This window comes from Sphingobacterium arenae, assembly GCF_014692505.1.
In the GTDB taxonomy this organism is placed as follows: domain Bacteria; phylum Bacteroidota; class Bacteroidia; order Sphingobacteriales; family Sphingobacteriaceae; genus Sphingobacterium; species Sphingobacterium arenae.
The window spans coordinates 57,672-288,357 of the sequence record NZ_JACNYK010000003.1 but is presented as its reverse complement, the minus strand read 5'-3'; the positions used below and the strand labels follow the sequence as shown (position 1 = coordinate 288,357).

Annotated in this window: 193 protein-coding genes and 4 tRNA genes (2 of these 197 only partly in view); 80 read left to right on the top strand and 117 right to left on the bottom strand. The window is 41.4% G+C overall.

The annotated features are described in order from the left end of the window. A protein-coding gene (gene glmM / locus H8B17_RS13460) for a phosphoglucosamine mutase (RefSeq protein ID WP_190309737.1) crosses the window boundary here: on the bottom strand, positions 1–581 show its start. The gene continues 802 nt to the left of window position 1, outside the view; 581 of the gene's 1,383 nt are visible here — the first part of the coding sequence; it begins with the start codon at positions 579–581; its stop codon lies beyond the left edge, outside the window. A gap of 288 nt (positions 582–869) precedes the next feature. On the opposite strand from glmM, the gene H8B17_RS13455 reads away from it, so the two are divergent. The 7 genes from H8B17_RS13455 (at position 870) to H8B17_RS13425 (ending at position 8,141) form a co-directional block, all read left to right on the top strand. Next, positions 870–1,463 carry a phosphatase PAP2 family protein gene (locus tag H8B17_RS13455; protein WP_190309736.1) on the top strand — a complete coding sequence of 198 codons (594 nt, stop codon included), beginning with the start codon at positions 870–872 and terminating at the stop codon, positions 1,461–1,463. Then, positions 1,460–2,257 (top strand): ZIP family metal transporter, encoded by a 798-nt coding sequence (locus tag H8B17_RS13450; protein ID WP_190309735.1) that lies wholly within the window; start codon positions 1,460–1,462, stop codon positions 2,255–2,257. The genes H8B17_RS13455 and H8B17_RS13450 overlap by 4 nt, the downstream gene beginning before the upstream one ends. 144 nt (positions 2,258–2,401) lie before the next feature. Beyond that, the gene (locus H8B17_RS13445) at positions 2,402–2,638 is read left to right on the top strand and encodes a FeoA family protein (protein WP_190309734.1); all 237 of its coding nucleotides are present in this window, start codon (positions 2,402–2,404) and stop codon (positions 2,636–2,638) included. 1 nt (position 2,639) lies between these two features. Beyond that, a complete protein-coding gene (feoB, locus tag H8B17_RS13440) occupies positions 2,640–4,742 on the top strand; it encodes a ferrous iron transport protein B (protein ID WP_190309733.1) in 2,103 nt (700 codons plus the stop codon). Positions 4,743–4,748: 6 nt separating this feature from the next. Beyond that, positions 4,749–4,907, top strand: coding sequence for a hypothetical protein (locus tag H8B17_RS13435; protein ID WP_223816562.1), 159 nt, complete (start codon positions 4,749–4,751; stop codon positions 4,905–4,907). Positions 4,908–4,956: 49 nt separating this feature from the next. Then, positions 4,957–6,573: a DUF4139 domain-containing protein gene (locus H8B17_RS13430; RefSeq protein WP_190309732.1), complete on the top strand. Its 1,617-nt coding sequence runs from the start codon at positions 4,957–4,959 to the stop codon at positions 6,571–6,573. 134 nt (positions 6,574–6,707) lie between these two features. Further along, a complete protein-coding gene (locus H8B17_RS13425) occupies positions 6,708–8,141 on the top strand; it encodes an amino acid permease (protein WP_190309731.1) in 1,434 nt (477 codons plus the stop codon). A gap of 33 nt (positions 8,142–8,174) precedes the next feature. On the opposite strand, the gene H8B17_RS13420 is transcribed toward H8B17_RS13425, so the two are convergent. After that, a complete protein-coding gene (locus H8B17_RS13420) occupies positions 8,175–9,035 on the bottom strand; it encodes an aminotransferase class IV (protein ID WP_190309730.1) in 861 nt (286 codons plus the stop codon). Between the two features lie 19 nt (positions 9,036–9,054). Continuing rightward, positions 9,055–10,089: an RluA family pseudouridine synthase gene (locus H8B17_RS13415; protein WP_190309729.1), complete on the bottom strand. Its 1,035-nt coding sequence runs from the start codon at positions 10,087–10,089 to the stop codon at positions 9,055–9,057. 51 nt (positions 10,090–10,140) lie between these two features. Between H8B17_RS13415 and H8B17_RS13410 the strand changes: the two genes are divergently transcribed. Then, the gene (locus H8B17_RS13410; protein WP_190309728.1) at positions 10,141–11,028 is read left to right on the top strand and encodes a 1-aminocyclopropane-1-carboxylate deaminase/D-cysteine desulfhydrase; all 888 of its coding nucleotides are present in this window, start codon (positions 10,141–10,143) and stop codon (positions 11,026–11,028) included. A gap of 26 nt (positions 11,029–11,054) precedes the next feature. On the opposite strand, the gene H8B17_RS13405 is transcribed toward H8B17_RS13410, so the two are convergent. Both H8B17_RS13405 and H8B17_RS13400 read right to left on the bottom strand, forming a co-directional pair. After that, positions 11,055–11,693, bottom strand: a complete 639-nt coding sequence (locus H8B17_RS13405; RefSeq protein WP_190309727.1) for a carbohydrate-binding family 9-like protein — start codon at positions 11,691–11,693, stop codon at positions 11,055–11,057. A gap of 12 nt (positions 11,694–11,705) precedes the next feature. Further along, the gene (locus H8B17_RS13400) at positions 11,706–12,809 is read right to left on the bottom strand and encodes a phosphotransferase enzyme family protein (RefSeq protein ID WP_190309726.1); all 1,104 of its coding nucleotides are present in this window, start codon (positions 12,807–12,809) and stop codon (positions 11,706–11,708) included. A 185-nt stretch (positions 12,810–12,994) separates the two neighbouring features. On the opposite strand from H8B17_RS13400, the gene H8B17_RS13395 reads away from it, so the two are divergent. Beyond that, complete coding sequence (locus H8B17_RS13395; RefSeq protein WP_190309725.1) at positions 12,995–14,320, top strand: hemolysin family protein; 1,326 nt, start codon at positions 12,995–12,997, stop codon at positions 14,318–14,320. A 3-nt stretch (positions 14,321–14,323) separates the two neighbouring features. Here the strand turns inward: H8B17_RS13395 and H8B17_RS13390 are convergent, their stop codons facing one another. Continuing rightward, positions 14,324–15,175 carry a GH25 family lysozyme gene (locus H8B17_RS13390; RefSeq protein ID WP_190309724.1) on the bottom strand — a complete coding sequence of 284 codons (852 nt, stop codon included), beginning with the start codon at positions 15,173–15,175 and terminating at the stop codon, positions 14,324–14,326. Between the two features lie 156 nt (positions 15,176–15,331). Between H8B17_RS13390 and H8B17_RS13385 the strand changes: the two genes are divergently transcribed. Beyond that, positions 15,332–15,416 (top strand) — tRNA-Ser (locus H8B17_RS13385). A 414-nt stretch (positions 15,417–15,830) separates the two neighbouring features. Here the strand turns inward: H8B17_RS13385 and H8B17_RS13380 are convergent. From H8B17_RS13380 to H8B17_RS13335, 10 genes are all read right to left on the bottom strand, one after another. Beyond that, positions 15,831–16,172, bottom strand: a complete 342-nt coding sequence (locus H8B17_RS13380; RefSeq protein WP_190309723.1) for a hypothetical protein — start codon at positions 16,170–16,172, stop codon at positions 15,831–15,833. Positions 16,173–16,262: 90 nt separating this feature from the next. Further along, positions 16,263–16,457 carry a hypothetical protein gene (locus H8B17_RS13375; protein ID WP_190309722.1) on the bottom strand — a complete coding sequence of 65 codons (195 nt, stop codon included), beginning with the start codon at positions 16,455–16,457 and terminating at the stop codon, positions 16,263–16,265. A 100-nt stretch (positions 16,458–16,557) separates the two neighbouring features. Beyond that, positions 16,558–18,099, bottom strand: a complete 1,542-nt coding sequence (locus H8B17_RS13370; RefSeq protein ID WP_190309721.1) for a helix-turn-helix domain-containing protein — start codon at positions 18,097–18,099, stop codon at positions 16,558–16,560. 50 nt (positions 18,100–18,149) lie between these two features. Then, complete coding sequence (locus tag H8B17_RS13365; RefSeq protein ID WP_190309720.1) at positions 18,150–18,590, bottom strand: hypothetical protein; 441 nt, start codon at positions 18,588–18,590, stop codon at positions 18,150–18,152. A gap of 146 nt (positions 18,591–18,736) precedes the next feature. Beyond that, complete coding sequence (locus H8B17_RS13360) at positions 18,737–19,264, bottom strand: DUF1573 domain-containing protein (protein WP_190309719.1); 528 nt, start codon at positions 19,262–19,264, stop codon at positions 18,737–18,739. Between the two features lies 1 nt (position 19,265). Then, positions 19,266–21,380: a DUF4838 domain-containing protein gene (locus tag H8B17_RS13355; RefSeq protein ID WP_190309718.1), complete on the bottom strand. Its 2,115-nt coding sequence runs from the start codon at positions 21,378–21,380 to the stop codon at positions 19,266–19,268. 22 nt (positions 21,381–21,402) lie between these two features. Further along, complete coding sequence (locus tag H8B17_RS13350; protein ID WP_190309717.1) at positions 21,403–24,222, bottom strand: tetratricopeptide repeat protein; 2,820 nt, start codon at positions 24,220–24,222, stop codon at positions 21,403–21,405. Further along, positions 24,206–25,576, bottom strand: coding sequence for a glycosyltransferase family 2 protein (locus H8B17_RS13345; protein ID WP_223816561.1), 1,371 nt, complete (start codon positions 25,574–25,576; stop codon positions 24,206–24,208). The genes H8B17_RS13350 and H8B17_RS13345 overlap by 17 nt, the downstream gene beginning before the upstream one ends. Before the next feature lie 85 nt (positions 25,577–25,661). Further along, entirely contained in the window at positions 25,662–26,822 is a 1,161-nt protein-coding gene (locus tag H8B17_RS13340) for a HEAT repeat domain-containing protein (protein ID WP_190309715.1), read from the bottom strand. A gap of 595 nt (positions 26,823–27,417) precedes the next feature. Further along, on the bottom strand, positions 27,418–28,206 hold the full coding sequence (locus H8B17_RS13335) for a helix-turn-helix transcriptional regulator (RefSeq protein WP_190309714.1): 789 nt from the start codon (positions 28,204–28,206) through the stop codon (positions 27,418–27,420). An 832-nt stretch (positions 28,207–29,038) separates the two neighbouring features. Here H8B17_RS13335 and H8B17_RS13330 point away from each other — a divergent pair. Continuing rightward, the gene (locus H8B17_RS13330; protein ID WP_190309713.1) at positions 29,039–30,259 is read left to right on the top strand and encodes a DEAD/DEAH box helicase; all 1,221 of its coding nucleotides are present in this window, start codon (positions 29,039–29,041) and stop codon (positions 30,257–30,259) included. Between the two features lie 5 nt (positions 30,260–30,264). Here H8B17_RS13330 and H8B17_RS13325 read toward each other — a convergent pair whose 3' ends face one another. Both H8B17_RS13325 and H8B17_RS13320 read right to left on the bottom strand, forming a co-directional pair. Then, positions 30,265–30,684 carry a DoxX family protein gene (locus tag H8B17_RS13325; protein ID WP_190309712.1) on the bottom strand — a complete coding sequence of 140 codons (420 nt, stop codon included), beginning with the start codon at positions 30,682–30,684 and terminating at the stop codon, positions 30,265–30,267. A 125-nt stretch (positions 30,685–30,809) separates the two neighbouring features. Further along, positions 30,810–31,283 (bottom strand): Dps family protein, encoded by a 474-nt coding sequence (locus H8B17_RS13320; protein WP_190309711.1) that lies wholly within the window; start codon positions 31,281–31,283, stop codon positions 30,810–30,812. Between the two features lie 169 nt (positions 31,284–31,452). Here H8B17_RS13320 and H8B17_RS13315 point away from each other — a divergent pair, with 169 nt between their 5' ends. The 7 genes from H8B17_RS13315 to H8B17_RS13285 all read left to right on the top strand — a co-directional run bounded on the left by H8B17_RS13315 (position 31,453) and on the right by H8B17_RS13285 (position 38,856). Further along, the gene (locus H8B17_RS13315; protein ID WP_190309710.1) at positions 31,453–33,138 is read left to right on the top strand and encodes an RluA family pseudouridine synthase; all 1,686 of its coding nucleotides are present in this window, start codon (positions 31,453–31,455) and stop codon (positions 33,136–33,138) included. A 162-nt stretch (positions 33,139–33,300) separates the two neighbouring features. Beyond that, complete coding sequence (locus H8B17_RS13310; RefSeq protein WP_223816560.1) at positions 33,301–35,901, top strand: DUF5686 and carboxypeptidase-like regulatory domain-containing protein; 2,601 nt, start codon at positions 33,301–33,303, stop codon at positions 35,899–35,901. Positions 35,902–35,953: 52 nt separating this feature from the next. Then, positions 35,954–36,532 carry a Crp/Fnr family transcriptional regulator gene (locus tag H8B17_RS13305; RefSeq protein ID WP_190309709.1) on the top strand — a complete coding sequence of 193 codons (579 nt, stop codon included), beginning with the start codon at positions 35,954–35,956 and terminating at the stop codon, positions 36,530–36,532. Between the two features lie 88 nt (positions 36,533–36,620). Next, complete coding sequence (locus H8B17_RS13300) at positions 36,621–36,986, top strand: VOC family protein (RefSeq protein ID WP_190309708.1); 366 nt, start codon at positions 36,621–36,623, stop codon at positions 36,984–36,986. 9 nt (positions 36,987–36,995) lie between these two features. Then, the gene (locus H8B17_RS13295) at positions 36,996–37,427 is read left to right on the top strand and encodes an SRPBCC family protein (RefSeq protein WP_190309707.1); all 432 of its coding nucleotides are present in this window, start codon (positions 36,996–36,998) and stop codon (positions 37,425–37,427) included. A gap of 310 nt (positions 37,428–37,737) precedes the next feature. Continuing rightward, positions 37,738–38,391 carry an ankyrin repeat domain-containing protein gene (locus tag H8B17_RS13290; RefSeq protein WP_190309706.1) on the top strand — a complete coding sequence of 218 codons (654 nt, stop codon included), beginning with the start codon at positions 37,738–37,740 and terminating at the stop codon, positions 38,389–38,391. An 84-nt stretch (positions 38,392–38,475) separates the two neighbouring features. After that, positions 38,476–38,856: a hypothetical protein gene (locus H8B17_RS13285; protein WP_190309705.1), complete on the top strand. Its 381-nt coding sequence runs from the start codon at positions 38,476–38,478 to the stop codon at positions 38,854–38,856. Here H8B17_RS13285 and ribD read toward each other — a convergent pair. Continuing rightward, positions 38,853–39,911 (bottom strand): bifunctional diaminohydroxyphosphoribosylaminopyrimidine deaminase/5-amino-6-(5-phosphoribosylamino)uracil reductase RibD, encoded by a 1,059-nt coding sequence (ribD, locus tag H8B17_RS13280; RefSeq protein WP_190309704.1) that lies wholly within the window; start codon positions 39,909–39,911, stop codon positions 38,853–38,855. The two genes, H8B17_RS13285 and ribD, sit on opposite strands and share 4 nt — an antisense overlap. Positions 39,912–40,213: 302 nt before the next feature. Here ribD and prmC point away from each other — a divergent pair, with 302 nt between their 5' ends. Then, a complete protein-coding gene (prmC, locus tag H8B17_RS13275) occupies positions 40,214–41,107 on the top strand; it encodes a peptide chain release factor N(5)-glutamine methyltransferase (RefSeq protein ID WP_190309703.1) in 894 nt (297 codons plus the stop codon). Between the two features lie 132 nt (positions 41,108–41,239). Continuing rightward, positions 41,240–41,312: transfer RNA gene (locus H8B17_RS13270), tRNA-Lys, on the top strand. Between the two features lie 338 nt (positions 41,313–41,650). On the opposite strand, the gene H8B17_RS13265 is transcribed toward H8B17_RS13270, so the two are convergent. The 11 genes from H8B17_RS13265 to H8B17_RS13215 form a co-directional block, all read right to left on the bottom strand. Next, positions 41,651–42,385 (bottom strand): YggS family pyridoxal phosphate-dependent enzyme, encoded by a 735-nt coding sequence (locus H8B17_RS13265; RefSeq protein WP_190309702.1) that lies wholly within the window; start codon positions 42,383–42,385, stop codon positions 41,651–41,653. Then, the gene (locus H8B17_RS13260; protein WP_223816559.1) at positions 42,382–43,107 is read right to left on the bottom strand and encodes an AAA family ATPase; all 726 of its coding nucleotides are present in this window, start codon (positions 43,105–43,107) and stop codon (positions 42,382–42,384) included. The genes H8B17_RS13265 and H8B17_RS13260 overlap by 4 nt, the downstream gene beginning before the upstream one ends. Before the next feature lie 3 nt (positions 43,108–43,110). Further along, positions 43,111–43,599, bottom strand: a complete 489-nt coding sequence (locus H8B17_RS13255) for a bifunctional hydroxymethylpyrimidine kinase/phosphomethylpyrimidine kinase (protein WP_190309701.1) — start codon at positions 43,597–43,599, stop codon at positions 43,111–43,113. Then, entirely contained in the window at positions 43,599–43,943 is a 345-nt protein-coding gene (locus tag H8B17_RS13250; RefSeq protein WP_190309700.1) for a carbohydrate kinase family protein, read from the bottom strand. The genes H8B17_RS13255 and H8B17_RS13250 overlap by 1 nt, the downstream gene beginning before the upstream one ends. A gap of 94 nt (positions 43,944–44,037) precedes the next feature. Beyond that, positions 44,038–45,168, bottom strand: a complete 1,131-nt coding sequence (locus H8B17_RS13245) for an aspartate aminotransferase family protein (protein ID WP_190309699.1) — start codon at positions 45,166–45,168, stop codon at positions 44,038–44,040. 48 nt (positions 45,169–45,216) lie between these two features. Continuing rightward, on the bottom strand, positions 45,217–45,663 hold the full coding sequence (locus H8B17_RS13240; RefSeq protein WP_190309698.1) for a GNAT family N-acetyltransferase: 447 nt from the start codon (positions 45,661–45,663) through the stop codon (positions 45,217–45,219). A 100-nt stretch (positions 45,664–45,763) separates the two neighbouring features. After that, on the bottom strand, positions 45,764–46,306 hold the full coding sequence (locus H8B17_RS13235) for a GNAT family N-acetyltransferase (RefSeq protein WP_190309697.1): 543 nt from the start codon (positions 46,304–46,306) through the stop codon (positions 45,764–45,766). A gap of 12 nt (positions 46,307–46,318) precedes the next feature. Next, entirely contained in the window at positions 46,319–46,651 is a 333-nt protein-coding gene (locus H8B17_RS13230; protein ID WP_190309696.1) for a 2Fe-2S iron-sulfur cluster-binding protein, read from the bottom strand. Between the two features lie 85 nt (positions 46,652–46,736). Then, positions 46,737–46,967, bottom strand: coding sequence for a thioredoxin family protein (locus H8B17_RS13225; RefSeq protein WP_190309695.1), 231 nt, complete (start codon positions 46,965–46,967; stop codon positions 46,737–46,739). Positions 46,968–46,990: 23 nt separating this feature from the next. Then, complete coding sequence (locus tag H8B17_RS13220) at positions 46,991–47,890, bottom strand: dihydrodipicolinate synthase family protein (RefSeq protein ID WP_190309694.1); 900 nt, start codon at positions 47,888–47,890, stop codon at positions 46,991–46,993. 21 nt (positions 47,891–47,911) lie between these two features. Next, entirely contained in the window at positions 47,912–48,412 is a 501-nt protein-coding gene (locus H8B17_RS13215; RefSeq protein ID WP_190309693.1) for a cupin domain-containing protein, read from the bottom strand. A gap of 101 nt (positions 48,413–48,513) precedes the next feature. Between H8B17_RS13215 and pdxR the strand changes: the two genes are divergently transcribed. Beyond that, positions 48,514–49,935: a MocR-like pyridoxine biosynthesis transcription factor PdxR gene (gene pdxR, locus H8B17_RS13210; RefSeq protein WP_190309692.1), complete on the top strand. Its 1,422-nt coding sequence runs from the start codon at positions 48,514–48,516 to the stop codon at positions 49,933–49,935. Between the two features lie 358 nt (positions 49,936–50,293). After that, positions 50,294–50,590 (top strand): TFIIB-type zinc ribbon-containing protein, encoded by a 297-nt coding sequence (locus H8B17_RS13205; RefSeq protein WP_190309691.1) that lies wholly within the window; start codon positions 50,294–50,296, stop codon positions 50,588–50,590. A 78-nt stretch (positions 50,591–50,668) separates the two neighbouring features. On the opposite strand, the gene H8B17_RS13200 is transcribed toward H8B17_RS13205, so the two are convergent. Then, positions 50,669–51,085 carry an immunoglobulin-like domain-containing protein gene (locus tag H8B17_RS13200; RefSeq protein ID WP_190309690.1) on the bottom strand — a complete coding sequence of 139 codons (417 nt, stop codon included), beginning with the start codon at positions 51,083–51,085 and terminating at the stop codon, positions 50,669–50,671. Positions 51,086–51,138: 53 nt separating this feature from the next. Next, positions 51,139–51,435, bottom strand: a complete 297-nt coding sequence (locus tag H8B17_RS13195; RefSeq protein WP_190309689.1) for a hypothetical protein — start codon at positions 51,433–51,435, stop codon at positions 51,139–51,141. Between the two features lie 121 nt (positions 51,436–51,556). On the opposite strand from H8B17_RS13195, the gene H8B17_RS13190 reads away from it, so the two are divergent. Next, on the top strand, positions 51,557–51,781 hold the full coding sequence (locus H8B17_RS13190; RefSeq protein WP_190309688.1) for a VF530 family protein: 225 nt from the start codon (positions 51,557–51,559) through the stop codon (positions 51,779–51,781). Between the two features lie 43 nt (positions 51,782–51,824). Here the strand turns inward: H8B17_RS13190 and H8B17_RS13185 are convergent, their stop codons facing one another. Beyond that, the gene (locus H8B17_RS13185; RefSeq protein ID WP_190309687.1) at positions 51,825–52,277 is read right to left on the bottom strand and encodes a GNAT family N-acetyltransferase; all 453 of its coding nucleotides are present in this window, start codon (positions 52,275–52,277) and stop codon (positions 51,825–51,827) included. Positions 52,278–52,831: 554 nt separating this feature from the next. Here H8B17_RS13185 and H8B17_RS13180 point away from each other — a divergent pair. The 6 genes from H8B17_RS13180 (at position 52,832) to H8B17_RS13155 (ending at position 58,055) form a co-directional block, all read left to right on the top strand. Then, complete coding sequence (locus tag H8B17_RS13180; protein WP_190309686.1) at positions 52,832–54,076, top strand: quaternary amine ABC transporter ATP-binding protein; 1,245 nt, start codon at positions 52,832–52,834, stop codon at positions 54,074–54,076. Between the two features lie 5 nt (positions 54,077–54,081). Further along, on the top strand, positions 54,082–54,915 hold the full coding sequence (locus H8B17_RS13175) for an ABC transporter permease (RefSeq protein ID WP_190309685.1): 834 nt from the start codon (positions 54,082–54,084) through the stop codon (positions 54,913–54,915). Between the two features lie 18 nt (positions 54,916–54,933). Beyond that, complete coding sequence (locus H8B17_RS13170; protein ID WP_223816558.1) at positions 54,934–55,773, top strand: glycine betaine ABC transporter substrate-binding protein; 840 nt, start codon at positions 54,934–54,936, stop codon at positions 55,771–55,773. A gap of 159 nt (positions 55,774–55,932) precedes the next feature. Continuing rightward, complete coding sequence (locus tag H8B17_RS13165) at positions 55,933–56,439, top strand: DinB family protein (protein WP_190309684.1); 507 nt, start codon at positions 55,933–55,935, stop codon at positions 56,437–56,439. A gap of 20 nt (positions 56,440–56,459) precedes the next feature. Then, positions 56,460–56,855 (top strand): cupin domain-containing protein, encoded by a 396-nt coding sequence (locus tag H8B17_RS13160; protein ID WP_190309683.1) that lies wholly within the window; start codon positions 56,460–56,462, stop codon positions 56,853–56,855. 36 nt (positions 56,856–56,891) lie between these two features. Continuing rightward, the gene (locus H8B17_RS13155) at positions 56,892–58,055 is read left to right on the top strand and encodes an iron-containing alcohol dehydrogenase (protein WP_190309682.1); all 1,164 of its coding nucleotides are present in this window, start codon (positions 56,892–56,894) and stop codon (positions 58,053–58,055) included. Between the two features lie 35 nt (positions 58,056–58,090). On the opposite strand, the gene H8B17_RS13150 is transcribed toward H8B17_RS13155, so the two are convergent. Beyond that, a complete protein-coding gene (locus tag H8B17_RS13150; RefSeq protein ID WP_223816557.1) occupies positions 58,091–59,266 on the bottom strand; it encodes a sialidase family protein in 1,176 nt (391 codons plus the stop codon). A 256-nt stretch (positions 59,267–59,522) separates the two neighbouring features. On the opposite strand from H8B17_RS13150, the gene H8B17_RS13145 reads away from it, so the two are divergent. Next, on the top strand, positions 59,523–60,566 hold the full coding sequence (locus tag H8B17_RS13145; protein WP_190309681.1) for a Gfo/Idh/MocA family oxidoreductase: 1,044 nt from the start codon (positions 59,523–59,525) through the stop codon (positions 60,564–60,566). A gap of 32 nt (positions 60,567–60,598) precedes the next feature. On the opposite strand, the gene pepF is transcribed toward H8B17_RS13145, so the two are convergent. Continuing rightward, a complete protein-coding gene (gene pepF / locus H8B17_RS13140) occupies positions 60,599–62,473 on the bottom strand; it encodes an oligoendopeptidase F (protein ID WP_190309680.1) in 1,875 nt (624 codons plus the stop codon). Between the two features lie 158 nt (positions 62,474–62,631). Between pepF and H8B17_RS13135 the strand changes: the two genes are divergently transcribed. Then, positions 62,632–63,861 carry a DEAD/DEAH box helicase gene (locus H8B17_RS13135; RefSeq protein WP_190309679.1) on the top strand — a complete coding sequence of 410 codons (1,230 nt, stop codon included), beginning with the start codon at positions 62,632–62,634 and terminating at the stop codon, positions 63,859–63,861. 93 nt (positions 63,862–63,954) lie between these two features. Here H8B17_RS13135 and H8B17_RS13130 read toward each other — a convergent pair whose 3' ends face one another. From H8B17_RS13130 to H8B17_RS13110, 5 genes are all read right to left on the bottom strand, one after another. Next, positions 63,955–64,710 carry a YoaK family protein gene (locus tag H8B17_RS13130; protein WP_190309678.1) on the bottom strand — a complete coding sequence of 252 codons (756 nt, stop codon included), beginning with the start codon at positions 64,708–64,710 and terminating at the stop codon, positions 63,955–63,957. Further along, entirely contained in the window at positions 64,694–65,182 is a 489-nt protein-coding gene (locus H8B17_RS13125) for a hypothetical protein (protein WP_190309677.1), read from the bottom strand. The genes H8B17_RS13130 and H8B17_RS13125 overlap by 17 nt, the downstream gene beginning before the upstream one ends. Then, positions 65,175–65,687 (bottom strand): hypothetical protein, encoded by a 513-nt coding sequence (locus H8B17_RS13120; RefSeq protein WP_190309676.1) that lies wholly within the window; start codon positions 65,685–65,687, stop codon positions 65,175–65,177. Before H8B17_RS13120 ends, H8B17_RS13125 begins: the two co-directional genes overlap by 8 nt. A 134-nt stretch (positions 65,688–65,821) precedes the next feature. Further along, positions 65,822–67,177 (bottom strand): HAMP domain-containing sensor histidine kinase, encoded by a 1,356-nt coding sequence (locus H8B17_RS13115; protein WP_190309675.1) that lies wholly within the window; start codon positions 67,175–67,177, stop codon positions 65,822–65,824. Next, complete coding sequence (locus H8B17_RS13110) at positions 67,178–67,885, bottom strand: response regulator transcription factor (RefSeq protein ID WP_190309674.1); 708 nt, start codon at positions 67,883–67,885, stop codon at positions 67,178–67,180. It abuts the gene before it with no gap. 341 nt (positions 67,886–68,226) lie between these two features. On the opposite strand from H8B17_RS13110, the gene H8B17_RS13105 reads away from it, so the two are divergent. Then, positions 68,227–69,126, top strand: a complete 900-nt coding sequence (locus H8B17_RS13105; RefSeq protein ID WP_190309673.1) for an AraC family transcriptional regulator — start codon at positions 68,227–68,229, stop codon at positions 69,124–69,126. A gap of 20 nt (positions 69,127–69,146) precedes the next feature. On the opposite strand, the gene H8B17_RS13100 is transcribed toward H8B17_RS13105, so the two are convergent. The 14 genes from H8B17_RS13100 to H8B17_RS13035 form a co-directional block, all read right to left on the bottom strand. Further along, a complete protein-coding gene (locus H8B17_RS13100) occupies positions 69,147–69,854 on the bottom strand; it encodes an SGNH/GDSL hydrolase family protein (RefSeq protein WP_190309672.1) in 708 nt (235 codons plus the stop codon). 9 nt (positions 69,855–69,863) lie between these two features. Next, positions 69,864–71,885, bottom strand: coding sequence for a polysaccharide lyase family 8 super-sandwich domain-containing protein (locus H8B17_RS13095; RefSeq protein WP_190309671.1), 2,022 nt, complete (start codon positions 71,883–71,885; stop codon positions 69,864–69,866). Then, complete coding sequence (locus H8B17_RS13090) at positions 71,886–73,190, bottom strand: glycoside hydrolase family protein (RefSeq protein ID WP_190309670.1); 1,305 nt, start codon at positions 73,188–73,190, stop codon at positions 71,886–71,888. A 4-nt stretch (positions 73,191–73,194) separates the two neighbouring features. Further along, entirely contained in the window at positions 73,195–75,984 is a 2,790-nt protein-coding gene (locus tag H8B17_RS13085; RefSeq protein WP_190309669.1) for a sugar-binding domain-containing protein, read from the bottom strand. A gap of 12 nt (positions 75,985–75,996) precedes the next feature. Beyond that, positions 75,997–77,595, bottom strand: a complete 1,599-nt coding sequence (locus tag H8B17_RS13080; RefSeq protein WP_190309668.1) for a glycoside hydrolase — start codon at positions 77,593–77,595, stop codon at positions 75,997–75,999. Then, positions 77,595–79,196 carry a DUF4625 domain-containing protein gene (locus H8B17_RS13075; RefSeq protein ID WP_223816556.1) on the bottom strand — a complete coding sequence of 534 codons (1,602 nt, stop codon included), beginning with the start codon at positions 79,194–79,196 and terminating at the stop codon, positions 77,595–77,597. The genes H8B17_RS13080 and H8B17_RS13075 overlap by 1 nt, the downstream gene beginning before the upstream one ends. Before the next feature lie 30 nt (positions 79,197–79,226). Further along, positions 79,227–80,948 carry a RagB/SusD family nutrient uptake outer membrane protein gene (locus H8B17_RS13070; RefSeq protein WP_190309667.1) on the bottom strand — a complete coding sequence of 574 codons (1,722 nt, stop codon included), beginning with the start codon at positions 80,946–80,948 and terminating at the stop codon, positions 79,227–79,229. 11 nt (positions 80,949–80,959) lie between these two features. Continuing rightward, on the bottom strand, positions 80,960–83,767 hold the full coding sequence (locus H8B17_RS13065; RefSeq protein WP_190309666.1) for a SusC/RagA family TonB-linked outer membrane protein: 2,808 nt from the start codon (positions 83,765–83,767) through the stop codon (positions 80,960–80,962). A gap of 36 nt (positions 83,768–83,803) precedes the next feature. Then, on the bottom strand, positions 83,804–85,567 hold the full coding sequence (locus H8B17_RS13060) for a RagB/SusD family nutrient uptake outer membrane protein (RefSeq protein ID WP_190309665.1): 1,764 nt from the start codon (positions 85,565–85,567) through the stop codon (positions 83,804–83,806). Between the two features lie 18 nt (positions 85,568–85,585). Further along, positions 85,586–88,684, bottom strand: coding sequence for a SusC/RagA family TonB-linked outer membrane protein (locus tag H8B17_RS13055; RefSeq protein WP_190309664.1), 3,099 nt, complete (start codon positions 88,682–88,684; stop codon positions 85,586–85,588). A 125-nt stretch (positions 88,685–88,809) separates the two neighbouring features. Beyond that, positions 88,810–90,291 (bottom strand): sulfatase family protein, encoded by a 1,482-nt coding sequence (locus H8B17_RS13050; RefSeq protein ID WP_190309663.1) that lies wholly within the window; start codon positions 90,289–90,291, stop codon positions 88,810–88,812. Between the two features lie 50 nt (positions 90,292–90,341). Then, positions 90,342–91,553, bottom strand: a complete 1,212-nt coding sequence (locus H8B17_RS13045; RefSeq protein ID WP_190309662.1) for a glycoside hydrolase family 88 protein — start codon at positions 91,551–91,553, stop codon at positions 90,342–90,344. Further along, positions 91,550–94,399: a glycoside hydrolase family 2 protein gene (locus H8B17_RS13040; protein WP_190309661.1), complete on the bottom strand. Its 2,850-nt coding sequence runs from the start codon at positions 94,397–94,399 to the stop codon at positions 91,550–91,552. The genes H8B17_RS13045 and H8B17_RS13040 overlap by 4 nt, the downstream gene beginning before the upstream one ends. A 2-nt stretch (positions 94,400–94,401) precedes the next feature. Beyond that, the gene (locus H8B17_RS13035; protein ID WP_190309660.1) at positions 94,402–97,746 is read right to left on the bottom strand and encodes a DUF5107 domain-containing protein; all 3,345 of its coding nucleotides are present in this window, start codon (positions 97,744–97,746) and stop codon (positions 94,402–94,404) included. Positions 97,747–98,150: 404 nt separating this feature from the next. Between H8B17_RS13035 and H8B17_RS13030 the strand changes: the two genes are divergently transcribed. The 3 genes from H8B17_RS13030 (at position 98,151) to H8B17_RS13020 (ending at position 105,651) form a co-directional block, all read left to right on the top strand. Beyond that, on the top strand, positions 98,151–100,967 hold the full coding sequence (locus H8B17_RS13030) for a sugar-binding domain-containing protein (protein WP_190309659.1): 2,817 nt from the start codon (positions 98,151–98,153) through the stop codon (positions 100,965–100,967). Positions 100,968–101,028: 61 nt separating this feature from the next. Continuing rightward, on the top strand, positions 101,029–104,061 hold the full coding sequence (locus H8B17_RS13025) for a SusC/RagA family TonB-linked outer membrane protein (protein WP_190309658.1): 3,033 nt from the start codon (positions 101,029–101,031) through the stop codon (positions 104,059–104,061). Between the two features lie 12 nt (positions 104,062–104,073). Next, a complete protein-coding gene (locus H8B17_RS13020; protein ID WP_190309657.1) occupies positions 104,074–105,651 on the top strand; it encodes a RagB/SusD family nutrient uptake outer membrane protein in 1,578 nt (525 codons plus the stop codon). A 56-nt stretch (positions 105,652–105,707) separates the two neighbouring features. Here H8B17_RS13020 and H8B17_RS13015 read toward each other — a convergent pair whose 3' ends face one another. Beyond that, entirely contained in the window at positions 105,708–106,565 is an 858-nt protein-coding gene (locus H8B17_RS13015; RefSeq protein ID WP_190309656.1) for an SMP-30/gluconolactonase/LRE family protein, read from the bottom strand. Positions 106,566–106,763: 198 nt separating this feature from the next. Here H8B17_RS13015 and H8B17_RS13010 point away from each other — a divergent pair, with 198 nt between their 5' ends. The 4 genes from H8B17_RS13010 to H8B17_RS12995 are packed head-to-tail and all read left to right on the top strand — an operon-like array spanning position 106,764 to position 110,816. After that, positions 106,764–108,068: a sugar porter family MFS transporter gene (locus tag H8B17_RS13010; protein WP_190309655.1), complete on the top strand. Its 1,305-nt coding sequence runs from the start codon at positions 106,764–106,766 to the stop codon at positions 108,066–108,068. Between the two features lie 47 nt (positions 108,069–108,115). Beyond that, a complete protein-coding gene (locus tag H8B17_RS13005) occupies positions 108,116–108,904 on the top strand; it encodes an SDR family NAD(P)-dependent oxidoreductase (RefSeq protein WP_190309654.1) in 789 nt (262 codons plus the stop codon). A gap of 8 nt (positions 108,905–108,912) precedes the next feature. Then, positions 108,913–110,061: a galactonate dehydratase gene (dgoD, locus tag H8B17_RS13000; RefSeq protein WP_190309653.1), complete on the top strand. Its 1,149-nt coding sequence runs from the start codon at positions 108,913–108,915 to the stop codon at positions 110,059–110,061. Next, a complete protein-coding gene (locus H8B17_RS12995; protein ID WP_190309652.1) occupies positions 110,055–110,816 on the top strand; it encodes an HpcH/HpaI aldolase family protein in 762 nt (253 codons plus the stop codon). Before dgoD ends, H8B17_RS12995 begins: the two co-directional genes overlap by 7 nt. 65 nt (positions 110,817–110,881) lie before the next feature. On the opposite strand, the gene H8B17_RS12990 is transcribed toward H8B17_RS12995, so the two are convergent. Both H8B17_RS12990 and H8B17_RS12985 read right to left on the bottom strand, forming a co-directional pair. After that, the gene (locus tag H8B17_RS12990) at positions 110,882–111,499 is read right to left on the bottom strand and encodes a class I SAM-dependent methyltransferase (RefSeq protein WP_223816555.1); all 618 of its coding nucleotides are present in this window, start codon (positions 111,497–111,499) and stop codon (positions 110,882–110,884) included. A 61-nt stretch (positions 111,500–111,560) separates the two neighbouring features. Next, positions 111,561–112,022: a PPC domain-containing DNA-binding protein gene (locus H8B17_RS12985; RefSeq protein ID WP_190309651.1), complete on the bottom strand. Its 462-nt coding sequence runs from the start codon at positions 112,020–112,022 to the stop codon at positions 111,561–111,563. A 249-nt stretch (positions 112,023–112,271) separates the two neighbouring features. Between H8B17_RS12985 and H8B17_RS12980 the strand changes: the two genes are divergently transcribed. After that, positions 112,272–112,889 carry an alpha/beta hydrolase gene (locus H8B17_RS12980; protein ID WP_190309650.1) on the top strand — a complete coding sequence of 206 codons (618 nt, stop codon included), beginning with the start codon at positions 112,272–112,274 and terminating at the stop codon, positions 112,887–112,889. On the opposite strand, the gene H8B17_RS12975 is transcribed toward H8B17_RS12980, so the two are convergent. The 3 genes from H8B17_RS12975 to H8B17_RS12965 form a co-directional block, all read right to left on the bottom strand. Then, the gene (locus H8B17_RS12975) at positions 112,886–113,794 is read right to left on the bottom strand and encodes a pirin family protein (RefSeq protein ID WP_190309881.1); all 909 of its coding nucleotides are present in this window, start codon (positions 113,792–113,794) and stop codon (positions 112,886–112,888) included. The genes H8B17_RS12980 and H8B17_RS12975 overlap by 4 nt on opposite strands. Before the next feature lie 208 nt (positions 113,795–114,002). Beyond that, positions 114,003–114,992: a hypothetical protein gene (locus tag H8B17_RS12970; RefSeq protein WP_190309649.1), complete on the bottom strand. Its 990-nt coding sequence runs from the start codon at positions 114,990–114,992 to the stop codon at positions 114,003–114,005. Positions 114,993–115,045: 53 nt separating this feature from the next. Next, complete coding sequence (locus H8B17_RS12965) at positions 115,046–116,059, bottom strand: NAD-dependent epimerase/dehydratase family protein (protein WP_190309648.1); 1,014 nt, start codon at positions 116,057–116,059, stop codon at positions 115,046–115,048. Positions 116,060–116,261: 202 nt separating this feature from the next. Between H8B17_RS12965 and H8B17_RS12960 the strand changes: the two genes are divergently transcribed. After that, positions 116,262–116,723: an Lrp/AsnC family transcriptional regulator gene (locus tag H8B17_RS12960; RefSeq protein ID WP_190309647.1), complete on the top strand. Its 462-nt coding sequence runs from the start codon at positions 116,262–116,264 to the stop codon at positions 116,721–116,723. 52 nt (positions 116,724–116,775) lie between these two features. Here H8B17_RS12960 and H8B17_RS12955 read toward each other — a convergent pair whose 3' ends face one another. Continuing rightward, the gene (locus tag H8B17_RS12955) at positions 116,776–117,267 is read right to left on the bottom strand and encodes a PepSY-like domain-containing protein (protein ID WP_190309646.1); all 492 of its coding nucleotides are present in this window, start codon (positions 117,265–117,267) and stop codon (positions 116,776–116,778) included. Between the two features lie 288 nt (positions 117,268–117,555). Between H8B17_RS12955 and H8B17_RS12950 the strand changes: the two genes are divergently transcribed. The 3 genes from H8B17_RS12950 to H8B17_RS12940 are packed head-to-tail and all read left to right on the top strand — an operon-like array spanning position 117,556 to position 119,362. Beyond that, the gene (locus H8B17_RS12950; protein WP_190309645.1) at positions 117,556–117,849 is read left to right on the top strand and encodes a hypothetical protein; all 294 of its coding nucleotides are present in this window, start codon (positions 117,556–117,558) and stop codon (positions 117,847–117,849) included. Beyond that, positions 117,849–118,220: a hypothetical protein gene (locus H8B17_RS12945; RefSeq protein ID WP_190309644.1), complete on the top strand. Its 372-nt coding sequence runs from the start codon at positions 117,849–117,851 to the stop codon at positions 118,218–118,220. The genes H8B17_RS12950 and H8B17_RS12945 overlap by 1 nt, the downstream gene beginning before the upstream one ends. Then, on the top strand, positions 118,220–119,362 hold the full coding sequence (locus H8B17_RS12940) for a glutathionylspermidine synthase family protein (protein ID WP_190309643.1): 1,143 nt from the start codon (positions 118,220–118,222) through the stop codon (positions 119,360–119,362). The genes H8B17_RS12945 and H8B17_RS12940 overlap by 1 nt, the downstream gene beginning before the upstream one ends. Positions 119,363–119,371: 9 nt before the next feature. Here the strand turns inward: H8B17_RS12940 and H8B17_RS12935 are convergent, their stop codons facing one another. From H8B17_RS12935 to H8B17_RS12920, 4 genes are all read right to left on the bottom strand, one after another. Next, positions 119,372–121,528 (bottom strand): amylo-alpha-1,6-glucosidase, encoded by a 2,157-nt coding sequence (locus tag H8B17_RS12935; RefSeq protein WP_190309642.1) that lies wholly within the window; start codon positions 121,526–121,528, stop codon positions 119,372–119,374. A 2-nt stretch (positions 121,529–121,530) separates the two neighbouring features. After that, the gene (locus tag H8B17_RS12930) at positions 121,531–122,640 is read right to left on the bottom strand and encodes a glycosyltransferase family 4 protein (protein ID WP_190309880.1); all 1,110 of its coding nucleotides are present in this window, start codon (positions 122,638–122,640) and stop codon (positions 121,531–121,533) included. A gap of 57 nt (positions 122,641–122,697) precedes the next feature. Next, a complete protein-coding gene (locus H8B17_RS12925; RefSeq protein ID WP_190309641.1) occupies positions 122,698–123,309 on the bottom strand; it encodes a DUF417 family protein in 612 nt (203 codons plus the stop codon). Between the two features lie 77 nt (positions 123,310–123,386). After that, positions 123,387–124,220, bottom strand: coding sequence for a helix-turn-helix domain-containing protein (locus H8B17_RS12920; protein WP_317171034.1), 834 nt, complete (start codon positions 124,218–124,220; stop codon positions 123,387–123,389). 144 nt (positions 124,221–124,364) lie between these two features. On the opposite strand from H8B17_RS12920, the gene H8B17_RS12915 reads away from it, so the two are divergent. From H8B17_RS12915 to H8B17_RS12905, 3 genes are all read left to right on the top strand, one after another. After that, positions 124,365–125,483 carry a Gfo/Idh/MocA family protein gene (locus tag H8B17_RS12915; RefSeq protein ID WP_190309640.1) on the top strand — a complete coding sequence of 373 codons (1,119 nt, stop codon included), beginning with the start codon at positions 124,365–124,367 and terminating at the stop codon, positions 125,481–125,483. A gap of 74 nt (positions 125,484–125,557) precedes the next feature. Beyond that, entirely contained in the window at positions 125,558–125,887 is a 330-nt protein-coding gene (locus tag H8B17_RS12910; protein ID WP_190309639.1) for a hypothetical protein, read from the top strand. Positions 125,888–126,037: 150 nt separating this feature from the next. Then, entirely contained in the window at positions 126,038–126,469 is a 432-nt protein-coding gene (locus H8B17_RS12905) for a cold-shock protein (RefSeq protein ID WP_223816554.1), read from the top strand. A gap of 94 nt (positions 126,470–126,563) precedes the next feature. Here H8B17_RS12905 and H8B17_RS12900 read toward each other — a convergent pair whose 3' ends face one another. From H8B17_RS12900 to H8B17_RS12835, 14 genes are all read right to left on the bottom strand, one after another. Continuing rightward, entirely contained in the window at positions 126,564–126,758 is a 195-nt protein-coding gene (locus H8B17_RS12900) for a cold-shock protein (protein WP_190309638.1), read from the bottom strand. Positions 126,759–126,762: 4 nt separating this feature from the next. Continuing rightward, on the bottom strand, positions 126,763–127,902 hold the full coding sequence (locus tag H8B17_RS12895) for a DEAD/DEAH box helicase (RefSeq protein ID WP_190309637.1): 1,140 nt from the start codon (positions 127,900–127,902) through the stop codon (positions 126,763–126,765). Between the two features lie 319 nt (positions 127,903–128,221). Continuing rightward, entirely contained in the window at positions 128,222–129,283 is a 1,062-nt protein-coding gene (locus H8B17_RS12890; protein WP_190309636.1) for a fatty acid desaturase family protein, read from the bottom strand. A gap of 579 nt (positions 129,284–129,862) precedes the next feature. Next, the gene (locus tag H8B17_RS12885) at positions 129,863–130,081 is read right to left on the bottom strand and encodes a hypothetical protein (protein WP_190309635.1); all 219 of its coding nucleotides are present in this window, start codon (positions 130,079–130,081) and stop codon (positions 129,863–129,865) included. A 33-nt stretch (positions 130,082–130,114) separates the two neighbouring features. Further along, positions 130,115–132,388: a cation:proton antiporter gene (locus tag H8B17_RS12880; protein ID WP_190309634.1), complete on the bottom strand. Its 2,274-nt coding sequence runs from the start codon at positions 132,386–132,388 to the stop codon at positions 130,115–130,117. Positions 132,389–132,506: 118 nt separating this feature from the next. After that, positions 132,507–133,223 carry a LytR/AlgR family response regulator transcription factor gene (locus H8B17_RS12875; protein WP_190309633.1) on the bottom strand — a complete coding sequence of 239 codons (717 nt, stop codon included), beginning with the start codon at positions 133,221–133,223 and terminating at the stop codon, positions 132,507–132,509. After that, positions 133,210–133,938, bottom strand: a complete 729-nt coding sequence (locus tag H8B17_RS12870; RefSeq protein WP_190309632.1) for a sensor histidine kinase — start codon at positions 133,936–133,938, stop codon at positions 133,210–133,212. The genes H8B17_RS12875 and H8B17_RS12870 overlap by 14 nt, the downstream gene beginning before the upstream one ends. Positions 133,939–134,206: 268 nt before the next feature. Continuing rightward, entirely contained in the window at positions 134,207–136,216 is a 2,010-nt protein-coding gene (locus tag H8B17_RS12865; RefSeq protein ID WP_190309631.1) for a DUF5689 domain-containing protein, read from the bottom strand. 12 nt (positions 136,217–136,228) lie between these two features. Then, the gene (locus tag H8B17_RS12860) at positions 136,229–137,374 is read right to left on the bottom strand and encodes an endonuclease/exonuclease/phosphatase family protein (RefSeq protein WP_190309630.1); all 1,146 of its coding nucleotides are present in this window, start codon (positions 137,372–137,374) and stop codon (positions 136,229–136,231) included. Positions 137,375–137,398: 24 nt separating this feature from the next. Then, positions 137,399–139,153: a RagB/SusD family nutrient uptake outer membrane protein gene (locus H8B17_RS12855; protein ID WP_190309629.1), complete on the bottom strand. Its 1,755-nt coding sequence runs from the start codon at positions 139,151–139,153 to the stop codon at positions 137,399–137,401. A gap of 34 nt (positions 139,154–139,187) precedes the next feature. Beyond that, positions 139,188–140,837, bottom strand: coding sequence for a SusC/RagA family TonB-linked outer membrane protein (locus H8B17_RS20780; protein ID WP_190309628.1), 1,650 nt, complete (start codon positions 140,835–140,837; stop codon positions 139,188–139,190). Between the two features lie 4 nt (positions 140,838–140,841). After that, on the bottom strand, positions 140,842–142,671 hold the full coding sequence (locus H8B17_RS20775) for a SusC/RagA family TonB-linked outer membrane protein (RefSeq protein WP_190309627.1): 1,830 nt from the start codon (positions 142,669–142,671) through the stop codon (positions 140,842–140,844). Between the two features lie 209 nt (positions 142,672–142,880). Then, on the bottom strand, positions 142,881–144,014 hold the full coding sequence (locus tag H8B17_RS12840; RefSeq protein ID WP_190309626.1) for a FecR family protein: 1,134 nt from the start codon (positions 144,012–144,014) through the stop codon (positions 142,881–142,883). 73 nt (positions 144,015–144,087) lie between these two features. Then, on the bottom strand, positions 144,088–144,672 hold the full coding sequence (locus H8B17_RS12835; RefSeq protein WP_190309625.1) for an RNA polymerase sigma factor: 585 nt from the start codon (positions 144,670–144,672) through the stop codon (positions 144,088–144,090). A gap of 383 nt (positions 144,673–145,055) precedes the next feature. Between H8B17_RS12835 and H8B17_RS12830 the strand changes: the two genes are divergently transcribed. Beyond that, a complete protein-coding gene (locus H8B17_RS12830; RefSeq protein ID WP_190309624.1) occupies positions 145,056–145,631 on the top strand; it encodes a hypothetical protein in 576 nt (191 codons plus the stop codon). 33 nt (positions 145,632–145,664) lie between these two features. On the opposite strand, the gene H8B17_RS12825 is transcribed toward H8B17_RS12830, so the two are convergent. From H8B17_RS12825 to H8B17_RS12755, 15 genes are all read right to left on the bottom strand, one after another. Beyond that, entirely contained in the window at positions 145,665–146,945 is a 1,281-nt protein-coding gene (locus H8B17_RS12825) for a chloride channel protein (protein ID WP_190309623.1), read from the bottom strand. Positions 146,946–147,109: 164 nt separating this feature from the next. Beyond that, the gene (gene hmpA / locus H8B17_RS12820; protein WP_190309622.1) at positions 147,110–148,318 is read right to left on the bottom strand and encodes an NO-inducible flavohemoprotein; all 1,209 of its coding nucleotides are present in this window, start codon (positions 148,316–148,318) and stop codon (positions 147,110–147,112) included. Between the two features lie 54 nt (positions 148,319–148,372). Continuing rightward, on the bottom strand, positions 148,373–148,810 hold the full coding sequence (locus H8B17_RS12815) for an RrF2 family transcriptional regulator (protein ID WP_190309621.1): 438 nt from the start codon (positions 148,808–148,810) through the stop codon (positions 148,373–148,375). Positions 148,811–148,884: 74 nt separating this feature from the next. After that, on the bottom strand, positions 148,885–150,156 hold the full coding sequence (locus H8B17_RS12810) for a glucose-1-phosphate adenylyltransferase (RefSeq protein ID WP_190309620.1): 1,272 nt from the start codon (positions 150,154–150,156) through the stop codon (positions 148,885–148,887). 10 nt (positions 150,157–150,166) lie between these two features. Continuing rightward, positions 150,167–151,579: a glycogen synthase gene (locus H8B17_RS12805; protein WP_190309619.1), complete on the bottom strand. Its 1,413-nt coding sequence runs from the start codon at positions 151,577–151,579 to the stop codon at positions 150,167–150,169. A gap of 1 nt (position 151,580) precedes the next feature. Beyond that, positions 151,581–153,485, bottom strand: coding sequence for a 1,4-alpha-glucan branching protein GlgB (gene glgB / locus H8B17_RS12800; RefSeq protein WP_190309618.1), 1,905 nt, complete (start codon positions 153,483–153,485; stop codon positions 151,581–151,583). A gap of 19 nt (positions 153,486–153,504) precedes the next feature. Next, a complete protein-coding gene (locus tag H8B17_RS12795) occupies positions 153,505–155,958 on the bottom strand; it encodes a glycoside hydrolase family 31 protein (protein ID WP_190309617.1) in 2,454 nt (817 codons plus the stop codon). A 174-nt stretch (positions 155,959–156,132) separates the two neighbouring features. Then, the gene (locus H8B17_RS12790; protein ID WP_223816553.1) at positions 156,133–156,696 is read right to left on the bottom strand and encodes a biliverdin-producing heme oxygenase; all 564 of its coding nucleotides are present in this window, start codon (positions 156,694–156,696) and stop codon (positions 156,133–156,135) included. Between the two features lie 124 nt (positions 156,697–156,820). Then, positions 156,821–157,099: a hypothetical protein gene (locus tag H8B17_RS12785; RefSeq protein ID WP_190309616.1), complete on the bottom strand. Its 279-nt coding sequence runs from the start codon at positions 157,097–157,099 to the stop codon at positions 156,821–156,823. 404 nt (positions 157,100–157,503) lie between these two features. Continuing rightward, positions 157,504–158,436: a DUF5018 domain-containing protein gene (locus H8B17_RS12780; RefSeq protein WP_190309615.1), complete on the bottom strand. Its 933-nt coding sequence runs from the start codon at positions 158,434–158,436 to the stop codon at positions 157,504–157,506. Between the two features lie 88 nt (positions 158,437–158,524). After that, entirely contained in the window at positions 158,525–159,088 is a 564-nt protein-coding gene (locus H8B17_RS12775; RefSeq protein ID WP_190309614.1) for a hypothetical protein, read from the bottom strand. A 78-nt stretch (positions 159,089–159,166) separates the two neighbouring features. Continuing rightward, positions 159,167–160,162, bottom strand: a complete 996-nt coding sequence (locus tag H8B17_RS12770) for a hypothetical protein (RefSeq protein ID WP_190309613.1) — start codon at positions 160,160–160,162, stop codon at positions 159,167–159,169. Between the two features lie 50 nt (positions 160,163–160,212). After that, positions 160,213–160,992, bottom strand: a complete 780-nt coding sequence (locus tag H8B17_RS12765) for an HmuY family protein (RefSeq protein ID WP_223816552.1) — start codon at positions 160,990–160,992, stop codon at positions 160,213–160,215. A gap of 148 nt (positions 160,993–161,140) precedes the next feature. Next, a complete protein-coding gene (locus H8B17_RS12760; RefSeq protein ID WP_190309611.1) occupies positions 161,141–161,884 on the bottom strand; it encodes an HmuY family protein in 744 nt (247 codons plus the stop codon). A gap of 111 nt (positions 161,885–161,995) precedes the next feature. Continuing rightward, entirely contained in the window at positions 161,996–164,332 is a 2,337-nt protein-coding gene (locus tag H8B17_RS12755; protein WP_190309610.1) for a TonB-dependent receptor, read from the bottom strand. A 310-nt stretch (positions 164,333–164,642) separates the two neighbouring features. Here H8B17_RS12755 and H8B17_RS12750 point away from each other — a divergent pair, with 310 nt between their 5' ends. The 4 genes from H8B17_RS12750 to H8B17_RS12735 all read left to right on the top strand — a co-directional run bounded on the left by H8B17_RS12750 (position 164,643) and on the right by H8B17_RS12735 (position 168,449). After that, on the top strand, positions 164,643–165,530 hold the full coding sequence (locus H8B17_RS12750) for a heme/hemin ABC transporter substrate-binding protein (RefSeq protein WP_190309609.1): 888 nt from the start codon (positions 164,643–164,645) through the stop codon (positions 165,528–165,530). 5 nt (positions 165,531–165,535) lie between these two features. Continuing rightward, positions 165,536–166,567: a FecCD family ABC transporter permease gene (locus H8B17_RS12745; protein ID WP_317171033.1), complete on the top strand. Its 1,032-nt coding sequence runs from the start codon at positions 165,536–165,538 to the stop codon at positions 166,565–166,567. A gap of 36 nt (positions 166,568–166,603) precedes the next feature. Continuing rightward, positions 166,604–167,413 (top strand): heme ABC transporter ATP-binding protein, encoded by an 810-nt coding sequence (locus H8B17_RS12740; RefSeq protein ID WP_190309608.1) that lies wholly within the window; start codon positions 166,604–166,606, stop codon positions 167,411–167,413. A gap of 67 nt (positions 167,414–167,480) precedes the next feature. Next, positions 167,481–168,449: a helix-turn-helix transcriptional regulator gene (locus H8B17_RS12735; protein ID WP_190309607.1), complete on the top strand. Its 969-nt coding sequence runs from the start codon at positions 167,481–167,483 to the stop codon at positions 168,447–168,449. A 16-nt stretch (positions 168,450–168,465) separates the two neighbouring features. Here H8B17_RS12735 and H8B17_RS12730 read toward each other — a convergent pair whose 3' ends face one another. After that, positions 168,466–169,713 (bottom strand): ABC transporter permease, encoded by a 1,248-nt coding sequence (locus tag H8B17_RS12730; protein WP_190309606.1) that lies wholly within the window; start codon positions 169,711–169,713, stop codon positions 168,466–168,468. 258 nt (positions 169,714–169,971) lie between these two features. Between H8B17_RS12730 and queA the strand changes: the two genes are divergently transcribed. Beyond that, the gene (queA, locus tag H8B17_RS12725) at positions 169,972–171,021 is read left to right on the top strand and encodes a tRNA preQ1(34) S-adenosylmethionine ribosyltransferase-isomerase QueA (RefSeq protein WP_190309605.1); all 1,050 of its coding nucleotides are present in this window, start codon (positions 169,972–169,974) and stop codon (positions 171,019–171,021) included. A gap of 155 nt (positions 171,022–171,176) precedes the next feature. On the opposite strand, the gene rpmA is transcribed toward queA, so the two are convergent. The 5 genes from rpmA to H8B17_RS12700 all read right to left on the bottom strand — a co-directional run bounded on the left by rpmA (position 171,177) and on the right by H8B17_RS12700 (position 175,283). Then, a complete protein-coding gene (rpmA, locus tag H8B17_RS12720) occupies positions 171,177–171,443 on the bottom strand; it encodes a 50S ribosomal protein L27 (protein WP_190309604.1) in 267 nt (88 codons plus the stop codon). A 91-nt stretch (positions 171,444–171,534) separates the two neighbouring features. Then, entirely contained in the window at positions 171,535–171,846 is a 312-nt protein-coding gene (gene rplU, locus H8B17_RS12715; protein WP_190309603.1) for a 50S ribosomal protein L21, read from the bottom strand. A gap of 90 nt (positions 171,847–171,936) precedes the next feature. Then, entirely contained in the window at positions 171,937–173,847 is a 1,911-nt protein-coding gene (locus H8B17_RS12710; protein WP_190309602.1) for an amidophosphoribosyltransferase, read from the bottom strand. A 102-nt stretch (positions 173,848–173,949) separates the two neighbouring features. Then, positions 173,950–174,240, bottom strand: a complete 291-nt coding sequence (locus H8B17_RS12705) for a hypothetical protein (RefSeq protein WP_190309601.1) — start codon at positions 174,238–174,240, stop codon at positions 173,950–173,952. Positions 174,241–174,305: 65 nt separating this feature from the next. Beyond that, positions 174,306–175,283 (bottom strand): YihY/virulence factor BrkB family protein, encoded by a 978-nt coding sequence (locus H8B17_RS12700; protein WP_190309600.1) that lies wholly within the window; start codon positions 175,281–175,283, stop codon positions 174,306–174,308. Between the two features lie 133 nt (positions 175,284–175,416). Between H8B17_RS12700 and H8B17_RS12695 the strand changes: the two genes are divergently transcribed. Both H8B17_RS12695 and H8B17_RS12690 read left to right on the top strand, forming a co-directional pair. Further along, positions 175,417–175,626, top strand: coding sequence for a hypothetical protein (locus tag H8B17_RS12695; RefSeq protein WP_190309599.1), 210 nt, complete (start codon positions 175,417–175,419; stop codon positions 175,624–175,626). Positions 175,627–175,693: 67 nt separating this feature from the next. Then, positions 175,694–177,061, top strand: coding sequence for a glycoside hydrolase family 28 protein (locus H8B17_RS12690; protein ID WP_223816551.1), 1,368 nt, complete (start codon positions 175,694–175,696; stop codon positions 177,059–177,061). Positions 177,062–177,083: 22 nt separating this feature from the next. Here the strand turns inward: H8B17_RS12690 and H8B17_RS12685 are convergent, their stop codons facing one another. After that, the gene (locus tag H8B17_RS12685; RefSeq protein WP_190309598.1) at positions 177,084–177,845 is read right to left on the bottom strand and encodes a TIGR03915 family putative DNA repair protein; all 762 of its coding nucleotides are present in this window, start codon (positions 177,843–177,845) and stop codon (positions 177,084–177,086) included. 1 nt (position 177,846) lies between these two features. Next, a complete protein-coding gene (locus H8B17_RS12680; RefSeq protein ID WP_190309597.1) occupies positions 177,847–179,103 on the bottom strand; it encodes a putative DNA modification/repair radical SAM protein in 1,257 nt (418 codons plus the stop codon). Positions 179,104–179,168: 65 nt separating this feature from the next. Here H8B17_RS12680 and H8B17_RS12675 point away from each other — a divergent pair, with 65 nt between their 5' ends. Genes H8B17_RS12675 through pdeM form a run of 4 tightly spaced genes read left to right on the top strand, consistent with a single transcriptional unit; the run spans position 179,169 to position 184,873 of the window. After that, positions 179,169–180,179, top strand: coding sequence for a ligase-associated DNA damage response exonuclease (locus H8B17_RS12675; RefSeq protein ID WP_223816550.1), 1,011 nt, complete (start codon positions 179,169–179,171; stop codon positions 180,177–180,179). Then, positions 180,176–181,756, top strand: a complete 1,581-nt coding sequence (locus tag H8B17_RS12670) for an ATP-dependent DNA ligase (protein ID WP_190309596.1) — start codon at positions 180,176–180,178, stop codon at positions 181,754–181,756. The genes H8B17_RS12675 and H8B17_RS12670 overlap by 4 nt, the downstream gene beginning before the upstream one ends. 1 nt (position 181,757) lies before the next feature. After that, on the top strand, positions 181,758–184,220 hold the full coding sequence (locus H8B17_RS12665) for a ligase-associated DNA damage response DEXH box helicase (RefSeq protein WP_223816549.1): 2,463 nt from the start codon (positions 181,758–181,760) through the stop codon (positions 184,218–184,220). After that, on the top strand, positions 184,217–184,873 hold the full coding sequence (pdeM, locus tag H8B17_RS12660) for a ligase-associated DNA damage response endonuclease PdeM (protein WP_190309595.1): 657 nt from the start codon (positions 184,217–184,219) through the stop codon (positions 184,871–184,873). Before H8B17_RS12665 ends, pdeM begins: the two co-directional genes overlap by 4 nt. Before the next feature lie 110 nt (positions 184,874–184,983). Here pdeM and H8B17_RS12655 read toward each other — a convergent pair whose 3' ends face one another. The 3 genes from H8B17_RS12655 to H8B17_RS12645 all read right to left on the bottom strand — a co-directional run bounded on the left by H8B17_RS12655 (position 184,984) and on the right by H8B17_RS12645 (position 189,167). Further along, entirely contained in the window at positions 184,984–185,826 is an 843-nt protein-coding gene (locus tag H8B17_RS12655; protein WP_190309594.1) for a LytTR family transcriptional regulator DNA-binding domain-containing protein, read from the bottom strand. Between the two features lie 137 nt (positions 185,827–185,963). After that, positions 185,964–186,521 (bottom strand): hypothetical protein, encoded by a 558-nt coding sequence (locus H8B17_RS12650; protein ID WP_190309593.1) that lies wholly within the window; start codon positions 186,519–186,521, stop codon positions 185,964–185,966. A gap of 72 nt (positions 186,522–186,593) precedes the next feature. Then, positions 186,594–189,167 carry a phosphoenolpyruvate carboxylase gene (locus tag H8B17_RS12645; protein WP_190309592.1) on the bottom strand — a complete coding sequence of 858 codons (2,574 nt, stop codon included), beginning with the start codon at positions 189,165–189,167 and terminating at the stop codon, positions 186,594–186,596. A 273-nt stretch (positions 189,168–189,440) separates the two neighbouring features. On the opposite strand from H8B17_RS12645, the gene H8B17_RS12640 reads away from it, so the two are divergent. After that, positions 189,441–191,630: an FUSC family protein gene (locus H8B17_RS12640; RefSeq protein ID WP_190309591.1), complete on the top strand. Its 2,190-nt coding sequence runs from the start codon at positions 189,441–189,443 to the stop codon at positions 191,628–191,630. After that, positions 191,623–192,624 (top strand): YpdA family putative bacillithiol disulfide reductase, encoded by a 1,002-nt coding sequence (locus H8B17_RS12635; RefSeq protein WP_190309590.1) that lies wholly within the window; start codon positions 191,623–191,625, stop codon positions 192,622–192,624. The genes H8B17_RS12640 and H8B17_RS12635 overlap by 8 nt, the downstream gene beginning before the upstream one ends. Here the strand turns inward: H8B17_RS12635 and H8B17_RS12630 are convergent. Continuing rightward, the gene (locus tag H8B17_RS12630; protein WP_190309589.1) at positions 192,590–193,204 is read right to left on the bottom strand and encodes a TetR/AcrR family transcriptional regulator; all 615 of its coding nucleotides are present in this window, start codon (positions 193,202–193,204) and stop codon (positions 192,590–192,592) included. The genes H8B17_RS12635 and H8B17_RS12630 overlap by 35 nt on opposite strands. A 217-nt stretch (positions 193,205–193,421) precedes the next feature. Here H8B17_RS12630 and murB point away from each other — a divergent pair, with 217 nt between their 5' ends. Next, positions 193,422–194,438 carry a UDP-N-acetylmuramate dehydrogenase gene (gene murB, locus H8B17_RS12625; RefSeq protein ID WP_190309588.1) on the top strand — a complete coding sequence of 339 codons (1,017 nt, stop codon included), beginning with the start codon at positions 193,422–193,424 and terminating at the stop codon, positions 194,436–194,438. Positions 194,439–194,711: 273 nt separating this feature from the next. Then, entirely contained in the window at positions 194,712–195,221 is a 510-nt protein-coding gene (locus tag H8B17_RS12620) for an RNA polymerase sigma factor (RefSeq protein WP_190309587.1), read from the top strand. Between the two features lie 36 nt (positions 195,222–195,257). On the opposite strand, the gene H8B17_RS12615 is transcribed toward H8B17_RS12620, so the two are convergent. Beyond that, the gene (locus H8B17_RS12615; protein WP_190309586.1) at positions 195,258–196,190 is read right to left on the bottom strand and encodes a PfkB family carbohydrate kinase; all 933 of its coding nucleotides are present in this window, start codon (positions 196,188–196,190) and stop codon (positions 195,258–195,260) included. Between the two features lie 79 nt (positions 196,191–196,269). Beyond that, a complete protein-coding gene (locus tag H8B17_RS12610; protein WP_190309585.1) occupies positions 196,270–197,226 on the bottom strand; it encodes a hypothetical protein in 957 nt (318 codons plus the stop codon). A 131-nt stretch (positions 197,227–197,357) separates the two neighbouring features. Here H8B17_RS12610 and H8B17_RS12605 point away from each other — a divergent pair, with 131 nt between their 5' ends. The 9 genes from H8B17_RS12605 to H8B17_RS12565 are packed head-to-tail and all read left to right on the top strand — an operon-like array spanning position 197,358 to position 207,806. Next, the gene (locus H8B17_RS12605) at positions 197,358–198,638 is read left to right on the top strand and encodes a hydroxymethylglutaryl-CoA reductase (RefSeq protein ID WP_190309584.1); all 1,281 of its coding nucleotides are present in this window, start codon (positions 197,358–197,360) and stop codon (positions 198,636–198,638) included. A 6-nt stretch (positions 198,639–198,644) separates the two neighbouring features. Continuing rightward, positions 198,645–199,226, top strand: a complete 582-nt coding sequence (locus H8B17_RS12600) for a CDP-alcohol phosphatidyltransferase family protein (RefSeq protein ID WP_190309583.1) — start codon at positions 198,645–198,647, stop codon at positions 199,224–199,226. A gap of 3 nt (positions 199,227–199,229) precedes the next feature. Beyond that, positions 199,230–199,940: a phosphatidate cytidylyltransferase gene (locus tag H8B17_RS12595; RefSeq protein ID WP_223816548.1), complete on the top strand. Its 711-nt coding sequence runs from the start codon at positions 199,230–199,232 to the stop codon at positions 199,938–199,940. Positions 199,941–199,949: 9 nt separating this feature from the next. After that, positions 199,950–200,912, top strand: a complete 963-nt coding sequence (locus H8B17_RS12590; RefSeq protein ID WP_190309582.1) for a UbiA family prenyltransferase — start codon at positions 199,950–199,952, stop codon at positions 200,910–200,912. 27 nt (positions 200,913–200,939) lie between these two features. Next, positions 200,940–203,576 (top strand): PEP/pyruvate-binding domain-containing protein, encoded by a 2,637-nt coding sequence (locus H8B17_RS12585; protein WP_190309581.1) that lies wholly within the window; start codon positions 200,940–200,942, stop codon positions 203,574–203,576. Then, positions 203,569–204,654, top strand: a complete 1,086-nt coding sequence (locus H8B17_RS12580) for a DUF3419 family protein (protein WP_190309580.1) — start codon at positions 203,569–203,571, stop codon at positions 204,652–204,654. Before H8B17_RS12585 ends, H8B17_RS12580 begins: the two co-directional genes overlap by 8 nt. Beyond that, a complete protein-coding gene (locus H8B17_RS12575; RefSeq protein ID WP_190309579.1) occupies positions 204,654–205,334 on the top strand; it encodes a diacylglycerol/polyprenol kinase family protein in 681 nt (226 codons plus the stop codon). The genes H8B17_RS12580 and H8B17_RS12575 overlap by 1 nt, the downstream gene beginning before the upstream one ends. Beyond that, complete coding sequence (locus H8B17_RS12570) at positions 205,322–206,302, top strand: hypothetical protein (RefSeq protein ID WP_190309578.1); 981 nt, start codon at positions 205,322–205,324, stop codon at positions 206,300–206,302. The genes H8B17_RS12575 and H8B17_RS12570 overlap by 13 nt, the downstream gene beginning before the upstream one ends. Beyond that, positions 206,286–207,806, top strand: coding sequence for an AMP-binding protein (locus tag H8B17_RS12565; protein ID WP_190309577.1), 1,521 nt, complete (start codon positions 206,286–206,288; stop codon positions 207,804–207,806). Before H8B17_RS12570 ends, H8B17_RS12565 begins: the two co-directional genes overlap by 17 nt. Here the strand turns inward: H8B17_RS12565 and H8B17_RS12560 are convergent. Next, entirely contained in the window at positions 207,803–209,839 is a 2,037-nt protein-coding gene (locus H8B17_RS12560; RefSeq protein ID WP_190309576.1) for a heavy metal translocating P-type ATPase, read from the bottom strand. The two genes, H8B17_RS12565 and H8B17_RS12560, sit on opposite strands and share 4 nt — an antisense overlap. 360 nt (positions 209,840–210,199) lie before the next feature. Between H8B17_RS12560 and H8B17_RS12555 the strand changes: the two genes are divergently transcribed. Next, a complete protein-coding gene (locus H8B17_RS12555; protein WP_190309575.1) occupies positions 210,200–212,863 on the top strand; it encodes a TonB-dependent receptor in 2,664 nt (887 codons plus the stop codon). A gap of 64 nt (positions 212,864–212,927) precedes the next feature. Here the strand turns inward: H8B17_RS12555 and H8B17_RS12550 are convergent. Next, positions 212,928–213,001: transfer RNA gene (locus H8B17_RS12550), tRNA-Asn, on the bottom strand. A gap of 174 nt (positions 213,002–213,175) precedes the next feature. Then, a tRNA-Asn gene (locus H8B17_RS12545) sits at positions 213,176–213,249 on the bottom strand. 286 nt (positions 213,250–213,535) lie between these two features. Here H8B17_RS12545 and H8B17_RS12540 point away from each other — a divergent pair. Genes H8B17_RS12540 through H8B17_RS12530 form a run of 3 tightly spaced genes read left to right on the top strand, consistent with a single transcriptional unit; the run spans position 213,536 to position 217,428 of the window. Continuing rightward, positions 213,536–214,222, top strand: coding sequence for an arylesterase (locus H8B17_RS12540; protein ID WP_190309574.1), 687 nt, complete (start codon positions 213,536–213,538; stop codon positions 214,220–214,222). A gap of 9 nt (positions 214,223–214,231) precedes the next feature. Further along, entirely contained in the window at positions 214,232–214,900 is a 669-nt protein-coding gene (locus H8B17_RS12535) for an ABC transporter ATP-binding protein (protein ID WP_190309573.1), read from the top strand. After that, positions 214,897–217,428 carry an ABC transporter permease gene (locus H8B17_RS12530; protein ID WP_223816547.1) on the top strand — a complete coding sequence of 844 codons (2,532 nt, stop codon included), beginning with the start codon at positions 214,897–214,899 and terminating at the stop codon, positions 217,426–217,428. The genes H8B17_RS12535 and H8B17_RS12530 overlap by 4 nt, the downstream gene beginning before the upstream one ends. A 32-nt stretch (positions 217,429–217,460) precedes the next feature. Here H8B17_RS12530 and mgtE read toward each other — a convergent pair whose 3' ends face one another. Then, positions 217,461–218,840: a magnesium transporter gene (gene mgtE / locus H8B17_RS12525; RefSeq protein WP_190309572.1), complete on the bottom strand. Its 1,380-nt coding sequence runs from the start codon at positions 218,838–218,840 to the stop codon at positions 217,461–217,463. Between the two features lie 699 nt (positions 218,841–219,539). Between mgtE and H8B17_RS12520 the strand changes: the two genes are divergently transcribed. Further along, complete coding sequence (locus H8B17_RS12520; RefSeq protein WP_190309571.1) at positions 219,540–222,350, top strand: hypothetical protein; 2,811 nt, start codon at positions 219,540–219,542, stop codon at positions 222,348–222,350. Between the two features lie 149 nt (positions 222,351–222,499). Here H8B17_RS12520 and H8B17_RS12515 read toward each other — a convergent pair whose 3' ends face one another. Next, positions 222,500–223,690: a phosphoglycerate kinase gene (locus tag H8B17_RS12515; protein ID WP_190309570.1), complete on the bottom strand. Its 1,191-nt coding sequence runs from the start codon at positions 223,688–223,690 to the stop codon at positions 222,500–222,502. Between the two features lie 74 nt (positions 223,691–223,764). Beyond that, the gene (gene sppA, locus H8B17_RS12510) at positions 223,765–225,531 is read right to left on the bottom strand and encodes a signal peptide peptidase SppA (RefSeq protein WP_190309569.1); all 1,767 of its coding nucleotides are present in this window, start codon (positions 225,529–225,531) and stop codon (positions 223,765–223,767) included. Positions 225,532–225,615: 84 nt separating this feature from the next. On the opposite strand from sppA, the gene folK reads away from it, so the two are divergent. Beyond that, the gene (folK, locus tag H8B17_RS12505) at positions 225,616–226,128 is read left to right on the top strand and encodes a 2-amino-4-hydroxy-6-hydroxymethyldihydropteridine diphosphokinase (RefSeq protein WP_190309568.1); all 513 of its coding nucleotides are present in this window, start codon (positions 225,616–225,618) and stop codon (positions 226,126–226,128) included. Further along, positions 226,109–226,459 (top strand): hypothetical protein, encoded by a 351-nt coding sequence (locus H8B17_RS12500; protein ID WP_190309567.1) that lies wholly within the window; start codon positions 226,109–226,111, stop codon positions 226,457–226,459. The genes folK and H8B17_RS12500 overlap by 20 nt, the downstream gene beginning before the upstream one ends. 4 nt (positions 226,460–226,463) lie before the next feature. Here the strand turns inward: H8B17_RS12500 and pssA are convergent, their stop codons facing one another. Further along, a complete protein-coding gene (pssA, locus tag H8B17_RS12495; RefSeq protein WP_190309566.1) occupies positions 226,464–227,156 on the bottom strand; it encodes a CDP-diacylglycerol--serine O-phosphatidyltransferase in 693 nt (230 codons plus the stop codon). A gap of 75 nt (positions 227,157–227,231) precedes the next feature. Further along, on the bottom strand, positions 227,232–228,728 hold the full coding sequence (rho, locus tag H8B17_RS12490; protein WP_190309565.1) for a transcription termination factor Rho: 1,497 nt from the start codon (positions 228,726–228,728) through the stop codon (positions 227,232–227,234). A gap of 579 nt (positions 228,729–229,307) precedes the next feature. Between rho and H8B17_RS12485 the strand changes: the two genes are divergently transcribed. Further along, on the top strand, positions 229,308–230,165 hold the full coding sequence (locus tag H8B17_RS12485; protein WP_190309564.1) for an N-acetylglucosamine kinase: 858 nt from the start codon (positions 229,308–229,310) through the stop codon (positions 230,163–230,165). A gap of 44 nt (positions 230,166–230,209) precedes the next feature. Here the strand turns inward: H8B17_RS12485 and H8B17_RS12480 are convergent, their stop codons facing one another. After that, positions 230,210–230,686 carry the 3' portion of a metal-dependent hydrolase gene (locus H8B17_RS12480; RefSeq protein ID WP_190309563.1) on the bottom strand. Its footprint extends 207 nt past the window's final position, so 477 of the gene's 684 nt are visible here — the last part of the coding sequence; its start codon lies off the right edge, out of view; it ends in the stop codon at positions 230,210–230,212.

The window sequence follows — 230,686 nt, the reverse complement described above, 5'->3', positions numbered from 1 at the left end:
ATCCCTCCCGTGCTATTTACCGCATCTACAGCGATCTTAAAACCAGCTTGGCGAATAGCTTCTCTATCTACCAATGTTAACGCCAAAACGGCATCGATATGTTTTTGTAGATAGCTGTCATCTTTTGTTTCCTTACCTAGATTTTCCACTTCGGCAAAATCAAAATCTAGGCTCTCTCCTAATGCTAAAACTTCTTTTCCTTCCTGATCACTAATGAACTCTCCCCTGCTGTTTAACAACTTCAAGGCATTCCATTGTCCGGGGTTATGGGACGCGGTCAAGATAATACCACCCGCAGCGTCCTCCATTGGTACAGCGAGCTCTACCGTGGGCGTAGTAGATAACCCCAAATTCACTACATCTGCACCTATCCCCTGTAAAGTTCCCACAACCAAATTGCTCACCATTTCTCCAGACAGGCGCGCATCCCGTCCCACAACGATCTTTTTGCTCTCACTTTTCTGCAACAGAATTTTACCAAATGCAGCTGTAAATTTAACAACGTCAATCGGGGTAAGCGCCTCTCCTGACCTTCCCCCGATTGTACCTCTAATACCTGATATTGATTTTATAAGTGTCATATTTCTTGTTTGAAGGCCCTAACTAGCCTGCGGTTTTAAACAATCGTAAAAATAGCTTTATATCCCAAATTTTCATTATAATAATTTGTTTTTTTAAGGAAATGAAGCCAATCTAAATTAGTGATATCTCTATTTGTAAAAAATTTATGCAGGTTTGATGATAATAATTTGCTTTTTTCAAATCGAAAAGTGTATTTTTGTTGCAACATTGTATCGTTTAATCAAAAGAAGACAATGTTACTAATTATTCTTTACTTTTGAAGAGTAATTTAAACAAGTACAGAATCTATGTTGAATCAACTCATTCATTTTGACCAAGAGATATTCTTGGCCATTAATCAAGGATTAAGTAATCCTTTTTTTGATTGGTTGTTACCCATTCTCCGGAACCCCTACACATGGGCGCCGTTATATCTATTTCTGATTATTTTCTTCATCAAGCACTACGGTAAGATGGGCATATTGATTGTCGCTTTTACGTTAGCTAATTTCGGTATTTCAGACGCCCTATCGTCTCATGTTATAAAAAAGAATGTAAAACGTGTGCGGCCTTGCAATGATCTGGTGTTTAAAGCAGAAGCCAACGTTCGGGTTCGCTGTGGTTCAGGATTTAGTTTCACCTCTTCCCACGCAACTAACCACTTTGCTATGGCATTCTTCTGGATCGTTTTATTCCGCAGACGCTGGAAACATACGCTATGGCTGTGTATCACATGGGCCGCCTTAATCAGTTTTTCCCAAATATATGTTGGTGTCCACTACCCATTCGATATTATCTGCGGAGCTATTCTCGGTATCCTGATCGGAACCGGAACTGGCTACCTATTTAAGCGCTTCTTTCCCGATTTTTTTAAAACTAGTCCTATCACACCAGCAACATGAGTTCGTCATTAATCGTTAGCATTCTATTTATTTCGGCTTTTATAAGCGGTTTATCCGTATTCTTTGTTAAAAGAGATAACACGAATCTACTTAAACTTATCCTCTCTTTCAGTGGAGCTTATTTATTTAGTATCACAGTATTACATCTAATACCGCACGTTTACATTAGTCAAAACACAAGTCCCGAAATAATTGGATTGTACATATTGGGTGGTTTCCTATTTCAGCTGGTATTGGAACAATTTTCTCAAGGTATCGAACATGGGCACATTCACCATCATGCACACCACGCTTTCCCATTAGGTATTATGATAAGCTTATGTTTACATGCGTTTCTAGAGGGTATGCCGTTGGCCGCCGGTCATCAAGCAGAACTTGTTTTTGGCATAGCTATCCACCATGTGCCTGCCGCTTTTGCTTTAGGAAGTTTGTTACTTAATACACGACTTTCCAAGACAAAAATAGCGATCTTCCTCCTTTTGTTTGCGATAATGACTCCCTTAGGCTTCTTAACGAGCAAAGGAATAAGCGAAGGCGAAATAGGAAACATTACCCAGTATTTCGATAAAATTATGGCCATTGTTATCGGTATATTCCTACATATATCTACAACTATCCTATTCGAATCGGGATCTGCAGACCATCATAAATTCAATCGAAAAAAAATGATCGCCGTCATATTAGGTGTGCTCGTATCATTGGCCAACTTTCTATTTGACGGTCATGATCATCATCACGGATCAGACCATGACCACCATCATCAGGAACATCACCATCACGACCACGACCATTAGTTTAATTACGAAGCGGATAAGTCCGACCAAATTAAACAAATACACGCTTTTAGACTTAAAATCAATCTAAATTAGCTAACTTTGGTGCATATGTTAGATATTCCTCTTAGGGAATATAATTATATAATTTTACAATACGACAAAATGCAGAAAAGTTTCAGTCTTGATTTATTGAAAGTAGGGGAAAAAGCGACTATACGGCAGCTCGATTCGTCAGAACTGCCTTCTAAATTTTACGAAATGGGGCTTCTTCCCGGAACCGTGCTCGAAGTTAAACATAAAGCACCCTTCCACGGCCCAATCGGTCTTCAAATATCCAATCCCAACATTTTAATCGCCATCCGTAAATCAGAAGCTATACACATTTTCGTCGAAAAATAACATGAAGAATCCAACAATAGCCTTTCTAGGAAATCCCAATGTAGGGAAAACATCACTATTCAACCGTATTACAAAATTACATCAACATGTAGGAAACTATCCCGGCATTACAGTTGAAAAGAGAGATGGCTCTTTAAAAGCTAATGGCAAAACGTATCGTATCATTGACTTACCCGGCACCTATACACTCTTTCCTACCTCAATGGATGAAGAGATTGTGTATAATGTTCTGGCTGATAAAGAAAACCCCGAACATCCGGATCTCGTCGTTGTCGTAGCCGAACCAAACAACATTAAGCGGTCTATCGTTTTATACCAACAAGCTCGTGAATTAGGTGTTTCGGCTATCTTCGTTGTGAATATGATAGATGAAGTCAATGCCAAAGGAATCGACATTGATTACCAACAACTAGAAGCTTATCTCCACACCAAGGTCTACACGACCGACGCCAGAAACGGAAAAGGAATAGCACAGCTTATCCATGCCTTTGATGAACGTCCGGGTCATTTCCCGGGTCAGTTTGAAACAGACGAGACGCACAGGGCTGCATTGGAGGAAGCAAAAAGGGCCTTCCCATTATATACGGAATACCAAACATGGCAATTCATTGCACAAGAGAACGTCTCTTTTTTAGCTAAAGAACAGCAACAAATTTTAGCAGACATTCGGAAAAGACATCAACTTTCTCCCAATGTGCTTCAACAAACTGAGGCCATTCAACGTAATGCAAAGATTGAAAACGATTTAAAAAAAATAATTCTACAAAAGGATAATCATCATCTAAACAAGACAAATAAAATTGACAAAGTCTTACTCCATCCGGTTTGGGGCTATATTGTCTTCTTTTTTCTTCTATTTCTCGTGTTCCAATTGGTGTTCATTTTGTCCGAACCTATCATGGATTGGATAGATGAACATTTCTCCGCACTTATTGATTATGCTGCCAGTATACTACCCGAAGGTCCCTTATCCAATCTATTAACACAAGGCGTATTAGCCGGGATTGGTGGTATTATTATTTTCGTTCCTCAGATAGCGATTTTATTTCTGCTTATCTCCCTTATGGAGGAAACCGGCTACATGAGCCGCGTTGTCTTTCTGATGGATCGATGGCTTCGTCCTTATGGGTTAAACGGAAAGTCGGTCATTCCACTTATGTCGGGTGTGGGCTGCGCTATTCCAGCTATTATGGCCGCCCGCAACATTGAAAATACGAAAGAGCGGCTAGTGACGATGTTGGTCACTCCTTTTATGACCTGCTCGGCACGTCTCCCCATCTATGTTGTCTTAATATCCTTGGTCATTCCAAATGAAACATTTCTAGGTTTTGGCTTACAGGGCCTCACATTGAATATACTTTATATCTTAGGTGTCGTAGCGGCGCTATTGTCGGCAGCAATTTTAAACAAAGTCATTAAAAATCAGCATAAGTCTTTCCTTATTTTTGAACTCCCCTCCTACAAATCTCCCGATTGGAGAAATGTTGGCTTGAATATGTGGGAGAAAACCGCAGGATTTTTATTTGGCGCAGGTAAGATCATCTTAGCGATGGCCGTCATTTTATGGGTACTTGGGAATTTTGGCCCGAATGATAAATTTAGCAATGCAGAAACATACGTACAACAGGCCAATCCTACATTAGATAGTGGAGATTTGGAGGAAGAGGTGACTTCATTCAGACTAGAACATTCCTTTCTTGGCTACATGGGTATGGGTATCGAGCCCTTGGTTAAACCGTTGGGCTATGATTGGAAAATGGGTATCGGACTTATTTCTTCTTTTGCTGCAAGGGAGGTATTCGTAGGAACTATGGCCACCGTATATAGTCTCGGTGAGGACGTGGATCCTGATGATGATGAAGAACGGGAAACACTGTTGAGCAGGATGCGATCTGAAATCAATAGAAATACCGGACAGCCTTCTTACAATTTAGCATCAGGAATTTCGCTACTTTTGTTTTACGCTTTCGCTATGCAATGTATGAGTACGATTGCAATCATGAAACGGGAAACGGGATCTTGGAAATGGACGTTAATACAAACCGTTATGATGACCGGCTTAGCGTATATCGTTGCTTTAATTGCTTATCAACTCCTTAAATAATATATCATGGGAACAGTGATTCAATATACTATCATCGCGCTCGTCTTCTTGGTGGCACTGGTATTCTTGGTAAAACGGTTTATGCCATCCAAAAACAAACAACATGGCTGCAATAAGGGTTGTGGATGCGCGATGACAAATATGGAAAACAAAGGTACTTTTTAAATATCTTTGTGGAATATAACCGCATAGAGCATCTCTTCTAAAACGATTCATGATGATAAAAAGCAGTTTATTACTTTGCGTTGGTCTGGTTTCAGCAAACCTGTCCTTTTCTCAGAAGGCCATTGTGGAAAAAGCGGATTTAAAAAATGTAACAGTTTTTACGAATGCAGCGGAATTAAGCCACACCGCGAATATAAATATCCCATCCGGCAACAGTGAAATAGTGTTCACACATGTGGCCAATAGCATCGACGAGAATAGCATTCAAATTGGCACAGGCGCCAACGTAAACATCCTGTCTGTGCGTCCGGCGTTGAATTATACGGATACCGATGTAAAAACAGAAGCGTACCGTAATGTTGAAAACGAGTACAAGCATGCTTTAACGGTATTAAAAAAATTACAGAATCAAAAGGCGACGGAAGAAAGTATGCTTAAACTTTTGGAGCAAAACCAAAAAGTCGCTGGCGACAACAGTAGTACTACGGTGGCTGAATTGGCAAAAATGGCGGAGTTCTATAAACCAAAATATCTGGAGGTGAAAAACAACATCACCACATTAGATGAAAAAATAGCTGAGCAGCAGAATATCGTAGACAAGGCCAAAGTGCAGTTTGACGAAGTCAAAGGACAGACTTCGGGTTCGGGCGGTCAACTGATTGTACAGGTCATGAACAACCAAGCGGGAAATCAGCCTTTTCATATTTCCTACTTGACAAGAAGGGCAAACTGGAGTGCTTCCTATGAACTGCGCGCGGAAAACACAACGTCTCCACTACAAATTGTTTATAAAGCCAACGTTTCTCAGCAAACAGGGGTTGACTGGCAGCAAGTCAATCTGCGACTTTCTACGTCAAACCCCTCGCAAGGGGGGGTAGCACCTACCCTATCGCCTTGGCATTTATATTATCAACAGAATCTTTCAGCCACCCTTCATGGCCGTGGCGCTGGTCTTCAAATACGTGGCGTCGCGAAACAATCAAAAATAGCGGATAACGTACTGGAAGAGGTTGCAGCAGCTCCTGAAGCGCTGAATGATTATGTACAGCAAGTCGAAAATCAGCTCAATACTACTTTCGATATCGATCTTCCATATACCATCGCCTCGAACGGGAAACAACACGCCGTCAGTCTTAAAGAATATACACATCCGGCCAACTATCAATATTATGTTGCTCCACGTATCAACCAAGAGGTATTTTTATTGGCGGAACTCATAGATTATGAGAAGTTAAACCTTGTTTCCGGACAGGCGAACGTCATATTTGAAAATATGTTGGTCGGCAAAACATTCATCAATCCCATGGAGGCAACCGATACCTTGAAATTAAGTTTGGGACGGGATAAGATGATTTCCGTTAAACGAGAAAAAATCAACGACCTGTCTTCTTCCAGATTGATCGGAAATAGTCGGACGCAAACGGCTCTTTATGAAATTACCATAAAAAACAATAAGAAATCAGCTGTCAGTCTTACACTGCAAGAGCAGTATCCACTATCTACAGATAAATCAATGGATGTTACACTCGATGAATCTGATGGCGGGGAAGTAAACAGAGATACGGGTATCGTGACATGGAAGTTGAATATCCCAGCGGGAGGTACCCAGAAAGTGAAATTCGGCTATTCGGTTAAACACCCAAAAGATAAACAGATAAATTTGTGATAGTAGAAAAGATAATTTTGGATTAAATACAATAAAACCGCTGATAATACAGCGGTTTTAGTATTTTTACCCTAAAGTGGGCTGAGAGATACTGTCGTATAAATGACTAAACAACATACTTGAATAATAGCATATTGAAAACAAATACTCCAGAAGAAAACAAGCAGCTTAAACGGGGGTTGAGCAACAGACATATCCAATTAATAGCCCTGGGTGGTGCTATTGGTACTGGTCTTTTTTTAGGGGTAGGACAAGCAGCCGTTCTGGCGGGTCCATCGGTCATACTAGGCTACGCCATTGCAGGAATTATTGCCTTCTTTATCATGCGGCAATTGGGCGAGATGGTGGTGCATGAACCCGTATCGGGTAGTTTCAGTTATTTTGCTAATAAATACTGGGGATCCTTTGCCGGGTATGCTTCCGGCTGGAATTATTGGGTGCTGTACTTATTGGTTAGTATGGCCGAGCTAACGGCGATCGGACACTATGTGCAATTTTGGTGGCCGGAGATCCCCCTTTGGGTGTCTAGCTTATTTTTCTTTATCGTGATTAATACACTTAACCTGGCTTCGGTAAAAGTATATGGTGAAACGGAATTTTGGTTTTCTATCATCAAAGTAGTCGCTATTATCGCCATGATTATTTTTGGTTGCTACCTCCTTATAAGTGGAAAAGGTGGAGAGCAGGCAACAGTACAAAATTTAACGAATGACGGAGGTTTCTTCCCGAAAGGCTGGCTATCCAATAACGAGAATGGCGTCTACCAAGGGCTTTTAGCTGCCTTGGTTATGATTATGTTTTCATTTGGAGGGCTTGAATTGGTGGGTATCACCGCCGCAGAAGCTGAAAATCCCGAAAAAAACATACCAAAAGCGACAAACCAAGTGTTATGGCGTATCCTCATTTTTTATATTGGATCATTGTTGGTGTTGTTTTCACTCATGCCATGGCGTAACATTACGCCCGAGACAAGTCCTTTCGTAGAAGTATTTGCTAGTCTGAAAGGTTTGCAATTTGAACTTTTTGACACTACTTATTATTTCACGAATATCATAGCAAACGCTTTGAATATTATCGTATTAACTGCAGCGCTATCCGTCTACAATAGTTGTGTATACAGTAACTCGCGTATGCTCTTTGGTTTAGCCGAGCAAGGTAATGCCCCTAAATTTCTGAAGAAATTAAATAAGAACCACTCTCCCGTCAATGCTATTTTAATTTCTGCCGGATTAGTTGCAATCTGTATCGTCATCAATAAGCTGATGCCAGAACGTGCATTGGAAGTGTTGATGAGCTTAGTAGTGTCCTCTCTCGTCATCAATTGGATTATGATATGCCTAACCCATATCTTTTTCAAAAGAAAAATAACCGAACGGATGGAAATTCCATCGTTTCCTACACTTCTGTACCCTATCAGCAATTATATATGTCTTTTGTTTCTGTCAGGGGTGCTGATCATGATGTGGTTTACCGGGTTAAAGATTTCCGTTGAATTAATTCCCATCTGGCTAATATTGTTATATATCACGTATCGATTGGTTCAACGTAATAAACAACGACTAGGTTAGTTTGATGAGTTAAACATGCTTCAAGTTAGCTTTTTAGTTTTCACCAGATTCCTCCCCCCAAGTTTGCAGTTTCTCTTGAAGGATTCGGGAAATCTTATTAAAATAGCGTTTTTGTTTATAACCCATCACCCACTGGACACCTTGAACAGCATTGGTACAAAAAATCTCGTCTGCCTCTTTCATGATTTCGGGACTTATTTGGGCTTCCACAACGGGAATACCTTCGTGTTCTGCCATTTCCATCACAACTTTTCGCATAACGCCCTCCACACATCCTTCTGTTACAGCTGGTGTATACAAACTCTTATCGTAGTATACGAAAATATTGGATATCAACCCTTCACATAGGTTTCCTTCTTGATTCAGGAGAAATACTTCATCGTAAGCAAATTTCTTTTTATATAAACCTGCCATGACATAAATCAATGCATTATTTGATTTAAGATGTGATAAATCACTATAAGGCTTTTTAAAATCGGTGTACAAATCTACAATGAGTCCTAATTTTTTATCTCGCAAAACGGGTGGCATACGAGATGCCTGTAGAACATATATGGGCTTATTGGTTTCCGGCGCGTACGTTCCACCGCCAGCACGATAAACAACCAAACGCACACGTACTTGCTGTCCAAGCATATTGTTTTTTCTGATCAACTCTTCTGTTTTAGAACGGATAAAAAAGGCATCGAACTTGGCATATTCATCCAATTGCAATGTTTGCATACCTTGTTGTAAACGCTTTATGTGAAGATCCAGAAACCGTATGTTACCATCTTTCCATAACATGGTTTCAAACAGTCCATCCCCATACCGTAAGGCGCGGTTGTCTATTGTTGCTATCTGTTGATTTTCGGCAATAAGCTGCCCGTCAAAGTTGATATATTGTAAAGACATAAATTTTTTCTATTTTAACCTATCGACCCGTTGATGTGACGTAAGACTGCCATTTTTCCAAAACGGATTGAAAATCGGAAGGAAGCGGCACTTCGAAATACATCGATTCCTTTGTACGAGGATGAACAAATCCCAACGATTCAGCATGCAGTGCTTGCCGAGGTAGCAATTCAAAACAATTGTTTATAAACTGCTTATACTTGTTGAATACCGTTCCTTTTAGAATCTTGTTTCCTCCATACGATTCATCCGAAAACAACGGATGCCCTATAGATTTAAGATGTGCCCGAATTTGATGGGTACGCCCTGTTTCCAACTCGCAGGTTATTAAAGTAACATATCCCAAACGTTCCAATATCTTATAATGCGTAACCGACCACTTGCCTTTTTCAGGATCATCGTATAATTCCATTATCCGACGATCTTTGGCATTTCTTCCGATGTAACCCGACACCGTACCATCCTCGGCCACATCTCCCCAAACTAACGCCAGATATTTCCGATTTATTGTATGATCAAAAAACTGCTTGGCTAAAAAAGTCATCGCCCATTCATTTTTGGCGATTACCAACAATCCCGATGTATCCTTATCGATCCGATGTACCAAACCTGGACGTCCCGTATTACCTGGTAGAGTAGGTAATTGGCTTAAATGGTAGGTCAAGGCATTGACGAGCGTTCCCGTATAATTGTTAAAACCGGGATGGACAACCATACCTGCCTCCTTATTTACCAATAACAGATCGTCGTCTTCATAAATAATATCGAGTGGTATATTTTCGGGGTAAACCTCTGTATCACGAGGTGGATCAGGCAAGACCATCGTAACAACATCCAATGGTTTTACTTTGTAACTTGCTTTTGCTAATTTCCCATTTACAAAAACAGTTTCGGCATCGATGGCATTTTGGATACGGCTTCTGGATGTATTTTCCACTCTGTTCATCAAGAACTTATCCAACCTCAATAACGCTTGCCCTTTATCGGCTTCAATCCGATAATGTTCAAAAAGCTCCCGCTCGTCCTGTTCTTGTATATCTAAATCCTCAGCCATCACGCAAAAGTATCGAAATCCTTTAAAATCTACTAACTTTGGCAGAAGTATATGTTGGATTTTGATTTTTATAGCCCAGAAGAAGAGATTGTCCTTCCGCTTTATGAGGAGTGCGGCATTCGCGTATTCGTTAAACGAGATGATCTTATACACCCCTATATATCCGGCAATAAATGGCGGAAATTAAAACACCCCCTAGAACACGCCCGAAAAGAGAATAAAAGCCTATTAGTTACTTTTGGCGGAGCATGGTCTAACCATTTACTAGCCACGGCATGTGCAGGGGCAAAATTCGGATTTCGTACGTATGGATTTGTACGTGGGGATGTAGTCGAAAACCCAGTACTCAAATTGTGTCAGCTTTTCGGTATGGAATTGCATTTTGTAAGCCGGGAATACTATAGAGATAAAAAAGCATTATTTTATACCCATTTCGCCAATTCAAAGGATGCCTATTTTATCGATGAAGGTGGATATGGCTTGCTGGCTGCTCAGGGCTGTAGCGAAGTCATCAACGAATTAAACGGCAGATATGATCATTGTTTCTGTGCATGCGGTACCGGAACCACCTTGGCAGGACTGGCGATAGGCATAAATAATCGGCAGTGGCCGACCACACTACATGGCGTCCCCATACTTAAAGGGGGAGGCTTTATCCGCGATGAACTCACGAAATTAGGTGTAGTAAACCAAGCACAGATACGTTTACACCTGGATTATCATTTTGGAGGGTATGCGAAAACTAAACCGGAACTTATCGAATTTATAAAGGCATTTACCCGCCAGACTTCACTGTTGATAGAGCCGATCTATACTGGAAAATTATTCTATACCGTGCATCATTTAATTGCCCAAAAACAAATCGCACGGGGATCTACCGTGCTGGTCCTTCATTCCGGAGGATTAACAGGCCTTTTGGGAACGCTGAACAGGTTCTAATGTGTGTAGGGATACAGTACCTCCGGCTATTCAAAAATAATTTCCCCAAAAAAGTCTGGTAAATGAAAATTAGGTACGGGGTTTTCTATTGGGCTCCAGGAAAGGAAGTGTGGGGTTGGCAAACCGTCACCGCACTTATAAAAATTGCCCTGCGCAGTGATACCCGCTAAGTTTTTTATTTCATCGTGCACAAAGACAGCCGTAGGGATGACGAGGATAATATTCCATTTCTTTTTCCCACCAACATTTACCACCGTTGTAACAGTTTGTATTTTCGCTGTTGTTTCCGGTTCAAGTCGCTTTCTGTCCTGCTTTACTCGAGAGCCGGTACCTATCAGCCCCGTTCCTAAAACATTGAATTCTACATTGTAATAGCTCGCCTTTCCATCGAATGAAACAAAGAATTCCACACAACTATCCTCCCATACAGCTTCATTCGTACGAACAAATTGCGCTTTAACAAACTCTTCCTGAACACTATAATGGATAAATACATGTCGATTATCATGCACCATTTGAAAGTGCACTTCAGGTTTATATGGAAATTCTTTCCAGTTCACATGTGCTATAGGCTGCCACGGCAACGACTTCATCTGCTGGCTTAAAGCATAATAGGTAAAGTCTTCGAGTGCTATACTACAGTGAGGTACTTTTAAACTGGCCATTATTTTCAAATTTTATACATTCACACTTTCTTGCAAAATGGATGCGAGTTCATCTTGATGCAATTCCATTTCCCGGACTAATTTAAGCTGTGCTTTTGTTCTAACCAAATTATGTGTAGGATAATGTATTTTATAATAAGTATCTCCGTTTAGAAAATCAGTCAGAAAACGAACAGCCTGCATAAAGGGCAACAAAAATACACCATGAAACAATGACGTCACTTCCTTTTCCGTTAAAAAACCACGAGCTTGGCTCATATACCCTTGTGCATAAGCTCTAAATAATGGTATATTCAACCTTATCTTCTCTATATCAGGTTCGTCTTCTGCTGCCGAATTGATAATGGTGCGAATGGCATCTCCAAAATCATAGGCTACATATCCCGGCATTACCGTATCCAAGTCAATCACACACTGTACACGATCATGTTCATCCAGCAAAACATTATTGAATTTCGTGTCGTTATGCGTAATACGTAACGGCAAATCTCCTTTATTTCCCATCAATAAAATAGTACGCATCCTTTCTTCACGTTCCATTATATAGTCCAGTATATGCTGCACCTCTTTTACACGACCAGCTGCATTGTCTTTTATCGCATTCCGCAAATTACCCAACCGGAAGTCAATATTATGAAAGTTCGGCAGTATCTCCACCAATTTGCTTGGGTCTAAATCAGAAAGCTGCTTTTGAAATTCACCGAACGCCTGTCCTCCTGCATATGCCTGTGCCTCTGTTTCTACAATATCATAGCTTTTAGTACCCTCTAACAAAATAAACATTCGCCAAAAATTATCGACTTCATCCTGATGATACAAGGCTCCGTCGCGAGTCGAAATTAATGTTAACGTCGACTTTTCTACTTGCTGCTGGCCAAGATGTGCTAATTTTTGTTTCAAGTGGTCCAATACCACTTTTGTATTTCTCATCAACCCAACTACATCCGCAAAAATCTGATTGTTAATTCGTTGAAAAAGATAACTTTTGACAGTTGTTTTCACATGATAAGTATCATTAATGTGGCCGGACCCGAAACGTTCTATATGAATGATATCGCCCTCTATACCGAAGTGCGACGCAGCGTTTAAAATATTATTATTGTTTAATTTGGACATCGGAAAATTTCAATTTTCAACATAAATCATGCTAAACGTCGGCAATATGTGCAAATAAATCAAAAAATAAAAGGGTGATGTCAAAGCAAACGTTTGTTCTTTTTCAACACATTTCTTCACTGATTTTGCACTAGAATGTACAACGCTGAAAAAGAATTTGTACTTTAGAGCATAAAACAGGCTTTATGCTAACAGAGATTATTATTATAATATCGTTAATTATACTTAATGGAATACTTTCGGCTTCCGAAATAGCGATTGTGTCAAGTCGAAAGGCTCGTCTGCAAGCGGCCGCCGACAAAAACAACAAGTCTGCTCAAATAGCGCTAAATTTAAAAGAAAATCCCAACCAGTTTTTATCTACTATACAGATTGGGATAACGTTAATCGGTATTCTTACCGGTTTTTTCAGCGGAGGTACAATCTCTTCCCACCTCGCCATTGTATTTAGCCAAATATCAATTCTTGCCCCTTACAGTCAACAGATAGCGATTGTCGTTGTTGTACTTGCCATTACTTATCTTTCATTGGTCATTGGTGAGCTCGTTCCCAAACGAATCGGAATGGCAATACCAGAAAAGTATGCATCGCTCATCGCCAGCCCAATGTTGTTTTTAAGTAAATTTGTCAAACCATTTGTCTGGTTATTAAGCATTTCCACCGATGCCCTTGTTCGTTTAATGAATATCAAGGTTTCCAAGAACACGGTTACAGAAGAGGAAATTAAGGCCTTGGTTGATGAAGGCGTAACTAGTGGCGTCATCGAGAATTTCGAACACGATTTTGTTGACCGCTTGCTCATACTAGGGGATAAACGTGCTATCAACTTAATGGTGCACCGCTCCGATATTGACTGCCTGGATCTCCAAAATAATTTTGAAGAAAACAAGAACATCATTCGGGAATCTGAACACACGGAGTTTCCCGTAGTAGATGGCAGCTTCGACCAAGTAAAAGGGATCATTCATGTCAAGACTTTTCTAAAAAAATTTATCGACGACAAACCCATTGACTTGCAAGCGTTAGTAAAACCGATTCCTTTCGTTAATGAAAACACTTCTGCTTACAACATCCTAAACATTTTAAGGAGTGGAAAAGCGCAATTAGCAGTCGTTGTCGATGAATATGGTATTCCGCAAGGTATTGTTTCCATCAAAGACATCGTGCGTCAGCTTTTCGGTGGGATGAACAACAGTGAAGAACGTTCGGATGCTTCTATCCGCAAAAGAGAGGACGGTTCGTTTATTATCGATGGAAGAATGCAACTGGATGACTTTTTAGACTTTTTTCAGATCGCGTTGAGTGAAGAGGAGATAGACGATATTTCTAATATCACGACACTAGGCGGATTAGTATTTCTGACGTTAGATCATGTTCCCGAAGAAGGTGAATTTATCCACTTTAAAGATTATAAGCTCGAAGTTATTGATATGGACGGACACAGAATCGACAAGGTTTTGGTCAACACTCTCCCACTTCTAACAAACAGCATCAACGAAAATGAAGACTGAGAATTAGTAAGGAATGGTCAGTTCCTCTAATTCTTCGATATCTCCTCTAAACATATTGAGATCTACATAACCTTTTATGCCGCGCACATAACCTCGTTCGGAGAATTGCCAAAAGTTCCAATGTTTTTTGGGTTTTTTCACCCAGAAATTATAGTTTGCTATCCACAATACATAATCAGAAAATTCTTTCTCTAAGAAGTCAGTGAAATAGCTATCGCCGGAATAGAGGATAGGTTGGGTTCCATAGTGTCGTTCTACCTCGTCGAGCCATCGCTTTAGCCCGACTTTTAGTGAATCCATAGATTGTTTGCGAGGACGCTCCTCAATATCTAAAACTGGAGGTAAATCACCATGTCTCAACTTAACAGTTTTTATAAAGTTATGCGCTTGGCGGATGGAGTTTTCATTTGGACGAAAATAATGATATGCTCCACGTATTTTAGCCCTACTTTGTGCCGCCTTCCAATTTATCGCAAAACGTTTGTCCTTCGCCTTTTCCCCCATCGTTGCGCGAATAAATACAAAATCGATCGGAACATCATCGTATATAGTATTAATATCTAACCAACTGATATCACCCTGATATTGGGATATATCAATACCATACACATAGCTGTTGTGTGCTTCTATCAACTTTCTATTGCGTCTTTCGTGTTCATCTGCTGTATGTGTGTCCGACGACCCATCTGGCAAAATCCAACTTCTTAAGGTATAAGAGAAATCCGTTCTGTAATACAAAAGGGCAAACCCTATTAAGATACATAGTGGTACCACCACACTCCAAGTTAAATATTTTCTCCGCTCTGCGTCACTTGCTTTAGTACCTCTTCTGACAGGTTTTCTATATCTTGCCATATTTCGCGCTGAAAATACTGGATTTATTTTTTATTGCCAAACAAAAAACATACTATATAAGATGTATAAAAAAACAATTCACCTCATTTTCAAAGGGTAATACACAAATACTAAAATTCGTTTTGCAAAGCGCGCTGAAATTTCTACTTTTGTCGCGGAGAGTTGGCAGAGTGGTCGAATGCGGCGGTCTTGAAAACCGTTAACTGTCACAGGTTCGGGGGTTCGAATCCCTCACTCTCCGCGAAATAAAAGTCCATCCAAAAGATGGACTTTTACTTTTATAGCGTTTAGGGATGAGATCCAGAAGGGTTGGCTGGGGTTCGATCCGAAGGAGGTTTAGGGTTGAGCTTGGGGTAGTGGGGCTAAACCAATCCCTCACGCTCTGCATCGAGTAAAACATTTAGTATCAAAACCCTATAAATAGCAGTACTTATAGGAATGCCAGCACCCGAAAGAATTATTTCTAGTCATATGATTACGGTAAGGTTTTTCAGTTTTTTGATCAGAAGGAGGGTAAGGAATTGTATGGAAATCGGTTTGCCATACTTCATGGGATACTACCCGTCCCGGACGGAAATGCGACGTCAGCGGACGGAAGTGTCATGTCGTTGGGCAGGAGGGTAACGTCGTCGTCCGCCGAAATCATTTCGTTGCCCTACCTGATGAAACTTCCGTCCATCTTTTTTGCGTTGTCGTATGGGATGATCATTCCGTTGCCCAAGGCAAACGTATTGTCGTATGCCGAAATCACTTCGATGCACAAGAGTTTATTTTCGGCGGGCAAGGAAATTATATAGAAAGACGGAAGATTGGTTCCGGAGGACGAAAGTATCATCTCGGCATACGGAATATTGACTTTCCCGCATGGAGGTATGAACAAGAAGCCCATCTTCATCGTCCCGGTGTATGCCGAAGTGCATTTCCCATACAAAAGAACCGCATCCTTGCCCGGCACATCCTGCAAGTCGTGCGCCGTCAAGACATCGACGTACAGCAAAACAAAGGGGAACTGTGCAAAATTAAGCTAACTCCGCAGACTATAACTTACTTATTGAGACAACGTCATCAGAACAACATCTTATAGAGGTTAAAACTTAGACATCTCCTTGTCTATATACTTTCTACGCTTTCTCAACCATGTTTTGAGATTTGCTTTAGATTTCCCCAAATCGTCCTGCTCTCCTGTTTTCCAATTTCCTCGACGACCTCCCATTCCCCATACCTCAAAATTTTTCTTTTGTGATTCTCGGATCGTTGCTGCATAGTGTTCGATAAAATTCATTAATTCATCACACTTTGTGTTGCGATAATGCGGCCAAATATCATGATAGAGCTTTCACAATGCTCGGTCTCGCAAGAAGCGCTTAGTAAACGCCAATATATCAGCACCTACCTAACTCCTTTTTTCTAAAATGTACAAAAGCAGAAGGTGGCAAACCGGTTTCCGTCTTAAATGCAGTCGAAAACTGACTAAGGCTGGTAAAACCACTCATTTCAGCCAAGTGTGCCAACTTATAATCAAGAAGTGCAGGATCCGCCTTGAGACGATCGATAATAAATTGTATGCGATAAGCCTGTACATAACCATAAAAATCTTTTCCACGATGCTTCTTAATAATATAAGATACATAGCGTTGATTGGTGTTGAGTAACCTCGCCATCACACCCAACGAAATATCCTTATCCAGAAAAAAAAGGCGTTCTTCATACCGACCAATATCTTTTAACAACCGCTGCTCCGTTTCCTTGGAAATATTAATCTCTCGTAGCTCACTAGCATCGCGCTTTGCAAATTCGGTTTTTTCAGATGTGACAGATTCGTCCTTTTGTTTGGCCACGATATGATGAGTAGACCTTGTGCGAGACAGAAAAAAGAGATACAATGTCAAAAAAATCGTCGAAACTGCGAGACAAAGTCCGATGATCAGAGTTATTTTGAATTTATCTCTATAACTTTCTTTCGTGTTATACATTTCCTCAAAGAGCGCATCGGACACTTTTCTAATTTCCTTCTCTCGCTCACTTCTTATTTCCCATAACAAGTTTCCATACCGCATCGCTCCATCGATCTCTCCTGCTTTCCAGTAAAACTTTGTATATGTACGATAAACGGCTTCTTCTAGTTCCTTAAATTTACTACCTTCCAAATAAGGCTCCGCTTTTTCCAGATACATTCGAGCCTTACCCAGACTATCCTGCCCTAACGAGACTTCCGCCAATCCACGGAAGATATAAGGTATTAAGTTGCTCTCCACATCGCCAATTTCGGAAAGCGACGACAGATACATCTCTTCGGCTTCTTTCAGACTATCGAGATGTAGATAACACAGACCCAAAAGCTGGTGATTCGTCGCTTTAATCAAACTAGAACGTTTGTCTTCGTGATGATCAAACACAATTAATCTACCGGCATCCAATACATGTAATTTAGCCGTCTCGTAGTCCGATCTTGCCATCGACAGCATTGCTCGCTCGTGAAATATATTGATCTTAGTGAGTGTGTACGTCTCTTTTCCGGTCGTTCTATTATTTGCTTCCTCTGCTTGATTAATATACCGTTCGGCTGCTTTTATTAAACCTATCTGTCTAAACGCGGTCGATAAGAAACCTTTTGTTGTCGCCTGCCACATTGAATTAAGGGAAGCCTCAACGATTTCATCCGCTTGCATCACTTGTCGGATAGCCAATGCCTGCTCTCCCAAATTCATATATATATTAGCAGATAGCATATAGGCTTTTGCACGTTGCTCATCCGTTTTTGCCACGCTCAAAAGCGAATCAGACACCTGCAGTGCAGCCTGTACGTCTGTCGCAATCAGCGATACAGAAACTTCCACATAACGTTGATTAAAGCTTTTTTCCTGTGCATAAGCCAAGTGAACAGTAATGCAGAAAAAATAATATAAAAAAAATCTCTTTAACATACCAATTGGGTTGAACAATACACTTGCTAATGCAGGCTATTATTCCTGCCCTAAGCCAATGAATAAAAAAGGAAAAAATAACCCGTCAACATCACGGAAGTAAGCGTAATGACTAACATCACATAGTTAAGTTTAGTCCCTAGAGCGGTATCTGTTCCGTTTCTCTGTTTTATTTCTCCCCGGTTTTCTTCGTGATCGCTGTATCGAGTATATTCTTCCCACGCCCTAAGATCATTGGTATCGACAACCACGTCACGGCTTTTCTCGACCTCTCGACGCAAATGCAGCAAAGCTATTTGGGTAGATAGAAAACCAACTTCATTTCCCTTCACTCCCTGTCTGCTCAAAAAAGCTTCTAGTGTCTTTTCTACATCAACATCAATAGAAAAACGCGAATCATGACAGTATTTCTCCATTGCTTCTTGGAGTTCATACTCTATTTTTAATAATGTATCCAATAGTTCCTTGGGATCATAGACAGATGTAGCCATACAAAACAGGTAATTAAGTGTTGTAATCTAATAAATTTCTCACATATATGAGATAAAAACACAGACATTACCACATTTTCATGCACCTCAACAACCAATCACATCTAGTCAGTTGAAGCGCTACTCATCGTTGATACAAGGATAAACTATCTATTATCATGTATACTCTTATTAAAATCTTCATCCATATAATATCCTTTATTATTCACATCACCATCTACAAAACGTTCAAATCCACCCTGTTCATCCATTTCCTCCCTATAGAGTTCTTCGTAGTCCTTGGTATACATTGCGTTTGGCACAACATTAATATCAAATTCTACCTCCTGTATATCGCCAGACAAGAAGTTTCCGTACAGAGTCACATAATGTTTTACATACCCCACATTCTTCGAACTGTTATAACTTAATGTTAATAGGCGCTCTTTTCCAGGCGGAATACTGAACGTAGCCTTATCATCGTTAACTTTTAGGCAACCGCATGAGGTTATGATATCCGTTATCATCAACGGATGCTCGCCCTTATTCTTAATGTTAAAGGAAATATCTTTTTGCTGCCCCGCCAGAATAGGATAATAATGTCGGTTATTATCCTCTATTTCTACGGTGGTTTTTTTTTCAGCAAAGTTTATACAGCCCACAAGCGTCCATACGCTAACCGCACACATTATCATTCTAAAATAGTTGTATCTCATCACAAGCAATAACTGAATTTGTAATTTGTTTACTCTGTCGGATCTTTATCTGTAACTTATCACCAGGCTTCATATGAACAGGGAATTCCACCATTACAATATTCCCTTGTTCTCGATACCATTTATTAGATACCTTCCCCAGGCTCACTCCTTCTTTTAACAGCTCAACTTCTACTGGAGGTAGCATCCTATGCCGTTTATTAATCAAAAATCGGAGTGCCACTTTTTCTATAGAATCAATTTCTCTTCCAATAGTTCCGATTATCTCTATATCTTTTGAGTTCATAAACCATCCTTGATTAAAATCCGAAGCGAATCCTACCATCCTGTCACTGAGCATTTTTCCTTCTTCCAAGATAGTGGTGGTATTTAACTCGATAACTTGGAGATCAGACACGAATTTAGCAGAAAACGGTTTTGTTTTCAACAGTTCTTCCCATTCCGCGATATAAGCGGGAAGCTCTCCCCCACTCTCTTTATAGCGTTTCAAGTCCGTATATTTTTTATGATCTTTGAGCCGATTAAGTGCCGGGTATATTTTATTCGATACTTCCACGTCATTCCCAGCATCAACGAAAACCCCACCTGTTTTATAGCCGCGGTGATACAAAACCTGAAGATACGTATAACTCCATGCTGTCAACAACTTGTCGATCCGCCTGCGTTCTTCCCTATCAAGACCAGGTCGTACTTTATCCAACGCTTCGTACAACTGCCGAAACTGCTCTTGATTAAAAAAGAGGTCTTCGGCTTCACGGAACGACATGTATACGGGAAGTGTCTTATTTTTAGAAGCCGTCTGTTCTTCTAGTGTAAGATAATAAGACGAAAGCACGTCGCTCGTCACGGGATAGAATCGTTTAAAATAAGCCTCGACAAGATGGGCTATAGACAACGATGCATCGTGCAGCAGTGCCGCCATAACATATGTTTTCACATCATCAAGCGACGAATAATCATAGCCACTTCCGTTCAGAAACATACCATTGACACCCTGTGCTTTAAAAAAAGAAAGATTAGATTTAAAACGCGACAGAACCGGATAAGGCGTCAGGTAATCATCGAAATTTGATATATAATCCCAAAGGTAGATGTTATTCGTTTTTTCTTTCCAATCGCTTATCAGGATCGCAAATTTGTGCACAGGATTATCGTTTTTATCCAAAACGGGACGCTTTGGTAAATCGATGGTACTGATGAACACGCCGGTGTTGCTTTCCAGCGGGCGGTCCGGTGCTTCAGCGGTTGTGAGATAAGCCGTCGTAAAGAAATAATGCTTTGGAAATTCCGTAGCCAATTCGTTAAGCAATCGAACGACCGAGCCTGTAGCATTTTTAGGCGTATTGCCTTCCGCTTGGCAGTTAGAACAGGTACAAACCAATTTATTATCATTCGGCGCAATCATAAACCATTTCGAGACGTCCCTTCCATCTCCGTACTCGTCTATGATGAAATTCTTTATTGCTTTAAATGTCGAGCTTGCAGAAAAACAGAACTGCTGTTTGTCGCGCTTCCCATTTACCCAAGCATAAGAACTATCTTCCACGCCATCTATAAAAACCCGTGCAAGATTGTGTCCCCAGAGCCCCCAATCACTATCAACACTGTGGGTTCCCAACAAACCACTGTGATCCAGATCTGTATTAGGCAGAAAGTGTGGTTCTCGGTATCGCATAGTAAATTTCCCTACTGCATCTTGAAAAGTAATGTAGCCAGGGGGTAAATCCGACACATCAATATCGTGATGAAATAAGGCGATTCGATCAATAAGCATATAGCTTAACCAAACCATCGTTTCTTTATCTCTTCCAAAAATAGACAACCTATTTTCTTCGTTTTTGATTTCGTAATCAGCTCCGAGGTCTGGAACAATTTCCAAGTAAACTATTGCCTCCTTATGCTCAAGGGCGACATCATCACTCCGAGCAATTTGAAAGTTCCCGCCTTCTCGGATTCGCTTCAAGAGATGGTTATACAAATAATCAGCTGCTTCAGCGCTCCGCCTATCCCCATTGGAGGTAATGAGAAAACCAGGATTAGAAAAATCAAACGCCTGCTCATCATTCCCTATACAGCTGGTATAAAGTAGGAACATCGACAGTAAGATGTAAAACAGCCTAAAACGATACATTCAATTGAAAATATAAATTATATAAATTTCTGAAAGACGCACTCGTCAACGATTTATCTGTCTGAAAGTTATACCAAGAACCAATCACATTTCCGCTGACGTTTTTGGTGATGGAACGCCCCATACCGGCACCGATCATCGCATTAAATACATCAAAGCTATTGTACAACTGACGATCTAAAAGATCCACGTCAGGCGTATTTCCAATGCTTCCAAACGCTAAAATATAGTTTCTCGGATTCGCCATGAAGTATTGTGCACGCCCCATTAAACTATAGAGATAAGTAACTTCCCCCTCACTATCCAAAAAGAAGTTACCCCATTTAACCGATAGACGCCAATCCCCTAAATCTTTTACAGCCTCCAAATTGAAATTTGCTAGATTTTCTCCAGAAAAGAATTGGCGGAAACCAACACCTGCTTCTGCCTCCCACGTTGGTCGAAATACATACATCGCCGCAGCATTTACCGCAATTTTTGTGAAAAACTTATTGGAAAAGGCTAAATCTACGCGCGACGAAAGCTTATCTGTCCAAGGTTTTGCCCATTCGGCCTGTCCTTGAATACCTTTACCTTCTTCTCTACCTGCGTAGTTTACACGTCCGGTCCAAGAAGAACCGTTATCCAACAAGCGTGTATATTCCGCCGTGGAAATAGAGGTGATGGCGTAATCATCGCCATAGCGTGCACGCAGGTGAGCAAAGCCGACATTATTTTTAAATGAGCGCTGACTTAAATAGTTTAAGTGCGCTTTAAAATCCTCGAACTCCAAAAGTGTTGGTTCATAAAACTGCTGATAATGGTAAGCAGAATCATATTGTTTCAGTCCTTCATAAGCTAGGCCCTTCATGTATTTTAGCGCTTTATTATCATCCTTATACCCCAAAGCGGTATCGATGATAGAAAGTGCCAAGCCATGCTCTTTATCCTTTAGCAACGCGCCTGCATACTCTTCCGTTGTGTGATTAAAGGTATTGACTAATGGCTCATGAAAGGGATTCAGCATCACCTGATGGTGCAGCAACGCCCAAGAATCTGAGAGCTGTCCCGGCTTACGGTTCATCGCCTCCGCCAGCTTGATTTTGAAGGCTATGTCATCCGAATGTTGTTCCTCGGCCCGTTGGGCATACTGCAACATCGCTTCGTTATCCTTTAACTGAAAACAGAGGTTAATCATATTCAACAACGCTTCTTGATTTCTTGGGTCAACCGCGAGCCATCTTTCGGTATATTGACGTGCCTCCTCCAGTCTATAGGTACCTCTTAAATTTTTGATCACTGGCGAAACAAATTCGCCGTAGCCCACCACATGCCGATCCCGTTCTTGAGGAGAAGCGAAATCCAGCACTTGTTCATAAACGGTTAAGGCATATTCATATCGTCCCTGCTGGTAATACATATCTGCTTTTTTCACCAACAAGCCCATATCTCCTGGACTATCTAGCAGCATATCATCAAGAGCCATGATCGCTTCCTGATAACGTTTTTCCGTCACATAAGCATTGTACAAGCCACGCTGAGCGATCTGTACCGACTCTTCATCACCATATTGAATAATGTCGCGCCAGTCTGTAATAGCATCTGAAATTTTTCCATCCTGCATGTTATCCTTCGCGCGCTGCAAAGTGATGGTTACAAAGGACTCCTGCAGATCGGTGTCGTTCGGATATTTTGCAAAGTATGCTCGGGTTAAAGCGGCAATACGCGGATGGTTTTCCATACGTTTATATACCATGAGTTCTTTCATGTCGAGCTCTTTGCTAGCGCCTGCACTTCTCCGGTGTCGCTCTAATACAGCAATTGCTTCTTCATACTGTTGTTCCGCGACCAAATTGTTAAAGACATAATCAAAAGCTTCCTTATTGCCCGGCGATCCTTCAAAAATCTTTCCATAGAGCGAAGCCGGGTCATTACCCTTGGCTGCGCGAGCAGCTTCCAAAAGAAAGTAATTATACTGATTCCGAAGATTACCTTCCCCCCCACGCTTCATTTGATTATCGAGAAAACTTAATATTTCTGGATACCGCTTCTGGTGTTCCAGAATAGCCACTTTCTTTTGTATGAACACAGAATTTCCGGGGAACTGATTTAATCCACGCTCCGCATAGACCAAAGCATTATTATAGTCGCCTGCCTTAATATAATTATCGATAACAGTCACATAAGAGCCGTGCTGTTGCGGCTGTTCGTCTACCAGTTTACGTCCGATGTCGATAGATTCATTCAGCTTACCAGACTTTTGGACATTTACCGCATGCTGCTCAAAGACATGTGCACGGTCGGCATTAAGCTCACTATCTTCCGGGTAGATCTGAGAAATTCGTTTCAACAGACGATCTGCTTCTACATGGTTCCCCATCGTGCGGTACAACTCAATCTTCTTTCGCCATAAACCTTTCCAATAAGGGTTTACTTCTAGCAGTTCGTTAATGTAGCAGATCGCACTCGAGTAACGCTGGGTTTCTGTTTCCACAGTAACCAACATGTGCTTTGAATCGACGTTCGTCGGTGCAAACTCCAAAGACTTCGACAACTCATAGCGCGCCTTATCGTAGGCCTGATGCTCTAAAAAATACTTCCCCAACAACATCCGCATATCCGAATCTTTGGGGTTTCTTTTCAGCTCATCCTCTGCTATCTTTTTCCCCTCTTCCCATCTCCCTTGCTTATAAAGTTCGTTTATTTGATTCGCTTCGTCATTTCGCTCTACCGTGGTACCGGCACGCTGGGCATACACCGGCTGATAAACATATATTGCCCCGATAAAAAAGAAAATTAGTTTAGCGTATTTAAATCTCTTTCGCATTACTTACGTTATTATTAACTTTATTAGATGGGGAGAATCCCTGACGGGTCATCTGTCCCCACTTGAAATTACTTCTTGTTAAATACTGTACATATCCCCTGAGTGTAAAAATAACGACCAGCGGGTGGTACAGAATGGCTTCAAAAGCAGAAAACAAAACCAGTTTCATATATTCCCAAAAGCGTTTGTACAGTTTACCCAATACCAAGTCATACGATATGGTGATGATAGACACCGATAAGCCGATTAGGTAGGCGTAGAGCACCATCATCCAAAACGTATCGAAGTTTATCTGGCTTGTGATCAACAAAAAAAGGAGAAAAAAGAAGCCCACAAACTCGATGATTGGTGCTAAAAATTCAAAGAGAAGAATGTAAGGCATCACCACAAAACCTAAGCGGCCATAGTCTTTATTGAACAGAAAGCGCCGGTGGTCTAAAATAAACTGTAACATTCCGCGTCCCCAGCGTGTACGCTGTCGGTTAAGCACTTTCAAGTTGGGTGGTCCTTCTGTCCAGCACAGGCTATACGGACATTGCACGATACGATAAGGCTTGCGATTCTCGCGCATATAAGCAACCATACGCGTTGTCATATCCATATCCTCTGCGTGAGAATCCGAATCAAACCCACCCGCTCCGATAACGACTCCCGTATCAAACAAACCAAATCCTCCCGATACGTTGGGAATAGCATTTATCAAAGACCATCCCATTTTCGCAACGAGATAAGAACGTAAGTATTCTGTTTCCTGAAACAATGGAATGATGCGGTTCGGCGGTTTAACCCGCGTAATACGTCCCTTATCGATGGTACAGCTATTCACCATACGCATCGTTGCTCCAACTGCTATAACCTGTTTATCAGAATCTAAAACGGGAAGAATAATTTTACTTAGGGTGTCCGTCGCAAGGATACAGTCAACGTCTGTATTAATAAAGTAGTTAAACTGGGCAACATTCACCCCCGCATTCATCGCATCCGCTTTCGTTCCACCATTTTCCTTATCGACAACAATTAACTTTTTGTACAAGGGGTTTTTCGATCGCAAGATCCGCTTCATCGGCTGGCAGTAAACCTTGTATACATAGTAGTAAGGTACTTCTTCCAGTTCAAACTCTTCCTCCATGAGTTCCAATGTTCTGTCCTTACTACCGTCGTTTACGATAATCACTTCAAAGTTTGGATACGCTAAGCTTAATAAAGAGTGAACACTATCGATAATGATCACCTCTTCATTAAATGCCGGAGCCACGATAGAAATCCCCGGAGCTTCATCTGGATACTTTTTAAGATATTCTTCTTCTTTTTTTGTATAACGGTACCGGTAACGCAGTGTGTTAAAATAGCTCATAATCATGAGCGCTAAATAAAACAAGGCTAGTGCACTTGCATAGAAATAAATCAGGTATGTAAAAAAGTAAACCATCGTAATTCAATTAACCTGCAATAATTATATTCTCTGCAAAAACCTGTTTGATAATGATCTGCTCTTCTTCTCGCAGTTGTCCTTTTAGCATGTTTAGCCTGGCTTCCCCTTCCTTACCATGTTTTCGAATCGCTCGCACAATAGATAGTTTAAAGTTATCATCATCGGTTTTCTGGTAGGCTTCTACCAAGAATTCAAGTGTTTCTTCACACTGTATCTTGCCCATTGTCTTCATGATGGCTTCCCGTACCGGAGTAGATTCCAATGCATATCGCTGCATTAAATCTGCGATGCATTCGTCATATTCAAGTTCGCCCAGGGTCAAAATAATCTGAATGCGCACGTCGCGGTTTTCTTGCTTCTGCAACATATCCAGTAGGCTTGGTGCCGCTTCAAATTGCTTAAAAAACCCTATTTCTTGAATGATAAAAGTGATATAGTTACTATTCTTTGAATTACTCACCCAACGCAACAAATTCGGCAATTTTCCTTCTTGAAACCTCTTAATCAAGGTAGCATGGAGTCGTATTTTATCCAATTGGGTGAATGATTCATCAAAATTCTCTTCCATAAAACGAAATGGGTTATACGTGTCCTGATCCGTATATACATTTCTCGCCGTCTTGCGCAGGTAACTGTTTTTATGGAAAACAGACTTCGAAAGTGTTCCTGTATTAATACCAACATCTAATGAACCAATTATCTGCAAAGCCTCTTTCCTTTTTGATAGGCCGGCAATTTTCACTCTTTTTTCCCAATATGGCATCAACCGGAGATTTTCCAAGCAATTTCTATAGTTGAGGTGGTTCAACTTTTCACCCTTATTGAGATCATCGCGTATCGATAATACTAAGTCCGTCAGAATTTCTGATTTCCACTTTTTCTCTTTTTTCTGATCATAATTCAGCAAGTTTTTAATTTCTTCGATATCATAGTTTACTTCGTTGCTCATGACAAAGGCTAGCTTCGATTCGAATTGCTCCTCCACGTCTCTTCGTCGTTTGTCTCTTTTATTGATCTTATATCCAATGAATAAAAGTCGGATGACACCGAAGACAGTGATAAAGGCTAGTATCGCAACAACAATTACTGTAACACGGATAATGAGTGGATAACCGCTATACAAGGAACTTAGATAGCTCAAATAGTACAAATAATAATCAGAATACATAATGTTATGATAATAATTTTTTATGCAAAGCCACTTTTACGAGAACGAGAAACATTATATGAAATCAGTTTCAACGAAAAGCGATTTAAGCAGCGGCAAATATCCATGCAGGAAATCACAAAAACATCTCATTTTCGTATCTCAAAAAATAATTCAAAAAAATTTTCCGTTAAAAGAAATAAAAGAAAGACATAATTGGGTGTTTAAGAGCAATTAAACTCCAAAAAGAGAAAGAAATAAATGGGTAGTAAAAAATGGTTATTTTCTGGTAAACGAAAGAGTTTTACACATCAAAATGAAGGACATAATAAAAAACAAGACAGCCGATTACCAGATTTCCAAAATAGCCCGAAGGATCACATAAGAATCGAACACGCCTATATTCGCATGTGAAGAGCCAAATATAGAGCTTCCGCTACACATTACAAATAAATAAAGATTATTTTTATATCCCATTCTTTCCTGATGGAAAGTAGGCGCCAACAGTGTCTAAGATAAAACTGAGTCCCAAATTTCACTTATCGGATTACATACGCATAGATCCAAAAAAGACTTCGTTAAATGGGTAGAAAGGATATTATTTTAAATGCTAAAATTAAGGGGTGATCTTCAATTGATTGGCTCTGTATTGATGAGGAGAGCAACCAAATACCACGATAAAATTCCGGTAGAAAGATGCCCTAGAGCGAAAACCGCAAATAAAACTTAAATCATCTATTGTGTAAATCAGTTCCTCGCGTCTGAGTTCTTTTGCGGCGTAGATGAGTCTAAGTTCATTAATAAAACTGTTAAAATTTTTACCGTAAACTTGTTTCAGAAACGGAGAAATATGCCCCTTAGGGATGTTTACACTTTCATAGAAGCCATTTTTATTCAAGTCGATATCAAGATAAGCTTTAGAAGCGATAAATTTTTCAATCTCAATCTTATAAGATAGTTCAATATTTTTAGGAATAATAACGGGAATTTTTATTACGGAGGATGTGTCTCCCTTTATCCCGGACTTTATTTTCAATAATGACAATTTGATAATTGGTAATAGTATCACGATATAGAGAATCAGATGAAACATCAAATAGGTCTCCATATCGCCAGATCTCGTTCTTATGATAACCAATATACCCACCACAAGAACAAGGAAAGAAAGGGGGATTAGCCCTTTCTTTTCGGCTTTTATGAATCCTTTCAGATCGTAGTTCGGCCCAGAGTGAAAACGGAGTCCGACTGCCAACGCATATGTAATGAATAGGATAGAAGATAAAATATGTACCCCGATATAATACTCATGGTAGATATGATACCGCCATGGTGCGTATAACATCATTATAAAATACCCGGCCAAGGCCATAAAAAAAGGCAGGATATGTAATCCTTTTCTTGTCATCCGTAATCCTAAAGATCCATTGAAAACAAACAAAAATGAAACGCCGTATAATGCACTTATAGGAAAAAAAATAGATTGGTATAGAAACTGAGGGTAGCGTATCAAAATAATATACCCCATTAATATATGAAGCAATCCGCAAAAAAGAACGATAAGCGCACGCCGATTAAATCTTTTTTTATCGTAACGGAGATTTAAGAAAATGCCATAAGCACTCAGCCCGACCGCCACAATATATAAGTTGCTTATTAACATAACTTTTTTGCCTCGTATAATTATAATAGATAGATCTAGAAAACAACAACGTCGTTATTTGATCAGGTTAAAAATTTGAAATGTAAAGAAGGTGAAAATTTTATAATTCCACAAGAAAATGTGGCTCATTCACTTTACTTGTAGCGTTGACGCTACAGAAAATATGGGTAAACATTATTGAGGCAACGCCCGTCCACCCCGCGATTTCCGCGGGGTTTTTGAGCGATCACTCGATTACTAAACAACAAAATGAAACAAACTTTATACCACTAGAATAGTGGACTGGATATCATTAAATGTAGAAATCTGAACCATTCTTGACTCTACGGTTTTTGCAACTTACAAAACGGCCGTCTACTTGGCAGTAAACAACATCATAAATATACGAACAAATTATCATTTTTCCAAAAAAAACATCTTTTTTTTAACATAAAAACGAAAAAAAAGATATATTGTTAACGAATAACAAACAGAATCAATCTATCGATGCATAAAAGAACGAAGGGTTATATAATATATAATTTGTTTGATCCGAATTATTACGTTATTTTTAGCAAAAAATTGAACAATTAAGATATTGAGATTTACTGACTTCGGCTTCTCTTCCACCTTAGAGGAAGGACTTGATAGTATGGGTTTTGAAGAAGCCACTCCCATTCAAGAAAAAACAATTCCAGTTATTTTAGACGGGAAAGACATTATCGCTTGTGCACAAACGGGCACCGGTAAAACAGCTTCTTATCTCCTACCGATATTGAACAAAATTGCGGAAAACCCTCGAGAAGAAATTAAAAGTCTTATTCTCGTTCCCACGCGAGAACTCGCTGTACAGATAGATCAACAAATCATGGGATTTGGATATTTTACAGGAGCTACATCCATTTGCGTATATGGAGGCGGGGATGGTAGAGGATATGAACAGCAAAGGAGAGCCATCCAAGAGGGTGTAAATATTATTGTTGCGACTCCGGGTCGGCTTATTGCCCACATGGGGTCGGGAAAGGTAGATTTCAGCCACTTGGAACACTTGATATTAGATGAAGCAGACCGCATGCTAGACATGGGGTTTCACGATGATATCATGCGCATCATTAGTGCGTTGCCAAAAAGGAGACAAAGTCTATTGTTTTCCGCAACAATGCCTCCGAAAATCCGAACATTGGCAAAGAAAATACTCTATCAGCCATTAGAAGTTAACGTAGCGATTTCCAAACCCTCCGAAGGAATCGATCAGCAAGCATATTTGGTCTATGATGAACATAAAATGGAACTGATCAAAAATATATTAGATAATCCTTCTTATGAGAGTATTATTATTTTTGCTTCTAAAAAAGATATCGTTAAAAGGCTCACGAAAGAACTGATAAAAAAAGGTATTGTTGCTGAAGGTTTTCATTCTGATCTGGAACAAGCACAACGTGAGGATATCATGCAACGATTTAAGGCAAGAAGAATAAGGGTACTGGTAGGTACCGACGTTATTTCTCGGGGAATTGACATTGTTGGGATTAGCTTGGTTGTGAATTACGACGTACCCCCGGATCCAGAGGATTACGTACACCGAATCGGGCGTACAGCCAGAGCAGCGACTACGGGTACTGCCGTTACGTTTATCAACGAAAAGGATCAAAACCGATTTTCTCGTATCGAACGATTAATCGAAAAGGAAATATTGAAAATGCCTTTACCTTCCGGTATAGCAGAAGGTCCTTTATATGCACCCCGCCGAGGAGAAAAAAAGAAAAATACAAACCGGAAAAAGCCTTTCCGAAAATTTCCAAAACGCAGAACAGAATAATAAAATTATCTTTTACGCCGGAAAATCAAGTAATCCAAACTAAATTTACCCGGTCCCAATGTTAAAATCGAGAGATAACCGACAAAAAAAGCGGTAGCTAGTTCATATTGTCCGAATATTTCCCAATTATGTATCGACAAAGCAATTAGCATTGTCGTCAATAACGGAATAGCCGCAAAGCGGGTAAACAAGCCGAGAACCAATAATATCGAACAGAAAAACTCAGCAAATATGGCTAAACTCAGCGATATGGAACTACCTAATCCTAACAAATCCATAAACTCATCTTTACGTTCGTTAAACTCGACAAGCTTCACGTAGCCATGATAGGGAATCATCAAAACGCCAAAGCCTATCCGCAGGATAAAGGCTGCAAAATTGGAGGATGTTGTTCCTCTATGAACAGTTAGAAAAAAACGCTTCATATAAAAAGAATTATCGTAGGGCAAATATAATAAAAAATAGAGACGCAATATCTACCTATACGATGGTCTATCGGAATCGCGTCTCTATTTATCAATAAGGGGAAACCTTGAGTTGTTACTTCATACTAACGCAGGTGAGCTCGTAGCATCCAGGCAGTCTTTTCGTGTGCCTCCATGACACCAACTAAGAAATCTTCTGTCCCCGCATCATTATGCTTTTCCGCAACCGTATCAATCTGTTCGCGAATAGATATAATAATAGCCTCATAATCCAGCAATAACTCTTTAATAAGGCCTTGGCTATCGTTTTTTTGATAAATCATTTCCGACAAATGCGTCAATTCTAAGAACTCTTTCATGGTACCCACCGCATAATGGCCAATGGAACGAATACGCTCTGCAATTTCATCGATCGTTTCAGCCAATTCACCATACAAACCTTCAAAAAAAAGGTGTTGTGCATGAAAGTCAGCTCCTTCTACATTCCAATGTGCGTTACGAACTTTAATATACAACACATGTTCATCAGCCAATAGCTTATTTAAAATAACAGCGACAGCTTGTGTGTCTTTTTCTTTAATACCAATACTAGTTTTCATATTATCGTAAATTAAAATTTAAATTATCTAAAGAGAACCATTCGAACAGACCAAAAAGAAATCAATTGCGACTTATAAAATAGCATAAATGTTCTCCTTTTGAGATTAACACAATTTACGAGTTTTTGTTTATTTTCCCTATTTTTGTCATACAAAGATTATCGTCCGCATGGTTGTCAACAATTCCACTTTTTTTCATACCTTTCAATCAGATATCACCGCACTAACTAAACCAAAAGTATTTACTTTTCCGTTTTATTACGAACCGGATGAACTTAGCAAAATAGCAGCTGCAGAATTGCAAGGATATCTAGAAACGCAGCAAGATTTCGTCCATAATTTTGGTTTGCAACCAACAGAAGGCCCAGCTATTGGTAAGATGTTTGGTGTATTGGTGGTGGAAAGAGAAGATGGTCAATTAGGCTATTTGGCAGCCTGTTCTGGAAAGTTGGCTGGCACAAATCGACATGCGCACTTTGTCCCCCCTGTTTTTGATATGTTGATACAAGAGAGTTTTTTCTTGCACGAAGAAGAACAAATAAACAAATTAAACCGGCAAATAACGGATCTAGAAGGTTCTCCCTCTCTCTCCACACTCCTTCGGCAGCTTACGGAAGCACAACAAAATGCTGACGAAGAGCTAAAGACATATCGCCTCCATATGAAAGTCGAAAAAGCAAAACGAAAAAAAATAAGAGAGAAAAACAGCGGCCTTCTATCCGCTATTAATTATCAATTATTAGACGCCGATCTTATCAAACAAAGCTACCGCGACCAACACGAATACGCTGTTCTTAAAACCAAATGGAAAGAGCAGCTTCACTCCATCGAAGCATTAATTCAGGATAAGCAACAGCAAATAGAAGACTTAAGGAACCGCCGAAAATTAAAATCGGCGACACTCCAGCAACGATTGTTTGCACAATATCAATTTTTGAATGCCCGAGGGGAAAAGAAAAATGTGTTAGTCATCTTTACGGAAAACAACAAGCCTACTCCTCCGGCAGGTGCTGGCGAGTGCGCAGCTCCAAAATTGCTACAGTATGCATACCAGCAGCAACTAAAGCCCATTTGTATGGCGGAATTTTGGTGGGGAGTTTCGCCATCTTCCGAAGTTAGAAAGCACAAAAATTTTTATCCCGCATGTAAAAGTAAATGCGAACCTATACTATCACACATGCTACAAGGTTTAGATGTAGCTCCTGACCCCATGCGTGCTAATCCCGCACATGGACGGACGTTTGATATCGTGCATGAAGATCATGACATTATTGTTATTAATAAACCTTCGGAGTTTCTTTCTGTTCCAGGTATCCACATATCTGACTCCGTCTATAGTCGGATACGAACGCAATATCCGGAGATTTCCGGACCTGTTATTATACATCGGTTAGACATGTCGACTTCGGGTCTCTTGGTACTGGCTAAGCATAAAGAAGCACATCACTTCATCCAAAAACAATTTATACAACATACTGTTATAAAACGATATACTGCTATACTAGATGGGATATCGCCACAACAAACCGGAATTATCGATTTACCCCTTCGTGTCGATTTAGACGACCGACCTCGGCAGGTGGTATGTTATAAGTACGGCAAACCTGCAAAAACGAAATTCGACGTACTTGCTTATGAAAACGGACACACACGTATTCACTTTTTCCCATTGACTGGACGTACGCACCAGCTTCGCGTTCATGCCGCGCATCACGAGGGACTCCACGTGCCCATATTGGGAGATGACTTATACGGGCAACGAGCTGATAGACTGCACCTTCATGCGGGACATATCCAATTTATTCATCCCCGAACAGGAAAACACATCACGTTTACCGCAGATGATCCTTTTTGATAAAAATTAAGCAATAAACACTATTTATCAAGAAAACGTCACAATCTATTCCAGAGAGATTTCTCCTTTCAAAATCAATTAAAGTATTATTACTTTTGTCCGAACCCTCATAAACTGACTACATTAGTTTAAAAGTCAAAAGGGTTTATAAAGGGAGGCACTATGTCAAGTTATCACGCAACATCAACTATCAACACGCTGTTAGCATATGGTTTAAAGTTTAGAATCTTTATCGTATTCTTCTTATATTCGGTTTTGTCGTTTGGTCAATCCCTTCATATAAAAGGGAAAGTAATGGACGTCACCAATAAGGAACCAATTGGCTACGCCACCGTCGCAGCCATAGGATCCACTACAGCAGCGTCGACAGATGATCACGGGGATTTTATATTAAAAGTTAATCCGAATTTTTCGAAAATCCGTATCTCCTTTGTTGGATATGAGTCGCAAGATGTAAGCATCAGCAATGAAACCTATCAAGAATTAACGATTTATTTAGTGCCAGAGGAGCATACGATCGAAACCGTTGCGATTACAGCGCCGAGGCGAGCAAAATATTCTAACAAAAACAACCCTGCAGTTGAACTTATCCGTAAAGTTATAGCACATAAAGATGAAAACCGGCTTGCTTCTTATGAATATGCCGAGTATCGTCAATATGAGAAAGTCTCTTTAGGATTGAGCAACTTATCTGAAAAGTTCAAGAACCGGAAAATATTCAAGAATTACCAATTTCTGTTTGAAAAAGAGGATGTAGAAACAGGAAATAGTAGAGGTTACACACTTCCGGCTTTTATAGAAGAAAGATTATCACAAGTGTACACCCGTAAGAAACCAAATACGACAAAACAACTCATTTTGGCAGAACAGCGGGCACAATTCGACCCAAAATTTGTAGATAACGATGGTTTAAGTGCCTATTTCAATAAACTCTATCAAGACATCGATATTTATGAAAGCAATATCGAATTGGTAACAAATCAGTTTTTAAGTCCGATTGCCGGTTCATCTCCTACATTCTATAGGTTCTACATTACGGATACTGTCAAAACAGAAACTCCCTACTTAGTAGAATTAAGTTTCTTTCCACGTAATAAAGCGGATCTCCTTTTTCAAGGAAAATTATACGTTACCCTGGATGGGAAATATGCTGTCAAACGTGCAGATCTCAGTGTCTCAGACGACATTAATCTAAATTTTGTCCGCGATCTGGATGTCAAATTAGACTTTAAACAGGATGGGCATAAACGCTATTATCTACAAACTAGTTCCTTAGGATTGGATTTCTCCTTAACCGATAAAGGCACAGGCATCAAAGGCAATCGTACAGTGACTTTCGATGATTTCAGAACGGGGGTTGCCCAACCCGATAGCATTTATGCAGGACCATCTGTCGTAAAAGTTTTTCAAGAAAGTGACACAACGTTAGATGAAACATATTGGGCCACCCATCGTCCGATTGCATTGAAGCCCAATGAGCAAAACATATATCGCAACATCGACACTTTACAGCTTATTCCTTCCTTCCAACGTTTTATGGATATCAGTGCTTTGATTTTATCTGGTTACAAACAAGCTGGACCAGTAGAAGTCGGCCCAGTCAATACCTTTTATAGCTTTAACCCAGTAGAAGGATTTAGGTTACGGATAGGAGGTCGTACAACGGACAGATTAAGTAAGCGGTTTTACGCAGAAGCCTATACCGCTTACGGATTTAAGGACGAAAAATGGAAATATTTCTTCAGCGGAACGTATGCACTCAACAATAAGTCGGTATACACCTTTCCGCAGCATTATTTGCGGGCATCCATCATGCGCGACACCAAAATTCCTGGTCAAAATCTGGATTTCGTCCAAGAAGACAATTTTCTGCTATCGTTTAAGCGGGGCGAAAATGAGCGCTATTTGTACAACGATATTTACCGTCTAGAATACAAGCGTGAATTTGAAAATAATTTCTCCTACCTTATTGGTTTATCGAAATGGCGGCAACAACCCGCGGGTATTTTAACTTATCAGATGTTGGATAACCAAGGAAACAACAGACTGTTTAATGAGATAAACACAACCGAACTTTCGATAGGTTTGCGGTATGCGCCTCATGAAGAATTCTATCAAGGCAAACTGTATCGAACGCCAATATATAATAAATATCCGATCTTTTATCTGAACTATGTTGCTGGTCTTAAGGATGTTTTAGGTGGAGAATACGATTATCATAATTTTACTTTGGGTGCAGATAAACGTTTTTATTTTTCACAATTAGGCTACGCCGATGTAAATATAGAAGGAAACTATATTCTAGGTAACCATATCCCCTTCCCGTTTCTGAATATCCATCGAGCAAACCAAACGTATGCTTATCAGCTACGATCATATAACCTTATGAATTTTCTCGAATTTGTAAGCGATCATTCCGTCTCTGCAAATATACAATATTACATGAACGGGTTTATATTGAACAAAATCCCGTTGATAAAAAAACTAAAATGGCGTGAGGTATTCAGTGTGAAAGCTATTTACGGAGGTTTGCGCGACGAAAATAATCCGGCCTATACAAATAATGTATTCGATTTTCAAAAGAATGAAGATAACGACCCGATTACATATGGGTTTGGCAATAAACCATATGTAGAAGCTAGCGTGGGCTTAACCAATATCTTTAAATTTCTTCGAGTAGATTATGTAAAACGGCTAAATTATCTCGATCAACCCGACGTACCGAAGCATGGAATACGGGTCAGAGTGAAATTTGATTTTTAAATGGTATGTGTTTTGTTCAAAAAATAATCTATTTTTAAAACAAAAATCTGCTATGTATCCAGATAAACTTCGCCGAGTCTACCAATATCCATCTATGTCATTTGCGGACATTGAACGAATTATAGATCAGCATGAGAAAATATCTTGTAAGAAGGGTGATTTGTTATTACGAGAAGGACAAATTAGCGATTGTTACTATATACTGGAGGAAGGTATAGCCCGTTCTTTCGTCCATGATTACGAAGGCAACGATATCAGCACAAACTTCTTTTGTCCGGATGATGTCGTTATTGAAGTAGCTTCTATATTTCATCATATCCCCACACAAGAGAATATTGTATGCATAACCGATTGTATCCTGTGGAAAATCAAACTAGAACAATTCCAAGGTTTGTTTGAAACCATTCCGGCATTAGCCGAATGGGGGCGGGCATGGATGGCCTACCAACTACTTATCACAAAAAAAAGAGCGATAGACATCATCAGCTTATCGGCAATAGATCGATATAGGCAATTACTAGCGGAGAAGCCCTTTATCTTTCAACAAGCACCATTAAAACATATTGCCACCTTTTTGGGTATCACCGATACCTCGCTTAGTCGTATTAGAAAAGAGTTAGTAGGGAAATAGTACGTTTCGAAAACTTGTCCTAAGGTAAGTGGTCCCAAGATGCATTACGGTATTTTTGAGTAGTTAAAAACCAAAGCGCTATTTTGTTATGGACTTTAGATTTAAAGGTGGTGTAAATATTGTAATGAAGATCCCGTCAGAAAAATACGATGAAACAGTAGCTTTTTATAGAGACATCCTCCTGTTTGAATTAGAAAAAGTACCTATCACGCATCCCACAGTACTGGCTACACATCGAATGGTGTTTGGACAAAACATCTTATGGCTAGATTGTGTAAAAGAAATAACAAATTCAAAAATATGGCTGGAAGTGTGTACCGAGGATATAGAAAGTGCAACAAACTATCTACGTGTAAACGATGTTACTATATGTGATGAAATAGAAAAAATAGATTCATCCATGCATTGGATAAAGGATCCGACCGACAATATATTATTGATAAAAAGTAAATAAAAACAAGTTATGGAACGTATTACAATTTCCACCTCCGTTAACCAGCGCGTAGAAACAATTTGGAATGCCTATAATTCTTCGGAGGATATTATGCAATGGAATCAAGCTTCAGACGACTGGCATTGTACAAGTTCGACAAACGACTTGCGTGTAGGTGGCAAGTTTAAGAACAGAATGGAAGCTAAAGATGGAAGTTTTGGGTTTGATTTCGAAGGCACTTATACGACCATCGAGCCGTTTAAACACATTGCTTACATTATGCCGGACGGTCGTCAAGTCAACATCGAGTTTAGGAGCAAAGGGGATACCACCAAAGTGATCACCACATTCGATCCGGAAGACGAAAATCCGATCGATATGCAACGAGAGGGCTGGCAATCGATTCTCGATAACTTCAAGAACTACGTAGAAAGAGTTTATGGCAACACTAACAAACACTGACCAATGCATTGAATTATAGATACTCGCCAAATAGCGAAAAAGTAAGGGCCGAACATAACATTCGGCCCTACATCTACCTATGAAAAACATGCCCTTTGGGAGGGCTAATACAAAAGTAAATTTTAAATTGACAATAAATCAGCATTTGCAGAAGTTTCTTGACAAATGTCGACGTATAGCTACACGCAGAATAGCATACCGTCTCTCCCCTTCAACCTATTCTTATTTTTATAAACACATCAAATCTTATTCACATTTCATCCATTTTTCACAAAATTTTATTTAATTCGTAAACTTCAAAAAAGATGCGATGAGCTTATATAAGTTAGAAGAATACATAGAAACTGGTAATCACCATGACTTGGAGATATTATTGACAGAACATCCGGAGCTATTGAGAGAGCAAACAAGCCATGATATATCTCCCCTATTACTCGCATGTTATTATCATAAAGACCAAGTAATCAAAACGATATTAAACCATCTAACCACTATTACAATTCACGAATCCTGTGCTATTGGCTTGGCACAGCAGATTGAGACTATGCTTAAACAAAAACCACAAGCGCTCGACGAAGTTTCCACACATGGTTTTACGCCATTAGGCATTGCCACACATTTCGGCCAAGAAAAAGTCATTCAAACGCTGCTAGCAAAGGGCGCTGATCCCAATATCTGTTCACAAAATGGGTACCATGTATACCCACTACATACAGCACTTACTGGAGGATACGACCAAATCAGTAAAATGTTAATCGAAGGGGGTGCAAATGTAAACGTTGCTCAACATGCTCGTATTACCCCTTTACACATCGCGGCACAACAAGGCAATATTGAGATGATTATTGTCCTGCTGGAAAACGGGGCAGATGTCTCCATAAAAACGGAAATGGGTATGACTGCTTCCGATCTGGCTCTTGAAAAAGGGCATAAGGAACTCGCCGAGATACTACGTGTAGCTTAGCCTATTAAAAAAATACAATTATTATTTTTTTGGGTGTATTTTTTCTTTTTGTTACCTTTAAGGTAGATTATAAACTTCATGGCTATGCACACTAAAACGGAATACCTTATTTGGGATAAAATTGTCAACAGTGCTAAGAGAAGAATAGACATAAATGATTATGGTGAAAAAGCGACCAAAATTAGTACAGAAATATTAGATAAGTTAATACTACATATCATCGCTGCCTTTGCTTCTGGAGAAGGGCATAGCACAATTTCTACCAATCTACATAATGAACTACATCACATTGGAATGGATGTAAACGAAGATGTAATCGACAAAATAGTTTCTGATAAACATGTCGTATTCAGTGCCGAGATATATGCTGCCTATCTCACGTTCTCCATGTTGGAAGACGGACATACAGAACAGGAAGTACTGGGCTACGTGACCGATCTTCTGGACACGCCCAAAGTGCATTAAACTTTCCTGTTGAAATAAAATCTCAATTCGTCGTCACCCACTTTTTCCGTAGCGTCTACTCTTGCTGTCAGTCGCGGCGCAAGCTTACCCTGACCCCAGCAATTTTGGGATACGAAAACACGGGCCTCATCCCACATTCCTGCATCAATGAATGATTGTAGCGTTTTTGCTCCCCCCTCCACAATCAAGGATTGTACGTCCATCAAATATAGCTGATAGAGTAGCTGTTGAGGAAGATAAAGATCAAAATGTTCTAAAGCAATAAATTTTCTGTTCTTTTGCCAATCTGTCTGATGTGCATTGAATATAATAGTTTCGGCCTCCTCATTAAAAATTGCCGCATCCGTCGGTACGGCTAATTCTTTATCGATCAATATACGTTTAGGGTTTTTACCATTCCATAAACGTGTCGTCAAACTTGGGTTGTCAATAAGTGCCGTTGATGTACCTACCAATATTGCATCCTCCTCCCCTCTCCATTTATGCACCAGTTGTTTGCTAGCGGTATTGCTTATCCATTGTTGTGCAGCGTCTTCCGGCGAGAATAAACCATCAAGAGTTTGCGCCCATTTCAAAATAACATAGGGCCGCTGCTGCTGAATACGTGTAAAAAACCGTCTATTAACAAACAAACAAGCCTTCTCTAATACCCCTACAATAGCATCTATACCCCCCCCTTGTAACTTTTTAAATCCTTCTCCATTTACTTTTGAAAAGGTATCAAGACAACCGATAACCACCCGCTCGAATTGTAATTCGACGAGCATATCGGCACAGGGGGGGGTTTTTCCAAAATGAGAACAAGGTTCCAGACTAACATACATTGTAGATTTACAAAAGCGGTTCCTCGCTTCGGCTTTGCCCAACTTTTGATAGGCATCTTGTATCGCGTTCACTTCAGCATGCGATCCGCCGTAGGGTGATGTATAACCTTCTCCGATGATGATTCCATCGTGCAAAATGACCGCACCTACCATCGGATTAGGACTAACCGTACTCGCTCCCAAAGTCGCCAAATCCAAGCAACGTTGCATATACCTTTCGTCTTGTACCATAATACAAACTTAATATTTAACAAAGAATATCGAAAGTGTAAACAGCTTTTGTAAATTTGTGCCTTGATTTTATATAAATGAATCCGTCGTAAATTATCATCAGCTCCAGATATGGCGAGTTTATATGAGCCTCATTGTAGTTAAAGAATAAACCGAGTGTAACGAGTTCATTAGCGCGCATAAAATTCAACACGCATTAATAATAATTCTAATGAAACCATCATGAGTTCGCTAAATTCACAAACCGAAAAGAATAAACCACTCATGATAGCTTCATCACCTTTAAAAAACAAATTATTCTGATGAAAAATTTTAGGGATATCGCGAACGTCTATCAAGAAACTTTGTCACACCTGTATCCTCGGGGAGAAATTAAACAGCTTTTTTTGATGTCCTACTCGTTTGTCACAGGAAAAAACAATACCGATTACCTATCAAACAGTGCAGATAAAATTACGGAAACGGTGTCACAACAATTTATGAGCATACTGGAGGAGCTACAAACAGAGCGGCCGATACAGCATATCCTAGGAATCGCTGATTTTTATGGTCTACGTCTAGTGGTGAATGAACATACGTTAATCCCGCGTTCTGAGACTGAAGAGTTAGTGGAGTGGATCGTCAGGGAGCATAAAAGAAGTGAACAATTATCGATACTCGACGTTGGAACCGGGTCTGGCTGTATCGCACTAGCGTTAAAAAAAAATCTACCTCAAGCACAGGTGGATGCTATCGATCTGCAAACGGCGGCTATAAAGGTTGCCCGTACAAATGCCACCAACCTAAACCTTTCTGTAAATTTCATTCAAGCGGATATTTTAGAATGGGATGACTTTATGCAAGAAAATCAGCAGTATGATGTAATCGTCAGTAATCCTCCTTATATTACCCCTGCCGAACAAAAAGACATGCACAATAACGTTTTACTCTATGAACCGCATATAGCACTTTTTGTCGAAGAACAGGCCCCACTCCTTTTCTATGATGCTGTCGCGGAAATGGGAAAACAACATTTGTCGGCCGGAGGTAACCTCTATTTTGAAATTAACCAGTATCTAAGCCGTGAGACATATGATCTCCTGTTAAAAAAGGGCTATGAGGATGTAACTTTACGCCAAGACTTAAACCAAGTAGATCGAATGATAAAAGCAAGTTCCAAAGTTGATTGTATCAAAATCGGTGATTCAGTCAAGTAAACGCAACAGCTAATAAAAATTATTTAAATGAAAAACAGGCCGTTAAAGATATGCCTTAAAAATAAACAAGCTGGCATTTGGCAAGAGTAAACATTTTTTCTACCTTTGCAACACTTCAAACACACGAAGTAAGATTCCGTAGCTCAGCTGGTAGAGCAATACACTTTTAATGTATGGGTCCTGGGTTCGAATCCCAGCGGGATCACAGAAGAAAAGCTAATCTTTCGATTAGCTTTTTTTGTTTTACAGTATCTGGATTCGAAAGAAGCGTCGGCCGGGTTCGATCCGATGGAGGCTCAGGGACAAGCACGGGAGCTGCGGGGCTGAGCCAATCCCATGCTATTCGTTCCATTTTCAAGGGCAAAGGTAAATCAGTTCACTTATTTGGTTTTCTAAGTCATCAATTGCTTTTTTACAATACCCCTCATTTATTATGTGCATACATTTTTGAAAAACTGATTGTATGCTTTCTTTTTTTGCCCATTCCGAATAAGCACCGGGTGCTTCAAATGTTTCGTGTTGAATAAAATGTATTTTCATTATTTAGTCTTTATTTTCATTCCAATAGTAGCTATCGGGTGTTGATCTTTGGCCGAATATAGCTGTACCTACTCTTACAATGGTTGCCCCCTCTGCAATAGCCGTTTCCATATCGCCACTCATACCCATAGACAGTTCCTGCATTTGTACGTTAGCTATGTTTAAATTAATAATCTGTTGTTGAATATCTTTGAGTAAACGGAAACATTTACGCACCTTTTCAGTGTCGGCACTAAATAGACCAATCGTCATCAAACCTTTAATTTTTATGGTTTCAAACTGCGATACCTGCTTTATTAATTCTATCACATTATCGGGACTAGCCCCAAATTTGCTTTCTTCAAAAGAAGTATTTACCTGTATCAATACTTCAATGGTTTTGTTTTCAAACTGTAAGCGTTGATGTAGTTTTTCTGCCAAATCCAAACGGTCAAGCGACTGAATGCAAGACACGTTATATTTCAAAAGATCTTTTATTTTGTTGGTCTGCAAATGCCCAATAAAATGATTGGTGTGCGAAATTTCTTTTAAGCCCTCGTATTTCTCTTTTAGTTCCTGTACCTTGTTTTCTGCTATTAGTGTATATCCTGCCTGTAATACAATTTTGATACGTTCCCCAGGAACGGTTTTAGTTGCCAATAGTAATTTAACTTCATTGGGGTTTCTGCCGTTTTCTTTACAGGCGTTGTTTATCCGCTCTTGTATGACGACAATGTTTTGTAGGATTTCTTCGCTCATACTTCTGCACATTTTTGTTTTTCTTCCAATTCCTTAATCAGCAACGATTTTACTGCCGTAAACGTATGGTCTTTGGCTTCTGCAAATGAGATGTTGTATTTACGTTCTATATTATGCAATTCCTTTGGAAAACGGGATAATAGCTTATCGTAATATTTATCTAAAATTTCGGGTAAGGGCATTTCAAAATTTATCCGTAACTGAAACCGCCTTAACAAAGCTGTATCAATAATTTTGGGGTGATTGGTTGCACAAAGCAATAGTGCTTGTTCGGGATAGTAATCTATCAACTGAATGAGCGTGTTTACCAATCTTCGCATTTCACCTACGTCTTTATCATCGTTGCCCCTTGCTTTTCCTATCTGGTCAAATTCGTCTAAAAATAAAACAGCTTTTTCCCTGCCTGCTTTGTCAAATACCTGTTTGATATTCTGCGATGTTTCGCCAATGCGTGAACAAACTACATTACTTAAATTGAGTATGAGAATGTTTTTACCCAATGCCTGTGCAATGGCTTTGGCCGTCATCGTCTTGCCACAGCCAGAACTGCCATGAAGCAATATTTTGTTATTTACAGGCAGTCCGTATTGGCTCAATTCTTCAATATAGATATGTTCCTTAATAAGCTGTACAAACTTTTGCGTGTTGGTTTCATCAAGGAACATATCGTTTAGAGTTACCTGTTCTTTGTCGTTTATGATTAGGTCGAATATATTCATCATTATTTATTTTAGAATATTCATTGAAAACAAAATATCCCTTAATTCAAATTCTGTTCTACTGTCATTGAGCATTTTAAGAAGAACTGCCGAAAGTATATCTCCCGATAACGCAACGGCATCCCTAAGTTTCATTCCCCGAAGCATCGAAAGGTATAAATGTGTCGTGAACAGTTCGCCTGTTCCGGGTGGATGCAGGTCTATCTTTCGTGTTTTGATAATGTCGCAATTCTTGTTTTCTACAATACAGTTGTAAATTAAATCTTTTCGTAAACCATCAAAGCCACCGCCTGTAATTACAATTTTCTGTTTCGACAAATCAAACTGCTCTCGCAGTGATAGGGTTATGTTTTCTACGTCTCCAATTTGTTTGTTGATAATCCTTTCTGCTTCAAATTGATTGGGCGTAAGCAAGTCTGCTAAAGGAACAAGATGTTCGATAATGGCATTCGGAACATCCGGTTCAACATATTGCCCTTTGTCTGTATCTCCCATTACAGGGTCGCATAATAAAGCGTTTCGGGTTTGTATTTCTTTATCGTTCTGATAAAATCCGCTATTATCATGACCTGTTTTGCCGAACCCATAAACCCTGTGATAACCGTTGAAACACCCTTTAAAATTTCCAGTTTTAAAATGCCTTTTAAAATAGCCGACAACAAATCTTCGGGAATTTTACCGCCACCAACGGTCGTATGACCAAGATGATTGGAATATAAAACCGTTGGTATGGTTATAACCTCATAACCGCCCGTTTGCAAAACGAATGATGTTGTATTGCTACCTACATACCCGATAGAAACCTTGCTATGAATTATAATTGTTTTGTTTTCTGTCATCCATTCAATAAAAATTGAGGTCGGGAGTGGATTTGAACCACTGTAAAAGGTACTTCGTACCCTTGTCCAACCACTCGACCACCCGACCGTTTCATTATTTCAATTCGCTTTTTATTGCCGTTAGAAATAAATCTGCTTCTCCCTTTGTGATGTTCAATGCCGGAAGCAAACGGATTACATGCTGTCCGGCTTCGCCTGTTATTATACGATGTTTGTTGATAAGATTTTTACGTAAGTCCTTATACCTTCCCAGTAATTCAATCCCTATCATTAAACCTTTTCCCCGAACTTCTTTTATTTCCGTAAACTTTTCCAGTTCAGTTTTGAGGTAATCACCGATGTGCAAAGCATTTTCAATCAAGTTTTCTTCTTCAAAAATTTCCAATACCGCTAAAGCCGAAGCACAGGCTAAAGGGTTTCCCCCAAAGGTAGTTCCGAGCATTCCCGTTTTAGCGGTAAATTTCGGGCTGATAATAAGCCCTGCTATCGGAAAACCGTTGCCCATTCCTTTGGCAACGGTATATATATCGGCTTCGACACAAGCATAATCGTGAGCGAAAAATTTCCCTGTTCTACCATATCCGCACTGTACAGCATCTCCTATAAAATAAGCCCCATACGCATTGCAAAGTGTGCGTATTCGTTGCAAAAATTCCGGTTTGGAAATATAAATACCACTTACACCTTGAATACCCTCTATTATTACAGAAGATATTTGTTCTTTATATTTTGCAAACGTTTCTTCTAAAGCCTGTATATCATTATGTGACAGAAAAATCACGTTATCCGTTTCATTGACAGGTGCGATGATTGCCGGATTATCTGTTGTCGCCACCGCTAATGAAGTTCTTCCGTGAAATGCTCCTGTAAAAGCAATGATTTTCTTTCTCCCGTTAGCAAAAGAAGCCAATTTTAGGGCATTCTCGTTTGCTTCTGCTCCCGAATTGCACAGGAATAATTGGTGGTTTTCTTTACCGCAGACTTTTCCCAACTTTTCGGCTAATTGCTCTTGCAAAGACAGACGGACACTATTTGAATAGAACCCCAAATGTTTTAATTGACTGGTCAATCTATCCATATAATGCGGATGTAAATGCCCAATTGAAATCACTGCGTGACCGCCAAACATATCCAAATATTGATTGCCTTTGGCATCCCATACGAAACGTTCTTTGCCTTTTATAATCTCTGTATCTATTCTTTTGTAAACATCAAATAATTTCATTTTGCTGACTTTATGAAAAATGTGAACCGATATAGTCCGTCTTTTTTGTTACTTCCACCAATAGTAATAATTGTGATTGCCATCGTACTCAAAACCGCAACGTGGATAGAGTTTGTTGCCAATGTCGTTTGTTTTTTCGGTTTCAAGCATCAATCCGCAAGCCCCTGTTTCATCGCACCATTGTTTTGCCCGGTCTATCAAAGCTACCGAAAGCCCTTTACCTCTGTAATCGGGATGAACGAACAAATCACTCAATAACCACTGCTTTTGAAGTTTGATATAATGATAGAGTTTGTACAACTGAACAAATCCGACTGCTTTGTCGCCTGCATACACGACAAAAATATGCGACTGCTCATTGTTCAACCGTTCCTGTATAAACTTTTTACATTTTTCGTAATCGTCTGCTTGGCGGTAAAAAACCCGATAGAGGTTAAATAACGCTGCTGTTGTGTCTAAATCTTTTAACCCTACTTTTTTAATATTGTACTCCATTTCGATAAATTATTTTGATTTATAACGCAAAAGTATAAGATAACAGGATTAGCCTGGTAGTACAGTTTAGGGATAAGTAGGTAGTCCAAGAGAACACTTATTACTGTTTCGGTTTACACCATCTGTCTTTGCTTATTTCGTACAAAAAATTTAGTCGTGATGTTCCATCGGGATAAGTTACTACTTCCTCCGCAATTTTTTCAGCACCGATACGCTCAATGGCAACCTGCGAACGGATATTATTTGCCCCGATATGGAAATACACCTTTGAAACGAATTGAAAAGTATAATCCAATATGGTGGCTTTTACCAAACGGTTAATACCCTTTCCCCAATATGCTATGGCGTAAAAGGTATAGCCTACGAAAATGTTGTTTTCCTGTTGGTCGTAATTGTAAATACGTGTGCTTCCGATAATATCATCTGTGGTTTTATCCACGATTTTAAATGCACCTTTGCTTTGCATTGCAAGGTCAAAGAATGTTTTAAATACATCTTTTTTCCAACGATCTTTGTTTGGGTGCTGTTCCCAAATTTTGGGGTCGGATGCTACGGCATATAAAGCCTCAAAATCTTTATCCTGCAAAGGATAAAGGATTGCTTTTTCGTTTTCCAATATGGGCTGAAGAATGTTGATGCTCATTTTTCAATAATACTAAAGTTCGTCATAGTTTATCTTAATGCTTGTACTTATGGGAACTGCTACACAAGTCAAAATCAAACCCTGCTGTATATGAGCTTCAGAAAGAACGAAATTCCTTTTTAAACGTACTTCGCCCTCTTCCAATTTGCATACGCAAGTGCCACAAGTACCTCTGCAACAGGAATGCGGAGCATTAACCCCGGCATTGCGCATCGCATCAAGCAATGGTATTTGCTTATTCCATTGGATATGCTTTGTAGCACCGCCCAGTGTCAATGTTACTTCCACGTTTTCCGATTTCCCGTCTTGGGCTTCGGCAAGTTTAGTTTCTTCTTTCGGATTCATATTATATTTGCTTGTTTTAACGTATCACTGAAACAATAATGTACAAAGCCCGAAAGTGCACTGCTTTCGGGCTTTGAGATTGTGGTTACTTTAAATCTTCTATTGAAGCACCAAAGTTGATGTGTAACACATTGCCGTTAGACAAAACCAATGCAGGAACAGATTTTACACCTGTACTTTCTGCATCTTTTACTTTTGATTTGTCCACTCCCAAATGGATTACCTCAACCTCATTTTCAGGTATGAGATTTAAAATGTCCTTTTCTGCACTTACGCATACAGGACAACCTGCGTGATAAAAAATTGCTTTTGCCATTTTACTTTGTTTTAGAATGATGGTTAATACTGATAAACTTCACTTTCAATAGCCGAAAGTATACTGTCCAGTTCCGCTATTTCACTTTCATTAAGTGGTTTCAAAGGACTTTTGAAACCGCCTCCACCTACTCCCAATAGGTCTAAACCTGCCTTAATGGAGCGTGGAAGACCTTTTGCCACAATGAATTTCAACAAATCAATCTGTTTGTAGAATATTCTTTGGGCTTTCTCCAAATCGCTTTCCTGTACGGCTTCATAAAGAGCAATATTGAGTTCGGGTATCAGATTAGGAGAGGCAGTACACCAACCCCTTGCACCTGCCGAAAAAGCGGACAATGCCAACGGATTAGAACCATTGAAAAAAGCCACTTCTTCGCCCAATTCTTTTCTCAAATAGTGCATACGCTGAATATCGCCTGTACTTTCCTTTATCATCGTTACGTTCGGAATTTCCAACAAGCGTTTTAGCAATGCAGGCGACATATCCACCCCACCGGTGGCGGGATTGTTGTATGCCATTATGGGAATGGAAATTTTGGAAGCAACGGCATCGTAATGATTCACAATTTCGTCATCGGTCAATTTCCAATAACTCATCGGGATAATCATTACAGCCGTTGCACCTGCTTTTTCGGCAAATTGTGCGTGGTAAACGGTTTTCTCGGTAGTAAGGTTAGAAACACCTACCAATGTAGGTACTCTGCCTGCTACCTGTTGTATGCAGGTTTCGGTCAAGGCTTCTTTTTCGACATCATTGAGGTAAGGCATTACACCTGTGCTTCCCAATGGAGCGATACCGTGAGAACCTGCCGTCACCAAGCGTTCTACCTGTTTTTTGAATAATGGAATATCAATATTCTCGTTGTAGTCAAATGGTGTAACCGGATAAGCGATTACACCTTTAAATGGTACTTTGCTCATTTATTGTCTTGTGTTTAAAAGTTAAAAATCTCTGCCCTCTTCTTCACGCAATGCTACACCCAAGTTTTGCAGTTGAGGTGCATTTTCACAAGCAATGTATTTCGCAGGTTCAGTATCGCTTAGGTTCTGATGCTGATGCCAAGCCCAAGACGGAATGTAAACGGCATCGCCTGCTTCCCATTCCACAATTTCATCTTCTACACGTGACCAACCTTTGCCCTCGATGACATACAGAACTGTTTCGTAGGTATGACGGTGCAGGTGTGTTTTCTGTCCGGGCAACAAACCGCCAATGGTCATACTGACATTTTTACTCGGTAAGTCCACAAAGAAAACAGGATGCTTTCTTTCTTCCGAAAATTGGTTGTGTACCCCTGCATTTTCAACGTTTTTGTGAACAACGTGAGACGGTTTCACATACGTTGGTCTTGCGAATGTTTGATGGAAGTCTTTAGAGCTGAATTGTTTTTGCTCTGCATGGATTGATTTTTTGACTTCTGTTACTGTTTCTAATTTTGACATAACTGAAATTTTTTATTGTTCTGTTGCATTATTGCGATACAAATGTATTGTATATTTGGACCGTCATAATGATACAGTTTTTATAAAAACAGATAGTCCAGATGTTAAGAGGTTGGAAATTTGAAATACAGTTAAATGAACAATCGGATAAAGCTATTTATCTGCAAATAGCCGATGCCATAATAAAAGATATTCATTCGGGCAGGTTAAAGCCCGGCGATGCTTTGCCCGGCAGTAGAAACCTTGCACAACTTTTAAAGGTCAACAGGAATACGGTTGTAGAAGCCCTTAATGTATTGCTTATTGAGGGTTGGCTGGTCTCCAAAGAAAGACAGGGTACTTTTGTTGCCGATACATTGCCCGATTTTAAGGAAGTACAAAAAGCCAATCGGATAACTTCTGCTACAAAAAATACAGCAATCAAACATTATCATTTGCAGATTGATGACGGAAGCCCCGACAGTAAAATTGCACCCATTACAGAACTGGCAAGGGCATACCGCCAAATCTTCAACCAAAAAGCAAAGTGGCAGATGATGGGCTACGGCAATGAATTGGGCGATTTGGAATTTAGAAAATCCATTGTTCAAATGCTCAATCATCAAAGAGGTATGCAGGTAAACGAACAAAATATCTGCATCACCCGTGGCAGTCAAATGGCGATGTATCTCACGGCTCAATGCTTATTTGCAAAAGGCGATTATGTGCTTGTTGAAAATCCGGGATATAAACCTGCGTGGAAAGCGTTTGAGACTGCAGGTGCAAAACTGTTGTCTGCAAGGGTGGACAAAGACGGTTTGCTGACTGAGGATGTTATTTCTTATCTGAAATCGGGCAAAAAGATAAAAGCAATTTACGTTACACCGCACCGCCAATATCCGACTACTGCAACATTGAGTTTGAAAAGAAGAATGGAACTCATAAGGCTTTCCAACAAATACGGTTTTACAATTATTGAAGATGACTATGATAATGAGTTTCATTTTGGTTATCGTCCTGTCTTGCCTTTGTCGAGTTTTACGGAACTGAAAAACTACGTTTATATCGGCACAATGAGCAAGGTCGTTGCACCTGCTCTCCGTATCGGTTATTTAGCAAGCCACAACAGTACTTTGATTGAACAGGTCGGCAGTTTGCGAAAGATTATTGATGTGCAGAGCGACAGTATAATGGAACAGGCTGTTTTGCAGCTTATCAAAGACGGCACAATAAAACGACATATCAAAAAGTCAACTAATCACTACAAAGCCAAAAGGGATTTTACGGCAACTGTGCTGAATAAATACATTAAGGACAAAGCAACTTATGCTATCCCTGATGGTGGTTTGGCTTTTTGGGTTGTTCCAAATAAGCAAGTGGATTGGTTACAGATTTCCCACAAACTGCAGACCAAGGGTATTAAAATTATCACGCCCGATGTTTATAGCTTTGATGAAACCGTAAACGGTATAAGATTAGGCTATGGGTCGCTTTCTGAAAAAGAGTTGGAGGAGGGGATTATTGCGTTAGCGAAAATACTGTGAATTTTGATATACAGGGCTATATCAAAATAAAATATAACCCAGTTTTTGGATATTTAGATGCTATTACCCTTCCAGTATCAGATGTCGTAAATCGGGGTCATTCTTGATGCGTTCTATTTCGTTTTCTACAATCGGCACAATGCGCTGTTTTTATCGTCTTAAACCTTCAAAAAGAGTTCGAGTTTCGTACCAATAGGTTCACTTCAGGAGACACTACACAGTAGTTGTCTCCTTTTTTTATAGCAATAAAAATTGGTTTGGTCAGTTCGTAGCAGAAATGTTAAAAAAGTATAATGCTTTACCAACCTTATTTTTTTTGCTTAAGTTTAACATTTAAAGAAACATAATTTAAAGAAGCATGAAGTGTCCGAACTGTAGCGAAACCTTATTAATGACGGAACGTCAAAACGTTGAAATTGATTATTGCCCAAATTGCAGGGGAATTTGGCTAGACAAAGGTGAACTGGATAAGTTATTGGAATATTCCGCTCAGAGACCCGAGGGGAATAATTATGGTAAACAGACTTTTAATGACGAAAAACAATCCTACACCCAAGATTACGAAAGAAATGATAGATATTCAGATAGAAATAAGTATCCACAACATGGACGTAAAAAGAAATCTTTTTTATCTGATTTTTTTGATTTTGACTAAGATCCAGTTATCCGCAATAAACAAAAAAGGAGTTCCCACGTTGTTTCGAACTCCTTTCTATTTGATTCCATTCCTCATTTATTTAACGCAAAACTCGGTGTAGACCCTAAATTTTTCTTTTGTTTCTTGATAGTTAGATTTTAGATAATATTTAGCAATTCTGTATTTTCCAACTTTATAATCAATTTCTTCTCTAAAAAGGTTCTTTTCATAGGTATAAAAAACAGAAGGCGAGAAGTTATAGCCAATATCTTCGAAAACTTGCTCTGGGGACACCCTTACCCACTTACTATTTTCGTAATGTTCAATCCAATAATGCAATCCCGCCGATACCGTTTCCTGCGTATTGTTTATCATGGTCACTTCTACTGTCTCTGGGAGCTCGGAGAGATCCAAAACGTTTGGTGTCACCAATAAGGATACTATTTCTTCTTGCTTGGACGTGCTACTCGACAAAAAAGTCGCCGAGATAATCAGCAAAATAAACTTTTTCATATACGCTTTGTGAAAATACGGAAACATTTAGACTTGTCTGTAGGAAGAGTTACTCAATCCAGATTCGGTTGACTGGTCGTATCCTTACTTCTATCGCGGTTCAAATTGTCCAACGGAACGCCAGAATTATTTTCTATTTGCTGATCTGCTATATCTGTATCCCTACTCCGTTCAAGGCTGTTTAATGGGACACCATTATCTTCGACTGGTTGTGAAAGAGAATCAGTTGTATCGGTAGAAGATGGCTCTGAATCTCCGTTACAAGCTATTACTACTATGCTTGCTAGTGCGATGCCTGTTGCAAGATAGTTTTTTTTCAACGTATCTATTTTCATAACTATACTCCTCATATATCTTTTTTCTTTTCGTTATTGCTGACCTCTTATTTAAAGAACGTCCTTAACAAGGAAAATGTTCGGCAATAGTTATTGTTATCTATAAAAGAAGCGTGTTTTTTTATAATTTTACCATATGGAAAAACAACCAAACAACCCTTTACATGGCAAGCGATTAGATGCCATCTTAGAAGAATTGCTGGATTACTACGGAGGATGGAAACCATTAGGTCAGCAGATAACCATCAATTGCTTTCTCGATAATCCAAGTTTAAAATCGTCCTTAACCTTTCTAAGAAAAACACCTTGGGCGCGTAAGAAGGTAGAGGATCTATATTTAGAGGTTCTAGTAAAAAGCTGATATCTGCAATGCATTAAATTGTAGTATAAATAATGCTAGCTCGTCAAAAGTCAATGGATACATTTATCCATCCAGCATCAAACTCTGCATTATATTTTTTATAGAACTCGATCGCAGGTTCATTCCAATCCAATACTTGCCACACTATTCCATTATAATTTTTTGTTTTTCCATAGGCAATTAATTCATTCAAAAGCATTTTGCCGATCCCCTTGCCCCGCATCGCTTCGGTTACTATTAAATCTTCCAAATAGAGACGTCGCCCCTTCCAGGTTGAGTACCGATCGTAATATAAAGCTATTCCAACTATTACGCGATTTACCTCAACAACCAAAGCTCCCCATACCGGCTTCTCCCCGAAGCCACATTCTTCCATTTCGGCCAGTGTAACAGTCACTTGTTCGGGCGCTTTTTCGTATAAAGCTAGTTCTTTAATTAATTCTAATATCCGTGGGCAATCTTCTTTTTTTGCCTCCCTTATGGTTCTGTTTTGCATCTAATATAAAATCACGTTTAATTACTTCAATACCATCCGCAAACTTACAAATTAACATGATATATCAAGTCCTGGCCCGATCTCGTACATATATAGGTTTAGCAAAATTTTCCATGTAGCGTTACATTTCAGAAATTCACGGCTGCTTATGCCCTTGAAAAGTGCGAATAAGCCTTTTTTTGTATATCTCCTCTATAAAATAGTCCTCGACTATCTGAGAAGAGCAGAATAAATTTATTCTCATATGCCGACGCAGTTAAATTGCATATAACAGTAAATTTATTTAGGTTTGCTAAAATGAAGGACAACAAAAAGCAACCTACAACGAGATTTCTTTTTTTTCTACTTCATCTGAGGACGCTCGGAACAGTAAAACTGTCTCCTCCTCCGAGCATCTAATCCGAACAATATAAACGTAATGAAAATCATTGTACTTATATTCGGATCGTAGGGACTATTCCCTTCGACAATGGACCAGCTTTAAAATAAACCAATCCTATTTTTATTTGTTATAAAGCCTATATATAGGAAGAAGGTAGAAAAATAAAATATACATGGACGAAAATAGACCTGTAAAAATTAAAATCGAAGATCTAGTATTAATTTTTGGTAAAAAGAAAGAGAAAGCTCTTCAAATGCTGAAACAAGGTAAAACCAAGAAGGAAATTCTAGAAGCTACGCAATGTACGATCGGCGTTAGCGGTGCTAGTTTTGAAATTCTAGAAAATGAATTTTTTGTCATTATGGGTTTATCCGGAAGCGGTAAATCCACCTTGCTCCGTTGTTTAAACCGCTTAATAGAACCTACTGCGGGCAGCGTTTATATCAATGGTGATGATATTACTCGAAAAACTCATAAGGAACTTCTCGATCTTCGGCGTACTGAAATGAGCATGGTCTTTCAAAAATTTGGCCTACTACCGCACCGTACTATTATCGAAAATATTGCCTTCGGTCTAGAAATTCGCGGAGAAGACGCAGAAATAAGGAAAGAAAAAGCACAAATCGCGCTGGATACCGTTGGTTTACGTGGTTTTGAAGATCAGTACCCAGCACAACTTTCTGGTGGGATGCAACAGCGTGTAGGATTAGCTCGGGCGTTGACTAATTCCCCGGAAATACTATTAATGGACGAAGCCTTCTCCGCACTCGACCCATTGATTAAGACGGAAATGCAAGATGAACTAATTGCCTTACAGGAAAAGTTTAAAAAAACGGTTGTGTTTATTACGCATGATCTGGATGAGGCAATTAAGTTAGGTGATCGGATTGCTATTATGAAAGATGGTGTTGTTGAACAGATTGGGTCAGCAGAAGAAATTTTGACTAACCCGGCAACGGAGTATGTGGAAGCTTTTGTGAAAAAAGTAGATCGCAAAACAATTATCACCGCAGGCACCTTAATGCACGCAAAACCCACTGTTGCGCGACTGGGAAAGGATGGTCCAGAAGGGACGTTACGAAAAATGCGTGCAACTGGGTTAGATGTACTGCCTGTTGTGAACGACCAGCAGATATTTATGGGCTTTGTATGGGTAAAAGACGCTATACAATGTGCTAAGGAGAAAGAAAAAACGATACACAAAATTTTACTATCGGATGTACCTTCCGTGACAACAGAGGTAACTGTAGAAGAAATGTTACCCTTAATCTCCGCAACACGATCGCCAATTGCGGTCGTCGATGGGGAAGAGAAACGATTGCTCGGAATTGTAACCCAAAATTCCTTAATCATCGAAGCAACACGGTTCGACGAACAAGATATCCAGGATTTAAAAGAACAAGCAAACAATAGTTAAAGAGGATGGAAAAAACGATAGATATAGGACAATATGTGGCGGTTGCCGTCAAATGGCTTACCGATAATTTAAGACCTTTTTTTGATTTTATTAAAGTTACGGGAAATACGGGTATAGAAAGCTTAGAGTGGGTCTTTGTACAAACACCATTCTATATAATAATTGCATTGTTTACTTTTATTGCGTGGAAGCAAGCAGGGAAAAGCATTGCTGTCTTTACTTTGCTGGGTCTTACGCTCATTTATCTAATGGGTTTCTGGGAGGAAACTATGCAAACCTTGGCGCTTATTCTAGCGTCAACGTTTATTGCTCTAGTCTTTGCCGTGCCATTGGGAATATGGGCAGCAAAGAGTCTAACAGCCAACCGCATTATTCGCCCACTACTGGATCTCATGCAGACCATGCCAGCTTTTGTATACCTGATCCCGGCCGTACTATTTTTCAGTATTGGAAAGCTCCCCGGAGCGTTTGCAACTATTATTTTCGCAATGCCGCCAGCCGTAAGACTTACAACTTTAGGCATTGAGCAAGTACCAAAAGATGTTTTAGAGGCTGCACATTCTCTAGGAGCAACATCAAAACAAATCCTGTTTAAAGTCGAATTACCGTTAGCTATGAAAACCATATTAACGGGAATCAACCAAACCATTCTGCTTTCTTTATCGATGGTCGTTATTGCCGGAATGATTGCTGCGGGGGGATTAGGGGAGAAAGTACTTGAGGGAATTAACAACCTGGATATCGGTCTAGGGTTCGAAAGCGGATTATCTGTCGTGATTCTTGCAATAATACTTGATCGTATCACCCAAGCTTTTGGGAACAAGGAGTTATCTAAATAAGGAGGAGATATGAAGGGAATGAGAAGGATATTATTGATTGTCATGTGTTTTTCTATGCTCGGATGCGGAGATCATCTTACCAAGCGTATCAGTATGGGTATGGTGGAAGGCTGGGCAGAGGGGAACGCCATGACAACCGTAGCACAAGAATATTTAAAAGAAAAAGGATACCATATTGTTATTCACAAAGCTGCACCGAATCTACTTTTGGCATCCATGGATAACGGAGATACCGATATATTTATGAATGTATGGCTGCCAAAGACGCACGGAGACAAGGTTGCTCCCTTTCATAAAATTCAAAGTGTAGCCACGAATTATGAAGGAGCGCTATTAGGGCTTGTGGTACCCGATTACGTCGAAATAAGTTCAATCGAAGAGCTAAACGCTAATGTCGATAAATTTGACGGAAAAATCATGGGCATAGAAAGAGGCACAGGTATGGCGATTTATACCGATAGCGTTATACTCGCCTATGATTTAAATTTCCGTCAGCTAAACTCGTCTATGGTGGCGATGGCAGCGGAACTGAACAAGGCCATAAACGAAAAAAGATGGATTGTTGCGACTGCATGGCAGCCGCATTGGTTGTTTGGACGATTTGACCTAAAATTTCTTGAAGATCCAAACAAAATATACGGCGAGGTAGAACATATCGAAACGTTCGCACGTCAAGATTTTGATAAGGATTTTCCCGAGGTTTACCGGTTCTTCCAACATGCCTTTTTTGACGAAGAAACAATGGCGGATCTCCTTACGAAAATGGAAGCCAGTAAAAACCAGAAAGAAACCGCGAGACAATGGATACAGGAAAACAGATCCATGCTTGACGCGTGGTGGGGTGGATCGGCACAGTAAAATCATCATCCGTAGTCTACGCTGCATACACGCTATCCGTTTCCCATTTTTAGTTTGTAGCTTTCTTCACATTAGCTGTTTTTATAGGATTGTAGGATCGGTGTAAACTTTTTAAGATCAATTTTGTTCCCATAGTGGGGAACGATTAATCTTCAACATATGATTTTAAAGAATTGGATTCAAGAATTTGATCATGAGACAAATAACACGCGTAAGCTGCTTCAAGCGGTGCCCCAAAAGGACATTCATTACCGACCCGCAGCTAATTCTTGGACGATGGGTCAACTAGCACAGCATATCGCTACGATATACTATTGGTATGTAGGTACGCTCACACAGGACGTTTATGATATCACTGCAGACCACTTCGAAAGAGGTCACCCAGACGATATTCATTCGACTTTAGCATTATTTGAAAATAATGTAGAAAAGGCCCGAGAAGCATTAGTATCTCTCACAGAAGAGCAACTCGCGGATGAATGGACGATGAAATCAGGTGACAATGTCATCCTCGGTCCCATGCCACGGGGGGTAGTAGTCAGAGGTTTTCTCTTCAACCATATTTACCATCATAGGGGAGAAATGATTGTGTATTTACGAGCTACCGGTAACCAGGTACCTGGACTATACGGCCCGACATATGAAGACGGACTTCGGTCTAACTAACGGATATTGAAGTTAAAAAGATGAAAAAAAAATCAAATGACGCGACACCGCAGCGTCCAGAAGGAGAACGAACTTTAGATGGCCCTCTTGTGGAGATGAATTTGGTCACGTTCATAAATCAGATAAAAGAGGAATCGACTTGGATGGATAGTGATCGAAACTCCATTACGATTTTTAAGTCGGACGTTATGCGTATTGTGCTGATCGGACTACATCCGCATGCGGAACTTAAACCACATAAAGCAAACGGTACAATAAGTGTTCAGGTTTTGGAAGGAAAAATTACGTTCGCTACCGAATCTCAAAGTACACAGATAGAAAAAGGACAGATGATTGTGTTACACCAAAATATCACCCACAGCGTAAAGGCTTTGACAGAAAGTTTCTTTTTGCTTACCTTGGTTATGAAACAATAAGTTATTTTCTTATTATCAGATACAGTAGTTAGAACAATGATTAATTTTGAATTTAAAAATCCAACAAAAATTATTTTCGGTAAAGGTGAGATTGCTAAAATTTCAAACGAAATTCCCGTAGATGAAAGGGTTTTAATGGTGTATGGTGGCGGAAGCATTAAGGGGAATGGCGTCTATAACCAAGTGAAAGCAGCATTAAAAGATTATGATCTGTACGAATTCGGTGGTGTACCGGCTAATCCAGAATTTGATATCTTAGTAAATGCTTTGCAGTTGATCAAAGAAAAAAAAATTACGTATCTGCTTGCAGTCGGTGGAGGGTCTGTCATTGATGGAGTGAAATTTCTATCCGCTGCTGCTTACTATGATGGCGATCCTTGGGAAATCCTTAAAAAACCTGTTCGGATTTTTGAGGGAGAAGGAATGCCTTTTGGAACAGTCTTAACATTGCCGGCAACGGGATCGGAGATGAATTCGAGCTATGTCATATCCAGAAGAGAAATTAACGAGAAACGTTCTTCCGGAGGACCGGGAATGTTTCCTCGGTTTTCCATTTTAGATCCAGAGGTTGTCCGTACAATCCCAAAAAACCAAATCGCGAACGGAATCGCAGATGCTTATACACATGTTCTAGAGCAATATATGACGGCTCCTTCATCGGCCGACCTTCAAGAGCGGATAGCGGAAAGTATTCTTATCAGTTTACAGGAAACTGCTCCGAAACTGATGGCGGAGGAATTTGATTACGGCGCGGCTGCAAATTTCATGTGGTGTTGCACCATGGCACTTAATGGGCTTATCCAAAAAGGGGTCATCACCGATTGGGCTGTACATGCCATGGGACACGAACTGACAGCTTATTATGGTATCGATCATGCACGCACACTAGCCATCGTTGCGCCATCACATTATCGCTATAATTTCGAAGCTAAAAAGCAAAAACTGGCGCAATATGCACAACGAGTATGGGGAATAACACAGGGTACTACCGATGAAAAAGCAGAAAGAGCTATTATAAAAATGGAAAACTTTTTTCATAGCCTCGACATCCATACTAAGCTTTCTGATTACGTGGCAGATTATCAAGAAACTGCTACACGAGTTAAAAATGCTTTCACAGATAGAAAGTGGACTGGCATCGGTGAATATAAAACCCTAACGCCTCAGGATGCTTATGAAATCGTCAAAATGTGTTATTAGCAACAGGGCAACGGAGGACGGAACCGAACGGTCGATTACTCCGTACTGACCACCAAAGGAATATCCTCAAGTGGCCATTGCCCGTTGATAATCGGAAAGGTCACCAGCTGATTGGGATCCACGACCACATGCTTGATACGTTCCCGGTGCCAAGTATATACGATATGCACAAGACCATCCGATGTTTGGATGATCGAGGGGTACGAATATTGCTTCTCCGGTTCATCGATATAATCCAACATCAAAGCTGCCTCCCACACCTTACCGTCCTTACTTAACGCCAGATTTAACACTCCTCTTCCTTTATGCCCCATACCTTCTTGTTCACGCGTCGAGTGGTTATAAACCAATAGATGCCTACCATCTTTCAACGTAACCGCGTCCAAACCCGAATTGTTATTAGGTAACGTGGCCCAGGTCATCTCCGACCAAGTTAAGCCCCCATCCGCAGACCACGTCTCGGTAATCCGTTCCGCGCCATTGGTATTCGTACGGCTGAGCATTTGAATACTACCGTTTGCATGAGTCAACAATGCAGGTTGTATTGCTGCCATTTCCTTGCCGTCATTCAGCGGACCAATAAACGACCAACTTTTACCGCCATCGGTACTCCGTTCCACATGCGCCTTCCATCCCCCATTCTCATCACTGGATCCCGATAGAATAGTACCATCCGACAACTGTATGGGCTTGTTTTTAATCGGCCCAAGGAGTTTACCTTCCAAACGCTGCGGCTTACTCCAAGTATGACCGTTATCTTTCGATGTTATAAATTCGCCCCACCATTCTCTTGGATTAGGCCCTACTTTATAATACAGCATAAGATCTTCACCTTTAGGTTGAAACAACACGGGATTCCAGGTCGGCAACCGCTCCCCGTCAGACTGTATACCGTTTGCGACAGATATCGGCGGCGTCCATGTTCCATCCAGCTTTTTACGTTGTAGGCGAATTTCGACGTCCGGATGCCGCTCATATGTTCCGCCAAAATAAGTACATAGCAGTTCGTGGTTGGGGAGTTCCACGATTGTTGCCGAATGGCAAGAGGGGAAATCTGCTTTTGTATATAAAAACTCTTCTAAAACAATACCATCTCGATGTTTTATTTCAGTTTTCGGTTGCACCTGCGCACTTAAGAGACCATTAAAAAGGAAAAGTGTGATAACCATCACGCGGAGATGCTGCATATTGGTGAACTTATTTTGGTTCATACGATAAAATTTTCTGATTACGATTTATAACGATAACAAACTTAGTAATTAAAACATCTGTTTTTATGTATAAAATTTGCGCATCTCGACAAGATCTTTGCATGTAGAAACAACATAACTGGATTCTATTCCAAAATTTAAATACTTTGGTTAGCGCTAAAGTCTTGTTAAAGATGACGAAATTTAATATGTTTATTCAACGGTAGCTCACCACGTGATTGAACGGGAAATATTAATTACTATAATGAACAACACCATGGAAGAACAAAAAATTAATACAGGTATCTTAAGCTTCGGAATGTCTGGACGCGTTTTTCACGCTCCTTTCATTCATACCAATAACCATTTTAATTTCACGGCAGTCGTCGAAAGAACAACGAAAACGGCAAAGGAGATCTATCCCGGCGTTAAAAGTTACGACAGTGTTACAGATCTGTTGGCCGATGATAGTATAGAACTTGTTATTGTTAATACACCCAATTATACGCATTTCGAGTTCGCAAAAGAGTCGCTAGAAGCGGGAAAACATGTTCTGTTGGAAAAGCCTGCTGTAGACAATCTTGATCAACTGGATAAATTATCTGCGATAAGCGAAAAAACAGGCAAGAAGATTTTTTTCTACCAAAATAGACGTTACGATAGCCACTTTATGCAAATGAAAGAGATTATCGAAAGTGGTCAACTCGGAAAACTCATCGAAGTACACATGCGTTTTGACCGCTACAATATGGCCTTGGGACCTAAAAAATTCAAAGAAAACAGCCAATATGTTTCAAGCGGCGTCGCGTACGATTTAGGCCCACACCTGCTGGATCAAGCTTTCTCTCTGTTTGGGAAGCCGAGTAAAATAATCAAAACAACAGCAATTAACAGACCAGAATCACAAGTACCTGATTACTTTAATTTTCATTTGATCTACCCCCATAACCTACACGTATTTTTGACTGGAAATCTCTTGGTAGCCGACCCACAGTCAGCCTTCGTCGTTCATGGATCAAAAGGATCTTTTATTAAAAAAATGGCCGATGTCCAAGAACAGCAGTTAATTGATGGTATGCTCCCAACTGCACCAGGATATGGAATTGAACCAGAAGGAAGCGAAGGGAAGCTAACGGTTGTGGATGATAATGGTGAAAAACAGACGTCATTACTTACTGCACGAAAAGGAGATTATAATCGCTTATTTAACGCAGTACATGAGAGCTTACGCGATCGCGCAGCGTATCCTATAACGATTGATCACATAAAATGGCAAATTGAATCTTTACAGGCACCAGATTTTAGCATTATAGAGCCATAGCCTACTTTCGTAAGCTATGGCTTGGAAATCCATTATTTCCCAATTCTTGTCAGAATGGTCTCCATCTCTGCCATGACAGCGTTAATCTTCGCAATAGTCAGATCAAATGGTTCTGAAGTATTCATATCTACGCCAGCATCAACAAGTAAATCCACAGGATATTTTGTGCTTCCAGAGGCTAAAAAATCGAGGTATTTTTTACGGTCTTCATCGGTACCTTTTAGTACCTTTTCCGAGAGAGCAGTAGAGGCGGTGAAGGATGTTGCGTATTGGTAAACGTAAAAATTATAGTAAAAATGTGGAATGTAAGACCACTCGGATTTGACGTAGTCATCCACTATACAAATATTTTTATCATGACCGTAGTAACGCTTGGTTAGGTCAAGGTACATGTTGTCGAAATCTTCGCCAGTCAGTGCTTCGCCAGCGGCGACTTTATCATGGATCACCGACTCGAATTCAGCAAACTGCGTTTGCCGGAACAATGTTCCTTTAGCACCTTCGAGATAGTTTCCGAGGATAGCGAGCCGGACCTTATCTTCTTTAATTTGTTCTAACATATAATCGTTTAGCAACTCTTCATTTAATGTGGAGGCCACTTCGGCAACAAAAATCGAATAGTTTGCGTTGGCGAAATGTTGCTTCTTATTGGTTAAGTAGCTGTGCATCGTATGCCCCAATTCATGGGTCAATGTGGACATATCATTATATTTCCCATTGTAGTTCATGAGTATATACGGATGTACGTCGTACGCAGAACCATTGGAATACGCGCCAGATCTTTTTCCCTCGTTGGGATACATATCAATCCATCTTTCCTGGAATGCTTTTTTTGACACCTCTACGTATTCAGTGCCTAAAGGGTACAAAGATTGCAGAATATTTTCAACAGCCTCTTCCACCGTATAGGCTAAATCAACTTCGTCGACCAAAGGTGCATAGAGATCATAATAATGCAGTGTATCTACTCCCATCATGCGTTTCCGAAGGTTCAGATAACGGTGAAAGGTTTCGAGGTTTCCATTCACATTTTTGACCAAATTCTGAAAAACCGTTGTGGGGATATTGTCGCTATCCAATGCCCTTTCTAATGTACTCCCATAATTCCTAGCTTTTGTCGTAAACAACGCCGCATTGATATTACCATACAGCTGGGCTCCAAAAGTGCGTTGAAATTCGTTCAATTTACCAAAATAAGAGGCAAACACCTTACGCCTAACTTCTCTATCTTCACTCGCTCTGTACAATGCAAAATTTGCTGGATTGAGCTTTACGCGCTCTCCGTTTAATTCTATTTCTGGGTAGGGAAACTCCGCATTAAAAAAAGTATTGAAGATATTTGCGGCATTTTCAGACATTAATCCGGAGTAGGCCATTACTTTCTCGACTTCTTCGGAACCTCTGTGAGCTCGCTTCCGAAGTAAATCCATGAGGTAGAATTTGTATGTGGCCAGTTCTTTCTCTTTCGTCAAAAAAGTGCTGAGTTGCTCTTCCTGCAATGTTAATAATTCTGGTTCTATGAACGAAGTTAATGCACCATATTCTGAAAAAAGCTGTTGCAGCTCTTGCTTCATACCCGCGTATTTTGTTACTCTGGTATCTTGATCAGATTTCATCATCGCATAAGAGAGTAATCTGGCCATGTCCTTAACCAACTTACTATTCAACTCCAATGCTTCCAAAAGAAAAGTTGCAGACTGTGTAAGCTTGCCCTTATACAAAACTATTTCCTGCATTTGTTGTTGCATCTGTTCCTTTTCTTCTTTCCAAACCGCGTCTGTAGCATAGAGATCAACCAGGTTCCATTTATATTTTTCAGGCAACTCTTCCCGAACTTTCATCTGACTGACAGCAACCGTCGTAGAAAATAGCATCACGGTGACGATTATTTGTGTTTTTTTATGCATATATTAATAATATATAGATAGTGGCATAATTTACATAGTGGCACAATTTACAAAAAAACACCAATTATATTTTAGTTAACTTTGTCCTTTCGTATTCATTTAATTAGTCAGCCGTGTCTTTAGATAAATTAAAGCTTAGTAAGCGCCTTCATAAATCCATGAACGATTTGGGTTATTTTACAGCAAAAGAATTCCAATTGAAGTCACTTTCTCGCATCGTCGGCGGGCATAGTATCGTTGGCGTTGCACCGGAAGGAGCCGGAAAAACCACCTCCTACGTGCTTGGTGTATTGATGCGTTTAAAATACACACAAGATGAAGCGCCTAAAGTATTAGTTTTAGCACCTAGCGAAGATAGAATTACTGAAATAATTGATCGTTTCCTGGCCATTAGCCAGAATAAGAATCTCCATATTATGGGGCTCAAAACGAGTGGAGGTATGGAGGAAGAGATCGAGGATCTTGTGCGCGGGGTAGATATTGTGGTTGCTACACCTAACCGTGCTCGAGCCGTGTACCTTAAGCTAGGACTGAATTTGAATCGTATTCAAACATTCATTATTGATGATGCGGAAGAAATAGTGAAACAGGGCATGCAAACAACGGTAAGAGAATTGGCCCAAAGTTGTGGAAAAGTACAATATTTAGCATTCAGCACGGTCGAACATGAAAAATTGCATTTGATGATTGATGATTTTATGCCTTTTGCTACGATTATTGAAGTGGAAGAGCTCGCTGGGGAAACAACAGATACACACGAGCTCCTGTTGTATCAAGTACCTAATTTTACAACTAAAATCAATTTGCTAAATGCGTTGATGCGTGACGATGATGTGTTTGACAAAGTGGTAGTATTTGTGAACAGTCGGCTTACGGCGCACAATCTGGTGCAAAGGCTCCATGTTCAGAAAGGGGCAGCTGCTGTATTACACCCTTTTTTTCATGATGATTTAGGTTTTGATAATATCGATGATTTCAAGCAAACCCCAACATGTCGAATACTCGTTATTGCAAATGAAGGCAGCAGTAACATAGATTTAAGTGGGATTCCGTTTATATTCTATTTCGAAATACCAGAAAATCGAGACGTTTTCGTGCAACATGTATTAAAAACTTCAAATAACGAAGCCGTAGTTATCACATTTGCAACAGACATCGAGCTTCCAGAGCTCAAAAAAATAGAACAATCTTTAGGAAAGAAAATTCCGCTCACACCCCTTCCTGATGATCTTATTATCTATCGTCCGTCCGATAGTCCAAAAGAAAAAAAAGAACAAGACGAATCACAAGATGGGGCCTTTCATAAAAAGAAAGAAAGCAATAGCAAAACTTATAACTATGGTAGTGGGGTAAAGGCCAAAATGACCATGAGAAATAAGAAAAGATAAGGTGTAGTATTGTTTTCCTACCATAGGTATAATGATGAGAAGTAAACAGCGCCTGCTATACGAATATGTATCATAGAAGATCAAAAAATCTGTTTAGCGAATCTGCATAACGACCTCTCTTTTTCGTTTCTCGAATATACGTCTTATACGTCCTATCTTATAAAAATCATATAATGCGATAATCAATAAAATAGCACAAGTGAGATAGAATATGCCGTTTTCTAAATATAAGTAGCCGATTCCGCCAAATAATCCCCCTGCGACATATGTAACCATAATGATGAGAAGCAGATGAAATTTGTCTACCAGCGTTTTGTTATGTCTATTTTCATGTTTACTGAACATGGAGACAAGAATAGCTAAATCGGTCGTAAGTCCTGTCAGGTGAGTCGTTTTTACAGCAGAGTTTGAGATACTTGCCGTAAGACCGTTTTGCAACCCCATCGCAAACAACAATGCGCCTACGAGAATTTCCGTTTCCTTTAGGGTGTTTTGATAAAAAGCCTCTAGATAAATTCCAACAAACAAAATACTGAGGAATTCCAGCATAACAGGAATTGCATGCGATATATATTGATTCCAACGTCCTTTGCCTTGAATAATAACAAAATTTGACAGAAAACTTCCCAGAAAGAATAACGTCACCCACAATAACACGACAGCTCCCTGATACCAATTCCCTTTACTAATTTCTTGCGCAAGCACAGCATAGTATCCGGTTATATTCGATGTAAAAGCAAAAAAAACCGTCACGGATGCAACGTTGACCATTCCTGCTGAAAAAGCCGTCAACGCGCCTAATTTTACATTATCGGATTGTGTTCTATGATTACTATATTTTCTTAGCATATTGGTCTGATTGTTCCTTTTTTTCCAAAACAATTTCGATAATACCTTTGACTTGCAAGTCAAAGTTCAGGTGCAAAACCAACGTCGTTTTACTGATTTTTTGAATTTGAAAACTTTCGATTGTTCTTCCGTCTCTACGAAGTTCCAAAACATGGCCACGACCTTTAATAAACCATTCTATAGCGTCATTGTGCTTAGAGGATGTAGATTTCAAGATACCATCCTCCTCAAATATCCAAATACCAAAATGCAAATCCTCCACATTTTGCAAGATTTCCTTCTTCAACCTCGATTGCATCTGTGATTCCTCAACGACACTAGCGTTATCTTTTTCCAGTCGCCATTCTTTTTCTATCCACTCGCCTTGTATTAGACGCTCGGGACTTTCAGCATGCCTAATAATAAAGGAAGCGCCTATGAGCAGTAAAGCCAGCAATAAATAATTTAATTTCACCAACACATCTCTATTCATAGGTAAACCTCCATTTCTTCCGAAAGAAAAAGCTGTCCAACGTATCCTGTGCTTGTAATTTTTCATCACTCATACTAACGGATATGATTTCGGGCATACCAGACAGTTGACTTGTCTTCATCAATTCGACGATATCAAAACAGTTCGTTGTATAATTAAATTCAAATATATTCGGTAACACAATTTGTGCAAATTGACCTCCTTTCAGATAATTGTGGACATAGCGCTTATTTCTTGAAATCATCAAATCGCTATACATCTCTACCACCCTATCCTTAAAGCGAGATTTGATCATTTCGCAACCTTTGAGGAAATCTTCATTTTGCATTTCAGCAAGGTAGTCATCCACCGTAAACCCCAACAACATACCAATAGATTCACCTAAATTATACCCGCAGGTAAGCACCAGCTCTACTTGTTGATGATTACTATTTTCCAAATACTCTAAAACGATTCGAAGAGAGTTAACGGTAAAATCTGTCGGAATAAGCACGCGTTGTATCATTGACTTCTTATTATTTAGATACAAAAGTAAGTCAGCCACATAGCAACGGCGTGAAACCCAAATTAGAATTTCATTAAACTTTTTATAAGAAAATTAAAATGAGATTAAAAGGAAGGTACGAGATTAAAAAGACATTAAAGTGGGGTAAAAGCAGGCAATTCTATACGCACTGTTGTTCCTCGTCCCAAGGTTGACGTAATAGATAATTTGCCATCATGCATTTTGATGATATTCCGTGCTAAAGGGAGTCCAATACCATATCCGGAGACATGTTGTGTATTAGAAGCCCTAAAATAAGGATCATAGATATACGATATCTCTTTCTCGGGAATGCCGATGCCTTCATCTTTGATAAGAATGAGGACACCATTTTCAAATGCTCCCAGCGCAACATACGCGGTATGGTTCGATGAATACTTGCATGCATTAGAAACAACATTGGAAATAGCGAGCTGAAGTAGCGGTGCCAATCCGTTCACCTTGAGCTTCATGCTATCATCAGGAAGCATACTAAAGTCTGTTTTTATATGAAACCGTTCATTAATGGCTTTCACCGTCATTTCCGCATCCATAATGACCTGATCGATACGTACTGGTTTAAAATTAAGCTTATTATTTCTTTCATAACCTGTTCTGGCAAGCAACAATAGGGCACTGGTTTTCTTTTCCAGATTTCCCGCAGCATCAACGATCTTCTGCATCGCCTCTTTATACTGTTCGATTGTTCGATCCTTAGAAAGAGCAAGATCCGCAATACCAATGATGGATGTTAACGGGGTATTCAACTCATGCGAGGCATTACTGATAAAATTCTTTTGTGTTTCAAAAGAAGTTTCGACACGATTGAGCATACGGTTAAATGTATTCGCCAGCTTGTGCAATACGCCTTTATATTTATCTTCACTTAGTCGAAGATATAAATTTTCAGAACCGATTTTTTTCACCTCATCGATCAATCCATGAATAGGTTTAATGAACGAACGCTTCACTAATAAAGAAACCACAACGACAAACAGCACACCTAATAAGAGTGCGATAAGGAGTAAATTTTGTAGATAGCGCAAATGGTGGGTATAGAAATAGTTCTCTGCCGAGACACCTACTATATAATTTTTCCCCTCTTGCTGGTAAAATTTCGTCGAATAAAAAGTATTGCTTTCCTTAAAATTGGTTTCTCCTTGTTTATTTACCCTTTCCCATAAGGATAGATTAAATCCGCTACTTTTTACAATATCCGCTTTTTCGTCAAGTTCAACGATAAATTCGTGTTGGTTGTTTAGCTCTTCAAGATAACTTAGCGACCAATCTTTTTGATTTGCGTTGCCATTCAGCATTCGCTCAGCGGCAAGATCTCGTCGAAGATCCAAGCGTTTATAAAAATCAGAAAAGGCAAAATTAGTAATGGAATACATGATAAACGCCACAAAGGAAACAGTATAAATCACTAAAATAGCAATCAGCGCGTATAATGTTTTGTTATAGCTTCTCATTTAATCTTCTATCTTTAATACATACCCCATTCCAATGACCGTATGGATAGCTTTTACGGGAGTGGCTTTTTCTATCTTTTTACGCAAATAGTTCACATACACATCTACTACATTAGATCCGATATCAAAGTTGATCCCCCATATTTTGTCTAGCAGTTCACTTCGTTGGAAAACCTTTTGTGGCGATTGGATAAAAAGCAAAAGTAAACGATATTCTGTAGCTGTTAAGTTAAGCTCTTGTCCGTTCACATGCGCTATCTTTTTATAATCATCGATTTCGATTAACTTATAAACATAGTGGTATTTCTCTTTGCCTTGCGACTGTTTTGCGATTTCGTGATTTCTACGTATCAACGTCCGTACCCGCGCCTTGAGTTCTATTAATTTAAACGGTTTGGACAGGTAATCGTCTGCTCCGCTGTCCAAACCCAATACGACATTTTCAGGACCACCTAGCGCTGTGACCATCAAAATAGGGAGATCGATGTATCCTAAGTTTCGGAAATTTTTACAGATGTCCAATCCATTTGTTTTCGGCAACAAAACATCCAAAACAACCAGATCTATATTATTCATTTTCAAAAGGCTAAGTGCACTTTCATAGTTGGTAGCGTGCAAAACAAAAGCCCCATCTTCTTCCAAACCCTGAATAATGACATCGGCGACATCTTTTTCGTCTTCAATAAGTAATATTTTTTTTCCTGTCATAATGCGCTAAGTTAAAAATTTCGAGGGAAACGTCCGGCATGAACAATCGTTGTTGGCTGTTGTGGAGGAAAAAAAACTCCTGGAAAATTCCATAGTATCCCGTAAGGTGATGAGATACTTCATATAAATGGTTAAAAAAGTAAAACTCGGATACCCACCATTTATAAAAAACAGGGCAAAATAGCGATCGGATTAATAAATAATACCTTGGAAAAACTTGTAATATAAACTATGCTATCGTTGTATTAAGTGGGAGATGGAAGTTAAATCTTTTTAAGATAATTTTGTATATTGTGCTGAGATTCATGTGCAGTATGAATGGAAGCACAGCTATAAACAAAATGAATACACAGGTCGAGATAAAGAAAATTAAGGAAGGTTTTGTGGGTCAAAAAATGATCGTCATTCCACCTGAAATACACAATCAGATTGCAAAAAACCTACTAATTAACAATATCTACCTTACCGCTATCGGTTTTTATCCTTATGCCAACCACCATGATAGGCGGCGAAATACAGGTTGCTCGCAATACATTTTGCTCTATTGCATAGAGGGGCAGGGCACCATTACAGTTCAAGGAGAAAAACATACGTTAAACCCCAATCACTTTTTTATTATTCCACGGGATGTTCCCCACCATTATCACTCATCTTCTACAGATCCATGGAGTATCTACTGGATCCACTTTGAAGGTAAAAATGCAGACCACCTGTATTCCAGACATACCGATGGTACTGCACTAACCACACGTTCTTTGCCTTATGACGAACAGCGGATTGATCTATTCAATCAAATCTTTAGCATCATCGAACATAGCTTTGACCAACGTAGCGTTGAGTTAGCAAACATCAATCTTCTCCAATTCCTTTCTTCTCTGATCTATCATAAAGAAACTTTTCTGTCTTATTACGAAGTGGATAGTGTTAATAAATCCATCAAGTTCATGAAAGACAACCTTCATTTGAATTTTACGTTACAGGACTTCGCTAGCGAACAACATCTTTCGGTATCCCATTATTCCGATCTTTTTAAGAAAAAAACAGGCTTCTCTCCTATTCAGTATTTTAACCAGATGAAGATTCATCAAGCTTGCCAATACCTATATTTTACCGATATGAGTATCAAAGAGATTTGTAACACACTGGGATTTAAGGATCCGTATTATTTTTCAAGGCTCTTCAAAAAATTAATGGAGATTGCTCCGGCACAATACAGAAACAATCATAAAAAGCGAACCTAGAGTGTTGTATCTCCTTCTATTTAAAACCAGTGCATGATCTCATCGGCGATGAGTTTATGCCCCTTTTTATTCGGGTGATTGCTTTGGGCCATGTATAGCTTCAACTCCTCCCCTTCAGCTTTCCGTTTTTTAAATACTTGATAACTATCAACTATAGCAATATTATATTTCTTTGATAGATCCGCTAGTTGATTCCGATATAATTCCAACGTGTTATCTTGCAAAAGCAGGTCAACTGTTAAATCGGGCGAGGGCGTCAAAAGAACCACTTTTATATCCTGTGCCAAAGCCTCTACGATCATCTTCTCCATCGCGGTGCGGGATCGCTCCAGACCGATATTTCGGTCATTCAGCGCATAATCGATAAACAATACATCCGGCCGATGTACCATCACCTCCGTTTTGAATCTCTTTTCGCCTTGTTCGGAGTTCTCCCCACCAATGGAAGTCGTGATAACATTGATCACCGCCGTAGGATATTTCTCATCTAAAGCACGTAGAACAAGAAATGGATAGGCATCCATTCTTCTTACCAAGGGTGTCTGAAAATAACCGGAAGGAACGGAATGTCCGTGAAACACCAAGTTAATGGTTCGGTTCGCTGGCCACTTTTCTTTCAGCTCTGCCTTGATCGTATTCAAATAAGTCGCCGAATCCGCCTGGGCATAAACTTTTTGACCAACAAGAGTTAGCCCTACAAAACAAATGGTATATAGTATCTTTTTCATTAATCGTTCTTATTTTAACGGTAATTGGGTCGTCGTACCATCCAAGGGCAACCGTATTTTAAACTTCTTGCCTCCAACGGTTACATTAACCTCTTTTCCTTCTTGAGTAGGGTCGCTCGCATAAAGCACACCACCCTTAATTAAAATTAAACAGGGCTGATCCACCTGGATAGCTTGTTTCTTCCCAAAATTAAGCTCTCCGGGCGAATAAAAAGCTGCCATCAGAATCCCCCCTTTGAATTCTACCGCTTGGCAAGCCTCTTCGTTCCGTAACACCGTCCAGCTAGGATTGCTCGCCAACTTTGCAGTTTGTTTTGGACTAGCAGCAGGTGCTAGCACATATCCAGCCGAATCTTCTCCAATCATATTATGTAGCATTTGAGGGAGGAACACGCTCTCCTCTACTCGCTCTGCTATTCCAGCTGCATTGATGGAAGTCCAGTTACTTTCTACCTTTTTTAGATGAATGGTAAACACAGTCGGCTTTAGGGGGATATAGGCAAATCCCGAATGATGTATCCAACGAACATCATCGAGGCTATGCGTACCCGGCGTTAAAACATTCTCTATAGAATTTACGGTCACCTCACTTTGCAAACGGTTTTGATCTAAGGAGGTATATAAAAGCCCGGAAATACCTTTGCTTTTCATATCACCTATTAAACAAACCACAACATCCCCATGCGAGGCCCAGAACTTCCGAGCCGAAAACTCCTGCTTCTCCGTCTTGTCTTGCAAAACGTAGTCCATCACAGAAAAGCCGTCTATATTATCGGACACTCCCCCTACGAAAGGCCTACGGCTCACATGGTCCGCCTCTTTAAAGGTGGTTAAACCGGGAAGAGCCGTCCAATCCCAGGCAGGCAATAGATCAAAATATTCCTCTCCGTTTCTAATCAAGTAAGTGTCTCCACTATTTAATAGTTTTCCTTTAAGATTTTCGCTATTAATAGACTCCGTAGGTAGTGTACGTGTGGACACCGTTTTTAAGAAGAAGCTGAACCCCGGGCGATGAAAAACAGCAAAATCAGAATACGGATAATATCGATAACCTACAAGCGTCCCCTGACCGTTCTGCATGGCTTCCATTGTTGTGATGGCAGTATTTTGAGGTTGTAATTCCTTCATAAAAGGGAGCAATAAACGCATATCCGCACTCCGTAATTCGCCTTTTCTCGACGATGAGCGATCCATCGTTCCCGGAACCGTATGAATGCCTCGTGCCATCCATTGCCAGCCTTCGATAACCATATCCATTAAAATTTGTATCTTTTCCTCTGGAAAGGCCAAATGCGTATCGCGGAGCTCCCAGGCGATGCGCATACTTTCCCAGAGATAAGCCTTACCGTATTGAAACATTTGCAGACGCTTACCATGTTGATGAAAGCTGTAATCCGGTTGAATTCCTTCACCGGTTCCTATTTCAATTTCTTTTAGGATAAGTTGCCGGCATTTGTTTAAGAGGTTTTCGTCGTCTATCAATGCACCGTAGTGTAAACCCAAATCTGCACACCATATGAGATTGCCCCCCACGTAGTCCTCGTGCACCCGTAGTTGACCCATTACCGCTAACGCTTGTTGCAGGCGCAGAGAATCCAGGTCTTGCCGGAGCAAAACAATGATATCCCGCATCAACTGCGGTACCCCGATCTCATTATGCCACCAGTTTTTGCTTTGGTATCTAATCTGTAACCAATGATCCAACGCAATATCAATCATCTTTCGGATTACTGGATCCTGATAATGCGATGATTTAGGGTTCGCCCAAGCGAATGACAGCGTACGAACCCGTCTTAAGTGGATCGTGATTTTCCAATCCGCGAGGCTAGAATCCGCATAGTTGATATCCGGCCATTTTCCAGATGGATCCAAACGCTTTATGAATGAATCAATATCTTGTTCGGCATCGTTCGTACGGAACAAATATTCTTTATATCGATTTATTAGCGTATCATTAGACGGCGTTTGCGCCCATGCAGTATGCAGGGCAAAAAATGGTATGAGCAATAAAATAAACAGGAGATTTTTCATCTATTTTTCTATGGGTTTGTCAGATATAAGATTCTGATAGCGCATCAACGATTCAATATAATAATAATCTGCATACGAGAGCGGAACATCGACTTCTACATCGCCCGGGACACCACCCGAAGCATGCATCAAAATAAATCCGCCATTAGTTCCGACCGGCGCACGATAATTAGATGACGACAAACTGGCGATCATCTTTTCAGCTGCTGATGAATAATATTGACTTTTTTTCTTGGTCACATATCCAGAAAGTTCCAATAAAGCTGAAGCCACAATAGCTCCTGCAGAGGCATCACGAGGTATTTCTGGATATTTCGCCGGATCGTAGTTCCAAACCGGATCATACCCTTCCTGGTTCACATTAAAATCCCAATAAGGCACCATATCATCCGGAAGATTCTCATGCTTCAAGTAAAAATCGGCCATTCTTTGCGCCGCTTTCAAATATTTCTTATTTCCCGTTTCACGATACACCATCGTAAAACCATAGATCGCCCAAGCCTGTCCTCTAGACCAGGTAGAATTGTCGGAAAAACCTTGATGGGTTTCTCTACTCAATACCTTTCCGCTCACAGTGTCATACGCAACCACATGATAACTGCTAAAATCTTTTCGGAAGTGATTTTTTAGGGTTTTATCAGTATGCTGAATCGCGATATCCTTATAATATGGATCGCCCGTTGCTTTCGAAGCAAAAAACAAAAGCTCCAGGTTCATCATATTGTCAATAATGACCGGGAAATCCAACATTCTCTTTCCACCCAAGGATTTAATCTCATCCCAGGATTCGATACATCCAACCTTTGGATTAAACCTACTGGCAAGGGATTTGGCCGACTGAATGAGGATCGACTTATGCTCTGGTTTTTGAAAAAGACGATAGGCATTGCCAAAACTACAGTACATCATAAAACCTAGATCATGGTTGGCCGTAACCGTCTGTAGCTTCTCTAATTGTACAAGCTTGTTGTTCGCCTCTTTTAATAATATGGAGTCGCGGGAAAACTCATACAGATATAAAAGGGAGCCAGGATAGAACCCGCTTATCCAGGCATACGGACTCACGGACATCACCTGTCCATCGATATAAGTACGCGGCAGCTGATCTTTTGGAACCTGCTCGGATAGATAGGCATATTGTTTCACCGACTCTTGCAAACTTAAATTAACGGTATCATCCAACGCTGACCTGGAGGATCCACCAACATATTGCGCTGCCAATTTTGTACCCGGATAAAACGATAGCAAAAAACAACCACCTAAAAAAAGAGATTTCTTTATTAATGAGTTTACAGCTTTCTTCATAGCATTATTCACTTTTAAAAATTTGTTCGATCATTTCTATGCTTACCTCGTCTTCTGGAGAAAAATCCGGACTCATGGCATATTTTTTTAAACTATACAGAAATTGACGCGCAACCGGACGTTCCTCCATTTTATTTTTCAGATCCACACTGGTAACTAAGAGGCTGCCCTTACCTACCTTAGCTTCGAATACCAATCCGATCTTTCGCGGATTGTTCCAATCCGGAACCATTTGCACCAAGGGCTTCAGCCCAAACGGAAGATGATCCAGTACCATCGGTTTAGAGCGAGCTACAACATCCCACCACTGCCAGTTAGAATGGAATTGGGTCGGAAAATTTTCCAAGGCAGGTGACTGCGGATCGCAAAGGATACCCAATAAATTGGGCGGCATACCAGACCATACGGTATTCCAGGAAATTCCCGAGAAAACCGGATCCGCATCCGAATGGATAGCACCCGTATCGGCCATCAACAGCACTTTCCCACCTTTTTCGAGATAGCGTTTGGTTTTATTATCTAACCGATCGGCGATGAGCATCTCTTTCGTATTCACTTCCGGCAGTTGGGCCGGATATACCCAGATGTCCCATTCGTTGCTAATGGGTGTTCCCGGTACCTCCATAACTAAATCCAGATTTACCGCCTGATCGATATCTGCCAGTGGGATCGATAGTTCACCCAGCGTCATGGGGCTTCCTACGGGAATGGTTTGCTTAGCAAATTCTCCCTTGGCATGTATTTTTCCATCCGGATATCGTAACGACCAGTGTACAGTGGTTTCCTCCATGGGAGAATCACCAAAATTGGCCAATTGCGCAGTCGCTCGAAAAACCTGATCGTTGGTCCAAGTAAAAGATTTGGTCCTTAACAACGGTACTCTAGACGATTGGAACCGACGAAATTCATCTGCGCTGACATAAGGCTTGGGATCCCAAAAAATATCAACAACACCTACCGGCGCTGTTCCCTGCCCTGGAAAGTCGTTCAATTGCAACATGTGGTAGCCCCCAAATTTTGGTGTTCTTAAATAAGATTCCACCTCTTCCTTCTTCATAACGACGGAAAACTTGCCCGAAGCCCGTGTAAAATCTTCTGCCTGATCCAACATTTTCCGATCCCGTAGCAATTCCCTGAACAATTCGTAATTATACGGTTTTAATACACCCGTATATTTAGGAATCTCGTCAAAATTTGGATATACGCACCACTGCCCGATTTCGTGGGTAATCATGGGAACATCATTTTTTACCACGTAATCGGAATAATCGTATTCAGTATCTAAAGGTCGAACATTAAATCGGCTCGTTAAACCTTCCTTCCATCGATGCGGACGAGCACCATACAAAACATGGTATTCACTTTCCGGGATCAGCGGATAGGCGGCACTTCCCGTATATAGACGCCTGGCGTCAGATGCTTTCCAATGGGAGACCTGTTCGCTCAAAAACTCTTTTACCTGCGGACCGACCATTTCATTGCCTTCGCAGAACATAATGAACGACGGATGATTGCCGTAGGTCTTTAATATTCGATCGGCTTCTTCCCTTAGAAAGCGATTCACTTCGGCATCTTTTCCAACGGTAAAACGCCAATCGGGATTCTCTACTTGTAGATAAAAACCTAGTTGATCAGCTGCCTGAAAAGCAGCTTCCGGAGGACACCAAGTATGGAAACGCATAGCATTCAATCCATAGGCTATACAGGTATTAAATATATGAAGCCATTCCTTTATATCCGTCGGAGGATAGCCCGTAAGCGGAAATTCCGCGCTATTGACCGTCCCTCTAATAAACGTCGGCCGACCGTTGAACACAAATTGTGTCCCCTGAACCCCCAGTTCCCTTAAGCCATAAGTAACCGAACGTTGGTCTTTCAAGAACACATCCTGCCCCTTGGCATCGAGCTGAACCGTCAGCTCATATAGGGCCGGATTAAACTCATCCCAGAGCTGTAGATCGGATCCGAGGTCAAGTTCTGTTTCCACAAAAATGACCGAATCTTTCCCGGCAAAATCAAGCTGTGTTAAGGGAAAAGATATTGGATTGTCCGAATTCATCACTTTATTGCCAAAGGTAAGCGAACCTTGTACGTCGGATTGTGTTTCATTGGCAATCTCCATACGTACCTTTGCCTTTTTCGCAGGAATGTCGGGATATACCTGGATATCCTTGAGAAAAACCTTATCAAATGCCCGTAAACGAATTTCACCTACAATCCCATTCCAATTCGTCTGTGTTTCGGCACTGATGGCATGCGCATATTCCAAGTCGTAAATTTTATCATTATTTACCCGTATACGGACGGTATTTTTCTTACCGGGCTGGACCAGGCTGCCTACTTCATAGACATGAGGTACAGATAAACTCTCTTTTTTTCCGACAGGTTTTCCATTCACCCATACGCGCGTTTCCCAATGTGGACGTTCAAGAAAAAGCTCCACTGCTTTATTCTCCCATTCCTCTGGCACGAAAATTTCCTTTTCATACCAGGCTATGCCTTTATATTCAAAAGCACGGGTCAGCCGTATCGAGGTCATATCCAGTGTTTTGTTGCCTTTGCCAGCTTGATCGGTAGAGCCCGGCAGCGTAATGGTTTCTGTCAGTTGTGGAAGCAGTTGAACACCGTTGCTGTTGATGCCTGTCTCAAAGGGATCCAACTTAAATTTCCAGATACCTTCTAACGGGAGCTCGTTATCTGGACGGCGTTCGATCTCCTGGGCGGAGAGCTGTGGAAAGTTCAAGAGCAATATCGATAGAATGACGGCAGAAAAAATAAAGTGTACGAATTTCATAGAACATTAACGTTAGAGATAGGTTGCAACCACTGTCACAACGGATTTAGAATTTAATTTAATTTGATTGACACTTGCAGTTGATTTTTCAAGATTTCGGCGCGCATCGGTTGTATATACATTTACTTGCTCATCAGTCAGTTTAAAGGACGCTGATAAGTCGGTAAGCTCGAGTGTTTTTTCCTGATCTTGTGGGTTAACCAGAACCACAACCAATTTTTTTTCGGTTTCATCTTTATAGGCAGATACCATCAATGTATTGGCTGCTTTTATCGGATCCGGCATATCTTTTACCGTTGCCTCAATTCGTTGCATTCCCGGACGGATAAATCGCGCAAAATTACCGAAAGACCACAGTTGTTTAGAATCTAATACTACACCATCTTCCTTACTCTCCGAAGGATCCATTTTTCCGTCGGGCGTGTTGATGTATACCAGTGCATCGCTATAATCATAAGGGCTCATGGCCAGCCACCAATGCCAGGCACTTACGTTGGCAATCGCCAGGTCATGGTGCAGTACTTTAGCCACGTATAGACCATAGTCCATACCTGTATTACGCGGGTAACCACTGTATTGATCGCAGATATTCCCCAAGATCCCGAATTCGGTTTGCCAGGTTTCCAACTTCGGTTCTACCTGATTCACCTTGGCCACAATTTGCTGGCGAACAGAAATCATATTGTCATCCGGACAGGTTGTGAAGTAGCTATGGCCGGAAATCGCCTTTCTTACCTGAGGCAGATTACCAATATAGTTTGGTGAAGTGGAAGAAAAAAACTGGTTTATCTGATCACCCCTACCGTCGTTATTCCGCGAATATAAAAAGTCCCACTGCCCAGCCTCTCCGATCACGATCTCCGCGTTTCCATCCTTCATTTTATCAGACAGTAGTCGTGTTAAGTCGGCTATTTCAGAATTTTCAGCCTGCGTTCCTTCCTGGCTTGCGCCATCTTCTTTTCCCCACTGCCATTGCGGTTCGTTTACAGGGCTTAAGAAATCGAACTGAAAGTGTTCCGTTACCTTCGCCATAAAATTGGCATAGGCTTCCAGTTTCCCCTCTTGAATATTCAGGGCTGTACCGGTCGGTAGGTTATAGGCCTTTCCATTTTTTGTCATGAAGACTGGCGGCGTTAAAGAAAAACCAAGAGTGTATTCAACACCACGGGATTTAGCTGCATTTAAGAACCATTGCTGTCCTTGCTGCTTGCTCCAGTCGTACTCGCCAGCCTCGTTTAGAAAACATTCCTCCCGGCGCCACTCGTCGGCGATATTACTTTCTTTTCCTTGTTCATAACTACCTCCTCCGATATTAAATCTCCATAAGGATAAACCAATACCTATTGGATTACCGTTATCGAGTGTGTCGGTACTAAACAAGAGATCCGCTACCTGGTTTTTCTTTTTGTCGTCAGCCCATTGTCCGACGAACTTACCAGACCAGCAATCTGATGCGCCGAAGCTATGGATCGTTTGTTTGACTGCACCTGCATCGATCTCCACCCGAATATGTGTGTCGATATCTGTCGTTGGTTTTTCTGTTGTTGTGGGCTTACCACAAGCCATGGTAAGCCATAAAAAATGTATAAATAAATTGTTTATCATCATCATTAATTTTCTATTCTCACTAAACGGAATCTTTGTAATGCCAGGTCATAAGATGCTTTATACGTTCCTGCCGGAGACGTCGAAAAGCCCCAATTAGCACCTCCTCCGCTAAGCCCTACTGGCCCAACTATAGTCACCAAATCGCCGTAATCATCGATCATGTTATTCCGTGCCGCCACTAAGCGAAACCACCCTTTACCCCAAATGTCTCCCCCCAGAACAGCAACCGGAGCGTTCAAACTCATGTTTGAGGAAGCACCATTGGTCGTAAACGTACCTGTAAATAAGTATTTATTTGTCGCATCACGCACAAGTTTAGGGGAGGCTGCTTTTTCCGTCCAATCTGCCGTACCCACAACCGTGGTTCCTGTTACCGCCATATAATCCCATGGCTTGGCGTCAGACCATCCCGGATATTTGACCGCATCATTCATGTTGATGTTCGGTGTATAAGACACTGCCCGGACAGTCCGTTCGGTTAGATCCACTGTTACCCTATAGTACCCACTTGCCGAAACGGGAAGTTTAAAGGAGGCCGTAGAAAGATCTGCCGTTAGATTTCCAGGGCTGGAAGCACTCATCGCGATGACATTATCCCCATTTAAGCTATAGTTCACTTGCGACTGATTGTTGCCAGTAAAAGGCTTTTCATTGTTCAAGAATGCAATAAAACGGATGTTGTCAGCACTTTTATTAGGATAATAAATATTCAATGCAAAAGTATTTGTACCTTCCCGTTCCATTGATAGTAGGGTACCTATACCTCTGCTCCCTCCCATATGATCATAACCTTGGCGGATAACCTCTTCCTCAGACTCGGCATCCGAAAGATACAAGCGATCAGGAAAACCGATGGAGATATCACCTCCCACCGTCTTTTTGTTGCCACTTTCATCTACCGATCGTACAATATATTGATATCTTCCAGCCGTTTCGCTCGGAAGTGTAAAGGTTTTTGCATACTGATAGCTGGTTTTCTCTTCATCGCTGTCCGGCTCGATAATCTCCTCTTCCATAAACGGCTGTCCATCCGCCGATTCCCCCCATACCCTCACTTCAATCGATGCAATAGCTTCATCCTCGATCGTAGCTTCAATATCGATATCGATAGGTTCGCCCGAAAAACCGAGGTATTGCGTCACCGTGGGTTTTATAATTTCAATTTCGGGTGGCAAAAGATCTGGATCATATCCCGGAATCTGGTTTTTATCCGATAGATCTTCTACGTCTACACTACCTTTAATAATTCCACCTTTTGTATTGGTAATCGTGAATTCGACGAGATGCTTCGTCTTATTCACATCTTTGGCAACCAAGAAGGTGTCAATAATCGTATAGGAGGTTTTATTGTCTACAGTCAATGCAGAGTCAATCTTCCATTCGCCATTTTTAATATGCACGCCGGTGATGCCTTCTGTATCTTCCAGTTCGGCATGTATCGCCAGTTTATATTCCGGGCCAATCCACAATAGTTTTGCAGCGGCATTCTCCAACTGCGGAAGTGCTGGCGATTCCGTATCGGGAAATACAAGCGTCTTGCTACAGGAAAATAAATAAAATACGACAGCGATGATGCTCAATAATTTCAAGGACAAGGTTTTCATACTGTTTTCTAATTAGTGTACGTTTCTTTCTTACCAGCCCGCATTTTGTGTTAATGCCCCACCACTCTTCAGTACTTCCATTTCCGGGATCGGGTATTGATACATTTTCTCTTCAAACACTCGGTTTTCGGCTTTAACGACTAAATAATCAAAGTTGCCGTCCGAATTTCTAGTGATCTGCATAGCCATAATGGGCATATTTTCCGTTTCCTCCGCAATCTTCCATCGCCGAACGTCAAAGAACCGGTGTTCTTCAAAAGCGAGCTCTACCCTTCTTTCATTTTGAATACGTTCGCGCATCTCCTGCTGCGAAAGTCCAGGGGGCAGGATCGGCATTTCCACTCCTGTCCGCCGGCGAATCCGGTCGACCGCGGCTTTCGCCGACATCGAGTAACCATTGGTCGCTTCTGGCCCATAAGCTTCATTCATGGCCTCGGCAAAATTCAGTAGGACTTCAGCATATCGGAATAATAACCAGGTATGTACACTCGATTCGTTTCTGGCTAAATCGAGGTTCTCATCTACGAATTTCCGAAGGTAATAGCCCGTTGTGGTCGCTTTCCGTTTACCCAATCCGTCCAGTCCTCCTATCCATGCTTCGACCGGACGCCCCTTAAATTGCGTGTCATTCGTCAAAATCGAAAAACCTAGGCGAGGATCTCGTCCCTGATATGGATTTTGCGGGTCATATCCAGATCCCGGTTCCGTAATGGGTACGCCCGTAGCTTTCATCTCATAAGCATCGACTAAGTTTTGTGAAGGAGAAGTACTTCCCTGTCCCCCTTGTGTGTATCCTATCGGGTAATTCATTTTTTCAAAATCATTACGGTTCCAACCCTGTTGTGCAAATATGACTTCCGTGTTTCCATCGGCTCCATTACCCAGTCTAAAAAGGGCTCTGTAATCGCTATGTAGACCATATCGGTTCATCGCAATAACATCATGTGCCGCCTCAGCGGCGCGTTCCCATTTTTCGATGTCGTTGGATGGATTGTGAAGCGGGCTAGCCGCATACAGCAGCAAACGTGCTTTTAAGGCTAAAGCCGCTCCTTTAGTAACGCGTCCGCGCCACTTATCGGAATCAAAGCCTACCCAAGTATCTTTTAAATGGGGCAAAAGGGAATCGCATTCATTTTTTATGAAATCTACACATTCTTCGAAACGCCGCCGTCCTAAACTATTCAATTCCTCCGCACTGTATTTGGTAGTCGTCATGATCGGCACACCGCCATAACGCTTGATAAGCTCAAAATGATAGTAAGCCCGTAGAAATCGTACCTCTGCCCGCAGCCAGGCAATATCCCGTACATCGTATTCGTATTTGCTTTTATTATCTGCATCCAACGTGTCCCTAAACACAATTTCTTTATAATTTATGGAGTTTTCCAGAAAAAGATTTGCCCGCCGGATGCCCTGATAAAAATGCTGCCAGGCTGATTCGGGATTTTCCACTGCCGTCCACGTACCCAGATTAAATTTCTGAATCAGCGAATTGATATCCGCATGGTCAGCTTCGTCACAAGCGGAGGCGAGCATCGCATTATCGATGCGATGGAATCCAAATTGACCGAAAAGAAAAGCATAAACGCCGTAACCTGCTTCACTCATACGTTCGTAGTTGACAAATACTTCGTCCTCTCTATAATTGGATTCTATTTCTCTATCCAGATAATGACGACATCCGACAAAAGTGGATAAAACTACGATTATCGCTACGGTCAAACCCGTGAATTTTATGTAAGAACTGTTCATAATCAAATCCATTAAAAATTAACACTTAGACCCGCTGTATACGTCTTGATAACGGGATAGCCCACGCTCAGCGTTTCGGGATCCACATCCACGTCTAAAGCGTCCCAACTAAATAAATTCAATCCACTGATGTAAACCCTTATTTGTTCCATACCTATTTTTCGGGTCAGACTTGTAGGAATAGAATATCCGAACTCCACGTTTCGGAGGCGCAGCACATTCCCGTTTCGAACCCAGAAAGTAGACGAGCGATAGTTATTGGCATTCGGTTCGGTAGTCAACCGCGGAAAGGTAGCCGAAGCGTGTGTTTCGGGAGTCCAATGTCCATTCACCGCCCAGTCAGAAATATTAGCATCGTTGGCAAAAGGCTGGAACATGTATCCGTTTAAGTATACACTGCGATTGACCATCCCCTGCAAGAAGAAGTTTAGGTTGAACCCTTTATAGGAGGCTCCCGCATTTAGCGCAAAGCTGATCTCCGGATAACTATGGCGACCGATAGCAATTTCGTCGTTTACGTCAATAATTCCGTCGCCATTCTGATCTCGGTATTTTAGGTCACCAGGGCGCACATCCGAAAAAGTGTGTAGCGGGCTCGAGAAGATGTCGCTTTCATCTTTAAAGAAACCAATAGCTTCCAGACCAAAGTACTGACTGACTGGCCGCCCTTCTCGATAGCTATACGCTTCTTTTTTAGGTGTTTCATAGCTTTCTTTAATTTGGTTACGGACAAAGGAAAACCACCCTCCAACAACATAGCCGACATCACCCGCCTGGCCGTTAAAGTTCATTCCCACCTCTGTCCCATAATTAATTACCCGCCCTCTGTTTTCCATTTTTCCGTCTGTAAAACCAGACAAGGCCGACGTGACATTGCCCATATTGACTAGAATATTCGATCGGTTTTCGTGGAAGAAATCCACATTCAGGCTCAGTTTGTTTTTAAACAGCCGCATATCAGCACCTACATTATAAATCCGTCCTTTCTCCCAGGTTATCTCCGGATTGGCAATCCCCAATTGTATTAGCCCATTGTACCAGGTTTGGCCAGGCCCGAAGTAATAGCCTTGACTGTTTTGCACACCCCAATACTGATTATAATTAAAACGAGATGCTCCCTTATCATTTCCAACAACCCCTGCCGAAGCCCGAATTTTTAGATAGTCCACCAAGGCGTCCTGATTCCAAAACTCCTCTTTATCTACCAGCCATCCGGCAGAAAGCGCGGGAAAGAACCCAAAGCGATGACCGGGAGGATAGTTTTCAAGACCGTAATATGAAAAAGCAGCCTCGAGGTAATACTTCTGTTGGAAGTTATAGTTAAACCGCCCCAACAACGCCTGCATGGCAAAGGGAGATTGATTAGCCAGTACGGTGTATTGGTCCTGTTGATACATCAGCATTCCATGGTATTGATGATCACCAAAGGTTTGCAGGTAGTTAAATCCCGCCTGAAACAACAAGCGGCTATTTTCATAGTCATTACCGGTTTGTACCGTTAAGTCCGTATCCAATCCGCGCTGAACAAAATACACCGAGTCCATACCCGAAGTAGATTGGGTATATATCGGTTCAAAATAAGCGTAATTACGCGTTTTGTCGTAGCGGTTCTGAAACAGGTTGTCAAACAGTGCCGCACCAAAGACATCGAGACCTTTCGTAATAAAATCCAGTTTTTGGGTCAGCTTGAAATTGGCCTGCACGTTTCTATCATGTCGCGATTGGTAGCCCCGTTCCAGCACATCGCCTATCGGATTATTCGGAAAGTTTGCACTGCCGGTCACCGTGCCTTCGGGCGTTCTTACAGGATAAAGATTGGGTGCATAAGTAGCCATGTTTTTCCAAAGCGCTTCGGTAGAAACAGGTGGAAATTTACGATCCTGTATATTGCCTCCCAGACCGATCTGCGCTGTTAGGTTGCGTGTCACGTTCAAATCCACGTTCGCACGGAAATTCATTGCCTGAAAGCCGATATTGGCATTCCGTTTCTGGTCGGTGTTGGCATAAAGTCCCTGATTGTCCATATAGCCCAGCATCACAAAGTATTTAGCGGTCTCATTACCTCCCCGAAAGGTTAGGGAATAGTCTTGGATGGGAGCATTTTTTTGAAGTACCTCCTCATACCAATTGACGTCGGGATACAAGTACGGATCTGTTCCTGCCCGGTAGCCCTCTAGTTGAGTCTGCGTGTACAACCTCGAAAAACCGTCGTTTGCTAAGGCTTCGTTATAGAGTCTGGCATAATCGTAAGAACCGGCAAACTTCGGAAGTTGTGTCGCTTGTTGAGAACCGTAACGCGCGTTAAACGTAATCTTAACCTTATCACTGGTTTCACCCCGTTTGGTCGTGACGAGCAATACACCGTTGGCGCCTTTCATACCGTATAGCGCTAGTGCCGCTGCATCTTTCAACGCAGTTACACTCGCAATCTCATCGGGAGATATATGGCTCAGGCTATTTATTTGCAAACCATCTAGCATGATCAAATGTCCGTTGTTGCCCGTGTTATGTCTGCCTCGGATCATAAAACTCGGATCATCAAATCCTGGGGCACCTCCGTTCTGCGTGATCGTTACCCCCGGCAGCCTCCCAATCAATGCATTCGAGAGTGAGGCTGTATGCGTTTTGCGTAAGGTAAATCCGCTGACGTGTGAGAGGGAGCCTGTCACCGCATCCGAATTTTGGACACCATAGGCAACGTGAACCAGGGAGTCCGCAGGAGGTTCGGTGCCCTGCGCAAGCAAAAATAGCGGCAGCGAACAGCACCCAACCAGAAGGATTCTAAACCCTAGATGATGTCTTTTGAATGGAAATATCATAATTTATTAATCTTTATCATAAAACAAAGCTTATACTTACCAGCCCGGATTTTGAACAATATACCCCAGATCAATTTCGCTGACCCGGAAAGGGTATAAGTACATTTTGTCGTCCCAAACCCGGTCTTCAAACTTTTCTAGTTTGTAAGTTGGTTCCGCTCCCCCAGCGAGCCTCAGACCATACATCCCTCCCTTCATCACGCCATCCGTTCCCGCGATTTTCCATCGACGTACATCGAAGTACCGGTGCTGTTCAAAAGATAGCTCAACAGCTCTTTCCCTACGGATTTTTTCTCGCATATCCGCTTGGTTAGTGTAGGTATAAGGTGGCATGTCTACCCGCTCGCGGATGGCATTTAAGGCGTCCATTATTTCGCCGGATGATCCGTTCGCCTCATTTAAGGCTTCCGCATAGTTCAGGTAGAATTCCGCCAATCGAAAGGTGATCCACTTTGGTGCCGGACTGGATCCGTTGCGCACACCTTTCAGAAATTTGCGCAAAAAACCGACACCATTGTATAGATCCAACAGCCTGCTTTGCTGTTCGTAAAAATGATACACGGTACCCGTACCTCTAGACCATTCCGTACCCGACTGGAATACAGATGCCTGAAAGCGCGGCTCGAGTTCTCCCAATTTCCGTCGATACTCCGCATAGGGATACGTAACGCCCTCCTGCTCATCCCACACTTGATCGGTACCATCTGCTTTTTGATAAAATTTGGTAAAATTGAAAGTGACCCCAATGTTCACCGGATCCGTTCCGGTGTATACCACTGTTCCGGGCGTCATGAAGCGAACGAAATAATTCGTCGCCGTGGGTCCCATCAAACCGGCATCCAGAATGATCTCGTTGACATTTGGGTTAATAAATATTTCTTCATAGCGGTCAACGGGGTTCTCTTTTCCCTGATACAGTTCGCACCATCCGCTCTCGTTTTTCGCCCAATCTAGAACAGCTTTGTTTGCATCGGCAGCTATCCGCCACCGCTCAGGATCGTAATTTGTATAACCAATCATAGCGCGTAGCGCCGGATCGCTTACCGGCCGGTAAGCATCATCCGAGTTAAACAAGGGGCTCGCTGCATATAAGAGCGTGCGCGCCTTTAATGCCAATGCCGCACCTTTTACTATCCGTCCCCGATATTGACTAGCATATACATTGGGCAGGCTTCTGGCAGCGTCGTCACAACTGTTCACAATAAAATTAACGGTTTCTTCGAAGCTGCTACGTGGAATACGCACCTCCGGAATATCTTCTGCCGAAGAAACTTTAAGTACGTTGTCTACAATAGCCACACCACCAAGACGCTGCATCAAATCGAAGTGCATCAGCGCTCTCAGAAAGATAGCTTCCGCTTTCATCGCTGCTTTTTCCGTTTCTGAAAAAGGCGCCTGATCTATATTCTCAATAAAGAGATTGGCATTCCTAATCCCCTTATAACAAAACTCGCTTCTAAACTCATACCAATAAATATCAGACGCACTCCAGTTGCCGGTATTAAATGCTTCGGCACCGGTAAGATTGGCATAGGCATCTGCTTCGTCTGTCGCTGCCGCCAATATGGTATAGGTTGCACCATAATGATAAAAACCACTTTCCGATGCCGCCCAATAGAACGGAAATTCGTATATAGACGCTGTGCTATAGACATTCCATAAAAACTGTTCTGTCTTTTCCTTAGAAGCAAAAATATCCTCTAGCGTCACTTCACTGCTTATCGGCTTTTCTAGGTATTTCTCACAAGAGAAACATACCATTGTACATAACAGAATACTAAATAAAATTATCTTTTTCATGCTCATAACATTTCAGGATTAAAATTGAAAATTGACGCCACCATTAAAAACCCGCATTGGTGGATACACCCTTCCCCATAATTCACGGGCGTCTGGATCTTTACTGTATTTCATATTCGCCCAAGTGATCAGGTTATTACCGCTGGCGTATACGCGCATCGACGTTAGCCCAAGCCGTTTTAGAAAATCAGCCGTAAAACGATATCCTATCTCTACATTTTTCAGACGAATATAGGAAGCATCCTGAACCCAAAATGAAGAGGGCTGATAATTATGCTGTCTGGCAGGCGATAATTCAACACGTGGAAAAGTAATTTCTTCGCCATTGGCATATCGCTCAGGTGTCCATCGTTCCAAATGCCATTTTTGAGCCGATCCCCAATCTGACGTAAAGGGGTAAGCAGAAGCCGACTCAAACCTGACGGATACATTATCCGTTCCTTGGAAAAGAAAGGAAGCATCAAACCCCTTCCACGAGAAACCTCCGGAAATAGTATAGGTCACTTCCGGCCAATCAGAATACCCGACTGGTCCCATATCGTCGGTGGAAATTATCCCGTCTCCGTTCAAGTCTTTATATTTCATATCACCCAGTTGCACGCCTGCCGTAGACCATTGCGATGCCGGAGCAGCGTCCACCTCCTCTTGCGTATTATAAAACCCTTCGAAGGTGAGTCCGAAATACTGATTGATCGGTCTTCCGGTCCGTAGCATCCAGTCGTATTTCCGCATGGCCTCATCCTGAAAGATAATTTTATTCCTAGCAAAGGCATACGCGCCCTTCACCCAGAATGCCGCGTTTCCAATGGTATGATCATACCCCACTTCAATTTCGTAGCCTTTATTCTCCACTTTGCCGATATTTGCAGCCGGTAGCTCTGCCGCTACAAGTTCCGGCACGGTCGATAACCGCCAAAGAATATTATCCCGTTTCTCTTCGAAATAGTCGGCGGTAATACTCAGGTGATTAGACAATAGTTTGAGTTCGGCCCCCACATTGAGTTTTTTCGCCCGCTCCCAGGTCACGTCCGGATTTCCGATCTTTCCTTCGCGGTACATATTAAACCGGCTCATATTGACACCAGCCTCACCAAATACCACGGCCTGATAGCCACCATTTCCTAGGGTATAGGGGCCGTTGAGATACAAATATCGGTCGCCTCCAATTTTGTCGTTACCCACTTCACCGTAAGAGCCTCTAAACTTTAGAAACGTCACCCAATCATTTTCCGGAAAAAATGGTTCTTCACTAGCTACCCATCCTGCGGATACCGATGGAAAGAAACCAAAACGCTTTCCTTCCGGAAAATTCTCCGATCCGTTGTATCCCATATTGAATTCACTCAAGTAGCGATTTTTATATGCATACGTAATCCGAGATACCAGCCCCAGATAAGCAGTAGGAAGCTTATACGCTAAATTAGGATAAAAGGCACGTTGGAAATTTGCCAAAATAAGGCCAGTAACTTGATGCGATTCGCCAAATGTCCGATTGTAATCCAGCGCGGCCTCCGTATACATCTTACGCCATTTGTTGTTATCACCAACATTTTCAGATAGATTATAGAATGGTCCACCTTCCTTGCTTTGATACATGGTGTACCCCATCGGGCTATTCGGATCCTTTAAGATCGTATAGGCCGGAAAATACCGACTGCGTACTTTATGTTTCAGATAGTAACTGTCGTAAGCACCCATCACCCGAACCGATAAGCCAGGTGTTATCCGATGCAGGTCGTACTTAACGGACAAATTGGTATTAACAGTGCTGGAGTAATCGTCCGTCACGAAGGCACCTCCCGTACTGGTCGGCCCCGCTTGCCCCCAGGGATTAAAGTTAGGCACGCCGGCAGGCATACCGGTAATCTTTTCGATATATTTCCCATCCACAAAACCGGGACTCGTCATCGGAGGTAAATTGGCCGATTTATCAAAAGCCCCCCAGGCCCCACCATTGGGTATGGAATTATCCGTAATCTGATTGCCCAGTTTTAACGAAATTGTCAAATCCTCAATCGGTTTAAAATCAAAATTCATCCGGATATTATATTTGTCGTAGGTATGCTTAAAAGGAAACCCTAAATCCTGCTCTGGTTGATGGTATCCTCCACTTTGGTTGAAATACCCCAGCGATGTAAAATACTGTAGCTTTTCGGTACCTCCCGAAATGTTGGTATTGTATGATTGTTGAAATGAAAAAGGTTTGATCAACTCCTCCATCCAATTTTTACTGGGGTGAAATATAGGGTCTTCCCCTGTTTGATATAACCGTAAGTCTTCTTCGGAGAAAACGGGAGTCTGTCCCACATTCATCTGCGCCTCGTTGCGGAGTAAAGCATATTCATAAGAGCCGAGGAGTTCCGGAAGAATAGAAGGCTGTATGGCTGCGAGGTTACTCGTAAAATTAATCACAGGCTTTCCAGTTTTCCCTTGTTTCGTGGTGATCAAGATAACCCCATTGGCCCCGCGCACGCCAAATACAGCCGTCGAAGACGCATCTTTCAAAATATTGATCGACTCGATCTCATTGGGATCTAAATTATTATAAGTTTCCCTTTCTACACCGTCGATCATGATGAGTGGTCCGCGTCCACCAGCATTCAACGTGGCCATTCCCCGAATAAATATGGTGGCCTTATCGTTTCCGAACTCGCCAGAATTTTGTACCGCTTGCAGACCAGGAGCCATACCGATTAACGCATTACTGATACCCGCCACTGGTGCTTTGACCAAATCTTCTCCGGACACGGAAGAAATAGCACCTGTGGTCGTGATTCTCTTCTGCTGTCCGTATCCTACAATGACTACGTCCATCAATTCATTATTCGTTGCTCGAAGATCAATTGTGACGAATTTACGGTTATTCACCAGCACCTCCTGCGTTTCATAACCGAGGAAACTGACCAGCAAAACGGCATCAAATGGTACATCCAGAGAAAACTCTCCAGCATCATTCGTACTGATTCCCCGATCCGTATTTTTTATTTTGACACTGACACCAGGCAAAGGCTCAACTCCATCAACTACCTTACCTTGAATATGTTGTGTTTGTGAAAAAACATTTTCTATAGATAGAAAATAAGCTATTCCAATTAGAATGAGTAATGTTTTCTTCATGTTGATAAAGGTTTATATGAGATCAATTAGCTGAAACTATATACAAATATAGCTACCGATTAGAAAGCGGGAAATAGAGGTTTTTAGGAAAAGGATGGACAATTTTACTGTCCATCCTTTTTGGATTAAAAAGTATAGTTTTCGTGCTCTTTCCGCATGTCATCCATCCATGATTTGAACCGTGTCAACAATACCTCGACCCGTTCCGGTTCTTCTGTAACAAGGTTTTTTCGCTCGCCTGGATCACGAGTCAAATGATACAATCCGAGCTGATTATTGCTATTACCTAACTGGATCTGCGAAGTTATAGGACGATCTTCTGGGTTATAATCTTCAGTAAATACTAGTTTCCATTCTCCGTCAATGATTGCATAATGTTTTTCGAACTTAAAAAAGAGAGATTTTCGAGACGTGACCGATGGCATTTCGTTTCTGACAGCATCTAACAGACTATAACCGTCAAAGCGGGTATCTGGGAATTCCGTTCCGATAGCCTGTAAACAGGTCGGAACGATATCCAAGGCAGAAACCCGATGGTTATATACCCGACCTTCGGGTAGCTTAGCCGGCCAGGACAGAATCATAGGAACGCGTATGCCCCCTTCATACATCGTATATTTAGAACCCGACAACGGTAAATTATTGGCTCCGGACAACGGCTCTCCTCCATTGTCAGAAATAAATACGATCAATGTATTTTCCATTAATCCTAAAGTTTGTAATGAATCTAAAAGACGGCCTATATTATCGTCCAGACAATTAAGATTGGCCAAATAATACTTACGCATATCTTCGTCCGAAATTTTACCTACCTGCGTATAATCCCAATAATAATTAGCATAATTTCCGTATGCGGGGGTATAATTGTCAATCTTTTTCACCCCCCATTTGTCTAGATAAGTTTGGGGAACTTCATGAATAAGATGATGCACAGCATTGTAAGACAGGTCTAGAAAAAAAGGCTTTTCTTTATTTTGAGCAATAAACGAAATAGCCTCATCCGTGAATAACTCGGTGGTATAGGTGTTTTCAAAGCTTTCTTTCCGTTCGTTTCGGAACAATCGTCCCAACGATTCACTATATCCATACGGATCAGGAGTCGCTTTTTCAATTTCTTCATCCAGCAGGAAATAATCGTGTGCGTGGGCGCTGAAACCTACGAAATAATCGTATCCATGATGCGTCGGAAAATCCCGTGCGGTCGCATCGTGATAGTTTTTCCCGAAGTCACTTTTTCCAATCTTTGCGGTCATATAGCCTTCTTTTTTTAAATATTCGGCCAATGTTTTCACATTTTTTGGCAATCCGGGACTCCAATACATATCCGGATCCCACCTTTGCTGATATTTTCCGGTCAACAAGCCCGCCCGTGAAGGACTGCAAACTGGGGCACTAGCGTAGCCTTGTGTAAAAAGAACCCCACGATCTGCTATCCGGTCCATATTAGGTGTTGAACAATCCTGTGAAGCATGCGCATACGCGCTCAAATCGGCGTATCCCTGATCATCTGTAACGATAAAAATAATATTCGGTTTTTGTTCCTGACCGAAACTAAGTCGTGCCATCAAAAAAAACACGAAGCAGAATGTCATTATATCTATTTTCATATTGCTTTCATTTTAGTATTTTAATAGCTCATTAAATCAGTAATATGCTGTTAATAACGTGCATTCATTCTTTTATATCGAGCCATCGATTCTATAAAATAATAATCCGCATAGATTAACGGTACGTCGATATCTGCATGGCGAGGATAATTCCCCACTCCGTGTCTGAGAAGGAAACCTCCATTTTTTCCATAGTCCGAAAAATAGGTCGGCGATGTCAACGATTGCAACATCTTCTCGGCAGCTTTAAGGTAGATCTCGCTTAGCGGTTGTTCTACATAGCCGCTAAGCTCTAGCAGTGCCGAACAGATAACGGCTCCGGCGGAGGCATCCCGAGGAGCCGCTGGAATGTCTTCGGCATCAAAGTCCCAATAAGGAATACCGTCTGCAGGTAGATGGGGATGATTTAAAATAAACTGACCAATACGATTAGCTTGCTCCAGATACAAGGGATCGCCCGTTTCGCGGTACATGACGGTGTATCCATACAATCCCCACGCTTGTCCGCGCGCCCAGGCAGACGAGTCGGAGGCGCCTTGCACCGTCTGCTTTTTTCGTACCTCTCCATTACCCGGGTTATATATTACCAAATGGTGCGAGCTGTAATCCGGACGAAAATGATGCTTCATCGTGGTATTGGCATGTTCAACAGCAATTTTATAAAAAGAAGAATCCCCCGTCATTTTTGTTGCTGCAAACAGCAGCTCTAGATTCACCATATTGTCAATGATCACCATAAACTGCGACGAATCCGAATCCCACGAACGCAGACAACCTACTTTCGGATTAAAACGCGACGCCAACGATCGCGCACTGTTAACGAGGATAGAATCATAAGCTGGTTTCGGTTCCAACCGCTTTGCATTTCCGAAAGAACAGTACATCATAAAGCCCAGATCATGCGTCGTGATATTAAATTGTTCCTTTTTTAGAACGTCCATTTTTCTTAGTGCTTCCTGATACAGTAGTGTATCACCTGTCAACTCATAGAGGTACAGCAAACCTCCCGGATAAAAGCCCCCTACCCAAGGTTCGGAGCCGCTTGTAACCAACTGTCCCTTATCTTCATAATAGGTAACCGGAAACCGGTCCGGCTTCAATTCCTGCATCAAGAACGTATATTGGCTGGCAGATTCTTTTATTCGTTTTTCTACTGTTTCCAACAGCGATTTTCTCGAAGGATGTTTTTCATTTTGGGCATTGGCTATCGTACCAACGAATATGAACAGGGAGGCGACACCCCATTTTAAGGAATACATCATGGTCTTGGGTTTTCTTTTTTTAATAATTGATTCAACTGCTGCGGCTGAATAGATTGTTGGGGTGCAAAATCGTCCGAACCCACATATTGGAGCATGCTATAGTACAGTTGTCGTACCTCCGGTTGATTTAAGTTGGGGATTAAATTGGCCATCGAAATAAAGAGTTTGCCCGCCCCTACTTGAAATTCAAATAATATTCCGAGTTTATGATTTCGGTCAATATTGTCTATTATCTGCACAATGGGGCGATAGCGCTTATCTGTTTGGTCTAAAATCAACGGCCGTGTCATCTTCATAATCGACCACCACTGCCAATTGCTGTGCGATTCCGTCGGGAAATGTTTAAACAAAGGGTGTGCAGGATCGGTTAGCATCCCCAAAGTACCTGCCGAAACGGGCCGATCCATCCTTTCGGCAGAATTTTTAAATGTTTTCCAGTTCCAAAATTCGCTAATAAATTGCGGTTTTATCGATAGTTCCGCTACGGCCACGTGATTTGGAAATAAAATGACCCGTTCACCCGCTTTCAATAAATCCACCACTTTGTCATTATATTCTGTGGTCACATGCACATTTTTGGGAACATCCATCGTGACATGAGCCGGATATACCCAAATGGGATAAACAGAGGTTAGCCCCGTAGAAGGTACACGAAGTTCGACTTGAAACTTGGATGCCTCTTTCTGGTTTTTAAGCGGAAAAGAGATATGCCCAATGGGGCTGATTTGACCTTTGTTGCCCCGAATGGACAATTTCCCGGAAATAATCTGATCGTTCGTCTCCGTATCAACGATCTTCCACTCCAACGCCTTATCTTGTATGGTTTGTGGACTGTAATTGACCAACTGGATATCCGCTGTAAAAGTTTCATCACTACGCCAAACGTATTTATCCATCAGCAACTGGATCACAACATCGTTGTTAAACTGTCGAAATTCCGCTTCGTCGATCAGTCCCTTACTTTCCATAAAAGCATTCAACAAACCTACCAATGCTGTCCCCTGCCCCGGAAAATCTTGAAGATCCAATAATTGAAAACCTGCAAAGCCGGGTGTGCGGAGAGCCATTTCAATTTCTTCGCGGTAGAGCAAAGCCGTAAGTTTTCCAGAGGCATTCAAAAAATCGGATGCCTGATCGCCCATGCCAGCTTCCTGAAGGCGTTTTCTGAATATCTCGAAGTTCAGCGGCCGTAAAACGCCGGTATACCGATCGATTTCCCGATAATCAGGATATACTTGATATTGACCATTTTCATGACCGATGATAGGAAGTGAGTGCCCCGCAATACCCGCCGTAAAATTCCTCCGGGTAGAGGGTTGCTGTGTATTAATCTGTCCATTTCCTGCATCTTCCGGCGTAGCAAAACCACCTCTCACATCGTATTTCCCGTTGGGCGTTTCTCCGCCGGTACGCATGGTTACCCAAAAATCATCGGTTTCTCCCGGCGCCGGATTCTCGTAGAAAGCGTTGGTTCCAAAAGCATACAACGGACGGGCATCGTGCTTTCTGAGCCGGTCCACTAACGTTTCATGAACTTCGCGATCGCCTATCAGCTCATTTCCCAAGGACAGCATAACCAGCGACGGATGATTCCCATACGCATCCAATATAGCCTGCCCTTCCTGCTGTTGAAAAAAAATAGCAGCGGTATCTTTCGCTGTCATTTGCGACCAATTGGGCAATTCCGTTTGAATATAAATCCCTTCTAAATCTGCTGCTTCGAAAGCCGCGTGCGGCGGTGTATATGAATGAAACCGGTAATGGTTGATGCCATAGCTTTTTGCGATCCGGTATAGCCGTCGCCAATCCTCCGTCTTCATCGACGGATAACCCGTTAAGGGGAAAATACAAACATCATTTTTGCCTCTTAAAAAGACAATTTCCCCATTATTTGTAAACTGTGTACCTCGTGTATCGAAATTGCGCAGCCCTAAAGTAACCGTTTGCTCGTCGTAAATGGCATCGTCTACAAGCAGGCGGACGGATAATTTATATAATGCCGGGTTATATTCATCCCATAGCAAAGCATCTTTGCCTAAGGCGTAATCGATTGTCACGATACTATCGTCCGTATGAAGCTGTAAAGGTAGCGATAAAGCTTTTACATGCTTCTTCTGGGGGGTACTATGCGTATGTGCTTGCAGTTCTATCCGCACCTGCTGTTTGGCGTGTATATTATTTTTAAGGTTCAGCTTCACCTCCACACGCTTATCAGCTACTTTGGGTGTGAGCTTCATTCGGTAAATTTCTATGGCAGGGATAGCTTCTAAAAATAATTCGCCGATTATTCCATTCCAGTTCGTCTGGGTGTGTACGCTTAGCGCGTGCGATCCTCCCACCGGTGCCAAGTTGGGCGAATTGTCTACCCGGATCGTCAGGGTATGCCTGCCAGGAGTCAATAGCTTCTCAAAACGGTATACCTGCGGTGCCGATAACACCTTGCATTCCCCCATCCACTCGCCGTCGAGCCAAACTTGGGTGGCCTTCGTCCTTTCCATAAACAGCCTGACTTGTTTGCCCTTCCAATGTTCGGGGATCTCAATTTCTTTCTGATACCAAGCCGCTCCGATATATTTCCAAGTTTGGCTGAGATGGTCGGTCGTCGAATCCTTCACAAAAACACCTTTTCCCTGCTCTTCCAACGAGCCTGGCAAGGGTATCGTCTCTTTAAATGTACGATCCTGCCACCGCTCCTGTATACCTGCGTCGGTGTCCAGCTGTAATTGCCAGTCGCCACGAAGATCTATCCGCTCTCTAGCAAAAGAATCACGGTGTTGTGCGGTAACCGTCAGTAGACTCAAGCAGCATATCCAAGCAACTACAAATTTTATCCGATTTAGAATCATCGCTAATCAACTGTTTTCTTTTCCTGCATTTTAATAAACGTCAAATGTGTTTTCGCACCAACGTGTATGCTGTGTTTTCGCAAGACATTTTCAAACTCCTCATTCGCTTTGTCCAGTTTCCCTAAGCCTAAATAGCCCAGCCCCATCATGTACCGACAATGAATTTCGTTTCTAACAGCTAAGTCGTCATCAAAAATGAGCATATCCGGCAGGGATACGGCAAAGTAATCGATCTGCGGCTTGTTGTTAATATGAGTTTGTCCGTATGCGATGAGTTTGTTGAAAGTCCCGGTAGCTTTCTGCTCATCACCCAATTTCCTCTGGGCCAGCCCTTGATAAAATATCATATCTGGTTTCTGGTCGTTATAGAATACCGCAGCAACAGGTTCATTTTCGCCTTCGGTAGCCTTTTTAAAACTAATATCGGCCTTTTCAGTTTCGCCCATCCTCTGATAGGCTTCCCCTAGCCAATAAAACAAATCATTTTCTTTTGCTCCAATGAGTTTACCCTCACCCAAATTTACAGGATATAACTGTGCCTGCTCCAATAGCTGGATGGCAGCCTCAAATTCCGTTTGCCGAATAGCTTTTTTAGCTAATTCCATTAAACTGTATACATATTGCTCAGGTACCTTTCCCTCGCCACCTTCCCAAGGGTGAAACTTTCGTCGGGACAATTGCTCGCGCGCTTTCTCATATTCACCCAGAAAATTATATAAGGAAACCCGTTCTAAATATAGGTCATCTCGCGCTTCCACCAGTGCGTTGTGTTTCTCCAATAAGTTTAGGCGCTCTTCCGGAATCCTATTCAAGCGTTTATACAATTGATCGAGCTCCATGAACACCCGCGAATCGTTCGGATCAAGTGCAAAAGCCTTCTCAAAACATTCCACGGAACGAGCGGGATTCGCCTTTTTATTAAAGTAAGCTATTCCCAAATTCCGGAAAACGGTAGCAAAGGTATCGTCGCGTTTTATAGAGATTTCCCACAGCTGTATGGCATCGTTATATTGTCGTTTATCATACCATAGATTTCCCAGATAATAAGGTGCTTTCGCATCCTCCGGGTTCAATTTCAGCGCACATTCCAGCACGCCGATCTCTTCTAATCGATTGGGAAAGCAAAGTTCTGGATTCGCCGAGGCAGCCCGCTTAAACCAGAATTTCGCCTTTTGCTCATCGCCAACCTTCCAAGTAAACCACCCCAAATAGTAGGCAATCATGGGCTGATGATGGATGTCTGTTGTTACGACGCTCAACACTTCGATAGCTTCGGGATACAGTCCCGCTGCCGCATAATCCAAAGCATATTCCAGAAAACTATTGCTGTATTTTCGCGATAGCCTTTCCAACTCTTCCAAAGATTCAGCCGATTTATCTTTCTGATTAAGCAGCGAATAGGATTTACCAAGCTCGAAATACGCACCTAAATTAAATCGGTCGCGCTTAATGGCTTCTTTACTTACGGCTATCGCTTCACCCCATTGATATTGTTTCCGTAGAATAGCGGCTTTTAAAACCCAGGCTTTATTATTCCGTGCATTTCGGTCTATAGACCAATTGATATGTTCGAGTGCCTGCGTTAGATCGCCCTTGATGAGGTCGATCTGTGCCAACGAAAAGTAGCCACTATCCTGCCACGCACCGTTCCATACCGCTTTATAGAAAGCCTCATAGGCATCGTCTAGCCGATCCATAAATTTAAGCGATAAACCGAGATTGTAATACGGTTCACCGTCATAGGGATTAGGATTTCGCTGGGTATAGGTTTTAATAGCCTTTCTCAGGTAGGGCTCGCTTTTTTCAAACTTCCCTTTTCTTAAATACCATTTTCCCAGCGCATTGTTGTTTCGCGCATCCTTTGGATCTCTGCGAAGGGCCTCCTCATAGTAATCAACCGGATTGTACGTAGCGTGCCGGTATTGTTCCAAGTGTAGGCCGGTTAAAAACAGCTGCTCGGTATTCTCTACCTCTTGTGCAGGTAAAGCCGCTTCGGCAGATTTGGGGATTTCGGTAGCGATATCCCGGAGAGGTTCATAGCTAATCCGTTCTTTTCCGGTATGATCCTGTATAATCACTTTAAAATCTTTCCCGTTTACTTCCCTTTGGAGGTTTATCTCTTTAACAAATACATTTTCCGGTGAAACGTCAAATACCTCTTTATGGAGCAACTCGGTTCCACACCAGATCGCGAGTTGATTCCTCCGTTGCTCTGATGTAGAAAATACTTTTACAGTCGCCTTCTGCTCTTCCGTATCCATATAAATCAGCATATCCTTCGTGGCATTTTTCACTACGCCCAATTCCTGATAAGGCATAAAATATTGCGTAAACGATTTTTCCTCATAAGGCATTAGCCAGGTAAAGTCAGGTTGATTGTCGGTATATACGCCAGTCATCAGTTCAATATAAGGGCCATCCTCGTCGGTTAGGTTACGGTCCCAAGCCTTACCGAAATCCCCATTTCCCCAGGTCCACTGTTTTTTTCCCGGCGAAACGTGATGGTTAGCCACATGTAATAGACCCGCTTGCGTATCGTTTTCATACCCCCCTACGAAATCGTACTTCGATTTCACCGCCATATACGACGTCGGTACCGGTATGTTTTTGTAGTTGGAAATATCCGTTCCGGGCGAATAATCTACCTTATAATAGGTCCCCGTTGCTATTGGGAAACTGGTTACATCCCGCTTGCCATGGTCGAACACTGCATTTACATCTGGCGGAAAAACGGATTGATAGTAATCGTTGACCTTGACAGCCGGATTCGCCCACCATAGAAACGTTTGCGGCAGTGCCGTGCGGTTATATACTTTGGCTTTGATTTCCAAGTATGCTTTTTCCGGATAAACCGTGAACCCGGCCATTCCTTTGGTACCGAACATGCGCTCAATTTCGTTTACCCAAACGGTTTTGCTCCCATCCGCATTTTCCTCTATCGTGTAATCCACCGGCTGAAATGTGCTCGGTCTGTGATGTTGCGGCCAGTTAAACTCTATCCCGCCCGATATCCACGGACCGCACAGCCCCACCAAGGCCGGTTTGATGACATGGTTATAATAGATAAAATCCCGTTTTTTTACTTTGTCGTATGCCCGCTGGATTCTCCCGCCCAGTTCAGGCAAGATCATAATTTTTATATACTTATTTTCCAGAAATAAAGCGGTGTATTCGACATCCTCTTTATCGTCGTATATCTTTTCGATAACCGGATTGGGATAAACCACCCCACTACTACCTTGATAAACACGTTTCTCAAAAAACATCGGATTTTTCTCCGGATTGCCGCATTTATAGGTAGGAATCTTGATCTTCTCTTCCCAAACATTTACAAAAAGGTCATTCATTGTTTGCGTAATTTAAATTTATCTGTCAATGTTGAGGCTGTCTCTTTCTATCCGTAGAAAAAGGAAGCCTAGAAAACACAGGCCTGGCTTGTAGATAAAAGATATCCTATAATCAGGTCTAACTGTACACAAACATAGGGTTCCATCCGACAAAACAAAATGGATGATTCAGTGAAAATGATAGACATTTTTACGGGGGCTTATAATTAAAAATAGTTTTTTTCTACATGTTTTACAGATTATCGTCCATTTTCTAACTCAGAATATCCTAATAAATTTGCTTTGTTATAAATCTTAGCAATAACATCATGCTATCGTAAAAGTGATCAAAAGGGTCTTTTTACATAGTTGCTCTTTACATTTTATTTCATGAATTTATTGTCAGTAAATCCAAATTTTAAAAAATGAAGTTTTCAACTAAAAACCAGACGGTCCGCAAGCTTTTACTCTCTATTTTAATAGCTTGTTGCTTATATACCGAGTTATTTTCGCAGACCAAGCTTAATCTATCTGGGCAATGGACCGTCGCGCTCGATTCTTTGGATATCGGTGTGAAAGAGCAGTGGGAAAATCGATTGTTCGACACACAGCTTTCCCTTCCGGGAACACTCGACGACGCAAAGTTGGGAAACCCCAACACGTTAACTCCCGAATTGGAAAAACTACAGCTCACACATCTCACCCGCAAACACCACTATGTCGGCGCTGCCTGGTATGCTAAAGAAATCGAGATTCCGAAAGACTGGAACGGCGAGAAAACAATTTTAAAACTAGAACGGGTCATCTGGAAAACGACTGTATGGGTCGATGGCGTAAAAGTGGATACCGAACAAAACAGCTTAATTGCGCCCCACTATTTTGATCTGAGTAAATACCTCACGCCCGGCCAAACACATCGGATTACCTTAAGGATAGACAATCGAAAATTCTTTGACGTCAGTTATAATAACTTAGCGCATGCCTACACCGATCACACACAAATCATCTGGAACGGCGTTATTGGTGAATTTTCCCTTGAAAATCAGCGCGCGGTACACTTTGACCACGTACAGGTTTATCCCGATATCACCGCCAAAAGCGTAAAAGTAAAAGCGGTTATCCAAAATAACACGGCACGCGCAATGAAATTGCCCTTGCACGTTGCATGTTCTTTAAAAGAGGGCAAGGGGCTCGCCGGACAGGTAGATCAAGAGATAACCCTCTCCGCCGGACAACAGGTCGTGGAGTTTACCCTTCCGATCACAAAGGAAATTCTGCCTTGGGACGAGTTTCACCCCAACTTATATAGCTTACATCTCTCGTTAGGCCAAAAATCCATATCCACCGACACCGCCTTAGACTTTGGCTTTCGCGATTTCAAAGCACAGGGCAAAACATTTGAACTGAACGGACAGCCTATATTTTTGCGGGGAACGCTCGAATGCAATATTTTTCCGCTTACCGGACACCCACCCATGCAAAAAGACGAATGGTTAAACATATTTCAAACCGCAAAAAACTGGGGATTAAATCACATCCGCTTTCATTCGTGGTGCCCTCCTGAAGCAGCGTTCGCGGCAGCGGATCAGCTCGGCGTTTATCTGCAGGTGGAGCTGCCTATTTGGTCTTTAACCGTCGGTGAATTCCAGAGTACCACCGAATTTCTTTACGAAGAGGCCCAACGGATGATCAAAGAATATGGTAACCACCCATCGTTTATGTTGTGGAGCTTAGGCAATGAACTACAAGGCAATATGTCGGTGCTCAATAAAATGGTCTCTGATTTAAAGGAGATGGACAACCGGCGGTTATTTGCGAACACCTCCTTTACCTTTGAAAAAGGACACGGCGATAGACCGGAACCAAACGACGATTTCTTTGTGACCCAATGGACCAAAGACGGTTGGGTTAGAGGTCAAGGTGTTTTTAACGCGCAAAGTCCATCGTTTAACAAAAACTACAACAGTGCATTGGCTAATGTCCATGTCCCTGTTGTGACCCACGAGATTGGACAATATGCTGTTTTCCCCAATATACGCGAGATCGACAAATACACGGGCGTTTTAGATCCGTTAAACTTCAAAGCGATACGGAACGATTTGCAGAAGAAGAGGCTAATCCAGCAGGCTGACGACTTCCTACAATCATCCGGTAAGCTTGCTGCCATCCTATACAAAGAAGAGATTGAACGCGCCTTAAAGACTGCTGGCATCAGCGGCTTTCAATTACTCGATCTCCATGACTTTCCGGGGCAAGGAACAGCTCTGGTAGGTTTGTTAGATGCTTTTTGGGAAAGTAAAGGTATACTCGATTCCACAGATTTTAAGCGCTTCAATGGCCCCCTTGTTCCACTTTTAAATTTCGAAAAAGCAACATATAAAAACTCGGAGGTATTCCATGCAGACGTCAGTGTCTCCAATTACCTTCAGCCTTTTCATGAAAGCCAAACGATCGAGTGGTCCATCAGCAAAAACGATGCTCTCCTGAAGTCAGGAAAATTTGACGTACAGCTCGGCATGGGCTTTAATGATGGTCTCGGAAAGTTTTCGGTCGACCTCAGCAGCATACAAGAAGCCACAAAACTCACTGTCCAACTGCAAATAGCCGATACTAATTATAGCAACAGTTGGAATATTTGGGTATATCCCGCCTCAGAAACCGTGAATTTTGGAGACGTCATCTACACCAATGATGTTACCGAGGCTATACAACAGGTACAAGCAGGTAAAAAAGTGCTCTTAAATCCCGATTGGAAGACCACCAAGGGGCTGGAAGGAAAGTTCGTTCCCGTCTTTTGGAGTCCCGTACATTTTCCAACACAAGCCGGAACAATGGGGTTATTACTAGATAAGCAGAACGCGGTGTTTGCCGACTTTCCTACAGACAATCATACCGACTGGCAATGGTGGGATCTAAATGTCAACTCTACCACGTTGATTATCGACTCCCTGGAAGGTGGAACACCCCTCATCCAGATGATTGATAATTTCGCCAACAACAGAAAGCTGGCACTAGCCTTCGAGGGTTCTATTAATGAAGGGAAACTGATGGTTGTTTCCATCGATCTTAACTCCAATTTAGAAAAGCGGATCGTCGCGAAGCAACTCTTGCAATCCATTCTGCGGTATATGAACAGTGACGATTTCCGGCCTGCAACGATCCGGAATCCGAAGTGGCTTGCAGACAACCTCCAGCCCCAACAGCAAGAACAACAGAAACAAGACGCAACCGCTATTTATTAAAACACTCGATCCGCGAATGAGCATACAGGTAAAGAAGGACTGTATATAAAAATCAAGGAAAATGAAGACATATTTAATTATTATGCTATTTATCGCACCCCTTATCGGTTGGGCTCAAGAGCAACCAACCGTAACCGGGGTAGTAAAAGGAAGTGACGATACCATAATCAGTGGAGCTACAGTAGCCGTGAAGGGAAAGCCCATTAGCACTTCGACGGACAACGACGGTTCTTATCATATTGCCGCGGCACCCCAAGACACGTTGGTATACAGCTTTGTGGGCTATCAACCGCAGCAGTTACCTGTATCAGGCAGATCAACAATCGATGTATTTTTAGAGCCGATGGCATCCGATTTAGAGGAAGTCGTTGTAGTCGGTTACGGTGCTGTCCGCAAGAGTGATCTAACGAGCTCCATTACTTCGGTCAAAGGCGAAGATCTAAAAGATTTTACGGCCGGTAGTGCGCTAAACGCCTTGCAGGGAAAAGCCAATGGTGTTCAGATTACGGGCTCTGGAGGACCAGGGGCAAGTCCGCGTGTTATTATTCGTGGAATTACATCGGTCAACGGTTCAGATCCCCTGTATGTGGTAGACAACGTCCCCCTACCTCCGGGTACAAACCTCAATTTCTTGAATCCAGAAGATATAGAGCGTATGGAAGTCCTGAAAGACGCATCAGCCGCTGCTATCTTCGGAACCCGGGCATCGAATGGAGTAGTCCTCATCACAACCAAAAAAGGTAAGTCGGGCAAAACCGTATTTACCTTTAGCGGATCTACAGGAATACAAACCATTTCCAAGCCGAATATAGCGGATGCATCCATCTACGAGCAGGTATACAAAACACGGTATACCAACGACGACAATGAGCCAATTTGGAATGCGGAAGATAATTTAAAACCCGGCGACGGCACAGACTGGTGGAAAGAAGCTGTCAATACGACGGCCACGATCCACAACTATAATGTAGGGTTTCAAGGAGGAAGCGAGAAGAACGTATTTAGCGGAAATGTCGGGTATTTCAGACAGAATTCGCAGTACGATGTGGGCTATTGGGATCGCTTGTCCATACGGCTAAATAATGAATATACCCTTACCGAGGATATTAAGTTGGGGATCGACCTCGCCCCGCGCTATGAATCCTGGACAAACACGCCAGACTTGTATGCCGACATTATGCGGATGGATCCTACTACGCCCATATTCCGTCCGACAGATGAATGGGAAACCAATGTATTCAACAACTATGCTCGTTCCAAGCATAATCAAGTATGGAACCCAATGGGACGTTTGGCCCGTTTAGACGAAAAAATACAACATTTCGCATTGATTATGACGCCTCACCTGACGGTTACGCCTATCCAAGGAATGACCGCACGGACGCAGTTTAACGTAAATGCACGGGTACAAAACGCGCACAAATTTGAACCTGAATTTTTTATTGACAATCTAGAGCAAGGTGAGCGTAGCTATATCGAGCGTCGGAACGACACCAATATCGATTGGAACTGGACGAACACCCTGAGCTATATGTTTGATCTGGATAAACACCATTTCACCACGATGGTCGGTTTTACGATGGAAAAGTTTAGCACTTATGGGTTGCTTGGTTCGCGGTATGACGTGCCAAATAGCCACCCTGACCTTCGCTATCTCGATGCCGGTACCGATGAGGAAAAAGCATCTGGCACCGACACTTACCGGACGTTGATGTCGGTGTTGGGCCGGCTAACGTACAACTATGATTCGAAATATTACCTTACAGCGACCTTTAGACGCGACGGATCTTCGGCATTTCCTGCAGGTAACCGCTATGCCAATTTCCCGTCTATTTCGGGTGCGTGGCGTGTCAGCAATGAGTCGTTTCTAGCAGGACAGGACATCTTTCAAGATATCAAGCTGCGTGCGGGCTGGGGCCGTGTGGGCAACCAATCTGTTGCGGGACCAGGTCTTTATATCAACCTGATCGGACCGGCGGACTATGTGTTCGGACCGGAAAGCACGCGATACGTAGGGTCTGCCGTTAGTCAAGTGGGTAATCCTCTGCTAACCTGGGAAACTGTCGAAGATGTAAACGTAGGCTTAGATTTGGCTTTTTTACAGAACAAGTTCACGGTAGGAATAGATTGGTTCCGAAAGCGGAATCACGACATGCTCATGCAGAAAAACAATCTGCTCGTCCTCGGTTATCCGATGTGGGATGCCCAGATGTGGGCCAATATCGGGAGCATGCAGGCACAAGGATGGGAGTTTGCGCTCAAGTACAGCGACAATAGCCACGCATTCACTTATGATTTAGGGTTGAACATGACGGCCGTACAGAGTAAAGCAATGGAACTGGCTATGGATGCCCCTATTCTAACCGGAGCGGTCTATAACGACCTGGCGATACGCAATATACCCGACGAAGAGATAAGCCGATTTTTCGGCTATCAGATCGATGGCGTATTCCAAAATGAGGAGCAAGTGCAGCAACATGCCGGAACCGATGGCACGCTTATCCAGCCAAATGCACAACCCGGAGATTTTATCTTTAGGGATACCAACGGAGACGGCCAACTAAACGAAGATGACAAAGTGTTTATGGGCAAAGCATTTCCAGATTTTACGGTTGGATTTAACGCCCGTCTGGGTTACAAAAACTTTGATCTGGTTGCCAATTTCTATGGTTCGGTCGGCAACGATATCATGAACTTACCCAAAGTCGGTTTCTATTCTGGAGAAAATGGCCAAAACGTCTATGCCGATACCTTTGATAAGGCTTGGAACGGCGAGGGAAGCACCAATACATTTGCCCGCTTGTCTGTAAATGATTTGAACAATAACTATCGTATTCCCTCGACCTTTATGGTTGAAAATGGGAGCTTTTTAAGAGCGAAGCTGTTACAACTGGGCTATACCCTACCCTCGTCGATGTGGTCGAATGGCCAGCTTAGGCTGTCCTTATCTGCACAGAACCTGTTTACGATCACCAATTATACCGGCTTAGATCCGGAGGTGGCATCCGGAGGGACAGCCCTGGAATCGGGTATAGATCGCTTAGGTTATCCTAATCCCCGTACTTTTCTTCTTGGTTTAAACCTCACGTTCTAAAATTATTACACGATGAAAAAGATATTTATAGCACTTTCCATATACGCAGGCAGCTGCCTCTTCACAAGCTGCGAAAAATTTTTGGATAGACCCGCACTGGGACAGGAAAATTTAGACACCTATTTTCAAACGGAAGAAGAAGCGTTAAAACAAATCGCGGGTTGTTACCAAGGTGTTTTTTGGGATGATTGGTGGCAAGTTGCGCAATTTTATCCCGCATCGGATATGGCAACCGACGATATGTGGATGAACAACACTACGCAAAGCCAGAGCAGTTATATACGGACCGCCCATTATCAGAACCCGAGCCAAGACGACTTACTGAAAAACTATTGGCAGTATCGTTACAAGGCTATTTTACGGAGCAATGTTGTACTGGAGCGCTTACCGGAGTCTCCGATTACCAATGAGGAATTGCGCGAACGTGTCCTTGCAGAAGCCCGCTTTTTACGCGCTTTTCAGTATTTTGAGCTGGTCAAAAATTTTGGTGGTGTACCCATCATCGAGAGTTTGTCCATGCCTGAAGAGGTACAAGGAGTTACCCGCAATACCCTTGAGGAATGTTATGCATTTATAGAGAAAGACTTGATAGCCGCTGCTGAGGGGCTGCCCGAGCGGAGCAAATATCCATCGGCCGATATCGGGCGTGCTACCAAAGGTGCTGCACTGGGTTACTTGGGTAAAGTATATCTGTACCAAAATAAAATGGCCGAGGCTGAAGAGGTTTTGGCACAGGTAATTTCCTCCGGCGAGTATGATCTGTTGGACAATTTTGATAAAGTATGGACAATCGAGCATAACAACAGTATCGAATCCCTCTTTGAGGTGCAGTATAGCGATGCCGTAGGTTACAATTTAGGTGGTCGCCTTTCGGTAATCACCGGTTCCCGTAATGATAGTGGCTGGTCATGGAGTGGCCCTACCAGCGACCTAGAAAATGCTTTTAAAGCCGCCGGCGATGAAATACGTTTACGCGCTACCATTATCAAGCATGGGGATGATGTATGGAACGATCCGGGTGAGGTAGCAAAAAATTATGTCATTGCGCCCGCAGAGCATAAGTCGGCACGGATCAACCGGAAGTTTTACATTCCTCATGCACAACGTGCCGTTCCGTATGATGGCAACCGGAATAAACTGAACCATCGCTTGCTCCGCTTTGCCGATGTCCTGCTGATGTATGCCGAAGCTGCCAACGCCACCGGTAACGACGGAGAAGCACGCAATGCCCTCAACCGCGTTCGGGAACGCGTCAATTTAAATCCGGTGAGCAGTAGTGGAGAAGCTTTGCGACAGGCCATTCGCGACGAAAGACGGTTAGAGCTCGCACTGGAACACCAACGGCTTTACGACATCCGCCGCTGGGATGACAACAACGGTAAAAAAGTAATCGCCAATCTCTTCGGTCCCAACGGTTCGTTTGTGCTTTACAATACCGAAATAAGCACCGACACCTTTGAGCGCACCAATCAACGGGAGAATAGCAATAAAGGGACTTCCTTTAACGAAAGCAGGGATTTATTGTTTCCGATCCCGAATTCAGAAATTGTTTTATCCGAAGGCAGCATTGTTCAAAATCCTAATTTTTAAGTCCTTCGACCAAACATATAAAAAGTAAGGCCTAGCGATAAGCTGGGCCTTACTTTTTAACCCAACACGGGCCAATGTACTTTATTTTCGGTATGGCCTTCGTCTTCCAGATTGATAGCATATACCCCTGCATCGGTTCTCTCTCCCAGAGAGGCAGTCGTTATAAAAAGCGTGTTCATATCCTTACCACCAAAGGTGCACGAAGTGGGGTTAGGTACAGGCAGTGGAATCTCGCTAACCAGGGCAGACTTGTTTAAATCATATACGATTATTTTTGCACCACCCCACAGCGCCACGTATAGTTTGTTCGATTTTGATAAAGTCATGCCATCCGGAGATACATCCTTTTCCACTTCAAAAACAACTTTTTCATCTCGAAGCTCACCGTTGCTGTAATCGAAACGGCGAACATTTCCATGTATAGAATCGATGTAATACATTTCCCTATCCGAAAAGGCAATCCCGTTAGAAATGGTCACGTTCTCCAACAGGACGTTTGCTTCGCTTCCATTGACACGGTATAGCGAAGCATCGGGCTGATGCGTTGCCTCGGCACCATTATTTATATTATTCATACTGCCAATCACCCAATTGCCTTCCCTATCCACACTACCGTCATTAAACCTATAGTTCGGTTTCTTTTCAGGTTGTACAACAAAAGTTGTTTCACGGGTGCTTGTATTCAAGGCATATATCCCGCTTTCTAAAGCGATTAGTACGATATCTGGATCATTATGCAGTGCAATGCAGCTAATAAATTCCTCGAATTGATATTCCTCAGCTCTTTTGGTATCGAACGAATACCTGTACATTCTTTTCGACAAAATATCGACAAAATACAAGCGTTGGACACGCTCGTCCCAAACGGGACCTTCTCCTAAAAACAGCGGGGTTGGAAATATTTCTTGTAACATAATCTCTGATATATCGATTACTACAAAACTGCTGTAATTTTTAATATTAAAGAATGGACTATCGAAAGGAAAAGATGGATTTTTTTGTGGATTAACGAACATAGTAAAATAATCCATCTTTTTGCTCGTTTTGTTTATTCTATTTAATACATGTTAATACTACTTTCGTGTTGTTATATTACAGTAGTATAGAATCATATGAACCAAAGCAACAAACGAGTCATTTTTTACAGCCTAATTGCCTCTCTGGGCGGACTTCTTTTCGGATTTGATATTGCCATCTTCTCGGGGGCTATCCCCTTTATACAGCCTGACCTTGACCTCTCTCCTTCTCAACTTGGATGGGTAGCTAGCAGCCTATATTTAGGTTGCGCGGCGGGCACCATGACCTTTGGGAAAATCGCCGAGCGACTAGGTCGTAAGAAATCGTTATTTATTGTTGCTTTGATATTTGGTATTTCCTCTATTGCGATGGGACTTTCGAACCACATGAATACGATTGTCATCTGGCGCGTTATCGCGGGCTTCAGCGTAGGCGGGGCTTCTATTTTGTCACCACTTTACATCGCTGAATTAAGCCCGCGGCATATTCGTGGCAAGATGGTATCCATCAATCAATTAGCGATCGTAATTGGAATCCTGATGGCTTATATCACCAATTATTACCTATCTTTTACGTCTTGGAATTGGCGGTGGATGTTTATGAGTGGCGCTTTGCCAGCCACCTTATTCTTGTTTTTTTTACCTTTTCTACCCGAAAGTCCGAAATGGCTTGTGTTCAACGGTCAACGGGAAAAAGGCACCAAAATACTGGGGTCGCTACTTACCGTAGATCAACTGCAGGCTGAAATTGAACATATAGACCGACAAAAGAACCAAGAACAAAAAGGCTTCGTGATAGCCAATATCTTTAAACAGGGATTGGGCTTTCTACTGTTGGTGGCTATTGTTATTGCCGTGTGCCAACAGTTTTCAGGTGCCAATGCTGTCTTATTTTATGCACCCATCATTTTTGAAAAGGCCGGTATGGATGTGAACGGGCAGCTTTTTCAACAAATCTTGATCGGAAGCATCAATTTGATTGCTACACTGATCGGCATGCGTTTCGTGGACAAGGTGGGTCGGAAAAAATTGCTACTCATCGGTTCAGGGGGCATGGCCTTGTTATTAGTGCTCATTGGTCTGTCGTTTGCCGGGACATTTATACCAAGCTATTTATTAAGTTTCTTTGTAATCACATTCATCGGCGTCTACGCGGCTACGTTAGGACCCGTTACCTGGGTGGTCATCACAGAGATATTTCCTATGCAAATACGAGAAACAGCTGTAGGTATTGCATCGGCCTTCTTATGGGTCGCTTGCTTTAGTTTAACCTATTTATTTCCGGTGATCATCAATAGTTTCACAACCCTACAAACTTTTCTGTTATTTGCTGGAATATGCTTCGCGTATTTTATTTTCATTTTATTCGCCGTACGCGAAACAAAAAACAACCGGGTCTAGTAATCGTAGATCTTTCCGAAATATCAAGATTTAACGTAATAATATATATGCACACAACGAACGACAAAGTAGTAGTTATCACCGGGGCAGGTAAAGGGATTGGCAGAGGCATAGCCGAATATTTTGCAAAACAACAATGGGTCGTAATCCTAGCAACACGAACCGACAAAGAGGGGATATTTGTACAGAAGACTATAAACCAGCAAGGCTATCAGTCTCTTTTTATACAAACCGATGTTGCCGATGAAACAAGTATCAAAAATATGGTAAACCTGGTGTTGGAAAAATACGGTAGAATAGACGCTTTGATTAATAATGCCGGTATCACCAGGTTCAAGCCGTTACTAGAGTCCAGCATAGAGGATTGGAACGAGCTGATCAATATTGATCTCCGTGGTGTGTTCTTATGTTCCAAATATGTTGCCCAGGCTATGGTTACAAAAAAAATAAAGGGTTCGATCATCAATATTTCTTCCAATCATGCTTTCCGGACTTTGCCGGATACGGAGATTTATGCTGCGGCTAAAGGGGGAGTCAATGCAATGACCAGAAGTATGGCTATTAGCTTGGGACAATATGGGATAAGGGCAAATGCAATTTGTCCTGGTTTTACGGACACGCCACACTATAGGTCATGGCTAGCGGAGAAGGATGATGCACAGTCTGTTGAACAGGAAATAAACACGTTACATGCGATGGGAGAAATTACCACGCCAAAGGACATTGCCCAGTTAGCACTCTATCTCGCTGGAGATGAAAGTCAGAAAATTACCGGAAGCGAAATACTTATCGATGGTGGGCTCACAGCTCGACTGTATAATTCTTCAAAATTTTAATATATATCATGAAAATTAAAAGTTTCCATTTATACAAGGTTCCCCCACGTTGGCTGTTTTTAAAAATAGAAACCGATGAGGGTTTAGTGGGATGGGGAGAGCCTGTATTAGAAGGTAGAGCAGATACCGTAGCTACAGCCGTATCCGAGCTGATCACTATGATCGGCGATAAGAATATTTTGGAAATAGAGGACATTTGGAACCTGATGTATCGTGGTGGATTTTATCGTGGTGGCCCCATTCTTATGAGTGCTATCTCGGGTATCGATCAAGCCCTATGGGATATCAAAGGAAAATTTTACAACACTCCTGTTCATCAGCTTTTGGGCGGAAAATCTCGACATAAAATGGAGGTGTATTCCTGGGTCGGTGGCGACCAACCAGAAATATTGATAGACGAGGTGCAACGCGTATATGATAAGGGCTTCAGAACCATCAAAATAAATGGTACCGGCAAGCTTCGGTTTCTCGATTCCTACCAAGAAGTAGATGCTTTACTTAATCGTTTGGGAATCTTACGGGAGCATTTCGGCATGCAGTTAAATATCGCGATCGATTTTCACGGACGGGTACACCTGCCCATGGCAAAAATCCTGCTGAAGGAGCTTGAAGCGTATCGGCCTATCTTCATTGAAGAGCCTCTCCTCTCGCAGAACCTGGAGGGTATTGCTGAATTAAACAAACGTAGCAATATCCCGATTGCACTTGGTGAACGGCTGTATTCCAGATGGGATTTTAAACCCGTTTTTGAAGGCAGGGTAGCGGATATCATCCAACCAGATCTGTCCCATGCCGGAGGCATAACAGAATGTAAAAAGATAGCCAACATGGCGGAGGTCTACGACATCGCCTTGGCTCCGCACTGCCCCTTAGGACCTATAGCACTGGCCGCGTGTTTACAACTAGACGCCAACGCCTACAATGCGACGATACAAGAACAAAGTTTGGGCATCCACTATAACGAAACGAATGATCTGCTGGATTATATCAAAAATCCTGCTGTGTTCGCTTATGAAGATGGATTTGTAGATATACCGACCGGTCCAGGGCTGGGAATAGAAGTCAATGAAGAATATGTTCAACAAATGGCGACGGTTGGTCACGACTGGCATAATCCAATCTGGCGTCATAACGATAATGCAATTGCAGAATGGTAAATTTAAGTAGATTCGAAGAAAAGTTAGCTAATGGAGAGATCGTCATAGGTCCCTTTTCAAAAACTTCAGATGCTTCTATGGTTGAGGCAATGGGATATGCAGGTTTCGATTTTATAATCATCGACTTGGAACACGGCCCCAACAGCATTCTAAATGCCCAACACCTGGTCCGAGCTGCGGAGATTAGCCATACATTTCCCATCATTAGGGTTCCAGAACTCAATCCATCCCATATCGGTAAAGCCCTGGATATAGGTGCCAAAGGCGTACAGGTTCCACAGATAACGAATGCTGAAGAAGCCGCTCGTGCGATTTCTTACGCCAAATTTGGTCCTCAAGGGGAACGTGGCGTTTGCCGCTTTGTACGTGCTGCCAACTTCTCCGATAAGGACCGCTTTGAATATTTCGAGCAGGCTAATAAAAGTTTTGTGATCCTACAACTGGAAGGTACCGAAGCTATCCAGAATTTAGAAGAAATCATTAATGTGGCTGGTATCGATATTGCTTTCATTGGCCCTTATGATCTATCTCAGTCACTGGGTGTCCCTGGGCAGGTAACACATGAAGTTGTTATTGAGAAAATGACAGAGATTATCGATAAGTGTTTGAAAAAAAATATCGTCGTGGGTGTTTTTACAGATCAGCTGGAAAGCGCACGATATTGGAAAAATGTAGGCGTTAAATATATCTCCTATTCTGTTGATGTCGGTATAATCCAAGAAGCCTCCAAAACAATCATCGCGGCGATTCATTAGCAAATTATACATTTTATATTCAACAAATCCGTGCCTAAGAATCACGTCGGCGCATGGAAATGAATTTATTTTCTACATTTTATCAAATAGAATGGATAATTTTCGTTTACCTCGGTAACTTCAACCAACCCGTATTTACCAAATTCTTTCTCTACGGATTGGTTGTCGTAAAAAAACATTTTTACTCCTCCAAAGAGCTCAAAACGATCTTTGCTTATTTGTTTTCCTTGTCCGTAAGTTCGTGCTTTCTTGGTGATAGCCGTAAAGACCATATAGCCGTTTTCGGCAAGCTGGTTATAGCAGTCGTCTATCAGCTTTGCTCTTTCGTCACGGTCCAATAAGTGAATTAAGGCATAACAAAAAATACCAGCATATTGATTCTTATAGAAAGGTATATCAGCTACCGAACCATGATGAATAACCATATCTGTTCCGTAATGTTTTCTCGCTAATGCAATCGCCGTTTTTGAAATTTCAATTCCGGTCACTTCCATTCCAATTTCAATGAAAACCTGTGCATTTCGTCCATAACCAATACCGGGTATAAGTATCTTCTTGATGCCCTTTTCTACAAAAAAATCTTTTGTAAGTATCGCGGATTGGCTAGGCTCGAAGCCCCACATTGTCTGTTTATCGCGAAATGCCTCTTCCCAAAACTCTGTCATGATGTTCGTATCTCCCATCAAAGATAGAAAATATTTTTCACTTGCAACTATGATGCAATACTAGAGGTATACAAAAAGTTTAAACGTTGTTTTCGAAATCATAAAAATTTAATCCTATATCTTCGTTTTTTACTTTTATAACTTTATTGTTGATGGCAGTAATAAAAAACTCGCCTGCACCACGTATTTTTGCATCAAAAAGATGTCCCGCTAAGGCAGAATAATCACTTTTACCCAATGTCACATGCAAATGCAACATGGGTTTTCCCCCCACTTCAGAAATATTACCAGAAAGATTGCTAATTTCCATTTGTTCAGTAAATGTTTTATCGATATAATTTTTAGTATCTGGATCAAAAAAACGCAAAGTAGCTTCATTAGTAGCCCCAATTCCGGTAATTTCACCCGCAACAATTTTTTGCACCATTAGGAAATCGGTTAACGTGTCCACAATGCTACTCTTATCGGCAATACTTAAGATATATGTTTGGTCTATTTTTCTGGCTGTCCAATTCTTTCCTCTTAAATTATGTACATTCATATAGCTAGATAATATATTCCTATTTTATTTTAAACAAATAACGTCTAGTTTAGTTTACAAAAACAATCGCACAACAATGATCTCTAACAAAAACAAGCCAATCTAAGGGATATAAACATCGGAATACAAATCGAGAAAAAGAACTTCTTAACCTAGGTCAATGTAGCAAAAGAAAAACCTGGTTATCTTTGTATTATCGAAAAATCGAATATAAAAATGCTTGGTATCGACAAGAAGAAATAGTAAAAAATGGTACATCACTTAGACATAAAAACAGCAGGAACAGCTTTAAACGAAGCAGCGAAGGTTCTTATTATGATTCATGGACGAGGTGGTCGCGCGGAAGATATTTTGGGATTAACCCAACATTTAAATGTGGGTGGCTATGCCCTATTGGCCCCTCAGGCTACAAACCATACTTGGTATCCCAAATCATTTATTGCACCTGCCGAGCAAAATGAGCCTTGGCTTTCTTCGGCTATTAATATCGTGGCCACGACCGTAAAAGCGGCTATAGATGCAGGTATAACGTCAGAAAACATTTACTTTTTTGGGTTTTCCCAAGGAGCATGTTTAACATTAGAGTATATCACCAGAAATGCGCGGAAATTTGGCGGTGTCGTCGCTATTATCGGCGGAGTAATTGGCGAAAAAATCAATAGAGCTAACTATGGTGGTGATTTTCAACAGACTCCAGTCTTTATAGGTACGAGTACCCCAGATTTTCATGTGCCCATTGAGCGGGTATTTGAAACGGAAAACATATTAAAGGAGATGAATGCTGTAGTGAACCTACAGGTCTATGAAAACGCTGGACACGCGATCAATCAAGAAGAAATTGAATGGGCCAATAAAATTCTATCCTAGCTCCTATTTTTCACATTCAAACCCGTTTCCGGTAGCGGTACATATTCATCATTATCACCGGGAACCAATGGAAAAGCGTCGTAATTTTGGTTTTTCCAGTTTACTTTCGCCTCTTCGATCAATGCTCTATCAGAGCTCACAAAGTTCCAATATATAAAACGTTCGTCATCAAAGGGTTCCCCACCGAAAAGATAGACCGTGCAATTGTCGCTGGTTTCAAATTCACAAAGTTGGGCATTTTTTGCTATCATTAACTGTTTAATTCCATAATCATTACCTTCTATATTCACCTTACCGTTTAAAACATATAAGCCTACTTCGCCATATAATTCTTCCCCTATTTTTAACTTCTGTGCTGTCTGGGTCTTAATTTCTATAAAGAACATCTTACTGTGGACAGGTACGGGCGATTTTCTTCCAAATGCCTCCCCCGCGATTAATTTATATTGTGTATTCCCTTCCGCCCATATCGGTATCTCTTCAGCGCCGATATGATGAAAAGTTGGTTCACTCTGTTCCATATCCTTGGGAAGTGCGACCCAAATCTGAAATCCGTGCAAGTTCTTATCCGTTGTTCGAAGGTACTCCGGTGTTCTTTCCGAGTGAACGACGCCCTTCCCGGCGGTCATCCAATTCACCGCACCCGGCTCAATCTCCATGGCACTTCCTATACTATCTCGATGGAAAATAGCACCTTCAAAGAGATAAGTTAATGTGGAGAGGCCTATATGGGGATGTGGAGGAACATCTAGATTTTCATAGTCTTTCAACGCCGACGGTCCCATGTGATCAATAAAGACAAACGGCCCCACCGCTCGCTTTTGGCGAAATGGCAGTAATCTTCCTACTAAAAAGTTCCCGATATCTGCTGCTCGCTCTTCGATGATGAGCCCAATGTTTGACATCATAGTAATCGTTTTTTATATGGTTTACATTATAATTCTATGCGCTATCTAAAGATACATCTTTTCCTATCTTTCTAATAGCATAACAATAGATTTTGTTCGGCGAACCGGTTAATAAAAACAAATAGGAACTATTTATATCCACAAAAATAAAAAAGGGTCGTATCAACAACATCAGATACGCCCTCCTTTAGACAATTAAGGTCTCTTACAATACTTTAGATGCCTCTACTAAGCGTTTCAATTTGGCGTGGGTGATTTCAAGAGGTACATGACCAAATCCACATTCACTCGTTAGTATCAAGCGATCCGCCGGAAAGTATTCTAATGCTGGTTTTACACGCTCCCGTATTACTTCTACGGACTCTAGGTCATCGCTGCGCTGATCAATAACGCCTATTGCCAAATCACCTTTAAAATCCCAATCATCAAATAGTTCCAGCATATTGTAGCCAAGCGTACAATGTTCCAGCAACAGTTCGTCCACGGGAACAGTTTTAAATGCTTCTATCAGATCCATATATTTCGTAAAATAAACTCGCTTTCTACGGGGATTACCACCACATACATGCAAGCCCACCCGCACTTTTTTCGGAAGCGATTCGATCAGTTCCGCCAAGATTTCCGCTGCCCATAGGCTTTCCTCAGGAGATTCTGTCCACATAGGCTCATCAAACTGCACGTGCGTACAACCCAGGGTGATAGCATCCGCAATTTCACCTCTCAAAACATTCGCCCAAGCACGACACAAAGCCGGTGCATCAGGATAAAGGTCTTTCCGCTCGTTCACACTGAAACGATACAAAACATGCGGTCCTGTGACGGTCAGCTTAACTTCTACGTCATCGGGTGCAGCATCACGAGCAATTTTCCAATTACGGGCGATATCAAAACGTGAATTCTTCAGTTCTCCGATCACTCGGGGACATTCGATACCAAAACCAGCCGTCCCAAACGAAACCTTAGGCATATCCTCGAAAGTAATACCATCAATACGCTTTTGATAAAAATAGTACATATTTTCCCTGTATCCTTCACCATCGGTGATCGTATCCAGCCCCAAGCTAGCTTGGTCTTTTGTCGCCCACTCAATGTAATTATCCACTTCCTCCCGGTCCATCACAGGTCGTTTCATCGTATCCTCTAATTTTTCGGGACGGGGATAACTGCCCACGACTGTATTGCGAAATCCTGACATATATCTTTCTTTTTTAATATCGTAATTTTATTATCAATAAATATAGAAGTTTTTTAGTAACTGACCTGCAGTTGCCTACAACGAGCTTCTTCAATTTGTGCTTTCACGCCCTCTTGAAGTGATCGAGGGATAAATCCAATTTCTCGCTCCAAACGCGTACTATCACAACGATCAATCAATGCTGTGCGTGGAACACTTTCATCAAATTCGTATTTTGTATCCGGAACAATATGTTGAACCGTCTGCATTAGCTCCTCCGCCGTTACGGAATGTCCGCCGTTGTTGTATGCAAAGTGATCCAGTTTTGGTTTTAAAGAAAGTCGGACAAACTGCTCAGCGACATCATCCACGTAAATCCAGCAGTCGCGAGCTTCTTTTGAGAACGGTAATTTAACAGGTCGTCCAAGTGCGGGATTTGTAGCAAACTCGCAGGCCCAGAGAACGGATCCGCGCATCCTTCCATCACCATATACCACCGGCGGACGCATAGCAGCAATACTGACTCCTTTATTTTTAATATACTTCTGCGCTGTAAACTCATTGAGCATTTTCATTACCCCATAGGTATAAAAATGATCGTCAAGAGAGCAAAAGTCATCCTCCTTTACGGCATAGTCTGCGTCGCCATAGGCACTGTGATTAGCGCCATAAATAGTTTCGCTACTAGCGAACACAAGGCGTACCAGTCTATGATCCACGGTCATATCAAACATATTGATCATACCTTGAATATTGACAGCAGCACCACGACTCTGATCGGCTTCCACTTCCGCACTCATCAGATAAGCCAAATGAATCACATGCGTTATATCCGGAAATTTACAAAACACCTCATTAACCTGCTTTCTATTCGACACATCGAGGTTGACGAATGAGGTTTGATTTATCTGTTGCTGAATCTCAGCAAGCTTGACAGGATCTTCACGATGCTTTAAAAGAGCAATTTGCTTCGTCCAAGCTATATTCAAATCTAAATCGGCAACGACTACGGGTATATTACGCTCCCATAGGTTGACAACCACACGTGCTCCAATAAATCCGGTACCTCCGGTAACTAAAAATTTCATAAATTATACTGTGTTTATGCTGAACAGTCTCCTATAATCGCGATAAAGTCAATCTTCGATTATACGCTACGCAAAGTTAGTTTCTACGCATTAATAACCATATTTTTTTAAAAAATTAGATGACACAGCTATTTTACATGATCTTTTTAGCGAAAAAATCTTTTTATTAATTAGATTTGTCTTTCCAAAAGAATTTTATGCTATGGAAGAGCTTGATAAGACAGATTTATTGTTATTGAAAATATTGGGAAATGATTCTAATCATACAATTAAGGATTTGGCTAAACAAGTAAATTTGTCGCCAACTCCGGTCTTACAAAGAGTAAGAAGATTGGAAAATGAAGGATACATCAAAAAGTATATTGCTTTACTCAATCCCGAAAAATTCAGCCAAGGTTTTATTGTCTTTTGTAATATTAAACTGAAACAACATGACCGCAAGATTGGACATCGTTTTGTAGAAGACATCCTCAAAATCGATGAGGTGGTAGAATGCTATAATATTTCTGGCGACTACGATTTTATCTTAAAAGTATTTGCAAAGGATATGAAGCATTATCAGGAGTTTGTATTTAACAAATTAGGCACCGTTGAAAGCATAGGAAGTACACAGAGCACTTTTGTAATGGCGGAAATAAAAAATGCGCATAATATTAGTTTTTGATATACTGCACATCGTAACCCCAGTCTGTTTTCTCCATACTGATCAGCCTTCATTATCTACTTTCTCGCAAAAAAACTCCTGACAAATCAAAACTTAAATCTACATCGTTAATGAGTTCTAACTCATAGCCCGTTTCATCTTTATCAATACTTGTCACTCCTATTGTGGCGTAATGCGTATCGAGGTATTTTTGAATAGCGTCGGGTAACATTAAAGTTGGCAATTCGATGTCGCGATCGTTGCTAATCTCCTTCCAATTGCCATCTTTGTCAAAATCCACCTCTGTTCTATCAGATAGTTCAACCTCAAAAAATGTACCGTAGGCAACGGGAGACTTTTTGTGATGTACGTTCTTTACTTTTTGATCGGTAAAGTGAGCATTTAAAAAATCCTTCGCTTTTTTGGGAAGCTCACCATTATCAGCGGTGTGACCAATTTTTTCATATTGATCCTCCTTGTAGGAATTCGTACTATTTGTATTTGTGGAACTATTACAACTCCCCAACGTAAACACCACCGTTGTTATAAAAAATAATATTTTCATAAACATAGTTATTTGATATTGATTAAACAGTTATAAAAACAAAATGTTTACACCGTTTACATTTTACGATGTGGTGACATCTTCGCCCCCACTACCGAAAAAGTTTCTGACAGTCAATTAGTGATACAATTATACGCCTTGTTTTTTAATTCCGTATTCGTAAATACAGCGCATTTTAACTAAGTTTGTGAAGTAAATCAGCATATGAAACCAAGATGTAAATAGTCATTGATACAGCGTAATGATTATTTACCCGAGCGTTCATCAGCCATAAGAAAAAATAAATAGATGAAATATTTATTATCGTTACTTTGCCTTTTCAGCATTACGTCTTGTCATCATACGCACAATGAACAAGCATTGGAACAACTGGATAAAAAATCAGCTCGGGAAGTCACTTTAAAAACAGTGACCAAAGGAGATTCCGTGTTGCATATCACTACACAACATATCTGGTTCAATGGCGAACAGATTACTTCCATGAGTGATACGATCGTAACCGCTGTGGCACCGGGCACTTGGAATACTACAGATTCATCTACGACATTGAGCAAAGTGCCCATTTATGTAACTGTACAATAATGAGAAAAACAGCAACAAACAGTATCAAATTGGTTTTGATAACTTCGGTATTAGCTTCTTGCGCACCGCCTAACGATAAACAAAATGTGGAAAGCAGGCAACGTGTATTTATGCGTGCAGACACAACAGCAGCCTATACAGAAGTAACAAACAATTATACACAAGGGCATTCCGGAGGCGGTATGGGCTCTGCCTTGCTTTGGTTTATGGCTTTTAGACATTTGGGAGGTGGCTTCGGTTACGCCAATAACAATTTACATCCGCAATCGGTGGCCGGCACCAATGCCGCAAAAGCCGCAGCTTATCAAGCTCAACGTGGCGGTTTTGGCCGTAATGCTGCTTCTACCACTCGCTCTTCTTATGGTTCCTGATGCAGGTTAAAAAAGTACGTATAGATCCACAATGGCAGACCCGTCTGGAATCTATTGGATATGGTTACCATACATTGGATGGCATACCTTACTGGATCGACGATTATTATTACGAAATCCGTAATCGGGATGCCGATCTAATCTATAAAGCTACCAATGAGCTGTGGCAAATGTGTTTGGATGCCGTAGAATACATCATCAAAAACAAACAGTATCAACATTTTCATATACCGTCCTTTATGATTCCGCATATCGAGCATGCTTGGGATAATGATGATCCTTCGATATATGGACGTTTCGATTTTGCATACGACACGACACGTGGGGAGTTAAAGATGTTGGAATTCAATGCTGATACACCAACTTCACTTTTCGAGACCGGTATTGTACAGTGGTATTGGAAGAACCACTACTTTCCCGAACTTACAGACCAATTCAATGGCATCCACGAACAGTTAATAAAAAGTTGGACCGAATTAAAGCCTTATCTTAAGGGAACTATTTTACATTTTTCCTGTGCGAAAGAAACCTTAGAGGACTTGACAAACGTTGAATATCTTCGAGATACCGCACTGCAGGCAGGCATCGATACGAAGCTGATTTATATTGACGATATTGGCTGGGCGGGCAATAGCTTTGTAGATTTAGAAGGCGAACCCATTCTATCTATTTTTAAATTATATCCTTGGGAATGGATGGCTCAAGAAGAGTTTGCTGTGCATATTATAAACGATCCGAATGAAGCGCAATGGATAGAGCCATCGTGGAAAATGCTGCTCTCCAATAAAGCGATACTTCCCATTCTCTGGGAATTATTTCCTAACCATCCCCACCTCTTACCCACCTATTTTGACGAACCAATTCATTTGAAGCATTTTGTTAAAAAACCTATCCTATCGCGCGAGGGTGCCAATATAGAGATGTACTACGACAAGCAGATGATTTATCATACTGAAGGCGAATATGGAGAAGAAGGTTATGTCTACCAAGAATTGGCTAACTTACATCGTGAAGATACAGGCTTTTCGATTATCGGGAGTTGGGTTATTGGACAGGAGGCTTGTGGCATATCCTTCAGAGAGTCTGACATGCCAATTACTACAGATAAAAGCCGCTTTATACCGCATATAATCAGGCATTAACAACAGATGCTAATTTATTACAATTTCCCAGTTATCGGGTTTCTGAAGAATATTGAAAGCTACATTATCATATTTCGAACGATTAATAATTAGACTACATTTTTCGTTTCCCAATTTTAAATCAATAAGACGAATTTCATTAAGATAATCAGGAAGTATAATTCTATCAAAAGTTATTGTTTTATTAATGGAATTTATATCGATCCGTAAACAAGACTGTAAAAGCATAAATACCGCCCCTACCGACCAAGCCTGTGGCGAACAAGCAACAGGATAAGCTGTTGGGCCAATGCCTTTTCGTCTCTCAAAACCACAATATAGCTCAGGCACACGCTGTAACTCTATAAACAAGGACGCATCAAATATAGATTCCATAATTTTTAAAACGTGTTTTTGCAAACCATACTTGGATAATCCATAAGCTATAAGTGCGTTATCGTGGGGCCAAATGGAGCCATTATGATAGGACATAGGGTTATATCGTCCCGATTGAGAGGATAGCGTTCTAACTCCCCAGCCACTGAACATGTCTAAATCAAGTAGTGTCTCTGCAAGTATAATAGCCTTATCGGGATCTGCAATCTCCGTAAACAAACAATGTCCGGCATTGGAAGACTTTACTCTACAAGGCTTTTTATGTCCATCAAGGGCTAAAACAAAACAGGACAATTCCTCATCCCAAAAATTTTCGTTAAAGTTCACTTTCAACACAGCAGCTTCATTGAACAGTTTCAATGATAACTCTTGATGTCCCAGCTTTAGCGCCAATTTGGCCGCCTGAACTTTTGCACCATATACGTAGCTTTGAACTTCACATAATGCAATGGGTGGATCGGCAAGCTGATTGCTTTCATGCATAATGGAGTCGAAAGAATCTTTCCAACCCTGATTCGTCAGTCCATTTTCAGATTTATGTATATATTCGACAAACCCATCTCCATCGATGTCTCCATATTCATCTATCCAATTGATCGCGGCAATAATATTCGGCCAGATATGTTTGATTAACTCCAGATCAGCTGTACGATTATAATACATTCCAGCCAGCATAATAAACAAAGGCGTCGCATCTATTGTTCCGTAATATTGCTTAAAAGGAATTTCTCCTGTATTCGCCATTTCTCCATTGCGGGCTTCATGAAGTATTTTTCCCGGCTCGGCATCTTTCTCTGGCACCAAATCAATAGCTTGGTTTGCGGCCAAAAACAATAGCACCCCCTTTGTGATCTCCGGATTAATCCATAAGATTTCCATAGCTGCAATAATTCCATCTCTTCCAAAGGCAGTATTATACCACGGAACGCCAGCATAGGGATATTTTCCATAATCCGTATGTGAAAGAAGTGATATAAAATCTTTTTCCGATCGATATAACCAATGATTAAACTGCGCATTAGATGTTTTTATATCGGAAAACAACGTTTTGCTTTGCTTCAATTCTAGCTGATTTAACGCTTTAGCCTCAAAGTAGGAAATAGCTTCTTTTTTTTCCTTCCCTGTTAGAAAATGAATACAATAATGAATGGTTGCTACTTTTTTAGGAGTGAGATTGACTGAGAAAATAGCTCTATTTTTCGCTAAGGTATATTCAACATCTGATTGGAAATGGACTTCAAAAGAACGTTCGACACCATCCAATCCCAAATAAGTTGTCTCAAAATATTCATCGTGATAAATCGGATACGCATTATTCGTCTTTACTTTTCTTTCAATTCCCCGAATTTCAAAAATATCTCTAAAATCTCCAGCAAAATCAAGCGTCAAATCAAAGGCACAGTTTTCTGGTTCATATTGCAAAATCTTAATTTCCTCATAGAAGGCACTTTCCCTCACAAATTGATGCCTTTCGATATGTAAAGAATTTTCTGGTATAGTACATTTTTTAACATTAGGATTTGTAAGGTCTACCCAATAAATGGAATTTCCCTCTTTGATGGAACCACTTAATAAAAGTGGTTTTTCCCCGTCGATATGTAATACCAGCTTATTAATGAATCGAGTGCCGTTATGATATATTCCCTGTACCATTTTTCCGTACGGACGAATATTACCCGATCGGTCAAAAACTGCAAACGTATTCGAATAATTCAACACCATATTTACCTCGTCAGTGTTAACAGCTTCGGAGGAAATATGGAACTCTTCCTTGACAATTTCTTCTTTCATGCTTATACATCTAATATCGATGTCCTGCCCCGATGAACATCTGGAAATTTACTATTAACCAAGATACGGTATACATCAATATAATCTTCAGCCATGCGGGTTGCGGTGAAACGTCTTTCAAAAGCACGGCGGATTTCTATTCGCGATAAGTATTTTAATCCACTTACCGCATGAATAGCTTCTTCTACGGAGTTTACAATAAAACCAGTTACGTTATTTTCCATGACTTCTGGCACCGATCCTCTATTAAATGCTATTACAGGTGTACCACAGGCCATCGCTTCTATCATTACTAAGCCAAAAGGTTCGGGCCAATCAATCGGAAATAACAGGGCCTTTGCCTGAGCTAGAAACTCCGTCTTTTGTTGGTCATTTATTTCTCCAACATATTCAATTAACGGATGATCTAGCATAAACTTAACTTTCTCCTCGTAATAGGCAAAATCAGCCTTATCGATCTTTGCGGCAATCTTTAGCTTTGTATTGGTTTCCAATGCAATTTTGATAGCCCTTTCAACGCCTTTTTCCGGCGAAATTCGACCGAGAAAAGCCAAATATTCACCCGTTCCTTCTCCAAGATGATGTAGATTTCCAGGAAGTCCGTGATATACTGTTTTGACAAAGTTACCTTGAGGGAGTGGTAAACGTTGATTTTCGGAAATCGATATCAAGTTTTGATAAGGGAAAGTATTATAGATATCTTGTAGTTCCGGAATATCCAATCGGCCATGTAAGGTTGTAACGGACGGAATTTTTAATGTGTTGCTATATGGGAAGTGTAAATAATCGGTATGAAAATGTAAAACATCGAACTCATTAACATATGCACTCAATTTTTGCATCTGAATAATGTGATAGGCCAATGGGTCAATGCAGTCTTGTTTTAGCCGTAAACCTTCATTAACACAAGCAATCAGTCGAGCATGTGTAATGGAATCTCCTGACGCAAACAAGGTGACATCGTGTCCCTCTCTAACCAATTCTTCTGTTAGATAATGTACGATCCTTTCCGTTCCACCATATAACTTTGGCGGAAGCGACTCGTACAAAGGCGCAATCTGAGCTATCCGTAGGATTTTTTTTTTATCCGTACCACTTCTATATTTACCCATCGCCATAGTTATCCTTTCCTTATAAATAACCTAGCAAAACGTAAATAGTTCTGTGAACTAGCTATTTCGTTTGGCTAATATTCTTTTACTGCAATTCGAAGCTACGATTAAACCTGCTGCCATCATGATGATGTCCTTTAAAACGAGACGACCAGCCCCTGATAGGTATGGGAAGCCGTATTGAGGGGTCGGGAAATCTCCTCCGAGATTCGGAACATATACCTCTGGGGTGGTCAAAAGGAAGGTCAGCGTTACACAGGACATGCCAAACGTCAACACGCCCCCTAACAAGCCAATTTTTGGATACCAAATACCCAATAAAACGGTAATACCAATCAATAGGATGACCGTACCTAAGCCGTACGAAAACACATAAGTTCCATTTTTTTTATGCCAGTCCACATTTTTTTGTACTGTTTTCCCTTCTGGATTTTTGTATAAGGTATATTCCGGCACAACATTTCCATGTACATCAGTCCCGACTGCGTCCGCATTTTTATAAAAAAAACTCATGAACGGACTATTTGCGACAAAAGGTACAATACCATCCGCTTCATAATGGAATGCTTTCAATCCGCCAATCCACGCCATGACAATAAATATCGAAACCCTGATAAAATTGATAAAAAAGGGTTGGGCATTTGCAAATAATAGAATAAATTTTTCCATTTTCAAAAAAGTTTGACTACGCAATAGTACGCAGTATATGGAACCTACGGAATGGACAAATCCGTATAAAACATAGATTATTTTGCAACGATGGAGATTCCTACGGTTTCTCTAAATTTCTTAGGAGAGACACCGACTTCTTTCTTAAAATATCTCGAAAAATAAAACTCATCGTCTATATGAAGTTCGGTTGCTATTTCCTTAATAGACTTTCTAGAGAGATGTAAGAGCCGTTTCGCCTCCAAGATCAATCGTTCCTGGATGAGTTTGGAAGGGCGTTTACCAAAATATCGCATTACTTTCTTACTGAATGTATCCACGGACAACCCATAATATGCCGCATAAAAAGAGACCGATCTAGATTCAATAAAATGCTCGTTAAGAAGATCTTGAAAATCAAGTATGGGATCGTTGGATGGTCGATTTCGTTTTATAAACTCGGGATCTACCTGCTTTTCTTTACTGCAAAGGGCTAGTATTAACTGAAGATAGGTTCTTAAAATAGAAACATCATATTTCTTACGGGAGCGACTTAAATCCCCTATTTTGGCAACAATGGACTTAACCTCTTCAAATACATTTTCAGAAACAGACACAAAGGGCTGTTGATATATATTATTGAACAGAATACCATTACAGGCGACCTCTTCTTTATGGTATTCAATACAATAAAAATCTCCGTGAAATCTAATAACATCAATTTTTTCAGCCCTGATGGCCGACCATTTTAACAACTGAAAAGGTGATAAAAAAAGGAGGTTTTTTCCTTTACATCTATACTCCGTAAAATCTACTGAAAATATGGAATCTCCGTCAAAGATCCAGATAAGATAATAAGGTTCACTTTTCTGCACAGGCAGAGGAGGAACATCGATATGATCTATATGTATTAACGAATTAATGTTTTCCACCAACTTTAATATTAAAAAGAACAATATAAGCAATAGTTCCGTTAACAAAAACAGCTTCTCTTTCCCACATTGTCGAATGTCTTTCTAAACTTTTTCTCTCTTTTATTGTTAAGCATAAAATAACAATACGCTAAACTCATCCTTATGCATACACGGAGAGACTTTCTTCAGAAGATTACGTATTCGGCTATGGCATTTCCTTTGCTAGCCGCAACACGACAATCTGACTTATTCCATTTCAATAAAGAACCGTATGATGGTCCGGTTCTACGAGTAGCTATCATGGGGCTAGGCGGATACGGAACGCGCGTTGCACGAGCGATGGAGGCATGCAAAAAAGCAAAGTTGGTCGGTTTGATCAGTGGTACACCGGCAAAAATTAAGGACTGGCGATCAAAATACCAAATTCCGGAGAAAAACTGCTATAATTACGAAAATTTTGATGAGCTAAAAGATAACCCAGATATTGACGCTGTATATGTTATTACGCCCAACGCTTTGCATCACGATCAGGTCATAAGAGCTGCAAAAGCCGGGAAACATGTAATCTGTGAAAAGCCAATGGGTTTGAATGCTCAGGAAGGAGAGGAAATGATCCGGGCATGTAACGAAGCCAACGTCAAATTATTAGTTGGATATCGAATGCATTTTGAACCAAATACACTCGAAGTTGTTCACATGCGCGAAAAGGGCGATTTTGGCAAAATCCATTTTTTTCAAGGGCAGTGTGGCTTCCGAATAGGAGACCCTAATCAATGGAGATTGGATAAAGCTTTAGCCGGTGGCGGTTCGCTTGTCGATATTGGCATCTATGCTATCAATGGTGCCCGTTACATGGTAGGGGAAGAACCTATATGGGTGGCAGCGCAAGAAACGAAGACCGATCCAGTGAAGTTTAGAGAGGGTGTGGATGAAACTATACTATTCCAGCTAGGCTTTCCGCGTGGTGCCGTAGCGTCTTGTCTCTCCACTTACAACATGAATCACCTAGATCGCTTTTTTTTAAACGGCGAAAAAGGCTTTGCAGAAATGCAACCCTCTACCGGTTATGGTCCTATAGAAGGCCGAACACATAAAGGTAAACTTACGCAACCGCACGTTACGCACCAGACCTTGCAAATGGAGGAAATGGCTTCTATTATACTTCAAGGTAAAAAATCTGTTATACCTGTCGATGGAGAGGAAGGTTTAAAAGATTTAAAAATAATAGATGCAATCTATAAATCCTGTAAATCGGGCGACAAGCTTAATTTAAACCTTTAATAAGATCTCATTTTCACCACGCTATATTGCCGGTGCTCCCCTCCGCTTCAATAATAAAAGAAAAATAGAATACTATGAACAACAAGAACACACCCACGAACGACGCTTATCTTCCGGTAGCTTGGGAATATCGTGAAGTCGTAGAGGAGGAAATCAAAAAAGCGCGTAGTGGAAAAATATTCTTTTTCAACCGAGATAATCAGGTTGATGAGGTAGTAGGTCGCGTTATTAAGATGGAAGAAAAAAAATCGGAAGGTGTTTTTGTATTATTGGACAACGGAACTACAATAAGATTGGATCGGATTATTACGTTGTTTGGCAAAGTAGGTGCAGCTTACGATGAATACGATGCATATGGTAGCTCCTGCATGGATTGTACGGGTGGTTATGAAACGGACGAGTAATAATCGGGCGTTCACTACCTGCTAAATTGCTTTTGCCGTTTTAAATTCGTATATTTGTATACATTTCAAAAAGGCCCTATCTCTTATCCTCAAGCAATCCGCTTCTTATAAGATTTACTCCTTATTATTTTATAACTTTAACCCCTTTTAATGTCAAGAAATCAACTTACATTCAAGAAAAAAGAACTTGCTAAAAAACAGCAGCAGAAAAAGAAAGAAAAACAAGAAAGAAGAGAACAAAACAAAGCATCCAACAACAAAGGTAAATCGTTAGAAGAAATGTTTGCCTATGTGGATGAATTCGGAAACATCTCCGACACTCCCCCTACGCAACCATACAAATTTAAGGAAGAAGATCTCATACGTCCAGCAGATTTAGAGGACGAGTATCTATACGGTAAAGTTTCCTATTACAACGAAGACGGCCACTATGGTTTTATCCGGGATAACCTGAGCAGAGAAACCGTATACTTTAACGATAAGCTAGCTGGTATGGTTTTGACTGTAAATCAGAAAGTAAAATATAAATATATTCGTACGAAACAGGGAAACCAAGTTTCAGAAATAGAACTACAGCCTTAACTTTTTTTGGCTAAATAAAAAATGGCGAGCTTTTTAGTTCGCCATTTTTAACACAAAAAACAGCCTGATGTACATCAGGCTGTTTTTACTTCCCTTATTGTGCTACGCGAACGTTCACTGCGTTAAGACCTTTTTTGCCTTGCTCCACGTCGAATGTTACGCTATCGTTTTCACGTACGTCATGCACTAGACCTGTTGAATGTACAAAGATGTCCTGACCACCGTTACTTGGTGTAATAAAACCGAAACCCTTGGTAACGTTAAAGAATTTTACTGTTCCTTCTTGCATTGTATTAATTGTTTATTGATAAATTATTTTTTTGTTGTTCCGTTACCGGCAATTGAAAGCCGATTAATTTTTGAATTTTTAAAAGTGTCGGTTTTTCTTCCTCACTACATAGGGAAAGTGCTTTACCTTCTTTTCCGGCTCGCCCGGTTCGGCCGATACGATGCACATAAGTCTCAGAATCTACCGGTAAGTCGTAATTAATAACAAACGGAAGTTCTTGAATATCGATTCCTCTAGCCGCAATATCAGTAGCAATCAATATATTAATACCCCCATTTTTAAAAGATGATAACGCCTTTTGTCGAGCTGTTTGGGATTTATTCCCATGAATACTTGCCGCAGGTATCCCACCCTTTCCTAATATTCTAACCAATCGATCCGCTCCGTGTTTGGTACGCGTAAAGATTAAAGTTTGTTTCACATCATTCGTTCGCAAAACGTTCGCCAAAAAAGCCGCCTTATCTTTCTTTTCGACAAAAGAAACCGACTGCACAATTTTCTCCGCTGTAGAGGAAACGGGAGAAACGTTGATTTCTGCCGGATGGTGAAGGATAGTATTTGCAAATTTTCGAATTTCAGGAGGCATCGTCGCCGAAAAGAACAACGTCTGCCTTTTTTGGGGAATGTATTTTAATATACGTTTTATATCGTGTACAAACCCCATATCCAACATACTATCGGCCTCATCCAATATCAACACTTTAATTTGACTAAGGCTTACATGTCCTTGATTGATCAAATCCATCAATCTCCCTGGTGTTGCAACGAGCACATCGACTCCTTTTCGTAACCGTTCTACTTGGGAAACCTGAGAAACTCCGCCATAGATTGCTAAACGATTTATATGGATGTACTTACTGTATTGCGCAACACTTTGATCAATTTGTATAGCCAGTTCCCGGGTTGGAACGAGCACCAATGCACGAGGCATCTTGTATTTTTTAGTATCAGATGACAACAACTGGAGGACAGGCAGGGCAAAAGCCGCTGTTTTTCCAGTCCCAGTTTGAGCACATCCGATGATGTCTTGACCCTTTAATATAAGAGGTATCGCTTGTTTTTGTATTTGTGTAGCCGATGAATAACCAATTTCATTGACTGCTTTTATAATAGGATCTATTATCCCAAAATTATTAAAATTCATTTCTTCTAAATTATGATATCCCTACAAGACATTGCAGCTTCCTAAGAGAATCATGCATTTCATTTGTTAGCAGTCATATATCAAGATGTTCAGATCGGAGGGTTTCATCGCCAATCAGCACGAGTGCTGTCTATATTTATGATAACTTAAATGGCAACTGAAAAAGCTTAAACTACCTCCCAAAGTAATTTTAATGGAAGTAAAAAAAGCGTAGGCAGGGCCTTGTGCCGTCAAAGTTAATGCTAAATATTTATAAATAAAAGACTTTTCGTTATTTTTTGAAGTATCTGCTACAACATGCACCTCCTGTTTATGAAAACTATCTAGACATTGCCTGAATAACTCTGACATGCGACATAAAAGCATGCCGAAAAGACTTAAACTCGATATACTGAATATTGTATTCTTTACAGGTTTGCTGCACAATTTTATTGAGAGCAGGATAATGTACATGACAAATCCGAGGAAATAAATGATGTTCCACTTGAAAGTTGAGGCCTCCCAATAACCATGTCAGTACATTGTTCTTCGTAGCGAAATTCGCTGTCGATTGGATCTGATGAATCATCCACTCCTCTTCGACCTTCGATTCATCTATAGTTTTAAATTCCGTCTCCGAGACTACATGTGCCAACTGGAAAACAGTTGCTAAACTAATACCACATACAGCACCCGCAATTCCTAGTCCGACCAATGTCGGCACCCATCCTACATATACAATCGGAATTACAACAAACAGAACAAAATGTAATATCTTACTTGTCCAAAAAATTACGCGTTCACGTAGCGGAAAATGAAATTTATTGGAAGTTACTCCCATTTTTTGTCGAAAATACTTTTCGTAATCTTGATAAAAAATCCACGCTAAATAGGAAATTCCATATAAAAAAATAAAATAAAACGATTGGTAACGATGATGCTTTTTTAATTGTTGATCGTGATGAATACGCATAAATTTCACTTCGATATCATGGTCTTCCCCGTCAATATTAGTATAGGTATGATGAGCGATATTGTGTTTAAGTTTCCAAAAGTAGATATTTCCCCCCAAGAGATTCAGGGTATAAGAAAGAACAGTATTCAAGTTTTTGTTCTCTGAAAACGAGTTATGACCCGCATCATGCATAATATTAAAACCGATTGCAGCCAAATTAGCTCCAAACAACGCACAAAGTACCAGGCTGATAGCCCAGTGCGGCTGTACAAAAATCAGCACGGTATACAATACTGTAAAAGTCGTCAGCAGTACCGCTGCTTTAATAAATATCCGTCTATTCCCCGTCTTTTTTTTATATGTACGGGTGAAATAATCGTTGATTTTTAATTTAAGGGATTTGGAAAACAACGTATTGACATTGTTAAACTTGACGGATGAACTCATTGAATCTTCTAAAAATGGGATTGATCTTCTGTTTTATTTGCTAGTCATAATTGGCTAGTAATTTTTTTTGTAAATATAGGTGATAAATTTCAACAATTTACTAGTCGGCAGTTAAATGAATGTTAAATAAATCGGCACGACTATCGCACCAAATCATGACAATCGTACCAAAATGTTAAATTTTGTTAACGCATAGATAATAATGTAACATCCGGAAAATTTAGACGTTATATAAGTAATTCATAATTTAGGTTAATAATTGGTTAGTTAGTTAAAATCCCGGAGCTCCCCGCTTCGGGATTTTTTTTGTGATCTTAAATTATTTAAATTACTTATTAAAAAAGCAAAAGGGTTCAGATTAAATCTGAACCCTTTCTTACTTCTTTACTTCGTATCTTTTTTTTCTGTTTCTATGTTTCTTTTTTCGAATAAACCCTTTGTTTACTCTTTACAGATACATTTTTTCATAAAGAAGCTTTTATTTTTAAAGATTATCCCTATAATATGGAGATCCTTTTTTTACTTCTCTTTATATTAGAACGTTTGTACGAGGGATATATTGTGTGAAAAGATATTTTTTTATTCTTCATACAAACGTTCCAAGAAAAAACCATCTTCTTGCAGAGCAAACACAATATCAAAAGCACCCACGTTAGCGGCATTTACACATAACAGGATACCATTGAGACGCTTTGTAATTTGCCATTCGTTGATGTTTGGATTTTTTTTTATACAATCTTCTAATTTTTTCAATTGAGAATCCTCGGTCACTAATGCTTCGAATTTAAAATTTTCCATGGCAATATCTATTATTTTATGGGTTATCAAAAATTACACTTTTAATATTAAAGCACTCGGTATGTCTTTTAACCATTCTTCGTGTTTCTGTAACAAGTATTTCCACGTAGCCAGACTGCTAAGCATTAATTCAAAGGTCTGCAATTCCGTGATAGCACCTAATGTCTCTTCATACCGGACTTCGATATGGTTTGGCGCGGCGTGATCTATAGACCGTACCGCTTCTTTGAGTTCTAACGAAGATTTGATTGTATCGTTAAGATCCCAAATGGTGATATGGACACTACTATTCTGGATAAATTTGTGAATATATACCAACAAAAGGCTATCGCTTAAAGATTCAACGGGCACTACTATACGATGGATATTTTCGGGTAAGCCTTTATCTATTAAAATACCGTATGGTATGTTCACTGTTTTTAAGAGGGTCTTTGTCCGATCATCAAAAAAATCATTTACGAAAATATTTCCCTTCCCTGTCAGTGTTCCATAGAGCTTTTCCGGATTTATCATTTTACTCGTAAAACCAAGAATTTTACCTAAAAATGTCCCTTCGTATACGGATTGTCCGATTCCGGTTAAAAGTAAATCATAATCATCCGTATTTGCTATTTGAGCAATGTCTTCCTCAATATCATCCGTACCTCTAAATATCGGGCGATATGGTCGACTCAGAAGCTTACTTTCTTGATCCAAAATAGTAAAGTTATCGCGTTCGTACTCTTCTGAGTTAAACTGATTCAATTCATTGCCAGGCGATAAGTGCAAAGCAGATATCGTGGAATTCTCGGCTGATTTCTTTGTTAGTATATGCGCGAGCCGCAAAAGGATCTTGCCTGTATTAGGATTAGCGAAAGATATCAGCACATTATATTTATTCTTCTTGAAAATTCCTTCTTCTTCCAAATCTTTTTCTGGCGTGAAATAACGATTGATGAGATCTAACGCCGGGCCTGTCATGAATGTTGTTACTAGTGCCATTAACACCAATATAGCAAACATCTCGTCTGTCAAAACGCCAAGATCATACCCAATATTTAATGCAACAAGTTCTACCAATCCCCGTGTGTTCATCAATGCGCCTATTGTCAGACTACTATGCCAATTCTGTCCCACGAACTTAGCTGCAAGTGCGCTTCCGACAAACTTACCGACGACCGCAATCGTGATTACAAGACCGCATATCTGCCAAAGTTCTGGTTCATTCAACAGTCCGATCTGTGTTCGCAATCCGGTGAACACAAAAAACAGGGGAAGTAATAGCACCTGCGATACATCTTCCACTTTTTCTATAAAAATATTCCGGAAGCTTACATTCGTCGGCATAACAACGCCAGCCATAAAAGCACCGAAGAGCGCATGGATACCGATAACTTCAGTCGTCCAAGCGGAAATAACAAGTGTCAGAAAAAAAACACCAACCACTGGTTTACTTAATCGCTCCTTACTGGAATGTAAGTCCCCGATTCGTTGTAAAAATGGCCGCACGACACGGAGTGTCAACACAACATAAACGACGGCAAAAAGAATGGTGTAGCCTGCACTTGCCAATGATCCCGCCTTTACCACAGCAATTACAGCAGCCAGCAGACACCAAGCGGTAATATCGTCTGCTGCTGCACAGGTAAGAGCAATAGAACCCAATCTGGTTTTTGTCATCCCGCGTTCTTGCACGATGCGTGCAAGAACCGGAAATGCCGTTATACTCATCGATATACCGATGAACAATGCATAGGAAAGAAACGAAAGGTCAGGAGGCGCTGTTTGTTGAAAAATGAAGTAAGCCATTCCCATACCCAGTAGAAATGGAAATATAATGCTGGCATGACTAATGACGACCGCATCGTGCGCTTGGTTCTTTAATACTTTAAGATCTAGCTCCATGCCGACCACAAACATGAACAACACCAATCCTAGTTGACTAGCAACACCGAGGTTCGCCAAGGACTCGACAGGAAAGAGAATAGAAGATATTTCTGGAAAATAGAGCCCTAAGAATGACGGTCCAAGAACAATACCAGCGACTATTTCTCCGATAACGGACGGCTGCCCAATCTTCCGAAATAAAATTCCAAAAAATCTGGCTATTAAGATAATCGTAATAATTTGAAGAAGTAACATCGCCAACGGGTATCCTAAATTACCCCCAATAGACTTAATAAAGTGTTGCCAAGCGGTTCCGCCAATAATTTCTTGCGCCACCGCCGTTTCACTTTCTAGGCTTTTTCCTTCAAAAATAATCCAATACCCTAGTGCGACTCCTCCAACAATAATAAAAAGATAAAATAAAATACTTTTAAATTTCATATGTCTGTACTATGTCGTTGTCTATTATTTTTTGTAGACAATACACAAGTATATTCGTTTTGAAGGAAAAGTAACGGAACGCTTTCCAATTTTTGTACTGAAACCTCTTTTTTTTGTACTAATTCAAAAGTAGCCACATAAAATGCTCCCGGTATTGTTCGGAAAGTTTAAATTGGATGGGATTCTTACCAGAATCTATTTCACAGGACACCCATTGGGTCGTATAATAGTTTACCGCTTGGAGAGCTACCACCGTCTTTCTATTGATTTTGCAGAATTGGCCTTCCGGAAATCTTTCTAACATATCATCAAAGCTAATGTTCTTAGCTAACAAACTTTGCCCATCCTTAAACCATATTTTTTTATCGCGTCGATCGTTTTCGGCTACGACTATATAGGTAATATCACTGGTATTTATTCGAGATTTCCCAAGATTGGTATTAAGTTCGACGTAAACTGGATTCAATTGGTTTCTAGTGGACAACCATGCTTGCGCCTTGCCGAAAGCTTTTTCCAGTCGTTCCAATTGATAAGGTTTCCGTAGATAGTCCACCGCATCCAAATCAAAAGCTTCCGCAGCGTACTCTTTATAAGCGGTGGAAAATATAATGGCTTTTCCTTCTAGCTTCTTCGCCAGCTCGAGCCCATTTATTCCTGGCATATTGATATCTAACACACAGGTGTTAAATGTTAATTTATCCAAGTCATCTAAAAACTTCAACGGGTTATTATAAGATTTTATCACCTCGATTTCTTCAAGATCTCTACATAGTGCTTGTAAATAACTCAGCATCGGAAATTCATCATCTAATAAAACGCACTTAATCATTATCATTGGCATGCAGTTCTATTTCGAGTTTAACATGATAGACGCCCTCCTTTTGTTCCGTTACTAATTGGTAACTATTCGGGTAGAGCTTGTCTAATCGGTTTTTAAAAGAGCGATTTCCGATACCACCTTGCGCCACATTTTTATACATCGTATTGGCTTGTAATTTATTGCTTATCGATAAAAACAATCGGCTTCCCAATATTTCGAACACAATGGATATAAAGCTGTTCTCACTCTGTAGATCCGCATGCTTAAAAGCGTTTTCGATAGGGTTTATCGTAATAAATGGGGCAATCATCAAATTGCTAGCTTCTGGAGCCATTTTTATCCGCATGTGAAGATCAAACAGCGGGCTAACTTTCAAGCGATTGATTTCGATCAAATTTTGCGCAAAACTGATCTCGTCTTTTAACTTCACAAACTTGTCGTCTGATTCGTAAAGGATGTAATCCAAAACATTTGATAGTTTATCCAGCGAGTGATAGCTGTGGTACGCATGAGACTGGATCGCATTCAGCGCATTTTTCAATAAATGGGGATCTAATTTATAGCGTGTTATATCGATATGAAGATCATTCTTTAAACTGTTCTCTTTTTGTTCTAAAAGGTCGTTGCTCTTTTTTGTCAACCGCTGTATTTTCCGGTACATCAACCACAAAGCATAACATGCTGCTGTTGTAAGTATAAAAATTATTATCCAATAAAAACGATCTTCCATTTTTACTGCCCTAGCTTTTGTTTTGGTAAAGATAGTTAAACTACAATGATATCCTCGACGACGAAGGAATAATTACAAAAATGAACAGGTGCTTTCTTAAACAAAATCATCTGTTTATGTTGACTGAAAGTGGAAAGGAGTTACTTCTATTTATTGATAGAAACACCATCGTACCATTGTGTGAGGGAAGTTAATATGGAAAACGGGTACTTCCATTGTTTAGGAAGCACCCGTGTCTACTACCGAGTCGTTCAAAGGTAGAACGACGCTATTTATTATACTTTATGGAGAAATGCCCTAACCGGCTTGTTGATCCCGGGATGGCGATATTACCGCCGTTAACAGACGTATTATTAATATTCATTAACCTGATTTTAATATTCGGCTTATTGAGCAGCTCGTTTGGCAATTTATAGGTAAACATTTTGAGACCAGCGGTCACGTTCTGTACCTGATTCGCTGCAATTTGACCTGTAATTTGATAATTAGCTATCCGACTCCAGTTTTCTCCATCGAGCGAATATTCAACCGCAAAATCTCGAGGACCGCCGCCGCTGCCGGTACTACTCACGCTTACCGCCTCAAACTGTAGGGAGAGAGAAGACGTAATGCCTAATGTAGAAACATTGTCCATAATCCAATATCTACCCGTTCCCCACGAGTTTACGTTGTAGGAAGAATTGGAAATAACCGTGTTTGCACCGGATTTGTCTCCTCTATACTTATCGATGAGATAGATTCCATTCAAGGTATTACTGGCATAGAAACCTGTACCCTCATCCTTTTGTAGCGTAGCATTCGTAGGCCCTGTTGTAGGCGGTAGATTAGGCGTACCGTTCGGGAATCCAGTTGTTGGCCCAAGCTCCCATTCCACCAATATATTCGAAAATCCATTTGCCTGATTGGGATCAATGGCAATAGCTGATTCTTTAAGATGCCGTATAGAATATTCGCCCAAATCACCATACGCACTATCCAATACTTTAACAACCAATCCGGTAATTGCTCCCGACCCTTTTGGCACGCTGTTTCGCCGATAGGTAACCGCTCGGTTGGTAATAAGATACATATTATCCCCTTGGATGTCTCTGATAGGCGCCGGATAGTGCTTCGTTGCATAATCAGCATACGATTGGGTCGTATAATACTCATGAAAATTGCTATATCCTCCGTGTGGGATAGCAAACTCTACGTCTTGTAAGATGACGAGTGCTAATACATGGTCATCTGTCAGCTCGTTGATACGTAGTTTCTTCGGCGAAAAACTAGGATCAGGTTCCCTCGTCAATACATTCGCTGCACTTATATTTTTGATGACCCTATAGGAGGTCCCACCATCCTCAAACGTTTCTATTGATGCACCGTCTAGGAGCAAATGTACTTTATCATATTGATTCAGTGGAAGACTTCCGATAGCCTCAAAAGCAAATGCACTACTGTTTTCGTCTTGGATAATATACGTGTTCTTTCTAAAGTTATCCGAAACGCCTGTCGAAACGATATTCCCCATGACGGAAATATTTTCATCGATTACGCCCAACGGTAATTCTTTCACGTAATCAAAGTCTCGTAGCTCCGGTGGTCCATCGTTTCCACTGGCCATCTGCGTCACCGTTATCGTACTCCACACGTCTTCTACATCATCATTACTGGTGTTTCCATACGATAAAATTATCGTAGCCACCCGCTCCTCTTCGATGGTATTTAATGCCGTTTGGAACGTTAGCGTTTCTGCTCCGACGTTTATACCCGCTATCCAATTACTCCCTTCCTCCTCTTCATACAGCACTTCGATACTGATTCCTGCTGCGGGGATATTGGTGTTCAACTTAATTTCATGGGTGCGCGACCTCGATCCTACTTCTATTTCTTCCTGATCCAGTTCCAATATTGGATCGGTAGCCAACTGTGTAAGTTCAATTTTGTGATATTTCCCATCCTTGGTCGTCACAATAAAAAACTCGACGGTCCGAGGATCCACAGTGTTGTTTTCGTCGTAAGCCAAATGCAGTTGACCGTTGCCTGTCCCCGCGGTATTTTCTACCGTTAGCCAGGTCGCATCCGTTTTGCCCATCTTCCACGACGTATTAGACAGTACATCAATAGAAAGTGTGCCGGCTGCGGCACGAACCACCGGGCTTAAGTTCTCAATTTCTAACGTGTCGGGTGCCTCTAGTTCCTTGCTACAGCTCCCCATAGTCATTAGAAAAAACAACGTCGATATCACCAAAAAGATCTTTGATAGTATCTGCTGCTCATATTTTTTATTCATCATCATCGGTTAATTTGTTTATTTTTTTATTTCGATGTATGTAGGGTAATGATCGGAAAACTTGTCTGTATAGGCCGACTGTATAATATCCGAATATACAACCGTATTTTTAGCGTTATCGCTCACAAAAATATAGTCTAACCGCGCCCCTTCATTAGGACCATTTGACGACACATTGTCGACTGGCCACGTCGGTTTAAATTCACTATGAAGCAGTGGATAGGTGTCCTGAAAGTTATATGCTTTCAGGGTATTGGTAACGGTATGATCTCGGTCTCCATACCGATAGCCTGCTCCATAACTGTCTCGATCAAACGTATTATGGTCGTTTAAATCACCACCTACAACAACAGGAACACTGGTATATAGTGCGGCATCATCCATAATGATTTTGATTTCATCTTTTCGAGCAATCCGATGAATATTCCTTTCGTTATCCACCTCATATGGACACAGGTGAATCGAAAACACCCGTATACCAAACGTTTCACCCGTTACATATCCATGATGCAACACGCCGGTTTGAACGACTTTCCGAATATTATCAATCGGTTCTTTAGAAGTAATGCCAGTAGGAATACCAATTGTTTTTGTCAGCACGGCATGATCGTGTCCATAGGTTTGTGCAAACTCGGCAAAGGAAGCATCGGTAAAATGCATCATCTCCTGAAGCAGGATAATATCAGGATCGTATGTTTGAACCCATTCGGCAAACGCTTGTTTTTGCTGAGCATTATTTTTAAAGCCCTCTTGGACATTATAGCTCATTACTTTCAGGACGTCTTGCGTAGGCAACGTCACGGAAATATTAGTTTCTTGCTTCTGTTCCAAATCAAGATCTACCTTCCTCGAGTTAAAACCCGGGGCGGTAATTGTTGCATAGCCTTTTGTCGTATGGCTCTGATCTTCGAGTTGTATTTTCCCCTGCGCGTCCGTGTATCCTTCTCCGACCCGAATATGTTTTGGTGCCAATTGCCGATACGACACCACATACGCACCTGCGATAGGATCTCCTGCTTCGTCTGTTACGCTAAAACTAAGCAAGGTTTTATCGTCGTCATTCTCCCGAGCAAACGGACCGGGATCAAATTCTCCACTGCTTTTGCATCCCGCTAGCATCAGGAACACCAAAAAGACAAGTTGCATTATATTTCTTGTTTTCATTTTTTCGATTCTTATTTTCATTCCTTATCCTCCGGTTTTATCCCAGCCGGGGTTTTGCGTCAAGTTCTCGTCACTCAACAACAATTCGTCTAAAGGTATGGGGTATAGATAATCCTTTTGCTCATTCCATTCCTTCGTGATATCGGGAAGATTCACAATCCGTCCGCCGTTTCGACCGTTTTCCAACACCAGCTCTCCCAGCTGCTGGTACTGTCGACCCGGTACTGGGGCAGGTGCACTGCCCTCATAAATCACCAAATCGATCACACCATCTCGATCCAGGTCATATTCCCCTACACCGGGGAAATACATCCCATAAAATGGTCGCGCCAGCCGCGCCCCTTCCTTCCATCGCATCAAATCACGGTAGCGATGCCCTTCTTTAATCAGTTCTACTCGACGTTCGCGGCGAATTTCAAGGATCACACCCGTATTTGAACCTGTCTCTACATTTGGGTATTCGGAAAGTAGAAAGGGATCCGGATTGGCGTTTGCTGCATCGACATCAAGATTAGGCATATCCACGCGATCACGTAGGAGTTTGATGCTACGGTCAACATCCTGTTGTAATAAGGTACCCAGTTCTGCTTTGGCTTCCGCATAGTTCAATAAAACCTCCGCATATCGGAAGATAGGCATATCGTTGGTGTTCCGCCCCGCGTCATACGCCGGCGACAAGATATACTTTACGTATTGGTACCCCGTTACACTAGTCGCAAAATCTGGAACAGATGTTTGGCTACTCCCGATCCGTTTATATCCCGGTGTACGGATCGTCTGTGCCATACGCGGATCCCGGTCTTGGGTCTCTTCGTAAAACGACATCGTTTCATGTCCGGGAATGTCCGTAAAACGGGTTCCATCCGCCATCAAATAACTGTCTACTACAGACTTCGTCATGCCAGGCCTACCAAACGAAGCGGAAAGAATATGAAAGTTAGCGGTATGAATCAAGGGAACGGCTTCCGTATATTGAAGCGCTAGAATCATTTCATCCGTAATGGCGTTCTCCGCTATAAATAAGTCTTGATACGCTGTGTTTGGATTCCCGTTATAAATACCATAGACTCCGGCATTCATCAATTGTTCGGATGCATCAACACACGCTTGTAGAATTTCCTCCCAGTCTCCCAAACCGTGGTATTTTCGAAATGTTCCTTCAAACAGACACATACGTGACTTCAGGGCTAACGCCGTCCATTTGGTAATCAATTGTGCACTTTTCGCCTCTCTACCGTGTTCAATTGCAAAGTCAATGTCCTCCAGCATTTTTTCAAACACCAGTTTTCGAGAGTCTCTAGGTTTTCTAAGTCCTTCATCATCTACGCCCAACACCTCATCATACCAAGGCACATCCCCAAACCGGACCACCTTATCGAAATAAAAATAGGCTCTAAAAAATCGAGCTATTCCATCATACAATAAACGAGCGGCCTCATCTTCAGATTGGTGAGAATGTGCCAAGTAAATATTGATGCGTCGTAACGCGTCCCAAGACCATCCGCCACCGCTACCCGGTGTGATACGAGTTCCCCGAAATTCATTAGGCAAGGTATTGCGAGCCTCATCATCCGCTTGATGCGGGTTATTATAATGTATAGCCAATGCATCGGGCAGTTGATCATAAAACGTATTCGTATAGTTCTCCAATTCCTTTGCATTGCGAAAGTAGTTTTCTGGCGCCAATTCTGCCAATGGATAACGCTCTAAATAACTATCATTACAGGATAGCATCAGCCCCATTAGGCTTATAGCTATATAATGAAATATCTTCTTCATCTTCTGTTTAATTTTTAATGCTGTTTACCTTTGATTAAAAAGTTAATTGCGCGCCAAATGAATAAACTCTGCCCATCGGGTAGCTTCTACCTGTGGGATCCGACATCACCGACTCCGGATCGAGATAATCGGTTTTTAATTTCGTCCAGGTATGGAGGTTTTCTCCTCCCATATACACGCGCAGTCTACTTACTTTGATCCGATCCATCCATGCTTGCGGCAAGGTATAGCCTATGGTCACGTTACGCAGTTTTAAATACGCCAAGTCCTGTAAATACATATCATTGGCTGCGGATAGTTCGGCATTTTGAGCGGTGTAACCACGCAACAATGGAAAATAAGCGTTTGGATTCTCAGGCGACCAAACCTTGCTTGGGAAATTTGTGGGGATAAAAGAATCATACGGTCGTGAATAGACCGACCAAAATGCCTGGCTGTTTCGATCGGGATACCAATGTCTTCGGCCAATCCCTTGCAGAAAGACCGTCATGTCAATACCGTTCCAGCTCCCGCCTAATGTAAGTCCGTAGGAGTATCTCGGCAAACTGTTTCCGATAATCCGTCGGTCGCCGGGGTTGTCCAACGTATTTGCTCCCGTATTAATAATGCCATCGCCATTGAGGTCCATAATTTTGATGTCGCCCGCCTGCAGCATACGAAGTTCGGCAGTAGGCGCCTGCACACGACGGACGTTGATTTGATCCTGATTCACGATAGAAGCCCAAGCCTGTGCTTCTTCGGTCGTGCTGAAGAATCCATCATACGTATAACCCCAGATTTCACCCCAACGTTTACCCACGTAATGCGAACCGAGATGCCCGTCGGGATTATCGAACTTGGTGATGTGTGCGACGTAATCGGAGAAAACACCGCGGATGTTATAAGAGAATGGTTTTCCGGCCAATTGAAACTGATCATTCCACCCGATGGACACGTCGACCCCTTTTGTCCGAAGATCCGCCGCATTTATACGAGGTTCCCCGGCGCCAAACACGCCTGGTAATTGCTGGCCAACGCTCAGCATATCACGCGTATCACGAATATAGAAGTCTGTCTCTACCGATAGCCGGTTTCGCAGCATATTTACATCCAAACCAAGATTACTGGTGGTGATACTTTCCCATGTCAGTGTATTAGCGACAGGTGCCGGAGGATTGGTTGTGGTGAGCCGTTGCCCATCCACCAAATAATTCAGTTGACCGGTCGCCATCGATGCGATATATTCATACGTACCCACTTCTTGATTACCAAGGGAGCCATAAGACCCTCTTATTTTCAAATTATTGATAAGCGGGCGTATATTGTCGAAGAAAGATTCTTCGCTCAGACGCCATCCTACAGAGAATGATGGGAAAAAGCCAAATCGGCTGTGTTGAGGGAAACGTGACGTTCCATCATAACGGCCACTTGCTTCAAAGAGATATTTTCCGGCAAAATTATAGTTAAACCGGTAAAAACCGCCACGCACAGCCCATTCGTCGGCCCCTCCACTGAACTGTCTATTTCCAACCACCAAATTCAGATCATTCAGCGATTCAGAAAGCAGATCATCACCGATCCCCCCCACTCGCTTGTATGTTCGATCCTCCTGGTTAAATCCTACAGTAGCGCCTAAATAATGATCTCCAAAAGTCTTTTCGTAATTTCCAAAAACGTTAATAATATTCCAGTGAAACTTACTCATGGTTTCATGGGAGACGGTCTAGGGAAAGCGCACCTAAGTTACTGCGCTCCAAAACACCCGGAAATTTAGAGTAATATTGTGGTGTATGGCGATACGAATATTCGGAGCGATACTCCCTATAAGAGTAATTCGCGGTCAATGTCAACCCTTCCATCAGCTTCAACCTAGCTTCCGTCGTATTGGTCATTTCCGTTCCGTTGTTGTACCCTTTCATGGTGCCACTCTCCAACGCATTGTGCATACCGTAACCGATGGGGTAACTGTTGATTCCCGTATAACCCGTCAACGTACCATCCGGATTTCGGGGCACATACGCAGGGTGGTATTGATAAATCGGGTCGTTGCTCACGTTGTTTTCTACAGTATTGAAATTGGTCCCCAGCCCATGCCAATCATACTTGGATTTAAAGAAATGGGTATTGTTGCTTACTGTCAACCATTCTTTCAAATCGCTTTCTACTTTTGCACGCAGATTGTACCGCCCATACTTGTCCGGGTTGATATTGAAAATCCCCTGCTCTTTTGACGTAGCGCCAGTTAACGAATAACGTGTTTTGTCGTTCCCGCCAGAAATAGTGACATTATGTTCTTGCTTAGGTCGCTTATTGTCATAAAAGTAATTGAACCAATCAAAATTCCCGTAATAGCGATACATATCTTGTCCGCTTTCATTCTGTTTCACCACTACCCAAGGGCGATCGGGATGCTCGGTTTTATCGTTCACCCGAGCCCACAGCTCTTCGTAATCTTCATCCGAGTAGCGGGTGGTTCCGTAACCCAGCGCATTATACATTGCTTCGTCATTGATTTTGGCGTTCCAGTATCCGGAGGTGATAAAATCAGTATTTACCGCGTGTGTAGTATACCCTACATTCGTCGTATAGGCGATACTTGTTTTGCCTTCTTTAGCACTTTTAGTCGTTACCAATATAACCCCAAATGCCCCACGTGCTCCATACACAGCTGCCGCGGAGGCATCCTTCAGTACCGTAACGGATTCCACGTCATTCACATTGACACGATCTAATGTTCCTAAAATACCGTCAATCAGAATCAACGGGCCACCTCCATTAATCGAGGTCGTGCCCCGAACGTTGACACTCCCGCTTGTACCCGGTCTTCCCGATCCGAAGGTCACATTCAGATTCGGACTCGCCCCTTGCAGCGCTTGCGTAAGCTGGGTCACGGGGCGCTGTTCAAAGTCTTCGCCCGATATTTGGCTTACAGCCCCCGTCAGGTTCACTTTTTTCTGTGTACCGTATCCCACCACAACGACTTCGTCTAAATCAGAAATTTCTTCTGCCAGTGCTATGGTCAGTACCTTCGTATCTCCAACCGTTATTTCTTGCGGTCGATACCCGATCAGCGATACCACGAGCGTCTGCCCTATTTTGGCCGGGATTTCAAATTCTCCATCAATATCGGTCATTGTGCCGGTGGAGGTACCTTTGATTGCGACAGTCGCCCCAGCTAAAGCCTCCCCTTTCTCGCCGCGCACCACACCCGCGATCTGTTGTTGGGATACGGCTGTCAGATCGAACTCCGGTTGGCTATCGGTTTGTTGAACCCTATTAACAATAATAGTCTGTTCTTCCAAATTGAAATTAAACGGTAACCCGTTTAACAATAATTGCATAGCCTGTTCGAGATTGGTTTTATTGGTTTCAATATGATCAACCTTAAAACCTTTGACTTCATTGTGCTTATAAAAAAGGTAGTAGCCCGTCTGGCGGCTAAACTCTTTCAATACGTCTTCCAGCAAAACATTGCGACCTTCATAACTCACCTGTTGAGAATAAGTCTTGGCGCTCAAAAAGCATATTCCAAGCATCATAAATAATACTATAAGCCGCATAACCTTAAAAATCTGTGAAGAATAAATTTTATGGAGAGGTATTTTCCATAAACCGTTTAAATTCATATTTTTGATATAATTAAGTAGTGAATTGATGCATTCGATTTTTCAACCTTACTATTTGATCATTTGCGGTAGTGTGGCAGCACTACCGTTTTTCTTTTTGTATTTATTTTTCTCTCATAAATTTATTTTTTTTGTCCGACCATTAATTTTCTACCTTCAAGTGATACATTTATATTCCCGTATCGCAATACATTCAATATTTTCCGGATATCTTCGTTCCGTTTTATTTTACCCACAAATTCATCTTTTGGATACGCCCCGGTATAGATAACTTCTACATCGTACCACCTCGCTAGTTGCCGCATCAGCGCGCCCAGCTCTACCCGATCAAATTGAAACACGCCTTCTTTCCAGGCGATAATCGCTTCGATATCCGCTTTTCCCACCCGATCGTCACCATTTTTCGTGGTTCTCAACTCAAAACCAGGCTTCAACACATGTTCTTGCGTCGCACCTTTCACCTTGACGCTACCTTCTATAAGAGATGTGCGTACATACGGTTCATCTTCATAGGCATTGATATTGAATCTTGTTCCCAACACTTCGATCTGTTGTTGGGGTGCGTGGACCCGAAATGGCCTTGTTACGTCGTGTTGGATTTCAAAATATACTTCTCCGGTGATGGATACCTTTCGTTCGGCCGCGGAGAAATTGGATGGGAACGATATAGAAGACGCGCTATTCAACCAAACTTTTGAGCCATCGGGTAATACTATTTGATAAATCCCCCCTTTCGGCGTTTCAATTGTATTGTTAACCGAAGCTACACGGCCTGTATGATCCGTTATTTCAAAGGATACCAGTCCATCTTCCTGTTTTCGGATGATAAAACCATCTCCTTGTTCGATGACACCGTCTGCCTCATCCGTCAATATAATTTGCTTTCCGTCTCCCGTGGTCAGTACCGCTTTATTACCACCAGGCAATACATTTTGGGTGCGTGTTACGATTTTTTCTCCTGGTGTTTTATCTGTACGCTGCGTTTCGTGGTATATTACAAAAAAGCCGATGAGTAGGACTGCCGCCACACCAGCCCAGACACGCCATGCTATCCTACGTTTTGTAATCTCCGGTCTTTTATCAACAATGCGCTCCCATAGTTCGTCTTTTACTGTGCGAAGGTCACTCTCGTCAATTTCGAAAATTTTCTTTTGAAGTTCACTAGCGTACCAGCGCTCCAAAAAATCCTTTTCTTGCTGCGAACATTCGCCGGTAATATATTTCTCTAGTAATACGTGAATTTCTTTCTCTGTCATACGGATTTATATCCTTTACGACTAAGAGACAAGATTCCCCCCCTCTGGGTAGTAGAAAAAAAATGAAAATAGTTTAAAAGAGGAAAGTTAATGCAACGAAAAGGACATAATAGAAGACAACCTCCAACCTAGACTTAAGTATCTTCAACGCGTTGCTGACTTGCTTCTTCACCGTCTTGTCGGAGATATTAAGTTCTTCAGCAATTTCTTTATAGGTTTTATGTTCATTTCGGCTCATTTCAAAAATTTGCCGCATCTTACCTGGTAAAGCAGCTATTTCTTCGGTAATCCGTTCACGTACCAAGTTCTCCCGCAATAAATAATCAGTTTGATTTTCTCCTGCTTCAAAATACTGAACAAGAGAAAGGATATACTTCTGGTGAACCTTGTGGTGAACATAGGTATTTAGCACTTTATTCCGGGCCGCTTTGTATAAGTACGCTTTCAAAGACAGCTGAATGTTTAAATCTTCTCTTTTATCCCAAAGCTCCACAAATATTTCCTGTACAATATCCTTTGCCGTATCACCACAGGAAGTCATGGTCTTGGCTTGCACGTACAGACTTTCCCAATAGCGTTCATAAAGCTCCCGAAAGGCTTCCGCTTTACCTTTTTGAACGAAAGACAACAAAAGTTTATCTTCAAGGGATCTGTACATTATAACATCTTTGTTTAAAAAATGGTCGGCTTATCAGTGACCAAAAATAGTTTTTTCGTAGCAAAAGAAGAAAAATCATATCAACTTTGTGTTAAGCAGAATTTATTTTAATATAAAAAACTCAAAATTACCCTCTAACGCGATTACCGCTTGCCTTCCATATTTATACTATTTAAAAATTCATGCAGAACGAACTAAGTTCATGCATTTTTATGAACCATCATCACTGAAAGCCGCTTGTAGAGTGCGATATACACTTTTCTGACTACCGGATTTCAAGTTGGTTCCTTTTCTTGAAGTATTTCATTGTTTTTCCCACCAAGAGGCATCCCAATGTGTCAGGCGAAGTTATTACCGATATGGAAAGAAGATAAATAAATCATTTGGATACTAATGACGACGGTAACGGCGTCAGCAACCCGGACGGAAGTATCGCCTCGGCGGACGGAAGTGTCCTGTCGTTGGGCAGGAGGGTAACGTCGTCGTCCGTCGAAATCGTTTCGTTGCCCTACCTGATGAAGCTTCCGGCCATCTTTTTTGCGTCGGCGTATGGGATGATCATTCCGTTGCCCAAGGCAAACGTATTGTCGTATGCCGAAATCACTTCGATGCACAAGAGTTTATTTTCGGCGGGCAAGGAAATTACCTGGAAATACGGAAAATTAGTTCCGGAGGACGGAAGTATCATCTCGACACACGGAATATTGGCTTCCCCGTATGGGGATATGAACAAGAAGCCCATCTTCATCGTCCCGGTGTATGCCGAAGTCCGTTCCTTGTACAAAAGAACCGCATCCTTGCCCGGCGCATCGTTCAAGTCGTGCGCCGCCAAGACGTCGACGTACAGCAAAACGAAGAGGAACTTTATAAAGACGAGTTGTGCCGACAAAGCGTCTTACAATGGCTTAGGATATTCCTTAACAACTACCGCCACAAGGATCCTAAATCCCCCATTATAAATTATGGATATCCCCTAAAAGAACGGAAAAAAGTTATCCCATTACCTTCCGCTTCGCCAAAAACTGATCATACGTATACGCATTATATGGCAATATCCGCTGTGCCGCATACTTCGCTGCGAAGCTTACAATCAAAATCGGGATAAAAAGTTCAAACCCATTAGAAACCAATCCGCACACCAAAAAAAGAGCGGTAAACGGTGCATAGATTGAAGCCGACAACGTTGCTGCTGCGCCGGCAAGTACGAAGTTAAAAAGGACAAGGTCCGTACCGAAGTACGTATTGCAACCTAGGGCAAAACCCAGCCCCAATAACGCGCCTGCGACAATACTCGGCGCAAAAACGCCACCGTCCCCGCCAGCACCTAAGGTTAAGGAAGCTGCAAGAGGTTTTAAGAGGGCGATAAAGAGTAGTATGCCGAATGATAGTTCTCCTCCTGTCACGGCTGTATCAACAACTTCCTTCAAGCCGTGATAGCTATCTCCATACAACAAGGGAAAATAAAAAATGAGGCTCCCAACAATCAATGCTCCCAAATTTACTCTTATAAAATTATTCGTAATCTGCGCGAAAAACGTTTTAACACGTGTAACCAATAACGTAAAATAAGTGGATAATAAGCCACATAGTACACTTAAGATAATAAAAAAGGGTAAGGCTTCTGTATACCAGTTTTGAACAGCGTAACTAAAAAACGGATGGCTATCGAAGAAGTAAACAAATATACCGGCCGTGAGCGCTGCTGTGGTGCAGGCTAGGAAAAGCGTCTTATCTATTTTTCGGGCAATAACCTCCATGGCAAAAAGCCAACCGGCAAAAGGGCTTCCAAACAACACAGCAACGCCGGCGGTCACCGCAGCACAGATCAATTCGCGCTTATACATGTTGGCTGTAAAATGCTTTTCATAGACCGCATTGCCGATAGATGCCGTTGCAACGACAGTGGATACCTCCACCCCAGTAGATCCGCCAAATACAACCGTCAAAAAACCATTGATATAATGTGATGGGATCTTAAATAATGGGAGGTGATCCTTCCGATCATCCAATGTCTTGAAAATTTCGGTGAGGCCTTTGTTCTTCCGGTTGTGAAACAACCATTTACGTAAAAAATAAATAGCAGTAATACCTATACTTGGAAATAATATGAAAAGCCACGTTTGGGTTTGGGAAATCCATTGCAAGGTAATTACTTCAAACCATTCTGTAGCGTGCTTTAATGTATAAGCCAATAAACAACAAATCAAAGCTATTCCGATGGAAACACCACCCAACTTCCAATAATGCTGTTTGATAATCTTCTTTCTATCCACTTATCTCTTCTTTTCTATATGATTGATTTTGTCAAAACATAAGAACGCATACGCCATTCTTGACAAAAAATATCCTTTCCGACAAAGGACGTAATAAATATAGAATACTGCCACATCTATTTGAAAAAAGCTTTCCGAATAGACCGGAAAGCTCTTACTGGTTATTAATTGAATTGTAGTGATGCCGGACCAAATTCCTCAAAATGTATGGCGTCCGTCGTCACACCTTTTTCCCGCAGGTAATTGTAATGTTTGGTAATAAAGGGAGAAGGACCACAGATATAATACGCTGCATTGTCCAGCAAGACATCCTTTTCTATCTGCTCCAAATCGACCATACCGCGATGTGTATTATCCAATCCACTTTGTGCATTCTCGTAAAAAATATGCCGCTTGACCTGGTTATTAACAGCACCTAGTTCGGCAATACGGTCTTTAAATGCATGTACGGCCTCACTCCGGCAACCATGTATCCAGGTAATTGGCGAACCAGATTGATCTTTCGAAACTAGGCTTTCCAGCATCGCCATTAATGGTGTTTGCCCAACGCCGCCGCTAATGAATACTTTAGGGCCTGCAAATTCTTCCTCTTTCAGCACAAATGTTCCCGCCGGGGCTGTTAGTTCTACGTTGTCGCCTTCATGGATATAATCGTGTAACCGGTTACTGATCATGCCATCCGCATGCTGTGGCTTCCGCTCGCGTTTTACCGAAATGCGGTAATATTCATGATTTGGCGCACAAGATATACTATATTGACGCGGTTGAAGCAGATTAAGCTCCGGGAGGAACAAACGTAAACTGATATACTGTCCCGGAAGATATTTAGATACCTCACCCCCATCGGTCGGGTAAAGATAGAAGGAGGTGATTTCTTCACTTTCTTGGACTTTCCGTTTAATTGTAAAAGGTCTCCATCCGCTCCATCCACCGCGTTGGTTAGTTTGCACGTCATACAGTTTCTGCTCGTGTCCGCTCATCAGCCCCGCCAGCTGGGTGTACGCTGCTGCCCATGCCTCCAACAACTCCGGTGTAGCGGCATCTCCTAATACTTCCCCGATAGAAGCAATGAGATGCTGGCCTACGATTGCGTAATGCTCTGGACGAATATCCAGGCTCGTATGCTTATGTCCGATACTATTTACAACGGGCAACAAGGCCGATGGATCTTCGATATGCTCTGCATAAGCCAATACCGCCATCGCCAATGCTTGCTGTTGTTTGTTGTTCTTTTGATTTCCCATATTGAAGATATGCTTCAACTCGGGATTATGCGTAAACATGCGTTGGTAGAAGTGAGAGGTTAACGCAACACCGTGTTCGCGCAAGACAGGTACAGTACCTAAAATCAACTGCTTTTGTTCTGTTGTCATGATATGATGATATTTAATAAAAGATAAAAATGTCTTTTATAGGGTTAAAAAAAATCATTTGTTTAACGTCAAGACACCTTGAATCAGCTTATCATTAAACTGTCCGATAGTTGTCTTGTGCAGCATAAGATTGAGCCGATCACGAATTTCTTTAAAATCATCGTGCAACGGACAGGGGTTTTCTTGAGAGCAATAACTCAACCCCATACCACATCCATTCAGAAACTGCGTGCCTTCAATAGCGATTACGATGTCAGCTAAAGGTCTTTTTAATCCATCAGGATTAATATAAAATCCACCTTGGGGGCCCTTCGTAGACTGAATCAATCCTTCTTTGCTTAGATTTTGCAGAATCTTTCCTAAAAAGTGCAGGGGCGAATTGATCTTATCCGCAACTTCTTTGATGCCTACCTTTTTTCCATCACTCGACTGCGAGGCGATATACATCACGGCTCTCAAAGCATATTCGCATGTTTTAGAAAAAAATCCCATCAGTGTACCCAAATAGTTTCTAAGCACAAAACTACAAAAGAAACAATAAAAGACAAAAATATCTTTTAATTATATTAGCAACCGATGGTTACGCCGTTCGAAATAACGGCATCTCGCTTGATAACGACAATACCGTCTCGTATAGTATGGGTGACGAAATCACCATCGGGTAAATGCACTCCACCTTTTATACGAACGTCATTTCCAATTCGGCAATTTTTATCAAGAATAGCGTTTTCAATATAGCATCGCTCGCCTACTCCTATTGGAGGTGGCTGTTGGGTACTGCCCAAAGTAATGACTTCTTCTAGATCTTCATAATGATCTCCGCCCATCATATACGTTGATTTGATGACCGTCCCTTTTCCAATACGCGAACGTACACCAATAACTGAACGTTCTAATTTATCGCCATGCAAGATACAACCATCGGCCACGATAGTATGATTCAGTGTTGTACCCGAAATCTTAGAGGGCGGAAGCATACGAGCCCGGGTATAAACCGTTTCATTAAAGAGGTTGAAATCCGGCACATCATCTGTTAACCCTATATTGGCATCAAAAAACGAACGGATAGTTCCAATATCTGTCCAATAGCCGTCGAACTGATAGCTCAACACCTTTTGAGTCTCAATGGCATCAGGGATAATCTCTTTACCGAAATCCATTCCAGGATTCTCCGTTAGGATCTCCCGCAAGACGCTTTTGGAGAATACATAAATTCCCATAGAAGCCAAGTAAACCCTTCCTCGTCGTTGCATATCTTCCGATACTTCCGACGACCATTTTAGCACCTCTTCACTATCAGGCTTTTCCGTAAAAGCGGTAATTTCATTATCTTCATTTGCTTTCAAAATACCGAAAGATGTTGCATCACTTGCATTGACAGGAATCGTAGCTATTGTCACATTTCCTCCATTCTCCACGTGAAAATCAATCAAGGACGAATAGTCCATCTGGTAAAGCTGATCCCCGGATAATATCAATATATAATCATAATCGACATTATAGAGATACTTCTGAGTGCGGCGTACGGCATCCGCCGTACCCTCATACCATCGATCACCTTCGATGGTTTGTTCGGCGGCAAGGATGTCTACAAAACCTTTACTGAAAACACTGAAATTATAAGAATTCTTAATATGCTGATTTAACGACGCTGAATTGAACTGCGTCAAGACAAAAATTCTGTTATATCCGGAATTCAAACAATTAGAGATGGGAATATCGACCAAACGATACTTCCCCGCAATAGGGACTGCTGGTTTTGAGCGCTGTTCTGTTAGGGGGAAAAGTCGTGTCCCGCGTCCTCCACCCAATACAATCGATACTACTTTATGTGTCATACAAAAAAATTTATAATCGGCTATACAAATTGATATACTTCCGAGCAGATTTATCCCAAGAAAAGTCTAACTCCATTTCTTTTTTTCGAACCCGTTGCATCTGTTCTTGCTGTCCGATATAACTTAAAGCACGTTCGATCGTCGAAACAGCGTCTTCTGTAGTTGCATCCGGAAAGACAAAACCGTAACCATCCTTCTCGTTTACATCCCGCACGGTATCTTTTAACCCTCCTATTCCACGGACAATCGGAATAGTGCCATACTTCATGGCATACAATTGGTTCAAACCACAAGGTTCCACACGAGAGGGCATCAAAATCATATCGGCCGCCGCATACACTTCGTGTGCCAATGCTTCATGATAGCCAAAGAACGCGGTTAATTGATTTGGATATGCCACCAACAACGTCTGTATATCCGTCTGAACCTGCATATCGCCTGAACCCAAGATAAATATACTTATTTTATTATCAGGATTCGAAAAAATATCTACGATAATTCGAGGCAGTAAATCGGCTCCTTTTTCGGTAGCAAAGCGTCCGATATACGTTAATAGCGGCAAGGTTTCATCCAAACCATATTTTTCACAAAACGCTTTCTTATTTTTTGATTTCCCGCTTTTACTCGATTCGATATCGTAATGGAAGGGAATCAATTTATCCGCTGCGGGATTCCAATAGACATCGTCTATACCGTTGACAATTCCGTATCCTTTTGCTGCTTCCGAGGAGAATAAGCTTTCCAATCCATTCGCCTGCTCGTATAATTCTTGGAGATAGCCCACGCTTACCGTCGTAAAAGCATCGCAACATTTAATTGCTGCCGCCAGCGGGTTGATAAGCCCATCCCAATCTAATAAACCCCATTTCCAGGTATCAAATCTGGGGAGTAGAATCGCCTTGCTCCAACTCATCCAACCCTGATACTGGCCATTATGAACGGTGAATACGGTTTTTACCTTTTCAAATTCTGTGAAATCATCAGCATGCTTCGTCAGGAATGGAATTAACCCCACATGATGATCGTGACAGTTGATAACATCTGGCTTAATCTGGCTGTTCTTTAACCAGTGTAAAAAGGCGTGTTGAAACGCTATCCATTGCTCTGCTTCGTCTGGATAACAATATACTTCCTGTCTATCCAACTTGCCTGGTATACGGATTAGGTAGAGCGGAAAGCCTAAACTACCTGTCGCTTCCGTCAACACCTCATAATGCAATTCTTCCGATCCTTGGAAAAAAGAGCCTTTAGCAATCGACAAAAAGTTCTCGTCACGGGTAAAAGGTCTATCGTAATACGGACAGACAACCCACGCATCGATACCGAGTTCACGCTGATATCGCGGTAATGCACCTACGACATCAGCTAATCCGCCTACTTTCGCCAACGGGAAACACTCCACACTTAAATGTATCACGTGCATATTAAACTTGCTTAAGGATTAGTCCACCCAAAGGCGGTAGTTTAAGCGTTATCGATTCTGTGTAGCCCATCCATTCCCTTTCTTCGGAAAGTACTGCATGCTGATGAACGCCACTTCCATAATAGGAAACATCGTCCGAATTGAGGATCACCTCCCAAGAACCTGCCGCAGGAACACCTACGCGATAATCGCGTACCATAGGGGTCATATTCAGAACAACCAACACATCATCAGCGGGTGTACTTCCACGACGTAGATAAGCAAATACACTGCTATCGTGATCTCCAACCTCTATCCATTGAAAGCCTTCAGGGCTAAACGATCGCTCATATAAAGCGGGCTCCGCCCGATATAGCCTATTGAGATCTTTTACGAATTGTTGTATACCTCGGTGGGGAGCAAATTCTGTGAGATGCCAATCAAGTGACTGATTAACATTCCATTCAGAGGTTTGGCCAAATTCTCCGCCCATAAACAATAATTTGGTCCCGACAAACGTATACATATATAGATAAAGCGTGCGCAGATTGGCAAATTTTTGCCATTCATCCCCCGGCATCTTATAAATAAGAGATTTTTTGCCATGCACCACTTCATCGTGCGATAAAGGCAGCATGAAGTTCTCATGAAAGCTATATACTGTGCCAAAAGTTATCTTGTCGTGATGATAACGACGGTTAATGGGATCTTCCTTAAAATAGTTTAACGTATCGTGCATCCAACCCATCATCCATTTCATTCCAAAGCCTAGACCATTTTCAAACGTTGGTCTGCTTACACCGGACCAAGAAGTCGATTCCTCTGCGATCGTCTGTACATCTGGAAAATGGGCATACACTGCTTCATTCAATTCCTTTAGGAAATGAACAGCCTCCAGATTTTCCCGTCCGCCATATTCGTTCGGTATCCATTCCCCTTCATCGCGGGAATAATCGAGGTAAAGCATAGATGCTACTGCATCCACGCGTAAACCATCAATGTGATATCTGTCTAGCCAGAAAAAAGCATTCGAGATCAAGAAGGAGCGAACTTCATTCCGTCCATAATTGAAGATATACGATTTCCAATCAGGATGGAAGCCTTTGCGAGGATCCTCATGTTCGAAAAGATGTGAACCATCAAACTTATACAAGCCATGGGCGTCTCCCGGAAAATGAGAAGGCACCCAGTCCAGGATAACGCCAATATTATTTTTATGCAGGCTCTCGATAAGGTGCATTAAATCCTGTGGACTCCCATAACGGGAGGATGCCGCAAAATACCCCGTAATTTGATACCCCCAAGAGGGATAAAACGGGTGTTCCATCACCGGCATAAATTCCACGTGCGTGAACCCCATTTCCTTAAGATAAGGCACCAACTTATCGGCAATCTCCCGATAGCTCAGAAAACGCTCTGGGTCAGACGGGTCGCGTAGCCAAGAACCGATGTGCATTTCGTATACGGCAAAAGGTTTGTCAAGCGCATTATACGTACGCCTTTGCTGCATCCAAACCTCATCGTTCCACTGATACCAAGTTGTGCCAACGATAGACGCGGTATGCGGGGGTTGTTCATTCACCAATGCAAACGGATCTGCCTTCTCCAGATGTTCTCCCGTATTCGAATGAATATGATATTTGTAGACCTCTCCTAACTTCAACCCTTCGATGAACCCTTCCCAGATACCACTACTGTCCCATCGAACATGCAATTGATGGCTATGTGGATTCCACCCATTGAAATTACCGATTACAGAAACAGATGCTGCATTGGGTGCCCAGACGGAAAAATGCACGCCCTCTTTACCATTAAGGGTTACCGTACGTGAGCCTAACTTTTCGTATAGCTTAAAATGTCTTCCGGCGCGAAACAAACCGATATCAAAGTCCGTAAATAACGAGTATACCTCTACTGTCTGTTTCATAATCTAAGTCATTTATAATTTATGAAATGGTCAACCGTCTAAATTCCTTTTCAACCTCAATATACGGCTTTCCTTCCTCCATCAATATTTTGTGTATATCCCCATCTACCTCCACATGATGCGCATCAAACGGAAGCCCGATAAAGTAGACTTTGTAGCTATCAAAACGTTCGTGGTACAATCCTTCTATATGTTGTACAATAGTTAGGCTATTTTGTTCACCCTCCACAATAAAATATTTTTCATTATATACACTTTGTTCATAGGCAAAGGTTTCGCCGTGATCTGTATAAACATGAGACTCATATCGACCACTCCCCCAATAGATATTTAATTTTAATGCATCGATATTCTTTTCCATTGTGTATTGCATCACCGGAAATTCTGGAATAACACTTCCTGCACGCACGAAGATGGGCATTTCATCTAATCGTGTTTCCACTTTATGTTCTTGCCCTCCGACAAATAGGGTATGATCAAAATAATAATACCAGTCACCCTCTGGTAAGTACAAAACCTTCGACTGTTGACCAGGATGTATAACTGGCGACACAAGAATGTTATGTCCAAACCCAAATTCTTCTTCGCGTTGAAGATTTTCGGGTTTATGCTGTTCCAGCAACGAAATTGGACGCAAAATTGGTTCGCGATACTTGTGCTGTCTCCAAAATACCGTATAGATGTAAGGCAATAGTTTGTAACGAAGTTCTATAAATTTTTTACAGATGACTTCCCATTCCGGACCAAAGCTCCAAGGTTCCCGATCGCGCGTGTCTCCTGCCGAATGTACACGCATAAACGGAGAGAACACACCGAATTGCATCCAGCGGGTATAAAGTTCTCCGTCAGGCTCTCCTGTAAAACCGCCGATATCCGTCCCGCAAAATGAAAGTCCTGAGACCGATAAGCGTTGTAATTGAAGCACACCGATCTTAAGATGCTCCCACGTTGCGATATTATCTCCGGTCCACACCGACGAATAGCGCTGTGTTCCAGCATAGGCCGCGCGTGTGATGGTAAATGGACGTTTATTTTTTTGCAGTTTTTTCAGTCCATCATAGGTAGAACGTACCATCTGCATACCATATATATTGTGCGCCTTGCGATGAGAACCCCTTAGTCCTTCAAAATGATGTCGTACGTCGTCCGGAAATGTTCCGCGTCCAAATACCGCAGGCTCGTTCATATCGTTCCATACACCGGCTACACCATCTTCCACCAGATCACGATACAACGTACCCCACCACTGGCGCACTTTAGGGTTTGTATAATCCGGGAATTGACAACGTCCCGGCCATACATATCCTTCCATAAAGTAATCGTCTCCCCGTCGGCAGAAATATTTGTTTTCTTTGCCCTCGTTGAACACCCAATAATCCTCGTCCACCTTAATACCGGGGTCGATCATTACAACAGTTCGAAAACCATCAGCAGCTAGATCTGAAATCATTTTCCGCGGATTGGGAAAATAGCGTTTATTCCAGGTAAAACAACGATAACCATCCATATAATCTATGTCCAGGTAAATAGCATCACATGGTATTTGACGTTTGCGGAACTGGCTGGCAACCTCACGGACATTTGCTTCAGGATAATAGCTCCAGCGGCATTGATGATATCCTATTGCCCATAGGGGTGGCATATCATGCGTGCCTGTCAATTCGTGATAACGCTTTACAACGTCAATGATTTGAGGACCGTGAATATAATAATACTGCAGCTCCCCCCCTTCTGACCAATAGCTGGTACGGTCGTTCTTCTCGGCCGCGAAATCAAAATAGGTTTTAAACGTATTATCGAAGAAAATACCGTAGGCGTCTCCCCCCGTAACCCCTATGTAGAAAGGAATCGTTTTATATAAGGGGTCCTGATTGAACCCAAATCCATAGGTATCAGCGTTCCAATTCTGGTATCGACGTCCGCGCAAGTTCAGATTTGCAGATTTATCGCCCAAACCAAAAAATACTTCATCTTCCGGCGTATGCTTGGTACAATACACATAATATCCGCCAAAATCCGGATTTTCTTCCCAATGCATAGGCTTATAATCCGCATTCATTACTTCACCCTCCATATTTTCAAAGGATACCAGAAAGTTTTCTTTTTGTACTCGACATACAACTACATTCGTTTTGACGAGAAAAGCATCGTCTAGATCCAGAATGGAAAAAGACGTCGGATGCAAATTTATATCTTCTCTGATGGCATACGAAAAGTCATCCAAAAACGAACTGTGCGGCGCTAGGCGAACTCTGATTATTTCGTCTGAAAACACTTTCACTTCTACACTGGCTTTCCCATCTGTAAATATAAATACATTTCCTTTTTTGCTGTAAGAAAGGATTCTGTTCAGATATTTTTTTTCCACTATAGGCACGTCGAGCACCGGATTGTTGACGTGTTGGATATTATCTAGGGTTTCCTCCTCTAATATCCCGGTAACTATGTCTTCTTTTTTCGGGGATTCGGCCATTTGCTATCGTTTAATATTGTTAATCACTCAATTTGCTGGTCTTAAGTTACAATAATTTTCAAAAAATAGCAGATAAGATCATATTCTTTCTTTGACAATAAAGATGATTTAAAAACAAAATCCGTCTTACAGCTAAGCTGTAAGACGGATTTCCAACTTTTCAGGCTAGAAAACTTATTCTGCACTGACGGTTTGAAAGACATCGCCAAAACGAGCGAATGTCTCGTTGGCGACAGCTATTGCCCGTTTTTGTTGCTCGGGATTTTCTCCGTACTTGTTCAATACCGCAACGAATGCCCCCCACATTTTCCCCGTATCCTCCCCATATCCTGAGAAGAACGATGTGCCTTTTGTCACACCGTATTTGTGCAGCATCTGTACAATATAGGGACCGCCCATAATCGAGCCCTCCAATACATACAATGCACTCAATGCTTCTAAGGCATTGCTTACAGTTGGTGCCGTAGCAGCAGGTAAATTATTTACATTTCCGCCAAGCTCTTCGATATCGGATTTGATATACGACGAGTTGCGACGCTCCGTATAATCCGGCAATACCTCACGCGTGATGTACGGAGCAATAGCTTTTTCCACCGCCTGGAAGTACACATAAAAATTCTTCAGCACATCTGCATAATCCGCTTCTGAACGAACGGCTTTAAGCTGCCTTACGACTACACCTTCTAAAGTCTGATGTGCCTCCTTGGTGTTTTCCTTAATATTTTGATTTAACATCATATTTATTTCTATTTTATTTTTAAACGGTTATTTACAAAGATTCTTATTTATCGCTTAGCTTGTATGCTGCATTTCGCTTAATCGTATATGGAAAACGTTTTTTTTAGCGCCGCATGGGCAGGTCTCAATCGATGAGTATCTGATAGCGCGCGCACCTAGAGGTATGTATATCTTTTCCTATCCAGTTTTCTTTGAGAGCCAAGCGGATGAAATTGTAGAAAGTTGCCCAAGATACCGGATGCTTCTGGCGTAATCCAATCCAAAAATCTTCCATGTCTGCGATTTCGCGCTGCTGAAACAGCGCTTCCATAATAACGATACGTTGTTTGCTCGCAATATGTCCACGTTCGCGTAATTGTGCTATCCAGCCGTGCAGTCTTGTTTGTTCATGTACTTTCATCATACATTGTTTATCGAAGGGTTACATTATTTTTATTATTTAAATCTATGCTAAAGCATATCAAATATAACGGATATAGGAGATAATCACTCTATTAAAAACGGTGAATCGAATATGCAAAATGGCATTTTTTTAGCATCTAACGGTTTACGAATTTGAAATCTCTGCATCGAAGCGTATTTTTGCCTTACTAATTTATTATATAGACGTCAACGCACGGCTATTCATGAAGAAGCCTCCTTGGATATATGTTCAGAGGAGGCTTTTACATTATGTGTAATAGGTCAGGTGGTGATGGCGGCATGATATCGCATACGCACAGGTTCCGGTTGGAACGCAAGTGCTTCCCGATCGACCACCGAAGATTTGGAGCAAGTGCCGCACAAAAGCTCTTATTCCACAAAAGGTTATTCGATGGTCATTTGTTGTTGTATGACGGTTCTGTTGCCAACACGTAAAGTAAACCAAGCGGATTCCGCAACGATATCCTTCGGAATGGTTACCTGTACCTCGGTGGCACTGATAAACCTGACCTTCGGGTCAAAATTACGCACCGGCGTATTGTCGCTGTATTCCATCCGTGCCGTAAAATCCTCCTCCTGATAGAATTTCAGGGCTTCCTCCTGCGTGAAGTAAACGGAGAAAGTCTGTCCTGGACTAAGGTTGCTTGGTAGCTTTGTTCTGTCCAACAGGGTAGATAAGTTGGGAGCGTTTAAGTGTATCCGTTCTTTGGCCGTCAGTGTATATCTGCCCGTTACGACTTTGACTTCGTAATAGCCCGTATCCAGTTCTGTCGTGATGGGGATAGAAAGATTGATAACTGCATTGGTCAAGGTGTTAAATTCCCTCAGTTCATATTCCTGTTCGTCGGCTAGCAAGTATACCTTAGTTCTATCGGTGTCGGGCAGGAAGTAGTCTCCTGCTATAGAAAAAGAATTGTTTATATAAATCTCCGTTGCAAGTCCAGTCTTTAGGTATGGAATAGGCTGTCCGCCTTCCGGCCGTAAGGTATAGGTCTTTCTGCTGCCGTCCTGTGCCGTCACGATATATGCTGTAGCCGCATTGTATGGTACGGCTTCCCCCGATGCCGGTGATATTGACGCGCGCTCGGATAGCGTGATGACCGGACGGATGGTTTCGGGTTCGTCTTCTAATGGTGTCCAGTAGATGATGATTTCGTCCTCTTTGATGACCGCTTGTAACGGATCGCCATTGGCATCTTCGATAGTGAAAGTTTCTATTTCCGCATAAGGCAGGTCGGGGTACTCGGTTTTGCATGCGCCAAACAAAGCTGTACTAGCAACCGCTATGCCCATATATATTTTGTACAGTGTACTCATGTTTCTGGTTCTCAAAAATCGATAACAAGCAAAAGGTTTCCTCCGAGGTCTGCCAACGCGCTTCTCTGAGGAAACCCTTATGCCATGTTTACAATTGGTTCACATTTATCGTAACGGTACCTTGTATCGTTAATGGATTTGGTGTGACAATGGAAGCTGTAGCCGAATCCAAGGTAAACGCCCAGACCGTGGTGCCATCGCTTACCAACATCACCACACCTGGAATCGGAGTCGCCTCTTGATTCTCATACGTGTACCATACATCTTCGCCTACCGCCCCGCTTACTGGCGTTGCTCCAGACCAAGCTCCTGCGGTGATAGAGCATAGATCGCCAGTGGCTATCCTCAATTCGTAGTCGCCGTTGGCGGCCACGGCAGCATTGACATGCTCCGTAAAAATGAGCTGCGCCCCTACAGCACTACCCTGAGATGCAGAGCCGCTACCGAGAGTCACATACACGTCTCCAAAGGACGAAGGATTAGATGGGCTGCCCACATTACCAGTCACGCTGTACTGGTAACCGCAGGAAACAGCCACCGCAGATGGTGTTAAAGCTGATGTAGTTACCGGATTACTATCGCCTGCCTGTGATGATACCGTAAACAAGACTGCCGCTGCGACAGCGAATGTAGATCTAAGAATCTTTTTCATAGTTATTTGTTTAATTTTTGTGTTATTTAAATACTAATTTATTATATAGACATCTCCTTGTCGGAGATAAGCACGTGGCTATTTGGGGCTGACATTCATATACGTGGTATTGGTAGTTGTCGGCCAGTTCTTGTACGTAGTTTCAACGATCATTAGCGGGGTCGGCATTCCTAACGGAAAGTCGTCCGGTACTTTCAGGGTAATGCTCTCCGTATCATATTTCACAATCGATAAGTCATAGACCGTGCCGGTCTCGGTATTCGTTACCTTGACCGATGTAGGATCCAATATCAGATACTGCGGCGTTGCCGTATACGTAACCTCTCCTCCTTGCTGCATTGCCTTACCACCTGCATAGCTGATCCTAGGTGCCCTGTATTGGATGTTGACCGGATCCGCCAACGTCACCTGGTGCCCCAGGAAGTCAATGTTTACATCGTGGTAGCCGGTATCGATGTCCATTGGTATCGACAGGTTTGCGATCTGATACTGGTAAGGTTCCTCACCGGTAAGCGGAGCTAGAACAGCTCTTCCCTCCCGGGTATTGAGCTGCACTTCTTTCTGTGTATTATGGGACACCAAAGTCAGCTTAACCAGGTTGATATTATTACTGTAAAAATTGCCATGGATATTAGGTAGTACCCCAAGCGGATAGGCTGTAGGCTGTGTTGCCGGGTAACCGTAAATACCCCAGACAGTCTCAAGAGTAGGCGTGTTTTGTGGTACAATGATGAGCTCGTACGTATTGGTGGAACCATCCGCTGCAACGACCGTATAGCGCTGATCTTCTTTATCGACTGGAATGGGCAGGATTTCCTCCTGTAGCTTAGCCCCGGAAGATACTTTGATATCGGCATCGATCAGCTCCAGGCCGAGATAAAAAGGCACATAGAGTGTTATGGTCTTTTTCTCCTCATCAATAGCGCCGTAAAGGTTGGTCCCTGCAGGAACGTTGTTGACACTGTATTCTACTATTTTATCTTGTGGCAGAGGCGCCAATTCTTCCTCCTTGGTGCAGGAAGCGAACACCAATCCCAAAAACAGGATGCTTATAAAGGTATATGTTTTATTCATTTTTTATTGCTGTATATGCCCTTCCTACCGCAGGTAGGTATATTGTATGACTAATCAATTTCAAACTTGGTACTGCCCTTTTTCGCTAATACGTAATCAAAGGAGAAGTAAGGTTTAGGCTCGTTCCGTTTCCAACTGTCCCGATCTAATTTATTCTTGTAAATGCTGCGCATTCTAATTTTAGCGTAGTTACCACGGGCGGTGCGTATAATCACGGTACGGGGCTGTACGGTTTTCTTTTCGCCATTAGGCAATGTAATCTCAAGCGGTTCATCCAGTGCATAGGCTACATGCGCGTTGTCATAAGCACCATCGCGAACAAGGGTGCCACCAAAATCGTACAGATACCAACCCACACCATCCCCCATATCACCATTGTCATCGGTACCAATCACATTACGCCCGATCTTGAATTGATTATCTGCCGGGATATCGACCACCTCGTCAAAGCTCTTTTCCACGATCATGATACCGCCTACTCCGGGACCATTGCCCCCGTAACTGGGGGAGATGCCACCATTCGTTCCGTTGTTTCCGCCCAGATAAGAGCGATAGATGCCCGCAAAGGAAATGTCCCAGCGATTGGTTCTCCGATAAGCCTGATTAGTGGCTTTATTTTCTTCCAAGCTAAAGAAAATGGGGGTCTGGTCACTATCGGGGGCGGTTCCTTCCGGAAGATCTTCCCCGAAATTGCGTACCTGGATTAGCTTATTGAACATTGTCTCCGGGATTTCCGGTTCCGGCTCCGGCGTCGGATCATTGCTTTTGCTGCAGGCTGTAAATCCAGCTATAAACAGTAGGAAGACACCACTAATCAGTAATTTTTTCATCTTCATTTTTTAACGGTATTATTATTTAAATTGATTCTAAACAAAGTTAAGTTCGACAGTTGATACTTCATGTATGCAAAACGGGAAATCATGTATGCAAAGCGTTATTTATTTATAATTATTATAAATAGCATGCTCTTTCTATATATTACTGTGGACTGGTATCGAGATTTCGGCTTCCATCCTCCTGTACATAATAGCGAAAGGTATAATAAGGCGCCGGCCAATTCATATTCGTAACAGCTTCGGGATTGCCTTTATAGGCATTGATAAGCTGTAGCTTTGCATATTTACCATCCGGAAGACGTATAACATAGGTTCGGTTCGGCAAAGCCTGCATGATATGGGTTTGCAGGCTGTAACGAAACCAGCCATACGAACTTTCTGAAGACGCCCATCCAATCTTATGGACATCACTGGCATCAAACTCACTGTCACTAGGCGCCACCGTAACGGCCTCATAGGGTTGGCGTATGAGTACCACGGCAGTTTTATCAGCCTCTCCACCATAACCCGGATTCAACTCATGATAGGCATTGTTCACGTATATCTCCGAATTATATGGCCCTGTAAAGGCAATATCCCAATCTTTCGTCTGGAACCATTGTGCCGAATCATGGGCATTCTTGATCCAGATCTGCCGTTTGTCTTTGAAGCGGAAGAGGAAGATATTAAAATTGCGTTTTTCCTTTCCTTCGGCTCCGTCTCCCATCGATGCGTCAGTGTCGCCGGCAAGATCATAGATCACGGTACTTTTGCCGTCTTCATAAAACGGTCGCCAGTCTTCATCCTTACCGCAAGAAACTAATAACAGCAGGAAGCAACCGATATACGTCCACCGTACTCTTCGACTGGCCAATATGGGCCATATTTCATCTAGGTATATTTTCATTGTTTTCAATTCATTATTTTTTTATCATTGCTGTAGGTGATAAACCGTAGGCTGTAAGCTCTTCCCCCTTCATTATGCACGCCTTTTACAAAAAGAACATAACAACACCTCTCACTCCTTCATGATCCGGTAGCTAAACCCACCCAAGATGACCCTTCCGGGCTGACCGAGCATGTAGCGGCTGGTAAAACCCAACACATTATCCGCAATAAGCTTAAGGGTAAGCCTTCTATTCCATAGTTTTTTTTCAATCGTCACATTCAGTAGCGTATGCTCCGGCACGAATTTATCACCATCGTCTATAAACTGGTTGCCGTTGGTTTCCTGGAAAGGGTATTTACCACGGATATTTGCACGCACGTTTACGCTAGTCTGCCACGGGCGGTATTCATATAGTAATTTGAGATTCGCCATATGGCGCGACCGTTCTTCAATTCCCCAATAGTCGGATGGCTTACTTTTACGGTATTCACCGGTTCGGGCGTTGTTATATTGATTATATGGGTAACTTCCTGCGCGGATGCTATCCAACACACCAAGGTCCTTAGCAATGAGGTATTGGTAACCGATCGACAACTGCAGGTCTGGCGTCGCTTGGTAGCTAATAGAGAACTCTGCTCCTTTATTGACAACCTTCGGTAAATTACGATACGTATAGATTTGTGAAACGGTTGTTCCTGTTCCAACATTAATCGAATTAATCTGGTTGTTGATGCGATGGTAGAATACGGATGCTTCCGTCTGTAACTTCGACGAGGGACTCCAGGTCAATCCGATGTTGTTTGACCAACTTTTTTCTGCCTGTAGGTTACCTGACAACAGGTTAATCATATAACTGTTTTTATAGCTAAGTTCGCCCGCGGCATCCAGTCCGTTAATAACGTCTTCGAGACGATCGTTCCCCACAACGAGGTAATTTGCAGATGGATTAAAGAAAACCTGATAACGCATTTTGTAATCCGGTGCTTTAAAGCCAGCCCCAGTTCCTGCCTTCAGCAATAGACTTTCGCTGAGATGATAGTGTAGCCCCAAACTCGGGCTAACCCGTCCCCGATAACTGTTGGTGTGATCATAGCGTAGCCCTAGGGTAGCCAGCATCCGGTCGATCGGTCGCCACTCGGTTTGCAGATAAACGAAAGCCGTCTGAAGCGAGCGTTTGTCATCCAGATCCTGGTTGTCCATCACCTCGATACTCCCTCCAAGTCCGCCCGTAAACTTGACATGGTTGGAAGGGCTGTATGCAAACTGTTGCTCAATGCGATGGTTATACTGCCCGAATTCTTCTTCACCGGCCAGCACTCCCTGCCGGAGCCACTGGGCATACAACTTTGTATCAAAACGGGTAAGGTAATAGCGTGTCATACTACGCAGGCCATGGGCAAAATGGTGATCATAACTTAATCCGATATTGACATCCTGATCTTTTTGCCCATCTTCGAGGGTGAGCTCTTCCGACCACGCATTGTACATCTTGGAGTTTCGTGCGGCATAGCGTGCTGTCAATCCGATAGTACCGTTTTTGGTCGCACGATAACGCATCCGCCCTTGAAAACTCAGGTTTTCATAGGGTGGAAAAGTGGTGCTTCCACCACTAAGGTAGCGATCGTCGGTATTGAAGCCATCCGTACGGTAATAGTTTCCCGAGACCACCACCGAGCCACGTTGGTTCGCAAAAGGTATCTCGCCTTCCAACGTAGCGTCCACCGTATTCAGGGTTCCGTACAACAGGGAAGCCTGCGCCTGTGGCATCACGGCACCGTGACGGGTAATGATATTGATGGCGCCTCCCAAGGCATCGCTACCATACAGACAGGAGGAAGCTCCTTTAATAATTTCAATGCGCTCAATATTAGTAACAGAGATACGGGAGAGATCGAAATTACCGTTATTACGCCCCAGCATCGGCTGCCCGTCGATGAGTACCATGACGTAATTGCTGCTAAAACCTTGAATCTGCACGCCAACGGCCCTTGATCCTCCCGAAATATCATTGACCACCGCTACGCCGGTCTGCTCTTTCATCACTTCATCCAGTCGACGACTCCCCATCAATTCGATTTCACGCCGGGTAATGACCTTGATCGGCATCGCTGCATTTTCTGCATTCACCAGGTTATCCACGGCGGTTACTTTACCCTCTACCCTCACCTGTTCAATGTGTCTGCCCACGGTATGTAAACTTACATGAAGTGTGGTGTCTATTCCACCGAGATCAACCGCTACGTGCCGCTGCACATACCCTACATGATGAACTTCCAATTGATAAGTGCCTTCATATAACTTCGAAAATTCAAAATAGCCGGTATCATCAGTATGATACACCTGATTATCGGGAAGTAGTGTCACCGTTGCGTGTACAATAGGCCGCTCCACCGAATCTACAACATAGCCTTTCAGCAGACGTTCCTGTGCGAATGACAGGACGGGAAGCCAAAGTATAAACAGCATGAACATTTCTTTTTTACGATCTCGGTACACGACAGTCAATTATTTGTATTCATTCTAAATAGACTGCAAAAAACGGTATTCAAATTGGATTTTTCTGTATGAAATCTGTCAATTAATGTATGTAATCCGTTTTTTTTAGATGACACAATAGCCAAAAATAAAATATAACAAACTGTAAAACAATCAATTAAAACAGATATTAAATATGATTTTAATTAAGTCGAAAACATATTTTAATTTGTATTTAGATTGATTATTAGCTTGCTTTGTATTTTAAAATCAGATTCTGATTAGATGATATAGATTTAAAATGAAGCAAAAGACTCACAAAACCAATATGCATCGGGGGTTCCGGTGCATGATTTTATTAGCTTGTATAATCAGTGCTCAGTGGAGTTTGGCAGCGGAGCAACGTATCGTTACACTGAGCAGTGCGATAACAGAAACCGTATTCGCACTGGGATTGGGTAGTCATATTGTAGCTACAGACGTAACGAGTATATCACCCCAGGCTGCGGCTGACTTGCCTCGGGTTAGTCAGAATCGATCGGTATCCGCCGAAGGCATTATGGCGTTCCAACCTGACATTGTATTGGCACCTGAAAAAGACGTCCCCGCTGCGGTGGTACAACATTTACGGCAGTCTGGTATCACGTTCATCGCCTTACGTCAAATGTTTTCCGAAAAAGGGGCATATCGGTTTATTCAAGAAATTGCCAATGCACTGGACGTTCCCGAAGAAGGGAAAGCCGTTGTTTATCGGACGAAGACAGCGATGCAACGGGTGAATACACTGGTGCAGGAACAAACCGTCGGAAAAAATAAGCCTAAAGTACTTTTTATCTATGCCAGAGGTGCAGGAGCCATGAGCGTTTCGGGAAAAGGCAGTAGTCTTGATGCCTTAATCGAACTATCTGGCGGGAGGAATGCCGTTCAGGAATTTGCCGATTTCAAACCGTACACGACAGAAGCATTGGTAAATGCAAACCCGGACATCATTCTGATGTTTGATTTTGGGGTAAGCAGCCTTGGCGGGAAAAAGGCCATCCTGAAAATGCCGGGTATGCGGCTGACCAATGCAGGAAAACGGGAGCACATCCTCGTCATGAATCCCTCCCTATTGGTCAACTTCAGTACCCGTTTACCAGAAGCGGTAGGATTACTGCATCGGGAATTGATGGCCTTAACAACGCATTAAACATCGTGTCAGTAAAACAACGGATTATTATCGTGGTGTTGACCGTATCCCTGGTTGTGGTGGCTACGTTCTCCTTAGGCCTGGGTGCCTATCATATTCCGGTAGGCGATGTCTGGGGATTATTGATGCATAAAATAGGGCTTTCGAATCTGCCAACCGAGAAAGCATTGGACGACAACGTGCTTTTTGTGGTGCGTATGCCGCGTGTACTGTTAGGTCTGCTGGTCGGCGCAGCGTTGGGTGTCTCGGGGGCGGGCATTCAGGGAATCTTTCGGAATCCTCTGGCGGATCCAGGATTGATCGGCATTTCGTCCGGTGCTTCGTTATTCGCGGTATTGGTGATTGCTTTTGAAAGCTTGCTATTTGTCGGGCTATCTCAGCTGCTAGGTCATTATCTGTTGATTTTAGGGGCTTTCATAGGCGCAGGTCTAACCGCCTTTATCGTGTACCGTATATCGCTAAAAGAGGGGCGTCCACAGGTAACAACTATGCTGCTAGCCGGTATCGCGATCAACGGACTGGCAGGTGCGATAACGGGGCTGATGACGTATATGGCAACGGAGCAGCAACTCCGTACGATTACGTTTTGGATGTTGGGTAATTTGGGAGGCGCAACATGGGAGAACGTCACAGCAGTAGCCCCCTTTATTTTGATACCTATGTTCTGCACACTTTTCTTCGGGAAAGCGCTAAATGCATTTGCACTTGGCGAGATGCAGGCCGATTTACTGGGCATGCAAACGGACAGAGTAAAGTTGTGGGTCGTGACATTGGGCACCCTTGCCGTGGGGGCTTCGGTAGCGGTATCGGGTATTATCGGTTTTGTGGGCTTATTGGTGCCGCACACAGTGCGTCTTCTGGGAGGAGCGGACAACCGCTATGTGTTGATGGCATCGACGGTAATGGGAGCCATGGTACTGACATTGGCAGATGTATTGTCCCGTACCTTAGCCGCACCGATAGAACTGCCGATCGGTGTCATCACCGCTTTGCTCGGAACGCCGGTGTTCCTGTATATTTTAATAAAAGAGAAGTAGTCGTTAGAAGTCAAAATTACGGAGTTAAAAAGAACAATGTTACGGGTAGAGAAACTGAATTACGACGTCAAAGGCAGAAAGCTGCTAAAAGATGTCTCCTTACAAGTGCGAAAGGGAGAAATGGTCGTTTTGCTTGGATCCAATGGAGCCGGAAAATCAACGTTAATGCGTTTGTTAGCGTGCGATCAGAAACCGAGTTCGGGCTTTATTAGCTTAAATCGGCAGCCGCTCGACGAGTATGATCAGCGAACACTGGCCAGGTGTCGGGCATTGCTCACACAACAACAGCAAGTTTCACTCGCGTTTAAAGTCCGAGAGATCGTCTTCATGGGGCGTTACCCACATTTTGATGCTGTGGCACAACCACAAGACTATACTATTGTAGACGAAGTGATGGAACTTTGTGGGATCTCGGATTTTTCCGATCGGGTTTATATGAGCCTATCCGGCGGTGAACAGCAACGGGTACAATTGGCACGTGTGCTTGCACAGATATGGGATAACCCCGATAGTCTATTGCTGCTTGATGAACCTATTTCTGCCCTGGATATGCACTATCAACAAAAGGTGCTTGCGATTGCAAAAGCACTTTCCCGACGAGGCTATATGGTCGTGTTGGTTTTACATGACCTTAATTTCGCAGCAAACTATGCGGACCGGATTATTATGTTGAAACATGGACGTAAACTGTTCGATGGGACGCCTATGGAAGTATTGAATGCCAAAAATATTTATACGGTTTTTTCAGTGGAAGCACAGGTAGAAATGAACCCTAAAACACTTCGCCCTTATGTAAAATTGGAAGAGATGACATTGGACGGTCAATTGGTTACGAATATTATTTAGAATCAATTTAAATAATTGACAAAAAATACATATCTTTAATCCATCAATCTCGTAGAGAACTTTCCTTATGCTTATAAAAAGTAAAATAGTAGAATTAGACGAATGGCTTTTCAGCGAGGAAGTTCCTGATGATTATAATCCGGACAGACCGTTGGCAGAACATCGTTCCACGATAGAAGATGAATCGATTCACATGGAGATTTTTCGTTTGTCTACCAGTGGCTTGTTTATTCTTCATACCAAGATGTTATCCGATCGTGCGATGCATATCCATATTGATATTGAAGGAGAAGCGATCACCAGCCAATTCGTTTTTTTTAAATCTGCCAACAGCAAATTACCCTACGGAATGAGTCGGCATAATATCCGATATATTCCTTCCGTCAAAACCGCACATGAAGTAAAAGAAGGTATTGAATACAGTTATTTTATTGCGGTGATATCAAAGAAATACTACCTCAATCTCATAAAAAGAGACTCTCTGCTCCACGAACATTTTATGCACGAGATCGAAAAAGGACAATATGTTTCGTTTTCGGAGGAAGATCTGATGGCGACATACGAAATGCAACATACCATCGCGGAGCTGGTCGATTCGAAGAAAACCGGAGAGATCAGAAGGTTGCATACTGAATCGCGTATTGTCGAACTCTTGATGTACCAATTTGAGCAGTACAATGAAAAATCAGGACAGAACGATACGATGTTTGGTAACGACGATATAGAACGCCTGGAACTGGTCCGACAGATACTCGAACAACGGATGGCTAATCCACCCAATCAAAAAGAATTAGCTCAAGAAGTCTTCATGAGTGAAAGCAAGTTAAGAAAGGATTTTAAAGAATATTTTTCGATAACGCTACACGATTATCTTACGCGGATCCGCATGGAAAAAGCCCGAATCTTGCTTTTGAAAGAAAAAATATCGGTATACGAAGTAGCCATACGGACAGGGTACGGACATCAGAATAATTTTAGCAGTGCTTTTAAGAAATATTACGGTATCTCCCCCGGCGAAGTAAAGACCGGAAAGTAATATTTTCATCGCTGGATTATTTGCTACGTATAGCCTCTACAGGATCAAGTTTGGCAGCTTGGATAGCAGGCACAATACCCGCTATCAATCCAATAAGCGTAGACAGCACAGTGGTCAGGATGACCATTTTTAAACTAACAATAATAACCACCCCCGTCAATGCTCCCGCCAAAGCCGCGAGACCGTAAACAATCAACAGTCCAATTCCTCCACCTATAAGACAGAGTAGAATACTTTCTATTAAGAATTGAGATAAGATAAAAAACTGCTTCGCACCCAACGCTTTTTGTATACCGATAAGATTCGTACGTTCTTTTACACTAACGAACATAATATTGGCGATTCCAAATCCCCCAACGAGGATGGAAAAGATGCCAATGAAAAACCCAGCAAGGTTAATAATACCAAACATCTGGTCGAGTTGAGCAGTAATAAGGGTTGTTTGATTAACGGAGAAATTGTCTTCACGTTGAGGAGGCAGACGACGTGCAGATCGCATAATGCCAATAAGCTCACTTTCAGCCTCGTCTAGTGAATATTGTCGCTTAACCTCAATCGCTATACTGGGACCATAGTGTTCGTAATTCACCAGATTACGAGCCAATGTGAACGGTATATAAGCTACTTCGTCATTAGAGACATTAATAAGAACACCCGAGCCTTCCTTCTTTAATACACCAATTACCTGCATCTTCCGTCCCAACAAGGTAACGTATTTACCAACAGGCGTTGTATGGGGAAATAGTCCTTCCGCTATCGTAGCGCCTAAAATTACACTATGGCTTCCTGCCCTCGATTCCTGCTCTGTAAAATAGCGTCCATCCACTACTTCGAGATTTCTAATTGAATACATCTCATGTGTCACCGCCGTCACATTAATATTGGAAGCCGAATTATTCCCGTACTTGGCTGTTGAATTAGGAATATTAATAGTATAGCCAACCTCTTCTGCCGTGGTCATTCTATTTTTCACCGCCTCAAAATCGGCATATTTCGGTTCCGGGCGATTAACGTATTTCCACCAAGGATACTCACCACCACCACCCCAAGGCCATTTTTCAACGTATAGCGTACGACTTCCTATTTTTCGAACAGATTCCTCTAGATTGTTTCTTAAAGTGTCGACGGCCGAAAAAACGCTGATAATCGTCATGATTCCAATGGTTACACCTAATAATGACAATAATGTACGTGTACGGTTATCACGCAACGCCGATAATGCAAACAAAAAGCTTTCTTTAATGAGTGTAACGATCAAAAACATACGCAGGATAAAAGTAAATATTTTTTTTCATTTATTATGCTTAACTTTGTAAGCATTTTTGAAACCTAAGCTGTACTTAAGTGTTATGGTTTCGACGGAACAAAATATATCGGAAGAATGAACCGAGATTAAATAAAACCGGCCACGAAAGTGATCATTATTTACATGGAGGCTTCATCGACAGATAAAAAAATAGATGAAACCGATCCCGACATCGTCGAGAGAGCTCTCATCAGCAGATAAAAGAAAAATAATTAGATGAAATTATCACAGTTTAAATTCAATTTACCAGAATCATTGTTGGCAACCGAGCCATCGGAACAGCGTGACGAATCGCGTTTAATGGTTTTGCATCGTGATTCGGGAAAGATAGAACACAAAATTTTCAAAGACGTATTGGATTATTTCGATGATAAAGACGTCATGATCCTAAACAACACGAAGGTGTTTCCGGCTCGTATGTATGGTAATAAGGAAAAAACCGGCGCAACAATCGAAGTATTCTTGTTAAGAGAATTAAACAAAGAACTCCGCTTATGGGATGTACTGGTTGACCCAGCACGTAAAATCCGCGTGGGCAACAAACTATATTTTGGGGAGGAAGATCTATTGGTAGCTGAAGTCGTGGACAACACCACCTCTCGTGGGCGCACCATCCGGTTTCTTTTTGACGGCACCGACGATGAGTTCCGTCGTAATATTGAGATTTTGGGAGAAACACCTCTTCCCAAATATATAAAACGTAAAGCTACCCCAGAAGACAAGTTTCGTTATCAAACAATATATGCGAAAAACGAGGGAGCAGTTGCGGCACCTACTGCCGGACTCCACTTCTCTCGCGAGTTGATGAAACGATTAGAATTAAAGGGCATCGAATTTGCCGAGGTGACACTACATGTTGGACTAGGAACATTCCGTACAGTAGAGGTAGAAGATCTTACCAAACACAAAATGGACTCGGAGCAATTTATTATTAATGAAGATGCTGCGCGTACTGTAAACAAAGGTATCGATGAAAAGAGACGTATCTGTTCTGTCGGCACAACATCCATGCGTGCAATTGAATCTGCAGTATCTGCAGACAAACATTTAAAACCGGCAAACGACTGGACGAGTAAGTTTATTTACCCGCCCTATGAATTCAGTATTGCCAATTCCATGATAACAAACTTTCATACACCAGAATCCACTCTTTTAGTGATGATAGCTGCATTTGGAGGATACGAAAACGTAATGAATGCATACGAGGTAGCTGTAAAAGAAAAATATAAATTTTATTCCTATGGTGATGCTATGTTGATTATATAGTATCAGCCTGTAAGGGAGAACAAAAGAAGAGACACACAAAATGTGTCTCTTCTTTTGTTAGAAAGAACGATAGGATAGTCGAATACACAAAAGGCCGCTGTATGGAATATACAGCGGCCTTCAAGTTTTCTTGACGTTTGTCTACAATAAAAACTCTAGTTTGTTTGCTCTGCAGGGATTACAGACACATAAGATTTATTGTTTGCTTTTTTACGGAAAACAACGGTACCATCAACCAAAGCATGCAATGTATGATCTTTACCCATACCAACATTTTTATCTGGATTATGCTTCGTTCCGCGCTGACGAACGATAATGTTACCAGCGATAGCTTGTTGCCCGCCGAAAATTTTAACGCCTAATCTCTTACTATGTGACTCACGGCCGTTCTTGGAACTACCCGCACCTTTTTTGTGTGCCATTTTTATCTTAATTTATGACGTAAAGTCAGATTAAAAACTTTTTTTTCTAAACCAAAAGCTGCCTCGCTTTTTTGGATATATATCTTATCCTTTACAGGCTAATTCCTGTAATTTGAATTTTGGTAAATTGCTGACGGTGACCGTTTTTCTTTTTATAGCCTTTACGACGTTTCTTTTTGAAAACTATAACTTTATCACCTTTTAAATGAGACAAAATCGTAGCCGAAACTTTTGCTCCTTCGATCGTAGGTGTACCTACGGTGAATTTACCAGCATCTTCTGCTAACAATACATTGTCAAATTCAATACTAGCGCCCTCATCTCCTTGTAAACGGTGCACAAAAAGATACTGGTCTTTTGCAACCTTAAATTGCTGTCCTGCTATATTTACTATTGCGTACATTGTTGTTTAATATAATTTGTTAATATTTCAATAAGTTGCAAAGATATGAAATAAAGTCAATTTTGAAAAAATAAAATTAAAACTTGTACATTAACTGCTAAAATAAGCACGTACATTTTTACCTTCTATCCAATTCATAAAGGCTCTGTTAACCACTTTATTCCCCCCGGGGGTAGGATAATCGCCCGAAAAATACCAATCGCCCAAATGCATTGGACAAGCGGTATGTAAGTTATCCAAAGTCTGGTAAACGACTTCCAATTCAGCTTCCAAATGATGGGGACGAATAATGCGCGCAATTTCCGCTGAAATTTCTTCATCTGAGAAAGGTTCATAGACGGCCTTCACATAATTCTCCACCTTATCTTTTGGCATCGTAAGCGATGCTACACACTTCTGATAGACTTCATCAATAACATGCGCTAATCCATTACTCTTTAATAGATTAATTGCTGCCTCAAACGCTACAAATTCTCCCATTCTTGACATATCAATACCATAACAATCCGGATATCGAATTTGAGGAGCAGAGGAAACGATAACGATTTTCTTTGGATGCAATCGATCTAATATGGTTAGGATACTTTGTTTAAGTGTGGTGCCACGTACAATGGAATCATCAATAGCAACGATAGTATCTACATCGTCCTTTACGATACCATAAGTCGTATCATATACATGCTGAACCATATCGGTGCGATCGGCATCCTGTGTAATAAATGTCCGAAGCTTGGCATCTTTGACATTCAATTTCTCGAAACGTGGTGTAATATTAATCATTTCTTCCAGTTCTGCGTCTGAAATCTTATCCGCACGATTCAACAAAACGTCTTTCTGATAATTTCGTACGTAGGTATTTATTCCTTCCATCATGCCGTAATACGACACTTCTGCTGTATTTGGAATAAATGAGAATACCGTATTCTTGATGTCGTTGTCTACCGCTTTTAGTACCTGTGGACACAACAAACGTCCCAACTCTTTGCGTTCTTTGTAGATATCGGCATCCGAACCCCTGGAGAAATAAATACGTTCAAAAGAACATGATTTCTGCACGACAGGCTGACGGAACATTTCTTCCGTAATCGTTCCATCTTTTTTCGCTATCAAGGCATGTCCGGGCTTAATTTCTTTAACGGCCTCTAATGGTATATTGAAAGCCGTTTGAATAACCGGACGTTCCGAAGCAACAACCAAGACTTCGTCGTCTTGATAATAAAATGCAGGTCGTATTCCTGCAGGGTCACGCATGACAAAAGCATCACCATGTCCAAAAATTCCGGCGATAGTATATCCACCGTCCCATGTCTTTGCCGAACGTGTCAATATTTTTGCGACATCCAGATTTTTGGCAATCAATGCGCTTATCTCAATATTGGAATACCCCTCTTCTTTAAACTTGTCAAATAGTTCTTGATTCTCGTCATCCAAAAAGTGACCTATTTTTTCTAAGACGGTAACCGTATCTGCCTGTTCCTTGGGATGCTGGCCTAACTCGTATAATTGTTGCAACAGTTCATCAACATTTGTCATATTGAAGTTCCCCGCGACAACCAAATTACGGGTCATCCAGTTATTCTGCCGGAGAAAGGGGTGACAACTTTCTATGCTATTTTTACCATGCGTCCCATAACGTAAATGCCCTAAAAGAACCTCTCCAGTAAAACTGACATGCTGCTTGAGCCATTTTGTATCCTTGGACTCTACGGGATATGCCTTATTTACCGCAGCGAATTTCTTTTGTATATATTCAAAAATATCCGCTACGGCAGATGATCCCATAGCGCGGTACCGGGAAATATATCGATGGCCGGGTTTTACATCAAATTTAATAGTGGCTATACCCGCTCCATCTTGGCCTCGATTATGTTGTTTCTCCATAAGGAGATACATTTTATTGACACCATAATAGGGCGTACCATATTTTTCTTGATAATAAGACAGGGGTTTTAGTAATCGAACGAGTGCTATTCCGCACTCATGTTTTATCGCGTCACTCATAGCTTGAATTGATGGTGCAAAGGTAAGCATTATTTAGAAAAAAACTATTCTCTCTTTTGGTTTGCATCGTAATTCATCTAAACAAATGACAAAGGAGAGATATTAAAAATCTTCACTCTGCTCTAAATCTTCATGATTATCTCCGCCCAAACTATAGTAATTATTTTCCTCGTCTTCTGAGCCTATTTCCTCTTCATCGTCATCTAATTCCGATCCGGGTACATCTAACCCCTCATCCAATGAGCGATTCCTCTCCTCTTCTTCCTGTTCCACGCGATCACTCAAAATTCGCTCTTCCTGTTCAAAGATGTCTTCGTTTTCGGGATAATGAGGATATCCTGGTAAATCTTTGCCCTCCTGTTTTTCGGATTTTTGTTTTTTTGAATCTTGCATAATCGTATAATTTTCTTTCCTAAATAAAAAGTAGTCCGTATCGCGATTCGTTTTTCACCGTAAACTTACTTTTTCGTTTCCATGGCCTTGTCGTCTGCTGTTAAAGGTGCTGGTGGTATTTCACCCACTTCACGTTCCATTTCTTTCACCTCTATATGTACAGCAAATTCAGAGGGTTCTATCGGGACGCCTTTATATGTGGCATATTCCCGGGTGTAGATGGCCCCTAAATATAAAATAGCTGCCGTGTAATAAACCCAAAGTAAAATCAGTACAATGGAACTCGCGGCACCGTATGTCGATTCCGTATCAGAACTTTCAATATAGATACCAATCAAATAGCGGCCAACCACAAAAAGTAGTGCGGTAAACAGTGCTCCCGACCTTACCGTACGCCACTGTATATTTACATCGGGTAATACTTTGAAAATCACGGCAAATAAAATAAAGATGACACAAAAAGACAAAAAGAAATTGAGCCCACTAAACAAGAACACCGTAGCATCTGGAAAAAACTGTTGTAAGCGGTCTGTAAACGCCAAAATCGTCCCATTTATGATTAATGTTACCACTAACAAGAAACCAAGACCAATAACCAATGAAGAAGACAACAATCTATCTTTGAGGATTTTGAGCCATCCCTTCTTTACCTTCGGACGTACATGCCAGATTTTGTTAATAGAGTTTTGGATATCTCCAAAGACCGTGGTTGCTCCCAACAGCAGTGTCGCGGCACTTACCACCAAGGCTACATTGGACTTTCCTGACAGGGATAAATTTCGGATAACTTCTTGAATCTGGCTGGCCGCACTTGCGCCCACAAAGCCACGTAGTTCTTCAAAAACCTTTCCTTGGATCGCTTCTTCACCTAAGAAAATTCCAGCAAGTGAAATCATCAATACCAAAATGGGCCCTAATGAAAAGACGGTATAATACGCTAATGACGCACTATACTTCAGGCTATCTTCATTTGTAAATCCCAACACCGTATTCTTTAAAATAGCAAAGTGGGATTTAAAAACATTTTCTTTGTTCTTTGTCATACACTATAAACATAAAGACCTACATGTAGTAAACGACCTGATTTCCTAAAAGTTTAAAAAAAACTTCATAAACCCCGTCTGTATGGAAGATTAATCTAGCAACAATTTGTATTCTGTATTGTTCTTTTATAACATGAAACGACACGGACATCCTATAAAAAGAAATAAAAAACTGATCTTCGCAGGTGTGGCCATCCTTATCGGTGGTATATGTATGCGGTTGGCTTGGATCTATATTCATGATCCTCTTGGACCGGTTATTATTATTACCGGTGCGGTGCTATTTTTAGGAGGGGTTATATTTTTTATAAATACCATGTATAATCAACGACACAAATTTTAACCGCTACCATTTATCAATAAACAAATGAGAAATGCTATTTTTGGCCTAGCAGTTTTAAATAAATCCAATGGCTATGTTCAAAAATCTTTCTTTTTTCACCTTAATTTTGCTGATTATTTCTTCCTGTAATAACAGCGCAACAGAAAATCAATCAAGGATACAAAAGCGAGATCAAATTCTAAGCCTCATTACCGCTCCTTCTCTTTCCACCAATTTGATTAATATAAAAGATTTTGGAGCATTAGGTGATTCATTGACCGATAATAAACCTGCTTTTGACAAGGCGCTACAAAAATGCAACGCATTAGGTGGTGGAAGAATTGTTGTTTCTCCTGGTATCTATCTGGTAAACGGCCCTATACATTTAATCAGCAACGTTACACTCGATTTACAAAAAGGAGCAAAATTAGTTTTTGGTTCCAATCCAGAAGACTATCTACCTGCCGTATTGACGAGTTGGGAAGGAACATTTCTGTATAATTACAGTCCATTTATTTATGCCTATCAAGCGGAAAATGTTGCGATCATTGGCGAAGGTATAATTGATGGAAACGCAAAAGATACCTTCAGCACGTGGCATGCAAAGCAAAAACCAAGTCAAACGCTAAGTCGAAAGATGAACCATGAAGACACACCAATAGAAGAGCGCATATTTGGCTCCGGACACTATTTAAGACCTCATCTCGTACAGTTTTTCGAATGTAAAAACATCTTGATAGAGGACGTTACCTTGGCCAACTCACCATTTTGGTGTGTCCATTTATTAAAGTCAGAAAATATCACAGCGAGAAGAGTCAAGTTTGATGCTTTCAATAAAAATAATGATGGATTCGATCCGGAGTATTCGAAGAATATTTTGATTGAAGATATCGATTTTAATAATGCAGACGACAATGTGGCTATCAAAGCCGGTCGAGACCATGAAGGTCGAAAAACCGGCATTACTTCTGAAAACATTATCATCCGTAATTGTCGGTTTAAAGGTTTACACGGCGTCGTCATCGGAAGCGAAATGTCGGCCGGGGTACAAAATGTCTTTGTAGAAGATTGTACGTTTGGCGGATATTGCAAACGTGGTATCTATCTGAAATCAAACCCCGACCGGGGCGGTTTTATCCGTGACATTTATGTCAATAACGTCGAATTTGGCGAGGTAGAAGATTGTTTCTTCATCACATCCTATTATCACGGCGAGGGATCAGGTCATGAAACGGATATACGGAATATTTTTGTCGACAGCCTGCGCTGTAACAAAGTGCACAACGCGGCTTTGGTGATTCAAGGCTATCCAACCAAAAAGGTGAGCGACATATACTTCTCAAATGTTCAGATAGATACGGCCAAGACAGCGGTCAGTTTCACCAATGCCGAAAACATTGTATTTCATAATCTTATTATAGGAGACGAGGTCAAAGTACCATCCCATGTGCAATAGTGCGTTTATCGTAGACTAGCCGTTATTTCTTCTCCACGAGATACTTCCAGTATCGTCTAGGAACATGTTGGAGATGTAACTTCATGTTTTTTCGTGCTTCAATATTGGTGCTGGTATAATATTGTTTCCAAAGGCGCTGGAAAAGTTCATCACGTTCGTCCATTGCAATAGCAACTGAAGGCATCGTGGTATCTTGTACTTCTTCTGGGCTAAGCTGTACCTCTCCTACCTGCCGCGTATCGAATAGCAAGCCATACTTTCGTTTCATATCATAAATGAGCCAGGGCATATCCGCATATCGCTTTCGGAAAAAGTCCGAAATTAAAGGCAATACGTTAAAATCCGGTTCGACCAGCGCAAAGAACAAGCCATCCGAACTTTTACTAAAACGGATAAACGCTTTCATACGATGACGTTCGCGGCTTACCTTTTTTAGTATCTGCGAAAAATATAGCACATGGTCATTGCCATAATGTTGTCGTATAGCTGTCCGACCGGTAAAGATTTGATGTAAGATAAAAAAAGACGCCTGCCAAGCCTTCCGATCTTCCGAAAGAAATGCCCGATAAAAATCCATCGCTTCTGCATTCCCGATACGTTCCTGCACCCCCTTCTGGACACGTAATGCTTTCGCATTATCTGTTACGATGGTTCTCCTGTCTTTAAAGAGATCTATTTGATGATCCTCAGACGTAATCGGAACAACAGTTGCCTCCTTTCTCTCGAAGCTTTCAAATACACAGCATAAAAAACCCAAATATGTTCCGTCAAACAAATAGTACATATTAAAATAACGTTAATTGTCCTGCGGAAACCTGTTGCCGACTCTTCTGGTTACCGGCGTTTAAAATAGCTATTCGAACATACTCCATGCTGGGGTGCCCCAGCATAAAAGGAGAGTCTGCACAACGCAAAAAATATTTTGCCCGATTATAGGCAATACCAATTTTTTGCAGTTGGTAGGCATGCAACCTTCCAAATTTTCGGGCCTGTATGATCTTTAATGCCGACTGCCGGCCGATTCCAGGTATACGAATGATGGCATTAAAATCAGCAGCATTCACATCCACCGGAAAGAAATGAGGATTACGTAATGCCCAGCTTAATTTAGGATCTATATCCAGATCCAGATGTATATGCTGCGGATTTAAGATTTCGTCGAGTTGAAAACCGTAGAAACGCAATAACCAATCGGTTTGGTACAGCCGGTTTTCACGAACCAAAGGTGGAGCTGATCCAATTTGGGGTAACAACGAATTGCCATTATTTATAGGAATATAACCACTGTAATAGACTCGTTTCAGATTATAATTCTTATAGAAGTCATTGGCAACCTGCATGATTTCAAAGTCATTTTCGGGCGTTGCACCGATCACCATTTGTGTACTTTGACCGGCGGGCACAAAAATCGGTGTATGTTTTATGAGTTTCTTTTCTTCCTTAAAAGATTTCATCTGTTCATTTACAAACGCCAAAGGTTTTCTTACCGACTCATGGTCTTTCTCCGGGGCCACTAACTTAAGTCCGGCTTCGGTTGGTAATTCCAAGTTGATACTCATTCGATCTACATATAACCCGGCTTCCTTAACCATTTCCTCACTCGCACCGGGAATTGTTTTGAGATGAATATAGCCGTTATATCGCTCTTCCTGTCGCAACTTTTTCACAATACGCAACATACGCTCCATCGTAAAATCCGCATTTTTGAAGATACCGGAACTTAGAAAAAGTCCTTCAATATAGTTTCGCCGATAAAAATTCATCGTAAGATCTACGACTTCTTCCACGGTAAAGGCGGCTCTTTTCACATCGTTGCTTTTACGACTGACACAAAAAGCACAATCATAGATACAATGATTGGTCAATAGAATCTTTAGCAAGGAAACACAACGTCCGTCTTCGGTATAGGTATGACAGATACCCGATGCCGAAGCATCACCGATTCCATCCCTATTCTTTCTCGTACTACCGCTGGAGCTACAGCTCACGTCGTATTTGGCCGCATCTGCCAATATCTTTAGTTTTTCTTCAATCCGCTGCATAACAAAACAAAAATACTAATTTTTTTAGCCAAAACATAACGGCAAAAAATTGGTTATTTATTAATATGCTACTATTTAGAAAGGAAGGTATCTATTGTATACCGGGCAAATTCTACATCGATCCATGGCAACCGGTAGACTTTGCTGTAGTAACCCATGGTCATGCCGATCACGCACATTGGGGTATGAAAAAGTACTTATGCCATCATTTTACAGTACCCATATTAAAAAGTCGTATTGGGAAAGATATTGCTGTACAAGGTGTTTCCTATAACGAATCGCTTTATATCAATGACGTCAAGGTATCGTTACATCCGGCTGGGCATATTGTAGGTTCTGCTCAAATCAGAATGGAATATAAAGGTAAAGTAGCTGTTGTTTCTGGAGATTATAAAATACAAAACGATGGTCTGTCTACCCCTTTCGAACCTATCAAATGCCATGAATTTGTATCCGAAAGCACTTTCGGATTGCCCATCTATAATTGGTTGTCGGTGGAACAACAAAATCAACAAATGCAAAATTGGGTCTTACAGAACCAAGCAAACAGCAAAACATCTGTTTTTATTGGTTATTCGCTGGGTAAAGCCCAACGTATCATGAAAGCACTTGCAGGAATCTCTCCTTTACATGTACATTATTCCATTGGTAAACTCAATGAAGCTTATGAAAGTGCGGGTGTTAAACTCCCGGCCTATCATATTATCAATTTCCAGGAAGATATCAAGCATGTAGATAAGGGTATTGTCATTGTTCCACCTGCCTTGGCGGACTCCAAAATAATCCATAAAATACCCCATATGGCAAACGCTATCTGCTCGGGTTGGATGCAAGTACGAGGAGCGCGCCGATGGCGGAGCGCCGATGCAGGTTTTGCCATAAGTGATCATGCAGATTGGCACGGGCTTTTGGATGCTATTAAGACGACGGAAGCTGAAAAGATATATATAACACATGGACAAACAGCTGTTTTTACCAAATATCTGAATGAAATCGGGATTTTAGCAGAAGAGGTGACGACAGCATTTGGAAACGAAGAGGAAGAAATGGAAGAAACAGAAGCAAGCAAATTATGAGAGCCTTTGCCACCTTAATCAATGCTTTGGATAGCACTAACAAAACCAATTTAAAATTGGAGGCTATCGATCGTTTTCTTCATGAAGCCGATAATGATGACAAACTATGGTTTCTCGCTCTCTTCACAGGAAAACGCCCGAAACGCAATGTCAATACCGCATTGATGAAACAATGGGCGATCGAAGTGGCAGCAATTCCCGAATGGTTATTCCAAGAATCTTATGCTTCTGTAGGCGATTTGGGTGAAACTATTGCGTTAGTTTTACCACAAGCCCGCCACTACATCGATCGAACGTTAACGGAATGGATGAATAGGATTATCACACTGAAAGACAGTAGCGAGGCTGAAAAAAAAGAATTTGTCCTGCAAGCTTGGAATAACCTCCCTACCATCGAACGCTTTATTTTTAATAAATTATTAGGCGGCAGTTTCCGATTAGGTGTTTCGTCCAAAACACTTATTAATGCTTTGGCGAAACATTATCAGATGGATGCCAGTGCAGTGGCACATAGTGTTATGGGCGACTGGAAAATGGGTGAAGTGACGTTTGATAATCTCATAAAGGGTTATTATACGGATACACAGCTTTCCAAGCCCTACCCTTTTTGTTTGGCTTACCCGTTGGAAAAAGAATTGCATGAACTGGGTGACGTGCAAGATTGGCAAATTGAATACAAATGGGACGGTATCCGCGGACAGTTTATCAAACGGGGCGAAGAAGTGTTTATATGGTCACGTGGCGAAGAGTTAGTTACTGATCAGTTTCCGGAAATACGGGATATTTTGCTACGGTGGCAGGGAAATTTTGTCATCGACGGCGAAATCCTGGTCGTGAAAGAACAGGAAGTGATGAATTTTTCGGCGTTACAGAAACGATTAAACCGGAAAACGATTAGCAAAAAGTTATTGGAGGAATTTCCTATTCAGGTATACGCCTACGACCTCATCGAGTGGGAAGACGAAGATTGGCGACACAAAAGTATGTTGGAAAGAAGGCAACAATTGGAATCGTTATTCTTTCTTAATCCCTCTCCTCACTTGCAGTTATCTACGGTTATCACTATTGATGACTGGAAAGCGTTACAGGCCATTCGGGAAAACGCCCGTTCCATCAATAGTGAAGGCATCATGCTAAAACACAAAGGGTCTCTTTATCATACCGGACGGAAGAAAGGTGATTGGTGGAAATGGAAAATCGATCCGTTAACGATTGATGCTGTTTTAATTTATGCCCAAAAGGGAAGCGGGCGACGAAGTGCCTATTACACGGATTACACGTTTGCTGTTCGGGATGGCGAGCATTTAGTTACCATTGCAAAAGCTTATTCCGGACTAACAGACAAGGAAATAAAAGAGGTTAGCCGTTTTGTCAACAAAAATGCCCTGGAAAAGTTTGGCCCGGTGCGAACCGTTAAACCCGAACTGGTATTTGAAATTGCTTTTGAAGGGATTGCTTTCAGCAACCGACATAAATCGGGCGTGGCATTACGTTTCCCTCGAATCGCACGGTGGCGAACAGACAAAACGGCTGCAGATATCGATGATATTGAAGAAATCAAAAAAATGATTCATTGATTTGAAAAACAACAGACAACATACCGAAGGCTATACCATTATCACGGACTGGATGGGGCAAAAAGGCAATACACCTTTTAGCTTTCAGGAAAAAGCATGGAAGAAATACAGCAATGGATATAGTGGCATGGTGGTCGCTCCTACTGGATTTGGGAAAACCTTCTCCATTTTCCTTGCGGTATTGATCGATTTTATGAATAACCCTTCCCGTTATCAAAAAGGGTTAAAATTATTGTGGATCACGCCGTTGCGATCATTGGCAAAAGATTTAGCCCGTGCCATGCAAGAAGCCATTGATGAGATTGGTCTGGACTGGGTAGTAGAGGTGCGGAATGGTGACACGGACATCAAGATAAAGCAGCGGCAAAGCCGGCAGATGCCCGATGTATTATTGGTGACACCCGAAAGCCTGCATTTGTTACTGGCACAAAAAGGCCGCCAACGTTTCTTCAACGCTTTGCAATGCGTAGCCGTAGACGAATGGCATGAATTACTTGGAACAAAGCGTGGTGTGATGGTAGAATTAGCGTTAGGATTTCTAAAACATCAACACCAAAATATTCGAATATGGGGCATCACGGCCACCATTGGCAATCTAGACGAAGCCATGGAGGTGCTCATACCTACTACGCAGAAAAAAATAAAAATTGTTGCGCGTGAGAAAAAGAAGATTGCCATTATTCCTGTCTTTCCGACAGAAGTGGAAGTACTGCCCTGGGCAGGACACTTGGGTGGCAAGTTAGCCGAGGAGGTTGTACCTATTATTTTGGAAAGTAAATCAACATTAGTTTTCACCAATACCAGAAGCCAAAGTGAGATGTGGTATCAACTGTTGTTGGAAGCACATCCCGATTTTGCCGGACAAATTGCGTTACATCACAGTTCTATTGACAGCCATATCCGACAATGGATAGAGGAAGCCTTGAGTGAAGGAAGACTAAAAGCTGTTGTGGCCACTTCTTCCCTCGATTTGGGCGTAGATTTTAAACCCGTGGATACCGTTGTACAAGTTGGCTCCAGTAAAGGCGTCGCGCGCTTTATGCAGCGTGCGGGGCGTAGCGGGCATTCTCCTCACGAACTATCCAAAATCTATTTTGTTCCCACCCATTCGTTAGAATTGATTGAAGTGGCCGCCTTAAAAGAGGCTGTCAAAACACAAACCATCGAAAACCGGGATCCGATGGTACTTACGTTTGACGTATTGGTTCAATTTCTGGTTACCATTGCTTTAGGAGGCGGCTTTCAAGCCAACGACCTCTACCCGGTTATCAAAAACACATTCGCATTTCAGGAGATAACCGAAGAAGAATGGGACTGGTGTATCTTTTTCATCACGCAGGGGGGCGCTATCGGCAAGAATTATGAAGAGTTTCATAAAGTTACCCTTAACGAAGACGGTATGTTAGTGGTGGAGAAAAGACGCATTGCTATGCTACATCGCATGAATATGGGCGTTATCGTAAGCGATGCGATGATGCGGGTCAAATTTCTTTCCGGAGGCTATATCGGTATGGTGGAGGAATATTTTATTTCGAGATTGCATAGCGGTGATAAATTTGTTCTAGCTGGCCGCGTGCTCGAACTTATTCGCGTGAAAGAGATGACGGCATATGTTCGAAGCTCTTCAGGCCGAGCTTTTACACCAAGTTGGTTAGGCGGCCGCTTACCGTTGAGTTCTAATTTAAGCCAGTTCTTGCGACAAAAACTGGCACGTGCCAGACATCCCGATAGCCGTGAAAAAGAACTGCAATTCTTACATCCTTTGGTCGCACGACAAAGTGAACATTCGCATATTCCAGCAGAAGACGAATTTTTGGTGGAGTCTATCCATACCAAAGAAGGATATCATCTTTTTATGTATCCATTTGAAGGGAGGTTGGTACATGAAGTCATGGCGAGTTTGATCGCCTACCGCATTAGTCTGTTGATTCCAATAAGTTTTTCCATGGCAATGAACGATTACGGATTCGAATTGTTTTCTGATTCAGAAATCGCATTAGATGAATCTCAACTAAAAAAAATCCTCCGTCGGGAACATTTAATGGAAGATGTAATCAGCAGTATTAACGCTACAGAAATGGCGAAGCGGAAGTTTCGGGATATTGCTGTCATCTCGGGTATGGTGGTTCAAAACTTACACGGAAAGCAACAAAACAATAAGTCTTTGCAAGCTTCTTCGGGCATTATTTTTCAAGTTTTGGAAGAACATGACCCACAGAACCTACTGTTGCGTCAAGCGTACACGGAAGTATTCAACCAACAATTGGAAGAGCCACGATTAGTAGCTGCATTTGAACGAATACATCATAGCAAAATCATTTATAAATTTGCAACTGGATTTACACCATTGAGCTTTCCTATCAAAGTAGATAGTTTGCGGCAATCCTTATCAAGCGAAGATCTGACAAGCCGTATTCAAAGACTGCAGCAGAGCAATTGGAAGTCTCCCAGAAAAAAACGATGAATATTATTACGCAAGACATATCCTTTTCCGATACATCATTGACATTGACAAACCAACGTGTATTGTTTTGGAAAGAACATAGCACGCTTATTCTCGCTGATTTACATTTAGGTAAAGCGGCGCATTTTAGAAAAAACGGCATTGCCCTTCCCACACAAGTAACACTGCAGGATTTGCAACGTCTGGAACAATTGATACAGTATTTCTCCGTTGCACAAGTCATTATTGTAGGCGATTTAATTCATGCAGGAGCTAACAGGGAAGTGGATTTACTCCGCCAATTTATCACCAAATTTCCTTCTACCAAGTTTATTTTAATTAAAGGAAACCACGATCGTTTTGCAGATGAACAATGGAAAAAAATAGGGATTCAAGAAGTTCATCAAAATTGGCGTTTAGACCGTATTTATTTTACGCATCAGGCAACGCCCGTTGTCGATACGCATACCATCAGTGGGCACGTGCATCCAGGTATCAGCTTATGGATGCCTACCAAAAAAACCATTACCTTTCCTTGCTTTGTCGTAGCGACACAACAAATCATACTACCTGCTTTTAGTCTATTTACCGGTTTTGATACGAAATCAGCTCCAGACTACGCCATCCGTTATGCTTTTCACGAAAACGGTATTTTTTCCACAGATATTTTTTAAAAAATTTGTTTTAATCAAAAAAACACACTACCTTTGCAGCATCATAATTTAGGTTTATAATTGGTTAGCTAAAGGTTTTCATTCTCCCCGTTTGAAAACCTTTTTTTATTTCAACTTATTTTATTACTATCCTTCCATTTTTTATATTCGGAAAAGCGTTCAGGTTTCCCTAGTTTTAAAGGCTTATCATTATAATGATTCATATAAATATAGCCTTTTGTCTCTCGCGCGATATATGGTAAAGCAACCACCCAACTGTCATGTATCCTTACAAATCGATTTTTAGGTAACTGTTTAAAAAATTTAGTCAACGACATTTTGACCTCCAATGGTGGACCGTCTATGAGATATACGGTTGTAATTTCATCCTTCACCTCTAAATATACGATACGAAAGATATTCACCATATAGGTTGTGATGCCTGATTTCAATGTCAACGTCCTGTTCTCCTGAGCCAAATCAGTATATTTTCCGCTATTCATATCATCTCTGGGAACCTTTCTTGATCTTATCGAGTGTAGCATTTGCTTGAACAGAAACAGAATAATACCATATTTAAAGAAGGTCCAATAAAAGCGATTAAACCCTCCTAAAAAGGCGCTCCAGGAAGCTTCTACTTCGGTATTCCACATAAATGTTGACATATGATTTTCATTTCCGTGTATGACATAATAGCCTAGCGCGGCCAACATCATATAGCTTCCGCCGAGTACCAAGCTCGCTTTGATATAACGTCTTTCTGAAAATAAAAGTCCCAGGGCATATTGACACAACTCTATCACTCCTATTGCAACGAAAAAAACAAACGTAATAACGACAAAATCGATAAAAGATAAAGCTCCGTTATTGCTTATCTGAAGAAATAAAAAATAGATGCTATAGAAGGCCACTTTTAGCCAATTCCACCTCTGCAAAAAAAACAATAAAATACGCTTTAGAAAAAAAAGTCTCATGATGGTTAGTTATTTTATAAAAGTTTTTAGATAATCGAATATACATAACACACAAGATATTTGCAAATCGAAACGATCTTTCATAAAAAAAGGAATGTAATTCCTTACATTCCTTTCCCGCATTTATAAATGATATTCTAGTGGTGGGCACTTGCGTCTTCCTTACCTCCTGCCAGCGTAAACAATTCGGTTACTTTTGCCAAGTTTGCTTCCGCAAATGTCCGTACGTCCTTATCTGTATTACGCGTCATTCGCTGAAGCTGGTCTTTTACAACAGCAGCCTCATGTTGTACATGATCGATGTATCTATCATCAGCATAAGATATAGAAGTTTGCAGTGCTACCGTATCAACATTGTTCGTCGCAACAAATTTCTCAGCCCCTTTAATAGGAAAGTCAACTTGTTTAGTGATCGCTAAGCTGTCCAGTCCTGGTATCAATGAACCATATACTTCCTTGCTCTTTTCGGCAAGCTGCTTTGCTTGGGATGAATTTGCTACTCCTGCCACATAAGAAGCATAATCCTTTTCATAAATTACTTTCGCACCTACGAGCTGAAAAAATTGATAGGTATCGCCATCAATCAATGTAGTATGTGTTAAACGCAACTGCTTTTCTTGCGCGGTCTCTGATCCACAAGACATAAACAATGTGGTAGCACATACACCAACAACAAATAAAGTATTTAATTTCATTTCTCTTCTATTTATGCTACAAAAATATAAAAATTATCGACTTTCCAATTTAAAATAAATAACGCATCCTCGTTATGCAACATTTCGTCCAGCATTCACCACGCCATAAATTGTTCGAGCAATAAGCTTTCTATACACAGCCTCCTGTTCAGCCGAAAGCTCTCTGTGTAACATATTGCGAATAGCATAGTGTTGAATCGTCAGTAAGGGTAACACGATCTTTTCTCTTGCCAAAACGGACGCCCTTTCTATCGGATAATCCTCCATTAATACAGAAGTATTACTTAACTTAAGTAGATATTTTTTTGTTAACTCAAATTCATCACGGAGCATGCTCCAAAAATCACCAAAAGTTTCATCGTATTCCATATATGCCGTAACATCGAAATTCGATTTTGTCATCGACATCATACAATTGTCCATTATGGTTTTAAACATACCTGAACTTTCATACAGATTTTTGACGTAAGACCATAGATTGTTTTCTTCCGCCCACTGCAAAGCAGTGCCCACTCCATAGAAACCGGGAATATTCTGCTTCAATTGGCTCCAGGATGTCACGAAACTGATAGCCCGTAAATCTTCCAAACGCAACTCTCTACCAGAATTTCGTTTTACCGGACGGCTACTGATATTAACTTCCGCTAGCTGCTTCAACGGACTCAAAGTCTCTAAATATTTTAAAAATAATGGATGTCTACGAAGCGACATAAATTTATCATGACTGGCGTGTGCCATCTGGTCAATCACGTCTTTCTGCTTCTTTGTCAACGTATCGCCATCGTTCTGCTGAAGTTCCGAGATAATCCCAGCCTGCAAAAGTTGTTCGATATTGTATTTAGCTGTTTCTAAGGAGCCATACTGGCTACTAATGGTTTGCCCCTGAATGGTCAATTGGATATGTTCATTTGCAATTTCTTTCCCCATAGACGCATAAAAACGTTGGGTTTTCCCACCTCCTCGCGCGGGAGGCCCTCCCCTTCCATCAAAAAACACCAAATCCACATCATACTCACGAGCAATAGCTGTCAACTCAATTTTTGCTCGATATATAGACCAATTTGCCATTAAATAACCTCCATCTTTCGTGCTGTCAGAAAAACCGAGCATGATAGTCTGTTTGTTTCCACGACGTTCGATATGTTCCGCATATGCTTTATTACCATATAGGCTTCGCATCACATCGGCGGCACGAGAAAGATCGTCAACAGTTTCGAATAAAGGTACAAAATCAATGGTTAGCGTATCTTTTTTCCATCCCGACCATAAAAATAATTGCATCAAGCCTAAGATATCCGATGCTTGTTGACAATTACTGATAATAAAACGCTGCGCGGCGCGCTCGCTACCCGACTTTTGAATGTCTTTAATTAATCTAACAACCTGTAATGTATCCACGACCAGCGCATCCGCATCTTTCTCTACATCCAAACTTAGCTCCGTAAATGTGATTTCTTTTTCTTTATCAGCTTCAGACACTCTGATTTTTTCCAAATCAAGTCCAGTCTCAGGGTAACGTTCTACCAGATAATTAAATGCATTTCGTAATACGCTACTATCCTGCCGAATATCCAACGTGGTAAAATAACATCCAAAAGTAGAGACTTTACGAATTAAGTCTTCCACCAGCTCCACAAAAAGTCCCTCATGCATAGTATTTAGCACCTCCTTCACTGCATTGAGGTTTTCTAATATCTTTCTGGTGTCATTCGTCGGGTTTTCCACTGGATTAAAACTATTCTCATAGAATAAATCTTGGAGAACATCCAAATATTTCTGCGTTCCGCGGAAAGTTATTCGACGCCTCAACAGTCGAAAATCACGGTAATAGCAGCGAAATAATATTGTCCGCAGCATATTTGCCACTTTCTTCGTGCTCTCGACGGTTACATTCGGATTGCCATCCCTGTCGCCTCCCGGCCAAAAGCCTAATTCGATAAGTTGTTTCACATCGTCAGTTGGTACCTCTAGCCCATCATCGATATCCGATTGGATTTCAGATGCCACTTTATAAAATACGTTTTCCAAAAACCAAGCTAAACTAGCGGCTTCATCAACCGGTGTAGGTTTCTCTTTATTAATAAATGGAGTTTTTCCCAATTGCTGTAGCAGTAATTGGATATTGTGTACGTCATTTCTCTTTAACGCATCTATTAGATCTGTGATGATAGCAAGCACAGGACCCGGATAAAACTGCGTAGGATGTGCTGTCAATACAAGTCTGACAGAAAAATTATGTAATTTTTCTAAAATCCTTTGTTTAAGATCCGCATTATTCTGCGCACTACGAAACAAGGATTGCAGAATCCCAGAGTCGTCTGCCTTGCCTACTGACTGAAAAGCAGAATCTTCGACTGCGTCAAAAAGCACTACTTGACGTTCAATATATTGTACAATCCGGAAGAGAAAATCAATTCGATCCTCTTCTTGTACATATTGCTCATATTGACCAAAGAAACTCTCGATAATATCTTCCGGTGTTAATTTTGCTTCCACTCCTTTCTCACAATGCGTGGAAAAAAAAGGAAGAATCGTACCAGTATGCTTGACACTTTGGAATGGCAGCGTTAAAAAAAGGCTTTTATACAGTTCAAAGCGCGTTAAAACTTCATTGTGAAAAACAGATTTTTTTTGACTTAATTTCATCTATATATTTTTTTGTTTCAATGGCTGAAGAAAACTCCCTGTAAATAATAATTGCCCTATCTGGCAACATAATTTACATCTCGGTTTGATGTTTAATATTAAGGAATGCCACAGATTTCGAAATTGCTAAATTCGAATCGGACTAAATTATGCACTTTTCACAACAAAAGCAACTATTCGATATGATTAAAATATTAAATTATGATTTTCATTACCAAAAGTACAAAGTCTTCTGGGTGATTTTTTAGTATCTTTATCCACACATTGTTTTCTATGGAACGAACGAAAGAAATTAGCCATTTTTTCTACAGCCAATATTTCGCAGAAGGACTGATGATCACGTTAGGATGCATCATTCCCTTGCTCGTATGCATGTATTTAGGGTATGTGAACGAGGGTACGTTAGTTTCTTTTGGTGCGCTCTTAATCGGACTTTCTGATACACCTGGAGCCCCCTCTCATCGTCGATTAGGAATGTTATCAACCATCGGATTAGGTATTATAACTTACCTAATCATCATCACGATCAACTTTTCTATCAGCTTAACTACAATCGCCATAGCCGCGCTGAGTTTCTTTTTTGCTATGTTTGCAGTTTTCAACGCCCGCGCTGCTACGGTCGGGACAATGTGTACTCTTTTGATGCTGTTTAATGTACAACATGCCGTCACTGGCGGGAATGTCTGGCTTCCTCTCTTATTCGTTATTGTTGGTGGGTTGTGGTACATGGTAATCAGTATGTGGACATTAAAAGTTAGACCTTATCGCATCGCCCAACAGGAGCTTTCCGAATCTATGCGTTATGTCGCAGACTATATCCGGTTGAAGGCCAATTTCTACGATCCAAATGTTGACATAGACACCAATTATCTTAAATTAATTGAAAAACAAGTAGAAGTCAATAAGCATCAGGAATCGGTTAGAGATACCCTTTTCCAAAGTAAACGATCCATCAAGGATACAACGAAGATCGGGCGCTACCTTACATTGGTTTTTTCCGATATTGTTGACCTTTTTGAACAAAGTCTAACTACCCAATACGATTACAACGCTATTAAATCTACCTATGGTCAATACGGTGTACTCACGCCTTTTAAGCATACCATATTAAAAGTGACAAATGAGTTAGATAATATTGCTTATGCCATCAATGCAAATAAGTTACCCAAACCTACTTATGCTTTCGAAGATGACATGAATAGTTTGCGGGAATCGGTAGAAAAGCTTGATCGAAAAGGTATCAATACCATCCCTCTCAAAAAGGTCATTATTAATATTAGAAGTATCATTAAATACCTGGAGAATATTTACAGCTATAACTCAACCAATGTAGGGCCCAATATCCCCAAAGAAGAAATAGATTCGGCATCTCAATTCATCACACGTGACCAGATTGACTGGAAGAAATTTAAAAGTAATCGTAGCTTGCAGTCATCGGCTTTTCGCCATGCACTGCGCATGGCCATTGTGCTCTCGGGGACATATCTCACCCTCAACCTTATAAATTTCAGCCCCAATGGAATTTATTGGACACTGCTAACAATTATGGTTATTCTTAAACCGGGTTTTGGCTCTACACAGGAGCGTAATGTCCAACGGTTGATAGGCACATTAATTGGGGGTATTCTTGGGGCAGTGGTTATTTTCACAATCGACGATGTCACCACACGTTTTATATTCCTAATCTTCTTTTTCCTCACCGGCTATAGTTTATTTCGGATAAATTATATTGTAGCCGTCATGTTCATTACGCCCTATATATTAATTATGCTTAGCTTCCATGGTCTAGATACTTTGGAAATGGTAACCGAGCGGGTTATTGATACTTTTCTCGGCGGGTTGATCGCATTTGCGTCGAGTTATGTTATTTTCCCTAATTGGGAAAGCTTTCAATTTAGAGACAACATGCGTAATTTACTTATTGCCAACTATAACTATCTGGCTCAAGCGATACGTATACTCGCAGGCGAACAGTTAACTGTTACTGCATACAAGCTCTCCCGAAAGGAAGTATATATTGCATCTGCCAACATGGGATCCACTTTTCAAAGAATGTTAACGGAACCCAAATGGCGTCAAAAATACACAAAAGAAGTCAACCGTTTTGTTATTCTCGATCATATCTTATCCTCGCATTCTGCAAACCTACTTACGCAGGTTCACCAAGCAGACATTAGTTCTTATAGTCGAGAACATGTGAGGCTATTAAAGAAAGCATTATCCAACCTACATAAGGCCGCGGCCCTACTCGCTCCGCCTGACGACGAGCGGGAGTTTGATGCGGATGAGGATTTTCCAAATCTGAAAATAGTTACAGATGAAGATGAGGACGGCAAATTAATTACCGAACAATTACAGTTTTTAAGTAAAATTTCAGGAGATTTACAGAAAGTTGCACAGGAGCTTGTCACACGCATGGCAGAAGTCGAAAATAAGGAAACAATAGGTTTGGCAGATGGATAATCATATTGACGTTTTAATTATAGGTGCTGGCCCGATAGGGATTACTTGTGGTATTGCCGCAAAAAAAGCGAATTTATCCCACCTTATCATAGAGAAGGGCTGTCTGGTGAACTCATTATACAACTACCCCCTTAATATGACATTTTTCTCGTCTTCCGAGCGTCTTGAGATTGGAGACACGCCTTTTGTAACCACTCTTCCTAAACCAAAAAGAGCGGAAGCGCTAGAGTACTACCGTCGTATTAATGAGAAATTTGATTTAAACACGCAGCTCTTTGAAGAGGTGATCGAAATTAAAAAGGAGGCCGATCTTTTTATCGTTATAACAAATAAAAAACAGTATATGGCTCGATCGATAGTGGTCGCTACCGGTTTCTATGATGTGCCCATGCTACTGGATATTCCTGGCGAACACCTCCCAAAAGTTACACATTATTATAAAGATCCCCATTACTATGCGAACCAACGGGTTATCGTTGTCGGCGCAAGTAACTCCTCTATAGATGCGGCACTGGAAACCTATAGAAAAGGAGCAAAAGTGACATTAGTTATTCGCGGATCAGAAATAGGTCCTCGCGTAAAATATTGGGTACGACCAGATATAGAAAACAGAATTGCCTTGGGCGAAATTGACGTATACTATCAAAGCCAACTTACAGAAATAAAAGACGACTACGTTACGATATTCACTCCGCAAGGTCCGATTGAATTGGAAAACGATTTTGTACTGGCACTCACTGGCTACCGCCCCAATTTTGACTTTTTAAGAAGAATCGGCATTGATGTCCCCACCGAACCTCCTATGATTCCGACACACAATCCGGAAACTATGGAAACAAATATAGCAGGACTTTATTTAGCTGGTGTGGTGTGCGGTGGTCTTAATACCCACCTTTGGTTTATCGAAAATTCCCGAGTACATGCGGATATTATTATACAACATATTTTGGAACGGATGTCTAGCTGCTGCGCAAACCTCGAAGAAAAATCTTAACCATTTTCTGCTGTTTGGTAAGAATAAGTTCGAACTCGTCCGGGGTAGGAAACAGGCAATCGTTCAAGTCTTTACTTAATATGCCTACACGCATACCCATCAGGGAAAAAAGCAGCAGTTCTGCTGTCTCGTTAAAATCGTCTACCTCGATTTCCTTGTTTTCGACGCCTTTTTTTAGGATACGACTATATTGATCCCGAATAAGTTCGAAGTACGGACCGATATTCTTTCCCATTTCACCCGGGTTTTGAAGAAATTGGGATGAAGAATATTCGAATAGATTATAATTTTCACGCATAATTACCATTCGGCTTTCCACCGCGTATAAAAGAATATCCTCCACATGAGAAGCTTTTGAGATATATGCATCTACCCTATTTATCATCTCATTGATAACATGTTCTAATACGGCAGTGTATAAGCTGTATTTGTCAGGAAAATAATAATACAACAAAGCTTTCGAAAAAGAAAGATCTTTGGCTATTTCTGCCATCGTCGTCTTCGCCATTCCAAAATGCGCGAAACGACGTTTCGCCACATCAAGTATTTTCGCTCTCTTTACATCAACATTCTTCGACATGCTATTTTATTATTTAAACCTAAATGTATTCATTTTTATATGCAATTTTAATTGCGCGTTATATAAAATAAATTTATTTTGCTCTCCTCTGCCTTTGAAGGCTTATTTTTATAGAGGAAATACTCGGCTTTATACTATCTTTACAGCCATATTATAAAGTTAGTTCTTTTTTTGATCTTTTAAAAGAATTAGTCAAGTTAAGACATTGCAGAAAATAATGACAAACACCATCCAAAATCATATTTCATTAAAAACTTACAATACATTTGGCATCGAGGTTTTCTGTCAAGATTTCATCAATATAGTGGACGAAAGCCAATTGCCTATCCTATTTAAAGAAAGAAAATTTTCTTCAAAATTTTTCGTATTAGGTAGCGGTAGTAATGTACTCTTCACCCGGGATTACGACGGCCTGATTGTACGCATGGGCAATAAAGGAATTACACATTTTATTGATGGTAATTTTATATATATTACGGCTAAGGCGGGTGAAATCTGGAATGATTTCGTTTGGTACTGTGTGGAACATGGTTTTGGGGGGGTGGAAAACCTTGCCCTAATTCCGGGTACAGTAGGTGCCTCTCCTATCCAAAATATCGGTGCCTATGGCACTGAGCTCATGGATGTATTCTATTCCTGTCGGGCCTTTGATACGATCGTCGGTAAATTTACAACTTTCCATAATAGGGACTGTATATTTACGTATCGCGACAGTATTTTCAAATCCAAATACAAAGGACGTTTTATCATCACTTCGGTCACGTACAAACTACATTTACACCATAGCATAAATACGTCATATGGTGCTATCAACACAGAACTACAGAAAAGGGGGATATCCTCTCCCACAATCAAAGACATTGCTGAAGTAGTTTCCTATATTCGCGTAGAAAAGCTTCCAGATCCTTCTACTATCGGTAACGCGGGTAGTTTTTTTAAAAACCCAATCATCCCAACAAAGGTATTTGACGAATTGCAAAAAATGTATCCGGACATTATTTTCTACACTGTTGACGAAAATCATGTCAAACTAGCTGCAGGTTGGCTTATAGAAGCATGTGGATGGAAGGGAAAAATAGACGGGAACGTAGCTATCTGGAAAAATCAAGCATTGGTAATCACGAATTTAGGCAATGCCAGCGGCTCAGATATTTATATAACATCGTCTAGAATAATGAACGATGTGTATAAAAAATTTGGAATTATGCTAGAAAGGGAAGTAAATATCCTCTAAAAGTTTTCAACAATTGTGAGTTAGAGTTGTTAAAAATAGTGATACCCCCTTATTCTACTGGCTTATAAAGAGTTATTTTCGATAGACTCTCCTTATCAGCCTGATATTTAATCGAATATTCATTTAGACTTAACGAGAATCAAAAAGTTTAGCACGCCATTTGCATATTTACCACTGCAACCGTAGCTCATGCAAGTGGATACGACGTTAAATAGCTAATTGAGCAATACGTGTTCAATTTAGTATAGTGTAAACTTTTTAATCCAGTCTAATATGAACAAACTAGAATTCAACACTTTAGTCATTCAACAATCAGAATCACTAAAAGCGTACGCAAGAAATTTCACTAGGGACCAGGATGATGCCAACGATTTAGTGCAAGATACTCTTTTAAAAGCCGTTACTTATTTTAAGAATTTCAAAGAAGGCACCAATTTAAAAGGCTGGTTATACACCATCATGAAGAATACGTTCATCAACAACTACCGTAGAGTTGTCAAAACAAATTCTTTTATTACCAAAGAGGAAGAAATCACCAGTGCCAACCTGGTCGTTTCTGCGACAAAGAATGGTGGCGAAAATAAATTCGTCATGGAAGATATCAATCATGCGCTATCTAACTTATCGGAGGATTACTATGTTCCTTTCACGATGTATTTTGAGGGTTATAAATACCACGAGATATCGGATTACCTCGATATACCGATAGGTACGGTAAAAACACGTATCCACGTTGCTCGTAAAGTCATGAAAAAAACGTTAAGTACCTATAAATTTAGCTAATGAGCCAAGCTATAAAAATGCCTAAATCGGTCATTTTTATAGCTTTACTTCGTCTGTTAATTCAAATCGAGACAATGTGATAAACTGTTGAATTCGGTGACGAATATCCTCCATTGTCAGTCTTTGTAATTGTTCTGTCCCGAATTTCTCCACGCAGAAAGAAGCCAGCGCCGACCCATAAATTACTGCGTTTTTCATATTGGTAAAATTTATCGACTTTACTTTCGCTAAATAACCAATAAAACCGCCGGCAAATGTATCACCTGCCCCCGTCGGATCAAATACTTCGGCTAATGGTAATGCCGGGGCAGAAAATATCTGTCCTTCACCGAAAAGCAAAGCTCCATGTTCCCCTTTTTTAATAATTAAGTACTTAGGCCCCATTTCTAATATAATTTGGGCAGCTTTTACCAAAGAATATTCGCCAGAAAGCTGACGTGCTTCGGCATCGTTGATCGTCAAAACATCAACTTCTTTCAACACGGCTTTCAAATCTTCTAAAGCGACATCCATCCAAAAATTCATTGTATCCAAGACGATCAATTTCGGCTTATTCTGTAAACGCTCCAATGTAGCCATCTGTACTTGAGGCGTTAAATTACCCAACAACAGGTATTTACAATCCTGATAAGAATCCGGTAGTTTCGGATTAAAATCTGCCAACACATTCAATTCCGTAACCAATGTATCACGACTATTCATGTCGTTGTGATATCTACCTGACCAAAAGAATGATTTTCCGTCCTTCACTACCTCCAAACCTTCTACATCAATCCCTTTTGATTGGAGAATATTTAGATTATCATCTCCAAAGTCTTCTCCGATTACAGAAACCAATTTTACCTTATTATATAGATAGGAGGCGGCCAAACCTGCAAATGTAGCCGCGCCTCCCACAATTTTATCGGCTTTTCCGAAAGGTGTTTCAATGGCATCAAAAGCCACTGTACCGACGATTACTAAACTCATATTCAATTTTTATTAACTCTTAAAAGAGCGACACAAAGGTATAAGAATGTCCCAAAAATAACAAAAGCTATAGAAGAAACTACAACATATCTGGAAAGACGGTCATTTGGGTTTTGTAGAAATCGATTTTCTGATAGACTCGATTGAAAAACATTTTCCTATCTTTCGTTCCAGCGGTATTAAGTAATTTGGAGTTTTTCAACTGATATTGAAAGAAATCATACACCGTCTTACAGGTATTTTCGTCATAGGTTATATAATATCCCAACATGGTGTATGGCACGAAAAGGGATTTTTTTTGTTGATCTGAAATCAGCACGTTGTTGTTCAAGATAAGTAAATCATGATAATATAAACGATATTGATCATTTTTGTCCGTACATTTCTGTTCTAGCCCAAACACCAATTCTTTAAGGCATTCACAAAGTGTTCTACCGTGTTCAGCAGACAACAAGCCGGAATGAAAGAAGTAAATGATCTGCTGTAATGTACTGTTAATCGTGGTATCGTTCCATATCTCGTTTGTCTGTACCGAGGCATAAAACGTCGTTAATTTTTGACTGTGATCGATGATAGGTGCTTTGGTACAAAAGGCATCAAAAGATATGTTCATATCTTCGAGATTCAGTAAATAAAGCCATACATAGAGTTTGAATTTCGATAATAAATCCGTCTTTACCGTATAAAACAAAGGAATGTCTTTTGCCGAGTAATATAACGAAGTATTCCTATCTGCGGCATGAACGTTTAAATATTTAAACGAACTTTCCAGATATCGGCTTAAATCTTCAAAACTTCGGACATCTTTTGTTTTCTTGACCAATACGCTGTCACTTCCTTGGAAAAGCTTATCCATTGAAATACTATAATGATTAGCTAGCTGCACGCCTTCTTCAATTGAGAATTTACTTTTCATCGAAATACGTCTGTGGGCTGCATCATAGCTAATGTCCAATACGCCTGCAAGCTCCTCGATGAGAGATTTATTTTGGTCTATTTTCTTTCTTATGGTATTGATAAGGATTTCTTGGTACATTTTTTTGCGATAATCACAAATATAAAACAAAAGAATATTTTTTACCACAAATGATTACGTGAAAATCACAATACATTTGTGATGTAGATATTTGTTGAAAAAACCCAAAATAAATTATAAACAAAAAAATCATGGCGTCATCACTAGAAAAAGCAAGCACCGCACTGCATATTATCAATACCGTGCAGAAGATAGAACAAATTATTGGAAATATTAGGAATCGTCAAGTTTCCACACCTAGCGAGGAAAACACCTTACCCTTCGAACCAGAGGTAAGCGCAGATGGCGTTCGGCAACGAAAGACCTTTTTAGAAAATAAAACAGCTACGCATGCTCCCCACCTCATCGATAATAAAATCTTTGAAGATCTCGCAGTTTTGAACGGTAATATCGAAAATTATATCGGCATGACCCGTGTTCCGACAGGCGTTATCGGTCCGTTAAATATTATCGGTTCATCTGCCCAAGGCGACTTTTATGTACCATTGGCTACGAGTGAGGGCGCTTTAGTCGCTTCGTACCATCGAGGTGCAAAGGCCTGTTCCATAGCAGGCGGCATTACCTCTATCTGTCTGTTAGAGGGCGTACAACGTAGCCCGGTTTTCAAATTCGAGAATATAGCCGATCTGGGACTCTTTGTAGCTTGGCTCCTTCCACAAGTTGACAAGTTGAAAGAAATCGTCGGACAGACCAGTCGATTTGCCAAATTGATGGATATCAAAATCCAAATCGAAGGCAATCATCTCATCGTAACCTTGGAATATCATACAGGTGATGCGGCAGGACAAAATATGGTGACGATCTGTACGGATGCCATTTGCCAATATATCGTAGAACAATGTCCAACCAAACCCACGTTGTGGTTTATTGAAGGTAACTATTCGGGCGACAAGAAAGCAACGGCTTTGTCCTTCACCAATGTCCGCGGAAAAAAAGTGACAGCCGAGATTATGTTATCGGAGGAAATTGTCAATAAGGTTCTCAAAACCACACCAGAACTAATGGCCGAATATTGGCGTTCCTCTACTATAGGCATTATACAGAGTGGCGCAATTGGCGCACAGGGGCATTATGCTAATGGATTAGCAGCTTTATTCTTAGCTACCGGCCAAGATGTTGCTTGTGTGGCAGAAGCCGCTACCGGCATTACCAGGATGGAGCTAAATAAAGACGGGTCTTTATATGCTAGTGTAACGTTACCTAATTTGGTAGTAGGCACGGTAGGCGGCGGAACCCATCTGCCTACACAACGGGAATGCTTAGAGATGATGGATTGTTATGGTGCGGGTAAAGCCCGGAAATTTGCCGAAATATGTGGAGCACTTGTTCTCGCAGGCGAACTTTCGATTGCCGCAGCTTTATCTGCCGGACATTTCACGCAGGCACACAAGAAATTTGGACGAAAAAAATAGACCGCCATGACAACCAACAAGGAAAATATCTGGAATGTGCCGAATGCACTGTCTGCTTACCGCATCTTAGCGTTACCATTTATTATATACACTATTGTTAGCGGAGATAAAAATTTGTTCATCACCCTCCTATCCATTAATCTGATTACGGATATTTTGGATGGTCTGATTGCCCGCGCTTTCAAACTGCAGACCGAGCTGGGCGCAAGATTGGATTCCTTAGCGGATATCGGGACCTATATCATGGCTTTTGTCGGTATGATTGTACTGGAACGAGATTTCGTGGAAGAATATCGGTTTGAATTTATACTGTTGATAGGATTATGGTTCCTTCCACAATTGTTGGCTTTATTTCGGTTTGGACGTTTTCCCAGCTTTCATTTATGGTCAAGCAAGGCCGTCGGGTATGTTCAAGGCATATTTATATTCACCTTTTTTCTCTTTGGCTTTTGGAAACCCTATTTTTATTTTATGTTGGTCGTCAGCTGCTTATCTTATCTAGAGGAATTGCTCTTGGTTGTATCACTACCCAAGCTACGTTCCAATCTAAAGAGTGCATTCTTCCTCTTTCGACAAAAAATATCATAGATTATGTTTTGGACATTATTCTATATAATCGTCATATTTTTCACTATCGGTGGGATAGCGATATTCGTACTCAACAGGAAGAGTGATGCTGAGCAACGGAAAGCACGTTGGGTGAAGTATGTCTTCTACCTCCTTGCCGTTAGCATAACCGTTTGGTGTATCCAATATGGAATTATGCGCTATCTGGCGATTGTATTACTGATCATTGGTGCATATGAAATTGTTGGGGGTTGGCGTTCGTCAAACAAGGGAGTATTGTTTTTAGGACTATCCATCCTATCTTATATGGTCTTAGCTTTTTGTTTTTATCAATTTTCTAGTCAAGTTGCGTTAGAGCGGGTATTATACGTTTATACTGTCGTCTTTACATTTGATGGATTTGCCCAAATTACAGGTCAGCTTTTTGGAAAGAAAAAAGTGCTACCCAAAATTAGTCCGGACAAAACTATAGCAGGTGTTGTTGGCGGGTATGCCATGGGAATCGCTACGGGGTTGTTTGTCATGCAGTGGTTAAATATGTCGGGGTATGCGATAGGATTTTCGCCACTACTCATTTGTACGGCAGCATTCGTAGGCGACGCCCTTGCTTCTTGGTACAAACGTCGGTGTAATTTAAAAGATTATAGCAACCTTATCCCTGGACACGGCGGCGTATTGGATAGGTTTGACAGTTTCATTTTTGCAGGAGCCATTTTTTGGGTAGTTTATTTGTAAGATTTTAGGATGAAAACACAACAAAATGAATACAGCAATCCAGAAGAAAACAACGCTTCTTTCTTCAAGCGTTTCTGGGTATATCAACGGGAGCGTTTTCCTTTGTTGGCACACGGAATTTTGATTAGCGCCTTTAGTTTTTCGGCAATAGCCTATTCCAGAATTTCTAGAGGTGTGGAGGGTTTTATCTCCTGGCAACATTTTTTGGTCGGCGTGTTTACCACGGTTACACTTTTTTTACTGGTTAGGATATTTGACGAGTTCAAGGATGCCAAAGAAGATGCGATGTACCGTAAAGAATTACCTGTTCCACGTGGGTTAATTTCCCTTCAAGAACTGCGATTAGTGGGTATCGTACTGTTCTTAGCGCAAATCGCCATCAATCTTATTTTCTTTCCCAAAATGCTAATTATTTATGGCATTGTAATTTTTTACCTCTGTTTGATGGGCAAAGAGTTTTTTGTAGCAGATTGGCTGAAAAAGCGTCCCTTTTGGTACGTGACTTCGCACATGCTGATTATTCCACTGATTGATATCTACGCCAGTGGGCTGGATTGGTTGTTGGCAGGTGTTGATGCGCCAAAAGGACTGCTGTTCTTTTTTGCGGTTTCTTTTATGAACGGCATCGTGCTCGAAATTGGTCGGAAAATAAGAAATCCATCCGATGAAAAAGTTGGCGTAGAAACCTATTCGTATATACTTGGTGCTAAAAAAGCGACAGGATTATGGCTATTTATTTTGTTCGTTACGTGGCTGTTAAGTATAGCTGCATCGTATTATGCCGGATACGGTATACTTGCTTATATCATTTTAACCGCTATATTTATATGGAGTTGTATTCCAGCCGTTCTGTTTATGAACAACAGGTCAAGTAAGCGTGCAAAAATGATTGAATTAACTTCGGCAGGATGGACAATTGCGATGTATCTCAGCTTGGGCGGTGTACCCATGTTGGAACGCTTGTTTGGATAACAACCTGCATTCAGAAAGAAGAAACAAATGATTTTTATTCAAGGTAATCAATATCAATATATAGAGCATCCGGCGATAGGCGGTAAAGCTAAAAATCTACTGAAATTAGGTCAGTTAGGTCTGCATGTTCCGAAATGGGCCGTAATGCCGGCTGATTTTCTTGCAGAGGTTTTTAAGGACGTGTCTTCCATCGAGCGCACGACAGATGTATTGCATGCTATCGACCGATATGTCTTCCCGCCTGTCGTACAAGCAGAATTAAATACACAGTTCGCGGAGGTTACCTATTTGGCGGTACGCTCTTCTGCGTTGGACGAAGATGGACGACAACACTCTTTTGCCGGACAGTTTGAAAGCTATCTGTACGTCAAAAAAGAGCAGGTATTGGAGCGCATAAAGGATGTCTGGCGCTCCGTTTTTTCGGAACGTGTGCATGCTTACCGACAGGCAAATCGTCTCGGTCCAAGTCTGGGCATAGGCGTTATCGTACAGGAAATGATTGAGGCTGATGCCGCGGGAGTCGCTTTGGGTATGAATCCCGTAAATGGACACCGGAAAGAGAAACTCATATCGGCTGTATTTGGTGTGGGCGAGGGTTTGGTCTCCGGAGAATTGGAAGCAGATAACTATATCATTGCAAATGGACGTCTCGACCGACAAACCGTTCGCAAAAAACAGCAAATGATACTAAATCCAGATGGCATTGGCGGAGTGGTATTATCGGATGTACCAAGAATTAACCAGAATGACCAAGCGATTTCAGATGGTGTTATTTGGCAACTGGATCGACTATTGAACAAGTTGAGAAAAGCATTCGGATTGTATCAGGATGTTGAATTTGCGGTGAAGGACGACAACCTGTATATCTTACAGACGCGGCCGATAACCGGACTTTCCAAATTGCCCGATCCAACCAGCGAATACATCGTATGGGACAACAGTAATATTGTGGAATCATACCCCGGTGTAACCACACCGTTGACCTTTTCTTTTATCAGCCAATCGTACGAAACCGCCTACAAAATATTTGTATCGATATTGGGTGTAGATGAGCAGACAATCCATCGCCATCAACGTGTATTTGCGAATATGCTCGGGTTCATCAACGGTCGGGTATATTACAATTTACGCTCCTGGTATCATTTATTGGCCATGTTACCGGGATACAGTCTAAATGCGCGTTTCATGGAGCAAATGATGGGCGTTAAGGAGAGTTTCGATGTTCCCGAAAGTTATCTATTGTCAAAAGGACAGGCATGGAGACGTATTTTGAAAATGATCGTAAAAATGTACGGACATTTCAGAACCTTGCCTAAACAGCGGATAGCATTTAAAAATTTGTTGGATCGCACGATCGACAAATACAAAAGAATAGATTTTCAATCGAAGGACGCCAGCGAACTGATGAATTTATACCTGCATTTCGAACGGACACTTCTCCATCAGTGGAAAGCGCCGCTACTCAATGATTTTTTTGCAATGATATGGTTTGGTTTACTCAAAAAACGTTGTGAAGAATATACGAAAGAAAACCATCCGAATATTCATAACGATCTTTTATGCGGTAGTGCTGACATTATCTCCACACAACCAATCCACCTCAGTGTCGAGATCGCGACCTATATTTCAGATACACCCTATTTGAAACAAGTGTTCCTCCGCGAAACACCTGAGGATATCTGGCAGTTTTTGCTATACGACCATCTCCCCGAAAGCAAGAAAACAAAACAGATGATTGAACAATACATCACCGATTTTGGGGAGCGATGTGTTGGGGAGTTAAAGTTGGAAACCATTTCCTATACGCAAGATCCATCACGATTTGTGCAGGTGCTGAAATCGTACGTCGAGTCGGGAATCACAACAGCTAAAACTTCAAATCAAATCGAGGAAAAGCTCCGTACAGATGCAGAAGCTGTTATGAAAAAGGCGCTGCGCCATAAGCCGCTCAAAAAATGGATTTTTAAGAAAACATTGAAGCGCACCCGCAATTTGGTGAGTGCACGCGAAAACCTACGCTATGAACGAACCAGAGGTTTTGGGATTGTACGGGAGATTTTCACCTATATCGGCAAGCGGTTCTACGAGGAAGATATACTGGAATTTGATCGTGATATCTTCTTTTTGAGCAAAGAAGAAATTTTTGCCTATATCGAAGGACGGAGCTTAACGACCGACCTCAAATCACTCGTTGCCGTGCGCAAGGAAGAGCATGAGCGCTTTCAGCAGATGCCTATGCCGTCCGAACGCATTGGTACCTACGGCGTTGTATACCAAAGTAACGATTTTTACAGCAAAAGCAAGATAGAGATAACCGAAAGCGACCTAAAAGGAATTGGTTGCTGTCCGGGACAGGTCAAAGCGAGAGCCCGTGTCGTACATCATCCAAACGAAATCAACTCCCTGGATGGCGATATTTTGGTGACAACCAGTACCGACCCCGGATGGGTAACGCTTTTTCCCAGCGCGGGAGCCATCATTGTGGAACGTGGCAGCCTACTGAGTCATTCGGCGATCGTTTCCCGGGAAATGGGGATTCCCTGTATTGTCAGTGTAACAGGTCTATTGTCCCGTGTTAAAACAGGTGATTGGCTCGAGATGGATGGAAGTACAGGTGAAATCAAGATTTTGGACGAAGCACAAGAACGTCACCAGCATGGGTAATCTGGATAAAAGAGTTGATTTTAGCATTATCCGCTACGCCAATTGTTGGGAAGACCCGGAAATACTGCTCCAAGGGTTAGCACCTAAAAATGGTTCGAAAATTTTATCTATCGCTTCCGCTGGTGACAACAGTTTTTCCTTACTTACCGCTGATCCCGAACTGGTTGTCGCGGTAGACGTAAATCTGACGCAACTGTATCTCGTAGAATTGAAGAAAGCTGCTATCCGTTCTTTGGATTATGACGATATACTTGTCTTTCTAGGTTTTCAGGAGGGGGCAGACAGACTGAAACTATTCCAACAGTTAAAACAGGAATTAACCGCTGACGTACGTCAATATTGGGAACGACATACCGATACAATAACCCGAGGCATTATACATCAAGGGAAATTCGAGCGGTATTTTCAGCTGTTTGCCAAAAGCGTATTGCCTTTCATCCACAGTAAAGGACGGGTGGAGCAATTATTGGCACCAAAGGACGAATTGGAACAAGTCCAGTTTTACCACAAAAAATGGAATAGCTGGCGTTGGCGTTTATTCTTCAATATCTTTTTTAGCCGTTTGGTCATGGGGAAATGGGGGCGTGATCCGCAGTTCCTAAAAGAAGTAGGGATAGACGTTTCTTCTTACATTTTCAAGAAAGCTGAAAAACAGCTGAAAAAAGCCAGTGCCCAACAAAATCCGATATTACGTTATAACCTAACAGGGAATTTCGGCGAACTATTGCCCCATTATCTGCAACCGAAATCTTACCATAAAATAAAGGGCAATTTGGACAGCTTGGTTATCCGTCAAGGATTTGCCGAGCAGGTAGCCCAGGATTACGGACAATTTAATAGCATGAATTTATCCAATATCTTCGAATACATGGATAAAAAGCTCTTTACGGAAACGGCGGAAAAACTGATAAATCTGTTAGCAGATGGTGGCAGAATAGGCTATTGGAATCTGATGGTGCCACGCCGTATCTCCGGTATTTTTCCGTCCGAAGTACGCTATCTGAGCAAATTGTCCCAACAGCTGACAGCGGATGACAACGGCTTCTTTTACAATCAATTTATCGTGGAAGAAAAGTAATGGAAACGAACTTAAAAAATACACTTATCCTCGCAGGATGTTATCTCCTACTCTTTGCACTCGGAGAGTTCTTGTATCACGTTCTTAAAGTAAAAGTCGAGTTGACAAGAAAGTTTGTGCATCTTGGCACTGGACTGCTGGCCTTACTTTTTCCTGTACTACTGGACAACCATTGGTGGGTACTGTTATTGTGTGCTTCATTTGCGGTCATACTAATCTGTTCGCTACGCTTCAATCTGCTAAAATCTATCAACGCAATCGACCGCAAATCAGTAGGTAGCTTAGCCTATCCTGTAGCCGTTTATGGTTGCTATCTTTCGTACAGCCATCAAGGACATCAATACATCTATTATTATCTTCCCATCATGATACTCGCTATCAGTGACCCTTTGGCGGCATTGTGTGGCAAAAAATGGCCGTGGGGTTCTTATCGAATAGCTGGAGCTACGAAAACCGCAACAGGATCCCTAGCCTTCTTTATCAGTGCGTTTTTGATTGCTGTCATCAGTTGGCGATACCTGTATTTATCTGACATGAATACGAGTAAAATGTTCGCTTTCGCGTTTATAGCATTATTGTCTACTATTGCCGAAGCTGTTAGCCGTGACGGCTACGATAACGTTTCGATTCCGTTTACAGTCATAGCGAGTATGTTATTGACACAATCATGGATAATCTAATGATCACCGAAATCTATACCAAAGAACAATCCGACACATTTGCCCAAATAAATGTATCGCAGGGGAATGAACGTATGCCCACGGATCATTACTATGCAGGCATCGCGGTAAAACAGCAAGGTGTTTATCTCGCAAAAGCCGTTTTGTACATCAATAAGGGTATTTCATATAAAGATAGAAATGTTGGGCTGGTAGGTGCTTACGAGGCACAGGAAAACGAGGAGGCGGTAAGTCAACTGTTTCAGACCATCGAAAAACAAGCTAAAGAACAGGGCGTAGATTTCCTCATCGGTCCAATGAACGGTTCAACCTGGGAAAACTACCGCTTTCATAATCATCCCGAAAAACCCTTGTTCTTTATGGAGATGAAACACGAACCTTACTATGCCAAACAGTGGAAATCAATAGGCTTCGAGCCGATAGCACATTATTATTCGGCCATAGCCGCCGTTGCTCCACGCCGAAATGAAAAAATTGACAAGTTAAAAAGCAGGTTGCTTCGTGATGGGGTTATCATTCGGGGATTAGATAGGGACAATTACGTGGCTGATTTAAAAAAGCTACACCCGTTTTTACACGACTCTTTTAAACAGAACTTTCTGTACAGCCCGATCAGCGAATCGTCTTTTTTAGAAAAATACCTACCGTTGCAATCTGTATTGAAACCCGAGTTTGTCCAAATTGCGGAACACGAGGGCGAAATCGTCGGCGTTCTGCTGGGCACAGATGATCTTTTAAACCGAGCTGGCAAAACCTTAATCATCAAAACACTTGCCCGCAGTCCCAAACGACTATATCGGGGTCTAGGATTAGTATTAGTTGATGAATTTTATCAAAAAGCCGTAACGAAAGAATATCAGCAGATTATTTATGCTTTGATGATTGACGAAGGAGACGCAACTCCCCTATCCGATCAGTACAATGGACATCTATTAAAAACCTACACGCTCTATGGAAAATCCATTTAACATCGCTGATCTGTTTATACATAACGCCGAAAGGTATCCTGACAAAACCGCTATCTGGGATAAAAACGGTGATAAAATTACTTTTTCAGAACTCGCACCGCATGTTCGGCTAACGGCAAATTACTTCAAACGAAAAGGAATCCGAAAAGGTGATCGGGTTTTACTGTTTGTACCGATGGGCATTGACCTATACCGAAATGTGCTGGCGCTGTTCTATCTGGGAGCAACCGTCGTTTTTGTCGATCAATGGAGCAAGATAGATCGTCTGGATACCTGTTGTCAAATCGCGGATTGCAAAGCATTTGTCGGTAGTTGGAAAGCTCATATGCTGCGTTTCTTTTCTAAAGGCATCCGGCAGATTCCGATCAAGTTAGGATTGTCTTATTCTGGAAAGGAAAATGACCAAATGTGTCAGACACTGTTGAAAGATGCGGCACTTATTACCTTTACGACAGGCAGTACCGGAACGCCAAAAGCAGCATTACGGACACATGGTTTTTTATACGAACAGTTTAAAGCGCTGGAGGAGGAGATCCAAGCTAAGCCATCGGACGTAGACATGTCCGTGTTGCCTATTGTTTTGCTTATCAATCTTGCCGTGGGATCGACTTCGGTGATTGCTGATTTCAACCCATCAAAACCTACGAAAATCCAGCCTCGAAGAATAATAAAACAGCTTTTAAATTATCAGGTTACTAGACTGGTGGCTTCCCCGTATTTTATCAAGCGTATTGCCGAACACATTTACGAACATAAAATTTCATTGCCGGAACTGAACGATATCTTTACCGGTGGCGCACCTGTATTTTTAAAAGAAGCGAAACTATACAACAAAGCATTCCCGACTAAAAATGTTCGAATTCTCTACGGCTCTACGGAAGCCGAGCCTATTAGCTCTATTGCCGTTGAGGAACTGGCATCCGAAACCTCTACATTCAACTTAAAACGAGGTATACCGGTCGGTGCAATCTTTCATAAAACACAGGTAAAGATTATTCCGATTACAGATAAACCGCTTTTCGATATTTCTTTGGAAGCATTTGAACGTATGCAACAGCCGGAGGGTGTATGGGGTGAAATTGTTGTTTCCGGTCCTCACGTGCTCACACAATATTATGAAAATGAACAAGCGCTTCGGGCAAATAAAATCTTGATTGATGGTATCTATTGGCACCGAACGGGCGACAGCGGTTATATCCGGGATGGACGCCTCTTTCTCACAGGAAGGTGCAATACGCTCATCCCCCAAGGAGAAGATTGGCTCTCAACTTTTGTTTTTGAAAACTACGTGCAGTCCATCGACGGCGTTGAAATAGGAACGATTCTTTCTGACGGCACCGATATAAGTGCATTTATTGAACTAACAGCGGAAACGCAATCCATAAAGGAGCAGGTACTAGCAGAACTTCAACAACTGCCTTTCTCGATAACAACCGTAAAATTCCAGCAGCTACCAAGAGATCCTCGCCATCATGCTAAGATCGAGTACAGCAAGCTAACCTAAAATGTCATCCGCTGTATCCTTATAGCATTCAAGATGGCCAACAACGCTACGCCCACATCGGCAAAAACAGCTTCCCACATGGTAGCTAATCCTCCCGCCCCAAGAATAAGCACAATGGCTTTGACACCAAAAGCTAGTCCAATATTTTGCCACACGATTTTCTTCGTTTGCTGGCCTATATGAATTGCCATGGGAATCTTGCTCGGTTTATCATCTTGGATCACCACGTCTGCCGTTTCGATCGTAGCATCGCTTCCCAGTCCACCCATCGCTATTCCGACATCACTCAATGCCACGACAGGCGCATCATTCACGCCATCGCCGACAAAAGCAACACTTTCACCTTTGGCTTTGATCTCTTTTATCTTATTTACTTTATCTTCCGGCAATAGATCTCCAAATGCATTCGGAATGTCCAAAGTTTTGGCCACATGGTCTACAACGGTGTGCTTATCACCACTCAACATGGTTGACTTTACACCGAGAGATTTCAACTTATCAATCGTCAATTGAGCATCCGCTTTGATATTGTCTGCAATCGTCATATACCCCACAAATTTACGATCGTAGGCAACGGCAATCGTCGTATAGACAATACGGTCGAGATCTAAATTATATTCGATCCCAAATTTATCCATCAGTTTGAAATTACCTACCAACAGCTCTTTTCCATGAATGGTAGCTTTCAGTCCATGGCCTGCAATTTCTTCTGTATGGACAAGCTCGATGGAATGATCTACGTCTCCGACATAATGATGAATTGCCGTGGCAACGGGATGTGTACTCTGACTTTCCAGAACATTAACCATTTGAAGCATTTCATCTTTATCAAATTCCGCACTAAAATTAACCTCTTGTACGTCAAAAACGCCTTCCGTCATTGTTCCGGTCTTATCCATGACCACATTTTGGATACGGGCAAGCGTATCTAAAAAATTACTCCCTTTTATCAGAATACCATTTCTACTAGCTGCTCCGATACCGCCAAAATAACCCAACGGTATCGAAATAACTAAAGCGCAAGGGCAGGAAATAACGAGGAATACCAATGCCCGGTACAACCAATCGGTAAAGATGTAGTCCGCAACAAATAATGCAGGCAAAAACGTAATTCCGATGGCAAGGAACACCACGATAGGCGTATAGATTTTAGCAAACTTTCGTATAAATAATTCCGTCGGTGCTTTCTGGGAGGATGCATTTTGTACCAAAGCCAATATCTTACTCAATTTGCTATCGGTGTAAGCTGTTGTTACCTTTATTTGTGATACGGTATGGAGATTGATCATACCTGCCAAAACCGTTTCGCCTTTATTTTTCGTATCGGGTCTACTTTCTCCGGTTAATGCTGATGTATTGAACGATGCCGAGTCTGATAATAATTCACCATCCAAGCCGAGTTTTTCTCCCGGCTTCAGCTGTATGATCGCTCCAATGTCTACGGCTTCCGCCTTTACGGTTTGTGGTTCATTGTTTCTTAAAATGGTTACTTCATCAGGCCTTTGATCAAGCAGGGATTTAATGTTTGATTTTGCCCTCGAGACAGCCATCGTCTGAAATACTTCACCAACGCTATAAAACAACATAACAGCGACACCTTCCGGATATTCGCCAATGGCAAATGCACCGATCGTGGCAATACCCATGAGAAAAAACTCTGAAAATACATCGCCCTTACCCATACTCTCCACGGCTTCTTTGAGCACGGGCAGACCAACAGGAATATAAGCAACCACATACCAGATGCCCCTTACCCAACCTGTAAACCAGATTTGTGGGAACCAATGATCCATGGCAATCCCTGCAAGCAACAACACGATGGAAATAACAGCAGGCATAAACATCTTGAAAATGCTGCCGTCTATGTTGGAATGTTCGTGTCCATGATCATGTTCTTCGTGACGGTGCTTTTTTGTACCACAACAATCATCTTCTTCTATAAAGTTTGCTGCGCCTGCTTTGGCATATATTTTTTCTTCTGCTGTACAACAAAGTTGCTTGCCTTCCGCATCGTATGTATGTTTATGTGCCATTTTATCCTTTACGCTATCTATCTGAAACGTCAATATAACAACTTCACGTAAAGTTCCATAAAATAACGCTGTAAATCAAATATCCTTCCTATCATAACTTCTCTTTCTTAACACGTTAACTTTTGTTAAAAGGCAAAAAAGAACCAAAGATTATTATATCTTTAGTACGAAAAGAAACGACTAACTGTCCAACATTACTAAATATGAAGCTACTGAACATATTGACCTATGCTACGAAAAATTGTCCTTTTTTCTAAAAACGTCTATTCCCAAAGTCCGTCAAAAACCTGCGTCACGCTTTCAACTCAACTTATCACTGTACCTATTATTGTAAACGTTTTATTGCTAATAATCGGGTGTTTGGGATGGTCCGCGACGCTTTATGCACAAACAGGTACTATCAACGGGATTGTGGTAGATGCCGGCGACGAACCTCTGGCAAAAGCTACTGTTAGCATTGTGAGCGCCACAGACTCTACAGTTCTTAGTTATACCCTATCAGACGACCGCGGTCGGTTTGACCTTGTGCGCATTCCGGCAAGGTCCGAACTGTTGCTTTACATTACGCATATCAATAGTGAGCCGTATCGTCAAAAGGTTACGCTTGAACCGAAGGAAAAACGTAATCTAGATACCATCCGAATGGCAGGGCAACAGCTGGACGAGGTGGTAGTTAACCACGTTGCCCCCATCCGCTTGAACGGAGATACATTAGAGTATAAGGCAGATTATTTCAAGACGCGTCCGAATGCCAATGTGGAAGAGTTATTGCAATTGTTACCGGGCCTACAGGTAAATGTGGATGGCACGATTTATTATCAGGGCCGTCAGGTTTCAGGTATACGTGTTAACAACAAGGATTTTTTTGCACAGGATATCACCCTGGCGACGCGAAATCTGGATGCCTCATTAGTGGATGTTGTACAGGTTATCAAAGACAAAGGTGAATCCAAGAGAGAGATATTGGACGACACGGATTTACCGATTGTGATCAATCTTAAGACCAAGAAGGAATTTGTGAAGGCTGACTTTGGCAAATTCTACGGCAGCGGCGGTACGCGTGAGCGCTACGAAGCGGGAGCGCTCGTTAACACCTTCCGTGATACGTTACAAATCAGTTTTATTGGTTATGGAAACAATATCAGCCGACAAGGGTTTGATTATAGCGAGCTTAGGCAATACGGCGGGATGGCCCGAGCAGAAGCAGGAGGCACTTCCTACTATACTTACGGTGGATTACAACACAAGATATCACTCGGAATCAATGCGAATTATGATATCGGCAAAAAACTAAAAACTAACCTCATGTATACCTTTGAGAAACAAGATGACATTACCGAAAGTAACGGGAGCAGCACCAGCTTTTATGATGCAATCACGGAGTTTTCCGCAAACCAGAACAGTGGAACACACATTAATAATTCCCACAAAATCCGTACTTTCATCCGCTACCGGCCTGATACAACCACCATGGTCTCGTTAGACGGAACCATAGATTTTCGCCAAAACACCAACGATTCTTGGTATACTGTAAACACGACACGGGAGTCTTCCAATCCTGTACAGGACGGTGAGAGTGAAAGTGGATCAACGAATCACCACACGAATTTCCGTTATAACCTCTATGGTGAAAAAAAATTCGGACATGCTAACATTTTACTCTCTTTCCGACAGACGGGAAATAGGCAAGAATCAACCAACAGGAATCATAATAATTCTTGGAACCACTATTATTTGTTTAACGACAGTACGGTAGACCAATCTACGCTGCGTTACAGTAACGGCAAGACCGCTGACATCAATAATCATGTTAACATACAGATACCGGTGCGAAAACAAATCAACTGGGACTGGTATGCGCGTTACAACTGGCAGCAAAACCAAAATCTGGAGGACATTGACAACCGTATCAACGTAGCTGAATATACCAATCGTAATGATGTGGCTAACAATAAACAGGGTACATTCGATTTTACTTATGTGGGAACCAAACTAAATGCAAGTATCTTTAATAAGAAAGTAAAACTCTCTGCGGGTACCGAGTGGCTTTCGTTAGGACGTAGATATCATTACTATGATCAAACAGCCGATCTAAAGGATCGTCGTTATTACTGGTTACCCAACGCTTCCGTAACCTATGCTGGGATCACAGCTTCCTACAATAAGAGCGTTCAGCTACCCGGCTTTTATGCTATCGTCGCCGTGAACTCGGATCTCCGACCAACTTCTATTACCCTAGCCAGCCCCTATTTCGATAACCAAATGGAGCAAAGTATGCAGCTCCGTTACCAAAAGAACTTCAGCAAGATCAACCTAAGTCTTAGCAGTTCGATTAGTTATTCCAGGTATGACAACAGCATCGGATATCAGCGTACCTATGATATCGAAAACTCCCAATCGACCAACGGTCAATACCAAACCACCGGTAATGATCGAATTTACATGTACGGACATCTCAGCAAACGCTTCGCCACGAAGAAAGATTGGCAAATTTCGATGAATCTCAACGGTTATGGTTCTATATCGTCATCTTATAGCATGGTCAACGGTGAAGAAAACAAGGGCAACCGCAGCTATGGCAATATCCAAAGTAACATCAATCTATCGTATAAAAACAATATTACACTTATCCCTACGTACTCGATTGGCATCAGCGGTACCCGCTATGCATGGCCGTCGGAAAACTTCCGCGACATCTCTAATATAAGACATAGCATCGGTACGGGTTTCCGTGTGGATAACTTGGCTAAATTCCGTCTGGAAACTTCTTACACGCTCCAAAACCAACCACAGAGCTTGCGAAAGGATCGTACCAATCTGCATGTAGTTAATGCCTCGCTATACTACCCCCTCTTGCAACGAAAAGGCGAATTGAAATTCACCGCCTTCGATATTTTGAACCAAAACCAAAATGTCAATTTAGGCAGTTCCGGTAATGCGAACTACTACAGTGAGCAGCTGACCTTAAGACAGTATTTTATGTTAGGTTTAGTATTCAAATTTCTGGCTACGCCAAATAAATAAAATGTTGCTTAGCGTAAAATAAAAAAATCCGTTCTCCTCCTCGGAAAACGGATTTTTTCTATCGCTCCTGAAGCTGGGCTCGAACCAGCGACCCTCTGATTAACAGTCAGATGCTCTAACCTGCTGAGCTATTCAGGAATTTTGTGCTTTAGAGCGCAATTTGACCCGCTTTTCTAAAGTGATACAAAGATACAGCTTCGTTTTTAATATCCAAAATAAATAGAAAAAAAGATATTCTTATCTTGTGGACTATTTTGTAACAGTGCTTTAAGTAAAACACAAAAAAAGCCACGGCATACTTCCGTGGCTTTGCTCCTCAGGCTGGGCTCGAACCAGCGACCCTCTGATTAACAGTCAGATGCTCTAACCTGCTGAGCTACTGAGGAATTTATTTTTGTTTCTATCAAGCAACTTTAGAAGCCAATGTTCTTGATTAACGGGTGCAATATTAAACAATATTTTTAAATCCACAAACTCGTTTTGCTGCATATTTAAAGCAAAAACACAAACAATTTGTAAGTCAATACTTTAAATTTTCGATTCGAAAAAGCTTCAAGCTTTTTGCAGTAGCATATCCAATACAATGATGGGGAAACGACAAAATATTGTTTTTTTTATAATAATTTCCTACTTTAACTCCTTATGTAGTGGGGACGAAGAAAAATTAGTGTTATGATTGATATTTTAAGACGTTATTCCTATTTATTTTTTGGCATTTTACTGTTCTCCTGTAATAACGGAACATGGCACACCACCGAAAACAAAAACGAAAAAAATGAGCAGGAGTCCCCCGCTAAAAAAGAAACCATTCACAACATTCTTTTTTTCGGCAATAGTCTGACAGCTGGCTATGGTTTAGATGATCCGCAAGAGGCTTTTCCCGCACTGATACAAGCAAAAATAGATTCCTTAGATCTAAGCTACCATTGTATAAACGCAGGGCTGAGTGGAGAAACAAGTGCCGGAGGAAAAGAACGTATAGATTGGTTATTACAGCAACCCGTCAATATATTTGTATTGGAACTCGGTGCCAACGATGGATTGCGAGGAGTGTCCACGACTTCCACCTATGAAAATCTAAGCGCTATTGTAGAAAAAGTGCTGAAAGCAAACCCCGACTGCAAATTAGTACTTGCTGGAATGAAAGTGCCCCCTAGCATGGGGCAGGATTACTTCAACGAATTCGAAGCGCTGTTTCCTCGCCTAGCCAAACAATACAATATGGCTCTGGTACCTTTTCTGCTGGATAACGTAGCCGGTATAGCAGATTTAAATCAAGCAGATGCGGTGCACCCGACTGCTCAAGGACAAAAAATTCTGGCACATAATGTCTGGGCTGTTTTAGAACCCTTACTCTAAAAAACAACGATGTCTTCCACTATTTTACAATTGGACCAAGTTTCTAAAAATTATAATCTTGGCAATACCGTCATCCCTATTTTAAAAAACATCAGCTTTGAGATCAATACCGGCGACACGATATCCATAGTTGGGCCTTCAGGTAGTGGTAAAACAACTTTGCTAGGTTTATGTGCCGGTTTAGACCAATGCAGCGAAGGAACGATTACCTTGAACGGGATAAAACTCAACGGGCTTACGGAAGATCAATTAGCACAGGTACGTAATGCCCATGTTGGGTTTGTGTTTCAAAACTTTCAATTGCTCCCTACACTCTCCGCACTCGAAAACGTGATGGTTCCAATGGAACTACGCGGCATGCGGAATATGAAAGACAAGGCCATAGCAATATTGGATCGAGTCGGCTTGTCAACAAGAGCTGGCCATTACCCATCACAACTATCCGGCGGAGAACAGCAACGCGTATCTTTAGCTCGCGCATTTGCCAATAGTCCAAAGATATTATTTGCAGACGAACCGACAGGAAACCTGGATGCAGAAACCAGCAAGGTGGTAGAAGATATGCTCTTTGAGCTCAACCGTGAATCAGGGACGACATTGGTCGTTGTTACCCACGATATGGAACTCGCTGCAAAAACACAACGTATAATCCCCATTAAAGGAGGAACGATAGCATGAATTGGCGATGGATTTTCTTGATGGCATGGCGTGATAGCCGAAAAAACCGCTCCCGGTTGTTGCTTTTTATTTCTTCCATTGTATTCGGTATTGCTGCACTGGTCGCGATGAAATCCTTTAACGAAAATCTAAAACGTGATATCGATAAGCAGGCTGCGCTGCTTATCGGTGCCGATCTAGATTTACGGAGCACAAGAAAACCGGATAGTTCCACAATGGCTTTCATCGATTCTATCAAGAACTTAAGCGAGCAAATGGCAACCGAAGAGCGGTTTATGTCGATGATCCGTTTTCCAAAAGCCGATGGCTCGCGTTTAGTGCAAGTCCGTGCTTTAACAGGCGATTTTCCTTTCTATGGAAATTTGGAAACCCTCCCGGGCGATGCCTATAAAAGGTTCGGACAGGAGCCGGAAGTTCTTGTCGAGAGGACACTCCTGATACAATATGATGCGAAGGTAGGCGATTCGGTTCAATTGGGCACAAACCTTTTTACTATCAGTGGAAATCTTATCGCGCAACCCGGCCAAACAGCCATGCGTGGCGCCATGGCACCCACGGTATTTGTTCCTTTGACACACCTTGAAAATAGTGGGTTGCAACAAACCGGCAGCCGGATCGAGTACCATTACTATTTCAAATTCCCCTCCCAATTCCAGACAGACGATTTTGTAGAACAACAGAAAGAACGCCTCACACAACTACAACTGCGCAGTGCCACCGTATCGACTACAAAAGAAAATACAGGTCGTTCCTTCTCCGATATGGCTCATTTCATGGAGCTTGTCGGTTTCGTAGCGCTGCTGTTAGGTTGTATCGGCGTGTCGAGTGCCGTCCATATCTATATACGTGAGAAATTGGTTTCAGTAGCTATACTGCGATGTTTGGGCACGCGTTCACGTCAAGCTTTTTTTATCTTTCTGGTGCAATTTGCAGCCATCGGTCTATTAGGAGGCATATTAGGTGCTACGCTGGGAACACTAATCCAGTATGCCATTCCCATTGTTATGCAAGATATTATCCCCGTTGCGCTGAGCAATCGAATATCCTTGAGCGCGATAACAGAAGGTATAGGTCTGGGATTGGTAATTTCTATACTTTTTGCCTTGTTACCGCTTATTTCCGTAAGACACATCTCTCCGTTGCATTCGTTACGGGTCAGCGACGAGCCCCAACCATTATGGAAAGACAGCCTGAGGTGGTGGATTTATTTATTGATATTAACTTTTATAATTGTATTTACCCGTTTACAGCTGAATGGGTGGGCACAAACGTTGTTTTTTATCTTAGGTTTAGGCTTCACATTCGCTCTTCTGTATGGCGTAGCAAAGGGATTCACGTATTTAATCAGGCGATATTTTCCAAAAAAATGGCCATACCTATGGCGGCAGGGACTATCTAATCTGTACCGGCCGAACAATCAGACGATCGTATTATTGATTTCCATTGGATTGGGGACTGCGTTGATTGCGACCTTATTTTTTGTGCAAGATATGCTGTTGCAACGGGTGAAGATAGCATCAGCCGAAAACCAAGCAAACATGGTACTTTTTGATATTCAACCTCCACAACGCGACACCATTAAAAACATGACGCGAGAAGCAGGATTACCTATTGTAGAGGACGTCCCTATTGTTACCATGCAGCTCGTTGCCATCAATGGAAAAAGGGCAAATGATTACCTATCGGATTCGACTTCCAATATTTCCGCAAGATCGTTCCGCGGCGAAATCCGGGCAACTTACCGCGACTCGCTCACGCTATCAGAAAAGATCGTGGAGGGCCACTGGACAGGCCGTGTATCCAAGGGCGAAATGGGACAGGTATCGCTGGAAAAAAGCTACGCCGAAAGAATTGGTGTAGAGATGGGCGATAGCCTGTTGTTCAACGTGCAAGGAGTCGAAATACCGGCCATAATAAGTAACTTCCGGGAAGTGGACTGGAACCGTTTTCAATCAAATTTCAGGGTAGTTTTTGCAGAAGGTATAATTGACAATGCTCCAAAGTTTTACCTGATAATGACGCACGTTGATGACGAGACCCAATCAGCCACTTTCCAACAGACGATTGTCAATCGCTTCCCCAATGTTTCTGTTATTGACATCAACACCGCTATCGACATTTTGGAGGGGCTATTGCAAAGAATCGCCTTTGTTATCCAATTTATCGGTTCTTTCAGCATTCTGACAGGACTTGTGGTGTTAATCGCATCTGTAAGAATCAGTAAATATCAGCGTTTAAAGGAAAATATCCTATTGCGGACTTTAGGAGCGAGTCGTAGACAGGTGTTTACCATAACGGCAAGTGAATACCTACTGTTGGGCATACTGGCTTCCATCACCGGTATCGTTATCGCACTCATTGCAAGTAACCTTTTGGGTATATTTATATTTGAAACGGCTTTTGTTCCCTCGATCGGCTTTATTTTAGTATTGACAGCGCTTGTTTCCGTACTGACCGTCTGTATAGGTGTGAGCAACAGTTTATCGGTATTGAACCGCTCGCCTTTAGAGACATTACGAAAAGAATAGCAAAGTTCCGCAGGCACGTGATCCGATTACGGCTACAGAAGCACACCCCCCAATATCAGCGTGGCGATCGTGAAATAGATAATCAGGCCCGTGACATCCACCAATGTGGAGACAAATGGTGCGGAAGAACTTGCCGGATCTGCACCACAACGGCGTAGAATAAAAGGCAACATCGAACCGGTCAACGAACCCCACATAACCACCCCAACCAAAGACAAACTGACGACAATACCTACCAAAACCCAATATTCGCCATAGGCATGGGCAAAAGCTTCCCACCCTGCAATACGGGCAAACCCTAAAGCACCTAATATCAGTCCTAGGAATAGCCCCGAAAGTATCTCACGCTTCATGACACGCCACCAATCCCGTAGCGTAACCTCTCCCATCGCCATCGCCTGAATAATCAACGTGGAAGCCTGCGAACCACTATTCCCACCGCTAGACATAATCAAGGGCATCAATGCCATCAAAAATACCGCCTTCTCCAATTCTCCTTCAAAATGTTCGATCACTGTAGCCGTCAACAATTGCCCTAAAAACAATACGACCAACCATCCTCCGCGCTTTTTCACTAAATGGAAGACAGAAACATCCAAATAAGGTTCATCTAACGCTTCCGTACCCCCGATACGTTGCATATCTTCGGTATATTCTTCGTTAGCCACCCAAAGGATATCATCTATCGTCACAATGCCCAGCATAATATCCTGCTCATCCACGACCGGAAGGGCGACCCGGTTATTCATCCGGAAGACGTTGACAGCTTCCTCCTGCGGGTCGTCAGCATGCAATGATATTAAACGGCTATCAATCAAATCTTCAACCTTGGTGTCGAGATCTGAAATAAGAATATCCCGAATACGAAGGTCATCCATCAGACGCCCCTCGCTATCGATAACATATAGCACGTCAATCGTCTCCGATGCATTACCATAGCGTCTTACGTGGTCTAACACCCGAGTGATCGTCCAATGAGGCTTTACGGTGATATAATCGGGAGTCATCAAACGTCCCACGCTATCTTCGGGATAACCTAAAAGAGACAAAGCCTCTTTTCGCTCGTCCGGAGAAAGCATGATGATAAGATGCTTGACGACGTCACCTTTCAACTCGCTAAAAAAGGACGTACGATCATCAGGAGGCATTTCATTAATCAGCTCGCGGGCTTTATTCGCTGATAATTTTTTGAATATCCGTTCTTGTGTCGGGAAATCCAAAATACCGAAAACGCGGACGGCTCGGTTTATATTAAGCGTTTCTATAAATAGGGCGGCATGTTCCGGAAGACTGTCGATTAGTTCTTCAACGTCGGAAATGTTCTGCTCATTCAGAAAATCTTGCAGTTGGGCGATATCACCAGATTCAATCCAATTTTCGACAAGCTCTATCTGCATTTCTAGTTCTTCCATAAGCCCTCCTATTTTTATAAATCCTACATGGGTATCAATTATTTTTGTCCCAGCAAAAGTCGCCTTTTTAATTGGAAATAACTAATACTTTTTTTCGGTGAGAACATCCATCTATGATCGTACCAAAACGCCCAATGGATTATTCATGATCTCTAACAAAAACAGAGCACGGCTGCTTTATCATCTCTCACGTATCTATTCAAAAAAATGCCAACATGTCACTATTCCAATCGTCCTATATTTATATCGCATTGCTATAGTAAACTAAACATAATTAATGAAAAAGACCATCTGCGAAACTAACTATTGTTATCGAGACAAGAATACGCAATTCAGATTCGATTATCACGAAAACTCAGTGAGCGTATTTTTTAATTACATCTTTTCCGTCTTCCGACAACACCTCTTTCACCGCCGACAAAAACGACTCGTGACAATAGGGGAATCTGACAATTTTATCCTATCTTGCACACGAAATATAATGACTACACCAAATATGTAAATATGTATTTTTTAATATCATCGTCAGTTAATAATTGGATAAAACCACTTGGTATTTTAATAAAAAACAACAATATAAAAACACCACAAACAACTCATTATCAATGAAATAAAATTTTTAACAAAACATATAATTCATATAACAGAGTAATTTCAAACTAACAATATTAGCAAGCAAGTATTTCACAGCAAATATGAATGAATAAAAAATTGTATATCAGAATATTAGCATCATTTATATTATTGATATATTCAAATATATCGAAGAGTCAGATTATTGATAATGACCAAGCACATTCTTCCGTTAAATGGCGTCAAATTGATACAGAAAATTTTCGATTGCTCTTCCCCAATACTTTTGAAAACGCAGCAAAAAATCTGGCGGAACAGCTTTCGGAAATACAGTACAAAAGTCGCAAACTCTTGAAGATTACACCGCCAAAAATAACATTAGTTTTACAAGGAGAGCATCTTACTCAAAATGGTTTTGTACAACTCGCTCCGCGAAAATCCGAATTGTTCCCCATTCCCTCTTCCACCGCGGACAATCAAGAATGGCTTCCGAATTTAGCGTTACATGAGCTTCGGCATGTAGCCCAATTTGACAAATTGACAGGAAATATAAAAAGACCTTTTTTCGAACAACTCGCCTTTGCCCTCTACGGATTGAACTTGCCTGCCTGGTATTTTGAGGGAGATGCTGTGCAAACCGAAACAATTTATAGCGATGGTGGCCGAGGCAGATTACCCTCTTGGGAAATGCCTATACGTGCCAATATACTTTCTGGTAAATCATATAGTTTTAACAAGTATGTTTTGGGCTCCTTTAAAGACAATGTTCCGTCCTATTATACGATTGGTTTCTTTATGAACACCTACTTAACCAATCATCACGGCATCTCCAGTCACGAGAAAATACTGACCGATATGCGCAGCAAATTATTACGTCCCTTTAATTTCCAACGGGCAGTTAAATTAGTCTCGGGCGAAACGCCTGCCCAAATTTTTGATAACACTATTTTGGAACTAACAAAAAAATGGGAACAAGAAGCTCCTATTTCAGCAGATGCTCCAAACCTACAAACGAAAGAGAGCCAATATCCCAGCGATTATTTATTGCCTCAAATGAATGATAACCAGGAACTATATGTACTCAAATCCTCCCCCACTATAATCAATGAAATCAAGCGTCTAGATAGTCTGGGAAATGAAACGGGTGTCGTAAAAACTGGCATGCAAATAACCCCTTATTTTCATCTTCGAAATAAGGAGATCGTTTGGGACGAGTATCGCAAGCACGCTCGATTTGGCAAACAAACGTACAATGTAATCAATATATATAATATAGAAACCGGACGCACCAGGACGCTAACAAAAGCATCGCGTCTTTATTCTCCCGCTTTTCATCCGATTCGCGATGAAATTGTCGTTGTTGAAGTAAATCCGGCAAACGTAAGTAGATTGATTATACTCGATTCCAAAACTGGCGATATACGGGATAGCATTGCCGTTCCTAATGGAATGCACATACAGCAGCCGAAATATCATCCCTCCGACGAAAAAGTTGTGGCTATCGGCGTTACGGAACAGGGAACAAATCTAGTGGAATTTAACCTTACAACGAAAGAGTCTGGTCTTCTCCTTCCATGGGGAAATCAACAGTTGGAACGTCCTTTTTATTATCATGACGATATTATTTTCAAAGCACACATCGACGGTATAGATAACATCTACCTATTCAACAAGAATACCGGGCAACATAAGCTGACAGACGCAGCATTTGGTGCATTCAACCCTTCAATAGCCACAAATGGATTGCTGCTATACAACGATTATCAATTTAACGGATATAAACTTGCAGAGAAGGAAATCATTCTTTCCACCACCGGGCAACGTGATCAGATCCGTCTCCCGTATCTTTCCCCCACGTTGAACACCATACAAAGAGACAGTTTATCGACTGAACCGGCCTCCCCCATCGTCGTTAAAAACTACAATCCCAGCACACATGCTATCAATTTTCACAGTTTATCTATCAGCGGCACCAACTTTGAAAGTTTTGACAACTACATTCCAGGCGTATTCTGGCTATCAAACGATATATTAAACACCACACAGGTTAAGCTCGGTTATGAGTTTGATCCGGACATATCAAAAAGTCGCTACTCTGCAGAGGTTTCTTATAAGCGTTATTTCCCAACCTTCACTGCCCGTTACATGAATAGAGGAATGGTAGGCAATGCCGTATCGGGAAATAACCCGAATAATATCTTGATGTTTGATTACCGTGACCATCACGCAACATTTGAAATGTCTATTCCACTCTCCATATACCGGCGCAATATGGTATACGGCTACGGTGTTAATTTTGGAACATCCTATACAAAACGCTACAATACCAGTTTAAATCTACAGAACTTCCAGGATGTCATTGCGTTCCCATTGAACTATCAAGTATATATCAATCGAAATAGCATGCGAAGTAAGATGGATCTGGCACCACGTTGGGGGCAAAACGTCAGTATCACCTTTCGCCACCGCCCATTTACTATGGGTTCATCGGGAGAAGTACTATCGTTACGCACCAACTTCTATTTTCCGGGCTTGTGGACAAATCATAGCTTACAATTGCGGTTTGCCGCACAAAAGAATAACGGGATATATGTAGGAACGTACGATATCCCTATGGTTTCGGGATGGGGACATTTTAATTCATCTATCGTCAATAATACAGCTATGGCAAGTTATAGGCTACCTCTTTTCTATCCCGATTGGAGCATTGGTTCCCTCGCTTACATTAAACGTTTCCAAGGCTTATTATTTTCGGATTTCCAAAATGTCGACGAAAGCTTAGCTCCCAAAAGTTTTGGCATAGGCTTGTCGGCTGACTTAAATGTATTCCGATACGTATTGCCTGACATCAATGTATCAACGAGACTTACCTACATCAATGACAACACAGCTTCTAACAAAATCGTCCCTACGTTTGGGTTTAGTTACAGCTATTAACCTTTCATGGGATACTAACTTTGTCTCGGTCAACACCCCCGGACGGAAATGCGACGTCAGCGTACGGAAACACACCAAAGAAGAACTTTTTAAAACAAATAGGGCAGACTAATAAGTCCGCCCTATTTTCATTATAATATATACTATTGTTAGTCTTCCAAAGCTTTTACTCCCGGTAATACCTTACCCTCCATATATTCTAATAAAGCACCGCCACCTGTACTGACATAGCTGACATGCTCGGTCATGCCAAACTTAGACACCGCAGCAGCAGAATCACCACCGCCAATAAGCGAAAATGCGCCACGCTCCGTCGCTTTTACCACCGCATCAGCGACGGCTTTTGTACCCTTAGCAAACGTATCAAATTCAAAAACCCCCATCGGTCCGTTCCACAACAATGTATTGGAAGCACTTATAATCTCTGCAAAATGTTCAGAAGATTCCGACCCAATATCCAATCCTTCTCTATCTGCAGGAATTTGGTCATTAGGTCCATTGTAGGTATCCGCGTCATTTGCAAACTTATCAGCTATCTGGGCATCCGTAGGAAGTACCAAATTCACTCCCTTTTCATCTGCTTTTTTCACTAATTCGTTGGCTAGATCTAATTTATCTAACTCGACTAAAGATTTTCCAATCTCTCCCCCCCGGGCTTTTACAAACGTATAGGCCATTCCTCCTCCAATAATCAAATTATCCACTTTATCCAAAAGTGCCTCAATCAATTGGATTTTATCTGAAACCTTTGCCCCCCCCATAATTGCTGTAAAAGGACGTTCCGGCTTGTTCATTACTTTCTCCGCATTGTTAATCTCTGCTGCCATCAGATAACCCGCATATCTGTCGTTTGGAAAGAATTGCGCAACAACAGCCGTGGAAGCATGTGCACGGTGTGCCGTACCAAAAGCATCGTTCACATACACATCGCCCAATTTTGCCAACTTTTCAGCGAATCCAACGTCTCCCTTTTCTTCTTCTTTGTAGAAGCGTAAGTTTTCCAAAAGAAGCACTTCTCCACCTTTTAACGATGCACTTTTTTCGATTGCTTCTTCTCCTATGCAGTCATTGGCAAATTGAACATCGACACCTAATACTTGCGACAGATGTCCGACAATGTGTTTTAACGAATATTTATCTGTAGGTCCCTCTTTTGGACGTCCCAAATGAGACATCAATATGACAGCACCACCATCAGCTAAAATCTTTTTGATGGTAGGCGCTGCACCCTGTATACGATTATCATCTGTTATATTAAAATTCTCATCCAAAGGCACGTTAAAATCAACTCGAACCAGCGCCTTTTTTCCTGAGAAACTTAAATCATCAATAGTCTTCATATATGTCATTTTATTTATGTGTAATAGCAGTTTAAACCGCGGGCTAAATATAGAAAAAAGTAAGAATATTCTACTTATCTAATTTCAACCATATACGGAATACGGGCTTGTATGCCAGACGATTTTAATACGGTACGAAGCTGATCAACATGCTGTCTATATTCGCCCAACTCATCATCCAACATCCACATCTTTATCCGCTCCTTAGATGTGTTAAATAACGTCGCGAACGGATCTTTTTGTGTAGGATAATACATTACCCTGTAATCTTTCAATTTCGCCTTTGCTGCCGCAGCCCGTATAGCTCGATCAAGATTTCCGATACCGTCTACCAGTCCACGTTCCAATGCCTGGCTTCCTGTCCACACTCTACCCTGTCCAATACTATCCACAGCGGATACTTCCATATTTCGACCAGCAGCCACTTTGCCCGTAAATGTATCATAAATACGGTTAACTTCTGTCTGTATAATAACCTTCTCCTCTTCTGTCAACGGGCGGTCAACAGAAGTCATCAGATCTGCAAATTTGCCTGTTTTGACCTCGTCCACACGTATCCCCAATTTATTGTTAAGCAGTCCTTGAAGATTAGGAATCAAGCCAAATACACCTATCGAACCGGTAAGTGTTTCCTTTTCAGCAAAAATAGAATCAGCCATAGTAGAAATATAATATCCACCCGAAGCGGCATAGTCTCCCATCGATACGATAATAGGCTTTGCCTTCTTCGTTAACGCTACCTCACGGGCAATAATGTCAGATGCCAGCGCAGAACCACCTGGTGAATTTACCCGCAATACCACTGCTTTCACCCGATCGTCAAGACGTAATTTCCGAAGTTCCCGAGAAAGTTTATCTCCACCTATATTACCCTCCATACCTTCGCCATCAACAATATCACCATACGCATACAACACAGCTACACGATCGCCTTTTGTTTCTGTTTTTACCTCCTTATTATAATCCAATAAAGAAACTACCGGAACGTCCTTTTTTTCGTCGACCTCTAGACGCTTCTTCAACTTAGAGAATACTTCATCTTTATAGCATTTTCCGTCGATAAATTTATGATGAACGGCATCATCGGCATTCCGTATTAAAAAATTATTTGCGATGTTTCTCAATGTATCGGTCGGAATATGTCTTCCTTCTGAAACGTTCTCCAAGAATGCACTATACATACTCTCCAAATAGGCTGTCATTTGTTCCCTGTTAGCACTGCTCATTTCATTCAAGATAAAAGGTTCAACAGCCGATTTATAAGTACCGACTTTGACAACCTGCATCTCTATCCCCAATTTGTCTAACGCTTCTTTCATGAACATGATGGATGCTGAAAGTCCTTTAAACTCCAAAGAACCCTCAGGATTCATATAAATTTCATCGGCTACCGACGCTGTATAATAAGCTTTTTGTGTATAGATATCGCTATATGCTATAATAAACTTACCGGATGATTTAAAGTCAACTAATGCATCCCGAATCTCTTTTAAACTCGCCATACCAGTATTAACGTATGTCGGATTGAGATATATACCTTTAATGCGATCGTCATCTTTCGCTGCAGCAATACGTGAAAGGATATCATTCAATCCCAACGTTTTCATCTCTCCGTAACCTGGCAAATTCATACTTTCCCAAGGATTTGATGTTGTACGCTCTTGAATATTATAATCCAACGAAACATAAAGTACGGCACTCGACGGAACATAAACCTCCTCTTTTGCACCTATACTGCTCACCGTCGCTGTGATAAATCCAATTAGTACTAAAAATAAGACAACGAAGACAATGATCGTTCCCGTAATCGTTGCTAAAACATATTTAAAAAAAGACTTCATAATCATCCTTTATTTTTTCGACTCTAATTTAATGGTTTCTTTTGAAGAATTCGAAATTTAAATAGATTAGCTTATCTTTATACAATGAACAAAGTGTTTTTGTTATTAGGTGCAAACTTAGGCAGTCCTGCTCAGCAATTAGCAAAGGCTCTCATAGAAATAGAAAGCCAAATAGGAAAAATAGAAGCTTGTTCATCGCTCTACAAATCAGAAGCTTGGGGCGTAACAGATCAACCCGTATTTCTTAATCAAGTAGCTTTAATATCTACTGACCTTTCTCCCTTAGATGTTCTAGATAACATTCAAGCTATTGAAAATAATTTGGGACGCGTAAGACTATCGAAATGGGGCGCAAGGGTAATTGACATTGACATTCTGTACTTTAATCACGACCGTATTCAACACGATCGCTTAATCGTCCCTCACCCTTACCTTCCCGACAGAAGGTTTGTATTGGTTCCGCTTTCTGAAATCGCGCCTTCATTTACTCATCCAGAATTAGGTATTACAACATTAGACTTGTTAACGCAATGCGAAGATAACTTAGAGGTACATCTTTACAAACCAAACGACAACGATGCAATACAGATTGATTAACCCCTCGTTTATCCAGGAAAGCTTAATGTATAACAAGGAGTTGATTTCCCAGTTCCTTGATCTTTATCAAGAACAGATACCAATTGATCTAAACGCTTTAAAGGAGGCGGTGGCATCAGCTTCACATATAGAAATAGCAAACAAAGCCCACCATATAAAGCCGACCATGGATTATGTAGGGGCGCGAACGTTGCGAGAGAAATTGCAACAACTGGAATACGCAGGTAAACACGGTGCGGAAATTCCCTATATGCATACGCTATTTTTGGATATCGAAAATGAGATATTGGTACTACTGCAGGAAATCGCCGATTATCGCCGTAAGCCATAGCACATCACTCGTATTTATCCTGCTGTTTTTGTAACCTAAAATGCAATTGGGAGAAAATAAAATAGGAAAGCAAAATGAATGGCAAAGCAGAAAAACGGAGCGTAATCAAAAGAACGATACTGATAAACAGGAAAATATATCTGAACTTATTTTCCTTCCACGCCAACGAAGATAACTTCATACTGAATAAACGGATTTCAGACACCAGCAGGAAGCTAACCAACGCCACGATAACAAGTAATACCAAAGGTTGATATATCCAATTTGGATGCGCGGCACCTATAAAAGGCAGGGACATAATAAAGAAAGCATTCATTGGTGTATTGAGTCCTATAAACTCAGACGTTTGTCGTTCATCCACATTAAACTTTGCCAATCTCAACGCCGAAAATGCGGTGACAATAAATCCTAAATATGGAAGATATACGTTATCTGTAGACGCCTCTAATAATTTATATAACACTGCCCCCGGCAAAAAACCAAAACTAATCACATCGGCCAAAGAATCCAACTCCTTCCCAATATCTGATTTAACATGCAGTAGCCGAGCGATCATTCCATCAAAAAAATCAAATATTCCCGAGGCGAGGACACAATAGAACGCCAACAGAAACTCTCCTTTTAATACAAATAGAACACCGATGCAACCACTGAAAAGATTGAGACAAGTTAATGTATTGGGAATATGTTTCTTCATCACTATATATAAAAAATTTAAGCCACCCTTGAAAACAAAGGATGGCTTAAAAATAGAAAATATCAAAGGAATTCGCTATTTATTCATGCTAATTAAAAACTCTTCGTTTGATTTGGTCCCGCGCATTTGCGTTAACAGAAATTCCATAGCTTCGGTAGAATTCATGTCAGCCAGGTGATTACGTAGTACCCACATCCGTTGCAATATATCACGATCTACCAATAGATCGTCACGACGAGTACTAGAGGCTGTCAAATCGATAGCCGGGAAAATACGTTTGTTAGCCAATTTACGGTCAAGCTGAAGCTCCATATTACCCGTACCTTTAAATTCTTCGAAAATTACATCGTCCATTTTGGAACCTGTATCGGTCAAAGCTGTTGCCAATATAGTCAATGATCCACCTTTCTCAATATTACGCGCTGCCCCGAAGAAACGTTTTGGTCTGTGCAACGCATTAGCATCCACCCCTCCTGATAGGATTTTCCCTGACGCCGGCGCAACCGTATTATACGCTCTTGCCAAACGTGTGATAGAATCCAATAGAATGACCACATCATGCCCACACTCTACCATTCGTTTTGCTTTTTCCAACACAATATTGGCGATCTTCACATGACGGTCTGCAGGTTCGTCAAAGGTAGACGAAATCACTTCTGCTCGTACATTTCTCGCCATATCGGTTACTTCTTCCGGACGCTCATCAATAAGTAAGATAATAAGGTAAACCTCCGGATGATTCTTTGCAATCGCGTTAGCAACTTCTTTCAATAAATTTGTTTTACCTGTTTTAGGTTGTGCTACGATCAATCCACGTTGGCCTTTACCGATCGGGGTAAATAAATCCATAATACGTGTGGAATAGTTTCCTGTACCTAAATCTAAATTCAGTTTTTCGTCCGGAAATAAAGGTGTCAGATAATCAAACGGCACCCGATCCCGAATCTCTGCTGGATTTTGGCCATTGATCGACTCGACACGAACCAATGGAAAATATTTTTCTCCTTCTTTTGGTGGACGGATGGAACCACGGACGTTATCCCCAGTTTTCAATCCGAATAATTTAATCTGGGATTGCGAAACATAGATATCATCTGGAGATGTCAAATAGTTATAATCTGATGAACGTAAAAAACCATAGCCATCTGGCATGATTTCCAATACACCTTCGTTAACGATGACATTACCAAAGTCTGTTGGAAGTACCGGAGATGAAGTTTCTGCTTTAGGAGCAGAGCTTGCTTCTGTTCCGTTTGTCACGTTAACCTCAGATTGCGCTTCAGTTCCAAAACTATCATCTGTCTTCGACAAATCATCCGTCAAAGATGTCCGCTTGGTCATTGAGACAGGCTCCGTTTTTAAAGTCCTGACACGTTTCCTTGTTCTCTCTGCTACGGGAGGCTCGGTTTCTTTCTTTTCTGGGCCTTCATTTTCGATAGACTGTTTCGCTATCACCGTGATACGATCAATCAATTCCTGTTTACGCAGTTTATCTGCATCAGTGATGCCCAGTACTTTTGCAATCTCGCGTAACTCCGACACGAGCTTGGTATTTAGTGCATTAATATCCATTAACTTTTTACTATGAGATATAGGATTTTACTTTTTTGAATTCATCCAAATTACATTTTTAACAAATGCTATTCCATTATTTCTTAGATGTGCTAAAAATATGATAGAGGGTACATAACTATTCTAATACAACGCAAGCTACTTGCCTCTCTCTAGGATAAATCTGAGAATTGGCACAAAAATAACATAACATTTGTATATTCAAATATTTTTTGTGAAATATTTTTTTTGACGCTATCGGTTTTTCACGAAGTGAGACACTATTTCCTCCAACAACTCTCTATATAACGTCCTTAATCCAAAATTGTTTTAATAGCAGTTGAAAATAAAAACTTTATTTTCAACACCAAACATATTGTACAAAATACACTAAGGATAAAAAAAAATAAAAATTAAAAAAAAGCACTTTAAAAGCGATTAAAAGGCATTTTTAGAGACAAAATGTATTTTCATTTTTTATCTATCTGCTTTTTTAATTTTTAAAATTCTTGTTTTTAGACAGAAAGATGTATTTTCGGGCAAGTATTAGTAAAAAGTAATTAGCAACAAAAAACATAACACAATAAAACCAAATCTATAATGATAATCATTGCAGACGGAGGATCGACAAAAACAAACTGGTGTTTGTTAGATGACTCAAACAAAAAGATATACTTCAACACAGAGGGTTATAACCCTTATTTTGTCGATAGTGAATATATTGTTAATTCGTTAAAAAAAGGGCTACCTAGTGATCTACCTTTTGATAAAATTACCGAAGTAAATTATTATGGAGCCGGTGTGCATAACGAAGAGAAAGCTAAAATCGTAGAAATGGCTATGCAGAAAGTGTTTCCGAATGCTAAAGTGGAAATTGGTCATGACTTGCTCGCCGCCGCACGTGCCTTGTTAGCAGATCAACCCGGTTTCGCTGCGATTTTGGGTACAGGTACAAACACCTGTGTTTATGATGGAGAAAAAATAACGCATAATATTGATTCTGCAGCCTATATATTGGGGGATGAGGGAAGTGGAAGTTATATAGGGAAGAAATTGTTAACGGATTTCATACGTGGCTTAATGCCTGAAGCGGTTGAAAAATTATTTTTTGAAACCTATAAACTCACCCCTGATGAAATCATGGACAACGTTTATACAAAGCCATTAGCTAACCGTTTCTGTGCCAGTTTCAGTAAGTTTGTATATGACAACAATGTCAATATGGAGTATACTCGTGGCATTGTGGAGGAAGCATTCGACACATTCTTTAAGAACCTAGTAAGCAAATACCCCGATTATCAAACCCACACATTTAACTGTATCGGCTCGGTAGCCTATAATTTCCGGAATGTTCTAGAGGAAACGGCCAAACGGTATGGTATGGAGGTTGGTAAGATTATACGCTCACCAATAGATGATTTAGTAGTGTATCATATCAATAGAACAGCGAAGGATTAATTTTATTATTCTACAGAGGCGCACTAAACGGCGCCTCTTTTTATTTATAAAGCAACCGACTCACCTACCTGTGGCAGATACAACTGCAATCCATTTGCTTCAAATTTCCTTTTAGCTTCCTCTGTATCAATATGAATAGGCGGGAAGGTATTATAATGAATGCCTATAATATTTTTGCAGTTCACAAGCTTTGCGGCTTTAATAGCATCATCAACATCCATTGTATAATGTCCACCGATAGGTAAAAATGCCCAATCTAATTGTAAATCTTCCAATAATTTCATTTCCAACGTGAGCGCAGTATCTCCAGCAAAGTAAATTTTTTTGCCATCAACAAAAAAAACATATCCAACCGCTACCCCTGCATATTCACCATCCGGCGTACTGTTGGTATGTAACGCATAGACCATTTTTGCCTTTCCGAAAGGCAAAGAAAGCGTTCCGCCAAAATTAAATTCGATGACCTTATCATCTGGCACGCCCTGTTTTCTTACCCATGCGGCTGTCTCTACAATTGCCGC

Coding starts and splice junctions, on each gene's coding strand:
- H8B17_RS13455 (WP_190309736.1), top strand. CDS start 870: ATGTTGAATCAACTCATTCATTTTGACCAAGAGATATTCTTGGCCATT.
- H8B17_RS13450 (WP_190309735.1), top strand. CDS start 1,460: ATGAGTTCGTCATTAATCGTTAGCATTCTATTTATTTCGGCTTTTATA.
- H8B17_RS13445 (WP_190309734.1), top strand. CDS start 2,402: ATGCAGAAAAGTTTCAGTCTTGATTTATTGAAAGTAGGGGAAAAAGCG.
- feoB (WP_190309733.1), top strand. CDS start 2,640: ATGAAGAATCCAACAATAGCCTTTCTAGGAAATCCCAATGTAGGGAAA.
- H8B17_RS13435 (WP_223816562.1), top strand. CDS start 4,749: ATGGGAACAGTGATTCAATATACTATCATCGCGCTCGTCTTCTTGGTG.
- H8B17_RS13430 (WP_190309732.1), top strand. CDS start 4,957: ATGATGATAAAAAGCAGTTTATTACTTTGCGTTGGTCTGGTTTCAGCA.
- H8B17_RS13420 (WP_190309730.1), bottom strand. CDS start 9,035: ATGTCTTTACAATATATCAACTTTGACGGGCAGCTTATTGCCGAAAAT.
- H8B17_RS13415 (WP_190309729.1), bottom strand. CDS start 10,089: ATGGCTGAGGATTTAGATATACAAGAACAGGACGAGCGGGAGCTTTTT.
- H8B17_RS13410 (WP_190309728.1), top strand. CDS start 10,141: ATGTTGGATTTTGATTTTTATAGCCCAGAAGAAGAGATTGTCCTTCCG.
- H8B17_RS13405 (WP_190309727.1), bottom strand. CDS start 11,693: ATGGCCAGTTTAAAAGTACCTCACTGTAGTATAGCACTCGAAGACTTT.
- H8B17_RS13400 (WP_190309726.1), bottom strand. CDS start 12,809: ATGTCCAAATTAAACAATAATAATATTTTAAACGCTGCGTCGCACTTC.
- H8B17_RS13395 (WP_190309725.1), top strand. CDS start 12,995: ATGCTAACAGAGATTATTATTATAATATCGTTAATTATACTTAATGGA.
- H8B17_RS13390 (WP_190309724.1), bottom strand. CDS start 15,175: ATGGCAAGATATAGAAAACCTGTCAGAAGAGGTACTAAAGCAAGTGAC.
- H8B17_RS13375 (WP_190309722.1), bottom strand. CDS start 16,457: ATGAATTTTATCGAACACTATGCAGCAACGATCCGAGAATCACAAAAG.
- H8B17_RS13370 (WP_190309721.1), bottom strand. CDS start 18,099: ATGTTAAAGAGATTTTTTTTATATTATTTTTTCTGCATTACTGTTCAC.
- H8B17_RS13365 (WP_190309720.1), bottom strand. CDS start 18,590: ATGGCTACATCTGTCTATGATCCCAAGGAACTATTGGATACATTATTA.
- H8B17_RS13360 (WP_190309719.1), bottom strand. CDS start 19,264: ATGATAATGTGTGCGGTTAGCGTATGGACGCTTGTGGGCTGTATAAAC.
- H8B17_RS13355 (WP_190309718.1), bottom strand. CDS start 21,380: ATGTTCCTACTTTATACCAGCTGTATAGGGAATGATGAGCAGGCGTTT.
- H8B17_RS13350 (WP_190309717.1), bottom strand. CDS start 24,222: ATGCGAAAGAGATTTAAATACGCTAAACTAATTTTCTTTTTTATCGGG.
- H8B17_RS13345 (WP_223816561.1), bottom strand. CDS start 25,576: ATGAGCTATTTTAACACACTGCGTTACCGGTACCGTTATACAAAAAAA.
- H8B17_RS13340 (WP_190309715.1), bottom strand. CDS start 26,822: ATGTATTCTGATTATTATTTGTACTATTTGAGCTATCTAAGTTCCTTG.
- H8B17_RS13335 (WP_190309714.1), bottom strand. CDS start 28,206: ATGACAAGAAAAGGATTACATATCCTGCCTTTTTTTATGGCCTTGGCC.
- H8B17_RS13325 (WP_190309712.1), bottom strand. CDS start 30,684: ATGAAGCGTTTTTTTCTAACTGTTCATAGAGGAACAACATCCTCCAAT.
- H8B17_RS13320 (WP_190309711.1), bottom strand. CDS start 31,283: ATGAAAACTAGTATTGGTATTAAAGAAAAAGACACACAAGCTGTCGCT.
- H8B17_RS13315 (WP_190309710.1), top strand. CDS start 31,453: ATGGTTGTCAACAATTCCACTTTTTTTCATACCTTTCAATCAGATATC.
- H8B17_RS13310 (WP_223816560.1), top strand. CDS start 33,301: ATGTCAAGTTATCACGCAACATCAACTATCAACACGCTGTTAGCATAT.
- H8B17_RS13305 (WP_190309709.1), top strand. CDS start 35,954: ATGTATCCAGATAAACTTCGCCGAGTCTACCAATATCCATCTATGTCA.
- H8B17_RS13300 (WP_190309708.1), top strand. CDS start 36,621: ATGGACTTTAGATTTAAAGGTGGTGTAAATATTGTAATGAAGATCCCG.
- H8B17_RS13295 (WP_190309707.1), top strand. CDS start 36,996: ATGGAACGTATTACAATTTCCACCTCCGTTAACCAGCGCGTAGAAACA.
- H8B17_RS13290 (WP_190309706.1), top strand. CDS start 37,738: ATGAGCTTATATAAGTTAGAAGAATACATAGAAACTGGTAATCACCAT.
- H8B17_RS13285 (WP_190309705.1), top strand. CDS start 38,476: ATGCACACTAAAACGGAATACCTTATTTGGGATAAAATTGTCAACAGT.
- ribD (WP_190309704.1), bottom strand. CDS start 39,911: ATGGTACAAGACGAAAGGTATATGCAACGTTGCTTGGATTTGGCGACT.
- prmC (WP_190309703.1), top strand. CDS start 40,214: ATGAAAAATTTTAGGGATATCGCGAACGTCTATCAAGAAACTTTGTCA.
- H8B17_RS13265 (WP_190309702.1), bottom strand. CDS start 42,385: ATGAGCGAAGAAATCCTACAAAACATTGTCGTCATACAAGAGCGGATA.
- H8B17_RS13260 (WP_223816559.1), bottom strand. CDS start 43,107: ATGATGAATATATTCGACCTAATCATAAACGACAAAGAACAGGTAACT.
- H8B17_RS13255 (WP_190309701.1), bottom strand. CDS start 43,599: ATGGGAGATACAGACAAAGGGCAATATGTTGAACCGGATGTTCCGAAT.
- H8B17_RS13250 (WP_190309700.1), bottom strand. CDS start 43,943: ATGACAGAAAACAAAACAATTATAATTCATAGCAAGGTTTCTATCGGG.
- H8B17_RS13245 (WP_190309699.1), bottom strand. CDS start 45,168: ATGAAATTATTTGATGTTTACAAAAGAATAGATACAGAGATTATAAAA.
- H8B17_RS13240 (WP_190309698.1), bottom strand. CDS start 45,663: ATGGAGTACAATATTAAAAAAGTAGGGTTAAAAGATTTAGACACAACA.
- H8B17_RS13235 (WP_190309697.1), bottom strand. CDS start 46,306: ATGAGCATCAACATTCTTCAGCCCATATTGGAAAACGAAAAAGCAATC.
- H8B17_RS13230 (WP_190309696.1), bottom strand. CDS start 46,651: ATGAATCCGAAAGAAGAAACTAAACTTGCCGAAGCCCAAGACGGGAAA.
- H8B17_RS13225 (WP_190309695.1), bottom strand. CDS start 46,967: ATGGCAAAAGCAATTTTTTATCACGCAGGTTGTCCTGTATGCGTAAGT.
- H8B17_RS13220 (WP_190309694.1), bottom strand. CDS start 47,890: ATGAGCAAAGTACCATTTAAAGGTGTAATCGCTTATCCGGTTACACCA.
- H8B17_RS13215 (WP_190309693.1), bottom strand. CDS start 48,412: ATGTCAAAATTAGAAACAGTAACAGAAGTCAAAAAATCAATCCATGCA.
- pdxR (WP_190309692.1), top strand. CDS start 48,514: ATGTTAAGAGGTTGGAAATTTGAAATACAGTTAAATGAACAATCGGAT.
- H8B17_RS13205 (WP_190309691.1), top strand. CDS start 50,294: ATGAAGTGTCCGAACTGTAGCGAAACCTTATTAATGACGGAACGTCAA.
- H8B17_RS13200 (WP_190309690.1), bottom strand. CDS start 51,085: ATGAAAAAGTTTATTTTGCTGATTATCTCGGCGACTTTTTTGTCGAGT.
- H8B17_RS13195 (WP_190309689.1), bottom strand. CDS start 51,435: ATGAGGAGTATAGTTATGAAAATAGATACGTTGAAAAAAAACTATCTT.
- H8B17_RS13190 (WP_190309688.1), top strand. CDS start 51,557: ATGGAAAAACAACCAAACAACCCTTTACATGGCAAGCGATTAGATGCC.
- H8B17_RS13185 (WP_190309687.1), bottom strand. CDS start 52,277: ATGCAAAACAGAACCATAAGGGAGGCAAAAAAAGAAGATTGCCCACGG.
- H8B17_RS13180 (WP_190309686.1), top strand. CDS start 52,832: ATGGACGAAAATAGACCTGTAAAAATTAAAATCGAAGATCTAGTATTA.
- H8B17_RS13175 (WP_190309685.1), top strand. CDS start 54,082: ATGGAAAAAACGATAGATATAGGACAATATGTGGCGGTTGCCGTCAAA.
- H8B17_RS13170 (WP_223816558.1), top strand. CDS start 54,934: ATGAGAAGGATATTATTGATTGTCATGTGTTTTTCTATGCTCGGATGC.
- H8B17_RS13165 (WP_190309684.1), top strand. CDS start 55,933: ATGATTTTAAAGAATTGGATTCAAGAATTTGATCATGAGACAAATAAC.
- H8B17_RS13160 (WP_190309683.1), top strand. CDS start 56,460: ATGAAAAAAAAATCAAATGACGCGACACCGCAGCGTCCAGAAGGAGAA.
- H8B17_RS13155 (WP_190309682.1), top strand. CDS start 56,892: ATGATTAATTTTGAATTTAAAAATCCAACAAAAATTATTTTCGGTAAA.
- H8B17_RS13150 (WP_223816557.1), bottom strand. CDS start 59,266: ATGAACCAAAATAAGTTCACCAATATGCAGCATCTCCGCGTGATGGTT.
- H8B17_RS13145 (WP_190309681.1), top strand. CDS start 59,523: ATGGAAGAACAAAAAATTAATACAGGTATCTTAAGCTTCGGAATGTCT.
- pepF (WP_190309680.1), bottom strand. CDS start 62,473: ATGCATAAAAAAACACAAATAATCGTCACCGTGATGCTATTTTCTACG.
- H8B17_RS13135 (WP_190309679.1), top strand. CDS start 62,632: ATGAACGATTTGGGTTATTTTACAGCAAAAGAATTCCAATTGAAGTCA.
- H8B17_RS13130 (WP_190309678.1), bottom strand. CDS start 64,710: ATGCTAAGAAAATATAGTAATCATAGAACACAATCCGATAATGTAAAA.
- H8B17_RS13125 (WP_190309677.1), bottom strand. CDS start 65,182: ATGAATAGAGATGTGTTGGTGAAATTAAATTATTTATTGCTGGCTTTA.
- H8B17_RS13120 (WP_190309676.1), bottom strand. CDS start 65,687: ATGATACAACGCGTGCTTATTCCGACAGATTTTACCGTTAACTCTCTT.
- H8B17_RS13115 (WP_190309675.1), bottom strand. CDS start 67,177: ATGAGAAGCTATAACAAAACATTATACGCGCTGATTGCTATTTTAGTG.
- H8B17_RS13110 (WP_190309674.1), bottom strand. CDS start 67,885: ATGACAGGAAAAAAAATATTACTTATTGAAGACGAAAAAGATGTCGCC.
- H8B17_RS13105 (WP_190309673.1), top strand. CDS start 68,227: ATGAATACACAGGTCGAGATAAAGAAAATTAAGGAAGGTTTTGTGGGT.
- H8B17_RS13100 (WP_190309672.1), bottom strand. CDS start 69,854: ATGAAAAAGATACTATATACCATTTGTTTTGTAGGGCTAACTCTTGTT.
- H8B17_RS13095 (WP_190309671.1), bottom strand. CDS start 71,885: ATGAAAAATCTCCTGTTTATTTTATTGCTCATACCATTTTTTGCCCTG.
- H8B17_RS13090 (WP_190309670.1), bottom strand. CDS start 73,190: ATGAAGAAAGCTGTAAACTCATTAATAAAGAAATCTCTTTTTTTAGGT.
- H8B17_RS13085 (WP_190309669.1), bottom strand. CDS start 75,984: ATGAAATTCGTACACTTTATTTTTTCTGCCGTCATTCTATCGATATTG.
- H8B17_RS13080 (WP_190309668.1), bottom strand. CDS start 77,595: ATGATGATGATAAACAATTTATTTATACATTTTTTATGGCTTACCATG.
- H8B17_RS13075 (WP_223816556.1), bottom strand. CDS start 79,196: ATGAAAACCTTGTCCTTGAAATTATTGAGCATCATCGCTGTCGTATTT.
- H8B17_RS13070 (WP_190309667.1), bottom strand. CDS start 80,948: ATGAACAGTTCTTACATAAAATTCACGGGTTTGACCGTAGCGATAATC.
- H8B17_RS13065 (WP_190309666.1), bottom strand. CDS start 83,767: ATGATATTTCCATTCAAAAGACATCATCTAGGGTTTAGAATCCTTCTG.
- H8B17_RS13060 (WP_190309665.1), bottom strand. CDS start 85,567: ATGAAAAAGATAATTTTATTTAGTATTCTGTTATGTACAATGGTATGT.
- H8B17_RS13055 (WP_190309664.1), bottom strand. CDS start 88,684: ATGAAGAAAACATTACTCATTCTAATTGGAATAGCTTATTTTCTATCT.
- H8B17_RS13050 (WP_190309663.1), bottom strand. CDS start 90,291: ATGAAAATAGATATAATGACATTCTGCTTCGTGTTTTTTTTGATGGCA.
- H8B17_RS13045 (WP_190309662.1), bottom strand. CDS start 91,553: ATGATGTATTCCTTAAAATGGGGTGTCGCCTCCCTGTTCATATTCGTT.
- H8B17_RS13040 (WP_190309661.1), bottom strand. CDS start 94,399: ATGATTCTAAATCGGATAAAATTTGTAGTTGCTTGGATATGCTGCTTG.
- H8B17_RS13035 (WP_190309660.1), bottom strand. CDS start 97,746: ATGAATGACCTTTTTGTAAATGTTTGGGAAGAGAAGATCAAGATTCCT.
- H8B17_RS13030 (WP_190309659.1), top strand. CDS start 98,151: ATGAAGTTTTCAACTAAAAACCAGACGGTCCGCAAGCTTTTACTCTCT.
- H8B17_RS13025 (WP_190309658.1), top strand. CDS start 101,029: ATGAAGACATATTTAATTATTATGCTATTTATCGCACCCCTTATCGGT.
- H8B17_RS13020 (WP_190309657.1), top strand. CDS start 104,074: ATGAAAAAGATATTTATAGCACTTTCCATATACGCAGGCAGCTGCCTC.
- H8B17_RS13015 (WP_190309656.1), bottom strand. CDS start 106,565: ATGTTACAAGAAATATTTCCAACCCCGCTGTTTTTAGGAGAAGGTCCC.
- H8B17_RS13010 (WP_190309655.1), top strand. CDS start 106,764: ATGAACCAAAGCAACAAACGAGTCATTTTTTACAGCCTAATTGCCTCT.
- H8B17_RS13005 (WP_190309654.1), top strand. CDS start 108,116: ATGCACACAACGAACGACAAAGTAGTAGTTATCACCGGGGCAGGTAAA.
- dgoD (WP_190309653.1), top strand. CDS start 108,913: ATGAAAATTAAAAGTTTCCATTTATACAAGGTTCCCCCACGTTGGCTG.
- H8B17_RS12995 (WP_190309652.1), top strand. CDS start 110,055: ATGGTAAATTTAAGTAGATTCGAAGAAAAGTTAGCTAATGGAGAGATC.
- H8B17_RS12990 (WP_223816555.1), bottom strand. CDS start 111,499: ATGGGAGATACGAACATCATGACAGAGTTTTGGGAAGAGGCATTTCGC.
- H8B17_RS12985 (WP_190309651.1), bottom strand. CDS start 112,022: ATGAATGTACATAATTTAAGAGGAAAGAATTGGACAGCCAGAAAAATA.
- H8B17_RS12980 (WP_190309650.1), top strand. CDS start 112,272: ATGGTACATCACTTAGACATAAAAACAGCAGGAACAGCTTTAAACGAA.
- H8B17_RS12975 (WP_190309881.1), bottom strand. CDS start 113,794: ATGTCAAACATTGGGCTCATCATCGAAGAGCGAGCAGCAGATATCGGG.
- H8B17_RS12970 (WP_190309649.1), bottom strand. CDS start 114,992: ATGTCAGGATTTCGCAATACAGTCGTGGGCAGTTATCCCCGTCCCGAA.
- H8B17_RS12965 (WP_190309648.1), bottom strand. CDS start 116,059: ATGAAATTTTTAGTTACCGGAGGTACCGGATTTATTGGAGCACGTGTG.
- H8B17_RS12960 (WP_190309647.1), top strand. CDS start 116,262: ATGGAAGAGCTTGATAAGACAGATTTATTGTTATTGAAAATATTGGGA.
- H8B17_RS12955 (WP_190309646.1), bottom strand. CDS start 117,267: ATGAAAATATTATTTTTTATAACAACGGTGGTGTTTACGTTGGGGAGT.
- H8B17_RS12950 (WP_190309645.1), top strand. CDS start 117,556: ATGAAATATTTATTATCGTTACTTTGCCTTTTCAGCATTACGTCTTGT.
- H8B17_RS12945 (WP_190309644.1), top strand. CDS start 117,849: ATGAGAAAAACAGCAACAAACAGTATCAAATTGGTTTTGATAACTTCG.
- H8B17_RS12940 (WP_190309643.1), top strand. CDS start 118,220: ATGCAGGTTAAAAAAGTACGTATAGATCCACAATGGCAGACCCGTCTG.
- H8B17_RS12935 (WP_190309642.1), bottom strand. CDS start 121,528: ATGAAAGAAGAAATTGTCAAGGAAGAGTTCCATATTTCCTCCGAAGCT.
- H8B17_RS12930 (WP_190309880.1), bottom strand. CDS start 122,640: ATGGGTAAATATAGAAGTGGTACGGATAAAAAAAAAATCCTACGGATA.
- H8B17_RS12925 (WP_190309641.1), bottom strand. CDS start 123,309: ATGGAAAAATTTATTCTATTATTTGCAAATGCCCAACCCTTTTTTATC.
- H8B17_RS12915 (WP_190309640.1), top strand. CDS start 124,365: ATGCATACACGGAGAGACTTTCTTCAGAAGATTACGTATTCGGCTATG.
- H8B17_RS12910 (WP_190309639.1), top strand. CDS start 125,558: ATGAACAACAAGAACACACCCACGAACGACGCTTATCTTCCGGTAGCT.
- H8B17_RS12905 (WP_223816554.1), top strand. CDS start 126,038: ATGTCAAGAAATCAACTTACATTCAAGAAAAAAGAACTTGCTAAAAAA.
- H8B17_RS12900 (WP_190309638.1), bottom strand. CDS start 126,758: ATGCAAGAAGGAACAGTAAAATTCTTTAACGTTACCAAGGGTTTCGGT.
- H8B17_RS12895 (WP_190309637.1), bottom strand. CDS start 127,902: ATGAATTTTAATAATTTTGGGATAATAGATCCTATTATAAAAGCAGTC.
- H8B17_RS12890 (WP_190309636.1), bottom strand. CDS start 129,283: ATGAGTTCATCCGTCAAGTTTAACAATGTCAATACGTTGTTTTCCAAA.
- H8B17_RS12885 (WP_190309635.1), bottom strand. CDS start 130,081: ATGGAAAATTTTAAATTCGAAGCATTAGTGACCGAGGATTCTCAATTG.
- H8B17_RS12880 (WP_190309634.1), bottom strand. CDS start 132,388: ATGAAATTTAAAAGTATTTTATTTTATCTTTTTATTATTGTTGGAGGA.
- H8B17_RS12875 (WP_190309633.1), bottom strand. CDS start 133,223: ATGATAATGATTAAGTGCGTTTTATTAGATGATGAATTTCCGATGCTG.
- H8B17_RS12870 (WP_190309632.1), bottom strand. CDS start 133,938: ATGGAAGATCGTTTTTATTGGATAATAATTTTTATACTTACAACAGCA.
- H8B17_RS12865 (WP_190309631.1), bottom strand. CDS start 136,216: ATGATGATGAATAAAAAATATGAGCAGCAGATACTATCAAAGATCTTT.
- H8B17_RS12860 (WP_190309630.1), bottom strand. CDS start 137,374: ATGAAAACAAGAAATATAATGCAACTTGTCTTTTTGGTGTTCCTGATG.
- H8B17_RS12855 (WP_190309629.1), bottom strand. CDS start 139,153: ATGAAGAAGATATTTCATTATATAGCTATAAGCCTAATGGGGCTGATG.
- H8B17_RS20780 (WP_190309628.1), bottom strand. CDS start 140,837: ATGAGTAAGTTTCACTGGAATATTATTAACGTTTTTGGAAATTACGAA.
- H8B17_RS20775 (WP_190309627.1), bottom strand. CDS start 142,671: ATGATGCTTGGAATATGCTTTTTGAGCGCCAAGACTTATTCTCAACAG.
- H8B17_RS12840 (WP_190309626.1), bottom strand. CDS start 144,014: ATGACAGAGAAAGAAATTCACGTATTACTAGAGAAATATATTACCGGC.
- H8B17_RS12835 (WP_190309625.1), bottom strand. CDS start 144,672: ATGTACAGATCCCTTGAAGATAAACTTTTGTTGTCTTTCGTTCAAAAA.
- hmpA (WP_190309622.1), bottom strand. CDS start 148,318: ATGACAACAGAACAAAAGCAGTTGATTTTAGGTACTGTACCTGTCTTG.
- H8B17_RS12815 (WP_190309621.1), bottom strand. CDS start 148,810: ATGGGATTTTTTTCTAAAACATGCGAATATGCTTTGAGAGCCGTGATG.
- H8B17_RS12810 (WP_190309620.1), bottom strand. CDS start 150,156: ATGACACATAAAGTAGTATCGATTGTATTGGGTGGAGGACGCGGGACA.
- H8B17_RS12805 (WP_190309619.1), bottom strand. CDS start 151,579: ATGCACGTGATACATTTAAGTGTGGAGTGTTTCCCGTTGGCGAAAGTA.
- glgB (WP_190309618.1), bottom strand. CDS start 153,485: ATGAAACAGACAGTAGAGGTATACTCGTTATTTACGGACTTTGATATC.
- H8B17_RS12795 (WP_190309617.1), bottom strand. CDS start 155,958: ATGGCCGAATCCCCGAAAAAAGAAGACATAGTTACCGGGATATTAGAG.
- H8B17_RS12790 (WP_223816553.1), bottom strand. CDS start 156,696: ATGATGTTAAATCAAAATATTAAGGAAAACACCAAGGAGGCACATCAG.
- H8B17_RS12785 (WP_190309616.1), bottom strand. CDS start 157,099: ATGATGAAAGTACATGAACAAACAAGACTGCACGGCTGGATAGCACAA.
- H8B17_RS12780 (WP_190309615.1), bottom strand. CDS start 158,436: ATGAGTACACTGTACAAAATATATATGGGCATAGCGGTTGCTAGTACA.
- H8B17_RS12775 (WP_190309614.1), bottom strand. CDS start 159,088: ATGAAAAAGATTCTTAGATCTACATTCGCTGTCGCAGCGGCAGTCTTG.
- H8B17_RS12770 (WP_190309613.1), bottom strand. CDS start 160,162: ATGAATAAAACATATACCTTTATAAGCATCCTGTTTTTGGGATTGGTG.
- H8B17_RS12765 (WP_223816552.1), bottom strand. CDS start 160,992: ATGAAAAAATTACTGATTAGTGGTGTCTTCCTACTGTTTATAGCTGGA.
- H8B17_RS12760 (WP_190309611.1), bottom strand. CDS start 161,884: ATGAAAATATACCTAGATGAAATATGGCCCATATTGGCCAGTCGAAGA.
- H8B17_RS12755 (WP_190309610.1), bottom strand. CDS start 164,332: ATGCTGTTTATACTTTGGCTTCCCGTCCTGTCATTCGCACAGGAACGT.
- H8B17_RS12750 (WP_190309609.1), top strand. CDS start 164,643: ATGAAGCAAAAGACTCACAAAACCAATATGCATCGGGGGTTCCGGTGC.
- H8B17_RS12740 (WP_190309608.1), top strand. CDS start 166,604: ATGTTACGGGTAGAGAAACTGAATTACGACGTCAAAGGCAGAAAGCTG.
- H8B17_RS12735 (WP_190309607.1), top strand. CDS start 167,481: ATGCTTATAAAAAGTAAAATAGTAGAATTAGACGAATGGCTTTTCAGC.
- H8B17_RS12730 (WP_190309606.1), bottom strand. CDS start 169,713: ATGTTTTTGATCGTTACACTCATTAAAGAAAGCTTTTTGTTTGCATTA.
- queA (WP_190309605.1), top strand. CDS start 169,972: ATGAAATTATCACAGTTTAAATTCAATTTACCAGAATCATTGTTGGCA.
- rpmA (WP_190309604.1), bottom strand. CDS start 171,443: ATGGCACACAAAAAAGGTGCGGGTAGTTCCAAGAACGGCCGTGAGTCA.
- rplU (WP_190309603.1), bottom strand. CDS start 171,846: ATGTACGCAATAGTAAATATAGCAGGACAGCAATTTAAGGTTGCAAAA.
- H8B17_RS12710 (WP_190309602.1), bottom strand. CDS start 173,847: ATGAGTGACGCGATAAAACATGAGTGCGGAATAGCACTCGTTCGATTA.
- H8B17_RS12705 (WP_190309601.1), bottom strand. CDS start 174,240: ATGCAAGATTCAAAAAAACAAAAATCCGAAAAACAGGAGGGCAAAGAT.
- H8B17_RS12700 (WP_190309600.1), bottom strand. CDS start 175,283: ATGACAAAGAACAAAGAAAATGTTTTTAAATCCCACTTTGCTATTTTA.
- H8B17_RS12695 (WP_190309599.1), top strand. CDS start 175,417: ATGAAACGACACGGACATCCTATAAAAAGAAATAAAAAACTGATCTTC.
- H8B17_RS12690 (WP_223816551.1), top strand. CDS start 175,694: ATGGCTATGTTCAAAAATCTTTCTTTTTTCACCTTAATTTTGCTGATT.
- H8B17_RS12685 (WP_190309598.1), bottom strand. CDS start 177,845: ATGTACTATTTGTTTGACGGAACATATTTGGGTTTTTTATGCTGTGTA.
- H8B17_RS12680 (WP_190309597.1), bottom strand. CDS start 179,103: ATGCAGCGGATTGAAGAAAAACTAAAGATATTGGCAGATGCGGCCAAA.
- H8B17_RS12675 (WP_223816550.1), top strand. CDS start 179,169: ATGCTACTATTTAGAAAGGAAGGTATCTATTGTATACCGGGCAAATTC.
- H8B17_RS12670 (WP_190309596.1), top strand. CDS start 180,176: ATGAGAGCCTTTGCCACCTTAATCAATGCTTTGGATAGCACTAACAAA.
- pdeM (WP_190309595.1), top strand. CDS start 184,217: ATGAATATTATTACGCAAGACATATCCTTTTCCGATACATCATTGACA.
- H8B17_RS12655 (WP_190309594.1), bottom strand. CDS start 185,826: ATGAGACTTTTTTTTCTAAAGCGTATTTTATTGTTTTTTTTGCAGAGG.
- H8B17_RS12650 (WP_190309593.1), bottom strand. CDS start 186,521: ATGAAATTAAATACTTTATTTGTTGTTGGTGTATGTGCTACCACATTG.
- H8B17_RS12645 (WP_190309592.1), bottom strand. CDS start 189,167: ATGAAATTAAGTCAAAAAAAATCTGTTTTTCACAATGAAGTTTTAACG.
- H8B17_RS12640 (WP_190309591.1), top strand. CDS start 189,441: ATGGAACGAACGAAAGAAATTAGCCATTTTTTCTACAGCCAATATTTC.
- H8B17_RS12635 (WP_190309590.1), top strand. CDS start 191,623: ATGGATAATCATATTGACGTTTTAATTATAGGTGCTGGCCCGATAGGG.
- H8B17_RS12630 (WP_190309589.1), bottom strand. CDS start 193,204: ATGTCGAAGAATGTTGATGTAAAGAGAGCGAAAATACTTGATGTGGCG.
- murB (WP_190309588.1), top strand. CDS start 193,422: ATGACAAACACCATCCAAAATCATATTTCATTAAAAACTTACAATACA.
- H8B17_RS12620 (WP_190309587.1), top strand. CDS start 194,712: ATGAACAAACTAGAATTCAACACTTTAGTCATTCAACAATCAGAATCA.
- H8B17_RS12615 (WP_190309586.1), bottom strand. CDS start 196,190: ATGAGTTTAGTAATCGTCGGTACAGTGGCTTTTGATGCCATTGAAACA.
- H8B17_RS12610 (WP_190309585.1), bottom strand. CDS start 197,226: ATGTACCAAGAAATCCTTATCAATACCATAAGAAAGAAAATAGACCAA.
- H8B17_RS12605 (WP_190309584.1), top strand. CDS start 197,358: ATGGCGTCATCACTAGAAAAAGCAAGCACCGCACTGCATATTATCAAT.
- H8B17_RS12600 (WP_190309583.1), top strand. CDS start 198,645: ATGACAACCAACAAGGAAAATATCTGGAATGTGCCGAATGCACTGTCT.
- H8B17_RS12595 (WP_223816548.1), top strand. CDS start 199,230: ATGTTTTGGACATTATTCTATATAATCGTCATATTTTTCACTATCGGT.
- H8B17_RS12590 (WP_190309582.1), top strand. CDS start 199,950: ATGAAAACACAACAAAATGAATACAGCAATCCAGAAGAAAACAACGCT.
- H8B17_RS12585 (WP_190309581.1), top strand. CDS start 200,940: ATGATTTTTATTCAAGGTAATCAATATCAATATATAGAGCATCCGGCG.
- H8B17_RS12580 (WP_190309580.1), top strand. CDS start 203,569: ATGGGTAATCTGGATAAAAGAGTTGATTTTAGCATTATCCGCTACGCC.
- H8B17_RS12575 (WP_190309579.1), top strand. CDS start 204,654: ATGGAAACGAACTTAAAAAATACACTTATCCTCGCAGGATGTTATCTC.
- H8B17_RS12570 (WP_190309578.1), top strand. CDS start 205,322: ATGGATAATCTAATGATCACCGAAATCTATACCAAAGAACAATCCGAC.
- H8B17_RS12565 (WP_190309577.1), top strand. CDS start 206,286: ATGGAAAATCCATTTAACATCGCTGATCTGTTTATACATAACGCCGAA.
- H8B17_RS12560 (WP_190309576.1), bottom strand. CDS start 209,839: ATGGCACATAAACATACATACGATGCGGAAGGCAAGCAACTTTGTTGT.
- H8B17_RS12540 (WP_190309574.1), top strand. CDS start 213,536: ATGATTGATATTTTAAGACGTTATTCCTATTTATTTTTTGGCATTTTA.
- H8B17_RS12535 (WP_190309573.1), top strand. CDS start 214,232: ATGTCTTCCACTATTTTACAATTGGACCAAGTTTCTAAAAATTATAAT.
- H8B17_RS12530 (WP_223816547.1), top strand. CDS start 214,897: ATGAATTGGCGATGGATTTTCTTGATGGCATGGCGTGATAGCCGAAAA.
- mgtE (WP_190309572.1), bottom strand. CDS start 218,840: ATGGAAGAACTAGAAATGCAGATAGAGCTTGTCGAAAATTGGATTGAA.
- H8B17_RS12520 (WP_190309571.1), top strand. CDS start 219,540: ATGAATAAAAAATTGTATATCAGAATATTAGCATCATTTATATTATTG.
- H8B17_RS12515 (WP_190309570.1), bottom strand. CDS start 223,690: ATGAAGACTATTGATGATTTAAGTTTCTCAGGAAAAAAGGCGCTGGTT.
- sppA (WP_190309569.1), bottom strand. CDS start 225,531: ATGAAGTCTTTTTTTAAATATGTTTTAGCAACGATTACGGGAACGATC.
- folK (WP_190309568.1), top strand. CDS start 225,616: ATGAACAAAGTGTTTTTGTTATTAGGTGCAAACTTAGGCAGTCCTGCT.
- H8B17_RS12500 (WP_190309567.1), top strand. CDS start 226,109: ATGCAATACAGATTGATTAACCCCTCGTTTATCCAGGAAAGCTTAATG.
- pssA (WP_190309566.1), bottom strand. CDS start 227,156: ATGAAGAAACATATTCCCAATACATTAACTTGTCTCAATCTTTTCAGT.
- rho (WP_190309565.1), bottom strand. CDS start 228,728: ATGGATATTAATGCACTAAATACCAAGCTCGTGTCGGAGTTACGCGAG.
- H8B17_RS12485 (WP_190309564.1), top strand. CDS start 229,308: ATGATAATCATTGCAGACGGAGGATCGACAAAAACAAACTGGTGTTTG.